177 protein-coding genes, 1 pseudogene and 2 riboswitches (1 of these 180 only partly in view) are annotated in these 230,686 nt (G+C 45.4%); of the genes and pseudogenes, 124 read left to right on the forward strand and 54 right to left on the reverse strand.

Annotation, left to right across the window (positions count from 1 at the left end; translation table 11 throughout):
- Window positions 1–19 precede the first annotated feature (19 nt).
- Window positions 20–1,228 carry a FecR domain-containing protein gene (locus UNH61_RS04460; protein ID WP_326990917.1) on the reverse strand — a complete coding sequence of 403 codons (1,209 nt, stop codon included), beginning with the start codon at window positions 1,226–1,228 and terminating at the stop codon, window positions 20–22.
- Between the two features lie 54 nt (window positions 1,229–1,282).
- Window positions 1,283–1,882: an RNA polymerase sigma-70 factor gene (locus UNH61_RS04465; protein WP_326990918.1), complete on the reverse strand. Its 600-nt coding sequence runs from the start codon at window positions 1,880–1,882 to the stop codon at window positions 1,283–1,285.
- A 148-nt stretch (window positions 1,883–2,030) separates the two neighbouring features.
- Window positions 2,031–2,233, forward strand: a riboswitch (cobalamin riboswitch).
- 193 nt (window positions 2,234–2,426) lie between these two features.
- Between UNH61_RS04465 and metE the strand changes: the two genes are divergently transcribed.
- Complete coding sequence (gene metE, locus UNH61_RS04470; RefSeq protein WP_326990920.1) at window positions 2,427–4,712, forward strand: 5-methyltetrahydropteroyltriglutamate--homocysteine S-methyltransferase; 2,286 nt, start codon at window positions 2,427–2,429, stop codon at window positions 4,710–4,712.
- A gap of 83 nt (window positions 4,713–4,795) precedes the next feature.
- Here metE and UNH61_RS04475 read toward each other — a convergent pair whose 3' ends face one another.
- The 6 genes from UNH61_RS04475 to UNH61_RS04500 form a co-directional block, all read right to left on the reverse strand.
- On the reverse strand, window positions 4,796–5,956 hold the full coding sequence (locus UNH61_RS04475; RefSeq protein ID WP_326990921.1) for a PKD domain-containing protein: 1,161 nt from the start codon (window positions 5,954–5,956) through the stop codon (window positions 4,796–4,798).
- 41 nt (window positions 5,957–5,997) lie between these two features.
- A complete protein-coding gene (locus UNH61_RS04480; RefSeq protein WP_326990922.1) occupies window positions 5,998–7,125 on the reverse strand; it encodes a DUF5074 domain-containing protein in 1,128 nt (375 codons plus the stop codon).
- A 9-nt stretch (window positions 7,126–7,134) separates the two neighbouring features.
- Window positions 7,135–9,183: a TonB-dependent receptor gene (locus UNH61_RS04485; RefSeq protein ID WP_326990923.1), complete on the reverse strand. Its 2,049-nt coding sequence runs from the start codon at window positions 9,181–9,183 to the stop codon at window positions 7,135–7,137.
- A gap of 119 nt (window positions 9,184–9,302) precedes the next feature.
- Window positions 9,303–9,508: riboswitch (cobalamin riboswitch) on the reverse strand.
- A 96-nt stretch (window positions 9,509–9,604) separates the two neighbouring features.
- Window positions 9,605–10,072 (reverse strand): nuclear transport factor 2 family protein, encoded by a 468-nt coding sequence (locus UNH61_RS04490; RefSeq protein ID WP_326990924.1) that lies wholly within the window; start codon window positions 10,070–10,072, stop codon window positions 9,605–9,607.
- A gap of 141 nt (window positions 10,073–10,213) precedes the next feature.
- A complete protein-coding gene (locus tag UNH61_RS04495) occupies window positions 10,214–10,576 on the reverse strand; it encodes a hypothetical protein (RefSeq protein ID WP_326990925.1) in 363 nt (120 codons plus the stop codon).
- A gap of 144 nt (window positions 10,577–10,720) precedes the next feature.
- Window positions 10,721–11,305, reverse strand: a complete 585-nt coding sequence (locus UNH61_RS04500) for a TetR/AcrR family transcriptional regulator (RefSeq protein WP_326990926.1) — start codon at window positions 11,303–11,305, stop codon at window positions 10,721–10,723.
- A gap of 145 nt (window positions 11,306–11,450) precedes the next feature.
- Here UNH61_RS04500 and UNH61_RS04505 point away from each other — a divergent pair, with 145 nt between their 5' ends.
- The gene (locus UNH61_RS04505; protein ID WP_326990927.1) at window positions 11,451–11,831 is read left to right on the forward strand and encodes a DUF1801 domain-containing protein; all 381 of its coding nucleotides are present in this window, start codon (window positions 11,451–11,453) and stop codon (window positions 11,829–11,831) included.
- A 5-nt stretch (window positions 11,832–11,836) separates the two neighbouring features.
- Window positions 11,837–12,310, forward strand: a complete 474-nt coding sequence (locus UNH61_RS04510; RefSeq protein WP_326990928.1) for a nuclear transport factor 2 family protein — start codon at window positions 11,837–11,839, stop codon at window positions 12,308–12,310.
- A 70-nt stretch (window positions 12,311–12,380) separates the two neighbouring features.
- Here UNH61_RS04510 and UNH61_RS04515 read toward each other — a convergent pair whose 3' ends face one another.
- Entirely contained in the window at window positions 12,381–12,842 is a 462-nt protein-coding gene (locus UNH61_RS04515; RefSeq protein WP_326990929.1) for a hypothetical protein, read from the reverse strand.
- A 108-nt stretch (window positions 12,843–12,950) separates the two neighbouring features.
- On the opposite strand from UNH61_RS04515, the gene UNH61_RS04520 reads away from it, so the two are divergent.
- Both UNH61_RS04520 and UNH61_RS04525 read left to right on the forward strand, forming a co-directional pair.
- Window positions 12,951–13,121 carry a helix-turn-helix domain-containing protein gene (locus UNH61_RS04520; RefSeq protein WP_326990930.1) on the forward strand — a complete coding sequence of 57 codons (171 nt, stop codon included), beginning with the start codon at window positions 12,951–12,953 and terminating at the stop codon, window positions 13,119–13,121.
- Window positions 13,122–13,135: 14 nt separating this feature from the next.
- Entirely contained in the window at window positions 13,136–13,948 is an 813-nt protein-coding gene (locus tag UNH61_RS04525; RefSeq protein WP_326990931.1) for an aminotransferase class IV, read from the forward strand.
- Here the strand turns inward: UNH61_RS04525 and UNH61_RS04530 are convergent.
- The 4 genes from UNH61_RS04530 to UNH61_RS04545 all read right to left on the reverse strand — a co-directional run bounded on the left by UNH61_RS04530 (window position 13,945) and on the right by UNH61_RS04545 (window position 17,250).
- A complete protein-coding gene (locus UNH61_RS04530) occupies window positions 13,945–15,111 on the reverse strand; it encodes a DJ-1/PfpI family protein (protein ID WP_326990932.1) in 1,167 nt (388 codons plus the stop codon). The two genes, UNH61_RS04525 and UNH61_RS04530, sit on opposite strands and share 4 nt — an antisense overlap.
- A complete protein-coding gene (locus UNH61_RS04535; protein ID WP_326990933.1) occupies window positions 15,101–16,030 on the reverse strand; it encodes a DJ-1/PfpI family protein in 930 nt (309 codons plus the stop codon). The genes UNH61_RS04530 and UNH61_RS04535 overlap by 11 nt, the downstream gene beginning before the upstream one ends.
- Before the next feature lie 107 nt (window positions 16,031–16,137).
- Window positions 16,138–16,311 carry a hypothetical protein gene (locus UNH61_RS04540; protein WP_339071612.1) on the reverse strand — a complete coding sequence of 58 codons (174 nt, stop codon included), beginning with the start codon at window positions 16,309–16,311 and terminating at the stop codon, window positions 16,138–16,140.
- A gap of 69 nt (window positions 16,312–16,380) precedes the next feature.
- Window positions 16,381–17,250 (reverse strand): AraC family transcriptional regulator, encoded by an 870-nt coding sequence (locus tag UNH61_RS04545; RefSeq protein ID WP_326990934.1) that lies wholly within the window; start codon window positions 17,248–17,250, stop codon window positions 16,381–16,383.
- 135 nt (window positions 17,251–17,385) lie between these two features.
- Here UNH61_RS04545 and UNH61_RS04550 point away from each other — a divergent pair, with 135 nt between their 5' ends.
- The 7 genes and pseudogenes from UNH61_RS04550 to UNH61_RS04580 all read left to right on the forward strand — a co-directional run.
- Window positions 17,386–18,201, forward strand: a complete 816-nt coding sequence (locus tag UNH61_RS04550) for a phytanoyl-CoA dioxygenase family protein (protein WP_326990935.1) — start codon at window positions 17,386–17,388, stop codon at window positions 18,199–18,201.
- Complete coding sequence (locus UNH61_RS04555) at window positions 18,201–19,031, forward strand: sugar phosphate isomerase/epimerase (protein ID WP_326990936.1); 831 nt, start codon at window positions 18,201–18,203, stop codon at window positions 19,029–19,031. Before UNH61_RS04550 ends, UNH61_RS04555 begins: the two co-directional genes overlap by 1 nt.
- Window positions 19,032–19,040: 9 nt before the next feature.
- Window positions 19,041–21,527: a hypothetical protein gene (locus UNH61_RS04560; RefSeq protein WP_326990937.1), complete on the forward strand. Its 2,487-nt coding sequence runs from the start codon at window positions 19,041–19,043 to the stop codon at window positions 21,525–21,527.
- A 16-nt stretch (window positions 21,528–21,543) separates the two neighbouring features.
- Window positions 21,544–23,826 carry an alpha-L-rhamnosidase C-terminal domain-containing protein gene (locus UNH61_RS04565; RefSeq protein WP_326990938.1) on the forward strand — a complete coding sequence of 761 codons (2,283 nt, stop codon included), beginning with the start codon at window positions 21,544–21,546 and terminating at the stop codon, window positions 23,824–23,826.
- A 54-nt stretch (window positions 23,827–23,880) separates the two neighbouring features.
- Window positions 23,881–26,955, forward strand: coding sequence for a TonB-dependent receptor (locus tag UNH61_RS04570; RefSeq protein ID WP_326990939.1), 3,075 nt, complete (start codon window positions 23,881–23,883; stop codon window positions 26,953–26,955).
- A 26-nt stretch (window positions 26,956–26,981) separates the two neighbouring features.
- Window positions 26,982–28,526 carry a RagB/SusD family nutrient uptake outer membrane protein gene (locus UNH61_RS04575; RefSeq protein WP_326990940.1) on the forward strand — a complete coding sequence of 515 codons (1,545 nt, stop codon included), beginning with the start codon at window positions 26,982–26,984 and terminating at the stop codon, window positions 28,524–28,526.
- Window positions 28,527–28,777: 251 nt separating this feature from the next.
- Window positions 28,778–28,978, forward strand: a pseudogene (locus UNH61_RS04580) (hypothetical protein); the annotation flags it as partial.
- Window positions 28,979–29,063: 85 nt separating this feature from the next.
- Here the strand turns inward: UNH61_RS04580 and UNH61_RS04585 are convergent.
- Complete coding sequence (locus UNH61_RS04585) at window positions 29,064–30,479, reverse strand: ATP-binding protein (RefSeq protein WP_326990941.1); 1,416 nt, start codon at window positions 30,477–30,479, stop codon at window positions 29,064–29,066.
- 240 nt (window positions 30,480–30,719) lie between these two features.
- Here UNH61_RS04585 and UNH61_RS04590 point away from each other — a divergent pair, with 240 nt between their 5' ends.
- Entirely contained in the window at window positions 30,720–31,211 is a 492-nt protein-coding gene (locus tag UNH61_RS04590) for a DinB family protein (protein WP_326990943.1), read from the forward strand.
- A gap of 113 nt (window positions 31,212–31,324) precedes the next feature.
- Here UNH61_RS04590 and UNH61_RS04595 read toward each other — a convergent pair whose 3' ends face one another.
- From UNH61_RS04595 to UNH61_RS04605, 3 genes are all read right to left on the reverse strand, one after another.
- A complete protein-coding gene (locus tag UNH61_RS04595; protein WP_326990944.1) occupies window positions 31,325–32,458 on the reverse strand; it encodes a medium chain dehydrogenase/reductase family protein in 1,134 nt (377 codons plus the stop codon).
- A gap of 215 nt (window positions 32,459–32,673) precedes the next feature.
- A complete protein-coding gene (locus UNH61_RS04600; RefSeq protein ID WP_326990945.1) occupies window positions 32,674–34,296 on the reverse strand; it encodes a RagB/SusD family nutrient uptake outer membrane protein in 1,623 nt (540 codons plus the stop codon).
- A 16-nt stretch (window positions 34,297–34,312) separates the two neighbouring features.
- Window positions 34,313–37,288 (reverse strand): TonB-dependent receptor, encoded by a 2,976-nt coding sequence (locus UNH61_RS04605; protein ID WP_326990946.1) that lies wholly within the window; start codon window positions 37,286–37,288, stop codon window positions 34,313–34,315.
- Window positions 37,289–37,944: 656 nt separating this feature from the next.
- Between UNH61_RS04605 and UNH61_RS04610 the strand changes: the two genes are divergently transcribed.
- A complete protein-coding gene (locus UNH61_RS04610) occupies window positions 37,945–38,163 on the forward strand; it encodes a hypothetical protein (protein ID WP_326990947.1) in 219 nt (72 codons plus the stop codon).
- Entirely contained in the window at window positions 38,147–38,854 is a 708-nt protein-coding gene (locus tag UNH61_RS04615; RefSeq protein ID WP_326990948.1) for an MgtC/SapB family protein, read from the forward strand. Before UNH61_RS04610 ends, UNH61_RS04615 begins: the two co-directional genes overlap by 17 nt.
- A gap of 108 nt (window positions 38,855–38,962) precedes the next feature.
- Here UNH61_RS04615 and UNH61_RS04620 read toward each other — a convergent pair whose 3' ends face one another.
- The 3 genes from UNH61_RS04620 to UNH61_RS04630 all read right to left on the reverse strand — a co-directional run bounded on the left by UNH61_RS04620 (window position 38,963) and on the right by UNH61_RS04630 (window position 43,130).
- Window positions 38,963–40,174, reverse strand: coding sequence for an MFS transporter (locus UNH61_RS04620; RefSeq protein WP_326990949.1), 1,212 nt, complete (start codon window positions 40,172–40,174; stop codon window positions 38,963–38,965).
- A gap of 116 nt (window positions 40,175–40,290) precedes the next feature.
- Complete coding sequence (locus UNH61_RS04625; protein WP_326990950.1) at window positions 40,291–41,253, reverse strand: helix-turn-helix transcriptional regulator; 963 nt, start codon at window positions 41,251–41,253, stop codon at window positions 40,291–40,293.
- Window positions 41,254–41,261: 8 nt separating this feature from the next.
- The gene (locus UNH61_RS04630) at window positions 41,262–43,130 is read right to left on the reverse strand and encodes a tetratricopeptide repeat protein (RefSeq protein WP_326990951.1); all 1,869 of its coding nucleotides are present in this window, start codon (window positions 43,128–43,130) and stop codon (window positions 41,262–41,264) included.
- A gap of 149 nt (window positions 43,131–43,279) precedes the next feature.
- Between UNH61_RS04630 and UNH61_RS04635 the strand changes: the two genes are divergently transcribed.
- Window positions 43,280–43,825: a hypothetical protein gene (locus UNH61_RS04635; RefSeq protein ID WP_326990952.1), complete on the forward strand. Its 546-nt coding sequence runs from the start codon at window positions 43,280–43,282 to the stop codon at window positions 43,823–43,825.
- A gap of 98 nt (window positions 43,826–43,923) precedes the next feature.
- Here the strand turns inward: UNH61_RS04635 and UNH61_RS04640 are convergent, their stop codons facing one another.
- Entirely contained in the window at window positions 43,924–44,436 is a 513-nt protein-coding gene (locus tag UNH61_RS04640) for a hypothetical protein (protein WP_326990953.1), read from the reverse strand.
- Between the two features lie 124 nt (window positions 44,437–44,560).
- Here UNH61_RS04640 and UNH61_RS04645 point away from each other — a divergent pair, with 124 nt between their 5' ends.
- The 20 genes from UNH61_RS04645 (at window position 44,561) to UNH61_RS04740 (ending at window position 75,908) form a co-directional block, all read left to right on the forward strand.
- Window positions 44,561–45,046, forward strand: a complete 486-nt coding sequence (locus UNH61_RS04645; RefSeq protein ID WP_326990954.1) for a YdcF family protein — start codon at window positions 44,561–44,563, stop codon at window positions 45,044–45,046.
- A gap of 139 nt (window positions 45,047–45,185) precedes the next feature.
- Window positions 45,186–45,734 carry an RNA polymerase sigma-70 factor gene (locus tag UNH61_RS04650; RefSeq protein ID WP_326990955.1) on the forward strand — a complete coding sequence of 183 codons (549 nt, stop codon included), beginning with the start codon at window positions 45,186–45,188 and terminating at the stop codon, window positions 45,732–45,734.
- Between the two features lie 52 nt (window positions 45,735–45,786).
- Window positions 45,787–46,917: a FecR domain-containing protein gene (locus UNH61_RS04655; RefSeq protein WP_326990956.1), complete on the forward strand. Its 1,131-nt coding sequence runs from the start codon at window positions 45,787–45,789 to the stop codon at window positions 46,915–46,917.
- A gap of 118 nt (window positions 46,918–47,035) precedes the next feature.
- Window positions 47,036–50,644, forward strand: coding sequence for a SusC/RagA family TonB-linked outer membrane protein (locus tag UNH61_RS04660; protein WP_326990957.1), 3,609 nt, complete (start codon window positions 47,036–47,038; stop codon window positions 50,642–50,644).
- Window positions 50,645–50,667: 23 nt separating this feature from the next.
- Window positions 50,668–52,167 carry a RagB/SusD family nutrient uptake outer membrane protein gene (locus UNH61_RS04665; protein ID WP_326990958.1) on the forward strand — a complete coding sequence of 500 codons (1,500 nt, stop codon included), beginning with the start codon at window positions 50,668–50,670 and terminating at the stop codon, window positions 52,165–52,167.
- Window positions 52,168–52,203: 36 nt separating this feature from the next.
- The gene (locus tag UNH61_RS04670; RefSeq protein WP_326990959.1) at window positions 52,204–53,070 is read left to right on the forward strand and encodes a hypothetical protein; all 867 of its coding nucleotides are present in this window, start codon (window positions 52,204–52,206) and stop codon (window positions 53,068–53,070) included.
- Window positions 53,071–53,088: 18 nt separating this feature from the next.
- The gene (locus UNH61_RS04675; protein WP_326990960.1) at window positions 53,089–55,023 is read left to right on the forward strand and encodes a M1 family aminopeptidase; all 1,935 of its coding nucleotides are present in this window, start codon (window positions 53,089–53,091) and stop codon (window positions 55,021–55,023) included.
- A 193-nt stretch (window positions 55,024–55,216) separates the two neighbouring features.
- Window positions 55,217–57,337, forward strand: a complete 2,121-nt coding sequence (locus UNH61_RS04680) for a carboxy terminal-processing peptidase (protein ID WP_326990961.1) — start codon at window positions 55,217–55,219, stop codon at window positions 57,335–57,337.
- Window positions 57,338–57,399: 62 nt separating this feature from the next.
- Window positions 57,400–58,569, forward strand: coding sequence for a TlpA disulfide reductase family protein (locus tag UNH61_RS04685; protein WP_326990962.1), 1,170 nt, complete (start codon window positions 57,400–57,402; stop codon window positions 58,567–58,569).
- 77 nt (window positions 58,570–58,646) lie between these two features.
- The gene (locus tag UNH61_RS04690) at window positions 58,647–59,633 is read left to right on the forward strand and encodes a TlpA disulfide reductase family protein (RefSeq protein ID WP_326990963.1); all 987 of its coding nucleotides are present in this window, start codon (window positions 58,647–58,649) and stop codon (window positions 59,631–59,633) included.
- Window positions 59,634–59,741: 108 nt separating this feature from the next.
- Window positions 59,742–60,668, forward strand: a complete 927-nt coding sequence (locus tag UNH61_RS04695; RefSeq protein ID WP_326990964.1) for an ABC transporter ATP-binding protein — start codon at window positions 59,742–59,744, stop codon at window positions 60,666–60,668.
- Window positions 60,669–60,677: 9 nt separating this feature from the next.
- A complete protein-coding gene (locus UNH61_RS04700; RefSeq protein WP_326990965.1) occupies window positions 60,678–63,011 on the forward strand; it encodes a Gldg family protein in 2,334 nt (777 codons plus the stop codon).
- A gap of 11 nt (window positions 63,012–63,022) precedes the next feature.
- Window positions 63,023–64,369 carry a DNA mismatch repair protein gene (locus UNH61_RS04705; RefSeq protein WP_326990966.1) on the forward strand — a complete coding sequence of 449 codons (1,347 nt, stop codon included), beginning with the start codon at window positions 63,023–63,025 and terminating at the stop codon, window positions 64,367–64,369.
- On the forward strand, window positions 64,359–65,675 hold the full coding sequence (locus UNH61_RS04710) for a DNA mismatch repair protein (RefSeq protein WP_326990967.1): 1,317 nt from the start codon (window positions 64,359–64,361) through the stop codon (window positions 65,673–65,675). Before UNH61_RS04705 ends, UNH61_RS04710 begins: the two co-directional genes overlap by 11 nt.
- Before the next feature lie 170 nt (window positions 65,676–65,845).
- The gene (locus UNH61_RS04715) at window positions 65,846–66,409 is read left to right on the forward strand and encodes a sigma-70 family RNA polymerase sigma factor (RefSeq protein WP_326990968.1); all 564 of its coding nucleotides are present in this window, start codon (window positions 65,846–65,848) and stop codon (window positions 66,407–66,409) included.
- Between the two features lie 80 nt (window positions 66,410–66,489).
- A complete protein-coding gene (locus UNH61_RS04720; RefSeq protein WP_326990969.1) occupies window positions 66,490–67,668 on the forward strand; it encodes a FecR domain-containing protein in 1,179 nt (392 codons plus the stop codon).
- A 131-nt stretch (window positions 67,669–67,799) separates the two neighbouring features.
- On the forward strand, window positions 67,800–71,186 hold the full coding sequence (locus UNH61_RS04725; protein ID WP_326990970.1) for a TonB-dependent receptor: 3,387 nt from the start codon (window positions 67,800–67,802) through the stop codon (window positions 71,184–71,186).
- A 12-nt stretch (window positions 71,187–71,198) separates the two neighbouring features.
- Window positions 71,199–72,671, forward strand: a complete 1,473-nt coding sequence (locus UNH61_RS04730) for a RagB/SusD family nutrient uptake outer membrane protein (RefSeq protein ID WP_326990971.1) — start codon at window positions 71,199–71,201, stop codon at window positions 72,669–72,671.
- A 29-nt stretch (window positions 72,672–72,700) separates the two neighbouring features.
- Complete coding sequence (locus UNH61_RS04735) at window positions 72,701–75,337, forward strand: right-handed parallel beta-helix repeat-containing protein (protein WP_326990972.1); 2,637 nt, start codon at window positions 72,701–72,703, stop codon at window positions 75,335–75,337.
- 34 nt (window positions 75,338–75,371) lie between these two features.
- Entirely contained in the window at window positions 75,372–75,908 is a 537-nt protein-coding gene (locus tag UNH61_RS04740) for a hypothetical protein (protein ID WP_326990973.1), read from the forward strand.
- 163 nt (window positions 75,909–76,071) lie between these two features.
- Here the strand turns inward: UNH61_RS04740 and UNH61_RS04745 are convergent, their stop codons facing one another.
- Window positions 76,072–76,284: a hypothetical protein gene (locus tag UNH61_RS04745; protein WP_326990974.1), complete on the reverse strand. Its 213-nt coding sequence runs from the start codon at window positions 76,282–76,284 to the stop codon at window positions 76,072–76,074.
- Between the two features lie 170 nt (window positions 76,285–76,454).
- On the reverse strand, window positions 76,455–79,322 hold the full coding sequence (locus UNH61_RS04750; protein WP_326990975.1) for a triple tyrosine motif-containing protein: 2,868 nt from the start codon (window positions 79,320–79,322) through the stop codon (window positions 76,455–76,457).
- A 184-nt stretch (window positions 79,323–79,506) separates the two neighbouring features.
- Between UNH61_RS04750 and UNH61_RS04755 the strand changes: the two genes are divergently transcribed.
- The 10 genes from UNH61_RS04755 to UNH61_RS04800 all read left to right on the forward strand — a co-directional run bounded on the left by UNH61_RS04755 (window position 79,507) and on the right by UNH61_RS04800 (window position 94,184).
- Complete coding sequence (locus UNH61_RS04755) at window positions 79,507–82,590, forward strand: TonB-dependent receptor (protein ID WP_326990976.1); 3,084 nt, start codon at window positions 79,507–79,509, stop codon at window positions 82,588–82,590.
- A gap of 56 nt (window positions 82,591–82,646) precedes the next feature.
- Window positions 82,647–84,182 (forward strand): RagB/SusD family nutrient uptake outer membrane protein, encoded by a 1,536-nt coding sequence (locus tag UNH61_RS04760; protein WP_326990977.1) that lies wholly within the window; start codon window positions 82,647–82,649, stop codon window positions 84,180–84,182.
- A 40-nt stretch (window positions 84,183–84,222) separates the two neighbouring features.
- Entirely contained in the window at window positions 84,223–85,044 is an 822-nt protein-coding gene (locus UNH61_RS04765; RefSeq protein ID WP_326990979.1) for a glycoside hydrolase family 16 protein, read from the forward strand.
- 26 nt (window positions 85,045–85,070) lie between these two features.
- Entirely contained in the window at window positions 85,071–87,293 is a 2,223-nt protein-coding gene (gene bglX / locus UNH61_RS04770) for a beta-glucosidase BglX (RefSeq protein ID WP_326990980.1), read from the forward strand.
- Between the two features lie 15 nt (window positions 87,294–87,308).
- The gene (locus tag UNH61_RS04775) at window positions 87,309–88,409 is read left to right on the forward strand and encodes a Gfo/Idh/MocA family oxidoreductase (protein WP_326990981.1); all 1,101 of its coding nucleotides are present in this window, start codon (window positions 87,309–87,311) and stop codon (window positions 88,407–88,409) included.
- A gap of 4 nt (window positions 88,410–88,413) precedes the next feature.
- Window positions 88,414–89,178, forward strand: a complete 765-nt coding sequence (locus tag UNH61_RS04780; RefSeq protein ID WP_326990982.1) for a glucosamine-6-phosphate deaminase — start codon at window positions 88,414–88,416, stop codon at window positions 89,176–89,178.
- Complete coding sequence (locus tag UNH61_RS04785; RefSeq protein ID WP_326990983.1) at window positions 89,150–90,013, forward strand: ROK family protein; 864 nt, start codon at window positions 89,150–89,152, stop codon at window positions 90,011–90,013. The genes UNH61_RS04780 and UNH61_RS04785 overlap by 29 nt, the downstream gene beginning before the upstream one ends.
- 30 nt (window positions 90,014–90,043) lie before the next feature.
- Window positions 90,044–91,744: a GMC family oxidoreductase gene (locus UNH61_RS04790; RefSeq protein ID WP_326990984.1), complete on the forward strand. Its 1,701-nt coding sequence runs from the start codon at window positions 90,044–90,046 to the stop codon at window positions 91,742–91,744.
- Entirely contained in the window at window positions 91,745–92,290 is a 546-nt protein-coding gene (locus UNH61_RS04795) for a gluconate 2-dehydrogenase subunit 3 family protein (RefSeq protein WP_326990985.1), read from the forward strand.
- Between the two features lie 91 nt (window positions 92,291–92,381).
- The gene (locus tag UNH61_RS04800; protein WP_326990987.1) at window positions 92,382–94,184 is read left to right on the forward strand and encodes a glycoside hydrolase domain-containing protein; all 1,803 of its coding nucleotides are present in this window, start codon (window positions 92,382–92,384) and stop codon (window positions 94,182–94,184) included.
- A gap of 132 nt (window positions 94,185–94,316) precedes the next feature.
- Here the strand turns inward: UNH61_RS04800 and UNH61_RS04805 are convergent, their stop codons facing one another.
- On the reverse strand, window positions 94,317–95,651 hold the full coding sequence (locus UNH61_RS04805; protein WP_326990988.1) for an amidohydrolase: 1,335 nt from the start codon (window positions 95,649–95,651) through the stop codon (window positions 94,317–94,319).
- 194 nt (window positions 95,652–95,845) lie between these two features.
- Here UNH61_RS04805 and UNH61_RS04810 point away from each other — a divergent pair, with 194 nt between their 5' ends.
- The 3 genes from UNH61_RS04810 to UNH61_RS04820 all read left to right on the forward strand — a co-directional run bounded on the left by UNH61_RS04810 (window position 95,846) and on the right by UNH61_RS04820 (window position 98,633).
- Window positions 95,846–97,066, forward strand: coding sequence for an amidohydrolase (locus tag UNH61_RS04810; RefSeq protein WP_326990989.1), 1,221 nt, complete (start codon window positions 95,846–95,848; stop codon window positions 97,064–97,066).
- A 110-nt stretch (window positions 97,067–97,176) separates the two neighbouring features.
- Window positions 97,177–97,659 (forward strand): DUF4822 domain-containing protein, encoded by a 483-nt coding sequence (locus UNH61_RS04815; protein ID WP_326990990.1) that lies wholly within the window; start codon window positions 97,177–97,179, stop codon window positions 97,657–97,659.
- Window positions 97,660–97,775: 116 nt separating this feature from the next.
- Window positions 97,776–98,633 (forward strand): helix-turn-helix transcriptional regulator, encoded by an 858-nt coding sequence (locus UNH61_RS04820; RefSeq protein ID WP_326990991.1) that lies wholly within the window; start codon window positions 97,776–97,778, stop codon window positions 98,631–98,633.
- A gap of 136 nt (window positions 98,634–98,769) precedes the next feature.
- Here UNH61_RS04820 and UNH61_RS04825 read toward each other — a convergent pair whose 3' ends face one another.
- Both UNH61_RS04825 and UNH61_RS04830 read right to left on the reverse strand, forming a co-directional pair.
- A complete protein-coding gene (locus UNH61_RS04825; protein ID WP_326990992.1) occupies window positions 98,770–99,237 on the reverse strand; it encodes an MEKHLA domain-containing protein in 468 nt (155 codons plus the stop codon).
- Between the two features lie 8 nt (window positions 99,238–99,245).
- Entirely contained in the window at window positions 99,246–100,985 is a 1,740-nt protein-coding gene (locus tag UNH61_RS04830; RefSeq protein ID WP_326990993.1) for a thiamine pyrophosphate-dependent enzyme, read from the reverse strand.
- 407 nt (window positions 100,986–101,392) lie between these two features.
- On the opposite strand from UNH61_RS04830, the gene UNH61_RS04835 reads away from it, so the two are divergent.
- Window positions 101,393–102,340, forward strand: a complete 948-nt coding sequence (locus UNH61_RS04835; protein WP_326990994.1) for a hypothetical protein — start codon at window positions 101,393–101,395, stop codon at window positions 102,338–102,340.
- A 111-nt stretch (window positions 102,341–102,451) separates the two neighbouring features.
- On the opposite strand, the gene UNH61_RS04840 is transcribed toward UNH61_RS04835, so the two are convergent.
- Window positions 102,452–103,012, reverse strand: a complete 561-nt coding sequence (locus UNH61_RS04840; protein WP_326990995.1) for a TetR/AcrR family transcriptional regulator — start codon at window positions 103,010–103,012, stop codon at window positions 102,452–102,454.
- A 129-nt stretch (window positions 103,013–103,141) separates the two neighbouring features.
- On the opposite strand from UNH61_RS04840, the gene UNH61_RS04845 reads away from it, so the two are divergent.
- The 9 genes from UNH61_RS04845 (at window position 103,142) to UNH61_RS04885 (ending at window position 114,778) form a co-directional block, all read left to right on the forward strand.
- Window positions 103,142–103,999, forward strand: coding sequence for a sterol desaturase family protein (locus UNH61_RS04845; RefSeq protein WP_326990996.1), 858 nt, complete (start codon window positions 103,142–103,144; stop codon window positions 103,997–103,999).
- Between the two features lie 354 nt (window positions 104,000–104,353).
- Complete coding sequence (locus UNH61_RS04850) at window positions 104,354–104,950, forward strand: RNA polymerase sigma-70 factor (protein ID WP_326990997.1); 597 nt, start codon at window positions 104,354–104,356, stop codon at window positions 104,948–104,950.
- A 97-nt stretch (window positions 104,951–105,047) separates the two neighbouring features.
- Window positions 105,048–106,259: a FecR domain-containing protein gene (locus UNH61_RS04855; protein ID WP_326990998.1), complete on the forward strand. Its 1,212-nt coding sequence runs from the start codon at window positions 105,048–105,050 to the stop codon at window positions 106,257–106,259.
- A gap of 141 nt (window positions 106,260–106,400) precedes the next feature.
- Window positions 106,401–109,628, forward strand: coding sequence for a TonB-dependent receptor (locus UNH61_RS04860; RefSeq protein WP_326990999.1), 3,228 nt, complete (start codon window positions 106,401–106,403; stop codon window positions 109,626–109,628).
- A gap of 19 nt (window positions 109,629–109,647) precedes the next feature.
- Entirely contained in the window at window positions 109,648–111,189 is a 1,542-nt protein-coding gene (locus tag UNH61_RS04865; protein ID WP_326991000.1) for a RagB/SusD family nutrient uptake outer membrane protein, read from the forward strand.
- Window positions 111,190–111,802: 613 nt separating this feature from the next.
- Window positions 111,803–112,807 carry a hypothetical protein gene (locus tag UNH61_RS04870; RefSeq protein WP_326991001.1) on the forward strand — a complete coding sequence of 335 codons (1,005 nt, stop codon included), beginning with the start codon at window positions 111,803–111,805 and terminating at the stop codon, window positions 112,805–112,807.
- 42 nt (window positions 112,808–112,849) lie between these two features.
- On the forward strand, window positions 112,850–113,830 hold the full coding sequence (locus UNH61_RS04875; protein ID WP_326991002.1) for a terpene synthase family protein: 981 nt from the start codon (window positions 112,850–112,852) through the stop codon (window positions 113,828–113,830).
- Window positions 113,831–113,965: 135 nt separating this feature from the next.
- Complete coding sequence (locus tag UNH61_RS04880) at window positions 113,966–114,379, forward strand: nuclear transport factor 2 family protein (RefSeq protein WP_326991003.1); 414 nt, start codon at window positions 113,966–113,968, stop codon at window positions 114,377–114,379.
- A 135-nt stretch (window positions 114,380–114,514) separates the two neighbouring features.
- Window positions 114,515–114,778, forward strand: coding sequence for a helix-turn-helix domain-containing protein (locus UNH61_RS04885; protein WP_326996157.1), 264 nt, complete (start codon window positions 114,515–114,517; stop codon window positions 114,776–114,778).
- Between the two features lie 202 nt (window positions 114,779–114,980).
- Here UNH61_RS04885 and UNH61_RS04890 read toward each other — a convergent pair whose 3' ends face one another.
- The 6 genes from UNH61_RS04890 to UNH61_RS04915 all read right to left on the reverse strand — a co-directional run bounded on the left by UNH61_RS04890 (window position 114,981) and on the right by UNH61_RS04915 (window position 134,646).
- Window positions 114,981–126,851 carry a LysM peptidoglycan-binding domain-containing protein gene (locus UNH61_RS04890; RefSeq protein ID WP_326991004.1) on the reverse strand — a complete coding sequence of 3,957 codons (11,871 nt, stop codon included), beginning with the start codon at window positions 126,849–126,851 and terminating at the stop codon, window positions 114,981–114,983.
- Window positions 126,852–126,862: 11 nt separating this feature from the next.
- Window positions 126,863–130,420: a hypothetical protein gene (locus UNH61_RS04895; protein ID WP_326991005.1), complete on the reverse strand. Its 3,558-nt coding sequence runs from the start codon at window positions 130,418–130,420 to the stop codon at window positions 126,863–126,865.
- Between the two features lie 180 nt (window positions 130,421–130,600).
- Window positions 130,601–131,302, reverse strand: a complete 702-nt coding sequence (locus UNH61_RS04900) for a hypothetical protein (protein WP_326991006.1) — start codon at window positions 131,300–131,302, stop codon at window positions 130,601–130,603.
- 38 nt (window positions 131,303–131,340) lie between these two features.
- A complete protein-coding gene (locus UNH61_RS04905) occupies window positions 131,341–132,075 on the reverse strand; it encodes a hypothetical protein (RefSeq protein WP_326991007.1) in 735 nt (244 codons plus the stop codon).
- Window positions 132,076–133,081: 1,006 nt separating this feature from the next.
- On the reverse strand, window positions 133,082–133,765 hold the full coding sequence (locus UNH61_RS04910; RefSeq protein WP_326996158.1) for a PDDEXK nuclease domain-containing protein: 684 nt from the start codon (window positions 133,763–133,765) through the stop codon (window positions 133,082–133,084).
- Window positions 133,729–134,646, reverse strand: a complete 918-nt coding sequence (locus UNH61_RS04915) for a PDDEXK nuclease domain-containing protein (RefSeq protein WP_326991008.1) — start codon at window positions 134,644–134,646, stop codon at window positions 133,729–133,731. Before UNH61_RS04915 ends, UNH61_RS04910 begins: the two co-directional genes overlap by 37 nt.
- 550 nt (window positions 134,647–135,196) lie before the next feature.
- Here UNH61_RS04915 and UNH61_RS04920 point away from each other — a divergent pair.
- Both UNH61_RS04920 and UNH61_RS04925 read left to right on the forward strand, forming a co-directional pair.
- A complete protein-coding gene (locus UNH61_RS04920) occupies window positions 135,197–135,520 on the forward strand; it encodes an ImmA/IrrE family metallo-endopeptidase (RefSeq protein ID WP_326996159.1) in 324 nt (107 codons plus the stop codon).
- Between the two features lie 9 nt (window positions 135,521–135,529).
- Window positions 135,530–135,772 carry a hypothetical protein gene (locus tag UNH61_RS04925; protein WP_326991009.1) on the forward strand — a complete coding sequence of 81 codons (243 nt, stop codon included), beginning with the start codon at window positions 135,530–135,532 and terminating at the stop codon, window positions 135,770–135,772.
- 68 nt (window positions 135,773–135,840) lie between these two features.
- Here the strand turns inward: UNH61_RS04925 and UNH61_RS04930 are convergent, their stop codons facing one another.
- From UNH61_RS04930 to UNH61_RS04960, 7 genes are all read right to left on the reverse strand, one after another.
- Window positions 135,841–137,832, reverse strand: a complete 1,992-nt coding sequence (locus UNH61_RS04930; protein WP_326991010.1) for a beta-galactosidase — start codon at window positions 137,830–137,832, stop codon at window positions 135,841–135,843.
- A gap of 10 nt (window positions 137,833–137,842) precedes the next feature.
- Window positions 137,843–139,210, reverse strand: a complete 1,368-nt coding sequence (locus tag UNH61_RS04935; RefSeq protein WP_326991011.1) for a Gfo/Idh/MocA family oxidoreductase — start codon at window positions 139,208–139,210, stop codon at window positions 137,843–137,845.
- Window positions 139,211–139,238: 28 nt separating this feature from the next.
- Window positions 139,239–141,677, reverse strand: a complete 2,439-nt coding sequence (locus tag UNH61_RS04940; protein ID WP_326991012.1) for an FG-GAP-like repeat-containing protein — start codon at window positions 141,675–141,677, stop codon at window positions 139,239–139,241.
- An 18-nt stretch (window positions 141,678–141,695) separates the two neighbouring features.
- Entirely contained in the window at window positions 141,696–143,402 is a 1,707-nt protein-coding gene (locus tag UNH61_RS04945; RefSeq protein WP_326991013.1) for a RagB/SusD family nutrient uptake outer membrane protein, read from the reverse strand.
- A 15-nt stretch (window positions 143,403–143,417) separates the two neighbouring features.
- Window positions 143,418–146,909, reverse strand: coding sequence for a TonB-dependent receptor (locus tag UNH61_RS04950; RefSeq protein WP_326991014.1), 3,492 nt, complete (start codon window positions 146,907–146,909; stop codon window positions 143,418–143,420).
- Between the two features lie 38 nt (window positions 146,910–146,947).
- Window positions 146,948–147,958, reverse strand: coding sequence for a FecR family protein (locus UNH61_RS04955; protein WP_326991015.1), 1,011 nt, complete (start codon window positions 147,956–147,958; stop codon window positions 146,948–146,950).
- A gap of 122 nt (window positions 147,959–148,080) precedes the next feature.
- Window positions 148,081–148,683 carry a sigma-70 family RNA polymerase sigma factor gene (locus tag UNH61_RS04960; protein ID WP_326991016.1) on the reverse strand — a complete coding sequence of 201 codons (603 nt, stop codon included), beginning with the start codon at window positions 148,681–148,683 and terminating at the stop codon, window positions 148,081–148,083.
- A gap of 291 nt (window positions 148,684–148,974) precedes the next feature.
- On the opposite strand from UNH61_RS04960, the gene UNH61_RS04965 reads away from it, so the two are divergent.
- Genes UNH61_RS04965 through UNH61_RS04975 form a run of 3 tightly spaced genes read left to right on the forward strand, consistent with a single transcriptional unit; the run spans window position 148,975 to window position 150,193 of the window.
- Window positions 148,975–149,331: a hypothetical protein gene (locus tag UNH61_RS04965; RefSeq protein ID WP_326991017.1), complete on the forward strand. Its 357-nt coding sequence runs from the start codon at window positions 148,975–148,977 to the stop codon at window positions 149,329–149,331.
- On the forward strand, window positions 149,324–149,836 hold the full coding sequence (locus tag UNH61_RS04970) for a hypothetical protein (RefSeq protein ID WP_326991018.1): 513 nt from the start codon (window positions 149,324–149,326) through the stop codon (window positions 149,834–149,836). The genes UNH61_RS04965 and UNH61_RS04970 overlap by 8 nt, the downstream gene beginning before the upstream one ends.
- Before the next feature lie 36 nt (window positions 149,837–149,872).
- Entirely contained in the window at window positions 149,873–150,193 is a 321-nt protein-coding gene (locus tag UNH61_RS04975) for a hypothetical protein (RefSeq protein ID WP_326991019.1), read from the forward strand.
- Window positions 150,194–150,563: 370 nt separating this feature from the next.
- Here UNH61_RS04975 and UNH61_RS04980 read toward each other — a convergent pair whose 3' ends face one another.
- Window positions 150,564–151,109 carry a site-specific integrase gene (locus UNH61_RS04980; protein WP_326991020.1) on the reverse strand — a complete coding sequence of 182 codons (546 nt, stop codon included), beginning with the start codon at window positions 151,107–151,109 and terminating at the stop codon, window positions 150,564–150,566.
- Between the two features lie 102 nt (window positions 151,110–151,211).
- Window positions 151,212–151,667 carry a phage integrase SAM-like domain-containing protein gene (locus UNH61_RS04985; RefSeq protein ID WP_326991021.1) on the reverse strand — a complete coding sequence of 152 codons (456 nt, stop codon included), beginning with the start codon at window positions 151,665–151,667 and terminating at the stop codon, window positions 151,212–151,214.
- Between the two features lie 1,127 nt (window positions 151,668–152,794).
- Here UNH61_RS04985 and UNH61_RS04990 point away from each other — a divergent pair.
- From UNH61_RS04990 to UNH61_RS05190, 41 genes are all read left to right on the forward strand, one after another.
- Window positions 152,795–153,328: a DUF3347 domain-containing protein gene (locus UNH61_RS04990; RefSeq protein ID WP_326991023.1), complete on the forward strand. Its 534-nt coding sequence runs from the start codon at window positions 152,795–152,797 to the stop codon at window positions 153,326–153,328.
- 29 nt (window positions 153,329–153,357) lie between these two features.
- The gene (locus UNH61_RS04995; protein ID WP_326991024.1) at window positions 153,358–153,954 is read left to right on the forward strand and encodes a DUF3347 domain-containing protein; all 597 of its coding nucleotides are present in this window, start codon (window positions 153,358–153,360) and stop codon (window positions 153,952–153,954) included.
- Between the two features lie 9 nt (window positions 153,955–153,963).
- Window positions 153,964–154,428 carry a heme-binding domain-containing protein gene (locus UNH61_RS05000; RefSeq protein ID WP_326991025.1) on the forward strand — a complete coding sequence of 155 codons (465 nt, stop codon included), beginning with the start codon at window positions 153,964–153,966 and terminating at the stop codon, window positions 154,426–154,428.
- 94 nt (window positions 154,429–154,522) lie between these two features.
- Window positions 154,523–157,099, forward strand: a complete 2,577-nt coding sequence (locus UNH61_RS05005; RefSeq protein ID WP_326991026.1) for a multicopper oxidase domain-containing protein — start codon at window positions 154,523–154,525, stop codon at window positions 157,097–157,099.
- Window positions 157,100–157,367: 268 nt separating this feature from the next.
- Window positions 157,368–158,219, forward strand: coding sequence for a hypothetical protein (locus tag UNH61_RS05010; RefSeq protein ID WP_326991027.1), 852 nt, complete (start codon window positions 157,368–157,370; stop codon window positions 158,217–158,219).
- A 177-nt stretch (window positions 158,220–158,396) separates the two neighbouring features.
- Window positions 158,397–158,960, forward strand: coding sequence for an AraC family transcriptional regulator (locus UNH61_RS05015; RefSeq protein WP_326991028.1), 564 nt, complete (start codon window positions 158,397–158,399; stop codon window positions 158,958–158,960).
- Between the two features lie 90 nt (window positions 158,961–159,050).
- Entirely contained in the window at window positions 159,051–159,638 is a 588-nt protein-coding gene (locus UNH61_RS05020) for an AraC family transcriptional regulator (RefSeq protein WP_326991029.1), read from the forward strand.
- A 78-nt stretch (window positions 159,639–159,716) separates the two neighbouring features.
- On the forward strand, window positions 159,717–161,987 hold the full coding sequence (locus tag UNH61_RS05025; RefSeq protein ID WP_326991030.1) for a heavy metal translocating P-type ATPase: 2,271 nt from the start codon (window positions 159,717–159,719) through the stop codon (window positions 161,985–161,987).
- A gap of 29 nt (window positions 161,988–162,016) precedes the next feature.
- Window positions 162,017–163,066, forward strand: coding sequence for an iron-sulfur cluster-binding domain-containing protein (locus UNH61_RS05030; protein WP_326991031.1), 1,050 nt, complete (start codon window positions 162,017–162,019; stop codon window positions 163,064–163,066).
- Between the two features lie 107 nt (window positions 163,067–163,173).
- Window positions 163,174–163,386, forward strand: coding sequence for a heavy-metal-associated domain-containing protein (locus tag UNH61_RS05035; protein WP_326991032.1), 213 nt, complete (start codon window positions 163,174–163,176; stop codon window positions 163,384–163,386).
- Between the two features lie 138 nt (window positions 163,387–163,524).
- Window positions 163,525–164,088, forward strand: coding sequence for an AraC family transcriptional regulator (locus UNH61_RS05040; RefSeq protein WP_326991033.1), 564 nt, complete (start codon window positions 163,525–163,527; stop codon window positions 164,086–164,088).
- A gap of 136 nt (window positions 164,089–164,224) precedes the next feature.
- Complete coding sequence (locus UNH61_RS05045; protein WP_326991034.1) at window positions 164,225–164,605, forward strand: hypothetical protein; 381 nt, start codon at window positions 164,225–164,227, stop codon at window positions 164,603–164,605.
- A gap of 158 nt (window positions 164,606–164,763) precedes the next feature.
- The gene (locus UNH61_RS05050; protein WP_326991035.1) at window positions 164,764–169,101 is read left to right on the forward strand and encodes a CusA/CzcA family heavy metal efflux RND transporter; all 4,338 of its coding nucleotides are present in this window, start codon (window positions 164,764–164,766) and stop codon (window positions 169,099–169,101) included.
- Window positions 169,102–169,114: 13 nt separating this feature from the next.
- Window positions 169,115–170,245, forward strand: coding sequence for an efflux RND transporter periplasmic adaptor subunit (locus UNH61_RS05055; RefSeq protein ID WP_326991036.1), 1,131 nt, complete (start codon window positions 169,115–169,117; stop codon window positions 170,243–170,245).
- A gap of 540 nt (window positions 170,246–170,785) precedes the next feature.
- Entirely contained in the window at window positions 170,786–171,847 is a 1,062-nt protein-coding gene (locus tag UNH61_RS05060) for an efflux RND transporter periplasmic adaptor subunit (protein WP_326991038.1), read from the forward strand.
- Window positions 171,848–171,868: 21 nt separating this feature from the next.
- Complete coding sequence (locus UNH61_RS05065; protein ID WP_326991039.1) at window positions 171,869–174,970, forward strand: efflux RND transporter permease subunit; 3,102 nt, start codon at window positions 171,869–171,871, stop codon at window positions 174,968–174,970.
- A 27-nt stretch (window positions 174,971–174,997) separates the two neighbouring features.
- The gene (locus tag UNH61_RS05070) at window positions 174,998–176,335 is read left to right on the forward strand and encodes a TolC family protein (protein WP_326991040.1); all 1,338 of its coding nucleotides are present in this window, start codon (window positions 174,998–175,000) and stop codon (window positions 176,333–176,335) included.
- A 26-nt stretch (window positions 176,336–176,361) separates the two neighbouring features.
- A complete protein-coding gene (locus UNH61_RS05075; protein WP_326991041.1) occupies window positions 176,362–177,792 on the forward strand; it encodes an MFS transporter in 1,431 nt (476 codons plus the stop codon).
- Window positions 177,793–178,724: 932 nt separating this feature from the next.
- Window positions 178,725–179,339, forward strand: a complete 615-nt coding sequence (locus UNH61_RS05080) for a DUF305 domain-containing protein (protein ID WP_326991042.1) — start codon at window positions 178,725–178,727, stop codon at window positions 179,337–179,339.
- A gap of 16 nt (window positions 179,340–179,355) precedes the next feature.
- Window positions 179,356–180,756 (forward strand): hypothetical protein, encoded by a 1,401-nt coding sequence (locus UNH61_RS05085; RefSeq protein ID WP_326991043.1) that lies wholly within the window; start codon window positions 179,356–179,358, stop codon window positions 180,754–180,756.
- 7 nt (window positions 180,757–180,763) lie between these two features.
- Window positions 180,764–181,255, forward strand: coding sequence for a DUF305 domain-containing protein (locus tag UNH61_RS05090; protein ID WP_326991044.1), 492 nt, complete (start codon window positions 180,764–180,766; stop codon window positions 181,253–181,255).
- 40 nt (window positions 181,256–181,295) lie between these two features.
- Window positions 181,296–181,631 (forward strand): four-helix bundle copper-binding protein, encoded by a 336-nt coding sequence (locus tag UNH61_RS05095; RefSeq protein ID WP_326991045.1) that lies wholly within the window; start codon window positions 181,296–181,298, stop codon window positions 181,629–181,631.
- 140 nt (window positions 181,632–181,771) lie between these two features.
- Window positions 181,772–182,170, forward strand: coding sequence for a hypothetical protein (locus UNH61_RS05100; protein WP_326991046.1), 399 nt, complete (start codon window positions 181,772–181,774; stop codon window positions 182,168–182,170).
- A 114-nt stretch (window positions 182,171–182,284) separates the two neighbouring features.
- Window positions 182,285–183,370, forward strand: coding sequence for a hypothetical protein (locus tag UNH61_RS05105; RefSeq protein ID WP_326991047.1), 1,086 nt, complete (start codon window positions 182,285–182,287; stop codon window positions 183,368–183,370).
- Window positions 183,371–183,391: 21 nt separating this feature from the next.
- On the forward strand, window positions 183,392–183,757 hold the full coding sequence (locus UNH61_RS05110) for a heavy-metal-associated domain-containing protein (RefSeq protein ID WP_326991048.1): 366 nt from the start codon (window positions 183,392–183,394) through the stop codon (window positions 183,755–183,757).
- 74 nt (window positions 183,758–183,831) lie between these two features.
- Complete coding sequence (locus UNH61_RS05115) at window positions 183,832–185,121, forward strand: efflux RND transporter permease subunit (protein ID WP_326991049.1); 1,290 nt, start codon at window positions 183,832–183,834, stop codon at window positions 185,119–185,121.
- 2 nt (window positions 185,122–185,123) lie between these two features.
- The gene (locus UNH61_RS05120; RefSeq protein ID WP_326991050.1) at window positions 185,124–187,058 is read left to right on the forward strand and encodes an efflux RND transporter permease subunit; all 1,935 of its coding nucleotides are present in this window, start codon (window positions 185,124–185,126) and stop codon (window positions 187,056–187,058) included.
- A complete protein-coding gene (locus UNH61_RS05125; protein ID WP_326991051.1) occupies window positions 187,042–188,295 on the forward strand; it encodes a TolC family protein in 1,254 nt (417 codons plus the stop codon). Before UNH61_RS05120 ends, UNH61_RS05125 begins: the two co-directional genes overlap by 17 nt.
- Window positions 188,273–189,589: an efflux RND transporter periplasmic adaptor subunit gene (locus tag UNH61_RS05130; protein WP_326991052.1), complete on the forward strand. Its 1,317-nt coding sequence runs from the start codon at window positions 188,273–188,275 to the stop codon at window positions 189,587–189,589. Before UNH61_RS05125 ends, UNH61_RS05130 begins: the two co-directional genes overlap by 23 nt.
- 17 nt (window positions 189,590–189,606) lie before the next feature.
- On the forward strand, window positions 189,607–190,824 hold the full coding sequence (locus UNH61_RS05135; RefSeq protein ID WP_326991053.1) for an efflux RND transporter periplasmic adaptor subunit: 1,218 nt from the start codon (window positions 189,607–189,609) through the stop codon (window positions 190,822–190,824).
- A gap of 46 nt (window positions 190,825–190,870) precedes the next feature.
- Window positions 190,871–191,434: a DUF3347 domain-containing protein gene (locus UNH61_RS05140; protein WP_326991054.1), complete on the forward strand. Its 564-nt coding sequence runs from the start codon at window positions 190,871–190,873 to the stop codon at window positions 191,432–191,434.
- Between the two features lie 34 nt (window positions 191,435–191,468).
- Window positions 191,469–192,044: a DUF2911 domain-containing protein gene (locus UNH61_RS05145; RefSeq protein WP_326991055.1), complete on the forward strand. Its 576-nt coding sequence runs from the start codon at window positions 191,469–191,471 to the stop codon at window positions 192,042–192,044.
- 3 nt (window positions 192,045–192,047) lie between these two features.
- Entirely contained in the window at window positions 192,048–194,144 is a 2,097-nt protein-coding gene (locus UNH61_RS05150) for a heavy metal translocating P-type ATPase (RefSeq protein WP_326991056.1), read from the forward strand.
- Window positions 194,145–194,195: 51 nt separating this feature from the next.
- Window positions 194,196–194,831 carry a DUF3347 domain-containing protein gene (locus UNH61_RS05155; RefSeq protein ID WP_326991057.1) on the forward strand — a complete coding sequence of 212 codons (636 nt, stop codon included), beginning with the start codon at window positions 194,196–194,198 and terminating at the stop codon, window positions 194,829–194,831.
- Between the two features lie 110 nt (window positions 194,832–194,941).
- Window positions 194,942–195,415: a heme-binding domain-containing protein gene (locus tag UNH61_RS05160; RefSeq protein WP_326991058.1), complete on the forward strand. Its 474-nt coding sequence runs from the start codon at window positions 194,942–194,944 to the stop codon at window positions 195,413–195,415.
- A 13-nt stretch (window positions 195,416–195,428) separates the two neighbouring features.
- Complete coding sequence (locus tag UNH61_RS05165) at window positions 195,429–197,999, forward strand: multicopper oxidase domain-containing protein (protein ID WP_326991059.1); 2,571 nt, start codon at window positions 195,429–195,431, stop codon at window positions 197,997–197,999.
- Between the two features lie 30 nt (window positions 198,000–198,029).
- Window positions 198,030–198,815, forward strand: coding sequence for a hypothetical protein (locus UNH61_RS05170; protein WP_326991060.1), 786 nt, complete (start codon window positions 198,030–198,032; stop codon window positions 198,813–198,815).
- Between the two features lie 717 nt (window positions 198,816–199,532).
- Complete coding sequence (locus tag UNH61_RS05175; protein WP_326991061.1) at window positions 199,533–199,997, forward strand: nuclear transport factor 2 family protein; 465 nt, start codon at window positions 199,533–199,535, stop codon at window positions 199,995–199,997.
- A 116-nt stretch (window positions 199,998–200,113) separates the two neighbouring features.
- Window positions 200,114–200,503, forward strand: a complete 390-nt coding sequence (locus tag UNH61_RS05180; protein ID WP_326991062.1) for a hypothetical protein — start codon at window positions 200,114–200,116, stop codon at window positions 200,501–200,503.
- A gap of 191 nt (window positions 200,504–200,694) precedes the next feature.
- Entirely contained in the window at window positions 200,695–201,378 is a 684-nt protein-coding gene (locus tag UNH61_RS05185; RefSeq protein WP_326991063.1) for a class I SAM-dependent methyltransferase, read from the forward strand.
- Window positions 201,341–202,588 carry a type II restriction endonuclease gene (locus UNH61_RS05190; RefSeq protein ID WP_326991064.1) on the forward strand — a complete coding sequence of 416 codons (1,248 nt, stop codon included), beginning with the start codon at window positions 201,341–201,343 and terminating at the stop codon, window positions 202,586–202,588. Before UNH61_RS05185 ends, UNH61_RS05190 begins: the two co-directional genes overlap by 38 nt.
- Before the next feature lie 263 nt (window positions 202,589–202,851).
- Here the strand turns inward: UNH61_RS05190 and UNH61_RS05195 are convergent, their stop codons facing one another.
- The 3 genes from UNH61_RS05195 to UNH61_RS05205 all read right to left on the reverse strand — a co-directional run bounded on the left by UNH61_RS05195 (window position 202,852) and on the right by UNH61_RS05205 (window position 204,111).
- A complete protein-coding gene (locus tag UNH61_RS05195) occupies window positions 202,852–202,992 on the reverse strand; it encodes a hypothetical protein (RefSeq protein WP_326991065.1) in 141 nt (46 codons plus the stop codon).
- Window positions 202,993–203,375: 383 nt separating this feature from the next.
- A complete protein-coding gene (locus tag UNH61_RS05200) occupies window positions 203,376–203,891 on the reverse strand; it encodes a hypothetical protein (protein WP_326991066.1) in 516 nt (171 codons plus the stop codon).
- On the reverse strand, window positions 203,878–204,111 hold the full coding sequence (locus UNH61_RS05205) for a hypothetical protein (RefSeq protein ID WP_326991067.1): 234 nt from the start codon (window positions 204,109–204,111) through the stop codon (window positions 203,878–203,880). Before UNH61_RS05205 ends, UNH61_RS05200 begins: the two co-directional genes overlap by 14 nt.
- Before the next feature lie 313 nt (window positions 204,112–204,424).
- Here UNH61_RS05205 and UNH61_RS05210 point away from each other — a divergent pair, with 313 nt between their 5' ends.
- The 14 genes from UNH61_RS05210 (at window position 204,425) to UNH61_RS05275 (ending at window position 214,664) form a co-directional block, all read left to right on the forward strand.
- Complete coding sequence (locus UNH61_RS05210) at window positions 204,425–205,321, forward strand: phosphoadenosine phosphosulfate reductase family protein (protein ID WP_326991068.1); 897 nt, start codon at window positions 204,425–204,427, stop codon at window positions 205,319–205,321.
- A 227-nt stretch (window positions 205,322–205,548) separates the two neighbouring features.
- Window positions 205,549–206,115: a hypothetical protein gene (locus UNH61_RS05215; RefSeq protein ID WP_326991069.1), complete on the forward strand. Its 567-nt coding sequence runs from the start codon at window positions 205,549–205,551 to the stop codon at window positions 206,113–206,115.
- 76 nt (window positions 206,116–206,191) lie between these two features.
- A complete protein-coding gene (locus UNH61_RS05220; RefSeq protein ID WP_326991070.1) occupies window positions 206,192–206,782 on the forward strand; it encodes a hypothetical protein in 591 nt (196 codons plus the stop codon).
- A gap of 25 nt (window positions 206,783–206,807) precedes the next feature.
- The gene (locus tag UNH61_RS05225) at window positions 206,808–207,053 is read left to right on the forward strand and encodes a hypothetical protein (protein WP_326991071.1); all 246 of its coding nucleotides are present in this window, start codon (window positions 206,808–206,810) and stop codon (window positions 207,051–207,053) included.
- A 2-nt stretch (window positions 207,054–207,055) separates the two neighbouring features.
- Window positions 207,056–207,346 carry a hypothetical protein gene (locus UNH61_RS05230; protein ID WP_326991072.1) on the forward strand — a complete coding sequence of 97 codons (291 nt, stop codon included), beginning with the start codon at window positions 207,056–207,058 and terminating at the stop codon, window positions 207,344–207,346.
- A 6-nt stretch (window positions 207,347–207,352) separates the two neighbouring features.
- Window positions 207,353–207,796, forward strand: coding sequence for a hypothetical protein (locus UNH61_RS05235; protein WP_326991073.1), 444 nt, complete (start codon window positions 207,353–207,355; stop codon window positions 207,794–207,796).
- Window positions 207,797–207,829: 33 nt separating this feature from the next.
- Window positions 207,830–208,249, forward strand: a complete 420-nt coding sequence (locus UNH61_RS05240; RefSeq protein ID WP_326991074.1) for a hypothetical protein — start codon at window positions 207,830–207,832, stop codon at window positions 208,247–208,249.
- 203 nt (window positions 208,250–208,452) lie between these two features.
- Window positions 208,453–208,857, forward strand: coding sequence for a plasmid mobilization relaxosome protein MobC (locus UNH61_RS05245; protein ID WP_326991075.1), 405 nt, complete (start codon window positions 208,453–208,455; stop codon window positions 208,855–208,857).
- Window positions 208,842–210,350, forward strand: a complete 1,509-nt coding sequence (locus UNH61_RS05250; RefSeq protein ID WP_326991076.1) for a relaxase/mobilization nuclease domain-containing protein — start codon at window positions 208,842–208,844, stop codon at window positions 210,348–210,350. The genes UNH61_RS05245 and UNH61_RS05250 overlap by 16 nt, the downstream gene beginning before the upstream one ends.
- A gap of 26 nt (window positions 210,351–210,376) precedes the next feature.
- A complete protein-coding gene (mobC, locus tag UNH61_RS05255; protein WP_326991077.1) occupies window positions 210,377–212,365 on the forward strand; it encodes a conjugal transfer protein MobC in 1,989 nt (662 codons plus the stop codon).
- Between the two features lie 366 nt (window positions 212,366–212,731).
- A complete protein-coding gene (locus UNH61_RS05260) occupies window positions 212,732–213,190 on the forward strand; it encodes a hypothetical protein (RefSeq protein WP_326991078.1) in 459 nt (152 codons plus the stop codon).
- 87 nt (window positions 213,191–213,277) lie between these two features.
- Window positions 213,278–213,616: a hypothetical protein gene (locus tag UNH61_RS05265; RefSeq protein ID WP_326991079.1), complete on the forward strand. Its 339-nt coding sequence runs from the start codon at window positions 213,278–213,280 to the stop codon at window positions 213,614–213,616.
- A gap of 206 nt (window positions 213,617–213,822) precedes the next feature.
- Window positions 213,823–214,152, forward strand: a complete 330-nt coding sequence (locus UNH61_RS05270; RefSeq protein ID WP_326991080.1) for a hypothetical protein — start codon at window positions 213,823–213,825, stop codon at window positions 214,150–214,152.
- Between the two features lie 59 nt (window positions 214,153–214,211).
- A complete protein-coding gene (locus tag UNH61_RS05275; protein ID WP_326991081.1) occupies window positions 214,212–214,664 on the forward strand; it encodes a response regulator in 453 nt (150 codons plus the stop codon).
- On the opposite strand, the gene UNH61_RS05280 is transcribed toward UNH61_RS05275, so the two are convergent.
- From UNH61_RS05280 to UNH61_RS05290, 3 genes are all read right to left on the reverse strand, one after another.
- On the reverse strand, window positions 214,661–215,821 hold the full coding sequence (locus UNH61_RS05280) for a hypothetical protein (RefSeq protein ID WP_326991082.1): 1,161 nt from the start codon (window positions 215,819–215,821) through the stop codon (window positions 214,661–214,663). The genes UNH61_RS05275 and UNH61_RS05280 overlap by 4 nt on opposite strands.
- Before the next feature lie 155 nt (window positions 215,822–215,976).
- A complete protein-coding gene (locus tag UNH61_RS05285; protein ID WP_326991083.1) occupies window positions 215,977–216,339 on the reverse strand; it encodes a hypothetical protein in 363 nt (120 codons plus the stop codon).
- Window positions 216,340–216,462: 123 nt separating this feature from the next.
- Window positions 216,463–217,314: a hypothetical protein gene (locus UNH61_RS05290; RefSeq protein ID WP_326991084.1), complete on the reverse strand. Its 852-nt coding sequence runs from the start codon at window positions 217,312–217,314 to the stop codon at window positions 216,463–216,465.
- Between the two features lie 212 nt (window positions 217,315–217,526).
- Here UNH61_RS05290 and UNH61_RS05295 point away from each other — a divergent pair, with 212 nt between their 5' ends.
- Complete coding sequence (locus UNH61_RS05295; protein ID WP_326991085.1) at window positions 217,527–221,012, forward strand: SusC/RagA family TonB-linked outer membrane protein; 3,486 nt, start codon at window positions 217,527–217,529, stop codon at window positions 221,010–221,012.
- A 6-nt stretch (window positions 221,013–221,018) separates the two neighbouring features.
- Window positions 221,019–222,425, forward strand: a complete 1,407-nt coding sequence (locus UNH61_RS05300; protein ID WP_326991086.1) for a RagB/SusD family nutrient uptake outer membrane protein — start codon at window positions 221,019–221,021, stop codon at window positions 222,423–222,425.
- Between the two features lie 46 nt (window positions 222,426–222,471).
- On the opposite strand, the gene UNH61_RS05305 is transcribed toward UNH61_RS05300, so the two are convergent.
- The 5 genes from UNH61_RS05305 to UNH61_RS05325 form a co-directional block, all read right to left on the reverse strand.
- Window positions 222,472–222,729 (reverse strand): hypothetical protein, encoded by a 258-nt coding sequence (locus tag UNH61_RS05305; RefSeq protein WP_326991087.1) that lies wholly within the window; start codon window positions 222,727–222,729, stop codon window positions 222,472–222,474.
- A gap of 98 nt (window positions 222,730–222,827) precedes the next feature.
- A complete protein-coding gene (locus UNH61_RS05310; RefSeq protein ID WP_326991088.1) occupies window positions 222,828–223,091 on the reverse strand; it encodes a hypothetical protein in 264 nt (87 codons plus the stop codon).
- 13 nt (window positions 223,092–223,104) lie between these two features.
- Window positions 223,105–223,551, reverse strand: a complete 447-nt coding sequence (locus UNH61_RS05315) for a MauE/DoxX family redox-associated membrane protein (RefSeq protein ID WP_326991089.1) — start codon at window positions 223,549–223,551, stop codon at window positions 223,105–223,107.
- Window positions 223,552–223,684: 133 nt separating this feature from the next.
- Window positions 223,685–224,695: a helix-turn-helix transcriptional regulator gene (locus UNH61_RS05320; RefSeq protein ID WP_326991090.1), complete on the reverse strand. Its 1,011-nt coding sequence runs from the start codon at window positions 224,693–224,695 to the stop codon at window positions 223,685–223,687.
- Between the two features lie 126 nt (window positions 224,696–224,821).
- Window positions 224,822–225,067 carry a helix-turn-helix transcriptional regulator gene (locus UNH61_RS05325; RefSeq protein WP_326991091.1) on the reverse strand — a complete coding sequence of 82 codons (246 nt, stop codon included), beginning with the start codon at window positions 225,065–225,067 and terminating at the stop codon, window positions 224,822–224,824.
- Window positions 225,068–225,635: 568 nt separating this feature from the next.
- Between UNH61_RS05325 and UNH61_RS05330 the strand changes: the two genes are divergently transcribed.
- The 3 genes from UNH61_RS05330 to UNH61_RS05340 all read left to right on the forward strand — a co-directional run bounded on the left by UNH61_RS05330 (window position 225,636) and on the right by UNH61_RS05340 (window position 227,724).
- Window positions 225,636–226,178: an RNA polymerase sigma factor gene (locus UNH61_RS05330; RefSeq protein ID WP_326991092.1), complete on the forward strand. Its 543-nt coding sequence runs from the start codon at window positions 225,636–225,638 to the stop codon at window positions 226,176–226,178.
- A gap of 10 nt (window positions 226,179–226,188) precedes the next feature.
- Window positions 226,189–227,298 (forward strand): FecR domain-containing protein, encoded by a 1,110-nt coding sequence (locus tag UNH61_RS05335; RefSeq protein WP_326991093.1) that lies wholly within the window; start codon window positions 226,189–226,191, stop codon window positions 227,296–227,298.
- Window positions 227,299–227,394: 96 nt separating this feature from the next.
- A complete protein-coding gene (locus UNH61_RS05340; protein WP_326991094.1) occupies window positions 227,395–227,724 on the forward strand; it encodes a hypothetical protein in 330 nt (109 codons plus the stop codon).
- A 4-nt stretch (window positions 227,725–227,728) separates the two neighbouring features.
- Here the strand turns inward: UNH61_RS05340 and UNH61_RS05345 are convergent, their stop codons facing one another.
- A protein-coding gene (locus tag UNH61_RS05345) for an efflux RND transporter permease subunit (RefSeq protein WP_326991095.1) crosses the window boundary here: on the reverse strand, window positions 227,729–230,686 show its 3' portion. It continues 1,365 nt past the right edge of the window; 2,958 of the gene's 4,323 nt are visible here — the last part of the coding sequence; the start codon falls outside the window, past its right edge — the gene reads right to left on this strand; the stop codon is at window positions 227,729–227,731.

Below are 230,686 nucleotides of genomic sequence, written 5' to 3' on the forward strand. Positions count from 1 at the left end.
TAATACTTAATTCCCGTTTTTATTTTTCTCCCTGAACGATCAGTTTCCTGCCTTCCAGCCGGAAGGCTACGTCGTTTGCGTTCAGCATCTTTAATACATTCATCAGTGAACTGTTTCTGCTGATCATGCCAAAGAATTTTCTTGGTTTTACATGACCTTCGTACACTATATCTACATTATACCAATGGGAGAATTGCTTTAATACATTGGTTAAATCCGTATTCTCGAACTGGAAGTATCCATCTTTCCAGGCGATGATTTCCCCGGTGTTGACGCCGGTTATCTTCCGTATATTTCCGTTTATGCTTACCTGTGATTGTTCACCGGGGGCCAGTTGCAGGTTATTATTACCGCTGTTGACTTTCACCGCTCCTTCGAGAAGAGTGGTATTAATGGTGTTTTCATCGGGATAGGCGTTGATGTTGAAGCTGGTGCCCAGCACATCTACCGACATTTTATTCACATTAACGCGAAAGGGCCGGTGTGCGTCGTTCCTGATTTCGAAATAGGCTTCGCCGCTGAGATCCACTACCCGCTCATTACTGCTAAAGCTTACCGGGAACCTGATAGAGGAGGCTGCGTTCAGCCATACGCGGCTGCCATCGGCCAGCACGAGTGGAAAGGCTTCGCCCGCGGCCGTAGTGAGGGTGTTATACACCGGGCTTTGCGAATCATTGGAAGAGGCTATATATACCAGTTGCCCGTTTTTATTCACGGTGGTATTGTTACCCTGTTGTGCCAGTTGCTGCATACCCGTGCTGTCGAGCACCACTTTTTCGCCGTTGGCCAGCGTCAGTACTGCTTTGTTTTTGCCGGGTAATACATCCGTTGGGGTGGCTGTTTTGGCCGCTATTGGTTTTTGCCCTTTTGTTTGTTTTTGCCAGATGTACCATGCTGTAGGGAGAGATATACCTATCACTATTGCCGCCGCGGCCGCGTATCTGAACCGGGCTCTGTTCTGGTGCCCCGGGGGCATAAGCTTTACCGGGGTCGATTGAATGCGTTTCAGCAGTTCCTCCCTGACCCGGGCACTGTATTCGCCTGAGTCGGGGGAGCCGTCCGGTTTCACCTGGTAGAAAGCTGCCTGCATTTCGCTCAGCAGGATCCGGTTGGCGCCGTTCTGCTGCAGGTAGTCCATTAGTTCCAGTGCCTCGTCCGGACTGCATTTGCGCTGCTGCCAGCGTTGTAGCAATAGTTGATAATATTCACTGTTCTTTTCTACGGGCATATATAATACTATCCCGGGGGAAGAGAATAGGGTGGGTCGGTAAGAAAAATTTTTTTAATTTTTTTCGTAGCTTAAGATCATCGCGGAAAATAAGAGGATGGGAAACACCCCATCCGTATGCTTATACAAAAAAAACTGTATACTCCTCATCGCCAAGACCATATGCTCTTTCACAGTATTCCTGGAAATCCCCAGTTCCGTAGCCACTTCCTCATAACTTTTACTTTCCTCCCTGCACAGCCTGAAAACACGCTGGCGCTGAGGGGGAAGCTGGGCAATGGCTTCATGCAAAAGGGATTCGTATTGCTTCCAAAGCAGGCGGGTATCCGCATCTTCGGTTTGCCGGTGCAGTTCCTGCATCGTTTGCGTCCGGAGTTGCTCGTCGGCCGATATCTTCTTCAGTAATTTAAATACACGGTTACGGGTAATACGGTAAAGATAGCCGCTGAAACACAGCTCAGGATTGATCCGCTCCCTTATCTCCCAGATCTTGGTAAATACCTCCTGCAGTACATCTTCTGCAAGTTCAGGGATATTAATGAAGTGGAGAATATAAGTGTAAAGCGACGGATGATATTGGTTGTATAAAGTAATAAATGCCCCAGTATCTCCCTGCTGTAACTTCCTCAGCAAAACGACATCTTCATTGCTCACTGGATTCTCGATTTACTCACTAAAGTAAGTAATTGAGTGGAATTTTTTTCTTTTTTCCTATTGAACTATAATTGTTGTGCCTGCTTTTAAAATAAAAGATAAACGATACGGGGATTTATTATCTTCGCGGCCTGTTCTTTATGTATTACTAATCGAAGCAGATAATGGTTCCCGCCGGATGGCGGGATTAAAAGGGAACTGTGTGCAAATCACAGGCTGTCCCGCAACTGTAAGTCTGAGCAGCAAATTTGCTGCAACCAGTAAACAACAATGCCACTGTTCCTCCACGGAATGGGAAGGCGTTTACCGGTCAGGCGAGCCAGGAGACCTGCCTTTATCTTACTTTGACAATGCTTTCGTGGACTGAGGCATGTCTGGTTTCGGTAAGTGATCATCACCCGGAACAGGTGTGCCCGGTTACTACGAGGCAGCCTGTGGTATGATCGCATTTTACCTTTTCCCACCTGTTTCACATCTCCCGTAAAGTATTACTGTAGTAGATACAAGGACTTAAACAGCATGTATCACTTTTAAACACACAGTAATGATTATTCACAATCTGGGCTATCCGAGGATAGGTAGCCATCGTGAGTTGAAGAAGGCCAATGAACGCTATTGGTCCGGAAAAATTACCCTGCAGGAACTGCAGGAAACGGCAAAGCATATCCGTTTAGAAAACTGGAAACTACAGCAGGCACAGGGCATAGACCTGATCCCCTGTAACGATTTCTCCCTGTACGACCAGGTGCTTGATACAGCCCTGATGGTAGGCGCCATTCCTTCCCGTTATGAGGTGCTGAGGAATGAATCCATCAATGAAGCAGACCTTTTATTTGCGATGGCAAGAGGGTATCAGCAGAACGGGCACGATATCACCGCCATGGAAATGACTAAATGGTTCGATACGAATTATCACTATATCGTGCCGGAATTCAGCGCTGGTCAGGATTTTAGTTACTATTCCCACAAAGTAGTGGAAGAATTCCGCGAAGCCAGGGCTGCAGGTTATGCTGCCAAGCCGGTATTGCTGGGACCTGTGTCGTTCCTGTTGCTGGGTAAGGAAAAGACGGCAAACTTCAACAGGTTGTCGCTGATCGACAAGCTACTGCCAGTGTACATTCAGGTGTTGGCTGAACTTACGTCAGCAGGGGCAGACGTTATACAGCTGGATGAGCCTTGTTTGTCATTGAACCTGGACGCCGATGTACGGCATATATTCAGCCAGGTATATCAGCAGCTGCATCAACGGTTTCCGGCACGGCATATTATATTATCGTCGTACTTCGAATGCTATGGCGATAACCTGCCAACTGTGCTGAATTTGCCGGTGCAAACCCTGCACCTCGACCTGGTACGTTGTCCGTCGCAGCTCGATGATATCCTGCAAACCGGTATCGCCGCTACTAATCTCCGGTTGTCATTAGGCGTGATCGACGGCCGCAATATCTGGAAGAATAATTATGAAAAGTCGCTGCAGCTGATAGGTAAGGCTATCGCCGCGCTGGGTGAAGATCGTGTGCTGCTGGCTCCTTCCTGCTCGCTGCTGCACGTGCCCTGCGACCTTGATAACGAAACAGACATACTGCCGGAAATCCGGAACTGGATGGCATTTGCCAAACAGAAATTACAGGAGTTAGGAGAGTTACGGGAGATAGTAAAAGGCAACCAATCGCTGTTAGCTGCGAATCAGGAAGCTATCCGCCAGCGTGCGGTATCTGCCCTGATTCATCGCGACGCTGTGAAAGAAAGAGTAGCTGCCTTTACGGCCGCAGACGCCCGCCGGAAAAGCGATTTCGCTGCCCGTCAGCAAATACAGCAACGGAAGTTCGGATTACCGCTGTTTCCAACTACTACCATCGGATCTTTCCCGCAAACGGATGATATACGCCAGTTAAGAGCCCGGCTGAAAAAAGGCGAACTGACCATCGGTGAATACGAAGCTGCGATAGAAGCAGCTACCGTATCCGTGATACGCTGGCAGGAAGAAATTGGTCTGGATGTACTGGTACATGGAGAATACGAGCGCAACGACATGGTAGAATATTTCGGGGAACAGCTGGAAGGATTCCTGTTCACGCAGCATGGCTGGGTACAAAGCTACGGCAGCCGTTGTGTGAAGCCACCGGTAATATTCGGTGATGTGAGCCGTCCTGCAGATATGACGGTGCGCTGGAGCAGCTTTGCACAGGCACAAACGCAGCGTCTTATGAAAGGGATGCTTACAGGACCGGTTACCATTTTGCAATGGTCGTTTGTGAGAGACGATCAACCCCGCTCTGTTACTACCAACCAGATCGCCTGGGCTATCCGCGATGAAGTAGTGGCACTGGAAAAAGCCGGCATACGTGTTATTCAGATCGACGAGCCCGCCATCCGCGAAGGGTTACCGCTGAGAAAAGAAAACTGGACCACCTACCTGGAATGGGCAGTACAGGCCTTCCGGATCGCCGCCAGTGGTGTGAAAGACGAAACACAAATCCACACCCACATGTGCTACAGTGAGTTCAACGATATCATTGAACACATCGCTGCCATGGACGCGGACGTTATTACCATCGAAACATCCCGCTCACAAATGGAGCTGCTGAATGCTTTCTCTGCATTCAAATACCCCAACGAAATAGGACCGGGTGTATACGACATTCACTCCCCGCGGCAACCATCTGCAGAAGAAATGATACTGTTACTGAAGAAGGCAGCGGAAACAATTCCTGCGAAGAACCTTTGGGTAAACCCCGACTGTGGCCTGAAAACCCGCAAGTGGCCTGAAACAGCGGTTGCACTGAAAAACATGGTGCAGGCCGCAAAGGAGATGAGAAACAGTCTTTAGCTTTTAGTTTTTAGCCTTTAGTAAAATGCAGCGGAGATCACATTATATTGTGATCTCCGCTGCATTTTACTAAAGACTAAAAACTATTTCAGATTCAAATCCCTTACGCCTCCTACTTCGGTAGAATTCTCACCTAACCATCCGGCTTCTTTACGAATGCTGGAGTACACTTTGATGAAATCAATACCGTAAAGTTTTACCGGTTTGCCGTTTTTGTCGACTGCCCAGTCGAGTTTTATTTTGGCATTTTCATCGTCGTTGGCAACGTTATCTACATATCCCCAGGGGAAAGCCGGAGATACCCAGTACTGCATGTTTGGATCAGAGGAAGTGTTTTTGATCTGATCATCGGGCAGGCGGGTACCGGTGAAGGTAATGCTGTTGCCTTTCCACAGCGGATAATAGGATTGGTCGTGAAATACGTTTTTGGTCAGGTAGCCTGATTTGCCCTGGTTATCTTCCCAACGGATGTATTGCAGATCGCTGGACCAGGTATCGTTTGGGTCTGTTACTTTGGCTTTGTTTTCGTCCGGTTTATAATAGGTGATCTGGTAGTTTTTGATGGTTTTGGGGTTGTTGTATTCAGAGCCCGCAATTTCATACCATTCATCATCCGGCAGTCCGTTGCCGTTTACATCTGCCGATACCATGATAACGCCTGGTTCAGCATTGTTAGGAAATGCATTGCCAAGTATGAGGAGATTTTTTTTACCTGGTTTGTTGATAATGGTATGATCGAAGCCCATTACCACATAGCCGCCGAAGCCGCCAAGGGTGACAATATTTTCCTGTGCCAGTGCGGCAAGGGCATGATCTGCCATTTGTTGATCTTTATCGCCTGTTTTCCATTCCGGCAGTTTATTCACAAACTGGCCGGGAGCAGGGAAGAAGTCGAATACTTTGGTGACTGCATTTTTGTAGGCAGTAGCCGGGGCGCTTACATTTACTTTAATGCTTTTGGTGGCCACTACGCTGTTGCCATTGGTAACTGTCAGCTGAATGGAGAAGCTGCCGGTGGAATCGAAAGCATACATCAGGTTACGGGAAGTACCGATGGTATCATTTCCCCAGGTCCAGGTGTATTGCGCGTTGTCGGACGCGTTAACAGAAGGGCTTATTTTCAGCCATTTCATACGGTCTGCCGTCGCTTCGTCCGGGGTATTGATAGAAACCCTGTCTTCTTTGGAACAACTTCCTCCGATAATGGCAGTTAACATAAAAGCAAGTAAGTACCTTTTTTTCATGATTGTGTTATTGATTAATGATAGATGGAATAGTGACTGGATTAGCGCCTGAATACGATATGTCCGGGGATCTGGCCGGTGATCACCGACCATTTCTTTTTGCCGGAAGGATCAAAGCAGTAAAGCGTACCGGAAGAAACGAAGTCGCTGGCATCAGCAACGAGTATCTCCTTCGTAACAGGATTTACGGCAACGCCATATGGCATACGGATGGATTGTTCTGTACCATCGCTGATGAAATTTTTATTCAACAGTGTGTTCGTTTTTACATTGAGCATGTTATAGGTGATCGTCCATTTGTAGGTATTGTAGTTGTATTCAGATCCGTATACATAGGCTGTGTCGCCGGAGATCCAGAGGTTGCTCGCTGCAATAGGGAACTGCTGTTTCACGGCATCGGTTTGGGTGTCGATGAGGAAAAGCCTGGAAGGAATTTTCCGGTAATCGCCCCGGGAAGTGACATAGATATCGCCATATTGATCAGCCTTTAGCCGGTCGAGGTTAATGGCCACATCTATTTTCTTTATCTCTTTAAAAGTAGTCAGATCTATCACAGATACGGTACTGTCGTAATTCGGAACGCGGTAGCCGCCTGAATTAGCCACATAAAGCTTGTTGCCCACTGCGGCCATTTCTTCCGGTTGATAACCCACAATCACCTTGCGGGTGATTTGTAATGTAGCAGTATCTACTTCTGCTACGTAACCAATAGGTGCGTTGGGTGTGATCTGCACAGGGCCTGCATAAGAACTGATATAGGCTTTACCGTTAGCGAAAGTAACATAGCGGCAGTTGGGAATATTGATCTGCCCAAGACGTTTGGCAGTAGTGGCTTCCATTACTTCCACCTTATCGGAGGTGTTGATAACGGCGTACATTTTGGCGCCATATATCTGAATATCATTTCCTACATCGCCGAGCTCTTTCACCACATCGGGATTTATTTTCGTATATACGTTCTTGTTATAAAACCCGGTATGGTAATCGAAATAATCGAGGGAAGCTTTGTTGGTACCCATATTTCCTTCATTCAGCAGATAGAATCCTGCAATAGCGGAATTGGGAGTTGGCGTTGTTACAGGTGTTTCCACGGTAGGTACTACCTGATCGCCCTTGCGGCAGGCGGCCAGTGCTACTATAGCGAGTGTGCATAATGTTTTATATCTCATATGCCTGATTTATATGTTTACTGTTAGTATGAACCGGTAGTTCCTGCCAGGCATCGGGTAGCTGATCACTACTTCAAAGAACTGGTTGGCGAGGTTATTCACCTGTGCTGTCAGATGGAACCGGGTATGTTTATAACTGAATTGTCTGCCGAGGGAGATGTCGTGTGTATACCAGGGCTGCACATAGTTTGCCGGTATATTCTCCTTGCCATTGTATCTTTCTCCCGTATAAATAAAACTGTAATTGGCTTCCCACTGATGGTAATCGGCCGCCAGTATCAGGGAGCCGCTATGGCGCGGGATATACATGATCTGGTTTTTATAAAAAGGCTTATCCGGTTCTGAATAATCCTGTGCACGCTGGAAGGTATAAGTGAGCCGGGAAGTAATATGTAACGTTTCCCCAAACTGCCATACTGCTTTACCTTTTACATCGATGCCCCTGATTTTTACTTTGCCCAGGTTCATCATAGTCCATAATACCTGGTTGCTTCCGGGATTAGCGACTATTTTATCTATCACTTCGTTGTAGTAAGCATCTGTTTCGAGACCAGCTTCGGTGAGCCATTTATCTGTAAACGACCGGGTCCAGGTAAAGCCGGCGTTATATTGGGTAGCGAATTCCGGCTTCAGATAGCGGTTGCCGATTTCTGTATAATAGAGATCATTGAAGGTGGGCATCCTGAAGATCCGCTTGTAAAAGGCGCGCAGCTTAAAGGCAGGAGAAGCGGTGGGCTGCCAGGAAACAAATATGGCGGGTGTAAATTCCTGGCGATAGGGAGGAGCGCCATTCTGTTTTACCTTTTCACTTACGAAAGTACCGAGGATACTGGCTTGTGCGCTCAGCCGGCTGAAATTCACTGCCGTAGCGGCTGCCGCCAGGGTCGTATATCTTGTAGGATAAGTAAATTCTTTCAGGTCGGCATTCAGTTTATTCCACTGAAAGTCGCCGGAAAGAGCTACCGTCCACCAATTGGTGAGCGCATACTGATGCGCCATAGAGAAATATGTTTCATATTGGTAGTAGTGGTTGTCTGTATAAAAGCGGGTGGTATCCGGCGCCAGGAAGCGCGTATAGTCGTAGGCGTATTTGCCTTTCAGCATCAGGCTGTATTGTTTCGTGATATCCTTCCGGTAGGAGCCCTGTGCGAAGAAATTCCGGTCCCAGAGCCGGTCTGTATGGCCAAATTTGTTGTTGACAACGAACCCTGGTAGTCCCCGTTCTGATTGATAATAATACACCTTCGCATCCCATTCTCCTCCGTTCATTACGCCATTCAGGCCTGCTTCCAGTCGCACTGCATTGATATCGTTATTGGTACGGTAGGCACTGGTATCATATGCTACATGACGGTTAGTATCTACTTTCTGATATACGAATTTATAGCGGCCGGTGGCATGGGTCCATTCCTCGCTGAAAGTAGCGGCTACTTTATCGTTGATTTTCTGTTGCCAGAGTGCCGACGGATTGAAGAGGCCAAAGGATCCTGTTTTGATAGTTCCGCGCAGGTGGCGGGTTTCGTCGGGTGCAAACTTAGGTTTAAGCGTAGTGAGATAGATGGAACCGGCAGAGCCGAAGTCTTTGGCAGGCTGGAATATATTGCTTTTTTGTCCGTTGTATAAAGCAATTTCCTCCATGTTATCGAGTGAGAAACGGCCCAGGTCTACCTGCCCGTTTTGTGCATTTCCCAGCTGTATACCGTCGTAGAATACGCCCACCTGGTTAGTGCCCATGCTGCGTATATCCACTGTTTTCAGGCCGCCTATGCCGCCGTAGTCCTTAATCTGCGCGCCGGAGAAGAAGCGTATGGCGTCCGCTACGGAGTGGGTGCCGAGCCGGGAGATCTCAGTAGCCTGCATCTTCTGCCCGGGGCTTACCTCGCCGGTACTGCGGGGCGCTGTTACTGATACCTCGCGCAGGTTTCGGCTGCGGGTGGTATCTGCACCATTGTGCCTGTTGTTTTCCTGTGCGCTGAGCGTCAGTGGAAAACAGCAGATAACCAGTACCAGGTACAGACATAGGTCTGTTCCTGAACAGGTTCGTTCATTGAAACGCATATTGTTACCTGTTAATATTTCATCAACAGCTTTCGCAATAAGAAAAAAATATAGGAAGCAGACAATTGACAGGACTCGCCCGTTGGTTGAATTTATTCCTAAGCTTCATTCCACGAAAGCTCAAAAACGAGTACTGTGGCAGGTATTCTGACTTATCTCTGCTTCGGGCGACCTTCCCATTGAATGTTCAACAGTGGTCTTGTGTATGGCCCTGGCATTTAGCGAGACTTACAGCAGCGGGACTGTCCAGGATTTGCACCTGTGTTCCCTTTTAATCGGATTAAATCAGGGAGATTGAATCCGAACCATTGTACTTTCTTGTCTAGTCCCCCGGCTTATGCAGGCGGCGGATTTAACGGTGCAAATATAGATTAAAAAATCTATCTGCCGGATTCTTTCAAAAGGGGAGAAAATAATGGGGTTATTTCACGGCTGCTTCTTCCACGCAATTATCCTTGCGCCGGGTATCAATGATATACTGGATCTTCCATACACCCTCTATCCGCACCAGTTGAAAAGCATCCACGCCGCAATGAGAAAATGTTCCTTTGAAGTAGAGGCGGTAAGGGGCCCATACGCTGGCCAGCCGGTCGTCTACAACGATATGTGCAAATGCAATCCGTTCGTCAACTGCCTGAGACGGGAACCTGGCAACGATGTTGGCAAATTCAGCAGCGGTGGTATTATGTACGGCATCGTTGCCGGGGCGGCCTGAAATGGATTGTAACATAGCGCCCGGCGCAAAGCAGGCAGCAGCTGCAGCACTGTCGGCTTGGCGCATGGCATTAAACAGGTTGCTGACAGCGGTTTTGACAGAATCTTCTGTTGTTTGCGCTCCGGCGCGGAAGGCGGTAAAGATGAGTATCGTAAAGAAGAGGAGGCGTTGCATTTTTTTCTTACAATATACCTTTTTTACGGCCCTGGGGGTTACCGCTTGTAAAGTAATTAGTGATTCAGCATTACCAGGGCTGCTTTCTTCCTGCCGGCGAGTAACAACAGCGGCAAACTAAGCAGGAATAAAGTGGATGATTTATTCTTCCAGATTGTCCCAGCTAACTATAAAATCATTGAATGTTGTTCCAAACTCTTCTTCTTTTCCCTCCAGAACAGTGAATCCACCAGATGTAGTTAATTTAAATCCGGCCTGTTTGTCGATGATTTCGGTAGTCTCTCCATTGCGCTCAATTTCGAAGCAGGCCTGATCAAAGCTAAAATTGCCAACTATATGTTCACAGTTAACTCCAACTATATACACAACTTTTGAAACATTTTTAGCGATTAATTTTACTGCCATCCTTCCAAAAGTTGGACTAAACATAAAAATTTTTGCGTGTGCTCCTTTATAGTTCTGTAGTAATTTATTGGCTTCCAGAATATTGTCTATCATTTTCATGGTTACTGGTTTATGAATTTCCTGCCATTCCAAAAAACAATTTTACCATCACGTATAAAAGTTGTTTGCTGTAGCAAATTCTCATGCAAATTATCTGAGAGATACGCAATCTATTTGCGTTCACGAATCAACGTAAAAAATTACCTATAATTCCCTTATCATTTTTTCCACAGACTGCATGATCTGGTTACGATAATGCGCCTTACCAGTCAGTTTCGTAATCATAATACACCCTTCAATGGTGGCAATCATCGTCAGCGCAATTTGTTCCGCGTCAGCATCAGCACTGAATTCACCATCAGCAATTCCCTTCTCCACAAGATCTGTAATGGTTTTCTTCCAATGCATCAATGCATCTGCACTTTTTTGTTTCAGCAACGGATGTGTATCGTCGGCCTCCACTGCCGTATTCAGGATAGGGCAGCCACCCTGCGGAAAGGGCTGTTTCAGGAAATTATTGTAGACATGTACGTATACCATTAGCTTTTCCCGGCACGTGGTTTTGCGTTCCATTTCCTGCCGTACGATGCTGCTCACTTTCCGCAGGTTGTGATCCAGGCAGGCCAGCGCTACTTCGTCTTTATTCGCGAAGTTGCCGTATATACTGCCTTTGGTTAAACCTGTGGCGTTTGTCATATCTGTCAGCGAAGTGCCCGAATACCCTTTTTCATTGAAAACAGGAGCGGTTTTCTCCACTATAAACTGTCTCGTTTTTTCTGCCTTGTTCATATCCGCCGTTTTTCTGAAGATAAAAATATACCATTTGGTATAAAAGGTGATTGTTTTTTTCGGGAGATGGAAAGAAGCAATGTAAGCTGCTGATAATCAGTCTTCCTGAAGTGTGCGCCGGAAGAACGGGAAATGCGTACATTTGATGGAAATGACTTTTACCGCCACACAGCTGCTTGCGCAATACGACGATGCCGTCGGTACTCTGGGCATGGAATTACGCGCTTTCCTGCTCCGGCACCTCCCGGGAATCGTCGAGTTCCCCGATGCGGCCGCCCGTGTTGTCGGGTATGGCTACGGTACCGGCTATACGCAGATGATCTGCACCATTATCCCCTCTAAGAAAGGGATTAAGCTGGGTTTCTACAAAGGCCGCGAATTGCCTGACCCCGGCGGGCTGCTGAGCGGATCGGGTAAGGTGCATGCATATGCAGCCATCCGGTCCGCAGACGACCTGGCGCAACCGGCGCTGCTGCAATTGCTGGAGGAAGCCGTGAAGGCGTATAAGCAACGAACAAAAAAGTGATCGCTATGATGAAAATAGCTTTATCAGCATTGCTATGCTGCCAGTTTTTTTTCGGAACAGCCGTGTTGGCTCAGACAGCTGCCGACAGAGCGTCGCTCAACAAGGCAACTGCTGCCATACGCGATGCTTTTGCCCGTGGCGATGTGGCGGCCATAACTGCCCTGCATCACCCGGATGTAGTCAAGTATTTCGGCGGAAAGAACGTCGTAAACGGACGGACAGAACTGACCAAAGGATTGCGGCAGATGTTTGCCAATGCTACCATGGAATTCATCGGGAATGAAGTGGAAAGTTCTGTTATCACCGGAACAACAGCCATTGAAACTTCCATTTTTGAAATTAAGGTAACACCTAAATCCGGGGGCGCTCCTACTATCTCCCGGGGACGCTCGATGGTGGTATACGTCAAAGATGAAAGCAGCCCCACAGGCTGGCTTTCGCTTCGGGAAATGGCCCAGGAAGCGCCCCCGAAAGAATAGATCAGCTGAACTTAGATCTTACGGGCAGGCTTGCAATCGGGTAGCCAATCGCGTTTATCTGAATAACAGATCAGTTGAATTTAAATACCGCCAGTATAAGCACGGTCAGTAATATCGCCAGCTGAAGAACATTCAGCCACGTCACCCTGGTTTTGAGTACACCAAGTTTTTCCACATCTGCCTGTGGTGATATTACCAGCGGAACAGCCCTGCCCATTATCCGTCTACCTATAAATCCATTAATTATCAATAGCACCATCAGCAACATTTTGATCCTGAACCAGGTTTGTTCCGCAAATGTACCATGGTTAATCCTGAGCAGCAACATGCCCGATGGTATCAACAACAACATGCCCACCCCCATGATGATAGGAAATGCAGCGCCTCCCTCCAGCATGGCGGCGGCTTTCATTTTGTCGATAGCAGCGGTTTTCCAGAATTGCCTGCTGGTAAAAACGATGGCTATAATGGTGCCGGCGAGCATGGAGAATCCCAGCAGGTGTGCAAACAGGCTTAACAAATAAGTGTTCATATGTGTTGTTTTTTATAGCATAAATTTCTTCCAAACCGGTGTTAACCCGGTTATACAATCAGGAATCAGATTTATACTAAAAGGAGTTAGATTTGTAAAAAAGGCAATATGGGTTTTCAATTAGAGAAGCGTTTCGAACTGGCGAGAACATACCTGCTCGACCGGGAGAAGACGATAAGCGAGATAGCATATATGCTCGGTTATTCTTCCATACAACATTTCAGCAAAGCATTCAGGAAAAAGTATGGAGTAGCGCCGGGAAAATTACGCAAGGCATAAGTAATTGAAAGGATATGGCACCTATCACCCCTTATCAGCAGGAATTGAACGGACAGCCAATACAGCTGACCGACCTGTCCATTACTGCAGCATTGAATTCAGGACATTTCACCGCTATGCAGTGCAGGAATGGGAAAATAAAAGGCAAACGGCTGCACCTGCGGCGTTTGTCGTCCTCATCTATGTTACTTTTTGGCTGTAGTGTCGACGATGATACGATTCTTGGGTATATCCGCCACATGATATTCCCGGGCGAATCCTGCAGCCTCAGGGTGCATGTCTTTTCTACCGCCGCCTACCCCGGCAGTATAAGGCCCGCGGATCTGCAGGTATTGGTTATCAAAACCAAACCGGCCGAACTACAGGCCCCGCCGGTATCGGCCGGCACTGCTGTGTTTGAACGCTTTTTACCACAGGTAAAACACGCCGGTATTGCCACTGGTTTGATGTATTACAAACGCCGGATCCAGCAGGCCGGATTCGATGATGTGTTGTATACAACAGCTTCCGGTGAAGTGTCTGAGGGCTCTATCTGGAATATCGGTTTCTTCGATGGGTATTCTTTCGTTTTCCCCGCAGCCCCGGCGTTGAATGGAATTATGTTGCAGCTGATCACCGGTGGTCTGGAACGCCTCGATGTGCCGTTCCAGGTAAAACCCATCCATAAATCGGCCCTGCACCAGTACAAGTTTGCTTTCCTGATGAACTCCATAGCTACTGCCCACCCTATTTGCCGTATTGATGATTTTTATTTTGAGACAGATAACGACGCATTGGCGTTGTTAAAAAAAGCCTATGCCCAGTGGCCCTGGGAAGAAGCAGGCTAATTATAATCCAATAAAAGCCTTACGACAGCGGTGTATTTTTTACCGTATTGTTCATGGATCCGGTGAAGACATTGATCTATGATATATTGTTCTCCCGGCTGCGGATAGGAAACTATTTCCGCATCGCCGGCATAACCCTTCATATCAGCAGGCCGCAGTACATGCAGTTCATTGAGGTGAGCTTGATGCAGGCTGGCCGTAGGCAGCAGCACAAGACCATAGCCGGTGGTAATACTGTTGCCGGTTAATACAAAACTTTCGATGGACCGGGGGAAAGTCCTATTATAGGTATCGAGTACTGCTGCCAGCTCCAGCTCATTGGCGCCGTTTTGCAGTAATACGCCTATATGTTTGTTTTTGCTGAAAAGTACTTTTCGTCCGATAGTGAGCTTATGAGAGAAGCCCACAGGAATGCTCTGGTGGGCTGTTTGCTCCGGCGTGAAGTGAATCTTTTCCATGACCTGTGCTTTGGTGGCTGATCCGAATAATGCACTGATTACAGCAAGACTTCCATCCGTGGCATTGGAAACGCCGGCAGTACTGAAGAGATTACCGCTGTGGGTGATGCGCGTGTTGTTCACCCATAAAGGCTTGCTGTATTGCTGCCGGATGGCTTTATAGTCCGATGCGTGGGTGGTAAGTGGCTTTCCATCGTAGATGCCGGTGGCAGCGGCTGTGAGCGCGCCATCGCAAACAGACAATACCACGGTTGAATCGGTATAATGTTGTTGTATCCAGTGGATAATGACAGGACTTTGGTGCCGGGCATCCATGGCAGAAAGATTGGGGATCACCACCACATCGGCCCGGATGCCGGAGGAGTCGAATTCCGCGAACGAGAAATGGGGAAGCAGGAAGCAGCCTTTTCTCATGATCACCGGTTGCTTTTTTTCTGCTACTACGTATACATTGGCTTTCCCGGTGGCATGAAAGAGATAATAAGGCGCCATCAGATCGAATATTTCGGTGCCTTCGTTATCTGCCACCAATACTACTGTTTTTTTCGCCGGATCAAACCCGGGTCGTGGGTAGCTGAAGTGATGGGCGCCCTCGTAAGGTTTCCAATGCATAAATTCACGAATAGGGGCGCAGGCTTCAAATAGCCACACCACCAGCAGACCGGTAACCGCCAGTGTGCCGTAGATCAATTTTCTATTTTTCACTTTCTCTGGATTGTTTGAGTATTCGCTGTAGCTGGCGGGCCGATTTAAAGCCGCATTCGGCCGCGATGTAGCTAACGGTGTAATCCGGGTTATACCGGAGCGTGCGCGCTTTTTCCAGCCGGAGCTGCGTCAGGTAACCGACGATGGTGATGCCGGTAGCTTCTTTGAATATCCGGGTCAGGTTCCGTGGGCTTACATTAATCAGGCCGGCCAGCATCTCCACGGACAAGTCGTGGTGCAGGTGGGCGATCATATAATCCTGCACCTCGTGGATTTTCGGATGGATATGATTCCGGTAGTTGAGGTATACACTTTGTTGGTTGTGCCTCGAGCTTCTGCGATGATACACCACCAGGCCCCGTGCAACCTCGTAGGCAAACAACGGTCCCTGCAGTTCTTCCAATATAGCCAGGGCCATATCTATCCCTGCGCTGATACCGGCGCTGGTGTAGATGTTCCCGCTTTTTACGAATAAGACATCGGTCAGTACGCGGGCAGCAGGGAACATGGTTTGCAACAGGCCGGTGCTCCGCCAGTGTGTGGTGCACTCTCGGTTATCCAGCAGCCCGGCGCTGCCGAGGATGAATGCCGCATTACAAACCGAGCAGATATTTACCTGTTGCGCCGCACAATGCTGCAGCCAATGAAAAAAAGGTGTCTCTATATCATGGCGTCTTTTCAGGCCTTCAAAATAGAAGCCCGGAATGAACAGGAAATCCCCTGCCCGGAGCCGGGCATCCCGGTACATGGCCAGCTTGCCAAAAGGTAGCCCAGCTGCGCTGACAGCCGCTGGTTCCACCGTGTAGAAATCCAGCTGTATCTCTAGTCCCTGCAGGCGTGCTTCTGTGAAAACCTGTGCAGGTCCGGCCAGGTCCAGCAGCTCTACGAGTGGTGGTATGATAAATGCAATCTTTTTCATCTTCCATACAAAAGTAAGCAGTGAAGAAATATCCGTAAAGGACATTTATGCGTCATAAATGGCCATAGGATCCGGACCACAGCATATTTAATATAGAGATAAAAAGATCAGCTGTTGACGAAAGCAGGGTGGTGTGGTTTGAGCTGAAGCAAAATCATTATTCCCGCATTATCCATGGCGCCAATCCCAATACAAGCGATAAAAGAAGGACCGGCTACACCATGCGGTATTTCAATACAGACCTTGTTATGAACCGGCAGCACCCGGATAATGTAAATCATAAAATATATCATTGCAGGGGAGAGAACACGGGTAATAATCCGCTGATATTCTTATAAGGATAAGTCCAGCTACTTTGCCCGGAACGCTTTTGGCGATACCCCGAATTTTTTCTTGAATAATCTGGAGAAATAATAAGGCGATTCAAAGCCGGTATGATAGCCGATCTCTTTGATGCTCAGGGTAGTGTTTTTCAGTAGCTCCTCCGCTTTATCAAGCCGCAGGCCAAGGTGGTATTGATTGGGCGATTGCCCGGTATGCCGTTTAAAGGCTTTCCTGAACTTGGAATAACTGATGGGAAACTGCCCGGCCAGTTCTTCAATATTGACGCTGTTGTTAAGTTGGTGCTGCAAGAGGAAGATTGCCTGGGACACCCATACTGATTCGGGATCATTCTCGGTTTTTTCCGTGAGCTGGGTCCTGTTCAGCACACCCAGTATCATCATGGTGATCCCGGCAATGAGCTGCGGATACCCGATCTGCGCCTGGGACACTGTACCTAACAGTTGTGTGAACGCTGCAAGCAGCTCTTTGTTCAGACCGGTATTGATGAATGGTTTTTTTGGGTTAAAGAATTTATTCATCACCTGCTGGGGATAGCTCCCGTCAAACCCAACCCAGTACTCTTCCCAGCCAACAAGCAGGTTTGGCCTGTAACGATGCCACACCCCCGGGAACAGGATGAAACAGGAACCAGCTTTGACCTCCTGCGCGGATGTTTCCGCCGATTCAACTACACCACTGCCGCTGGTGATAAATACAATATAGTAACCGTCCAGGATACGTCCCTTGTTCCATGAGAAACCATGATCTGTAGGATGTTGCCGGGTGTCCGGGTAGCGTGCGTTCTTACTTGTTTTGCAATAACCTACCGTGGTGACGTAAAACCCCCAATTACGTTCAAGCTCACTAATGTGCAGGTATTTATGGTAGTTTTCCATGACGTGTTGCACCAATTGGTTGGGCCAAACCTATTGAAAAATGCCAGAAAGTGCAAGAACTGCTTTGCTTTAGTCATTTTTTTTCGCGCATTGAGCGCCTAGATTTGTAGGAGTATTCACCAATCAGGACCTATTATGAACACCACGTTAAGTAGCGGGCAAACCAGATTTTACCAGGAGAACGGTTATGTTGTCATTGACAATTTTTTGAATGCTGAAGAACTTGAGCAATGGCGGCAGGCTGTTACCCAGGCCGTCAAGGAAAGGAATGGACTGAAGATGCCGGGAAAGGATATTCATATAGGCGAAGATGACGGCATCAATGAGGACGCAGCCTATTTCAACAATGTTTTTGACCAGCTGCTGAACCTTTGGCAAACGAGCGGAGAGGTGAGAAAATTAATGCTGGACGAGCGCATCGGTAAGATGGCGGCGGAACTGGCCGGGGTTGACGGCATCCGTATCTGGCATGACCAGGCCCTGATCAAGCGGCCATGGGCAAACCCCACCTCATGGCACCTGGATACCCCCTTCTGGTCTTTTTCTGACCGCCGGGCGCTATCCATTTGGGTGGCCCTGGATGACGCCACGCTGGAAAACGGCTGCCTGTTTTTCATTCCGGGATCGCATAAGAAAACAACCTTTGAGAACGCCGGCATCGGGAAAAATATGGGAGGCATTTTTGAAGTTTACCCGGAATTTAAACAGGCCCCATCACATGCAGCCCCGATGAAAGCCGGCAGTTGCTCATTCCATAATGGGCTGACCATCCACGGCGCGCATGCCAACATGACCCCAGGCTTCCGGCGCGCCATGACCTGCGCCTACATGCCTGACGGCAACACCTATAACGGAATACCCAACATCCTGCCGGATGAATATGTGAGCACATTGAAAGTAGGCGACCTTTTGAATAATGACAAACAAACACCACTCATTTATAAGTCGTGATGCAAATTGACTTTTACTGTCCCCGCTGGGGATCTGAAGAGATCAGCTGGCCAGATTTCACCCGGCAGGTAAAACGCGATGGATTTGCCGGGGTAGAAGTATTTCCCCTGGGCGACAGGCACAGGAATCGGGACATGGTCCGGGCGTTGGAGGATACAGGATTGTCTTATGTCCTACAGCATGCGGAATTGCAGGAAGGAAAGAGCTTTGACCGCTATATTGACGCATTGGAACGTAATCTTTATGAGCTGCTGGAGTACCAGGCGGGCGAGGTAAAACCGCAGTTCATTGTTTCCCAGACCGGGCGTGAATATTACAGCCCGGCGCAAATGGAAGCCTGCTTTGCGTTATGCGACCGGATTGCCCGGGAATCGTCCCTGCGGATCATCCATGAAACCCACCGGAACAAATGGTCGTTTGCCGCACATATTGTAAAGGATTATCTCATGGCTTTCCCGTCTTTGGAGCTGGCGTTGGATCTGTCGCACTGGGTATGCGTATCCGAAAGTTACCTGGAAGACCAGGAGGAAGCCGTAAACCTGGCCATTCAACACAGCAGGCATCTGCATGCCCGCGTTGGTTTCCCGGAAGGCCCGCAGGTAAGCGATCCGCGTGCGCCGGAAAATGCGGAAGCCCTCCGGCATCATCTTGCATGGTGGGACAGCTGGATAGCCCATATGAAACAAACAGGCAACCAGCGGGCCACCATCACCCCCGAGTTTGGACCATACCCGTATATGGCCTGTTTTCCGTTTACAACGCGTCCTGTTTCAAATCAATACGAGATCAATTGCTGGATGAAGCAGCTGCTTGCGGCAAGATATGCTTAACAATCAAATATGAGATCAATACCTGTTATACTGGTCCTGGCGCTATTGCCCATCTTGTCTCTCGGGAAAAACGGTTCTCGCAGGGTAACTGGTCAGATTGTGCATGACCGGGTGGATAAAAAGATTACAATAGCTACGGCAACGGGAAAGCTTGGGTTGGTGATTGATTATTCCCGGGGTTGCAGGATCACTGCATTGAATGTAAATGGTAAGAATACCGTTGAAATATCCGGCATTTTCACGGCCATACAGACCGCTGCCGAAACCTTTGATTCCCGCGGGGAAATGAAGGACCTAAAAGTAATGCGCCAGGGCAACCGGCTTGTGTTATCAGGCATAAGTTATGGCGATGTCACCGAGTCCTGGCAGTTCAGCGCGGAGAATGATAAGATCCGCTGGACCATCAGCAGGACCTATGGCCGTGACCTGGCCTTGGAGGACATGGCGATGCCATTGTGGAATTTCACCAGTGATTCTACATGGGAAGGCGGAATACTGGACAATGGTGGGATGGTTTGGTGTAAATACTTCAGGCCCTATGATACCTATGGGGTCCATACCGGCGGGGTAACGTTCTGGAACAGGGGTAGCGGCGATGGACTGAGGATATCTGCGGAAGCGGATTGCAGCCGGCCCCTTGCTGCAAAATACTCACGGAATGAAGACGGCGAGTTCACCTGCGCACATCTGGTCACAGATACGGAATTGGGACAGCGGTACGGGCTTAGCCGCTTTGTTGCCGGGAAGCATGATGTGTTTGCGCCATTCTGGGTCAGAAGGGAAACCCTGAAGGTCAGTTATACGCTGGAATACATTGATTATTTTAAAGAATATGACCGGGGAACGCTGCAGGGCATTGATGCGGCGGCTGTCCGCGAATTACTGAATACAACGGGCCGGTACGGGGTGGTGGATAACCGTATTGTTGGCGGCAATGGCTGGCTCACCAACTGGAAGTGCCTGCACGAGCCTTTCTTTGCGCAGATAGGGCTGGCATTGAATGACGGGCACTATACAAAAAGTCTGTCCGCAACGCTTGACCAGGAGCGGGATCTCGCTATGCGCGAAGATGGCCGCGTGTTGTCGCGCTGGCATAATGTGCCTGGTGATGAAATACCCGGCACTTACAACAAAACCACCGGGTATTATGAAGCTATGTGGGGATATACCATCGATTCCCAAACCGGTTATGTGATCAATACGGCTGAACAGTTCCAGCAAACCGGAGACATTGCCTGGCTGCGCTCGCATAAGCGATCCTGTGAAAAGGCGCTGGACTGGTTGATCAGGCGGGATTCAAACGGGAATGGGATTTTCGAGATGATGAACAATTATACTTCGGAGCAGAAGGCCAGCGATTGGATAGATATTGTATGGGCGAGTTTCGAGAATGCTTTTGTAAATGCCCAGCTGTATGAAGCGCTTAACCTGTGGAGCGATTGCGGCAGGGTGCTGGGAGATACTGTGAAAGCGACCTATTATTCGGAGGTGGCGCGCCGCTTGAAAACGGCTTTCAACAGGAACGTTGAAGACGGTGGTTTTTGGTCGCCCGAAAAAAAGCAATATGTATACTGGCGGGATCGTGACGGCGCTGTTCACGGAGATAACCTGGTGACGCCGGTGAATTTCGCCGCTATTGCTTTTGGGATATGTGACGATAGTGAACGCATTGCCATTATCCTTAACAACATCGAACAGCGCACCGCAGCTGAAGGCCTTTTCCACTGGCCGCTTTGTTTCGATTCCTTTAGGAAGGAAGAAGTAGATGCCGGTAACTGGCCCTTTCCAAAGTACGAGAATGGCGATATATTTCCCACCTGGGGTTACCTGGGCATACGGTCATATGTGAAATACGACAAAGATCTTGCATTGAAGTATATCAGGAACATCCTTGCACAGTACCGTAAAGACGGGCTGTCGTCCCAGCGCTACAGCCGCGCAGACCAGTCAGGGCAGGGCTCTGACGTCCTGGCGGGTATCAGCACCACTGTTACGGCGCTTTACAGCGATGTGTACGGCATTCGGCCAAAATGGAACCGAATGGGGCTGGAGCCGAATATGGTCCCGGCATTGAACGGTACCCGGTTCTGGTATACGCTCCGGGATACGGTCTATGAAATTACGTTGCATGTTGGTGACTACCGGATGAAGACAACCCGGTTTTCCGTAAAGAGCAGCGAAGCTTTCGGTGTTGGGAGATCCGGCAATGACCTGGTCTTTTTCCCTGGAAATAAGGAGCACTGCAGGTTAGTAGTGCTTGCCGGCCGTAATGATTTCACCCGGCTTGAAGTAGATCGCTGGGAGGCCAATGCTTGCCGATGGACGGTAGAAAGCGGCAATAATCACCGGTTCCGCATTTACGGGTTGAGGCCGGGCGCAAAATATCAATTGGCTGTAAACGGGCAGCGGCGGGAACTGCAGACGGCAACAGATGGGATGCTGATCATAAACACGGGCGTTTCCGGCCCGGCAACATTTGTATTGAGCCTGATATAGTCTAAGTCATTAAGCAATGAGATATTTATTGAGATCATTTCCATTCCTGGCTGTATTGCTGATCAGTTTTTCAGGATTTGCGCAGACTGCAGGCTGGCAGGCAGCATGGATAGGATTGCCCCATGTAGCAAGCGATACTAACCTATGGACTGCTTTCCGCAAAGAATGCTTCATTGAAAAAGTCCCTGAAACCGTGCCTGCCAAAATAGCCACGGATTCAAAATACTGGCTTTGGATAAATGGGAAGCTGGTGGTATTTGAAGGCCAGTTGAAAAGAGGGCCCAACCCACAGGACACTTATTATGACCAGGTTGATCTGGCGCCCTACCTGCATAAAGGAAAGAATACCATTGCCGTATTAACCTGGTATTGGGGACGGGATGGCTTCTGCCACAAAAGCAGCGGTAAAGCAGCGCTTTTATTCGAAGCAATGGCAGGCAGGGAAACAATCATATCGGACACCAGCTGGAGGGCAATAAGGCATGCCGCCTTTGGCAATACGGCGCCGCCGCTTCCCAATTACCGTTTACCGGAATTCAATATTCATTTTGACGCCAGGAAAGACATGCCGGACTGGCAACAGAGGGATTTTTCAGACCGTTCCTGGCCGCATGTTGTTTCATACGGGAAGCCGCCTGTTGCCCCATGGCATCACTTGCAGAAAAGGCCTGTCCCGCTGTGGAAAGATGCAGGCCTGGCAGGATATGATAACCGCACTGATATCCCAAAGCAAAGCAAGGGCGGGATCATTATTGCCAGATTGCCCCGGAACATCACCATTACGCCATACCTGAAAATAGAGGCGCCGGCCGGTCTGAAAATAGATATCCGGACTGATAACTATAAAGGTGGGAGCGAGTATAATGTGCGAACCGAGTATATCACTAAAGAAGGGGTACAGGAGTTCGAGACCTTCGGCTATATGAACGGGCATGAAGTGCATTATACCATTCCGGAAGGAGTGAAGATCCTTGATCTGAAATACCGGGAAACCCGTTATAAAACTGAAAGAACAGGCGTTTTCATAGCAGATGACCTCTTTTACAATAAGCTTTGGGAGAAGTCATATTATACGCTTAATGTCAATCTGAGGGATGCTATACAGGACCCGGACCGTGAGCGTGCGCAGTGGTGGGGCGATGCGGTGATCCTGATGGGAGAGATACTGTATGCCTGTGACAGGAATGGGGAGCTGGCCATCCAGAAGGCCATCCGCAACCTGGTAGATTGGCAAAAGCCGGATAGCGTATTGTATTCGCCTGTTCCTGCGGGCAACTGGGACAGGGAGTTGCCCGCCCAGATGCTGGCCGCCACCGGCAGGTATGGTTTCTGGAATTATTATCGCTATACAGGGGATACCGCGATGATCCATTATGTATATCCCACTGTCAGAAAATATTTACAGCTATGGAATTTCGATAAGAACGGGTTGCTTATCCATCGCCCGGGCGGATGGGATTGGATGGATTGGGGCGATAATATAGACACGGCGCTGACAGAGAACGCATGGTATTACATGGCCCTTGACGCTGCCGTGCAAATGGCCGGGCTTACGGGGCATCACTCGGATATAAGCGGGTATCAGGCCTCAATGAGGTCGATTAAGGAGAATTTCAACCGCTTGTTCTGGAGTGGGACAGCATATAGAAGCCCAACATATAAGGGTTTGACGGACGACCGCGGAAATGCATTGGCCGTAGTGGCCGGCATAGCGGACAGCAGTAAATATGACGCAATAAGGGCGGTATTGAAAAGCGAATACCATGCAAGCCCTTACATGGAGAAGTACATCCTGGAATCGTTCTTCATTATGGGAGATGCAGCGGGCGGATTAGCGCGGATGAAGAAGCGCTATGCCAATATGGTTCAGAGCCCGCTCACCACGCTTTGGGAAGGGTGGGGCATTGGCGCGGATGGGTATGGCGGAGGATCTTACAACCACGGGTGGTCCGGCGGCCCATTGACATTGCTCAGCCAGTATGTTGCCGGGATTGCGCCGGATAAGCCGGCCTATGAGACGTTCCGCATTCTGCCCCGGCCGGGCGTTTTGAAAAAGATACACTGCGTTGCGCCTACGGTAAAAGGCAATATTATCATGGACCTGAAGTGTGAAGAAAATAAGCTTTATCTGTCAGTGTCCGTTCCTGCTCATACGGCGGGTTGTGTAGGCGTGCCTAAGATAGGGCCTAATTTGTCGAAGATAAAGGTGAATAATAAACTAACAGCTGCATCAAGGGAAGATGCCGGTTACTTCTATTTTGATGTCAAACCGGGGGAATGGTCATTTGTACTGTTTTAATGAGCCATCAAATATAAAATCAATCTCAACGCGTAAACCAAAAAATTTCTAGTTATGAAAATGAACTGCTACAAAAAGTGGCTTTGCGGTACGCTGTTGCCACTATTTATGCTGTTGAACATCCTGCCCGCGCGTTCGCAGGCGCCGGTGACGGGGACGGTCACCGATTCTGCAACAGCTGCGCCAATCGTCAATGCATCGGTTGGCATCAGGGGAACATCGGTGGGCACACATACTGATGAACAGGGCAGGTTCACCATCCGGGCATCAACAGGCGATGTGCTGGTATTTCGTTATATGGGGTACATAGAGAGAGCGGTAAAGGTGGACGGCAGCCCTTTGCAAATTGCATTGTCGCCAAAATCGGAATTGCTGAACGAGGTGGTTGTGGTCAGCTACGGCAAACAGAAGAAACGGGAGCTCACAGGCGCTGTGGGCCAGGTAGACGCATTGAAGCTGCAGGATATGCCGGTAGCCAATATCGGTCAGAAACTGCAGGGCAAGCTGGCCGGCGTGCAGATCAGCCACAATTCAGGCACTCCGGGATCAGAGATGTCATTCCGCATCCGTGGCGCTGCTTCCATTGGCGCCGGCAACAACCCGCTGATTGTGATTGATGGGTTTCCTTCTGTGAGCGGGCTCCAGGTCCTGAGCCCCGATGAGATTGAAACCATTACGGTCCTGAAGGATGCGTCATCGGCGGCCCTCTATGGATCGCGGGCTGCAAACGGAGTTATCCTGGTTACGACCAAACAGGCCAAAGCCGGGCAGCAAAGCCTGGAGCTCTCCGTCAATATGGGCATACAGCGGGTGCCCCAACGGGGAAGGCCCGACCTGATGAATGCGGAGGAATTCGCGCAGTTCAAAAAAGAATACTACGAAGACGCCGCAAAGTATGAAGGCTATACAGGAGGAGTGCCTGAGGCATATGCTGATCCCGGCCGGTATGCCGGCAATTATGGTACCGACTGGTTTGATGTATTGCTCCGTGAGGCGCTGAACCAGAATTACAACATCTCCTACAGTTCCGGAACAGATAAGCTGAAGTCAGTTTTCAACCTTAACTTTAACAAGCAGGAAGGCGTTATACTCAATACTTCCGATCAACGGATCACAGCACGTACGAATAATGTATACACCGTATCGGACAGGCTGACCCTGGGCCTTAATCTAGAGTTTTCCAACGGAAGCAACAACAGTGTGTCTGGACTGGACAATGGTCGCAATATCATCCAGCTTGCCTACCTGATGGATCCCTCACTGAACTACAAAAACCCGGATGGGTCCTATCCGATATCCTTTTCACAGCCGGGGATGTTTCCCCAGCCCAATTGGTACCTGGTAGTAACCCAACGTACACTGAAGGCAAAAGCCAACCGGTTCCTGGCAAACGGATATGCCGAGTTTAAGATCTTAGAAGGACTGAAGGTCAAGACCAGCATCAATGTCAATACTGATAACACCACTACGCGGGCCTTCAATCCCTCAACATCGCAGGGTGGGCTGGGAAGCGCCCCGCCACAACTGGCTACCGGCTCATATAACACCAGTAGCTTTTTGACATGGCTGAGCGAAAACACGGTCACCTATGAGAAAACTATCAGGAATAACCATCACTTCGATCTGCTTGGCGGTTATACAGTTCAAAAGTTCACCAGTGAAAACAGCAACATCGATGGCCGGCAGTTTGCGGATGACGCCATTCCCTGGATAAGCGCGGCGATCACCCGTATTGGCAATGTGGGCGCAACGGAATGGTCATTGCTTTCCTACCTGGGCCGGCTCAATTACAATTATAAAGGCAAATACCTGGCTTCATTTGCTTTCCGCAGTGACGGCTCTTCCAAATTCGGTCAGAATACCCGCTTCGGCAATTTCCCTTCCGTTTCAGTTGGCTGGGTGGCGTCTGAAGAACCATTCATGCATGCCATCAGGAGCATTGCCTTCCTGAAGCTGCGGGCAAACTATGGAAAGTTGGGGAACAACAACATTGGCGACTATACTTACCTGTCTGCGGTAAGCAGCAATGACTATGCTTTTAACGGCCAGGTAACCCCGGGGAAATCGCTGAACGGTATCGGCAACAACTACCTCACATGGGAAACCACTGAAGGGTATGACCTGGGGTTGGACCTGGAACTATTCAAAAGCCGCTTGTCCTTCACCTATGATTACTACCGGAAAAAAACGGACGGTCTGCTATATGGGATCGATATCCCGATACAATCAGGTTTTTCGAGTATCACATCCAATGTGGGACGCTTCGATTTCTGGGGACATGAATTCACGGTTTCCTCCCAGAACCTGGTGGGCAGATTTAAATGGAGCACTGACCTCAATATTTCATTTGATCGCAACCTGGTCAGAAAGCTCGGTACAAATGACGCCCCCATAGGAGGGTATGGTGAATATTGGGATGATAACCGCACCGCCGTTGGTCATCCTATCGGTCTGTTCTATGGGTACATCAATACCGGGGTGTATATGACCCAGGAGGAATTTGAATCCCAGCCGCATGGAGCCACTTCCATGGTTGGCACAGCCAGGTTTAAGGATGTGAGCGGGCCGGATGGCGTTCCCGATGGCAAGATCGATAGTTACGACCGGACATTCATCGGAAATCCCAATCCAAAATTCGTGTACGGTATCACCAATACATTCGCCTATAATAAATTCGATCTGAGCATTGTCTTAGCAGGTACTGTAGGTAATGATATTGCAGACGATGCTTTCCAGTCGACCGAAAACCTCGACGGTGTTTTCAACGTCCGGAAAGGCGTAGCGCGCCGTTGGCGTTCGCCGGAAAATCCGGGCGACGGGATCTATCCGCGTACCAGGAGCGGCACCACCGAAAGCTTCCGGAATTTTACAAGCAGGCAGGTATTCGACGGGTCATACATAGCCGCCAAGAACATCACGTTAGGCTATACGTTGCGGCCGCGGGGCACCCGTTATTTCAAGAGCCTGCGGGCCTATATCAGCGCCCAGAACGCATTCATTCTCACCAATTACCCTGGGCTCAATCCCGAAGCGGGGTTCAGCGGATTGAACGGCCTGAATCAGGGCCGCGATTTCACCGGCTACCCGGTGCCCCGTATATTTTCCTTTGGTATCCATGCAGGTTTTTAACCGGTAACTATTTAAACGTGAAAAAGATGAAAAGAAAAATAAACTTATTCGTTTTGACGGTGGTGTTATCCGCCTGCAGCAACGATTTCCTGAACCTGGTTCCTCCTACTTCACTGAGCTCCGCTTCGTTCTACAAAAATTTCCAGCAGTTTGACCAGGCGGTTGTTGCCGCTTACACCAACCTCCGGGGGATTGCATTCATGGGCATTTATATGGACGAGATGAGATCGGACAACACATTTTATACCCGGTATTCGGCTGATAGGGGTACTTCCACCAGCGCAGAGGCTATTGCTGAGTTCAGGGACAATAGCACATCCAGCCAGGAGCCCAACTCACCCGGCAATCGCTATGGCAATGCGTACCAGGGCATTTCCAAGGTCAACACGATATTGACCCAGCTGAAAAGCTCATCACTCTCTGCCGAAGAAAAAGATAAGATAGGTGGCGAAGCCTTATTCCTGCGGGCTTTCTACTATTATGACCTTGTACAGCATTATGGCGGAGTACCGCTGCAGCTTGCGGAAATCAAGAGCACCGGAGAGGCGTTCCTCCCCAAATCGACAGTCGATGATGTTTATGGCCAGATCATCACTGACCTCACTGCTGCCATCCCGTTGCTGCCAACGGCTGCCAGCTTTCCCCAATCGGGCAGGGCTACAAAAGGCGCGGCAAAGATGTTGCTTGCTTATGCGTATATGTCCAAGCCAGCCAAAGAATATGAAAAAGCCATATCGGAGCTGCAGAATATCACAGCAATGAACTATGCGCTGCTGGGTAATTATGCTGATGTTTTTGATCCCGGCAACAAGAACAACCGGGAGTCTATATTTGAAATACAGTACAAGCAGGGAAATGAAGGCCAGCAGAGTGATTTTATCTGGCGCTTCATCCCGAAAGCAACCAACCCTGGTTTCATCCTTGGCGTGAACGGCACCAATGCCCGTGGCGGATTGGCCAGCGGCGGGTGGAATGTGCCCACGCAGGAAATGGTGGACTCCTATGAAAATGGTGATCTGAGGCTACCTGCTTCAATTGCCGTAGCCGAAGGAACTATTGACAATGAAGTGATGACTGTTACCGCGGTTAAAAGCCCTGTGGGCTACCAGCCTGCGGCCGGTGCAGGCTACTACTACTTTATCAGGAAATACCTGCACCCGCCTTACCAGGTGGAATTTAACACCAATGACAACTGGCCGGTGTTCCGTTATGCCGGGGCGCTGCTTTTGCTGGCCGAAGGCCTGGTTGCCCAGGGCAAGCATTCCGAAGCTTTGCCGTATATCAACCAGGTGCGGAGACGGGCTGGGTTGCCTGAGCTCAGCACCGTTACGGCGCTGAATGTTGCGAATGAGATGCGGCATGAGCTGGCATTCGAGAATCACCGCTGGACGGACTTGGTGCGGAATGGTTTAGCCATTGATGTCATCAAGGCGAAGGGCCAGCGGCTGAAAGCCCTGTATGGATGGCTGTTACCGATCGCTTTCGCCATCAATGAGGACCGGCTTGTTTATGCAATTCCTTTCCGGGAGATTCAGATCAATAGTAACCTGGTGCAGAATAAGGGATATTGAGGTTGGAATAAAAGAAGGGTGCGTTGAACCGGTAGGAAATGGGGAACAGTTCCGACAGGTCATGGGCAATTAAAATGCAGTCAGAGTTTGGGTTTTTACAGACGTTCAAAAACAAGAAGAGGGTGTCTCAAAAGAAAGAGGCACCCTTTTTTCATTTTTCAGTTTTAAGATGGTGTTTATTCATAATGGTGGTGGATAAATAAAGTAGCTGCTAGCCAGATCATTAAGGTTATAGCTGTTGTTATATATGTATGGCAGGAGGTAAAACCTTATCGGTGGTATTTAAGAGCAACCATCAACACCAGGGGATATTGTTACCACCAGATCTAAATGAATTAATAGAGGCAGGCCATCCAGTACGAACGGTTAGCGAAGTATTGGACAAGGTTGATATAAGTGGACTGCAGCAACAGTATAAACCTGGTGGGACCAGTAGTTATCATCCCCGGATGCCACCTTTATGCGGATGAAGGAGGATCATATGAAGAATGGGCAATTGAAACCGGCCTACAATAGTATTGATTTATCTTCTTATTATCAATCGAACAAAACATCCATCTTCAAACTATTTTGCACAAGCGAATTCGAGTAATTATTCTTATTCAATTCAAAAGTTGTTATCATAGTTAAAAAAATGGCTTTACGTGTTTTTGTTTCCTGTCTAAAAATACCCACCTTATTTCTCAGTTCTTCGGCATATTTTTTATCGATTGTGAAATTATTGATAGAGAATTTCATTTCGCAAATATTGATTACCTGATCACGCCTGTCAATTACCAGATCAATTTGGGCACCTGCAGTACTTATCCAGGATGACGTTGTTGTTTGCACGCCGCTGATACCCAGCGCTTTTTTAATTTCCCCTATATGAGTAAGGCATACCTGTTCAAAAGCGTAGCTACTCCACGCACGTTGTTCCGGGCTATCCAATCCATTAATCCAGGCATTTTCATCCAATATGCCAGCCTTTCTTATAAACTTTAAATAGAACAATGAATAAAAATCAGTTAGCTGATAAAGACTATTCCTCTCCTTTTTTCCGTATGAGATATATTTGCGGATAAAACCACTTTCTTCCAACTCCTTTAAAATCCTGGTAACACTCCCACCGGTGGCAAGTTTTGCGCCCTTGATTAGTTCTCCGCGCGTTAGCCCCTTCGCTTTTTTACTCAATGCTTCTATTACCGCAATATGCTTGTCTGCATTGTCAAATAGTGATTGGTACAGGTTATCAAATTCCGAGCGAAGTATTCCGTCCTTCTCAAAACATAATCTATTAATGTTTTGGGCAGCACTTTGCCTTACATCTATCTGCTCCAGATAAAAGGGAATTCCCCCCATAACCATGTATAATTGTATAATCTGATACCTGTCAAATATTGCCTTTTTATATTTTAGGAAGTACTCACATTCTTTCAATGTAAAAGGTTCTAATCTAATCCGGTGGGTCACGCGGTTATGCAAACCGCCTTTGTTGTTAATAAGTTTGTTGATCATCCATCCTGCCGCTGATCCGCAAGCAATCAACACTACATCATTTCTCATACTTGCCCAGGAATTCCAGAAATGTTCCAGTGCAGGGACAAAATCAGATTGTGCTGTATCAAGCCAGGGAAGCTCATCCAGGAAAATTATTTTCTTTTTCCGCTTACTTGATTCCAGTAAAACAGAGAGCTGTTGAAATGCGGTAAACCAATCAGCGGCAGGTTTTTTCCCATAGGCAGAAGGGTCGTATTTCGTCAATGCAGCATGAAAGTTAGATAGTTGCTGCGATAGGTTGACATTGGACATACCTGTCAAATAAAAATCAAATTTATTATCGAAGGCCTGCCTGATTAAAAAAGTTTTCCCAACTCTTCTTCTTCCGTACACAGCAACAAAAGTAGAAGATTTTTTATCTCTTAATTGGTTAAGCAAATCAAGTTCTTTTTTACGGCCAATGAGTTTGTCCATATTTCTCAATTTGGCCATAAAGGTATAAATTTAATAAGTTATGGCCAAATTGATCAGATTTATGTGAATTAGATTTAATATTATATCTGTTCCGTCTATTATCCTCTCTATTCAGACAATAACAAAACTACCGGGTCCAAAAATATTTTTCCAGGCTACTGACATAGGGTTGTCACATCCCGGTTTTTACTTTGTATCATCAAACAACACAAAGCAAGAACCTACTAAAAACACACTATTATGACACATGTTGAAATGCTCCTGAAAGAATTAGAAAAAGAAGCTGTTACTACCCGTAAAATGCTGGAACGCGTTCCTGTTGAACAATTCGGCTGGAAACCCCATCCTAAAAGCGGCACCCTGATCTGGCTGGCACGCCACGTGGCGGAGCTCCCGGGCTGGGTAGATATGGCACTTACCACCAGTGAACTGGATTTTGCTCAGAACCCTTACACTCAACCTGAAATCAACAGCACCGAAGAACTGCTTCAATATTTCAACCAATCGCTCGAGGCCGGCCGTGAACAACTGAAAAAGGCCAGCGATGCTCAACTCGAAGAGCTCTGGACCCTCCGCAGCGGCGATCAGGTACACAACATCTCCACCAAGCATGAAGTGATCCGGATGTCGTACTGCCAGACTGTTCACCACCGGGCTCAACTGGGTGTTTATCTGCGCCTGCTCGATGTACCGATTCCCGGAAGTTACGGTCCGAGCGCGGATGAACATTAAGAATGAATGAAGAATATGGAATGAAGAATTAAGAATGAAGAGCGAAGATCTTAGCGGGTAACAATAATATAGAGCATTACCCGCTAAGATCTTCGCTCTTCATTCTTAATTCTTCATTCCATATTCTTCATTCCCTCGTAGAGGTATACCGTTTTCCCTACCCGTGTCCTGTCGTTAAAGCTTCGTTCAATAAATGCTTTGAAATCATCGCCGGTATATATACTATCCGCTGCCAGCGATAGTTTGCCGTTGCAATAGTCATCTACCGCATTACGGAGATCTGCGCTGTTGCCCAGGCAGTTACCGATAATGCTGATATTGTTGGCAATAGCACTGAGTATTACGGGAAAAATTTTTCCTTCCTGTGCATGAAAGGCTTGCAGCATCAGATTGTGCTGCCGCTGAAACCCGCAGGTAACATATCTCCCGTTCATTTTTATATGTGAGATAAGAGGGGAAAGATAAATATCGGTGTAGGGATCTATCACCACATCAAACCCGCCAATGGCCGCTGAGAGCTGCTGAAATGCAGATCCGGCATCGAGCGGTGCATGCAATAGTTTCGTGAAACGGTAACGCTCAAATGGCGAAGCCGGACGTGGAGACGCTGATAACAGGTAAATATTGGCTCCACTATGTTGCAGTGCCGCCAGCGCAAAGATGGAAGTACTGGAAGAGGCAGCTGTGATCAATACATTTTCCCCTGGCCTGATGCCTGCTTTCCTGACCATAGCATAAGCCGTTTGCGCGCCAATGGTAAAGCCGGCGGCGATTTCATCCGGCATAGCATCCGGTATTTTCAATAACTGTCTTTCATGGAATATTTCGAAACGGTCCGATGCATAATCTGATGGCACGCCACCTCTTATTTCCCTGTACTCTGCAGGAAAGGTACCGTCCGGAATTACCCGGTCGCCCGGCTTCAGCGTAGTCACCGATTTTCCGGTTGACACTACCTCAGCAACAAATTCGGAGCCGATGGGAGAGTAGTAAAGAATGCCCTGTTCAGCACTTTCTTCACATAAACTATTTATGCGTAATAATATCGACTGATCACGGAAATTCAGCGAAAAGCCTGTCTTCCTCACCAACACTGCATATTCGTTATCAGCGTGCGAGGCCAGATCCTTGCGATCCGCTTCCATCAAGGTGAAGGTAAGCTCCTTCCCGAATAACATGACTGCCTCATATTGCAGCTCAGGCGCCGCGTCCCTCAGGCTGCTATGACATAAAACCAGACTTTTCATAACTGTTGCTAGCCGTTAGCTACCAGCCGCCAGCTGCTAGTTGCCATTTGTTGTTAAAGAAAATGGTTGATCCTTTCACAAAGTAAGAAACGGCTTTTAGAATTAAGAATGTGGAATAAAGAATTAAGAAACAGCGGGGAGATAGTAGCGAAGTTGATCTTCGCTACTATCTCCCCGCTGTTTCTTAATTCTTCACTCTATATTCGTAATTGCTTCTAATTGTATCCCGGATTCTGATCAAGCACCGCATCCTTATTCAGCTGTATCTCACCCAGTGGAATAGGCAGCAGCAAATTGGTTTTAGTAAGACCAGTCAACGGTTTCTGGACATCGTTGCTGTTCAGGCGTATGGCGCGGTCTACCAGGGTGCCGGTGCGCATGAGTGTCATACGGCGGTTTTCTTCACCTACCAGTTCGCGGGCTCTTTCGTCCAGAACGAAATCTATATTCATCTGTGCCGCAGTGGCATCCGGCGCCTGTGCACGTCTTCTTAAAATATTAATAGTGGCAGCGGCAGCATCCAATTTGCCCTGTTTTACCTGCGCTTCGGCAAGCAGGAGGTAGGTTTCACCCAGCCGCATGAGCATGAAGTCTTTGATCATAGCATAGCCAAAAGTATCGTTCGGATCAAAGGCGCCCCACTTGGTGGTACTGGGACAGATCTTGTAGAGGGTATCCGGACCGGTATAAGGCACCTGTTTACCGTACAACGCCGGTTTATTCGCATCATTGTAGTAATAAACGCGGCGGATATTGTAATTGGAGTTACGAATATCGCCATTGTCATACAGATGGTACAACACCCAGTTGCTAAGACGTAATCTGGCAATACCACGCCCGCCGAGGGAATCGGCGATCACCATACCGCTGACATTGTAGTAGGCTGCACCCCAAACGCGGCGCTGCTGCGGGTTATCCGTGATGCCACCTACAACCGTAGCGGGATTTTCCTGCTCCAATACCCAGATGGCTTCCGTATTGCCCTGGGATCTTCGCTCATTGCCGTATTGGAACATATCCGAATAATAATCGCCCGGCAGGCTACTCTTGATGCCGTAACGTTTCTGGATCAGGCTGAATTTACTGCTGCTGATGATGGCCTGTGCCTGTTGCTCCGCCAGCTCGGGTTTGCCGGTACGGAGATATACTTCGGCGAGGAGCTGCATAGCCATATACTTGTTAGCGCGACCGTACATCTTGCCTTTGGTATTGGATTTCACCGCTTCAATATCCGGCAGGTTACTGGCTGCAAAGGTGAGGTCGCTGATAATGGCGTTGTTCACATCATCCAGCGGCGCACGGGTGAAATCGGTTTTGGGCCCGCTGAGCGCATGAAGTATCAGTGGTACTTTTCCATACAGTGTGGCGAGTGTATTATAAGCATATGCACGAAAGAATTTAGCTTCCGCACTGATGGCGGTTTTCCCTGCAGTACTGATGGAAGTAAGCGAGGGCGATTCTACCCCGTCGATGATCGTGTTGGTAAGATTTACCAGTATGTATTGCCGGTTCCACATCCGGGCACTGGCGCCATCTGTGGAAGTAAGCGTAGCGTAATTATAGTACGGGATTTCTATTCCCTGCTGATTGGCGGTGGAATTGGCTACATCGGTACCTACCTGCCACACGCTGGGCCACCCCTGTTGGCTGGACCACGAAAAAATGGTACTCACATGGTTGTACAGTCCCACGAGAGAGGCTTCATAACCCAGCGAATCGTTGAGTGTAGCCGGTGTATAGGAGGAGTAAGGCTTCTCATTGAGGAAGCTCTTGCTGCAGGAACCTGAGAGCAATGACAAAGCGACCAAAGCACTGATGCTGCTAAATATTTTTTTCATGATGATAATTTTCAGGTTAGCGTAAAGAGATGTTGGCGCCTATAACAAATGAACGTACGGTCGGGTAGTTGTTGGTCCAGTCGCCGGAGCCCCTCGTTGAATAATTGTTCTCGGGATCCCAGCCTATCCAGTCGGTGAAGGTATACAGGTTACGTCCGCTGGCGTAAATGGTAAGGTTACCCAGGTGTAGTTTATCGAGTAATTTTTGTGAGAAGACATAGCTCAGCGTTACATCTTTAATACGGGTGAAGCTGGCGTTGGAGGGATAGCCATAACCTCTCGTATTGTTGTACGACAACGCGGGCCTGGAGTTATTGTTATTTTCCGGAGTCCAGTATCCAATCACAGCTGGTGTATTTCTTCTGCCGGTTTCGTCGCCGTAGTTCAGATCCGGGTTGTATTTGGTAATGCCCTGCACTGTCTGGATGAAAATGCTGAGATTAAAGTTTTTATAATGGAAGGTATTGGTAATACCACCGGTCCATTTGGGCGTAGTCTGACCAAGGATCTTACGGTCGTCGGCAGTGATCTTACCATCGCCGGTGAGATCTGCAAATTTCAGATCGCCGGGTTTGGCGCCGGGATCCTGTTTGCTTGCATCTTCATTAGTCTGCCATACGCCGGTCATGACATAGTCGTAGATCACACTGATGGGCGAGCCGATGAACCATCTGTTTCCGAGGTCGCTCTTTTTATCGCCGTACAGATCCACGATCTCATTTTTGTTGGTGGCGTATACCAGGGCGGTTTCCCAGAGGAAATCGCCGTTGACGAGGTTGCGGGAATTGAGGGATACTTCCAATCCTTTGTTGGCCGTTTTACCGATATTATCGAGCACACTGCCATAGCCGGTGATGATAGGCAAACTTCTGTTCAGCAATAAGCCGGAGGTATTGGTTTTATACACATCTATTGTTCCGTAGAGGCGATTTTTCAGGAAAGAAAATTCGAGGCCGATGTTAGCGCCGGTAGTTGTTTCCCATTGCAGCTGCTGGTTGCCGAGGTTACCCGGGAAAGCGCCGATGGTGCTGACGCCGTTGAACGGAGAGCGGCCGGTATTGTCGGTAGTGATGGTACCATACACGCCTACTGCTTCATTGCCCGATTTACCATAAGAGGCGCGTAGTTTCAGATTGTCTATGAAAGACAATGGCTTCATAAAGCGTTCGTTGCTGATATTCCAGCCCACGGCTGCTACCGGGAACAAGCCGTATTTGCTGGTGCTGGCGCCGAATACAGAGGAGCCGTCGCGGCGGGCGGTGAGGGTAAGCAGGTAACGGCTGTCGTACGAATAGTTGATGCGCGCCATCTGCGATACCAGTGCACGGCGGTTGGCATAGGAGCTACTCGTTTGAGTGGCGCCGGCTCCCAGGTTATGAAAGCTGAGCTCATCATTTACAAAGCCACTGGCTCCTGCCGTAGTGGATTTGAACTGGTATTCCTGGGCACTGTATAACCCGGTGAAATCGAAATGATGCTGGTGCCAGTCGCGGTTATAGGTGAGGATATTTTCCAGTGTGTAGCTGTTAGTTTCAGCATTGTACTTGCTGGCAGTACCAATCATATCATTCGCGCGGCGGCCGGTATAGTTGCCGGAGCTGGCGGGGATATAGGTGTAGCCTGCATTCAGGCGATATTTTAAACCACTGAGTATACCGGAGAATTTAATTTCTGCATAGCCGTTACCGGTGATATTAGTGTTACGGTCCATCCGGTCGGTCAGTAATCCCAGCATGGGATTGGTGTATAGCTGTTCCGGATTCATGGGATAAATAGCATAGGTGCCGTTTGTATTGTACAACTGGCCATAGGGGCTCATAGCAGTAGCAAACAAGAGGTTGGCGCGGCCACCGTCGTAGTTGTTGTTGGCAAAGAAGCTGGAAACGCCTACAGTGAGGTAATCGGTGATGTTGGCGTCGATATTGGAACGCAGGCTGACGCGTTTATACTGATATCCTTTGATGACACCTTTCTGGTTCATGTATTCCCCGGAGAGGTAGTATTTCACATCTTTAGTACCTCCTGAAATAGTCAGGTTATGATCCTGCATGATGCCGGGTTGCGTGGCAACATCCAGCCAGTTCGTTGTTTTGCCGGCGTTGTAGTTGTCGAGCTCTCCGTAGTTCGGAACAGGGCTGGTTTGTGTTTGCCCTGTTTGTTTCAGGTAATCAGCATATTTCTGCACGTATTCAGCGCCGTTGCGCGGGCGCAGGATATGCGCAATATCTTCCCGGCCGGCGTAGGCGTTGTACCTGATCACCGGTTTACCGGTGATGCCACGCTTGGTGGTAATGAGGATGACGCCGTTGGAACCGTTGGTACCGTAAATGGCCACCGCAGAAGGATCTTTCAGGATCTCAATGGAGGCGATGTCATTCGGACTGATATCATTGAGGGAACCGCCCTGTTTGCTGAAAGGTACTCCATCCACTACCACATAAGGACCAGTGGAGGCGGTGATGGAGTTCTGGCCACGGATAAGGGTAGCGGGTTGTTGCCCCGGTACGGAAGAAGTGGTAGTGATGTTCACACCTGCCACGGCGCCTTCCATGGCCTGTAATACGTTGGTCACGGGCAGTTGGGATAAACGTTGCTTAGGTACAGATACAACGGCGCCGGTAATGTCGGATCGTTTCTGGGTACCGTAGCCTACTACCACTACATCGGAGAGCTGTTTGCCATTATCGGTCAGGATAACGCTGAGTTGACTGCTGCTGCTGTTTACAGCCACTGTTTTGGACGACAGGCCTATAAACGAGATGATGAGGGAAGCGGGTTGGTGTAGTTGTATAGAGAAACTGCCGTTGGCGTCGGAAACAGTTCCCTGGGAAGCTTTGTCCACCTTGATGGTGGCCCCTGGTACAGGATTCCCCGTGTTGTCCATCACTTTCCCCCTGACGGTATAGGTGCCCTGTTGCGCCTGCAGTGAACCGGCGAGGGCGCATACCAGGAGGAGGCACGAAATCGTGATGTAAAGAATTCTCTTTTTCATAACATGTTAGTTTTAGAGTATATAGTCAGCATTCAATCCATGTAAAGGCATAAGGATCCCTGCCACGGCCGGGCCGTGGTGTAATAGCTGCCCTGTACGACAGAGCAGACGGTTGTTACCGGTACTTTGCAGCAGTATCTTCCGGGAGAAAATGGCAGCTGTTCATAACGTATTCCTCTCTATCGCTTTCCACCTCTGTTTTTTATGCAAACGTTTTATACAAACGTTTGCATACAGGGGCGTGTCAATCCCCGCCTTACCGTATATGTAAAGCGCTCAGTACTAATTGTCAATAAATAATATACTGCCTGTCTGCTGGTGAAGGCATCTGGTTGATAATGTTCTATAACGTGCTCTGATTAATTCATCTCAAGTGTTTGTTACGTAAATGTAGGAATATTTTTTAAAATTGTCAGTCTGACACTAAAAAATTTTAAACCGTGGTTAGGCAGGCTTGTCAGTGCTCTAATTTTTTTCTAATTAATTTCTGTTCCGTTTATAATCATCTTTTCAGAGGAACGTGTCTATCTTTGCAGCGCATTAAAAAAGTAATATCATGGACGGAGATCCCCTTTATTATTTCTCCTTTATTCTTTAACCGCCCGCCACTATCGTAGCTGAAGCTGTGCCGGTGAGCAGGCACAAAAAGCATGGCTATGTTCAACATCTTCAACATCAGCAGAATTGCCCGGTACAGTATTGGGAAAAACGCGTCGCGTACTAAGAAAGACGATTACCCGGTAGGTATGGATAACAAGCCAACTATTACACTGGGCCTGAAAGACAGCATATTTACTAACCCGGCCTATGGCAGCAGCAGCTATCGCAGGCTGAAAAATAAACGGAGGGACATTCATCATGCTCACGATATATGATTTCACTATCAGACTGGCCGTAGCCTTTGCGCTTGGCGCGGCTATTGGCACCGAACGTCAGTGGAGGCAACGTATGGCGGGACTGCGTACCAATATACTGGTGGCATTGGGCGCCAGCATGTTTGTGGCGCTGGGTGTGCGGATTGGTGGAGATGCAGCCGGAAGAGTTACTTCCTATGTAATCAGCGGTATTGGTTTCCTGGGTGCAGGCGTGATCATGAAAGACGGCATCAATGTGCGTGGCCTGAACACCGCCGCTACACTCTGGTGCTCTGCTGCCATCGGTGCACTGTGCGGGATGAAGCTCATCCCGGAAGCCTGTGTGGGAACAGGTTTTATCATCCTGACACATATACTCATGCGCCCGGTGGGCAATAAATTAAGCCATCTGCCGATCGATAAAAATGCAGCTATACAAATCGGCTATCTGCTTTCTATCAAATGCAAACAGGATGTAGAAAACCACCTGAGGGTGCTGCTCCTGCAGGCTACCAACAACAACGATAAATTATTGCTGCGTTCTCTCAAGAGTACAGATAACGGAGATCCCAGCGTTGCTATCATCACTGCCGAAATTCTTGCTAACAGTAATGAAGATGGTACCATGGAAAAAATTGCAGGGAGGCTTACTATTGAGCACCAGGTATCTGAAGTGAGCTGGAATAAGATCAGTAGTGAAAACGACTTGTAAATACATTTATCCCTATCCATCGCAAGGGGTGTGATGAGCCCCGTTCACAGGTTGATAAATAAGGTAATATCCCCGGTTGCAGTTACTGCAACCGGGTTTTTAATGCCGTTATCTGGTAGATCTGAAAACCATCGTTGCCATCAATGCAGCCACCAATGCCGCACTACCGAAAAGTATAAATGTATTTTCCAATCCATATGGCACCAGTAAGGAAAAAAGTAAACTTCCGAAACCATAACCTATAAACAGGAAGAAAGCGAATAGCCCTGTTGCAAGCCCTTTCCGGGACGAAAGGGTAGTAGCAATGGCAGCAAACAGGGGATGGGTCATATCAAAGCCCAGCGACAAAAGAGCCACTACTATATTAGAAGCTGCCAGAGGCAGCCGGCACCCCAGGCATATTGCTGATACGCCCCCAACAGCCAGGCCAACGGGTATTATTTTGTTTCGCCCGTATTTGTCGGCCATTCTGCCTATGAATGGCCCGAGCACGAAACCAGGTATTCCATATCCCAGTAACGATAGTCCTATACCTGTTTCACCCAGGTGATAATTCCGGAAAAGCAGGTATCCCAGCCATGTGAATACGCCCGAATGAAACATGGCGTTGATGAGTACATAGCTATACGTACCAACTGCCCGTCGCTGGCCTAATATTTCCCGGATGGCCGGCCATATTTCCCCGGAGCTGAGCGCACCTGCTGCGGGCACGCTGCTAAATGACTCGCGGTATTGCAGCAATAATACAAATATCAGTGCACCCACTGCTGCCACGGAAAAGAATAGCCAGCTCCAGCCAATCAATGGCTCCAGCAGTGCGCCGGCAAATGATCCTAATGCCGTGCCCCCGGCCATACTGCCAAAGAAAATGCCCAGCGCATGCCCGCGCTTTTCATAACTGAAGGTATCACTTATCCAGCTGATAGTGGTGGGGGCAATACCTCCGGCTCCCAATCCGGTCAACAATCTGAACAGGATCATCTGATTTACGGTGCCCGAAAACCCGGTGCAGATGGTTAGTACAATAAAGCAACCCAATGAAAACAGAATCACCGGCAAACGGCCGTAACGATCCGATAACGGCGCGTAAATCAGCGTCACGGCGCCATAGCCAAGCAGGTAGGATGGCTCGATAAAACTGGTTTGTTGTACGGTAACACCGAAGTAGGCCGACAAATGCGGTAGCAACGGCGCTACCATAAATCCCTGAAAAAAAATAAGGAAGGTGGCAAGTGAAATGATCCTCACTACCAATGTGGAGGAACGCAGATCCCCGTCCCGGTTGCCTGCGCCGGGAAAGGCCATTTGAGATAAACCCATAAGTGACAGGTAAGAATTAGTAAAGTCCGGTTTGACCGGGTATGTTGTTTTACTACCCAAAATTCCTGCGAAGCGGCGTTATTCTCTTATACTAATCAGACAGATACTTGTACTTTTTATAGATCTCTATTTCCCTGAAAGCCGGGATCGAATTTTTTTAATGCTTCATTCCGGAATACGCCGGGGGTGGCGCCTGTCATTCGTTTAAAAAAACGGGTGAAGTAGGGAACATCGTTAAACTGAAGCAGGTAGGCTATTTCCGCTACCTGCAGAGGAGTATGCATCAGGTAACTTTTGGCTTCCAGTATCAGTTTTTCATGAATAAAGGAAGAAGCCGTACGCCCGCTGTATTGCCTGACAATACTATTGAGATAGCTGGCATTCATATTCATCATCCGGGCAATGGTGCTTACCCCGGGCTTAGCTTTTGCTTTTCCGGACGATAACTGTGTGAAGTATTCATTTACCCGGCTGCGGAAGCGGTTCATGATAGTGGCATGATTCAGCTGAACCGCCGACTTCGCCGCTACTTTTCTGTAATACATCCTCCGGATACGGATCAGGTATACCCGTAACAGGTGTTGCAGTATATCAAATTTATCGGGATGATCGCTGTTCATTTCTTCCAGCATAATTTCGGCGGTATGGGTAAGTTCCGCTGCTTCTTTTTCCGTAAGACGGATAATCGTGTCTGCCTCCGCTGTAAGGAACGGAAACTCCTTTTCAAAGGAAGGGTGCAACATATCTATGCCGGCGAATGCCGGGGTAAAACAACAGAGAAATCCATGAACCAGTTCCACCCGCTGCCAGCTCTCAATTTTTCCGGGCCATGTAAAATACAGGCTGTTTTTGGAGGTTTCTATTGTCTGATCCGGGAGAAGGAAGCGGATACCGGGTGTTTTACAGAAAACCAGGCGAAAGAAATTGCCCCTGAATAAAGGCATATATAATAATTTGCCCTTCGCCTGGTCTTCTATGCGCATAATAGTAAAGAAATCATTCTGAGCAGTGCCAATACGGAAGGTATTGTAAAAATCACTGATCGTATTTAATACTGGTATATGTCGCTGTGATTTCATAGCACAACTCAAAAATCACATGTCTTGATCAACCCATTCGCCATCGTTATCTTTTTCATATCCCCATCGCTTTTAATCTCCACAAATTTCTCCAGTCGCTGCGAACGCTCTACCAGATAATCCTGGTCATAATAGTAATTGGTTACCTGCTGTACCGGCCCATTCTGCCATACGTCGGAACCGGTAAATATCCTGGCGGTTTTCCGCTGGTTGAAACTGTGAATGAGCTGAATAAAGTACCGGCCGGGCTTCAGTCCTTCGAAAATAAACCGCCCGTCGGCGCCGGTAGTAGTTTGCACCGAATACTGGTTTGCTTCCTCCGACATATACACGCCCGTATTTTTGCCTTCTTTTTTCTCTCTCAGCGAATACCAGTCTTCCAGGTAGGGCGTAACAGGGAACAGCACCACTTTTACGCCGGCGGCATTGAAAATAAGTCCGTCTTTTTTCGTACAGGCTCTTCCCGCAATGCTGGAGGTACCACGACTCAACGCCGCAGTAGCCAGTTTGGGATCGAAGGTACTTTCCGGAAAAATTTCCTGCCGTGTTTTTCCTCCCGTTGCGGTTAACTTACCGCCTAAGTCGGCATATTTTTTCCGGTCAATATTTGCCAGCTTTTTCTGCCCGGTCGACTCATAGGCATCCGCGCGGTTATAATAGGCAATCTGGTTGGAAGGATCTTTTTCAATCGCTTTTGTATAGTTGGCAATAGCTTCCGCGAAATGCTGTTTATCGTGGTGTACCACTCCGATGTTCAGATAACCATTAGACATCTCAGGATTGAATTCCACCGCCTTCTGGTAATCTGCTAATGCTATTTCAGGTTGCTTCTTTGCATTCAGATAAATGTTTCCCCGTTCGAGATAAGCATCTGCGTTCCGTGGATCCACTTCAATGGCTTTGTTATAGTCGTTGAGGGCAGGCTCGAACTGTTCCCAGCGGGTATAGATATTTCCCCGGAAAAGGTAGTAATTCGATTTTTTAGGATCCAGTTCAATGGCCTTGTTATAGTCTTTAAATGCAAGGTCGGGTTTTCCCTGAAGCAGGTATACATTACCCCGGTTGCCGTAAAGGGAGGCGTCGTTGGGCGTGAGCTCAAGTACCTTGGCATAATCGGCCAGTGCCAGATCGAACTGACCTTTTTTCTTGTACATCACGCCGCGGTCAAACCAGGCATCCACATCTTTCGGATTCAGCTGAATTACTTTGGAGAAGTCGGTGATGGCGGGGTCGTACTGTTGTAAATCATAATAGGCATTGCCCCGGAGAAAATAGGCGTAATCATAATCCGGATTTATCTGTATTGCCTTTGTATACTCGTCGATGGCCACTTTGGGCTGCTGCTTTCCTCCATAGATCATACCCCGTTTCGCATACGCCAGCGCAAACCGTGGATTCAGTTCCAGTGCCCTGGTATAATCGGCCATAGCAGCATCGCTTTTTTTCTGATAGTCGTATGCGGTGCCACGGGCGTAATACTCGAGGGCGGATTGGGGAGCACTCAGTAAGGCGATGGCTTTATCGAATGATTGGGCCGTTTGCGCATCGTTGCCCTGGTTTTTGTCGACCAACGCTTTGAAAGCATAAATCAAACCGCTATTGGGATTCAGCCGTAGGGCTTTGTCGAAATCCGGGCTGGCCTGCGCAGTTTTGGCATCGGCCAGAAGCGCTCTGCCGTGGATGGCATAGGCCATCAGGTCATTCTTATTGGCACTGATGGCAGCTGCGGAAAGGTCCCGTGCCTGCGCGAAATGACCTTCCGTTAATTGCGTCAGCGCATTTGCTGTGTTGTTGTTTTGACCAGATGCTGTGGAGATGATACCGCTGATAATGACCGATGCTATGGAAACTGATAACCGGTTAACTGCTTGTTTCATGAATTTGCTGATTAATGATATGGGTTGGGAGAAACCGGGTTATGAACAACGTTTAACAAAAAACCGGTATCCGGCACCAAAGATAGTGCACAAATGTGTATATCGGGAAGAGGTATATTTTATTTATATTTAGGCAATACGACCATATAATGACCTCAAAAAAGAAGTATACGATAGCCTGGGTACTGATAATAGCAGCCATTTGCTGGATGGGGTGTTTTAGCCATTGGACGGAGAAGGAGCGAAGGGAGTTCCGTGAAAAATGTGACGCAACGGATAGTACAGACAATATCACTTTTCAAATGGTGGGTTTCAGTTATGAAGAGATAGAGCCTTTATTGATCAGGCATCTGAGGAATGGCAGCCAGGCAGATTCCTTTTACGTACATTTTTCCCGCTACAGGTATGATTCTGTCAGAAGTACTTACAGTGAAGCTACCGACACCCGGTTTTGTGTAAACGATACTTACCAGTTTGTTGTAAAAAATGCGCCGCCATTTGTGCTCGCAGATATGAAAATGGTGATGTGGGCGCAGTATACGATGGGGGGCGAAGGTTATGGTTGTGTAATGGGAGATTATACAATCAATGGGGTGAGATATCAGGATGCGAATCCTTCGTTTATAAAACCAGGGTTCCGGTATCCCTGGGAAAAGGCCGATAGTGCTGAAGTGGGAAAGAAAAATAAGAAATAGGAATCAGTTACCTGAATGAAATAAAATATGCCGGTGTTGTTGGCAACACCGGCATTATAAATTTAACCAATCTCATCAGCGATAATTACCTCTGCAGCTTAGTCATCCTCCCCATGCTTATGACCACGGCCATATCCATGACCATTGTCGTGCCCGTTTTCTTTCCAGTGGCCTTTTCCCTGATTATCATCGTTGCCACGGTTGTATTTGCGATAGCGTTCATCGCGGCTGTCGCGGATCAGATCCTGTTTGCCGTACCAGCCTTTATACCGGCCATATTCCCTGCGGTAGTAGTCGTCTCTCAGGTAAGGTCTTGATTCGTTGATCACTACCTTATATCCGCGGTAAAGGTCGTAGTTATAGCGGGGAGGCAGTGAAGGAGCGAATATCCAACGGTCGTCGTTGTAATAGATAAACTGACGTTGCGGAACAGAATAATAAGCATCAATGTCGGGCATATAGTAGTATTCGGCGTGGTCGTACCCAACAGGGCCCCACAAAGGCTGATTGCCAATATTCACATTCACATTAAGACGAACCTGGGCAGTGGTAGCCGGAGCGTAGTATAAACCGGCAATGAACAGAATGGCCACTAAGGTGATCTTTTTCATAATAGTATGGTTTATAATGGAGGGAATGCCAAATTAATGCCAGTTCGGTTGAACCAGTCAGAAAAAGTTACGTTAAATTTCAGCGGAATGCAGAAATTTAACAGATGTTAATAAAATATCGGCCATGAAAACGCTAATCCTATTGCTGGGCGCCCCTAATGATGAGCGGGGAGGGCTGAGCCAGATTGCTGTGGAACGGGGAGAATGTGCTTATCACTTATATGCAGCCAATGATAATGTGAATATATTATGCACTGGTGGTTTCGGGGAGCATTTCAATACCACTACCCGGCCACATGCCTTTTATGCCAAAGCTGCCCTGATGAAAAAAGGGGCCAGGGAAGAGGATTTTCTGCCGTTTGTGTTGTCGGCAAATACTTATGAAGATATTGAAAAAGCCAGGCCCGTTATTGAAAAAGCGCAACCCGATCTGCTCATAATAGTTACATCGGACTTCCACATGGAAAGGGTGAGGCTATTGCAGGAACGGATCCTTAACTATCCAAATGTACTTTTTGTACCTGCGCGTTCAGGCCTGCCTGCCGGAGAGATGGAGGGGTTGGTGGCACATGAGCAACGAGCCATAGAAAGAATTAAAAATTGGGAATGAAGAAAGAAGAAATAGCGCGAAGACCTTATCGAAATATAGTAAATCGATAAGGTCTTCGCGCTATTTCTTCTTTCTTCATTCCTAATTCTTAATTTTTATCTCTATTTTGTGCCTACTAATCACAGAGGCGCAGAAGTGAATGTATCAACCAGAATCAATTGATCCGGCTTCATTTGAGGGGCTATTCCGGCTTCACTATACATTTTTGTGCGCCACTGCCTACCATATGCTGGAGGATGAGGAGGCTGCCAAAGATGTAGTGCAGGACTTTTTTCTTTATTGCTGGGATAAACGCGAGGTGATCCGGATTACGCAGAACTTCAAGGGGTATGCTATCCGGGCCGTCCGGAATGCCTGTATTAATTACCTGAAAAGATCGGGCAAAACTTCTTTCGACGAGCCTGAAGTACTGGAGAACGCCGCGAAACAACCAGTAGAAGAAGATATGGAACAGACTTCCAACAGGGATGCCGCCTTATGGGCGGCTATTGAGCGTTTACCCGCCCAACGCCGGCATATATTCCTGCTGAGTAACCGGGATGGGTTTAAATACAAGGATATAGCCGATCAGTTAAATATCTCGATAAACACTGTTAAAACACAGATCAAATTGGCTTACCAATATCTCCGAAAGGAATGCGAATGGATGATAAAACTTATCTGCATCCTGTTTTTTTTAAAAAAATAATCACCGGCCTTCACCCTTTTTTAAAACTTGATTGCCTTTAATACGGATAATTATGGACACATCAGATAAGGAAATAAACTGGGATAAGCTGCTGGCTGCATTGGATGGCACTAACAGAGAGCCGTTGAATGCAGAGGAGAAAGCCATGTTAGAGATGGCGCAGGAGGTACAGGGTAAGCTCAATGTATATGACAGATTTCCTGTGGATGAAGGCTGGCAGCGTTTCAATGATGCCCGCGAAGCCCGCAGGCCTAAGATAGTGTGGTGGCGGTCGGCCTGGAAAACAGGAGTTGCTGCAGCAGTATTGCTCGGCATCGTAGTTACTGCCGGCTTCTGGCTTCGGAAACAGTCGGCGCATCAGCCGCAGGCAGTTGCCAAAGCAGATCTGAAACCCTCTCACCAGGTACAGCTGCTATCTGCCGGGAAGGTAATTACGCTGGACAGCGTACCGCAAACCCTGCAATACAGCAACGGTGTAAAAGTACAGGCTAATGCCAACAGCGTCGTTTACCAGCAGGAAAATGAAGCAGCGTCGGTAAAAACCCTGGATACATTAGTAGTGCCCCGGGGAAATAAGATCAGGATTGCATTGGCAGACGGTACAGGGGTATGGGTGAATGCTGCAACAAAACTGATATACCCTACCATTTTCGATGGCAGCAAGCGGGAAGTATGGTTACAGGGAGAAGCTTTTTTTGAAGTGGCAGCTAATCAGCACCAGCCATTTATAGTGCATACCGCCGGGGGGATGAATGTAAAGGTGCTGGGTACAACATTTAATATAAATACCTATAACACAACGGATATTCAAACAACACTGGCATCGGGCAAGGTAAGCGTTGGAGCAACCACCAGCGATATTATATTATCTCCCGGGGAGCAGGCGATTTACAACGAACAAAATGGGGCTTTAAGAAAGCAACAGGCGGATATCGGGATCGTTACCGCCTGGAAGGATAACAATATCTATTTCGAGGAAACGCCCCTACTGGAAATTACGAATAGCCTTGGCCGTAGTTTCGACTATGATTTTAAATTCGAAGATACTTTGTTAGAAAAACTGAGCTTTACACTGATGATGCAAAAACCAGCCGATTTGCAGGGCGTACTCAACCAGATCCACCTCTCAGCAGGAAATATAACGTTCCGCGTGCAGGGCAGAACGGTGTATATAAGCCGGTAACAGGTAACAGGGACAAGAAAAATAACGTATGTAGAAATGTTGCTGCTGAAGACACTGCAGATGCTTCAGTAGCTATGTGCAGCCATATGCGCTGCTTTAACTTTAATATCAAACCAAAATGAAAAAACTGTTGGGCTTCTCTTCCACCAGGAAGATGTTGCAGGGCTTTGCCATGCGCTTATCGGGACTCTTCTTTTTATTGTTGATAGTATCTGCAGTCACCGCCCAGAACCGGGAGGTGCTGAACAAGCAGGTATCCTATCATGCAGAAAAACTGCCTTTACTGAAGGTGTTGAAAGAGATCCATGCTTTGACGGATGTTCGGTTTACGTACAATGCCGACATCGTTCGTAAACAACCGGCCGTTACTGTGAGCGTCAAAGCTGCCACACTGGGGGAACTGCTAAGACAGGTATTGGTCAATACAAACCTTGCTTTTGACGTGGATATGGGAGGAATTGTGATTTACCCGGCAAGCGGATATCCGCAAACCGATAATACCGTTGCACTACAGGTGTTCGGACAGGTAGTAGTGAATGGCAAGGCTGAGCCCCTGCAGGGAGCTACCATTCAGGTAATGAGCACTAATATTGGTACAGTTACCGCAAAAGATGGTATGTTTTCCCTGCTGGCGAAAGAGAATGATCAGCTGCGTATTTCACAGCTGGGGATGAAAACTGTAATTTATACGGTAAAGAGGCATGATGGAAATGCGATTATCATCAAAATGGATACGGTACCCCAGGCTATCCAGGAGGTAGTGGTGAACGGGTATCAGAAGATTGATGCAAAAATGGCCACTGCAGCCATTTTTAAACTCTCCGGGGAAAGAGCCATTGAACCAGGTATGGCTTCGATAGATCAGATGTTGCAGGGAAAGGTGCCCGGGCTGATGCTTATCAATACATCCGGCGGTGTGAATGCCCGGCCTACCATCCGTATGAGAGGTACCTCTACTTTTGTGGGGAACGCCAGCCCCCTGTGGGTGATCGATAATGTTGTACGCCCTGATCCCGTGGATATTTCGGCTACTCAATTAAATACTGCTATTACTGACGGACAAAACGGAAATTATTCCCTGATAGGAAGTGCGGTGAGTGGACTTAACCCCTATGATATTGAAAGCATTACTTTTCTGAAAGATGCCGCCGCCACTGCTATTTATGGGACACGGGCTGCCAACGGAGTAATCGTGGTAACTACTAAGAAAGGAAAAGCCGGTCCTATGAGACTGTCTTATAACACAGATCTTTCTTTCCAGCAACGACCATCATACAATAACCTCCATCTGATGAATTCCCTCCAAAGAGTGACGCTTTCCAGGCAACTGGTGGAAGACGGCACTATCTTCAATGGAAACTACAACGGTTTCAGGGAGAATATTTCCTATGAAGGTCTCGTACAGGCGCTGTATGCCAGAAGAATATCAGAACCGGAATTCAGAACTGCCGTGGCAAAACTGGAAACAAATAATGTGGATTGGTTCAAAGTACTGTTTAGAAATGCCTTCAGTATGACTCACTCTGTTAACATGAGTGGTGGAGCCGGAAAAACTACTTATTACGGTTCTGTTAGTTATTCTGACAACTGGGGCGCTGCACAAAAAGATGGACAAAAAAGATATACTGCCGACCTGTCGGTACACAATGAGACTACTTCGAGGTTATCGGTCGACTTCCAGTTGATGGGTAACTATTCCAAAACCATGGGTTATCATCCTTCTATTTCTCCCTTGTCATATGCCCTGAAAACTAACCGGGCAATCCCTTCAGATGCTTTCTATCCAAAATCACTTTCAAATGCCCTGGGCGGTTTGCCGATACCTCCTCCGCTGACATTCAACATGCTGAATGATATCAACCAAACGGAGAACAATGCCAGCACCCGCTCGGTCATGGCGAGTTTAATATTGAATTACAGACTCGGAAAAGGACTGGTTCTGAGAAATACTTCAAGTGCAGTAATGGATGCCGCAGATCAGATGTCTGCCGCTTATGATAAGAGTTTTTATGTTACCGGTATCAGAAATTGGAATATCGATTTTTTACCTACTGACGGACAGTTGGCATTGTCGAGATTACCTTACGGCGGTATGGCCACCCTGTCAAATATGAATTCCCTGAGTGTGGAAACCCGTACTGATATTACTTACAACAAGGATTTTTTTAAAGGAAGGGATCAGTTTATACTAACTGCCGGAAATGTGATCTCTTCCCAGCAGATAAAAGGTGTTGAATCTACTCAACCTGGTTACTTCCCTGACAGAGGCCAGCAGTTCTTTGCCAACGCAACATCGAAAAGCCTTCTCAGCAAATATCAGCTCACCGATAAAGTGAATAATGTTGTGTCGATGTATGGGAGTGCTATATATAGCATGAATAACAAATACGTACTGACTGGTACTATTCGTACTGATGGTTCAAATCGTTTCGGACAATACTCCAATGCCAAGTTCTTACCCAACTACGGCCTGTCGGGTAAATGGGTAATAGGAAATGAGCCCTGGCTTCAGAAGAGCCGTTTTGTTACAGGTCTGGACCTGAGAGCCTCTTTCGGAACCCAGGGGAACGTAGTGCAGGCGGTAGGTCCAGAGTTGATCGCCAGCTATGATCGGTCCGATCAGCCGGATCCTGTTACCGGTGTTCCGTTCCTGGGCATCAAGAGTTTACCCTATCCTGAATTAAGATGGGAAAAAACCTATCAATGGAATTTCGGAACCGACTTCGCACTGTTCGATAAAAGAGTAGAAGTGAACCTCGATTATTATCTCAAAAAGAGTGTTGACCTGCTCACCAATAAACCTATCGCTTATGAATACGGAATGGATATGATGTATGAAAATGCGGGCGTAGCCTATAATAGTGGACTGGAGCTGGTACTGAACGTAGTGGCGTTACAGCGGAAAAACACCCGTCTCTCGTTCAGGTTCATGAATTTCTGGAACAAGAACGAGGTAAGCAAAACTTACTCCAGGAACGACTATATGGCCTATCTCAATGGTACCGCGTTGATTCCCGGCCGGGCGAGAACATCCTTCTATTCATATTCCTACAAAGGCCTCAATCCGGAAAACGGGTTGCCTATGTTCAACAACGTGGATGCTAAAGTTACTACAAACGATCCCGCCAATATCCTCGTTTATTCAGGGCAGTTATACCCGAAATTGAACGGCAGCTTTTCGACAGAATTCAGCTACAAAAACTTCTCCATATCCGGTGATTTCTTCTATGCACTGGGTGGGCACAAACGTCTTAATCCTATGTTCAATATGAGTGCAAGCGGATCCGGCGTGCCTAATCCTTTCGAGAATGTAAACCGGGATCTGGCGCAACGCTGGCGTAAACCGGGAGATGAGAAAACAACGAATATCCCATCTATTCGCGACAATAACGAGGCCGACAAGATACACCTTCCTATTTCCGATATAGAAAACATGGTGTCGTTCTCGCCCGTTGTCATTCCTTATGAGGCGTATGATATGTCTAGTTTAAGGGTAGTTGATGGTAGTTTCCTCCGTTGCAAGAATGTCAGGCTGAATTATTCGGTGCCAGCTGCCTTTGTCAGCCGTGCAGGAATAAGAGGACTGAGACTGGGGTGTTTTGTAAGAAACCCGTTCACTATTGCCAGCAAAGCATTGCAGGGGCAGGATCCGGAAATAGACGGTGTTGGTACCACAGCGCTGCCGGTTACCAGGCAATATGGACTCAGTATAGGTGTAAATCTTTAAACCAATACCTTAAAAATTATTGTATGAAAAGAATTGCTATAATAACTATCTGTGTGCTGGGTTTGGTTTCATGTAAGAAATTTCTGGCAGAAAGATCGCAGTCGGATGTAATACCAAGAAGTACCAAAGATTTCGGTGAGATACTGTATTCCAACGGTTACCCTACGGTAAGCACGCTGATGCAGCCTTATATTACGCTCATGGATGACGATGTTCAGAGTTATAACGGTAACTCGCTGATAGATATACAGCCGGCTGTAACGCACAATGCCGGCGCTTATCAGTGGCAACCCGATTTTATAGATGTTTGTAAAGCTGCGGGGAGTTCTACAACCGAAAGTTTTAATTCCTGGACGGTTTATTACCAGCTGATATTGGGAACTAATGTGGCATTGCAATACCTGGACGGATCAGACGGGAGTACCGCGGAAAAGAATATGTACAAAGGAGAAGCCTATGCCTTGCGGGCATTCTATTATTTTATGCTGGTGAATTTATATGGCAAACCCTATAATGATTCCAGCACTACGCCCGATAAATCGCCGGGTGTGCCCCTGATGCTTTCCGCTAACCTGTCGGAAGCCCTGCCGGCAAGAAACTCCGTGAAAGAAGTGTACGACCGTGTGGTAAAAGACCTCGACAGCGCCATGATATTGCTGGATCAGGTAAAGATCAATCGTCCGAGTTACCGGATTTCCAATGTGGCAGCACACTTGCTGGCAAGCAGGATATACCTGCATATGGAACAATGGAATAAGGTTATTGAACATGCCGATTATGTGCTCTCCTACCATCCCCAATTGATGGATCTGAATACCTGGGGAGATCCTGATCCGGTCAACAAACGTATCATCGGCGCGGGAAACGTGGAAACCATCTGGTATTATGGTAGCAACGATGAAGGATTCACCGAGGGAATGAATACGGCCTACGACATTTCCGGAAGTCTTGCTGCCTGTTTTGATTCCACCGATGCGCGGACAAAAGTTTACTTTCAGGAAACGTTGCCTTTTCTGAAGCAATATACTCCCTGCGATTATGGCAGCCAGAAATCATGGGGCTCCAGCGGCGATGCCACGCATACGAACATGGGTTCCAGCTGGAGGAGCTCAGAGGCCTATCTGAACCGCGCGGAAGCATATATACAACTGTATAAAACCAAAGGAGATGTGAGCGCTGCAACCGAAGCGCTGAAAAGCCTTAACACGCTCCGTGCAAAACGTATCGATCCCGCCAGCTTTGCCAACTGGGGCGTACGTCCGCCGGATGAACTGCTCCAGATGTGCCGTACGGAACGCAGGCGGGAGCTCTTCCGGGAATGCACGCACCGCTGGTTTGATCTCAGAAGATATGGTATGCCATCCATCACACATATTTATGCACCTACTCCTACTACCAGGGTTATTTATAAACTTGCCGCCAGGGATCCTCAGTACGTGATTCCGATTCCGAACAAAATATTAATCAGAAATACCGCGTTGATGCAAAACCTGCAGTTAACAGGCCCACGCCAGGGACAATAGGTATTTTAAATTCTCTTATCTATTAATCCGTATTTTATGCATCATTCGCTGGTTCGCGCTATAAAAAGCAGCCTTTTGCTGCTGACACTATGGGGAGTGGTATCCTGCAGCAAAGAGAAAAAGCTCACCCCGGATACTTCGCCTGCTTTTTATTCCCTGCCACAGGGGAATCATTCCTATGATGATTCTATCGTGGCTTTCAATAAAAAATATGGCACTTACATATTATACAGGTTTTCCCGGCAGGACTTTGCCTACAACCTGACCGGCTATCTCCCGGCAGTGGCGGGGAACGGGAATGAAGCTTATGTGCAGAATACCCTGAACTTTTTCAGAACACAATGCCTGGATTTTTACCCGGAAAGCTTTTTGAAGCAGACAATGCCGTTTAAGATCATATTGGCATCTTACATCGACACTATCAAGCAGTACGCAGGGTATCCGCCAGATACATTGAGATCCATCACCGGGTTTATACCCAGTATAAATATGCTGGCCATTGGGTGGACAGACAGTACGCTGTTGAAAAAAACGCCTGAACAGCTCCGTCGTATCAAAGGATATATGCACCGTTGTTATTTTGAACAGTGTTTGCTGAGCGGTGCATTGGAAGTGCCGACGGAATTTATAAAACTGGCGCCGAAATCCTATACTTCCATTGGTGGTTATCAGCCACAGGATGGAATGATAGAGGGCTATCCTGAAAACGGCGCTAGTCTTGCATGGGACTTCCTCGGCTATATAAACGCTATTACCAGCCACACGAAGGCCGAACTGGATGCCACCATCCTGAGCCCCTCCGTGGATGTGAATGGAATAATCCAGCAGAAGTATGACGCGTTGATATTGTATTATAAAACACAGTATGGCGTTGATCTGCAGGCGATCGGTGATCATCCGTGATGAGCAGTTTTTATGGTAATGAATCTACGGAATTATATTTCAGCGAAACTATTGTTGCTCACAGGATGCATCGTTCTGCCATATATCAACAGTGATGCACAATCCGTGTATAATCCGCTGGAAGCTTTTAGCCCGGCTGAGAAACAACCGGCCACGGCTACACGAGCGGCGGATGGCCGCCCTGGATCAGGATACTGGCAGAACCGGGCCGATTATAATGTACAGGTATCATTTGATACCCTCACACGTACTATACAAGGAGCAGTAGCAATAACTTACACCAATAACAGCACACAGGCATTGACCTACATCTGGCTGGTGTCGGGGCAGAACAGGTTCAGGAAAGATTCCCGCGCGGCATTGCTGACGCCCGCAAAGGGAAACAGGTTTGGTGTACAGGAGTATACTGCCGGTTGTAAGATAGAAAGCCTGGAAGTGGGTGCTACAAAACGAACCTTGCAGCAGGCAGCTTACCAGGAAACTGATATCTACACCAAAGTGCTGTTGCCCATACCTTTACTTCCCGGCCGTAAAACATTGATCAGGCTGACTTACCATTTTCAGTTGCCTTACAATGGTTCGGATTATATGGGAATCCAACCTACACCACATGGCGCTGTTTACCAGCTGGGTTCCATGTTTCCCCGTGTTGTCGTTTACGATGATATACAGGGATGGAACGTAGCCGGCAGCGGCTATTTCGTGGAGCCAGGCTCCCTCGGCATCAGCATCACTGTGCCCGCCGGTTTGATCGTGCAGGGTACAGGAGAATTGAAGAATCCGGAAGAAGTATTGTCGCCGGCGCAACTGCAACGCTACCGCGCAGCCTGGAAAAGTGATTCCGTTATCACCATCCGATCAGCCGCCGACATAGCGTACAGTAATAAACAGTCACAAGGCGGAACCCGTACCTGGCGCTTCGCCGCCGATAATGCAGGTGATGGTATATGGGGCATATCTTCATCATTTGTTTGGGATGCAGTAAGAGCAAATCTGCCGAATGGCCGTGTCACACTGGCAATGGCGCTGTATCCACCCGAAAGCAACACCGAATGGAAACAGATCACCGGGCAGATGAAAACCATACTGGAAACCTACTCCGGTAGGTGGACGCCCTATGCTTACACCACCGCCGTGAACATCGCAGGCTCCATCACCGGCGTGGCTGCTCCGGGAGTTACAGTGATCGACTATCAGAAAAGCAGTCGCTGGAACAGGACCTGGACTAAAACCAATCACGAAATAGGTCATAGCTGGTTCAATATGATGGTACCAGCCGATAGTAAATACGGCTGGATGTGCGAAGGGCTGAATACTTTTATCAATCTTATTAACTGCGATACGCTCCGCGGCGAGCCGCCATTTACCCTGCCCGATGCAACGAGGCGCTTAGCTGTTAATGTCGGGATCCCGGCGCTCAATACGCCGGCGCCGGCTGTACGAACAGGCATCATGGCCATGGTCATGTATATCAAGCCAGCCCTGGCACTCACGCTTTTGAGGGATAAGGTGATTGGCAGAGAAAAATTTGACCCCGCATTCAGGCGCTTCATTTCCGAATGGACCTTTAAACATCCTGCTCCGGAGGATTTTTTCAGGATGATGGAGAACGAAACAGGGGAAGACCTGCAGTGGTTCTGGCGCAGTTGGTTCCTGAACGACTGGAAGCTGGATCAGGGAATAACAGATGTGGTATATGTAAATAATGATCCTGCACAAGGCGCCAATATTACTATCGTTAACCGCGGTAAAATGGTGATGCCGGTGGATGTAGCTATCCGCGAAGCTGGCGGTAAACCGGCGATAGTCCGCTTTCCTGCACAGGTATGGCAACAGGATTCCGTTCATACTTTTCATTACGCTTCCACAACGCCACTGGAAGAAGTGATACTGGATCCGGGAAATGAATTGCCTGATACCGACAGAAGTAATAATGCCTGGAAAAAGCGGTGACGTCTTCCAAAATTTTTTAAATACCATCGTAATTAGCCCCCGAAATATACCTCCTTCACAGGAGGTTTTTTTATTACTGAATATTCCAATCACGCAGCGTTATTTTTTTCTTAATTCAGTTCACCCTTTTCCCCGTATTTATTGCCTCTTATAGGTACCGCCTGATTCAATTGTTTACACTAACAACTATAACATGAAAATACGCTTGCGAAAGCAACATCTTCTTTCCTGCATGGCCTTTACACTGACAGGATTCAGTGCAATGGCACAGTCGGCTGTAACCAGCAATCAACAAGCCTACCGCAGTGGCGTTATCAATGCAACATTCAAAAAAATCAAGAAGGATCATTTTGATCCCAGGCCAATTGATGATAAATACTCGATGGCTGTCTGGGACAAGTTTATCCAGGCACTTGATGGTAATAAAAATATTTTTTTACAGGAAGATATTAAGAGGCTGTCTGCTTTTAAAAATCAGATTGATGATGAGGTGAATACAGGATCATCGGCTTTTTTTGATACCACATTTGCCATTTACAGCCAGCGGGTAAAAGAAGCAGAAGAGATGTGTATGAAGATATTGAGCGCTCCGATGGATCTGAGCAGGAAGGAGTCTGTAATGGTTGACCGGAAAAACCAGCCGGCTCCTGCTGATAAGGCCGCACGGGAAGATCTCTGGCGAAAATTACTGAAAGCATATACACTTCGCCGTTATATGGATATGGAGGCTGCTGAGCCTGTTACTGCGCACGCACGCAAAGGCGTTGATGCAAGACTGGAGCAGGCCGCCCGCGGAAAGGTAAAGAAGTGGTGCGGACAGTTTTTCCGGCAGGCGAATGCTAAAGACGCTATCAGCCAGAAGTTTGCACTGTACATGGCAGTAGCTGTAATGGAAATAGATCCGCATACTGCTTACACTGCGCCGGAAGACAGATCATTCAATGAAATGATCACTAAACGGTATTATGGTCTGGGGATTGAACTGGGAGAGAAAGATGCTGATTTCTTTGTAAAAAGACTATTACCAGGTGGCACAGCTTACAGAAGTGGAAAGATAAAGGAGAATGATAACATCCTTGCCATTGTGGATACCAAAGGTGAATTACAGGATGTGAGTGGATGGGAGCAATACCAGGTAGCTACATTGCTGAGAGGAGAAAAAGGTACATCGGTAACGTTGAAGCTTCAACAACCGGGCGCACAACCCAGAACAGAGACCATAGAAAGGGGAGAGATCATTGATTCGGAAAGCAAAATAAAAAGTGCGCTGATAGAAAAAGATGGGAAGAAATTCGGTTACATCTACCTGCCAGACTTTTATCTGGACGCCAGCGGGTTTGGACTCCAGGGAGCAGGAGCAGATATGATTAATGAAGTGGCAAAACTACAGGAGAATGAGGTAGCAGGTATTATCATCGATCTCCGGGGAAATGGTGGCGGATCGCTGGATGAAGCAGTGAAAATGGATGCTTGTTTCATGCCGGCAGGACCTGTTACCTGGCTTAGGGGAAAAGACAGTTCGCGCGTTTATAATTCCGTTACGCTCAATAACCCTTACAATGGACCATTGGTACTGATGGTAGATGAAAACAGTGCTTCCGCATCAGAGATCTTTGCAGCTTCCCTGCAGGACCGTGGCCGCGCCATGATTGTGGGCACTACTTCCACATTCGGAAAAGGAACCGCACAAATGACCTACGCATTAGGTAAAATGGGAGATGCCAGTAAAGGAATCCCGGATACGGCTTATGGCTCCATGCGACTTACACAGAATAAATTCTACCGCGTTAACGGCACTTCAACTCAATTCAAAGGAGTATTGTCCGACATCGTATTGCAAGACCGGATGTCGCTGGAGTCGATCAGGGAAAAGGATTTTTCGTCTGCGTTGCCTTACGATACACTGGCGGTACCTTCCTTCCCTAAGCTGCCTTTAACATACGATTATCAGGCAGTGGTGCAGCATGCAAAAAACCGCATTGGCAACAATGCATCATTTGTTCAGGTGGCTGCAAATATGAAAAAGATTAAATCGCTCAACGAAGAACCAACACCGTTAAATATCGATGCCTACCGCAATAAATACCGGGAAATATCGGCCTGCGAGAAAGCCGTCAGGGATGGCCGGGAGCTGAAAGGAAACCGTGTGCTGAATGCAGAACAGGCATTTTTCCTGAGCATCAGTCCCGCTTCCCAGAAGGCTGCATTTACAGATAATGAACGCCGGAAGGAATGGTTGCAGAAACTCGGAAAAGATGTTTACCTGGATGAAACTGTATCTGTATTAGAGGATATGATATCCAATGCCCGTTGACAATCATACCAATCAATGCTGAGAACTAACTGTTTAAACTATATAAAAAAACGCGTCCAACTATGATGAAAAAATCTCTTGTATTTCTTTTTTGTGCCGGCAGCTTTGTGGCATCGGCTCAGCAAAAGAAGCAGCCAGCCGCCGCGCAGGGAGCTAAAGAGGTTGTTATTACAGCCAAAATAGATCACCTGCCTAATGATAGTATTGTATGGTTGATCGAACCTTATTCGAAAGAAGTTGACTCAGCGTATGTTAAAGACCATGGTTTTGAATTAAGGCATGCTATGCCCAAAGGAGGAAGCATATATATACTGCAGGTAGGTCATGAAATAAAGGAAGATGCAGCAACGCTGATTTACCTGGAAGAAGGAAAAGTAAACATAACCGGGAAAGGAACCGGGTTTAAGAATGCTGTTTTTTCCGGCCCGTCCTGGGTGGGAGAATGGCAGGAAGCGTTTAAAATGGTATCGGATACAGCGCTTAATGCGAAACTGATGGCATTGCAAACTAAATTTACGGAAGCGAAGCAGCTGGGAGATGAGGATGCTGTGGAAAAATATACCAAGGAATTTATGACACTGCAAACCGGCCAGCTGCAACTATACAGGGATTGGATGAAGAAGAATTCGAATTCAGGTGTAACAGGATACCTGTTGACCGTATTTATCCCGGATAATGAGAAACAGGCGCTTTATGAATCGCTCGGTGAACATGCCAAAGCATCGCGGATCCTGATGCGCTGGAAATACCCGGGTAAGATCGATCCGCAGCCCAAACCTGAGTTTACCATAGCTAATACGGCCTCTAACCGTCCGAAGATCGGTGAAGATGCACCTGCTATCAGCCTGCCGGACGTGAATGGTAAAATGGTGTCTCTTGCAGATTTTAAAGGAAAATATGTACTGGTTGATTTCTGGGCAAGCTGGTGTGGCCCCTGCAAAGGCCAGGAGCCTTTCCTGAAGGCAGCTCACGAGAAATACAAAGACAAGAATTTCGTAATGCTCGGCGCTTCCCTGGATTCCAAGAAAGACGCATGGCTGAAAGCGATCGAAAAAGATGAGCTGAACTGGCTGCACGTTTCCGGATTGAAAGGCTGGGAAGATGATGCTGCAAAAGCATACAGCATTACTGCCATCCCATCGAATGTATTGATTGGCCCTGATGGGAAAATCGTAGCAATGGACCTGTATAGCGAAAACCTGGATAAGAAACTCTCCGAGGTACTAAAATAAACTCCTTCTGTCAATCTATATGGTCAACCGTGTGGTAACCCCTGGTTGCCGCACGGTTTTGTTAAATATCAACCACGATGAAAAACGTATTAAGAATAGCCATATTCCTGTTGTTGCCGGCCTGCTGCTTCGCGGATCCCGGATTTATGATCAAAGGAAAAGTAAGCGGAATCATAAGCGGTTATGTTGCCATAAAAGAGATGTATCAATCACCCGCCGGCGAACCTGCACCAGTACTTCCTCCGAAGGTGCGTATTGAGAACGGTGAATTTGTTTTTTCCGGCAAGGTAGATCATCCCGTGATGGTAACGTTGAAAGTAAGCACCAGGGAGTTTTCTATCTACCTGGAAAATACGGCCTACACTGTTTCCGGCGACCTGAATACCCTGACAGGCGCTTCTTTCCGTGGAAGTGTATTAAACGATGAATTCCAGCAGTGCCTGGAAAGCCATACTGCGGGACCAGATTATATCAAGGCACATCCCGATAGTGAAATCTCCGCCTTTCTGGCACTCTTTGAATCAGCTCACTCATATAGCAAGTCTACAGCTGCTTATGATCAACTGGGCCCAAACGCCCGGAAAACATGGCCTGGCAGGGAGCTGGCATCAGTAATTGAGGTGTTCAAAAAAAGCGCCCCAGGTACAGTTTTCCCGGATCTAAAACTTACCGGTAAGAACGGAAAACCGTTTAGCATTAAAAACATGGCAGGCAAAATTGTAGTACTTGACTTCTGGGCGAGCTGGTGTGCTCCCTGCAGGGCTTATATTCCAACATTACGTGAGCACTATGAAAAGTATAAGGGCAAAGGTGTTGAATTCATCAGCGTATCTGTAGATGAGAGCAAGGAGAAATGGCAGGATGCACTGGCTGAACTCAGGATGGAATGGACGCAAATGCTGGCAGATGGCGCTTTTGAAAATGGAAAAGGAGTAAAGGAACTACTCAGCATCAATTCCATACCACATGTTATCGTCGTGAACAAAGATGGCAAAATTGCCGCTTCGCTGGATGCCTACCAGAAAAATGAACTTGAACCTACATTGGATAAGCTGACGAAATAACGCAGCGGCTTCACCCTTTTTGCCGGCTTCTTTGCCTTTAAAAAAGTATGTCTAAATGCTGATCCCGTCGGAATTTTCCAGTACGGTCAGCCTCCTGAAAATGTATTTATGAGCAGTATATTAAAAGTAGACCGGCTTTCTCACAGATATGGCGCGTCATGGGCCATTCGCGATGTCAATATCGAAATAAACCAGTCGGGCGTTGTGGGGCTTCTCGGCTCCAACGGCGCCGGTAAATCCACTACCATGAACATCATGTGTGGCGTATTGAACCAAACGGAAGGAAATGTTTATATCGATGGCATTGATGTCAGGGAAAATCCCGAAGCAGCAAAAAGGAAGATTGGCTTCCTCCCGCAGAACCCTCCGGTGTATACCGATCTGACGGTGGATGAATATCTCACCTATACCGCGGAACTGCGGTTAATGGAAAAAGATACGATCCGGAAAGCAGTAGAAGAAGTAAAAGAACGTTGTGGCATCGCCCACTACAGCTCCCGGCTCATCAAAAATCTCTCCGGCGGTTACCGCCAGCGTGTAGGTATTGCACAGGCGATTATCCACAAACCGAAGCTGGTGGTAATGGACGAGCCTACCAACGGACTTGATCCCAACCAGATCATCGAGGTGAGAAAACTGATCCGTGAAATCGCCAAAGAACGCACGATCCTGTTATCATCACACGTGCTTTCAGAAGTACATCTGCTATGCCGGGAAGTGATCATGATAGAAGGTGGTCGGGTGATCTTCTCCGATAGTATGGATGCTTTCAATAACTACGTACAGCCGCACAGCGTACTGGTGATGATGGAGAATCCGCCACCAGTGCCGGAAATGCATCGGATCAGCGGTGTTACGCGGGTAGAGCAGCTCAGCGACCGGCAGATGCGCCTCTACTTCGAAGGCGACCAGGATATCACTGAACGCATCATCACCACCAGTGTTGAACAAGGCTGGCGCTTACGGGAAATCAGTCTCGATAAGAGCCTGCTCGACGATATATTCAAGCAACTTTCTAATCAATCGCTCCAATAATTTCTATACATGAAGATGATATGTAAAATCGCAAAAACAGAGCTCAGGAACCTGTTCTATTCACCGGTAGCCTGGTTTTTGACAGTTGCGTTCCTGATACAATGTGCCGTTTTTTATTGTGGCGTATTGGTAAGTACAGCCAGATGGATGGATGTGGCGAAAGACAATATGCCGAAATTCAGAGGTTTCGGTGTGCCATTAACAAAGGGATTATTCCTGGCAGGAGACAGCATTTTTTCCAATGCGCTGCAGAACCTGTACCTGTTTGTACCATTACTAACGATGGGACTGATCAGCCGTGAAGTGAACAATGGCACTATTAAGCTTTTATATTCTTCCCCTGTTAGAACAAGGGATATTGTGCTGGGAAAATACCTGGCTATCATGCTGTATAATGTGTTGCTGGTAGCGATCGTAAGTGTATTCGTGATAATGGGTATCATGCATATCCAGGATGCAGATTATGGCTTGTTACTATCTGGTATACTGGGCTTTTACCTGCTGGTATGCGCCTTTACGGCCATTGGGTTGTTTATGTCGAGCCTCACCAATTACCAGATCGTATCTGCCATTGCCAGCTTTATCGTCATCTGGGTATTGGTCCGCATTGGTGGATTATGGCAGAAATACGACTTCGTCAGGGATCTTACTTATTTTCTTTCCCTGAATGGCCGGACCGCCAAAATGCTGGGTGGCCTTATTACATCAAAAGATGTGATCTATTTCGTGTTGATCATCGGCATGTTTATTTCCTTTACGATCATTAAGCTGAAATCCGGCCGGGAATCGAAACAACGATTGGTAAATGCGGCAAGGTATATTTCAATAATAGTGGTGGTATTGGCCGTCGGTTACTTTACTTCAAGGCCTGCACTTACGTTGTACTGGGATACTACTGCCAACAAGGAAAATACGCTGCATCCGGATGTACAGAAAATAGTGAAAGATATGAATGCGTCGCCGCTGGAAATAACGCTTTATACTAACCTGACAGGAGGAGGAGCGCCCCATGGGTTCCCGGAAAACCGTAACGAATATTTATCGACGGTATGGGAACGTTATCTGCGTTTCAAGCCCGATATCAAATTCAATTATGTTTATTTCTACGATACCGCCGACGGAGATAGCACCCTCTATAAAACTATGCCGGGAAAGAGTTTGCCGGAGATAGCCAAACAGGTGGCTAAAGGATTTGATCAGCCGTTGGAGAGGTTCATGCCACCGGCAGAAATAAGGAAGATCATCGATCTGAAAGAAGAAGGTTATCGCGTAGTAATGGAACTGAAGTATAATGGGCATCGCACATTTTTGCGGACCTATGATGACCCGAATTTCTGGCCGGAAGATAACAACATCGCACCCGCTTTAAAAAGATTGCAGCAGGCAAAGATGCCTAAGCTGTTGTTCCTCACCGGCGACCTGGAAAGGAGTATATTCAAGAAAGGAGAAAGGGAATACCAGAGGATGGTCAGCGACAAAGGTTCCCGTGGATCGCTGGTTAACCTGGGATTTGATGCTGATACTATTTCTGCCGGTACAGAAATTCCTGCGGATATCACCACGCTGATAGTGGCAGATCCTAAAACAGAGCTGACAGCAGCTACGCAGGACCAGATTGCCGCGTACCTGAATAAAGGTGGCAATATGATGGTAATGGGAGAAATAGGGAAGCAGCAGATACTCAACCCGGTGCTCCGGCACGTAGGTGCGCAGTTTGAAGAAGGCACGCTGGTAGAGGTATCAAAACATGAGAAACCTGACATGATAAAACCCTATACTACAAAGGAAATGTTAGGGCTGGCGAATGATGGAATTTCCAAGTCGTTTGCAGAGATGCAGGCAGGTGGCGATACGTTGGAGCTGATTCCGATGTCAGGAACTGTTTCCGTGACATATGCCGACACCAGTGGATTCAAAGGCACGGTACTACTCGCTACCAGGCCGGGCCGCGACTGGCTGCGGAAAGGCGCACTGGTAACAGATTCAGCTGCCCCGGTATTCACCCCGGCGTTAGGCGACAGCAAGGTTAATTCCTACGCCACCGCCATTTCACTGGCAAGAAAAGTAGGCGTGAAAGAACAGCGTATTATCGTTAGCGGTGATGCCGATTTCTTCAGTAGCTTACGCCAGGAATTCCTTGCCGTTGTTTTCGCACAGGAAATGTTCAGCTGGCTCTGTCATGGTGAGTTCCCGGTTTATGCACCACGGTCCCAGCCTAAGGATACTATACTCAAGGTGGGTCTTACTGGCGCTAATACGGTAAAACTTGTATTTGTGTGGATATTGCCGGCGGTAATTACACTCCTCGGTACTATATTACTGATCCGTCGTAAGCGACAATAAAATCAACGCATATGATCTTGCATACAGACGAGCAAACAATTGAGGATCTCAGGATATTTGGCAAAAGGGATGTCGGAGGTATCTATGATCTTTACAATAATACGCACACCCGTGGTGGGGAAAAGATACTGGAAGGCATGTTCCGCCATCCATTGTCAGACAAGGAGGAGATTAACAGGCGAAGCAGTATCATCGCGCATTTTGCGCAACTACGTACCGCTTTCCCGTTCAACTCTTCATTGTTTGATGTGGGGGAGAAATATCTTTCTCATGGAACCGCGAATACCGGCCATCAGCCGGCAATGACGGAAAAAGAAATCGGCAACGGCGTTGCAGCAGTATTGGAACTGTTACAGCAGATCAGCCGGTTTATAAAAGGCAGCGATATCTCAGCCATTGCAGCCTATACACCGGAGCGGACGGCCATCGCAGCATTGCTGGCCGATCCTGCCCTGGAACCAGCCCTGAACGAAAAACAGATCAGTAAGTTATCGTATGGCGCCGTAACTGCCTACGACCTGCTGTTCAGAACCCGTGAACGTAATAAGATTGCACAGCTGCTGGGGCATATCTATTTCCTGGATGTATACCTTTCAGTAGCTAAAGTGGCCACAGACAAGAAATTTATATTTCCGAAAGCACTCGATAAAGGCCCCTGCCAGCTGAAACTGGAGGGGGTATATCATCCTTCCCTCAACAATCCCATTGGGAACAACGTGGCAATGAGTGGTACACGCAATGTCATTTTCCTGACCGGCGCCAATATGGCGGGGAAATCCACCTTCCTGCGCTCACTGAGTACCGCATTGTACATCGCGCACATGGGGTTCCCGGTGGCAGCGCGGGCGATGGAATTTACGGTGCTTGATGGTATCTACACAACCATTAACCTCCCTGATAACCTGGGAATCGGCGCCAGCCACTTCTATGCGGAAGTACTGCGCGTGAAAAAGGTAGCTGCAGAACTGAGTAGCGGAAAGGCGCTGCTGGTGATATTCGACGAGCTCTTTCGCGGCACGAATGTAAAAGATGCCCATGAAGCCACTGTGGCGGTTACTTCCGCATTTGCCCGGAAAAAGAACAGCATATTTGTTGTTTCTTCGCATATCGTGGAGGCCGGAGAAGATCTGCAAAAACAGCCCGGCATTGGCTTCCTGTACCTGCCCACCCGCATGAACGGGCATACACCAACATATACCTACACGCTGGAAGAAGGGATCACGGACGATCGTCATGGTATGCTGATCATCCGCAACGAAGGAATACTGGATATATTAAAGAACGGGAAGAAACCCCGTACCGGGAATGACGTGAAAAATATCATTGGTAAAAAACAATACAATAACCATGAGTTTTAGCATAGACAGGCAAACAATGGATGAGCTGAACCTGTTGGGTAAATACCGCAGCGGTTCTGTATACCACTTGTTCAATGAAGTGAAAACAAGAGGAGGGGAGCGGTTATTGGACAATATGTTCCTTCACCCGCTGGAGGACGCAGCAGCTATCAATGCACGGAGCGATGTTTTCCGCTATTTTCAGCAGCTGCAATTGAGCTTTCCTTTTGATGTGCCACAGCTGACATTGATGAGGGAATACCTGGATACCAATACCGGGAAGAATACCTTATTTATGTTGGGAGATATTTTCATGAAGAAGATCCTCTCCAGTCTGACCCATGATGAGCGCTACCGCAAGATAGTACAGGGCTTACAGGCCACCATCGTAACGCTGAAGCGGTGTTATAACGTGGTGGAAGGTATGGCAGCGGACAGAGGCCCTTTTGGCGGTCGTGTAACAGCCATGCGGCAGATATTGTCAGGCAAAGAGCTGGAACGCCTGCTGAACATGGACATCTACCAGGCGCTGCCCGTGAAAACACTGGCTTACTATGATAACCTGCTGAAAGGTAAGCTGAGCAGGGAAATGGAGGAAGTGCTGGCATTTATATACGACCTGGATGTAAATATCGCCGTGAGCAATGTAGCCCGTGCAAAAGCATTTACTTATGCACAGGCCCTGCCGGCAGAGAAGAATACTTTCAACGTAACCGGGCTTCGTCATCCCTGCATCGCAAAAGCGATTGGCAACGACATTTCCATGCAGGGGCACAGCAATGTGCTTTTCCTGACCGGCGCCAACATGGCCGGTAAATCCACGCTGATGAAAGCAGTGGGCATCGGCATGTACCTGGCGCATATGGGTTTCCCAGTTGCGGCTGATGAGATGCAGTTCTCTGTACGGGAAGGGCTATACTCTTCTATCAACGTGGCCGATAATATCCACCTGGGCTACAGCCATTTCTATGCAGAAGTAGTGCGGGTGAAACACGCCGCAGAGGCGGCAGCTACCGGTAAACGCCTGCTGCTGATGTTCGACGAGTTGTTCAAAGGAACCAACGTAAAAGATGCATACGACGGCACGCTGGCGGTAACAGCCGCCTTCGCGGAATATACCAACTGCCTGTTCATTGTTTCCACGCACATCATTGAAGTGGGTGAAGCGCTGAAGGAGAAGGAGAATATTCAGTTTGCTTTTCTGCCTACAGTCATGGAAGGATCCCGGCCGAGGTATACGTACCGGTTGCAGGAGGGGATTACGGAAGACCGTCAGGGTATGATGATTATACGTAACGAGGGGATATTGGAGCTGATCGGCTCCTGAGGTAAGGGAGATATATTACTATTAGCTACTAATTGCTGGTCACTAGCAGTTAGTAGCTTTTTTTATTACCTTAGGCCCGGGCAGAACATTTTACCACGTTAATACCGTATACCAGTAATTCAACCAATTGGCAGCTGTTGACTGAAGCAATGTCATATAATGGAAAGGGGATGCTTTTTCAGATCGCAGACGGGAATCCGGCAGCGATGAAGGCCTTTTTTGATACCTATTATCCGCGTCTTTATTATTTCGCATATAAATTATTGCAGGAAGAAACGGAGGCGCAGGACTTTGCGCAGGAAGCGCTGGTAGCGTTCTGGCAGCGACGGCAGGATTTCCGGCATGCGGAACTACGTCAGGCTGAGGCCTTTCTGTTTACGACAGTACGGAACAAATGCATTAACCTCACCCGGCATCGGAAAATGAAAACCAGCAAACATGCTGCGATATTGATTGAAACACCTGTAGCTGAGGAGACGGTAGAGGCCCGGCTCATCCAGGAAGACGTATTTAATCGCATTTATCAGGAAGTGGAGCAGCTGCCTGCTGCTCAGGCGGCCATTATTAGAATGATATTTGTAGAAGGACTTGAAACGAATGAAATTGCGGAGCGTCTGGCCACTACGCCGAACAATGTCCGTAATCAGAAAGCCCGTGCGCTGGAGAAGGTACGGACACTCATATTAAAGAAAGGGCTGTTGATCACCTGGCTTCTGGCCGTCAAAATTTTTTAATTTTTTTTGTGATGCACCGTTAGGTTCGTTTGTTCTATTATTACCGGTGCGTGAAAATGGCACAGTAACGATCATCTTTTATGAACAGTAACAGAGACTACATAGCCGGGATCCTTTATAAACAGCTGCAGGGCCAGTACCTTACAGCAGAAGAGCAGCAGGCATTGGATCAGTGGTTGGGGCTACACCCTGCCAATGAAACTGTATTTGCCGAAATGAAAGAGGATCAGATGGTGGGTGAATATCTCCGTGAGCGGATGGATGAGGGGAGCCTCGGAAAAGCCTTCGGTATTTTCCAGCAGAAAATAACCATAGCAACACCGGTACGCCATTTATCATGGCGGCGATGGGTGGCCGCAGCTGTTGTGATGGTATTGATTACCGCCGGTGCATGGCTGTTACTGCAACGTAATCAGCAAAAATCATCCAGGGTGCCGGCCCTGGCACAGGTTACCGATATACAGCCAGGCAGGCAGGGTGCAGTACTTACGCTTGCAAACGGCCGCCAGATTGTGTTAGATAGTATACATAATGGCCTGGTGGCGCAGCAGCAAACTACGGCAATTATACTGCATCAGGGAGTGTTGCAATATGAGCAGAAAGGAGATGCGGGTGGAACGGCTGTTTATAATACTATGACCACACCCAGGGGGCGCCAGTTTAGCCTGAAGCTGCCGGATGGTACCCAGGTATGGCTCAATGCCGGAAGTAGCCTTATTTATCCCGCTGCTTTCCCTGCCAATGAAAGAGTGGTAACGGTAGCAGGGGAAGCTTATTTTGAAGTGGCGCCGGATGCAGCTGCCCCCTTTCGCGTAAAGGTGCGCGGCGGAGAAGAAATAACGGTACTGGGCACCGGATTTAACGTGTATGCTTATGGCAACGAGCCGGTGATGAAAACTACACTTTTACAGGGTAGCATAAGCATAACTGCCGGCAACGGAAAAACACTACTGCGGCCCGGACAGCAGGCACTCGTAGATCAGCAGGGCGCCTTGCAGGTTCTGCAAGCCGATACAGATAAAGTGATGGCCTGGAGAAACGGGTTGTTCAATTTCCAGGAGGCTTCTCTGGAAGAAGTAATGAACCAGCTGTCGCGCTGGTACGACATCGACATAGTTTATGAAAAGGGGATTCCAAATATAATGTTCGAAGGAAAAATAAAACGTGACATAGCACTTGCCGACTTGCTCAGATTCCTCGAAGGTGCAGACGTGCACTTCAGAATGGAAGGCAACCATCGCCTGGTAGTTACGCCTTGATCTGTTACATTAACAAACACGTTTGATTCAATTTACATTTTCAGCCAGCTAAGCACACTGGACAGGAGATCCCATGCTCAGGGAAAAGAGCGTATGCAGGACCAATTTTAACAACCAAAATTCAGATGAACATGAAACTGACCTTTCTGTTTCTGGCAGTCGCGTTGCTCGGCGTCAGCATAACGGGCACGTCTCAGACCATTACCTTGAATGTACAAAAAGCGCCGGTGAGGCAGGTGTTTTCCGCCATTGAAAAACAAACCAACTTCGTGATATTTTTCAATAAAGAACACCTGGAGCATACGCAGCCCGTTACCGTAAATGTGCGTAACATGCCCGTTGCGAACTTCCTGGAGCTCGTACTAAAAAATCAGCCGATTACCTACGAGATCTCGCAAAAAAACATCCTGATCAGGCGTAAATCGCGTGCACCGGGTATTTCAGACCAAACAGGTGAAATACACATCAGCGGACAGGTACGGAATTCCGGAGGAGAACCGTTGCCGGGCGCCGGCGTCATGCTGCGCCGTACCGGGCAGGCTATCTCTACAGATTCGCTGGGCCGCTTTACGATGGAAGCAGTTACCGGTGATGTATTGTTGATAACGTTTACAAGCATGGCGCCCTTCGAAATAACAGTGGGCAGGGAAGGCAATATGCAGATTGTACTGTCGCCCACACGTATTTCGCAACTCGATTCGGTGGTGGTAATCGGCTATGGTTCGGTAAATCGTAAGAACCTTACCAGCGCTATCAGCACTATTAAAGTAGCCGATATACCAAAATCTGCCAGCACCTCTGTAGAGCAGATATTGGCTGGCCGCGCAGCGGGGCTCACTGCTGTACAGGGCTCCGGTCAACCCGGGGCAGGCGTATCCGTGCAAATCAGGGGAAATCCATCCTTCGCTTCCAGTGGTGTGCTTTACGTACTGGACGGCGTACCGGTGAATGGTGGCGCCGACGAGATTGGCAGCAATACTTTCTTCGGACAGGGCGTGGACCGCTCGCCGCTTAATTTCCTTAACCCTGCCGATATAGAGAATATTGAAGTATTGAAAGACGCAAGCGCAGCTTCTATCTATGGAGCACGCGCCGGAGCAGGAGTGGTACTGATCACGACCAAGCGGGGGAAGGTAGGCAGGCCCAGTCTTAATTACAGCTACAGCAGAGCTTTTCAGCAGCCTGCAAAGTTTTATGACGTGTATAATGAAAAGGATTTCATGACCCGCCGGAATGAAATTTTCTATGAAGAATACCTGCGTAGCAACAATCTGGCTCCTTATGGAAATAAGGATCCATCTGCAGTACAGCCCTTCAAGCCTAAATATAGCCAGGGGAAAATTGATTCTACCGGGGCGGGTGTTAATATTTTTGACATGATCCGGCAGAAAGCCTTTGTGGAACAGCACAACCTCTCTTTTAGCGGGGGGACGCAACAGACCAGGTATTACTTCTCCGGTAATTATTTAAATCAGCAGGGTATCATCAGCAAATCTTCGTTTAAACGTTATTCCGGGAGATTTAATTTCGACCAGGCCATCACCGACCGGCTCAAGGCCAGTGTGAATATCACAGGCAGTCGTTCCAACAGTCAGAATCTTTCACTGGGCAATAATTATTATCAGACAGCAGGTATCATACTGGCCTCTATCTATCGTTCACCTGTTATTCCGTTATATGATAGTGCGGGCGGGTATGCCCTCAATCCCGAGAATTCACTCATCTCCAATCCGCTGTCCTACCTGACTATTGAGGATAATACGCTGAATACACGTTTGCTTACCAGTGGTAATCTTTCGCTGCGTGTGATAGATGGATTAACTGCCAAAGCTAATTTCAGCTATGATCAATCGTATGTAAAACGTGGTCAATACTACCCTAAAACGTTCCTCTATGGAGCGCTGCATGGCGGCCAGGGAACCATCTTTGATTATTCTGCTAATATTGGCCTGATAGAATATACATTGGACTATTGGAAAGCTTTTGGTAGTCATTCCATCAGTCTGTTGGGTGGCTATTCCTACCAGGTATCTAATTCTGAAGGATTCAATGCCATGAACAGCCAGTTCTTTACAGATGCCTTTCTTTACAATAACCTGGGAGCAGGGTCCGCTTCCAACAGACCGGACGTGGATGTTGGTTCCAGTAAGAGCCAGAGTACCTGGGCTTCCTATTTTGGACGTGCCATTTATACGTATAAGGATAAGTACATCCTGAATGGAAGTATCCGGCGCGACGGTTATTCGGGGTTCACCATTAACAAAAAGTATGGCTGGTTCCCATCGGTGTCGGCTGCGTGGAAAATATCCAATGAACCGTTTATGGAAGCGCTGCCTTTTGTGTCTTTCATGAAATTGAGGGCGGGCTACGGAACTACAGGTAACAGCAATATTGGTAAGAATGCCTTTTCTTATTACAGCACTGCCGTTGACTGGGTGAACTATTCCTATGTGTTTGGCAATAGCCAGTCGACCGGTATACTGTTAGCGCAGCTGGCGAACCCTAACCTCACCTGGGAAAGTGTGGGAGAATTGAATTTTGGACTGGACCTGGGGTTGCTGAAAGACAGGATCAGTATTACAGCGGAATACTTTAATAAGAGGGTATCCAACCTATTGCAATTTCAGAACCTGTATGAATCGTCGCTGGTACCCACTATTGCTTCAAACGTAGGTGTTTCCGGCAGCAAGGGTTTTGAGCTGTCGTTGAAAACAACCAATATCGCCAACAGCAATTTCAGATGGAATACGGAAGTGAATTTCTCCCGTTACGTGGATCGCTGGGTAGAAAGAAGCCCTGAATTTCTGAAAACGAAACCGGCCTACGTGGGCGTGAAAGATCCGTTCAGGGCCATTTATGGGTATCTGACCGACGGTATCATGCAGGCCGGAGAGAAAGCGCCATCGCATACGCCTAATCTGCAGCCGGGCATGATTAAAGTAAAAGATATTAATGGCTATGATGCGCAGGGTAACCTCACCGGCAAACCGGATGGCGTATTGAACACCGCTGACCAGGTATTACTGGGCGATGCGAATCCCGGTTTTAGTTTTGGCTTCAATAACACTTTCAACTACCGCAATTTCGACCTGAGCATATTCATGTATGGCATGCTGCATGTGATCAAATACAACGAAGACAAGGCCAATGCATACGGTACGCTGTATGGTAATATGACGGTTGGCGCCAATGCGCTTGCACTCACAAAGGATGCCTGGGCATACAACAATCAACAAAGTAAAAATCCAAGCGGATTGAATAATCCATACTCACAGTATACCAGCAATTTCTTCAAAGAGCGTGGCGATTTCCTGCGATGCAGGAGCATCGCACTTGGATATAATCTGCCCTCGAAAATACTCGTGAGGCAGCATATCATCCGGAATGCCAGGGTGTATGGCGAGATCCAGAATGCCTTTGTTATCACTAAATACACAGGACTTGATCCGGAACTGACAGGCCAGCTGGTGTATCCTAATCCCAGGACTTTTACCATTGGCGCCAGTGTTAATTTCTAAATCTGATTTATTATGCATGTCTGCAAAAAAATACTTTTCATTATCGCCGGCTGTTCCATACTAACTACCTCCTGTGAGAAAAAGCTGGAGCCTAAGGCATTCTCCGACCTGGCAGACGGAACATTTTATAAAACCGCGTTAGACGGAAAAGCTGCCGTTACCGCCCTGTATGCCAACCTGATGGAGCCCACCGCCTGGAGTGGTGGCTATGGCGCCTCCATACAATCGTGGACCGTACAGAGCTCCATGACTGCAGGAGAACTGACCAGTTCCTGGGGTGATCCCAGATGGGCGCAATTGTTCATGCTGAATTTCAACGATGCTTTTACGGAGATTTCCTTTCACTACAGTGTGCTGATGCGTGCTGTTACCCGCAGTACCGATAATCTTGATAAAATAGGTAAGATCGCTATGGATGCGCAGTTACGGGATCGTTACCTGGCGGAAGTGAAAGCACTACGGGCACATTTTTCACAATTGCTTTTTAGTCTTTACGGACCTGTCTCAATAATCGTTGATCCCCGGAAGGCAGTAGATCCGCAATATGTACCCGAAGCACGGCCTACCCGCGAATGGATGACCGCACAGATTGAGAAGGATTATAAAGAAGCTGCCGCCCTGCTTCCCGCTTCTTACAGTACAGATGACTATGGACGCTTTACACGCGGAGCATGCTATATGGGATTGCTGAAATTGTATATGCAGGAAAAAAGATGGACAGACGCCGTTGCCACTGCGCGCCTGATCATAAAGATGGAAACTGAAGGTACTTATGGGTTGATGGATAACTACAAGGATATTTTCCGGGCAGAATACGAACGTAACAAAGAGATCATCTTTGCTATTCCCTGTATCAATAACAGCAATGTGAACAGTAACAGGTGGCTGGCACATGCGGCGCCATATGATTACAAAGCCCCGGATGGAGGAACACCACCGGCGCGCTGGGGTGGATACAAAATGCCGTGGAAAATGTACAACAAATTTGATCAGGCAGACAAGCGCCTGGAAATTTTGTTGGGCGCATATCCCCGTATATGGGGCGATTTTTACCGCGATCCTGTTGGCGCCATTCCGCTGAAGTATGGTAACGATCCCGCTGCTACATCAGAATCGCAGGGTGTAGATATCATTGTATGGCGTTATGCAGATGTACTGCTGCTGGCAGCAGAAGCTATCAATGAAACAGCGGGACCTAACGCAGAAGCACATATGTTACTCAATCGTGTCAGGCATCGCGCTGGCTTGGGTGATATTCAGGAAACGACAAAAGATGGTTTCAGAAACCGTCTTATGGATGAACGGCTTTTCGAGCTGTGGGAGGAAGGCTGCCGGCGCGATGACCTGATCCGCTGGGGGAAATTCCTGCAGCGTGCACAGGACGACGGATCTGCCTTTGCCAGGAAAGAATTTGCGCTGTTTCCGTTGCCCCGGAAAGCTATCACAGAAAGCAATGGAGCTATAATACAAAATCCAGGGTACTGATTTATTTTATCAACTAAATGAAAACGCTTATGCGCAGTATTTGCCTGGGATGGTTTTGCTGGTGTATGCAGATCATCCTTTCCGCCACAGCGATGGGGCAAACGAGCCTGTTTGTATCGCCTGCGGGAAACGACAGCAATCCCGGTACACAGGCACAGCCCTGGAAAACGATCCAGAAGGCAGCCAATAGTGCTCCCGCCGGCAGTACCGTTTATATCATGGGAGGAACTTATATAGAGCAGGTTGAAATCAATGTATCTGGTAACCCCGGCGCCTATACGGTTTTTAGAAATTATGATGCTAATCCGGTGGTTATTAATGGCAACGCCCAGCCGGCAGTATTGATGAGAATCAACGGGGTGAGCTATGTAGAAATAAGAGGGTTGCAGTTCCGGAACTGCCTCGGTTCTGTTTCCGCCGGAATATCAGTGCAATCCGGCGGCTGGCGTGGCCCTACCCATCATATACGCATCATCGGCAACAGTATCAAAAATCTGTATGCCAGTGCCGATACCACCACGTATCCGCCAAACGTATATGCGGGAGCTATTTCCGTAGCGGGTTATGATTCTGCGAAGGCCATTTCACAGCTGCTGATTGATAGTAACCTGATCGCCGATTGCCGCACTGGCTGGACGGAAGCAATCGGCATCACCGGCAATGTGGATACATTTACTGTTTCCAACAACGTTGTCACCAATACTGGTAATATCGGTATAGATGCTTCCGGCCATTGGGGGCAGTCGAAAAATCCGGCTACGGACTTCGCCCGGAACGGTATTATCCGCGGTAATCTCGTGTACAATTGCAGAAGCCTTGTGGAGGGGGGCGCAGGTGTTTACCTCGACGGAAGCTCCAATATGCTGGTGGAGCGCAATATTGTACACCACAATGCCTGTGGTATTACTATTGGCTGTGAACAAGCCAACAATACTGTGGGGAACAATATAGTACGGGATAATATTGCCTACGGAAACGATGGTTACGGCATAGGAGTAGCGGGATGGTCGCCACAGAACAGGATCATCCGTAATTGCAGTATCACCAATAACACCACTTACGGTAATGCGCAATTGGCTGCCAAGCGTGCTCAGGGCGAGTTGGCAATCTATAATTCCCAAAATCTGGTGGTGAAGAATAATATTTTTTACACCACCAACACCGGCGCTAATGTGATATATATAGATGATACACCTGTCAATTTGCAAATGTCATACAACGCTTACTACGCGGCATCTGCATCGACCAACTTTATTTATCAGGGTACCACTTACAACAATCTGTACGCGTACCGTTCGGGTAGTGGTATGGACAACAATTCATCTTTCACAGATCCGATGTTTGTGAATGCAGGTGCACCCGATTTTCATCTTCAGGGAGGATCCGTTTGCATTGACGCGTGTGACCCGGGATACAACCCGGCTCCCGGCGAAACAGATATGGATGGAAGTAACCGTAAGCAGGGCGTAGCAGTGGATGATGGTGTATATGAATACGCGGGCGGCCGGCCGGGTGGAGGCGGTGGAAGCGGGAATGGGCAGAACAGGTTTTTCAATACAGGAATAATGGTGAATACCGGAACCGCTATATATGCAGGCATCTCCGCTGAAACATTCACCAACAATGGCACCTACGATGCAACAACAGGGAACGATATTTTTACCGGGCCTGCGGGAATGAGCGGTGTGCAGGAAATTACCGGAAGCGCAGCGCCAGCTTTTGGACAGCTGCAGCTGAACAACGGCGCTGCTTTCAGCATCTCCAATACCAGTGGAATTGATGTGGGGCAGCAACTGACGCTGAACAACGGTATCACTACTACCGTGATGAGTCGCCATAAATACGGGGCTATCCGCCTTGGCAGCAATGCAATACTGAATGCAACACCCGGCAATAGTCTGCATGTAAACGGCTATGTCAGCAAAAAGGGCAGCAGCGCCTTTACATTTCCGCTGGGCAATGGTTCCGCGCTCCGCACTGTGCAAATCAGTGCTCCTTCTGCGGCAACTACAGAAATAGCCGTAGCCTGGCTGGAAGGTAATCCTGCCAGTACCATTGATCCGTCGGATAGTAGCACACATCCTGTACAGGGGGCGGCATTGGGCGGAAATATAGTGGCCCTGTATACAGGGGGCAGCTGGGATTGGATCAGCAACCGCGCCAACACCAATGCGCTAACAATTACCGTTTCCCTGCCCGACCTCAGCACTTTTGCAAGTGCCACCGCACTGCGGCTTGCCGGATGGAACGGAAAACAATGGATACCACTCAGCGTTACTGCTACTGCCAACGGTAATACAGCCGGAAGCACGTTGCAGGGAACTATTTCCCCCGATAGCATTTACACAGCTCTGGGTATAGCTAAAATCAATGAAGCAGCTCCTCTGGCGCAGCCAATCATGCAAATGCTGAACCATAATAAAACGCCTGACAAGGATATTGTAGTTGCTCCCAATCCTGCACAATATGAAATACAGGTAAGCGGATTAAAGAAGGGGCATGTGATCAGGCTGTTTGATCTGCAAGGCCGTTTACTGCAGTACAGAGTGGCAGGGTCCAACACGTTATTTCTGCCGCTGGAAAGCTTGTCAGGCGGGTGTTACATCGTTCGTGTGGAAGATCAGACCGGAAACGTTATCACTACAAAAAATATCATGAAACAATAAACTTTCTCCTTACGCCTATTTAAAAACAAGTAACATGAAATACATCTCTTTAATCATTATTTCCGTGTTATGCGTACAAGTGCTTGGTGCGCAAACAAAAATTGGCGCCACTGGCACACCGAATGCCACGCTGGATGTACAAAACGGAGGGGGCAGCTTCAATTTCTGGTCAAGCCTGCCCGTGGCTAAGTTTAATAAACTAAAGTTATTCATCAACACCGAATCATTCACCGATATCAGTACTACAGGTGTTAACCTGAATAATGGTAATAGCATGGGGAATGCCGGCATGATAGATTTCTTTCTGAATACACCGGCAGGAACCGGTTCCAGTACTGCATTTACCATATATACCGGTGTAGATAACGGGATCACTTACAATTGCAAAGCAGCAGGCGGAGCAGGAGTTACCATCACCCAAAGCGGTACTGCTTTCACTATTGTATTTAATAGCGGCGCCACTTACGTGCTGACGTTTGGGGTGGGAAATGGTAATGTATTGTTGAAAGCGCAGAGTGGAACGATTACAGGGAATACCATTATATCTTATTTTGTGAGAGCCATAGAATAGCTGCCAGCGGCTGGCTGCTTTACGGTAAACCATTCAGATTTACCGCAGGTACAACACCTGTAGCTGTACGCGTAAATTTTGTACTGTCGCGATAAACTGAAATAATTGCTATTTCCGATGTGGCTGCCCCGAAAGAGAAAGCTTCCTTTTGTGGCAGCCACACTTAAATACTATCAACTGAAAAATACATCGCCGTTAACAGGCCTTCAGGCAAACCCAATCTCAAAATACTTAAGAACAGCTTTATACTTATCCTATTGCCACTGATTTTTTTCTTGCTCCCTTTTTCAGGCAACAATGCATCAGCTGGAATATTCCAGGTTTTACCAGTGAGGAAGGCGCCTTTTATTTTACCAGCGGCACAATGATGGCGCACGGTTCTTTCAGGTAGCCCCTATTTCTTTGCAAATTCACTTACTGAGATGTACTTCATATATTTCGCTAAAATATGCCGTTACCGGCAATAGAGCAATGAAATTTTGAATTTATTTTTGTATTGTTGCCGATAGAACTATATGGCTAAGCGCCCTTGAAGTACACTTTTATCTAAATCTGATTCAAAAAACTACTCAACGACTGCTCCGTTTGCAGCCCAATCTTTTTCCTGATCCTGTACCGGCTTACTTCCACTCCCCGCACCGTAATATTCAGCAGCTGCGCTACCTCCTTGGTCGTTAAATTCAGCTTAATATAAGTACACATCTTTAAATCCGTTTGGGTAAGCTGCGGATATTGCTTTTTCAGCTTATTCAGAAATCCGTCGTTCAGGTCATCAAAGTGCGCTGCAAACGCATCCCAGTTAGCATTGATCTTTTCCGTATCCCTGATCAGGTCAGTAATACTTTTAATGTCATCCTCATTATTAAGGCGCGATACCTTTTCTTTTATCTTCGTTAAAGTATCAGTGTTTTCCATCAGATGCATACTGGTATTGGCCAATTCCTTTTTCTGGAGTAATACCTCTTGTTCCAGTTTTTCATTTTGAAGCTTGATGATTTCTTTTTCATTTTTCTCCAGCTCCAATTGATGGATGTACTTCAGTCTTTTTTGTTCTTCTTCAAATTTTTCCTGCTGGGTCCGCAATTGGTACTTCAGGTATCTGTGTACTAAAAATATCAACCCGGCGAAAATGGCCATATAGCCGAGCATGGCCCAGGTAGTTTTATACCAGGGGGCTTTTATGATAAAGCTGTAGGATGCAACAGCGGATTCGGTATGTCTGCTGTCACGCGCTTTTATTTTAAAGGTGTAGGTGCCATTTGACAGGTTAGTATAGTCTTTTGCCGTTTTAGCATCCCAGGGCGACCAATCACTATCATAGCCTGTGAGTTGATAACTATATTCAATACTCTTCTGAGATTCATATACCGGTGAGCTATATTCAAAATGATAGGCATTGCAGTTAGATGGTAATTGTAGTATTTCCTGGCTGTTGCGATATCCGCCAAAGATTGTGCTATCAGCTTTTCCGGTGGTGGTTACCAGGTTTATCCGAACGGTTACCGGAGGTTTTATAGATAAGTATTTTTGATAATCAAGATGTATGACCCCTCTTTCCGAACCAATAAAAGTATTCCCCGGGTTATAAGGGTAAATATTTTCAAATCCGGGTAACAGCTGACCGGCTAATTCCGGAAAGTATGTGACCGTATATTTGTTGGCGGAGTCTGTTGGTAGAAGATGCACAACGCCTGTTCCCTTTTCGTTGCAAAACCAGATATTATTTTCCGCGTCTTCCGCCAGGTATCGCACTTTCATGCCCCCAAAAACATCAGCAAGAAATTTAGAAGGAACAAACCTGTTGGTGGAAGCATTGAATTCGTAAATGCCGTGGACGGTAGCAAAGAGGATCTGATTTTTTATCTGGAAAATAAAGTTATTCAGGGTAGAAGGCAATCCGTCATTAGCTGTATAGAGATGTGAAGTGTATTTGTTCTTATCTTGTGAAAGACGAAAGCGATAAATACCGCGATACGGATGCGAAGCCCACACATCATCACTATGGTCCAATGCCATAAAACGGTATGAATCTTTGAGGCCGTCCATTTTTCCTTCATCTTTAAAACTGTTCCCTTCATACCGAAGCCGTTTAAGACCGCTATAAGTACCTACTATGATATCCTGTGCAGGATAAACAGACGACATGGGCAGGAAGTACCAGCAGCCGGCGCCTCCGGAAAGCATCCTGGCCTCGTTTCCCTGTATATCATAACTTCCTCTGTCGTTGCCCAATAACAGATGACCGTTTACTTCTTTAAGGTTCCAGGCTTCGCAATTGTCGGTGTTCTTAACCAGGGAGAAATCTTCTTTCGTTATATGGATATCATTATTATTTTCTAAAGGAGCAGCATACAATCCGTTTGAAGTAGCTACATAGAGCCTGTTATTAAAAATTCGTGTTGAATAGCCGGGCAGGTTGTTTGTTTTACCTATTTGAAGATATCTGATGGCGGAGTTGTAACTTATATAGGTGATCCCGCTGTTCAATCCTGTCCATAAGTTTTTGCTGGCATCCGGGAAAACGCTCAGGGCATTGTTGTTCTGGAGTCCCTGGGTATCGGAAAAGCTTTGCCACACATCGTTTTTTATATTAACGACCACGCAACCGCCGGAGGAAGAGGCCATGACAAATTCAGTATCGCTTATTCTGGCAGCATAATTAATGTAGAGGTTATTGGGCCAGCTATTATGTTGCTGAGTGATGGAACCATTGTGTAATATAAAAAGACCATTCGTTCTGGAGATGATGAAAATACTGTCTTTACTCATTGGAAGTATACCAGCAACGAGCACTCCCGCCAGCTTTTTACCATCGGCTACCGGCACCCACTCATTTTCATGAAGTTGTAGTAACCCCGTCACACGGTCTGAAGCATAAAGCTGATCCCCGGCCCGTGCCATGAATAACCATTGGGAATTGGATACATGAACATGAACTGCGTTGCCATTATACTCAAAAATGCGCTCTTCTGCCTGGAAGAAAACCCTGTTTCCCAGGATGGCAATATGCCATACATCTGCAAACCTTTTATGTTGTTCCGGAATTTTATCTTTTAAAGAGGTATATGCCAATATGCCATTAAGCCCGGGAGAGAAATAGCCTATTTCATCCTGACCGCCTACATATATTTTCCCATCATCACCAACTGCAAGAGACCAGATAACGGTGTTATTGGGCAGTGGATATAATTTCCAGTGACTACCATCGAAAGTTAATAAGCCTTCATTATTGGCAAAATACATCACTCCCTGCTTATCTTGTCCGATTTCCCAGGTCTGACTGCCTGCGTGGTAATCAAATTTTGAGTAGTTGACAACAGCCGGAAGCCCCGGACCATTTTGCGCATGCACAGGATTACTGCTTATCGAAAATAGCCCAATGAAAAACAGGACAATCGGTAAAATCTTGTTCATAACTCAGGTACTACCTGCTGATGTAGTAGTATTGTAGTAGTAGTTTTTGTAGTAAAAATATAGAATTCTGTAGTACGAAGTAGTATTGAAGTAGTACTTTCTGAACAATTTCTGCCCTGCCACCCTACATTTGTTTTTCTGCAATCCACTTATCGAGAAACGAGCCAAAAACTAAATTTTACGTATGAAAAAAAAGTTCTTCAGAATTTTTATCTTCTTTGTACTTACTATTATCGGCCATTTTACAACCAATGCTCAAAACAAGTTATTGAAAGGTACCGTGACAGATGACAAAAATGCACCTGTCATAGGAGCCTCAATAGGTGTAAAAGGTACGGTTATAGGTACCGCTACAAATGAAGTCGGAGCATTTACGCTCTCTGTACCCTCGGGTGCTGACTCTGTTGTTGTATCAGCAATAGGCTTTCTGAACCGGGTAGTTGCCATCACCGGTGGCACCCTGCATGTCCAACTGACGGCCTCCAGGGCCCAATTGGATGAGATAGTAGTAGTAGGGTACGGCACACAGAAAAAAGGGGATCTCACTGCCCCGATTTCAACCGTGAATACAAATGAAATGCTGAAACGCACTACCACTAATCCCATGGAAGCCCTGCAGGGTAGTGTGCCAGGCGTACAGGTAGTTACCAACGGCGCACCGGGCAGTGCTCCGAATGTTCGTATCAGGGGCGTGGGATCATTTAATAACGAAAATCCACTATATGTAGTGGATGGAATGTTCGTAAGCGATATTAGTTTCCTCAACCCTAATGACATTGCCGAGATGTCGATCCTGAAAGACGCATCCGGCGCCGCTATCTATGGGGTACGTGCCGCTAACGGCGTGGTGCTGATCACCACGAAAAAGGGGAAAACTAATATGAAGACCCGCGTCACCTATAACGGTTATGTAGGCGTCCAGAAGCCAACCAATGTGCTCAAAATGGCTAACGGGAAACAATATACTGCGTTTTCTCTCGGGCGGCAATCAGCTGCCGATACCGGTACCGTTTTATTATCTTCTCAACGGTACGGCGGCTCGGGGCTCAACCCAACCACCAGCACCGATTGGTATGATGTTATATTAAGAAAAAGTGCCATGATAACAAATCATGGAATTGACGTCCAGGGCGGAAGCGACAAGGTGAGTTACTCCATGGGCCTGAACTATACCTATCAGAATGGTATCATGAACGCCCAGAACAATTTTACAAGATACAACGGCCGCCTGCAACTGGAAGCCAGGGCATTGAGCTGGCTTAAGGTTGGGTTTTCGGCAATTTTCAATAATTCCATTACGTTCACCCCTAACAATGGCGCCTTTTTGGATGCCTATACAGCCTCGCCTTTATTCCCGGTATACGACAGTGCCAACGTGAATGCCTTCCCGGTTAAATTTACCGCGGCTTCCGTAATAGGCCGGCCGGACGATAAAAACCCGGCTGCCAGTGCCTATTATAATTATAACAGGTCTAAAGCATTCCAGATATTGCCGACTTTATATGCAGAAGCTAATTTCTGGGATAATAAACTCACTTTCAGATCCCAGCTGAGCGAGATATACGGCTCGCTACTGGGAACTCAGTACAGCCCTGCGATGAACCTGGGGCCCGGCGCCGGTTTAACGGTATCGCACCTGACTTCTATCCAGGAACGGACTACCAATTATATATTGGATAACCTGCTTACCTACCGCGACAGTAAAGGCTTGCATCACTGGAGCTTATTACTGGGACAATCGACCCGGGAAGAGCGGTGGCGTCAAACCAAGACCGGAGCGGATAATGTACCAAATGTAGAAGAATCCTGGTATGCCAGTCCGGCAATAGGAACGCTGAATGCAGCCTATTATGGGGAAGATGGTACCCGCAATGCCGGTATCTCCTATTTTACCCGTGGTACCTACGACTACGATAATAAATACCTGCTTACTGCTACCTTCCGCGCTGATGGAAGTTCGAAGTACCAGACAAAATGGGGTTATTTCCCTTCTGTAGGTCTTGGATGGGTAATCAGCCGGGAAGCCTTTATGAAGCAACAGAAAATCTTCGACTACCTGAAACTCAGGGGTAGCTGGGGGCAGCTGGGTAACGATGGTGTGAGTTCCAATGCCGGATACGCCGTCGTAAAATCCGGAAATAACAATTCTGCTGTTTTCGGTAGCACAGCCGGAGCCGTCGGGCAATATGTACCCGGTTATACCGTGAACGGATTGTTTACATCTGTTACCTGGGAAGTGGTAACCGAATGGGATGGCGGTGTTGACTTTGAAATGTTAAAAGGAAGGTTAAAAGGATCTGTCGACTATTACAACAGGCAAACAAGCAAAGCTGCGCTTAGCAGGCCTATTCCTTTTACATATGGTACTATTTATGGCAACTGGGCTGACATGCAGAACACCGGCTGGGATATTGTGCTGAACTGGAACGATAAAATAGGAAGTGTAGGATATCAGATTGGGGGTAATATATCTACTTTAAAAAATAAAGTTACCAGCCTGGGATCCCTTCCCAGTTCAACAAGCGGCTTTCCTGAGTGGACAGCGGAGTTTCCTAATCGCATAGTTGTCGGACAGCCTATCAATTATTTTTACGGATATCAGTTTACCGGCATTTATCAGACGCAAAAGGAGATAGATGACGATCCGGTTGCGCGGCACTACAATCAAACAGCCGCTAACCCTATAGTGCCTGGTTTCCCCAAGTATAAGGATCAGAATGGTGATGGCGTGCTCGATGATAAGGACCGTGTTAATATGGGAAGCTATCTGCCGAAATTTACTTACGGTTTTAATGTAGGGCTTACTTATAAAAACTTCGATTTCAGTGTGGCATTCCAGGGTGTGTCAGGAAATAAGATATTCAACCTTAACCGTGGACGGCTTTACAAAGCTTCCAGCTCCCTTAACATCGACGAGAAATTTGCCAGCAACCTCTGGACTGGCCCTGGCTCAACAAATTCATACCCCTCAGCCTATGCATTAGGATCGGGATGGTTTAAAGTAAGTAACTCATTCTTTGTAGAAAGTGGCGCTTATTTACGCGTGCAGAATATTCAACTGGGATATAATTTCAATGTAGGCAAACAGTCACCTATCGCTATGAGGGTATTTGCTACTGCAGACAGGCCATTTATTTTCACAAAGTATAATGGATTTACTCCTGAAGTGGGTACAAATACAGACCGTGGTTACGCGGTTTCAGGCTATGATGCAAATGTTTACCCGGTTTCTTCATCTTACAGCTTAGGTGTCAGAGCTACTTTTTAGGTAAAACTAAAAGGTGGTTCATCGATATCTGTTAGAGAAATTTAAAAAAGAAAAACATGAGAAGTTATATATCAATATTAATTACAGTAGTACTGTTATCTTCCGGCTGCTCCAAGTTCCTGGATCGTCCAAAGGAAAACCAGCCTCAGATAGCCACTGTCAACTATTCCGATTTGTCGCAGATGTACCAGCCGGTATCAGGCGTTTATAGAACAGCCTCCAGCGGTACTTTTGGGAAATGGATCAGTATTGCCATCCGGTCGGAGCGAAGTGATGATATAGAACCCGGGAATGATGACGCTGGCCAGGTAGGTATCCATAATTTTCAAACTGATGTAACTGTAAAAAGTTACTGGGGCATTAATGATATGTGGATCAGTATGTATGCGGTGGTGATGGGCGCTAACAACGCGCTGGTGGAATTGGAAAAATTTGGAAAAAATATTCCTGCCGGCGATGCGGCCAAAAACAAGCAGCTGGCGCAATACCAGGCGGAAGTTCGTTTCTTCAGGGCGCTTGCCCAGTTTTGGCTTTGCCGCAGTTACGGGGCCGTACCTATACTTGGTATAGAAACTACCGATCCCGCCAAACTGGGTGATGCTACAAAAAGTAGTGTGGAAGATGTAAATAAGTACATTATCTCAGAAATGGATTTCTGCATCGCGAACCTGGAAGATGCCAGGCCTAATGCAGCCGTACATATGGGAGGCGTTACCAAATACACCGCTTTAATGTTAAAGGCCAAGGCTGCTATGGACCTGGCTGGTAACAATAATGGCAGTCAATATTGGGATGTGGTATTGGATTGTACTAACCAGATTGTCAACAGCGGCCAGTTCTCTTTATTCAGCGATTATTACCAGTTGTTTAAAAGGCCTGGTAAATTATGTGATGAGGCCATTTTGGAATTGCAATATTCCGATTTCGGCAAGGCGACCGGCGACGTGGTGAATTCCGGCGGCGTAGGCGAAGAATGGGGAAATTTCTTTTTCTTCCAGGGTCCTGAAAACACCTATAGCCCGGTGATTACCGGTCCGGGTTGGATGGTGCCCACACAAAAGGCAGTCGATTTCCTGAAATCACGTAACGACAGTATCCGTTTAAAAACAGCCATTCAGTATTGCGGCATCAATGGAGATCCTTCTACTTATGCTGTTACACCCGATGGGGATACCATATCCGGCAACGCATCAAGAAAGAAATACTTTAATGGAAAGGCCTATTTCCCCCGCTCGCAAATGACGCCCGACAGGATAGATTTTTATGGATCCAATAACAATATCCGGATAATGCGTTATGCCGAAGCATTATTGATGAATGCTGAAGCAAAGATCCGCAAAGGACAAAATGGAGACGCCCAGGTAAACCTGGTAAGGAACCGGGCAAAACTGGCCTCCATCTCCAATGTTACCCTGACGCAATTACTGGACGAACGCCATGCCGAACTGATATGCGAATGGTGGGGCGAAAGATTCAATGACCTGTTGAGAACAGATCAGGCAGCCACTGTGCTGAAGGGTTTTGTAAAGGGACAAAGTGAATACATTCCTGTTCCGCAGGCGCAGGAAGACGTAAATCCGAAGCTCAAGTAATTTAACATCAAATCGTTTTTAAGCATCGCAATTATAGTAAATGAAAAAAATCAGCGTTTATACAATTTCTTTATGTTTTGTGCTTGGCTCCTTCCAATGGAGCCAGGCGCAAACGCCGTCTGCCAGGCGTCATACAAAATGGAAGCTGACCTGGAGTGATGAGTTTAACTACAAAGGACTGCCCGATAGCACCAAATGGGGCTACGAAACCGGACGTTCAGGCTGGGGAAATAATGAGCTGCAGCTATACACCGCTGCTGATACCAGCAACGCCAAAGTAGAAAATGGGTTCCTGTATATCACCGCCAGGAATACCGGTGGCGGCGATAATAAATATACATCCGCCAGAATGACCAGTAGGAACAAAGGCGATTGGAAATATGGAAAGCTGGAAGTAAGAGCCCAGCTCCCCGCCGGCAGAGGGCTTTGGCCAGCCATATGGATGATGCCAACCAGGAATTCCTATGGAGGATGGCCGGCAAGTGGCGAGATCGATGTCATGGAACATGTTGGCTACATGAAGGATAGCATCTTCGGGAGCCTGCATAGCAAAACCTATAATCATGTCATCGGCACACAAAAAACAAAAGGTGTATTCATCAAAGATCCATACAGCAAGTTTCATGTGTACGGAGTGGAATGGACACCCGATAATATCACATTCCTGTTAGATGGAAAAGTATATTACCAGGGATTCAATGAACATAAAACCTTTGCTGAATGGCCCTTTGATAAACCATTCTATTTATTGTTAAATGTAGCAGTAGGTGGTAACTGGGGCGGAAAACATGGTGTAGACGATACCGTGTTCCCTGCAGCCATGCAGGTCGACTATGTACGGATGTACAAGTGGGTGGAATAGTTATAAAAGTTTAAATATAGGGAACCATGCAATTTAGAAGAATTGCATTCATTGTTATGCCTGTTGTGCTGTGTGTAACTAACAATGCAAGCAGCCAGACTAATAACACGGATGCGCGCGTCAACGCTTTATTGGCAAAGATGACGCTGGATGAAAAGATTGGTCAGTTGAATCAATATAATGGCGATTGGGAAGCAACCGGCCCGGTTACCAAAGATGTAGGCGATAAAATAGCGGAGATCAAAGCCGGTCAGGTAGGCGCCGTGCTGAACATCATGGGTACCACACATGTGAAGGCATTCCAGGATGCAGCCATGCAATCACGGCTGAAAATTCCGCTGCTATTCGGGCAGGATGTGATACACGGCTATAGCATTACGTTTCCCGTACCGCTGGCACAGGCCGCCAGCTGGGATCCGGAGATCATCGAAAAGGCAGAGCGTATTGCTGCTACTGAATCGGCAGCGTCCGGAATTAACTGGACATTCTCTCCCATGGTAGATATATCCCGGGATCCCCGCTGGGGACGGGTCATGGAAGGTGCCGGGGAAGATCCTTTCCTGGGTGCGAAGATTGCAGTGGCGAGGGTGAAAGGATTTCAGGGGAAAGGCCTGGGTACGCCCGATGCTATCATGGCCTGCGCCAAGCATTTTGCCGCCTACGGAGCGGCCATAGGAGGCCGGGATTACAACAGCGTGGACATGAGCCTGCATTCGCTGTGGGAAACCTATCTGCCGCCTTTTCATGCTGCGCAGCAGGCCGGTGTAGCTACTTTTATGAATTCGTTCAATGATCTGAATGGAGTGCCGGCTTCTGCCAGTAGTTATCTGCAACGGGATATTCTCAAGGGCAAGTGGGATTTCAAAGGGTTTGTCGTGAGCGACTGGGGATCAATAGGTGAGATGATCAATCATGGATATGTGAAAGATAACTATGAGGCAGCAGAAGTAGCCATAAAAGCCGGAAGCGACATGGACATGGAAAGCCGCAGCTACATCAGGCATTTGAAGCAACTGGTAACAGATAAAAAGGTAGATATTGGATTAATAGACGATGCTGTGCGCAGAATACTCAAAAAGAAATTTGAATTGGGACTATTTGAAAACCCATATCGCTTTATTGATGCAGGCCGGGAACGGACCATGCTGAACAGGCCTGAGAATATGGCCATTGCAAGAGACATAGCGCGCAAAAGTATGGTGCTGTTGAAAAACGATCATCACCTTTTACCGCTTACCGGGGTGAAAAACATCGGACTGATAGGGCCGCTGGCAAAAGCGAAAAAGGAATTGAAAGGATTCTGGTCTTTGAATGTAAACCGGGATGAAGATATTCCTTCCCTGGTGGAGGGATTGCAATCACAGCTGCCGGATACAAAACTGTTGTATGCTCCAGGCTGCGGTATTGCCGACTCTTCCCGCTCAGGTTTTGATGCAGCGATGGCGGTTGCCGCTAAGTCAGATGTTGTTGTTATGGCAATGGGGGAAGCGCCGGATATGACCGGTGAAGCCAAAAGCCGCTCCAACATTCATCTTCCGGGCATACAGGAAGAACTGATAAAAGCAGTTGTTGCCACCGGAAAGCCGGTAGTACTCGTATTAATGACCGGCCGGCCGATGGTTTTCGACTGGGCAGCGGATCATGTGCCGGCTATTGTATATGCCTGGTGGCCGGGCAGCCAGGGCGGAAATGCAATGGCAGATGTACTCCTGGGCAAGTATAATCCCTCCGCAAAATTGCCCATGACATTTCCACGGTCGGAAGGACAAATTCCTATCTACTACAATCACTACAACACCGGCCGGCCTCCGGCAAGCGATACAGACAGGTTTTATAAATCGGCGTATACCGATTTGCTGAATTCTCCACGTTATGCCTTTGGATATGGATTGAGTTATACCAGTTTTGCTTACAGCGATCTGAAGTGGAAGAAAGACAATAACCGCATTATTGTTTCTTTCAATGTAAAAAATACCGGTGATAATGAAGGAACTGAAACGCCGCAGTTGTATATTCACAATATAGTATCCAGGCCGCTGCGCCCGGTGAAAGAACTGAAAGGATTTACAAAGATTTTTCTTCGGCCAGGAGAAACCAAAAGTGTAACCATTGACGTTACCAAAGAAGAACTCAGTTCTTATAATGAAAAACTGGAGAAAGTGGTGTTGCCAATATCCTGTCAGATAATGATAGGGAGTGCATCTGATGACATCCGGTTACAGACAGCAACGATTACTAACATTTTTTAATAAATCTCTTTAAACATGAGAAGGGTAAAAGTAGCCATATTAGGAGCCGGATTTATTGCCGATATTCACATGGAAAGCTATGAGCGATATGTTCCGGAAGCGGAAATAGTGGCGGTTTATACAAGAAATGCAGAGAAGGCTGCGGCCTTTGCTGCCAAACATCATATTGCTCAGCACTTTTCTTCCATAGACGATTTAATCCGGAATACCGACTTTGATGTAGTGGATATCTGTTTGCCTAATTTCCTGCACAAGGAAGCTACATTGAAAGCTGCCGCTGCCGGTAAGCACATCATTATTGAAAAACCTTTAGCTGTTACACTGGAAGAAGCCGATGAAATGATTGCAGCCTGTGAAAAAGCAGGAGTGAAACTGATGTATGCAGAAGAGCTTTGCTTTGCGCCCAAGTATGAGCGCGCCCGGAAGCTGGTGGAAGAAGGAGCAGTGGGAGATATTTACATGCTGAAGCAATCGGAAAAACACTCAGGCCCGCATTCCGACTGGTTTTACGATATTACGCAATCAGGCGGTGGCGTGCTGATGGACATGGGCTGCCATGGTATAGCCTGGTTCAGATGGATGTTGAAAAATAGTGTAGCCGTGAGCGTTACCGCATCCATGAAAACGGTATTTCATAAAGAAAGAACCCGTGGGGAAGACAATTCTATTGTCATCATTGAATTCGAAAATGGTGTAACAGGCGTAGTAGAGAACTCATGGGCAAAACATGGCGGCATGGACGATCGCAGCGAGATTCATGGCACAGGCGGCGTGGCGTATGCCGACCTGTTCACCGGAAATTCTGTACTGGCCTATAGCAAAAACGGTTACGGCTATGCCATGGAAAAAACAGATACTACCGTAGGATGGAGTTTTTGTATGTTTGAAGAAGCCTTTAACCAGGGATATCCCCAGGAACTGAAGCACTTTATCGACTGTGTGCAAAATGACCGCGAACCGCTGGTGACGGGGAAAGACGGAAGAGCTGTACTGGAAATTATTTATGCTGCCTATGCATCCGCAGGACAAGGCAAAAGGATAACACTTCCATTTGATCAAAGAGTAGAAAAACCCATTGACTTATGGTTGCAACCATCCACCACCACTAAATATTGAAATCGTGAAATTAAGGATCTGTCGAACTTATGAGGAACTTTCTGCGAAAGTTGCTGAGTATGTAATTATGCTGATGTCGGGCTATGAAAAGCCATTGCTTTGTCCGGCCTCCGGCGACACGCCCGCGGGTTTGTATAAAGTATTGGCAGAAAGATGCCAGGGGGGAAAGTGCAATATTGCCGATTGGAGCTTTGTTGGCCTGGATGAATGGGTAGGCCTCAACGGAACCGATGAGGGAAGCTGCCGGTATTCAATCGACCAAACGTTGTTTCGTCCGCTCAGCATCGCTGAAAATAACATCTGTTTTTTTGACGGCCGTTCGGAGGATTTACAAAAAGAGTGCGAGACTGCCGAGCAGTTTATCAGCGCAGGAAACGGAATGGATGTGGCAATTCTGGGTTTGGGAATGAATGGGCATATTGCCATGAATGAGCCCTTATGCACCATTGACGGCAGGGCGCAGGTAGTGGCGCTGCATGCCGTGACTAAGCAGGTGGGACAAAAGTATTTTAATCAGCCCCAGGTATTAGACAGAGGGATTACTTTAGGAATGGGCACACTCAGGGAAAGCAGGCATATTATTTTAATGGTGAGTGGTAAGCACAAAGCATCCATTGTCAGGAAGCTGTTAGAGGAACCTGTTACAAATGAGCTGCCTGCAAGCCTTTTGCTGGATCATCCGTCTGTAACAGTTTTTTTAGATGCGGATGCTGCTGTTGATTTATCAAATAAAGAGATAGATGGAGAGAACGCAGATCTTAGGCATTGATCTTGGCGGAACAAATCTCCGCGCTGGCGTAGTTAATAAAGGAGCCCTGCAGTCTGTCATCTCCCAAACCCTCTACGCGCAGGGAACAAGAGAAGAAATTCTTAACCAGGTTTTTGGTGTCATTGATAACGTCATCAATGCCGACGTAGGGGCCATTGGTATTGGGGCGCCTGGCCTTGTAGACCCGGTTAGCGGGATATTATATGATGTAGTGAACATTCCTTCCATCAATGAAACGAACCTGCGAAGTATTTTGGAGCAACGTTATAACATGCCGGTGAAAATCGAAAATGACGCCAACTGTTTTGCGCTGGGTGAATTTTATTTTGGTATCGGGAGTGCCTGTGAATCGCTGGTGGGGTTAACAATAGGAACCGGATTAGGAACAGGAATTATAGTCAATGGAAAAATACTTGCCGGGAAACACGGAGGGGCAGGGGAGTTTGGGATGATCAACTATCTCGACAAAAATATTGAGTATTATGTCAGCGGTCGTTTTTTTGAACATCACTATAAAACAACAGGAGAAGTTGTTTATATAAGCGCACTGGCAGGAGATCCGGAGGCGATAGCCATGTATGAAGCATTCGGCCGGCATTTGGGGGCAGCCATCAACGTGATCCTCTATGCGTTGGACACGGAATGTATTGTCATTGGCGGTGCTGTGAAAGCAGCTTTTTCTTTTTACGCGAAAAGCATGTGGGATACGGTTCGCAGCTTTGAATTCAAGCGTACTGTTTCAGCTTTGAAAATAGAAGCATCTGCCCTGGTGAACAGTAATATTTTAGGTGCAGCAGCTTTGCATCTTCCGGTAGTTGAAGGAAGTCAGAAATAAATTCAATCATCAACAAATAAATTTTTGCGTATGGCAGATAGTACGGATGCTACCAGGCATTATGATGCCATTGTTGTTGGCAGCGGTATCAGCGGTGGCTGGGCGGCAAAGGAACTGTGTGAAAAAGGATTGAAAACGCTGGTGCTGGAGCGGGGCAGGAATGTGGAACATATAAAAGATTATCCAACCGCCAGTACGCCGGTTTGGGAGTTCAAATACCGGGGCGCGCTTCCGAAAGCAGTGTTGGATGCAAACCCCTATATCAGCAGAGCCGCCGGCTACGATGCCACTACGGCGCATTTTTTTGTAAAGGATGCAGATCATCCTTATATCCAGGAAAAGCCTTTCGAATGGATACGTGGCTACCAGGTGGGCGGGAAGTCGCTCATATGGGGCCGTGCCTGCGCCCGTTGGAGTGAAATGGATTTCACCGCTCCGCACCGCTATGGTTATGGCATTGAATGGCCCATCGGATATAACGATATTGCCCCCTGGTATAGTCATGTTGAGAAATTCATTGGTGTTTGTGGAAATAAGGAAGGTATCGACACTATGCCGGATGGGGAATTTATGCCTGCATTTGAATTGAATTGTGTAGAACAGCATTTGAAACATGTGGTGGCAGCTAAGTTTAACCGGCACTACGTATCCGGCAGATGGGCCCAGGTAACACAGCCACAGGATATTCAGAAAGAGCAGCACCGGCAATGCCTCAGCCGGAACCTTTGCATGCGTGGCTGCCCGCTGGGAGGATACTTTAGCTCCAATGCCTCTACGCTGCCCTGGGCGGAAAAAACAGGTAATCTGACGATACGGCCTTTCTCTGTAGTACATTCCGTTATTTATGATGAGGCCTCCGGTAAGGCAACAGGAGTAAAGGTGATCGATGCCCGTACAAAAGAAGAAATCATCTTTCATGCGAAAATTATTTTCCTCAATGCTTCCGCTTTAAATACCAATCTCGTTTTGCTGAACTCAACTTCCAAACGTTTCCCGAATGGATTAGGGAACGACAACGGTTTGCTGGGTAAGTATATCTGTTTCCATAATTACAGGGCGGGGATGAGCGGAGAGTTTGATGGTTTTGAAGATAAGTATTACAAGGTGTCTAAACCTGCGGAATGCATTATCCCTAACTTCCGGAACGTGTATGAGAAAGACACGGATTTTGTAGGTGGATATGTGATCTTCAGTGCTGCCTACCGGGAAAAGCTGAACGACAAAAACATCCCGCCGGTACTGGGCACTGAATTCAAAGAAGCCATCAGCAAGCCCGGGAAATGGGGCGCCTACATGTATATGCAGGGCGAAACTATTCCCAAAGAAAGTAATCATGTGAGATTGAGTAAAGATAAAAAAGATGAATGGGGCATTCCTTTGCTGATCACGTCTGTCGATTATGATGATAACGACGATAAGATGGTCAACGATTTTATTGAACAGGGGAAAGCCATGCTAACAGCTGCCGGCGCAAAGAACATCTCCGTGAGTGAGAACCGTCAGCCACCAGGCCTGGATATACATGAAATGGGCGGAGTACGTATGGGAAAAGATCCTGCTACTTCTTTACTGAATGAATGGAATCAGTTACATCTTTGCAAAAATGTATTTGTTACTGATGGCGCCTGTATGACAAGTACCGGCAACCAGAGCCCGTCTATTCTTTATATGTCTTTAACCGCAAGAGCTGCTAACTATGCAGTAGAGCAATTAAAAAAAGGAGCGTTGTAAATGGACCGTCGGGAGTTAATAAAATCAATCGCGGTACTTACCGGTGCTGCATTTGTTGGGGGAAACCTGTTCCTTGCCGGGTGTAAGGAGCATAATGAACAGGTTTTTAGTAGCGGCGATATTGCATTCCTGGATGAGGTAGCGGAAACTATTATTCCCCGTACCAATACGCCGGGCGCAAAAGATGCTGAAGTGGGGAAATTCATCGCCGCGTATGCTTCGGATTGTTATGATACTAAGCAACAACAGGTATTGAAGCAGGGGATCACTCAGTTAAATGAGGTGTCGAAGAAAAAGTTTAATACAAAATTTGTTGAGCTCTCTGCGGAACAAAAGAAAGCGTTGCTTACAGAAATAGATGGAGAAGCGAAGCAGCAAAGCCGGCAGGAAAAGGCAACGCCACATTATTTTACGTTGATGAAGCAGTTGACTTTGTTAGGTTTCTTTACATCAAAAGCCGGTGCAACACAGGTGTTGCATTATGTTCCGGTGCCCGGTGGTTATGAGGGATGTGTTGATTATAATGGAGAAACTGCATGGGCGTGAGTTGTAGTATGTAATTTTATTTGTCGACCGGGATCATTTGAGCATTTGAATATCAATGTTGCATGCATTGACCGACGTTAAATTTTCCGCAATGAAGAAACTGATATGTATATTCAGCCTGGCTTCAATAACAGCTTTCGCACAACAAAAAGGACAAATAGCTACGGCCCGTTTACCGGTGCTGGCACCACACTATCAACAGGAATATACTTTTGATGAACCTGTGGATCCTGCCGCCTGGAATGGCCTGCGCGGCGGTTTGCATGTGGCCTTTGGCTCAACAGAGCATGCTTATTTCAGGGCAGAGGTGCCTTCTCAAAAGACCGCCACTACGTGGGAGGCTACGGGATGGAAGAATGAAAGGCTCAACGCACAGCTCCTGGTATGGTCGCCCGACAGCCTGCGCCAGGTGCGCTTTGTAGTAAGCGACCTGGTGAGTACAGATAAAAACGTGATCCGCCACCAGCAGGTGAAACTTCACCTGGTGCGCTATGTACTGTCTAACTATCCCTATGGTGCAAAGGACGCCGTATGCGACGCTACGCCGTACAAACAGGGCTTCCTGATGCCGGACAGGTTTGAAGACTTCGACCGGTTCGACCTGCCGGGCAGAACCACCAGGCCGGTATGGCTTTCCGTGGACGTCCCCGCAGATGCCGCAGCAGGACAATACACTGGTACAGTGCTGGTGCATACGGAACATTATACGGATACCCTGTATATAAAAATAAGAGTGCAGCAGCAGTTGTTGCCGCCGCCGCACAACTGGCAATACCGCCTGGATCTCTGGCAGAATCCCTGGGTGGTGGCGTGGTACAACCACCTGGAGCCCTGGTCAGCAGAACACAAGGCTTTGCTGAAAAAGCACCTGCAGTTATACGCAGACGCTGGCGGCAAATACATCACCACGTATGGGGTGCATTCTCCCTGGTCAGATAACTCCTATATGATTGAAGGGGGCATGATCACCTGGATAAAGCAAAAGAATGGCTCCTGGAAATATGATTACAGCATATTTGACGATTACGTGGAAATGGCGATGGAGTTGGGTATCGACAAAGCCATCACTATCTACACGCCAGTTCCCTGGGGTAACCGTTTCCGTTATACAGATGAAGCCACCGGCAACTATGTGTACGAGGAATGGGCGCCGGCAACAGCTGTATACCGTACACGCTGGCATGATTTCCTGACTGATCTCAAAACACATCTGGAAAAGAAAGGCTGGTTTAAAAAGACCTACCTGGGCATCAATGAAAACGAGATGGAACAAACGCTGGCAGCTATCAAAGTGATAAAGGAACATTCTCCTGAATGGCGTATCACTTATGCCGGCAACTGGCATCAGGAGCTGGATACTTTGCTGGATGATTACTGTTACCTGTATGGTAAAGAACCTTCAGAGAGCCAGCAGCAACAGCGCAGTGCCAGAGGAGCTACCACTACTTTTTACGTTTGCTGTAACCCACCGGTGCCTAACAACTTTGTATTTTCTCCCCCTGTTGAGGGACGCTGGATCAGCTGGTATTCCTTTGCACGCGGCTATGATGGCTTCCTGCGCTGGGCCTATGATGCCTGGGCGGAAGATCCTGCAAGAGATGCCCGCCACGGTTCCTGGCCGGCGGGCGATTGTTTCCTGGTATATCCCGGTGGTAACAGTTGTATCAGGTTTGAGAAGCTACGGGAAGGAATAGCGGATTATGAGAAGATCCGTATCTTAAAAGCACGGGTGGCAGCATCCGGCAATAAAACGGCGAAGCGCAGCTGGCAGGCGTTGGAGCAGCATTTGAAAATATTCACTACTGAGCATGATTTTAATGAAGAAAAGATCACGGGCGATGTAGATAAAGGAAGATCGCTGATAGCGGCTTTGAGCGATGAATTGGCGCGTTAAAAGAATATGCTGCATGAGCAGGCAACAATACCGGATACAGAAAAGGCTTGTAAGCGGAAGCTTACAAGCCTTTTCTGTATCCGGCCCCGGATTATTTTTCGGCCTTTTATACAACGCTTCAGTACAGAATATTTAGTATACGATTTGTCCTTTATTAATCAGCGATCTTACCGGTGAAATTCTTGCTACTGCCTCTGCTGAGCAGCTGGCATCTATCAACACTACGTTTGCCGCATCGCCGGCTTTGGGCCATTGCTGTACGCCTTTGTCATCAAGCGGGAGTACATTGCCGGTAGCAAGCTTCAGACTTCTCGACAGCAGGAACTCGGAAGAGTAGCCGTACAGCTGAGCCATTGTATGGGCTTTTTCCAAAACACTTCCTGATCCCAACGAGCTCCAATGGTCAATGATGCTGTCGTTTCCGGTCATCACAGTTACGTTATGCTTGTAGAGTGTAGGTATAGGCATAATAAGCCCTCCGAATGGAATCGTAGAAACAATACCGATGCCTGCAGCGCCCAATTGCTCAGCTATCTCTTCCTGTTTCACTTTATCGATCTTACCCAGTACAAAGCAGTGGCTCAGGAATGTTTTGTGCCGAAGAGCCTGATTTTCGTTTACCTTCTTAATCAGGTATTCTACTGTTTTTAATCCGGACTCTCCTAATTCATGCAGGTGTATATCGATTCCCTTTTTGTTGTCCAACGCGAGCTGTACGGTGAAATCTATTGTTTTTTCGATAGCGCCGTCAATAGTATAAGGATCAAGACCGCCGATGAAATCGATATCCATCTTTGCAGCTTCCTTGAGATACGGTACTGAATCCGTATAGAATACGCCATGCTGAGGAAACGCTACCAGTTCTGCACCAAAGGAGTGCTTTTTGTTATCCAATGCTTTGAGCAGGTTATTGAGCGATTGCAGTTTTGAAGTAGGTTCAATATTGACATGACTTCTGGCGAAGCTGCTACCTTTAGACTGCAGCAATTCCACCAGCTTTTCTGCCCGGTAAGTGGAAGTTTTCAACATTTCCGGAAGGATCTTCTGTTCCAGGGCAATCATGCCCTTAACACCGCCCGGTCCTCTTCTGGTGGCCTGCCATGGGCCGCCGTAGAAGGTCTTGTCGAGGTGGATGTGCATATCCCTGAAGGCCGGAAGCATCAGCCAGCCCTTCGCATCAATAGCATCGGTGGCATTTGGTTTATTGGCGGAAATGCTTTTGATTTTCCCGTCTTTGATTTCCACACAGTATAATTCGGTATTTGTGTGAACTACCTCTCCTTCTTCATAAACAAATCCTGTTTCAAGCCGCACGTTCTTCAGCAGGTAGCTTTTTCCGGCATTGCCTGCCGCATCACCGGCAAACGCTTCCGCGGACGCCAGTAAGCCGGTAGCAAAAGCCATCCCTGCCATTCCTAATCCAGACATTCTTATAAATTCCTTTCGGGATATTTCGGTTTTCTTCATAGTCCCCATCATTTTTCACAAAATTAATCTTCATAGTCGTTTATGCTGTGAAGGATTCATGATATGCCTTGAAAGATTTATCAATAATTCGCCGGTTATTATAAATCTTTCAAGTATCCGTATAGATAGCACAAAGTTCTGGAGATATTTACCGCTTACTTTGTTGTAATAATCCGGAATAAAAAATGGAACAAATGGATAAAATAGCAAACGACAGTCGTTATACATTCAAAAATGTACTGCTGGAAACGGGGTTTGAGTATGATGGGGAAGAAGTGGTAAAGACAAAAACCGCGCTTTTCTGTGTTGAAATAGAAGACGGTAAGATAAAGGCTATCGCACCCAACGATCCTGCTAAGGATGCCATTGATGCGAAAGGCTGGCTGATGCTTCCTGCATTTAAGGATATGCACGCCCATTTGGATAAGATGCTCTATGGTTTGCCATGGCAGGCTGTTTCGGCGAAAAGGAGAACCGTGAAGGATCAGATAGCCTATGAGCAGAAGATGATCCCTGAATGGCTGAAAACTTCCGTGGAACGGACAGAAAAACTGATTGAGTTTCTGCAATCAAACGGTACACACTATATCCGTTCTCATTTTAATATCGATCCTACCTCCGGCTTTGATTCATTAAAACACCTGGAGATAGCGCTGAAGAACAAACAGAAAACGGCAGGGGCGGAGTTGGTCGCTTTTCCCCAGCATGGGGTGTTTTACACCAACACGGCTCCTTTGTTAAAAGAAGTGGCAAAAATGGACATAGATTTCATCGGCGGAGTAGATCCATATTCCATTGATGGAAGTATAGAAAAAACTATGGACCTGATCACGCAGCTGGCTATCGATCACAACAGGGGAATTGATATTCATTTGCATGAGGCAGGTGAATCCGGTGTGAAGACGATAGAATACCTGATTAACAAGGCAAATGAAAATCCGGTGCTTCGTGGCAAAACCTTTGTGAGCCACGCTTTTGCGCTGGGTCATCTTTCAGGGGTAGAAACGGAGCGCATGGCGGCACGACTGGCTGAAGCTGGTGTAGGCATTGTTTCTTCTGTGCCTTTCGGCAATACCATTATGCCAATTCCCGTGTTAAGAAAGCATGGCGTAGAAGTACTGGTGGGTAACGATAATATCCAGGATCACTGGAGCACATTCGGACCAGGCAACATGCTCCGGAAGGCAAAGCTCATCGCTGGTCTTTATGGCTATACTTCCGAATGGGCACTTTCAAGAACGCTGGCCTTTGCTACAAGGTATGTGCTTCCATTGGATGATAAAGGCAACCAGCAATGGCCTAAAGCAGGCAACGACGCAGATCTTGTATTCCTGGAAGCATCCTGCTCTGCCGAAGTAGTGGCAAGGGTTTCACCTGTTAAATCGTTGGTGCATAAAGGAAATATTGTATTCTGATCAATGCCGGTTTATCTGCCCCGTTATAAATCTTTCAAGATTCAGGAGGAAAAACGCAAAGGTAAGTTATACGGGGCAGGTACCTTTGTTGTGCTTAAAATTTCATTTATATGAAGAATGTAAAAAAAGTAACCAGCCTTCTTTTATTGGCGGTATGTAGCATCTTTTTCTTTAGCTGCAGCAAAGATAAAGACCCTGAGCCGAAACAACTCACACCAGCTGAAACGCTTGCCAGTACTCCCTGGGAAACTACCAATGCAAAAAATAACAAAGGAGAAAACGTGGTGTTGACCGATGCAAACGTATCTAACTTTGTAGGTTTCGCTTATTTCAAGGCAGATGGTACATTCACCATGTACAACCTGGACAATTCACCGAAAATGCATGGCGACTGGACGGTTTCCGCTGATGGAAAAACCCGTACTATCGTTGCGAAGAATGATGCAGGCGCCGTGTTGTTCACCCGTGTGGTTGACATCACTGTTCTGACAAAACAGGAGTTTACCTACCGTATTTATCCTGATAGTAACGACAAAACGGTATACTTCGATATTATCCATACACCAACCACTCACGCGGAACCTAAAAAGTAGCAGGATAACCTGATTATTAAGATGGATTGGCTCTGCCTGTTTTCAGGGCCAATCCATTTTTTATTGCCATAAATTTTCATATTTTAGAAGTTGAACTTCCAACTTAATTGGTTGATATGAAGATTTACGATGATACAAGCTACATCCCTGTTTTAGGTCTCCATGAATTCAGGAAGGGCCAGCTGGCTGGCAGGGAAGAATTCCTCTTCAATGAACTGCATGGTGAACGGCATATCGAAAAGCCGCATAAGCATGATTTTTTTATCATCAATCTGTTTGAATCGGCAAAAGGGGTTCATAATATCGATTTTCACGATTATCCAATCGGAAATAAGCAAATTCATGTGCTGTTTCCCGGACAGGTACATACCTGGAGTATCAAGCCCAATACAACGGGCTACCAGCTGATGATACAGCAGCGTTTTTTCGAACGCTTCGCACCATTCTTCCGTTTTTCGTTTTCGAATTACATGAATCATCCGGTGATCCCGCTGACCAACAATAATTTCAAATTGCTGAAGTATGAATTTGATGCGATCAAGGATGAACTGAGTTCGCCTGACTCCGTACAGGAGATTATCAGCGCGCGCGCCGCCGTTATTGCCGCGATTGTAAGTAAAGAGGCAGAGAATATTTTTACTGATTTGAAAGTATTGCAATCTAATCCGAGGCTTGCACAATTCAATATGCTGATTGATAAATTTTACAAGCGGGAAAAACTGGTGGGGTTCTATGCTTCAAAGTTGCATATCTCTGCCAACTATTTGAATATTCTTTGTAAAAATCAGCTTCATGTATCGGCTACTAAATTGATACAGCAACGAGTGCTGCTGGAAGCAAAGCGGCTGTTGCAGACAACGGATCTGTCTATAAAGGAAATTGCGTTTGAGCTTGGCTTTGTGGATCATGCGTATTTTTCTAATTTTTTTAAGGCACAGGCAGGGGTTACGCCGACGCAGTTCAGGGAGGGATAGTCAGGAAAATTGCCAATGAAAAGCTGGAAGCAAAGCTGCCAGCCCTTCACTGGCTTCACCGGTAAGAATCCACCATCCACATGATCTTCTTCAAATGCCGTATAGCCACGCCCGTAGCTAGCGGGTTTCCGACTTGTTAAACATACCACGCAGGCCTTTCCGATTCATTGCACCAGAAAAGTGCTGCTTGCCCGAGTGCTGATCCATCCGGATGGACTAGCCGCCATATCACACCATCATAAATCGTGAAAGTATTCCCGTATTTATCAACACGAGGGCCGGTATAATGATAAGCAATGCCGTTGAACGTCACGTCCTGTAACAACCGCTCTCTTTGACTCCTGTCCTGTGGTGCTGCACTTAGCCGGGAGGGAAGTTGCAGGAATTCATCTATGCTGTATTTAAAACAAGACAACGCAAACTGATTGGCATAAATGAAATGAGGATCAGTACCAGTTCCATGCGCCAGGATGCTATATGGAGCTTTTTCATGCAGCCATTGTGCGCGTTCCGAAACATCCGGTGGCGCTGGAAGTGGCCTGCCATTCCTATGAAGGAAATTTTGATCAATTTGTGTGATTAAAGAAATATACGATGATGTCATGGCTGTAATTATAAATTTTTGAGACGGGGATTCTGGCCCAGCTCCTGTTGGTGATCTACCGGCACTTCTATGAGCAGGGAACGTTGTCCATACATTTCCATACGATGTAATATCTCCTCCAGATTGCACAGGTCAGGCCGTAGCCGTACAACCTCCCAGCCACAGGCGCTGGCGATCGCGCAATAATCGATGGTAGTAACACGTGCATGGTAATGTGGTACTGCGATATCGGGTAATACCTTTTCCAGTCCTTGTTCAACGATGGACAAAGATTCATTGTTCAACAGAAAAATAATGATACCCAGCTGGCTTGCTTCTCCTAAGGATCCGGAAAAGAGGCGGAAGCATCCATCACCGGTAAACAAAAAAACCGGGCGATCGGGGTCAGATAATTTCGCTCCTACAGCTGCTCCGAAAGCTCCACCCATAGCGGAACCACGATAGAGGGAGTAGAAATCGATATTGTCATTAGGTCGTTGCGTTACATATTGCCGGTCTTTATAAGCCAGGCAAACATCATCTATTCCCAGCGAATGTGCAGGCCACCATTTATTGAGACGCTGATATAGAGTAGCCATATTCACATATCCTTCCCGCGGAGTGGCAAATGGTCGGTCGTTCAAATCTGCCGGCGCTTTCACAACAGATTTGTTGGTGAAGGGATAGTGCCGGCCGGCGTATATCAGTGTATTTAACAACACATCCAGCGGGCCGCAGAAATGATCGTATCCGCCGGTGGCTACATGGCGCAGGCTGTTCTCCACTAAGCCATATGCCTGCGGAATATTCCCCAGGAAAAAGGTATGAGCAGCCTTAAAGCCACTGAAATTAATAGTGTATTCATCCGGGCAGGCGCCCAGTACAACCAGTACATCCTCCTCGCCCAACGAATTAAACAGCGACATTGCCTTATCATTTCCTCCAAAAGAAATATAGCCGTAGCCGTAGGGATTATCCTGGCTCACAGCGTTGGCGCCATTGATGCTCCAGATGGCGGCTGCCTGTAGTTGTTCGCATAATTGTGTGGTGAGCTGCCTGGCATTGGGGTAGCGCGCCATTTCTTCTCCCACCAAAACTATTACCCGCTTGTCGTCTGTTATTTCCCGGAATGCAGCCACAAAAGCTTCCGGGACATCGTCTTCTTCCGATAACTCTTCTTCAGGTAATGGCATGGTATACTCCATTACCGGGCGCCCCACGGCTTCATTATCCAATACCAATACCACCGGTTTGGAGCGATCAAGGGCGGCTTTGGCGGCGGCTAACTGAGCGGTTAACGTGAATGGATCATTCAGTACAAAAACAGTATTTCCCAGTTCCGCCCGTAATTGTGCAACGATATTACTGCCGTGTATGGAAGTATCCTGTAGTGGTGAGAAGCCTTTGGTATTACTACCGGAAACAGGCACAATAAAAACGGCAGGGATGTCGTGCAGTTTAGCGTCACTTAGGCCACAGGTGATCAGTTTAGTGGCAGCTCCGGTAGTGGCCACTGCAGCGGCTATTTTTCCACTGGCCAGGTAATAACCCAACGGAACAAAACCGGCGCTGTATTCTCCCAATGTCAGAAATGCCGGATCGTCCGAAGGCAGATCATCAAGCGGTTTGAGGTACTTTAGCAGATGAATAACACCACCGCCGGTAACGCCGGTGTATAACGTTATTCCCCAGTCAGTAAGGGTGTCGATAATGAGCTGATAATTATCAGTCACGCATGGAATGGTTCCATAGTGGTCATTGAGGGTCATAGAATAGTAATTAAAATTAATGTTGTTTATATTAATTCATGGTTTTTGTATATGATTTTTAAGGGCTTTAGAGGAAGATTATTGATATGGTTTTCAAATGGGTTTGATGGTTACTTTGCTCACATTCACTGTACCACAAGTATAATCAGTATTTTTCAGATAGAAAATTTTTCTTGCCGGTCCGTGCAGGAGAAAACATACATCTTGCTGATTGCCTGCGTTTGCGCAAATTATTATTTTTTTGTTAGCATAGCATTTTGCCTGATAAAGCTACTTTTAAGTTGCCTCTTATTTTCTAATGCCATTTTAATTCAACATACAAATAACATCAACATTAATTTGATAAATTAAACCTTTAGATTATGACACTGTCTATAATCACTATATAGCATAATCTGTAAAAGCACATGAAACTTCTATCTCTATGCATTCTGTTACTGCCGGCAATACCTATGTTCGCGCAGCAACACTATAATAGAACCACTACCGCCGCATTGCACCAACGGGATTCATTGTCAGCTACCGGTAACGAGCAAACCCAAGCGGCTGACAACGAAAGACGCAAATCGTATTTTAGTACAGGCCTGCAATACCTGAGTGACAACATATATACTGGCAGAAAAGACTCTGCCCGTATCCCTTATTTGTCCGCTACAATGGGCTATTATCATAAATCGGGGTTATATGTAGAGGGGATCGTTTCTATGCTAATGAACAATACCGCTCGTGTGGATGCGGGTATAGTTACAGCAGGTTATCTGTTTTCGCGGGGTAATTTTGATGGAGAAATCAGTGCCTCCAAATTTTTCTATAATAAATTGAGTGACAACATACGATCAGAAGTGAGTGGTGATCTGCATGCCGGTGCTGCCTATGATTTTAACGAAATTGTCGCAGCTTCTGTAGATGGCTACCTGAATTTTGGATCAAAAACCGACTATGTCGCAACGGCCGCGTTGCAGCACAGTTTCGACCTGTTTAATGATCGGCTGAACATCCTGCCTACGGTGTCAGCAAATGCCGGGACGCAACACTTCTATGATGATTATTATAACAACCGTCACCTCAATCCTGTAGTAAAAGTGAGCAGGAAAAAGAAACAACGTCAACCACCAACTGTGGTGGCAGATATGAGTGGTGCCTCCAATTTTACTATACTGGATTATGAATTAAGCTTGCCGATATCTTATACTATTCATAAGCGACTAACCTTCTCTTTTGAACCCACTTATGCTATTCCGTTACACCCTGCGGTGCTTACCTTAACGACGTTGTCTACCAAGGAGTCAACGGTGAAGGTGGAACCATTGAGCAATCAGTTCTTCTGGTCTTTTGGGGTTACATATAGGTGGTAGACGGGATGTTGATTTCGAGAAAGTTATTATATAAAAATGCTTTTTCCCGGTACTTTTAAGAGCCCTCATTTTACATGCAAGGGCACTGGAAAGATCGGGAAAACCAGCTTGTCAGGCACCTTCACCTTTAAAAGTGGCAATAACTATCTTGCTGCATCTTCCAGACATGTCTGCTATACTAAAGTACATGTCATCTTCTATCCATGATACTAAAAGACTCATTACAGCGGCTGCAGCAGCATCCGATAAATATGATAATAATAATCGCTCTGCCCTGCTCCTTCCAAAAGAAGGAGCATATTTCTTTTTTATACCAAGAGAAATATTGTTTTTGAAGAACATGATCATCACATTACCGCCTTTCTTTCCTATCATGGCCTTTGCAAGGTTCACATTCTCCGAAATATGGGAAAACATATTGCTAAAATTCAATGTTGTGTCATTCTCCACAGTGAACAATGGCACATTAAGGTTATTGTGTCCATCCATCAATAACTGCTCCTTGCTTTCATAGTGCGTATAGAAAGTCGATCGGCCCACATTGGCTTTGTCAATAATATCCCTGATGGTCACGTTCTCATAATTCTTTTCCAGAATTAGCTGAATTAACGCTTCAGTAAGACTTCTTTTTGTTTTTTGGATCCTTCTGTCTACGATACCTTCTTTTTTCATTGCTGAACTTTTTTAATCAATAGTTCAATAACAGACACTTAGCGGCTTCCCTGCCTTGTATGTCGCAAAAATACCCAATACGTTTGCAAAACAAAACAATATGTTCAATAAAATTCAAATAGTTCAGAAATGAAAAAAATAATCACCTGGTATCTTTACCCGACTTTGTTACTAATAGTGCTAACGGCTGCTTTCCTGGCAATACAGTTACATTGGAATTACAAAACAGTATATGTAGTAACCACACTGTTTTTAGTACTGACATTAGTGGTGACTGAAACGGTTTTTCCACTGAATAAGGACTGGAAAATGACAAAAAGGAGCTTTTTGAGAGATCTGAGATATATCCTTATAGATGCCCCTGTTATAGCATTGACAAAAAGTGCGTTTGGTGTAGTTGCCATCTGGTATAGTGAAAATCATAGTGGGTTTTTCACGAACGCACCGGTTGTAGTAAGTACAATTAGCTTTCTCCTTGTGTTTGAATTTTTTCAATATTGGTACCACCGGCTAAGTCATACTTCCGGGGGGAAATTTGGAAACTTTCTCTGGCGGGTACATTTAGCCCATCATTTACCTGATAAGGTATATGTAATTATGCATGCAGTTTTTAATCCGGTAAATGCTTTTATTACCGCCACCATTATTCAAATGCCTCTTATTTTGCTTGGTGTTCCTCCGGAAGCGGCACTGATTGCCACTTTGTTAATTGACCTGCAAAGCCTGGTTTCACATTTCAACGTTAATATAAGAGCAGGGTTTTTTAACTACATTTTTATTGGAACAGAAACCCATCGTTACCATCACAGTGCAAAAGTGGAGGAAGCGAAGAACTATGGCAATACGCTGGCTATCTGGGATATTGTTTTTGGAACATTTTATTACAAGCCAGGTAAGAATCCGGAAAAGCTGGGCGTTGAAAATGAGGGTGAATGGCCTAAATCTGAAAATGTGCTGGAAGTAATAACTTATCCTTTCAGGAAGTAGCACATTCTGCTTGTTGGTCAAAGGTTGCAAGTGAAAGCCTGCAGCCTTTTTTGACGACTATTCTCCGATAAAGCAAGATTATAATCATCAGTTCCTGTATTGTAGATATAGCCATTGATATGGATATATAGGTAATCGGAGGATTTAATAGCGGCAACGTTAGTTTTTCAGTACCCGATATCCCCGATAGTTACCGCCAATCAGTCTTTTGGGGTTACATATAAGTGGTAGCAATCAGCGTCCATTTACACATTATCTGCAGTTAATCACGACATTTATTACCACTAATTAATTTAAGTTATTTATATTTAGATCGATTCTAAGGGCGCTTTACCAGTAATATCACATCCACACATGCAATCCGATTATTCCACACTCACGGACGATCAGTTGCTGCAATTGCTTCGGAGCAATGATGAAGGCGCATTTACAGAAATCTTCAACCGTTATTGGGAACAAATGTCCCTGTATGTGCTTAGGGTGATCCGTTCCGAAGAGGATGCCCGGGATATCGTACAGGAGGTGCTGCTATCTATCTGGAAAAGAAGGCAGGAGCTGGAGGTCCGGGGAAGCCTGGTGGCCTACCTGTTAAAAAGCGTACGCAATCTCTCTATACGTTATATAGAACGTAATATTACCCGGCATCAATTTCTCGCCACACTTTCTGAACATTTCGGGCACCTGGAGACCCCTACTGCGGCTAGCATCGCAGAACTGAAGCAGCTGGAAGAACGGGTGGACAAAGCCATAGCAGGGCTTCCATCCAAAATGCAGCGTATTTATCTGCTGAGCCGGCACGAAAATTTGTCTTACCGGGAAATTGCGCACCAGTTGGGTATTGCGGAAACGACTGTAAAGAAGCAGGTCAGCAATGCGTTGAAGATTATCAGAACAGAAATAGGCGGATTGTCTTCCACAGCGATATTATATCTCGCTTTGCTGCTGGATTAAAAAAAAATATGCATTTCATCTACTACCAACATCCGACTTACGGAATATTACAGATAGACGGACAATAATACACTAATACGGCTCAAAATCAGATCATATGAATGAGGAGCAGGCGAGGGAATTATTGCGGCGTTACCGCATGGGTTTGTGCGATGCGGAAGAAGCAGCCATAATAGAACAATGGTACGGTGCGCTTGCTGATAGACGGGAATGGCAATGGGCACCGGAGCAAAAGCAGGCTTTTGAAGATGTGCTGCGACGCAGTCTGGCTGATGCTATGAAGGAAGATGCAATAAAGGGTTCTTCCTATCTCAGGGGAGAGAGACGGCTTTCCCGGCTACGCAGGCTTTCTGCCGCCGCCGCGGCAGTGTTATTACTTGTGGGGGGGAACCTTTATTGGAGAAACCGTTACAGTCGCACACCTGAAAAGGGGCGTCCTGTTGTGTCACGTCCATTACTGCAGGATGCCGTACCCGGTGGCAACAAGGCAGTGCTGACGCTGGCAGATGGCACGCAGGTTACGCTGGACAGTACTGCTAATGGTAATATTGCACAACAAGGTAATACAAAGATCGTTAAACTGGGATCCGGTCTGCTGGCTTATAAAAACCCGACGACCGGACATCAGGAGGGAGTTGTATATAATATGCTGTCTACACCCCGCGGCGGGGAATACCAGCTGACCCTGCCGGATGGCACACGTGTATGGCTCAACGCAGCTTCATCCCTGCGTTATCCGGCAGCATTCGCCGGTAACGAAAGGGTAGTAGAACTTAAAGGCGAGGCCTATTTTGAAGTGGCTGCCAATGCCAGCATGCCTTTTTACGTACAGATACAACAATTGCAAATACAGGTATTGGGCACACGCTTCAATGTAATGGCATATGAAGATGAAAGGTTAATTAAAACAACACTATTGCAGGGTGCCGTTCTGGTAATGAAAGGTGACGATAAAGTAGTGCTGCAACCCGGACAGGAAGCCGGAGCGGCCCGGGCAGGCGGACGTTTGCAAAAAGCGCAGGTAGATGCCACTGCAGCGGTGGCATGGAAAGAAGGGCTGTTTCATTACGATCATACTGATATGCTGACTATCATGCGACAGCTCAGCAGATGGTATGATATAGAAATACAGTACGAAGGGAACGTGAAAGACATCTATTTCTCGGGACAAATATCACGTAAGAATAATTTATCGCAGGTATTGAAAATGTTTGCGCTTACAAAGGAGGTACAATTTGAGATCACCGGGAAACGGCTGACAGTTCGCTCTATAACAGCAGATGCCAGACAACGCGATAGTACACAATAAGCAGGATCGTTCATATTAATTATTGACCAAAATAAAAACGGGCCGCCCGGTAATGCGTGCCCGGAGAAAATCCCCATTCGTTTATAAAAAGCAGTATTCTGATTATCAATCATTTAATCTATCTAATTAATCCTTTGACAGATGAGACTACACGTTATCTGCAGGGTCCTTTCCTGTAAAGGGCTATCCGTTTTTCCTACATGTCTGACCAGACGGCTGTCCGCTATTTTCCTGATCACTGCCTGTATGCAGCTGAGCGCCAAAGGAATGGCACAACAGATCTCCATTAAGCAAAAGAATGCGCCTTTGGCAAAGATCTTCAGCGAGATTACACGCCAAAGCCAGTATCTTTTTTTGTACAATGACAAACAGCTGAATCAGACAAAAAATGTCAGCATCGATGTAAAGAATGCCTCCCTGGAAGCTGTACTGGAACAGTGTTTTAAAGATCAGCCGCTGACTTACACATTTGTTGAAAAAAACATCGTGGTTACGCCCAGGGAAAAGGCACCCGTTCATACGCCGGGCAATGCGCCACCAGGCCGTGTACAGGGTACGGTAACGAACGAACGGGGAAAGCCGTTGCCTGGTGTGAGTATCAAGATAAAGGGAAGTGCCATTGGTACCATCACCGATCAGGAGGGAAAATACAGTATTCAGGTACCGGATAATGCAGTGCTGGTATTTACCTATATCAGTTTCGTTACGCAGGAAGTGCCCGTGAATGCACGCAGCGTAATAGATATACATCTGAAAGAAGACCTTAAATCATTGGGTGAGGTAGTAGTGGTAGGATATGGTACCCAGTCTAAAAAAGACATCTCTACCGCAATTGCTGTTGTATCAGAGAAAGATTTTAATAAGGGAATGGCGCGCACCGCTACGGATCTGTTACAGGGCAAAGTGGCAGGCCTGACCGTAACAACAGAAACCGGCGACGTTACTGTGGAGCAAAGTATGCGGTTGAGAGGTACCTCGTCACTGACCGGCTCCAGCTCTCCTTTTGTGGTGATTGATGGAATACCCGGTATGGACATGAACTCCGTTTCTCCGCAGGATATAGAATCTATCAGTGTCTTGAAAGACGCCTCTGCGGCCGCTATTTATGGTTCCCGTTCTGCCAGCGGAGTAATCCTCATCACTACAAAAAAAGGGAAAGCCGGGCATCCGCAGGTGCAGTATAGCGGATATGCATCGATGGACAAAATCACCAATAAACCCAAGGTATTAAACGCGACTGAATGGCGTGACTATACGAAAAAAGTGGGGATGGACATCAGCGGCCTCGATAAAGGCGCCAATACCGATTGGTTCGGGGAGATTATCCGCACCGGTGTTTCACAAAACCATAGCATTTCCGTTTCGGGTGGCGGGGAAAATAGTGATTATCGCGCTTCTTTCAGCTACCTGAACAGGCAGGGCATTTTGAAGGATAACAGGATGGGCCGTTATAACGTGCTTCTCTCCCTGCACCAGAAAGCATTGAACGACCGGCTTGATATTTCCATTACCGGCGGATCCGTGCAAAGTGACTATACGCCCGCGAATGGTGATAATCCCAGGCTTGCCTATAATATGATCCCGGTTTTTCCGGTCAAAAACCTCGATGGCAGCTGGTTTGAAACCATGGAATATAACCAGGGTAACCCCGTGCACAATATGGCAGAAAATACCGATCTGTATAAAACGGGGCTGTTCTACGGTAATCTGAAAGCAGAACTGGAACTTTTCAAAGGTTTTGCGGCAGGCGTAAACCTGTTCAAACAAAGAAAAACAGAGGATCACAGTACTTATAACTCCATCACCAGTCCGGCGGGAAGAGGTGTACATGGATACGCTTACAGAGGCAACAAAGTATGGGATAAACAATTGATGGAACTGACTGGTAAATACAAAAGACAATTTGGTAAACACCAGTTGACTGCTTTGATTGGGTACTCCTATGAAGACAACTACTACCAGTTCTCCAGTGCGCAGAACAGGGGTTTCATCACTGATATTTTCGGATATAACAATCTCAGCGCCGGTGAGAATCTCTTCCCCAATGATGTGAACTCCGACAAGAACATGAACAGGCTGATCTCCTTTTTTGGCCGGCTGAATTATAGCTTCCGGGATAAATATATTTTTACCGGCACCGTCAGGCGGGACGGCTCTTCCGTATTCGGTAAGAATAACAAATGGGGCACCTTTCCCTCTGCGTCTTTTGCATGGCGGGTTTCAGAAGAACCCTTCCTGCATAGCAACCGGATACTCAGCGATCTGAAATTACGTATAGGCTATGGCGTTGTAGGGAATCAGGATGGAATAGGGCCTTACAATTCCATCGCATTGTACGGCCGCAGCGATGAGTTCTGGGATAACGGGCAATGGCACAACTCTTACAAATATGCACAGAACGATAATCCGAATCTGAAATGGGAACAAACAGCCTCATTCAATCCCGGCATCGACTTCGGGTTCTTTAATGGACGCCTGAGCGGTACCCTTGACTATTACATCAAGAAAACCAGTAACCTGCTGTACACCTATAGCGTACCTGTTCCGCCCAACCTGTATCCGACTATACTGGCCAACGTAGGAGATATGTCCAATAAAGGTTTTGAAATGCTGATCAATGCAGATGTGATCCGGCGGCGTGATCTTCGTTGGTCCGTTTCCGTTAATTTCGCACACAACAAGAATACGGTAACACGGTTATCCAACGATGTGTACCAGGCAGCCAGCATCAAAACCGGCGGCATTAGCCTGAGAGGTTCCGGTGGTACTACCACGCATATCGTTGAAGAAGGACAGGAAGTAGGCACCTTCTTTGGCTGGAAGTGCCTGGGATTAGATAAGGATGGTAAATATATTATGGAAGACAGGAACAAGGACGGTGAGATCAATGACCTGGACCGTACTTATATTGGCCACGCTATGCCCAGACTGACCTATGGTATATCCAACACGCTCGTCTACCGTAACTTTGAGCTCAATGTCTTCATCCGTGGTGTTTACGGCAATGATGTGCTTAACAATCCCAGCCTGCAATACGGTAATATCCAGTGGCTACCCGGCTCGAATGTATTACGGGAAGCACTGACAAACGGTATCCACGATTCTCCCAAATACTCCAGCTACTACATACAGAAGGGCTCTTTTCTCCGGCTGGATAATGTGAGCCTGGGCTATAATTTCGATCTGCAGCAAAGCAGGAGCTTTAAAAAATGTAATGTATTTGTTTCTGCGCAAAATCTTTTCCTGATCACCCGGTACAAAGGGGCGGATCCGGAAGTAAACGTTGGCGGCCTGTCGCCCGGCGTTGCAGAAGATTCATTTATTCCCAGGTCGAAAACATTTACAGTTGGCCTGAATGCTAGTTTTTAACCACTGATAACTGAAAAATATGCAACCTAGTAAATACCTCCTGTTGATGATCTTACTGGCCGCGACGGCCTGTACCCGGCTGGATGAAAAACTGTACAACCAGGTACCGGTCACTGATTTCGGCAACAATGCTTCAGAAGTGAATGCCCTGGTAGGCCCGATCTATAACACACTAAAGAACTATACGCTGGATGATGGCTCGTATATGGCCATGGTGGAACTATCCAGCGATATGGCTGTGATCCCCGTACGCAAGGGCGGCGACTGGTGGGATGGCGGTGCGCATAAAGAAATGACGATGCACAAATGGACAGCCGGCAGCACTTACTACAATAATTGCTACGACAATGCTATGTCCAGTATTTCCATCTGCAACCAGATCTTTTACCAGATCAGCAACAATCCTGTAATAGCCGCCGGCGTAAAAGAAGAGATCCTGGCTGAGATCAGGTGCGTTCGCGCCTTCTGGTATTATATACTTTGCGATAATTATGGCAATGTGCCTGTTGTAACCGACTTCCTGGACAAAACGCAGCCCACTACCAAAAGCAGGAAGGAAGTATTCAATTTCATTATCAATGAACTCAATTCCATCAAGGATAAACTAAGAACCGATGTCGCTACACCTGCCAGTTATGGAAAAATGACCAGGGGGGCGGCTTACACCCTGCTGGCAAAAATGTACCTGAATGCGATGGTCTGGAATCCGGATGGAGGGCCTAAATGGGAGGAATGTAAAAACGCCTGTGATTCCGTAATGAATATGGGTTATATCATTGAGAACAACTGGAAAACCAACTTTGTACCGCAGAATGATGTGTCGCGGGAGGCTATCCTGTCCGCCACTTTCAAAGCCGGTGGCAGCGGCAGGCAGAACATGGTAGCTGCTTATACGCTGCATTACCTGGATAATATTGCCCTGGGCCTCCTCATCACGCCGGTGAACGGCATTGCCGCCATGCCGGATTACGTGCGGGCATTTGATACAACAGACCTGCGCTATCGTGGCTCCTTTCTGATGGGACCTATGAAGGATCCGAAAACAGGGAATGTGCTCATCACCGTTCACGGCCGTCCCCTTATCCACACTATTGATATTACCATGCATGAAGTGGACGCAGATGGCTGGGGCTGGGCAAACCAGGAAGAAGGCGTACGCTGCTCAAAATGGGATATTACACCCGGACTTAGCACCAGCATGGAAAATGATATGCACATCTTTCGACTGGCGGATATTTACCTGATGAAAGCCGAAGCTATTGTACGCAGCGGGGGAGATAACGCCGCCGCTACCGCACTGGTGAACAGGATCCGCGCCCGCGCTTTCACTGATCCGGATAAACTGCTGAAGTCCGTTACGCTGGACGACATCTATAAAGAACGCCGTTTTGAACTGGCCTGGGAAGGGCTGGAAAGACAGGACATGATTCGCTTTGGCAAATTTCTGGCGCCTAAGCCTGGATTCAAGCCATATACCAGCGACAAGAAATACCTGCTGTTCCCGATTCCTCAGGTGGATATTGATGCAAATAATAAACTGGTGCAGAATCCGGGGTATTAGATGTAATTAAAACCGGACTTTATTATCAGACCTGTAACCAGTGGTAATACTTTCCGCCTGATGAAAGATTATTTGAACAGCATTTATAAAGATCTTGTTTATTGCTTTTGACGCTAATGAAGATCTATGCCCCTGGGAGCAGGCCTGGGGGCATCTTTTTCAAGATAGCTGTTTGGTAATCCCGGAAAATCTACAAAATACGGGGCCATGCAATTATCTTTAATATCCGGATGATTACTGGTAATAGGAATGATAACCTGTAATAAAAATGGGGACAGGATTTAGAGTTAAGGATTTCTGCTCTTTGGATCAATGAGATAGAAAATAATTTATCCAGGTTGATTTGTTAATATTTTTTTTTAACTTTAGTATACTGGTTGAAATTGCGAAGTATTATTCCCTCAAAATTATATAGTATGAAAGTCCTATCTAACAACAACATCAGCGCTTTCGATTGGTAAAGACGCTAACATTCCATTCAAACTCCTCATATTTCAGTACTGATTTCTTTTGAAACAGCGGATTAAGCCATACCCACCCTGATCTGATGTAACGGTACTTAGTTTGAACAATTTTGTTGATAAATGTTATCCTGACACAAAATTGCAAAGCAATGAACACCCTTGAACTACTTAATAAGCGGTTTAGATATCCGTTTCCAATGTTAAAGAACCCTAATGCCGACCAGCTGCAGGAGATTACCGAAAGTCAATGGATCGATGGGGAATACTTGTGGATCTATGAACAGAATGCAGATATACGTAGAAAGTATAAGAGAACTAAAACGGCTCATATTGCTGCTCAATGGTTTCCCACTGCATCGCCGGAGCGGTTTAGGCCTATCTGCAGATTGATGCTATGGACGTTGTATAATGATGACCTTTATGAAGAAAGCTCGCCGAACAATATTGAATTCGTTCACCAACAGTCAATTGCAGTACTTCTTGGTGAAATAAACGCTGCGGAATCGAAAATACCATTGGGATCCATGCTGGCAACACTGAGAGTGGAGCTGCTACAATTTATTCCGCAGGAATCCATTAGTCGTTTTACCAAGATGATCAGCCGATATTTTGAAGGATTGAAAACGGAACTTTGGTATAAAGAAAATAAGGTATTCCCAACAATAAATGAATGTATTGTATTAAGGGAGGATTCCATCTGTTTGTATCCTTTTCTGCAACTTACCGAAATAGAAACAGGCATCACCCTTCCTCCTGAGATTCATGAGCATCCAGTTATCCGCCGTCTGCAGGCATTAGCTTGCCATCTTGTAACTTTCTTCAACGAAGTGCAGTCTGTGACAAAAGATGAAGCAACTGGAAGCATTTATTACAATATTGTAAAGGTAATTCAACACGAACGTAAAATATCCCTGGAGGAAGCTTGTTTGGAAGATCTGCGTCTTCATAATGAAGATTTAAATGAGTTTGTAAGTTTGCAGTCTTCTCTCCCCGATTTTGGCCACTGGCAGGATGCCGTTGTAAATTGGATCCATTATATGAGTATGGTACTCAGCGGTTGGAAGAATATTTCAACCAGGCTTGACCGTTATAACAGTACTGAATTTCCTGGTTCTATAGAACTAAAAGAGCAACTGAGTACAAGAGCAATTTAATATAGATTCCTGGCTAAGTATTTAATTTAAAATATTTCAATCATGAAACAAAAAGATGTTCCCATTTTACAATATCCATGGCCATATGAAATAGGCCCTTTTTCTCAATCATTTGATAAGGAAGAGAGCGACTGGATCAATACAGATTATCGGTTTATGTCTGAGGCCACCAGAACTAAGTATAAAAAGCATGGCCTTGCAGAAGCTACATCGTTTATGTTTCCTGCAGCAAGTAGTATGGAACAGATCAGACCTATTGCCAGATTCATGGTGTGGCTTACATTATATGACGATTACCACGAAGTATGCCCGGTGAATGAACTTGCAGCTATCAGAGATCATATTATGGATGTAATGCTCGGGCAGCAACCCAGGCCTGATGATATAGGGTTAATAAGACAGGTGGCGCTAAGCAGAGAAGAGTTTCTCCCTTATGCTAATGATGATTGGTTTCAGCGATGGACAAAGGATTTTTATAATTATACAACGTATGGCATTATGGAAGAAACCCCGTACAAGCTAAAGAAGGAGTTTCCTACATTAAATAATCTGTTGCTTATCCGCGAGTACTCTATCTCGATGTATCCCTATGGGGATCCTGTAGAACCTTCTATCAATTATATTGTTCCAAACCATATATCAGAACATCCCATTATCAAACGGTTGAAAACACTCATGTGCCGTATTATGGCCATCCAGAATGATTTTGCCTCAATCGAGAAAGAGTCTGTCGTTGATACAGAAGTGCTCAATATTATCCTTGTGATAAAAAATCAATATAAGGTTTCATTGGAAGAAGCATGTTCCGAAGCCATGCGTATCCACGATGATTATGTAGCGGAATATGTAGAATTACAACATAATCTTCCTGATTTCGGATCACATCAGAAGAATATCGAACGTTTTGTTCACTATATGGCTTTGATGATTTCAGGACTGGGAGCCTGGTATCATATAGGAAGATCTACGCGTTACAAAACTCCTGGTGCATTTCCGAAGCCTGAATACGGAACATCCGTTTGAAGTAGAAGCTAATTGCGGAAGTAATCCGATTTGTACCGTACTTACCGTAAAAACCACCATAGGTCTGTCTGCACCTAACGCTACCTTTGTTCCCGTAAATCAGTACAATTCTTAACCAATTAAATAATTGATCTCATGGAACAGAGACACCCGTTGCCCCCTTTCAATTTTGAAACCGCCAGACAAAAGGTCCAGATGGCAGAAGACGCTTGGAATACCCAGGATCCGGTAAGAGTATCACTGGCCTATACTATAAACAGCGAATGGCGAAACCGGTCATCTTTTGTTAATGGCCGCGAGGAGATCGTTAAGTTCTTAACTGCCAAATGGGAAAAGGAACACGCCTACAAACTTAAAAAGGAACTATGGGCATTCACCGGCAACCGTATCGCTGTTCGTTTCGAGTATGAATTTCACGACGACAAAGGGCAGTGGTTCCGGGCATATGGCAATGAAAACTGGGAGTTCGACGAAAATGGTCTTATGCAAAAGCGATATGCCAGCATTAACGACGTACCCATTCAGGAATCGGAACGCAGGATATCATAGCTAAATTACCAGTGCGACACGCACAAAATGGAAGAGAAATTGTAACGGCCAAAACTAGAACGGTATATATGATGATCGTTCGTGAAATTAATGCTCATTAAATAAGATGGATTGATTGGGCCGGAGGTATCATTAATGCGCCGGCCTAAATATTACGCTGAAATTTTATGCATCACGCCTAACTATCTCAATAGTATTTGTAAAGACCTGTTAGGCATATCTGCCGGTGACATGATAAGAAACAGAATTGTACTGGAAGCAAAGCGTATGCTGATTTACCTTGACCTGACGGTTACAGAAATTGCCTGCAATTTTAATTTTAAAGACAATTCCTATTTCTGTAAATTTTTCAAGAATCAGGCAGGCCTATCTCCTGAAGCCTTTAGGAGAAGTATTTAGCTAATCAATTTATAAATACCTTGACCAGCAATTACCCTGTATCTTTTTTTAAAAAATTGACTTATGCCGATGCTTTTTTTGCCGCAGAAGGAAATAGATTTGAATAAGAACCTGAAGCAGAACCCAAACTATTAATAGATAAGTTGATTACAAGGGGAGGTGTTTTCGTATTGCGTTATGCGAAAACACCTCCTTTGATTTTTCACAGGCTGGTAATATATTGTATGCCCAGGTTTAAAGCCCTTAGCCGTACCAGGGGCAATGGCTGTTGCGTAAGACTTGAAAAGATCGTTAGATCGAACCATAGCACAGCGTTGGTAGTATCCGGGGCCACCGTATTATACCATAGTTCAATGCTATTTGCCCAGTCGCTGATCATCTCTGCCAGTTTTTTGTTTCCGGTTACGCTGTCTGGTTTTACCTGTATACTTTGCATTGGCTGCATCATTACCGGCAGTATTACTTCTTCGATGCCACTATTGAGCTGATAATTGTACTGGCAACTCATCAGAAAACTGAGTGTATCCTGCGAATTTTCCTCTAACAGTGCATCGAACAGGTTAGTCAGCTGCGTTGTTAGTGAAGCGTAGTTGTGCTGTCCTGATGGGGCATTGATCATCGATATATCCACTGGTGTTACACAGTCTGTTGTAGGATGATATGGATTTGAAAATTCAACGGTGCCGGTTGTATAAATAAATGGTTCGCTGGATGGTTTGCCTGGTACCAGTTCCGCATTGCGTTTTATTAATGTGGTGGTGGCAGCATCCTGACGGGCCAGTATATTCATCGCCGGTATAACAACTGTTCTTTCCGGTATCGTTTGTCCTACTGAAGCAGGCAAGACTACTCCGTTCTGCGTATAAAAATAACAGAAATCCCCGATGCATCCCTGATCATATACCTGGCGTTCGTATCCTTCGATATTAACCAGGGGCTGTTCCACTCCATCAGGCGGCAGGCCATGTATGGATATGATAAGCGCCTGCACTTCATTTACAGTGGCAGATCCTTCCTGTATGTAGAAAGTGTAAGGCAATACCTGTGTGCTGACCAACCTGTTATTACGGCGTGCCATGGCCATATTATTGTCCTGTGATGCCTTCACTACATTTGATACCAGCGCTGCGTAAGAGGTAAGTGCGGTGGATACTGTATCCAATAACGGATCAGTATCTGCTGTTCCTGCCGTTACTTTTGTAAGTTGTGTTTGCAGTACTTTGTATACGGAAGGCGAAACCGTGATGAACTCTGCCAGTTCCGGGAATGCATCTTCAATACCCTTCATCAGCATAGCATGGTTGTTGTCCGATACATTGAAGTTGATAGTGAAATCCAGCTGATCCTGTGGATAATGTATCTGTAAAGAATACACGATATTATAATTCCAGTTCAGCAGCTGGTTTATATTCGATGCATTCGGTGGAACGGTGGATTCACCGGACTGGTTAACCATAGAAGGCGCTGTAGGGAAGGCACGTAATACCATTGGTACCTGTATTTTCCCAAGGTCTTCTGTCAGCGGGCTCGTATTATCGAGTGGTGTAACAAAGCTTAGCCAGGTAGATGCTTCATAGCCTTCAATATTTGGCAGCGTACTTATCTGATGTTCAATCTGGCTGCCGGCAAAACTCAGATTGAGATCTACATAAGGCAGTAGTTCATTACTGCTGCTTCTCACTATCTGCGGTGATGAAATCAGGAACGGCAGGGGCGCTACTGTATCTTTTTGCAGGCCCAGCTTGGGAGAGGTAAAAGTGATAACGTCGCTGTTGTTGCCTTCGTTCACTGCCGGGAGTGCTGTCTGCATCAGCGGGGGCATAATTATATTCCCGGTCATATCTTTAAAACCTTTATCGACAGTAATTTGTGTGCTGCCAGCTATTGCCTCTCCGTTCAGATTAAGTATCACTCTTCTGGTATCATGGGGATCAATTCCGGCATTTGTTATGAGAAGTCCACCATTAGCTGTAAAGTTGCTGATAACGGCTGCTGCCGGATCTGGTGGGTTGGTGAAGAGCAGGTATACGATCGTTTTGTCTGCTGCATACACCATCGCAGCTGTAAATTTAAAATTGCGGCTGATACTTCCGTACAAACGAGGGGCGATGCCTGCGGCAGCATCCGCACTTACTGCTGCATGATACTGTACCGCAGCCTGTGTTGTGTAGGCATTTGTAAGCTTCTCAAGCAGTTGTTGCTTAAACGCTTCTTTTACCGCAGTGGCATCTGCTGCTTGTCCGCTGAATACAGGTATCATCCATTCTTTTACAATATCTGCCAGTGATTCTTTACTGCCCAGCAGTTCCTTCAGATAGGCAGTGTTTTTCTTCTTGTCTACCAGTTGCATGGCTGCAGTAAATTCAGGTGACAGCACATTGTCTATACTATTGAAAAACTGCTGACCCCACTGATCCATATCTATACCTGTGAAATCAACATAGGCAGATGGAGTATCGAAATTTATACCGTTCTTTTCCGAATAATAATAGACTGGTACCTGCTGACGTGTTTCCAGTTTATTGGATATAGGCCGCGGTGCAAAAATGTCCGGTGTAGCTACGTCTGTGATATCGTAAGATATGGGCGTGGGCACTTTTTTATCCAGTCCTAGTCTTACAGCCCATGTTTCCTTGGAATTGCCGGCAGCTTCGCGATCATTGCCGGTGGCAATGCGCATGGCATATTTACCTGGTTGTAACAATGCCGCCTCGAAGCGCGCCGCAAATGTATTAAGGCTGTGCGTGTCTCCTCCTTCGGTTCCGGAAAGCGGGGAAACCTCAGTTATCGCCTGCAGAATGCCGCCGGTAGTTTCAAGGTCGCCGGCTGCTGCATTCCTGGTGCGTGTTATGGTAAAACTACATTCCAAACGGAATATCTGCGCCTCGTTCAGTTGTGTCTGATCTATTGTAAACGTCAACAGATGTGCTGCCGCCGGAGGTGGTACATCTGTAAGCCCTTTCGATCTGTTTTCAAGGAAAAGATAGATAGATACTATCCAGTCTGTTACCAAACCGGAAATCTGCCCGGCACTGAGTGTGTATCTGTTTTTGACAAGCGTAGTGTTCACGCTGTAGGCGATGCCATTAGGATCGGTAAGCTGGTACCACAGCTGTTGATACACCTGTAGGTCTTTCTTTGCCTGTTCGATGATCGTGGATGTTGTTTCTTCCGGCATTTCCGGACTGCTGAACTGCGCCATGCCGGTATATGTTTCTGTTTTACCTGCATTGCTGATATTGTTAATGTTCAAAGTGATCAACAGGTTTTCCGGTATCTTATCTACCTGAAGTGTGATTGTCTGCTTATCTATTGACAGTGTTATACTGTTGATATGTATACCCTGATCTATGCTGTAGTTTGCAGGATCTTTAGCAGATATCTCTTCCAGCGGTTCCGTAAACCAGGCCGTGATACTATTGGTGCCGGCAGCTTTGGCCCATAAAAGGCCCTGGTAATAGCTATCTCCGAAAGAAAGGTTCAGCTGTAATTGCGGGCTATTACCGGTACCTGTATTTACCTCCCATGACGATGCTACAGAAGGCCATTGATTTAACCCGATAATCGGATCTGTGTAACCGGTTAGCATCGGTGGCATATTCAGCTGACTGTTACCGGACGGATTGGATAAGGTAGTGATCAGCCTGTTGCCGTAAAGATCCTGCCATGCAAAATCTACCTGCAACAAACCACCAAGTCCCCTGTAAGGGCTCATCGCCTGGTCAGGCATATTGGCTTTGGTTTGTATTGTATTTTTTGCAAAGCGGCTATATGGAACAGATTGAGTGTACTTCCAGTTATCCCCTGCAGCCAGTGTTTTGGGATAGCTTACTTTATCATTGCTGCTTACATTGTCTGTTTCACCTGAAGGCGAAGCAGGAAGACCCAGATTGCTGGCTGCAAAATAGTTATTTTCAGCAACCTGGTAAGACAGCATATTGTACGTATTGAGCAGGAATATCCTGCCATAGTCGGCTGTTGAAGGATCATCAGGTATTTCCGGTGGCACGGCTCTTTCTGCTGCGATACCGGCTACTCCGGGAGGTACAGTAGAAGTTCGTATATCCGGGCCGCCCTTAATAACGAGTAGTTCCTTGTCCGCAAAGATACCGGCTACCGCCTGGTTCCTGGCAGCCAATGCTGTTAAGTCCTCACCATAATAGGCAGCCAGATCCTGCAGGGTGTTTCCACCTGCGCTGGTACCAACAGTTACTGTAATTTCAGGAAGCTTTATTGAGGTATACAGTGGTAATGGGTCAGGCCAGCTGGTTTGCAGCGGATTGGCTGCTTTTATTTTATCAGTGGTAGTTCCGAAATAAGCAGCAATGGTATCTAATTTGCCTCCCGGAGCGCTGCCTTCAGGCCTTACTTCGTATACGCCTTCACTAATCAGTAACGATATACCGGTTCTTAACAGGCGTTTAGCGTTGTCTGCAGCCACATCGGCAACATTTCCATAATAGCCGTAGGCCAATGCTGCCAGCGTTTGCGTATTATCTGCTGCCAGGGTGCGCAGGTAAGGATCGGCTTCCGCAAATAATACGGAATGTGTGGTATCGATCGCTTCACCGGTTGCCAGCACATTCATGTATGTGGTGATGTTATTGCGTATGGCATCGTCCTGTGGCGCAGTATATAATACGAGCAGCGACAATGTGGCTTCATTATTATCATTAAATATCCGGTCCGGTAATCCGCTGTTGTTACCCGAATTGAAATAATACAGGTAGTAACCACCGCCTCGTGTAATACTTGCCTGCCAGAGCAAACGGATAAATTGTGGGGCATCATTCAGTAATACCATTTCTTCCTGTACGGCATCTGTTTTAAAGAATGCCATAGCAGCAGTATCCGGGCGGGTTTCGGTGGAAAGGTTTACCTGTGCGATACCCATCGTGAGACTGTTGAGTGCATCTGTTTGTATCCCTTCTGATGTAGTACTGTTCGTATCCACACCGTAGGCAACAGTAAGGGTGGCGATCAGGGATGTGTTGTCGCCAATACCACTTACCATTTTTTCCAGTATGGCAGCGTTGTTGCCGTCGGCACCCATTATTTCGTAGGTGGTGAGTGTTGATGGGCTTTCTGTTACTACAGGCACCCTTTTAATGGTAAAGGCAACCAGCGACCCATAACCATAGCAGGTAACGGGCGTATTGATCATGGAACGGCTGGATTCATCATATCGGCCGATCTGCATTTTCATACGTGGATTTATTTTACGTGTCTGCAGATCGGGTAATTGCAACAGCGTATCTGGTAATTGCCACAAACTGAGTGCTGGTACTCCGCCTGCATTGCCGCCGTAAGGCATAGTAAAGGCAGAAGCGCTGTTCCAGCTTATTTCCGAAGTGAAAGGATACGTAGCTGCTTTCGTAATGAAGGCATCCTGCGCTCCCAGTGTTGAAAGCGCTATGTCAAGGCTGTTGTTAAGGGCAAATGTTTCCACTGCACTGATCTGCTTCGCATCATATGAGCCAGGCACCAGTGGTATCGTTAGTTTGGTTGGATCGCTGCCGGCAAAAGACAACCAGTTGATGCCGGATGATTTGGAGAATACAATATTGAAGTTGTCGTTCGCTGTCAGGGTTGGTATCGGGAACTGCTGTCCTGTTAATGCGTACAGGCCTGCATAAGGCGGAAGGGTTAGTGCACTGCCGCTACCCGTTACCCACATTCCCTTGTATGCCGGCGTGATACCGTTTGTTGGCAGGCGTAAACCAGCCATATAGTAACGGGAAGTCATACCGGATAAATGTTGAAGACCGTTTGTTGCCTGGATCTCTTTCAGCAGCTCTCCTGCCTGGAATTGCTGGAGGTTGGCAATATTAAGGTAAGCTGTCAGCAGTTTATCGAAGAGGTCTGTTACCGTACCATTTTCTGCCGGTGCCGACAGTTGTTGCTGTGTGATATTGTATTTGGATGCAATCCTGTTGAGTGTATCTCCGGTTCCTGTAGTAGTACTGAATGAAGGAATCGCAAGTGTAGCTACAGGCAATAGTAATGCTGCCAGTCCGGTAATATTTCCGTTATTGATCAGATCACTGACAGACACACCTATGGCTTGTGCCACCTGTGTCAGCGATTGCCCCGACAGTGTTTTGTAAGGATCTTTGCCGGGGTAGTTAACTGTAATACCCGGAGCTAATGTATTGGCTGTATCCTGGTTCGCTGCGGCCAGATCTTTACCGGTAAAACCGTTAAAGAATATGGCTTGCGCAGCAATGCTGTCAAAAGTATCTGATGCCTGCACAATATAGGTACTGCCTGTAATGCGCAGCTTTTTGCCGCTGCTTAATCCGGCTGAAACATTATCTGTAAATAAAGCTTCAACAGAATACAGATCCGTTCCTGCTTTTTGATTTACCCAGTTAACAATATCATTTACACGCTGGCCATCCTGCAGATAGTATTTAAAGTCTTTCAGAGATTCCCTCGCCGCCTGCAGCATTTGTTTGCACAGCAACAGGAAGTAATCGCTGAAGATAAAGCTGGCCATAGACTGGCCACCGCTATCGTCCAGGCTGAACGCTTTCAGGTTATTCTTTTGCTGTTCTACCTGTACTGCCAGTTCATTGAAGTAGGCCCTGAGGTATTCGGTATAAGCAGCAGATGTACTATTGTAATCGGCGAAGTTGTAGGAAATGCCTTTATAGTCTGTTCCGTAATCAGGCAGCGTTAGTACCATTTCCGGCGGAACCGGGAAGTAGGTGGCATTTGCTTCTCCTGATGCCGGCGCATTTACTGTCAATATAAACTGGTTAGCCAGGAATGCTGTAACATCGGCTGCAGGTATGGGTGTGGAATTAGGTGAGTGGTCCAGATAATCCAGCAGTGCCGCAATTTGAAGGTCTGTAATAATCAGTGCATCTACCTGTTCGCTGGTTACAGGGCCGGATTGGATGGAGGCTATTGCCCAGCGGAATACTTCTTTGCTGAGTATTTCAAAAGAAGTGTCTGCACCGTTGCTGTAAGCCTTTAGGGTACCATTGTTCCTGTCGTCCTGTGGTGGCGGTACAGATTCTATAAACAGCATGGCAATATAACAGGCCAGTTGCGCGGATACCTGCTGTGCATTGTCGCCGGCCATGGTGAGACCGAGTCCTGCATATGCAGTGAGAGGAACAGGGGTAGCAGCCTTTTCGAGGTTGGACCATTGCGGATTCAGAGCAGTACTTACTGCCATGAGTTCTTTTTGGTCGTAATAGAGTCTACGGCTACGTCTTTTCAGCATTGGAATGCCCGCGGCATACAATGCGGTATGATCCGTTTTCCATGGTGGTGTGCCACCAATGGCATTGATGGTAATGCTTTGCTGAATCCTTGCAGAGAAGCTGAAACTGATATGTATTTTAAACAACCCGAGGTTGATTGTAACGCGAAGGGATACACTTACAGAGGCTGTAAGAGATATTTCTATTGGTTCATATGGTGCAAAAGTAAGCTGTGCAAGCAGACGTATGTCTATATTTACTTCTGCCTTTACAATCGCAAAATCGACAGAGCCGTACAACTTGCCGATAATGCCGACGGTACCACGGAACCAGAAATAATACGAGGTTTCAAGTTGCGTGTTGTTACCACTTCCGTCGGTAATCTGGTAGGGATTCCATTTGGCGAGTATACCTTCCAGTATGGCAACTGCAGTAAGACTGAATCCTGCTTTCAGGATACCTGCATCAAAGGAATAGCCGAAGCCAAATTGCATACCGAAGCCAAATACCAGTACGGGGTTAAACGTTCCGTTAGTAGCTGCCGGTACCCTGTTGGTAGTAGCGCTGGATAAATGGCCGAAGTAAACACCTGCAGATCCCATAACGGGAATGGGTATACCTATAGGTGTCCAGATAAGTGTCTGAAAAGTAAAGGAGCGTGAAAAATCTTCTTTCCAGGGGAAGCCGATATCTACCTGGAAATTGCCATTCGTGTAAATAGCAATGCCAAATACGGGCAGCGTAATATTGAACTGTCCCATATTGATTTTACGCATTACATCCGGCAGCACAATTTCCGCCTGGTACAAGCCGATGCTGTCGCTGATCTTCTTGTACATGATCTGGAAATCCAGCCCCTTGAATATTTTGGCTGGCTCACCTTCCAGCGCTATGCGCAGGGCATACAGGTAAGGATCATTGAACACAATTTGCAGTGTAAGAAAGTATTGTGCAACATCTGCAGCAGTAACAAGTGCATTGGCCTTTTTATCATCTCCACCCAGCCTCAGTACTCCAAAGTCCATTCCGGTAAGCCAGCTGCTGTTGGCATCAAAGTGTACCGGTGGGATCTCTCCCGGCTTCGGATCAGGAAGATTAGACATACAGGCAATGGCTGCCTGTACATTATCTGCGGTTTTAAAACAATCCAGTGTTACATGCTGGCCCATTGCCAACAGTCGTAGGTCCAGGTATTTATTACCCTGTCCCGGAGGCGCCGGTGTGGTTTCCGGCTTGGCCGCGTTCCATGATGGAACATCACCCCAGGCGGATGTTACATCCAGCGTTACAATAACGCCGTTCTTTTCAGGATCAGGATCTGCTGTATTGTAGGATAGGCTGAAGCCTTTAATGGTTACGAAGCCAAGTTCTATCGGGCCTATGCCTATACTAAAGCTTACCTTTTTATCTGTAAAGTCATATATGAGGGAGAGATTATTCAGTGGAACACTATTCAGTACACTCCAGGGGGCTGCCAGTCCGAACTTTGTTCCGGTAGCCCATGATACGAATGTTTCTACAATGCTGCCGATGCTGGCCGATTCTTTAAAGGAAAGTGTAGCAATATTATGCCCCGTTTTGGGGTCCTTCACTACCTTTCCTTCCAGCAGTCCCCAACGGATACCGTATGATGCGTAATCGGGGTCGAAATCGTAGAATACGACCATATCAATGCCCAGCCAGTTGATGTTGGCCAGCAAAGAACCGTATTTTCCTACGGTTGATGTTGCTATTCTTTTACCATAACCGATCAGGGCATTACCGGAAATAGTCAGATTCAGGAAGTCAATTACCCAGGGCTCAGCAGTTTTACCTGCAAAGCTCCAGTAATTGGTATCTGTTGATACGGATACTTTCAGCCCATTAATCCCCATCACCATACCGGTGTCCCAGCCAAGATATTCCTTCAATAGGCCGGAGATTGAGAGTACACCGTCGGTTTGCTCGCCTTCAAACAGCCATGAGCTGGTGGCACTCGTATAGGAAGCCTGCAGGTGCAATGTGATATTGACATTCGGGTCATCGGGCAGCAGTATCAGATTACCATCTATTCCACCAATAAGCTGATTGCCTTGCCCACTAACGGAAACGCCTACATCTTTTATGGTAAATACAGTGGTATTCAGCATACTGATAGGCCAGTCAATATTCAACCGGCATTCCACTGTATAATTGATCTTTTGCATGGCGTAGGTAAACTGAAAATCCGTTACAACAGGTTGTGAGGGCGGATTGAACTGAACGCCAGGCAGGAATATCGAGAACAGGTCGGTGGGTTTGATCACACCCGACTGCAGCAAGCCGTTAAATACGAGGTCTGGCCCAATTACACCAAGGGCTACGATGCCGGCATCTTTTCCTTCACCAATTCTGAATGTGCCGTTTACAGACCAGGTAGTGAAGCGGTCCTGTACAGAACCTGGATTCTGCACGTTTACATTGGCAGTTATTTCTTCGAGGTATAAATTATTAAGCAGTTTATAAGTTTGATCCGTTGCAAAGGTAAACCCCACATATTCAATTACATTATTGACACTATCATATACCAGCTGCGTATTTTTCAGCCCAAATCCTGACATGGCATTGAATGGTGATGGCAGCGCCTGAGTAAGGTTTATGCCACCTGCCAGCTGGTAGAATTTGGAAATGCTGGGATAAGGGCTACCCAATTCACCGGACAGCTTCCATTTCCCGTCTTTCATCGGCAACTCAATAGCCAGTGTGATATCGGCAGAATCGATAATTCCTCCTACCGCACCGGAATTAATAGTGTCTGCATTTATAATCTCAAATTCGAAAAATGGTTTGCTAAACCGGAACCAGGGGAGTTCAGCAGGCGCCCAGCTTTCATTATACGTGAACCTTGTATTGGAAACAATGACATCCTGCGGTGCGGTAAATGAGATCTGCATTTGCGCGTTGCCCAATGCACTATTGTCGCCTGTTACGAGGATGCTGGTGAGTATACTGCTCTCGTATACAGGAGTGATAACACTGTTGGTGATAGAAAAACTGGCACCTAATAATCCTGTAAAGAAATCGAAAATAGCGCCAAGGCTGAAAACGCCGGGAATCAGGTTCAGCACTTTGCTGGCATTTGTATTTGCCGGCAGATCTGCCAGTAATTGTTCGAGTACTGTTTCGGTATCTTCTGTGGTGATACCGCCAATGTCTCCTCCGTCGTGAATGAGGTGGTGTGAACGATCTTCTTCCCTGTATTCCTCTACATCTGCCAGCACGGCTTCCAGTACTCCTTCTGTATCTTCTTCAACCATATGACGGTTAGGGAACACTCTCAATGAGGTGCTTGATTTACTGACGATATAATTCAGGAAACTTACTGAGTATCTGAATTTATCATTGTCAACATTCTGGTAAAAGTCAGCTATCTGTTTAAAATATTTATGTAGTTTGCCGTTGGCACCTTCTTCTCTGTATGCTTTAATAAAACCGCCCAGTATTTCTGCCGGGTTGTCTGCTTTTAACGCAGGCCATTCGAAGAGCGGTGCATTGATCTCGTTTGCAACAGCCTGTATATTGAGCGGGAGGGAAGGATAATAAATAGTTATCGGCGCTACATCTGCTCTTATATATTCCGAAAGCCCCAGTATAGTAGTGGGATATTGTAAACCGTCTGCAGCAAGGCCAGGCTGTATATAATATTTGCCAATATTCAATGCATCATTGGCGGTACCCTGACCTTCAAATATAAACGGCAACGCAGTGGTTTGTAACAGGTAGTTAAAAATGGGCTTGGGTACTCCACCTACCTGCACCAGCAATACACGGTCTGTTGTTGCGTTCAGCCAGGCCAGTTGTGCATTTATGTTTGCCATGGTAGCCACCCATACAAATTTGACCCGGTTAACAGCATCTATCTGCTTCAGATAATTTTTCCTGTTCTGGTAAGTGACGGCTTCATTCTCTGAGGCAAATTCCATATTGCATTTACCGCCATTCAGTAGTTCAAATACTTTGTTTGTATGATCGCTGAAATTACCCAGACTCAGTATGATGATGGATTTAGCACCCGGTGAAGGACGACTCCTGTTTTTTTGTGAGGCCAGCATGGCCACAATCACTTCAAACATCCGTTCTTCAGCAGGACTCATGAACGCGGACTTGCTGAGGTTATTGATGCCATATACCGGTATAAAATCCAATGCCGCCTGGCCCGTGATCCATCGGGCAATGGCTGCTTTTTCAGCATCAGGGGTATTTGTATAATAGTTCCAGTCCGGTACCGGTATGGGTACCGGCAGATAAAAGGCCCGTTGGGCAAAAGATTTGTAGCCTAATACTTTTTCATCTGTAAGGGTGATAAAATTTTTGTCGGAATTGAACTGGATCTGGTTGGCGCCCAAATACCACTTATAAGGCTGGAGGCGTAGGAAATACAGGGTATTGAGCCTTTTGGCAAAATTGGGGACTATCACGCGAGATGGGGAATGTTCATCATCTGCACCACCAGTGAAGCCCAGGTTTACCTCATTTCCAGGAGGATTATCGTCGGATTTAATCAGGGAAACAGTAGCATTTACCACTGTGCCTATGGGCTGCCTGTTTAGTTCCGGCAGCAGGTTGTATAACTTATCCCGGGTTGAATCTTCCCCGTAGTATACCTCTATGGTACCCTGGTATGCAAAGCCTTTACTGCTTAGCGGGTTAGCCAATTGCCGGAGTATCCCAACAGTAGAAGCCTGATGCCCACTACCGGCGGTATCACTTGCAAGCATGCGGATCACGGGATTCTTTCCCCCATTCAGATAGCCCCTGAATGCATCCAATGATTTCTTTACCTGGAAATCCCAGTTGGGATTGAAGTAAGTATATACCTTGGTGAATAATGATTCAAACATGGCTTGTTTTTTTAACGTGATGTGGATGTAGTGGTTAACTGTTGCTGTGCCTGTAATCCGCTGGCATTTTTCTTCCGGTACATAGCATACCATCCGAGCCCGCTGGCTTTACCTCCGGCATCCGGGTTACCAAACAGGTAAAATAATGTGGAACCGTTTGGTGGTATTTTCAGCAGACCGAGGAACTGCAATGCTATTTCTGTAAACATCAGCAGGAAGGAAGACTGAGAAGCACTGTAAGCTAACCTTATCTGACCTATGGATAATTTCATGATATTCTGCAGGCTGATGAGTTTCGCGCCGCCACCGGTACCGGGAAGAGAGATGCCTATGCCACCCCTGTAGGTATTGACACCTGTGCTTTGCGGAGACCATACCAATAGCAGGAAAGAGTTCAGACTTAGTTTTCCTGCCAGTTCTCCCGGTGTGCCCATGTTTAGTTTCAACTTTAATCCGTACCAGTTGTCAATGCTCATGTCGGATAATGCAACATCTGGTATAACGGGTAAATAACCTTTATCCGATAGCTGTGTACCTGCGTCTGCGGACACCAGTTCCTGCATGTCGAGTGCAAAATTCAGGAAAAGGCTATTGGTACGTGGCGTACTGTGCGCGGTATTAAAACTGATCTGTGTTACATCCATCACCATTTGTTTTTGTGAAGGAGCTGAGGCCGGGAATATCATGCTGATGCCCAGATTGTTGAAACGCAAACCCTTGTTAGGAAAGTCTTCTCCCTCATTATTACCGAAGGAAAAAATATCAAATACGGGGCAGGTAACCGGGTCACCGATCACGTAATAATCAATAAAACCGGACATACCGAACCAGGAAGAGATATCTCCGACTTTATCAGCATTCCGTGTGCTCAGCAGTACGTTTGAGATTTGTATTTTATGAATAATATTATTATCGAAATAGAAAGTATTGTCGCCCTGACTGGAAAGACTGTATAAAGTCTGATTGTCGGTGATTTGAAGACTTCCCTTCAGCATCACATTATAGTACACGTTTGACGTGTCGCCCATTATACTCACGGGCATTTTAAACAACTCAGTGATAGTAAGCTGTGCCAGGCTTTCAAAACTGCTTACAGCTGTATTCTCGAACAATACTTTCAGTGTCAGCAAACGAAAATCGTAGGTGGCGGACGATGCAGGCATTACTGATTCCTGTAACGTGTCATCAAACAACGGGTCTTCATAATAAATAAGCCCAAACATGGAACTGGGCTGATGTAGGGCTGCGTTTGCGCCATCCTTCTTCACAGGGCTGATCTCTACGGCAAAGTGATGTGCATTGAATGCGTCCGGATCAGTAACCCCTGCCATAATACCCACCAGGTTTTCAGGCAGTTTGCTGATATCCATGCGAAGGAAAAGAATGCCCGTCCAGTTTTCATCCTTTACAATCGTATTGAACTTATCAAAATATTTATTGCCGCTTTTATCCGCGGCCTGTTTAAAATAAGTTTGCAGCCATTGTGAGAGTATCACGAGCTCGTCGTTATCGGGAGGCAGCAGTTTACCATCCGGACCAATAATAGTAGGTGCTGCAAAAACATCTTTTTGTGTCCATTTAGACGGATTGGCAACAAGGCTTTTGGTGGCATCGTCCGCATCATACAGCTTCCCTTTTTTAGCCTTGATGATCATTACATTCCGGTAATCATTGTATTTATTCTGCTGGCCTACATTTGCTGTCATCTCCCAACTGCCGATACCTACTTTATTTGAGAATGCAGGCGCTCCGGGCACCGTTCCGTTCAGTGCACCGAGATGGTTGGCATTGGCAGCCACCAGCATCAGATCGCCGGTTTGCAGCGCTTCTATTAGCTGCTCATCGGGATTCATGAATTTCAGGGAATACGCAGTGCCGCTATCGGTATTCTGACCAAGTAATACTTCGTTCCATTGCATTTGTCCGCCGGATGTGGTAACTGTTACCAGCAATCCCGATGGTGTTGTTGATATTTGCGGGGCTACATTTTCTGCCAGCCGTATGTTGCCTTTTATCAGGGACCGGGAAGTAGATAATGTGCCAACATATTTTCTCCGGGCGGGACTTACAACCTGGTTTTCAAAAGCGATGATCTGTTCCTTTGAAAAAGAGTTGATACCGTCGCCCGCTGTTACCCCGTTATAGGGTACTATGGGAAAGCTGACCTTGTCGTCAGCTATAAAAGTAAAGCCAGGTATATTGTGCCCGAAAAGATCTGTGTAATGTGGTGTGATGAGGGCATCGCTGCCAAATAATGCAGCCCCTTTGGGTTGTGCGATATAACTGATCACATTGCCTTCGCCTGCAAGCAGCGTGGCCCATGCCGTACTGAAATTGTTACTGAGTAGTGGGGCGTTAGGATCTTCAGGCGGCTGCTTTACCGGAGAAGCTTCCTGAAACGGAAATTTAGAGGCAAACGCAGGTTGGCAGGATATAAAACGGATCTTATCTCCGTTTGTGGTAGCTGTTTTGGGCGTAATGCTAAAAAATTCAGTACCCTGCATTCCTCCTATCAGGTATTGCTTGCTGCCATCAATAACGGATGGCATTTGCATAGTAAAATCTCCTTCCGGCGTCAGTAAAAATCTTTGTATGGTAGACGATGTATATTCACCACCGGCAAATACCAGTCTTGCCGGTAATGTATTTGTGCCGGAAACATCCGGCAGCAGGTTGATGGCAGCACCGAATACGGTTCTGAAATAAGAGGCTAGTACCGTATTGGTCTGATCGGAATTGATTCCTGTAAAGTTAAACCAGGTACGCCTGCTGACATAACTACCACTGATGGTACAGTTACCGGTTTGGCAGGGGTCAAATGCTGTGTTAAATACATCTGTTGGATCAATACTTGCAGTGAAGCCGATAAAATCAGTAGCGCCGGGATCACCTCCTGCGAGTGGCAACCATTCAGACAAAGCATTGCGGTTGACGGTTTGTACCGGGAACAAAAACTGGAAACCCCATTGCAGTTCATTATAAAGAGAAAGTCGTTGTATAGAGAGCGAAAACTGTATGGTTCCCCGTAGCGGCCCATTGAATGGAATGGTACCAATAACGGGAGCTTTGATATTTGGTGTGGACGGACCGGAGAAAAAGATGGTGTAATTATTCTGCGATCCATCGAGCAGCAAGGTACTATCGTCTTTCCAGGACAGCGCCATACCATTGGTAATATTCAGTGAGAGGGTAGTGGTGAGGGGGGCCTGTAAACCGCTATTGACGGATGTTCCGTTGCTATCGATACCCATCACCGGTGCAGTATTCATGTTTATATTCACATTATCCTGTAACCATACAAATGCACGGCCTGCACCGGAACTGTTCAATACATTGTATATGCTGGTTACAAATTTCATCGCACTATCAATGCTGTTAATAACAGGAGGTAGTGCTGCAAATACAAAACTACCCAGGTAGGTAGTGCTGGCCAATGCTTCTTTCAATTCTATTGTATCAACACCGGGTGTAATACCTTTGGGTATTACGAATGCAATGAAGCCTTTGTCGGCAGCACTGGTTTCTGCAATATATAACTGGTCGATAAATTGTTTGTTGAAAAAAGCCATGGCAATTATATTTCACGTGATAAAAAAAGGAATGAAATACCCACCGGGCTGCAAGCCCGTAAAAAACAGATCAGTTAATGATGTATATGGTGTACCGGTCCGCTATACTTCTTTATACTTTTGCAACAACAAGGCCTTGCCCGTATTGTAAAACAATACAGGCAAGGCAGGCATTACAAATTAATTTTTAAACGTTGCAGAACATGCGAGTGCTCTTTGGGTATTGCTACCTCCGGTCTGAAGACCACTCATAAAGATAGCAACGGTGTAGGTCTGACCTCTGCCAATGCTGATATTATTGAATGCAGCGCGGCCGGATGAAAAATTAGGAGTAAGAGCGATGGAAGCCTGAGGGGGAGTACTGTAATAAGAAGGATTTTCTCCTCTCCATACGCCGGCCCATGCGCCATTGGATTGTGGCAGCACGCCATCAGGCAGGTCAAACTGGAAGGAAAAAGAAGTAGTACCCACTTTAATCTCAGAAATACCGGAAGTAAAGATGGTATTTTCGCCAGTAGATTTCTCAGGAATAGTAGCAGTGCCGCATATATTACCATACTTCTGAACACTGCCGGTAGGGTTAAGTGTTGGGCCTACGGCGTAACCAATAATATAGCTGCTGTTGTTGATATCCAGGCCGCCAAAGTTAGCGGAACCAGAAGGCGTGTTAGTGGGGATAGGAAAAGTCTTTAACGGATCTGTATTCCACGGAATAGAACCAGCGTTTTGCCAGATAGCGAGGAAGTTGCCGTAAGTGTTTGGCTGGTTTCCCGGCATAGTTGTGTAATCAACATCGATAGAATCAGCAGCCACATTCGAAACAACGAGCGTGGTAGTGTAAAGGGTGGAAGCTGTGAGCTCCACAAGTGTTTGTGTTTCCATGAATAGTGTTTTTTGAGGATTAGAAAAAAGAGGTTATACTATAAATCCGAGGCGGGTGTAGATGTATTGAAATTGAGGATAGCCGCTGCTGTAGAAAGATCCTCTCCCATAAAATATATAAGTGTGTAATTGGAGTTAATGCTTAACGGTACATTATTCATACCGATAGTGCCTTCGCTGGAATTGCTGTTCAGCATAACTTTGGAAACAAGTGGTCCAGGATTGTAAGGTGATGCATATCCTTTCCACAGGCCAATCCAGTTGTTATATTGCTGCGGCAGATAACCGGCAAGTGTTTGGTAATGTATCGCGAGTGAATTGGTACCCAGGTATTCCAGGTTGATGCTCACCTGCGTAGGTGCCAGTACCAAGCCTCCCGCAGATATTACACTGCTGCAGCAAATATTGGTAATATCCGGCCCTACCCCATAACCTACTACATAGCTGTTGTAGGTAATGGCGAGGTTATCGATCACTATTGTTCCCTGTTCTGAATTCTGTTCAATAAACATTTGTGCCAGCGGTTTTGCTGTCCAGGGGATCATAGATGCTTCCCATATGGCAACAAAGTTCCTGTAAGTGAGTGGCTGATTACCAGGCAACCCTTTATAACTGGCTGTTACGGTATCTCCATCATAAAAAGGGATGGACACCGAGCAAGTATCCAGCGTAGGTGTATTTAACTGCACCAGCAATCTTGAAGCAATAGGGACAACTTGTAGGAGACCATTTTCTACATAGTCAGATGTAGAAGATATATCGTCAGCTTTCATGGAACATGGTTTATAGAGATAGTGATACTGGCTTATTAAGCCATATGACAAGCAACCCATTACTTAGCCGATTCCTGCATTCATAACTTATTCCTTAAGTGATTATTCTGAGGTTTATCTTTTATTCTGAGGTTTATCTTTTACAACATTCTTATACAGATTTCACATCTTTATTAAGGATAGAAAAACCTGCTGGGGAATTAAAGATAACTAAATCATCCAATATTAATTAAAATCTTATGTTATTTATTTTAAAAAAGTGAAAAAAAAATTAATAGATATTTTACAACAAAATAAGATTAGATATATACGATATATGAGTTATGATTAATCTGTATAGGAACATTTTATCCAAAGAGCTAACCAACAAAACGATAAGCCGATTACCGAAATCCAGGGAGCTATTGATAAACTGAAACAAAGAATCAGCTATGCCCAAGCCCTGATACCGGATGCGGAAATTGCCCCGGCTGAATATACCGGCATTAAGAACACACTAAAGGCGGAGATTGAAGCACAGGAATCCAGGAAAATGGAACTTGTAACTGATTATGGAGAACAGCAAAGGCAGGATAATCCTTGTAAATGCGGTCTGGCACTATGAGAATGGTGATTTAGATACCAGGCAAAAGATTATTGGTTCGATGTTCCCTTCAAAACTAATTTTTGATAAAAACGATTATCGAATCATTGAACCTAACCCTATACTGGAGCTAATAGTATTGCCAGTAAAGGATTTGGAAGTATCTAAAAAAGGAAAGGTCGGAACTTCTTCCGACCTTTCCTTTTTAGTGCACCGGCGTGTATTTTTCTTGAACCGATTCCAGGTAGCCGACTTTTTTTCACTTGCACCGTCTTTTACAATCATTAGGTGAGTCTGTGTTCCTCTGCTATTGAAAAGAAAAGCAACCGGAGTTCAACAAATGCCAGCTATGTTTTGGTAAACCAAAACTACCTGACTTTCCCCATGCTTCGCATTCGGGTATAAACATTATCATTAAAGTGATCAGCCAACTATTTGCTTTAATTTCTTATTGATTTCAGCCAGAGTGAGATTTAATAATCTTGCACTAATCGCCGCTAATTCTTCTTCTGTGAAACTCTCGTGATATTGTTTGGTGAGCCAGGTTGCCGAATTATACGATAGTGTATAGGAGGATTCTTTCAATTTTATTCGTAGGACTTTTGAGATGGAAAATGCTTTTGATCCCGCATTTTTAAAAGTCTCCATTATTACATGTAACCCTATTTCCTTGTTGTAAAGCTTTAGATCCCTATACAGAATCATACCTTCTGCATTATCGCCATCAATACATCTGATTACGCCAATGTATTCAAATAGTTCTTTTTCGGGCTCGAGCACTTTTTCTAATGCAGGTTTTAATTTGTATGTAACTTCTTTCCATATCTCTTTAATAACAGGCAATGATTTCTCCTTTTTAAATATTTGAGGTGACAGTTTGGACACTAGCATTTCCAGGTGCTCTCTTTTCTTCTGATTCGATTTTGCATAAGAGACTTCTTTCTTTAGCTCTTTTTCTAAATCTTCTATTGAAGGTAACTGGCTCTGGAGGTCTTTAGGTATTAGATGGCTGAGCTGGTACTCGGCTACGCCCATTGGCTTGTTTACATCTTTCAAGGCGTATTCAACAGTTACCCGATCCTTGTTCTTGCACAGAATAAGTCCAATGGAAGAAGTATCCTGAGATGTTTATAGTTATTATCTATTGTTGAGAGGTAGAAATTCATTTTTCCCGCATATTCGGGCTTAAACTCACCAATTTTCAGTTCAATAGCAACATAGCAGTGTAGCTTTAAATGATAAAGCAATAGGTCGATGTAATAGTCTTTCTCTCCTGCATTTATCAATGTTTGTTTACCTACAAATGAGAATCCCCGGCCCATTTCGAGCATAAATTTCATAATATGATCCACTAGGGCATTTTCCAGGTCTCTTTCTCTGGCCTCATTAGTAAGATTGAAGAAATCAAATTTATAGGGATCTTTAAATAGCTCATTTGCGAGTTCGCTTTGGACCGCAGGTAATGTATCCGCAAAATTATTTTGTACTTTGTCTTGCCTGTTAAATAATCCTGACTCAATCTGATGTACCAAAATGTTTCTGCTCCAGCCATTTCCTATAGCCTGTTCGGCGTAGAAATTCCGTTCCTGCTGATTTTTCACTTTATCGAGAAGTGTACAGATATGAAACCATGGTAATTTTGCAGCAGCCTGCTGCAAAATTGAATTCATGCTCCCTTCCGGATCGTGGTTGCTCAAAATTGACAGTTCCGGCCATGCTATCGCAAAGTTTCTCATATAGCGAAGATTCCTGGGAGAAAGACCCTTAAAGTCAGGGAATGCTATGCTCAAATCCTTGGCCAACTGTTCTACCACTTTAGATCCCCATCCTTGATTCTGCTCTTGCTGCGATATAGCATTACCTATTTCCCAATAGGTTGCCAATAGTTGCACATTGGCGGTTAGAACAGCCTTCAATCTGGCTTTTTGTATGGTTTGCTTTAATGATTCAAGTGTATGAATATATGTTTTGGGAAGTTGAATTTTCATGTTGAATGAATAACATGAAAATTAGGTAAAGAAAGAATGATAAGCGTTAATTACAAGTTAATGAGGTAAGGGAATTATTCAATTGTAAAAGCAAATATGGTTCGACTTCTCCCAAAAAATTCACTTTTACTAAAGTCAAATATCGAACCGTCCGACAGCGTAAAGCCATCAAGCTAATATATACGCTGGACGCGGGTCTTCCCGAAAATAAAAATGGACAAACCAAGAGTAATCTCGATTTGTCTACTTTAGTGCCCAGAACTGGATCCTTTATGTCCTGGCTTTCAATATCTTACAAGTAAAGTGTGTCAAAAATGTGTCGTAATCTGAAAGAACTCCGTTTTTAAACGTTTATGCGCTCTTTCTCCCTGTCAGGGGTAAATTTATGAAATTTAGTTAAATTTTTGTAAGGTGGTATTGTTCAGGATATTGATGCAATTAAAGCTACCACAGATGATAGAGATTTTGTCGCATTGGAGAACGCAGTCTACGATAGTATCAAAAAAGCTAACCAGAAACAGCACTTGTTGAGCTTTTAGAGGACAAGAACATTAAAGTTGTGAAACAGGATGTAGCCGAAGGTTTCGACGGATTACAAACTTTCGTTAATGGGAGCATTCCAGTTGTTGCATACAATGTAAGGAAAGCAAGCAAGCTTGATAGAATACTATTTACTTTACTTCACGAACTTGCTCACTTATTATTAAAATTTGGAGATATAGCTGAAAGAGAAAAGGAAAACTTATGTCATCAGTTTTCAGGAGCAATGTTACTGCCTGAAGAAACTATCAAAGCAGAATTAGGGGCACATCGTAGAAAGCTTTCTACTTTAGAATTGGGTAATATCAAGAAACAATATGGTATCTCAATGTAAGCTATCGTTATGCAGGCAAAAGCTTGTGGTATTATCAATGATTATTATACCAAACAATTCTTCTTCTTTATGAAACAAATGAATTGGAGAGTTGATGAGCCCGTAGAATACCAGGGAGCAGAAGAGAGTAATCGTTTTGAACAACTTTTATTCAGAGCTTTGATTGAAGACCAGATTTCAATGTCGAAAGCAGCTTCATTATCTAATCAGTCTTTGGCTGAATTTAAAAAAGAACATCAACAGGTGTTTTAATATTAAAATCTACATGCCAAATATCGGCACGGAAGGGTATGTTGAAATACGGCCTGCTTTCTGATAACTTATTTTCCCGCGGGCATTACTCGCAAAATTGTTGTTGACGATGCAGGTAGTTCTATCCGGAGACTATCCGTGCCCGTTTCCAGTACCCGGTTTGTCAGCGGTTCAATTACTTTCGCCTTGTAAGGGAAACGGACCGTCCGGCTGCCACCCTGTATGGTATGCAGCGTAATCCATTGATGTCCCGCATAAATTACTTCATCTGTATCGAGATAAATATGCACGCCTGCCTGTTTCCAGTATTGCCGCAGCACAGCGGCATCCCAGCGCAATTTGCCTTCCAGGTATTTACGCGGTTCCTGCGGTCCGTCAACCCATGTGCCGGCGCCATCCGTCTGCAATATCAGGGCGCCGGCAGCGCGCCTTTTTTTTATGAATGCTTTTTCACGGGGCGTAAGCGCCGACGTCCCCAGTAGCCATATTACCTTATACCTGTTGCCCGGCAATTTTTCCATGTCCTCTCTCAAAAAAAGATCATAGGGCGCTCCTGTTTTTCCGAGTGGGGAAGAATTACCCAGCACCTGCGCCGCCAGCTGGCCGTTGGAAGCGTCGCGGAAACAAAACTCCCCGTCGGCAATTACGCACACCTGTGCATTCATTTCCGGGGCCGCTGCCGGCCGATATTTTTCCCATAAGGCCTGCTCCTGCTCAAATACTTCCAGCAAACGGGGATCGCTGAACCAGCCACCCCACATATCAAACCACCACCCCCCATAACTGCCTGTGAGCATGCGCCCCAGGTTCTTCTTCAGCAGCGCCACTGAGGCATCCATATCCGGCGGTCCCAGCCACACACCGCCATCATACCGCTTTCCCGGCGGGTTAACATCGGGAGCGCGGTCTTTAAGCAATGTGGTAATGGAAGTGCGGGTATCGTTCTCCGCCAGCCACAGCTTTCCATGCAGCTGTATACTTTGTACCGCAGCCATCGGCGGCCAGTCTTCACCCATTACCCGGTTGTAGGCATTGGGACTTGAAAGATAGTCCAGATCCGGGCAACGCAGCAGTTTCGCGAGCGCTCCATGCCCCTTCCTGGGATCGGTAATAAAGTAATGATATCCGTAGAAAGCGCCCGTAAGCAGGCGGCGATGGCTGGTTTCCTTAACAATCTTGCAAAAATAAGCGATATCATCCGCCAGGGTTTCCGCGTGAAAACGATAGGTGTCTACCACATCCTCTTCATCTCCCTGTTTGCGCCAGGCAGGATGGCTGTTCTTTCCACTGATGTCTGCCGGCTGCGCCGTTTGAAAAGAAACGTTTGTCTGCCCCCACGCCTTGCGCAGTGCGGCATTGCTGCCTGCATACCTGCGCTGCAGCCACCTCCGGAAGGCTTGCGTCCTGGTAGGGTTCTCATCATAGAAATACTGATGATAGTGATATACCCACTCTTCCGTACCTCCGGCCGCAACATGAATGCCTATCAACTGCGCGGCATAGCGGGAAGACAGCAGCCATTCCGTCACATCTTTCAACACGCGGCCGGTTTCCTGTTTCCACTTCTCCGATGCAAAGCATTGACGAAACGTGCTGCCATCGGGCAAGCGGCAGTCGGCATCGGGATGGGCGTTCTCCCACCACAACGGCGGATCAAGGTGCAGACGTACAATCACCTTTGCGGCAGGGTCCGCGAGCAGCAGCTTTTCAAAGTCCTCCCTGATCGCTGAAAAGTCGTATTGGTTCACACCTGTCCAGAGTGGTTTCCGGAAGGGCCCTATACCCGATTCCGTGTTAATGCCGCGATCTCCCAGGTAACAGGGAAGGCTGTACAGATGAATGCCCGTAGCAGCCGCTTCCCTGTAATACTGTTCTTCTCCCAGGTACGACATGTAAAAAAACGGCGGATATGCCTGCCCGTTAATAAAAAGAGAAGGCACGCCCTGCAATGGCCGTACGCCAGCAACGTTGTACCCGGTAGATTGCGCCACTACCGGGCATAACGGCCGGATAAGCAGCAGCAACAGCGGAATGTATCGTATAAAAAAACTATTCATCATCAATATCCCGTCAATACTCCTGGCTCAACCCGAAAAGCGGTTTCCTGAACTGCCACTGGCCGCGCGTAAAATCAGGTATGAACTGTACTGCTCCTCCTTCTGCAACAGAAGCTTCCGACAGCGGTGTAATGGCGTACCACGCAGCAAGATCATATACGTCAAGCGGGTATGGCGCACGCTGCCTGATGCAGTTGATGAATGCGTTCATGGTAAACCAGTCAATGCCTCCATGCCCTGCTCCGGCTGCATCATTCCCGTATTTTTTCCAAACGGGGTGATCGTATTTCTCCAGCCAGCTCGCGGCGTTCTCCCATGCATCGCTGGTTTTACTCTGCCCTTCAATGTATATCGCCTGCATATCATCCATCCATATTCCCTGCGTGCCCTGCACCCGGAAATTGAGTGAATAAGGGCGGGGAGAATTGGTATCGTGCGACAGCAGGATGGTTTCCCCGTTGGTCGTGCGTATCAGCGTGGTAACAATATCTCCCAGGTTGAACTTCACTTTCGCATTGGGATGACCCGGCCCGCCATTGTCTACTATATATTTATGCAGACCTCTCGACTTGGTTGCAACAGATGTCAGCGACAGCAGCCGGTTTCCGCGGTTAATGTTGATGATATTGGCAACCGGACCCAGTCCGTGGGTTGGGTACAGGTCTCCATTCCGGTGAACGGAGTGGATAGTACGCCAGCGGGCTTCGGAGATGGCGTTTTCGCCAAATTCCACACCATGCCCTTTTAAATGCTCGCCATCATTGAACTTTACCGACCGCAGATCATGCTGGTAGCCTCCCTGCAAATGTGTGATTTCTCCAAACAATCCCTGGCGCACCATATTCAACACCGCCATAATATTGCGGCTGTAACAAACATTCTCCATTGCAAATACGGGTATTCCTGTTTCTTCACTGGTATCTACCAACGCCCAGCACTCCCTGATATCCGCAGCCCCGCATACTTCCACCGCCGGCGTTTTCCCGGCCTTCATAGCCGCCACTGCCTGGGGTACATGCCATTGCCAGGGCGTTGCAATAATCACAGCATCCATATCTTCCTGCTGCAGCATACGAACATAATCATATTCTCCTGCCGTGTATTCCTTTACTTTATGGTTGCTACCATATGCATCGGCGATCATTTTACGGCTGGCGGGAATGGCCCATTTCGTATCGGGGTCGCAAACTGCCGTAATCTGCATATCGCTGCGGCGCAGGCAGAGCGCGAGATAATCCCTTCCCCGCTGTCCTACTCCAATGATTCCCACCTTTACTTTACGCTCCCTGCGCAGCGTACGCCCCAACGCTGGCGTGCCCTGTGCTGCGAGCGCGCCGGCGCCTGCAACGGCTGCATTTCGTATAAATGTCCGTCTTTCCATTTTGATATTGTTTGTTGATATAAATAGATCAATAACTGGCACGCCCATCCGGAGACGCCGCTACCAGCACTTTGTAAGTATGCCTGCGGTTCCGTTCGTACAGGCACAGATAATAGCTGCCGGGGGGCAACTGTTGCATATTCAGCTCAGTTACCTGACCGTATAGTTTTTTGCGGATGGTTGCAATACCCAGCTGGTTGTAAAGCACGGCTTCTGCGCCGGGGCGGCCGTTATACCGTATAAAAAGCTGGCCGTTCGTAACCGGGTTAGGATATATAACCGCAGTGCCGGCAACGGTTTGTTTCATAGCGCTGCTGTTAAAAAGCAGGCTCACGGTTTGCAGGCTGTCATTGATGATACTGCCAGCGAATGCGCTGCGGAAACCCGCCGGCACCAGCAATACCGGCGCCAGATGCGGCATTGCGCCCTGGTATTGAAACGTGCCCGCGGCAGTCACTTTATATACATCCGGATTGCCGTATTCCTGGATGTAACTGTTCTCAAACAGCTGCCCGTACATATACAAACGGGTGTATTGTTTTGTCATCACCCAGTAGAAATCATCCATGCGGGTACCGTAATAGTCTGTCCATGCCGATATCAGCGATGGATTGTCAATAGTGCTGTCCGGTGGTATCCAGGCAGGTTCTACTGACGTATGTTCCCAGGTTTCATTAAAGCTGTTAAGCCATACGCTCTGCGGGGTATATTGCAACACTCTCAGCCACTGGCTGCGGTACAGCTCTCCCTGCTCCCTGCCTGTACCGAAAGCCCCGTTCCAAAAGCCGGGCATCACATCCATTACTTCATTTCCTACCGGATTGCCGAATTTGTTCAGTATCGGCCAGCCGTAAGCATTCTTATACGCAGTGTCATTCTTTATCTCATTATACATCCAGCGTACAGTACACTGTCCGAAATAGGTCATTGCACCGGGATTGGCCGCGGCATAGCCCTTTATGTCATCGCTGTTTGCCGGCCACCATACAAAATGAATGAGCAGTGGTTTCCCATCCTGCTTGTAATAACAATCCTGGTAAGGAATATAAAAATTATCCCAGGCTCTTTTAGACTCCGATTCCACAACGGTGGCGGCAGCGGCGCCGGTAAGCCCTCCGCTTCCTCCCATTGCCACGCAGAAGTACATTTTATGCTGCCCAGGCTGCAGCTGGCTGTTCCATCGCACAATACGCGCTGCAAATTGCAGCGCCCTGTTATCAACCCAGGCATTGGGGCCGTTAGTGATATCGAACATGATATAGGTAAAACCGGCATCATGGATCATGCGGAGCTGAATATCATTAATGGTGCTGTCACCGGAGTCGTACGTACCAGGATGCCCCGGTACCTGCGGCTGGTAGTCGTTTCCCCAGGCATACCATGTATCTGTTTGCACGGCGTCTGCGGTTGCGCCCTTATTATTGTTATCCAGGCAAAGCCAGTTGCCAAGTGATACTGCGCAGGCAACTGTGGCAGTATCCGACATATCGCCCAGCAATGTAGCGTCGGGCGCGGGAATATTTCCCTTGGGAACAGCAGGCCTGTTACCTGCCACCCAGCGGTGATGATAAGCGCCGAAGCCGCTGCCGGAAGAATAACTGACCCACCATTCCCCGCTGTCGTAATAAACAATATCCGCCTTGCCGTCGCGGTCCACATCATACACAAAACCTTTTTCCTTGCCTGTGCCAAACCCTGTTTTCCAGGTGCTGCCGGCAGCAAAGCTGCTGCCTCCGGAAAGCGCTACCTGCCAACTGCCATCGCTCTTCTTAAAACAAACAGCATCCGCCTTGCCATCGCCATTTACATCTGCCGCCATGCATTGATCAGCAGTAGCGCCGAAACTCCCGGTCCATGATGAAAAAGAACCAAAACCGGTACCGGTTGATAGTCCTACATACCAACTGCCCGCCAGTCCGCCGGACTGGAAATAGATAATGGCATCTTCCTTCCCATCTCCGTTCACATCGGCCAGCAGCTGTCCGGCGGCACCTACCCCGTTACCGTTACTCCATAGCACCGGCGCCAGAAAACCTGTATCATTGGCCAGCGCCACATGCCAGCCGCCAAAACCGGGATCAAAATAAACCGCGTCTGTTTTTCCGTCTCCGTTCACATCTCCCATCAGCGCGTGATAGCTGCCGATAGGCGTGGCAGTGCCGGATGTGTAAACCAGGTACTTGCGCGGATTTACAAAAGCGGCGCCGTTGGAAAGCGCTCCGTACCAGTCGCCTGTAGAATAGTAGGCAAGCGCATCGTCTTTGCCATCACCGTTGATATCTTTCAGAAAAAAGCCGGCCGCCTGTTTTCCCAAACCCGATATACGGTTATAAGGTTTTGTTTTTGCAAACAATGTGGAATAGAAGATGCCTGCATTTCTTTGCGCATACAGCCCGGTACAGCATGCAAGGAGGCCTGCCACGCAAACACTGGCAAGCGTCATACTGCGTTTTATAGGAGTAGTCATGTGCATCGTGATTTAGTTTTAGTAACCGGCGTTCTGCCCGTTTGCCCAGTTATCGGCTCCGCCGTTCTGTTGCCTGATAGCGGGATTTGCATCTATCCAACCCTGGTATAACGGGAACAAGTAGTTCTTCGGAAAGAACTGCTGCGTATGTACCAGCCCCCTGGTATTATATACCCACACGCCATTCTCCTTAGTGATGTCAACTCCGTACAGGGGTTGGTTTAAAATTGTTTCGGCGGTTCTCCACCTGATCAGATCCCAGTAGCGTTTGTTTTCGAAGGCAAGCTCCACACGGCGCTCACGGCGTACAATATCACGCAGTTCCTGCTGCGCTGGTATGTGGTTATAAGTCTGCTGCAGTGTGGGTAATCCTCCCCGCACCCTTACCTTGTCAATTGCATTCACCACATCCTGGTCTATCTGACCTGCTTCTATCCGCGCTTCGGCAAAATTCAGCAGCACTTCCGCATACCTGAGAAAGTTGTAATTGGATCCCTCCAGCGCAAGGTTGCCTTTCAGCCTTTCATCAATGCCTTTCCGCCTGAAATAGCCTGTATTGTTCTCTTTGCCGAGATCTCTGCCAAATTCCTCACCTTGCTTCATGTTGAATGTCTGGCCTGCAAACACAGTCCCATCGTAGATGATCGATTGATAAAAGCGGGTCTCCCTGTTTTTATAGGGATGGGCAGGGTCGTAACCGGATGCGGGATCCGAAATAGGCCGACCGTTAGCCATCACGTAATCATCCACCAGGTTTTGCGTAGGCTGCATAGCTCCCCATCCGCCGAAGGTGCCTTTAGGCCCGAAGTAGCTGGACTGGTAAGCGTTTTTGGCGCCGGACAGGTGCTGGTAAGCGAATACCGTTTCCCTGTTATTGTTATTCTCCGCCATGAACTGGGCATTATAATCCGGAAAAAGATCGTAAGGCTTTCCATTGCCCAGTTCATCAATTAGTTGCTTGTTGGTAGCCGCCGCCGCAACATACTGATGATTGAACAGCTCTATCCATCCTTTCAGGGCCAGCGCAGCGCCTTTGGAAGCATGGCCTTCGCTGACGCTTCCCCTGGTATTGTCTGCCGGCAAATCGTTGGCGATGGCCGCTAGTTCATCCGTCATAAACTTATATGTTTCTGCAGACGTACTCCGCGGTTTGAAAATAGCGTTTCCCTGCTCCTGCCTGTTCAGCAGCTCCGTTACGAGGGGTACCCCACCGTACGCCATCCACAGGAGATGATAGTAATAGACGCGCAGAAAGCGGGCCTCGCTCAAACGCAGCTTCTTCCAGTCATCCGGGAATTTCTGCGGCGTCTCATTTATCCTCGCAATAAAAAGATTGCATTTCCTGATAAAGCTGTACATCTTATCATACATAAAGGGCATGGCAGGATAATCGTGGTTATACAGTCCCGGATTATAGTTAGCCGGGCCATAAGACCGGGCTACAGACAGCTGCCACGACATGGCCCAGTGAAAACTGCATACGCTGTTATCGCTCCAGTTTTCAAATGCGTCATAATTGCAGCAGCTTGCAGTGGTAACGGCGTCGGGCAGATTGTTATAGATATCGTTCAGGAAAATATCGCCGCCCGGAGCGTCTGCAAAAATTGATTCCGCAGACAGCTGGTCCCTTGGTGTAACCTCCAGGAAATCATGGTTACAGGCGGTCAGCAGCAACGTTAACAGCAGCAGCCTGTACCAATTACGAAAATTATTTGTGATGAACATATTCCGGTTCTTTTACTAGTTTTTGAAAACAACATTAACCCCTACTGAAAACACCTGCTGGTGTGGATAATACCAGCCCCTGGTATTTCTATCTGCCTTTCCGCTCTCACCCATTTCGGGATCGATGAAGTCTTTGATAGGACTCCAGGTAAGGAGATTCTGCCCGGCAACATAACAGCGTAGCGATTCGAACCCGCAGCGGCGGCTCACTGCCGCAGGCAGAGTATACCCTATCTCCGCCGATTTCAGGCGCAGGTAAGCGGCGCTCCAGTACCACCAGGATGAGCTTTGCTGATTATTGCTGTTGCCTCCCTGACCAAACAGCCGTGGATAACGCGCACCGGTATTTTCGGGCGTCCAGTAATCGAGCGATTTTTTTGTAGCGGAAGCGCCCACGAAAAACGGCCATACCAGCTCTTTCTGTATCTGTACATCTGTTTGCGCTGCACCCTGGAACAGCAGGTTCATATCAAATCCCCTGAATGACAGGCTGGGGCTGAAAGCATAAATAATCTGCGGCAGTACGGGGCGCCCGATATAGGTTTCATCGCTGGCGTCTATCCTGTTATCGCCATTCACATCTTCGTAGCGTATATCTCCCGGCGCTACCGCGCCAAAAGTCGGTGTTGGTATACCCGCCTTCAGCTTTCCGTCGCTACCGAAATCGCTTTCCTGGTACAGCCCCACTGCCTTCAGCCCGAACTGGGAATTCAGCGGCCGGCCGGTGCGCGAACGGTTGGGATTATTCATGGTTACGGGGTTTTCAAACGTTTGTATCAGCTTGTTTTGGGCATAGGTAAAGTTAACAGTAACGCCCGCACGCAAGCCATTGTGAAAACGATGCTCGCTGCTAAGGGAGAGGTCAATGCCATGGTTGCTCATGATGCCTGCGTTTACCTGGGCAATGCCGATGCCATATTCCGCCGGCACTACGCTGGCCGGACTTACCAGCATGTTATTTCTTTTCTCGTGGAATACGTCCGCTTCCAGTCCGAGCAATCCCTGCCAGAGCGTTAGCTCAACGCCTACATCCGCTTTCGCTGCGCGCTCCCAGGTAATGAAGGGATTGGGTTCCAGGCGTTCGCGCGCGCCCTGTAATACTTCTCCTTTAAAAACATAGGCGTTCCCGTATACGCCCATGGCGCTGGAATACTGGAACGGGCCGCCTGCCAGGTTACCGGACTGCCCCCAGGATCCTCTCAGCTTCAGGTTATCAATCCAACTGAACCGGTCTTTTATGAACGGTTCCTCCGACAGCCGCCAGCCAGCGGAAAAAGCTGGGAAAAAGCCATATTGCCGTCCGGGTGCAAAGTAGTAATGACCATCATACCTGCCGGACGCTTCCAGCATGTACTTACCCGCATAAGCGTAAGAAGCACGGTATACATAACCTACCTGCCTGGTTTCACTGGATGAGCCCCCCGTACCCCATGTCTTCTGGTCGGCGCTACCCAGGTCAATTTCGTCGATATTCAGATCGTACCTGCCCCTGGAAGCAGAGAGCCGGTCATACTTCGTTTGACGGACTTCCATTACGGCGAGGCCGCTTACTGCATGCTTGCCGAAATCATGATGATAGTTCAGGAAAGCCTGCCAGGTGTACTCCTTCCACCGCTGGTTCTGTTCCAGCAGCGAGGGTTTTCCGGCGCTGACAACCGGCGTATATGCATAAGGGTTAGTAGTGGTATTGATGTTATAGGTAGTGGGCTGCGGTTCGTTCCAATTTTTCTCAAAATAAGTGGTAGGATCATAGCTGAACACGCCTTTAATGCTGAGCCCTTCCAGGAAGGGCAGCTCTTGTTCTACCGACAGCTGGCCCATGATCCTTGTTTCGTCGCTCGACCGGGAGCCGGTAGACAGCAGGTACAGCAGCGAAGGTTTGCCATTGTTGTTGGCAAGGAGCCCGTTGGAATATTTCAAAGCATTAATCGGCCACCATGCCTGGGCACTCGCAAACACATCCAGGCCGTTGGCGCCCGGCTGATGCACCAGGTTATTGAGGCCATTGATAGATAGTGCCACCGTGGTTGTTTTTGTTGGCCGGGATTCCAGGTTGGCCACCACATTGTAGCGCTTTACATTGGTAGAAGCCCATAAACCGCGCTGGTAAAGGTATCCCAGCCCAATGTAGTAGGTGGTATTTTCAGAACCGCCCGAAAGAGAAATGTTATGGCCCGTTAAAGGGGTATTGCGGTTACGGATAGCAGCCATGGCATCCGCGTTTGGATATTTGTCGTAATCCGCTCCCGGTGCATGTTCCACAGATTTCCTGAAGCCCTCCACCTGTTCATCGGAAAAAGTGGGCGCCTGGCCGGCATTCCTGTCGGCAATATTCCGCAGGGTAACATATTCATATGCATTCACCATTTTCACGGTAGTAGTAGGATTCTGGAAACCGGCATAGCCGCTGTAAGACAACGTAGGTTTGCCTGCACGGCCCTTTTTTGTGGTAACCAGTATTACACCGTTGGCGCCGGCCATGCCGTAAGGCGCTACAGCGGCAGCATCTTTCAGTACGGTAATGGATGCGATGGTACTGGGATCCAACCGTGTAAAATCCCTCGGCACGCCGTCGACAACGATGAGCGGCGCGCTATTCCCGTTAGTGGCGATACCCCTGATATGTATCTCAGATCCGTCCTTACCGGGCTCGCCGCTATTCTGTGCGGCAATGATACCTGGCAAGCGGCCGTTGAGCGTATTGCTGATATTGGGTACGGGCAGGTCGCGGATTTTGTCTGATTTCAGCGTTGAAATAGCAGCGGTGCTGGAACTTTTCTGCTGGGTGCCATATCCTACAACAACTACCTCGTTAAGTTTTGCAAGATCTGCTTTCAGCAGCACATTTTCCCCGCCAATATCGCCAGCCTTCACCTGGTAAGGAATAAACCCGGTATAGGAAAAGCGAAGCAACGCTTCCCGTTCCGGCACCTTCAGCTCAAAGCGGCCATCCGTACCGGTTACCGTACCCCTGCTAGTACCAACAACAGCGATATTAACACCTACCAGCGGGCTCCTGTTTTCGTCAGACAGTACCCGGCCACTCACCATAATTTCCTGCTGCACAGGCCTCTGAGTCTGAGCGCCGCCGGGCACTTTATCTACCACGATGTAAGAGCTGTCAGGGAAGCGTCGTACTTCCAGCCCGTGCTGTTGCATTAGCACGTCCAGCTTTTTGTCGAATAAACTTCGCTCCGTTCTATAGCTGTGTAACAGCTGTTTCGCGTCTGCTTCATTTACCTGCATGGCCGAAAGCTTATCGGCATTGTAATTGAACTTCAGTTTAAAACGCTTTTCCAGCTCCGACAAAATCCAGGCAACGCTGACGCCTGTACGTTTCTGTTGCTCGCCGTGCAGGCGGGCGCCGGATGAAGTGTAATCCTGGGCCTGTAAACCGGATGGCCCCATGAGAAAAATTAAAAGGCATACGTGGAAGAGGGACAGACAATAGCTTCCCTTGCCTCCGCTCCTGATGAAGCGGGAGGAAAATAAACGGTTACTTACCATAACGATTAGATTAGATTAGTCTCCTGGTTGAATAAAGTTTAAAACTGCTTTCCTGCTTTTAGTATTAAGCTATCATTTTTGGTTGTTATATTCAGATCATAAATCAGTCTCAGTTTTTCTATCAGCCCGCTGATATCGCTGGTAGCCGCGTGGCCGTTGTACCGATGCTGCAGCAGTGCAGTATCCTCTACTGCTATTTTATATCCGTAATAAGTGTGCAGGATATCCATGATTTCCTTCAACGGCGTGCTATTGAATGCCCATTCCCTTTCTTTCCATTGCGTAAGGGCGTCTGCCGTCAGCGTCAGCTTTACAGGCTTTGCCCCACCAGGCGCATAAGCATATACGTCCTGCGGAAGAAGATCAATATGTCCGTTTTGCCCGTAATGGAACCTTACCCGTCCGTTCGACAACGCCACCGTTATAGTATCGCTGCGGTTGTTGATAAGGAAAGCCGTTCCCAGCACCTCTATTTTTTCCCTGCCGGCCAATACCGTGAAAGGCGTTCCGCGGTGCGAATGCTGCACCTCAAAATACACTTCTCCGTTTGACTGCAGCACCCGGTGCCGGGTGAAGTCCGAGGAGTCATACGATATAGAAGAATGGGCGGTAAGCAATGCGGTGCTGCCATCGGGCAGCAGGTGCGAAGTGATTTTTCCTGCGCCCGCCTGCACCAGCAGGTAAGTTTTTACGGGGGGCTGCCGGAACAGTCCCGATAACAGCAGCAATACCAGCAAACAGGCCGCGGCCGCGCCGACACTCCATAATTTCAGGATCTTCACTGTACGCTGACTGCGCCGGCGGCGGGCGATACTGTCCCATACACGGTTCACCTGCTCCTGTTCCGGGAAATGAGGCTGCACCTTCATGAAAAGTACCAGGTGACGGGCTTTCTCAAACGTTTCCCGTTGCCCGGGATACACGCTGCAGTAAGCATCCCAGAATTCAGCTGTGCTATCACCAGGCCTGCGCATGGAGGCGATGAAAAAATCATCCGCCAGAAAATCTGTTATCCCGAAATCCTTGTAATCCGACAATGCCCGGTTCATATTGTCTTTTAACAGCTAGACCCAATAATGGAGATAAATTATCCCTCCCTTGCCCCCGCAATGACAACATTTAGTCAACCTTCAATAAATCAGCGATTAATTAGATAAATATCAACAAACAATTATTTCCCCATTCCCTGCAACAATACCAGCAACACTGCTACCGGCAGTTTATCAAGCTTTGCCCGCAGACCGTCCATTGCCTTGTAAAACAACTTGTATACGGAGGAGGGCTCAATTTTCATAACGGCGGCTATTTCCGTATTGGACAATTCGTGAAAAAATTTCAGATAGATGATTTCCTTTTGCCTGGGAGGAAGCCCGGCAATGGCCTGGTTTACTTGGGTGAAAGCTTCCCTGTGCGATATTACCGCATCTGCGGCTTCCGTATACAGGAATGAAAGTTCGAAATGTTGTGCGTCCAGATCCTGCACCAGCATACGGCTGTTACGCCGTAGCTGCTTTAACGAGAAATTCCGGAATGCCGTCAACAGATAAGCCCTCACAGACACAGGCACCTGCAGCCGCCTGTTGCGCTGGGAAAGATGGATAAAGAAATCATGCACCGCATCTTCCACATTCAGCTGTTCCCTGAACAGTTTAACGCCATAATCATAGAGCAGGGGCATATAACGACGGTAAAGCTCTTCAAAGTGGAGATTGCTACCTTTTATAAAGTGGCGCCATACCTCAACATCATCCGCTGTTCTTAATACTGGTTCCAAAAAAGAGATTCTAATTTGTAGATAAACGAAATGTAATCAGTCCCTGGTTTGCTATACCGGCAATGGCTGTAAAATAGATAATTTAATTGCAAATTAACGGCAAAAATGCGTCCCGCAGGGAAGAAATTGCACAAACATATGTCTATGTTTCCCTGCTAATAATTTCTATTTAACCTATCATTTAAATTGGGTCAACGACAATATATTTTGATCCGGATCCTTGAACCATGCAACCCTCATTCCATACGGAGCCGGCCACACGCCTTTCTCATCCTGTCCCAATCCCGGGAAATGTTCAAACACGACACCCCTAACCCCTGTAAACCGATTGTTGTCAATGACCTTGATAATTATAGTTTCCTTAGAAGAGGTTTCAGGGACGTAGCCCCAATTTATTTACACCATGAAAATGAAAGTGCCATGAATGAAAAGGTGTATGAATATCATAAGAACGATTTAAGGAGCCGGGGTGTTGGGGATGATCTCAACGATGCCTTAAAAATAATGCTGGAAAAAGGGCAGAAACAAAGTACACTTTATCATACCAAAAAATTTGGTGAAGATTTATGTGTATCGTCTTTCCATTATAATAAGTCTAATAGGCCCGATAGTGATTGGGTATTCCTCAATCGGATTGAGCTTGGCTAAACCCAAAGTTGGTGAGATTCAAAAACAAGCATTTGAAATCGATAAAGATTCAGCCCGGTTCACTATAAAAAATCTTTACAACGCAATGCAGGGTCGTTCGTTTCTGGTCAATAAGTATACAAACGAATGGGCCTACCAGGATTTTAAGCAAATTGATAAACACGGTAATCCCCCGTTGGTTACCGTTAAAGGATACGATGTTCAAACTGTGACCGGCAGATATGACATCGACCAGCTCAAAAATCCGGAGGATGCACAGAGTCTACATGCCTCGTTGGAACGCGGGAATCGCCAGATAGTTAGTGTAAATGAAAACCGGTTTTTCATTTCGGCTCTTCCTCAGCACGATACGATGCGAGTATATAAGGAAAATCTGCAACAGACGACTGTAGAGGCGTTGAAAGAGGCTGCACAACAAAAATACAATAATGATCAGGCACCCGATCAGAGTGTAGCGAAAGACGATAAGGCGCTTAAAAATAATAGAGGACAATCTGTTCCCTGATTTTAAAAATGCTTTGTGACATTGAATCTGTGACTTATGGAAAAAGCAAGAGAAAGGCTTACCGCCGTTTTTGAAGCGGTAAAAAACGATAACCGGATAGGGTCTACTCATCTTAGTTTATACCTGGCTTTATTTCAGCTATGGAATCAAAATGATTTTGAAGATCCTATTTCCATACATCGTCCGGAAATATTGGAACTGGCTAAGATAAGCCGATCTACCTATCATCGGTGTATGCGCGATTTAAATGATCAGGGATATGTGAAATACATCGCTTCTTATCATCCGATATTAGGCAGCATTGTTTATATGGCGGATTTTGAGACTTCTCACGGACAGGGCTTCAATTATCTGTAGTATTTATGGTATTGCAAGCCTGAAAAGGAAACAGATTGGTAGGAGTACCGCTGTCAGCGATAGGGTTTGCAGATGGGGATAATTCCATGAATGATAAGGCCCGCCTAGCGGGCTTTATCTTATTAGAAAAATGTGTTGCTATGATTAAGTGTGATGAAAATGTGGTAATGCGGGCTATAGCACTTTGTTTCAAGCCGTTTCTCAAACCGGAAGAGGCGCTTATTTACTGTGACCTCGGTCGTACGCAGTTTGCCAAGAGGTGCGAGGAGTTTGGAGTTTACAAAAATGCAAGCGGCTATTTCGAGCGAGAGCAGTTGAACAAAATGATGTCAGGGGAGCTATCGCCCTATATATAGCCGCTGCTGGTGGTTTAAAGTTGAAAAAAATACGGTAGCAACTCCGGGCTGGGTAAATTTCCGATTATTGCCGACTGGTCTTTCGGACGGTGACGTTTGTAGGTTTTTTTTACCTGGTCAGTCGTTGTATGCCCCAAGAGATAGGCTACTGTAGCATCATCAACCAGTTTATCCTGAAGCAGGATGGAAAAACTTAACCTTGCACAAGACCAGGTAATATGCTTGTTAATCCCTGCTGCTTTAACCCATTGCAGGAGTATCTTATTTGCGCCATCGGCACTTGGGAGGCTAAATACCAGAGTGTTCTCATTGTGCTGTAAGCCGAGTAGCTTTTTCCTCTTTTCCAGCATTGCGCGAGCAATAGGGGGTAAGGTCAGGGTGACGGGTTGCCCAGTCTTAGCCTGGATTATTCTGGTAACCAAAGTAGCACCCCTTATCTGCTCCCAGGAAAGTGTTTTTACATCGCACCAACGAAGTCCTGTGTAACAGGAAAGTATAAACGCTTCTTGTACCTCCTGATTAAGACAAGGAGTTGCCAGAAGCTGTAAGTATTCTTCCACTTCCAGGAGTTCTTTCAGCTGAGAGCTGGGATTTGATTTTGCAGCAACGTCTTCAGATGGACTTTTAATATAGTATCCATCGTTGGTAGCTGCATCGAGTACTCATTTGAAGCGGGTATAATAGTCGCCGGGTGTCTCTCCGGTATATTTATCTAATAAGTACCGCCGAAATTCTTTGCATAAGTTCTCTCTAACCTCGATGGGAGAAATAAAATCTTTTTTCAGAAACTGCTTAAACTGTGTAAAGCTATTGGACAAATGCCTGTTCCCGTCTCGTTTGTTTCGCTCTACATAATCTTCATAATAATCCAGGAAGTTCGGTTTGAATTTATGGGGTGGGATATATGCTGATCCGATAGACTGTTGCTCAATAGTCTTTTCACTTTTCTTTACATCTATTAAGGCGCGGGCCTGTTTGTTATGGATTCTTTCCTCCCGGCTTTTAGGATGGGTATAGATATAAATTCCGGTACTGGGTCTCGGTCCTTTTTTTCGCCCGTAGTCATAGTAGAAAGTGATCTTATCGCCTTTCTTGCTCAATCTCTCCAGTATATTCATACAGCACAATTTTCACGAGTGAAACAAACAGCGATCAATCTATATGCCTTGCCAGTCATGACATGTACGGTATCTACACATGCGAGGAAAAGCGGTAAAAAACCGTTAAAAACGACACTTGACTAAATGAAAAAAGGCTTGTAAGTCAATTACTTACAAGCCTCTTGTGTGCCCAGAACTGGATTCTCAACATTCTGGTTTACAATATGTTGCAAGAAAATTGTGTCAAATTTGTGTCAAATCAAATAGTCTTTTCTTTCGGCGCTTTCTCACGATTCCATCTTCCTCCCTATCATTGTAAAAATATGAAAAGTTTCCTAACTACTAAAAATCAATTCTAAAACATTAACACTAAATTAGCTAGAGGAAAAAAGCTATTCCAGCTCGCCTTACTGTTATGGCTGCAGATGGTTTGTATAACGTGATTTGACAGCCCCTCTGTTGCCTTCCGATTACTGATTACTAAGGTCGTATAATAGAAATAGCCAGGATAGCTTATAATTATATAAATCCTTCCCAATATTATATAATCTCCTTAGATTGGAATAACCCTATCTTTGGAATTGGATAGGTATTTGTTATTAGATAGAATATCGATACTTTTGTATCAGGTTACATGAAAAGAAAAAGAACCATACAATTAAAAGCAGCTTTCTTACTGTTGGTATTTATCTTAAATACTATGGTAGGGTTTGCCTGTGCTGTGGGTACGGAATTTAATCATAATCATAATGAATCCATAAAGCACCATCATCATAATGAAGTGTCCGATAAAAAAGGAACCCATGATGATGATGACTGCTGCAATAAGAACGTGGTTAAATTTTCTCAATTAGATAAGCTCCTTATCCAGTCTGTAGAAACAGGAATTCAACTCCCCGTTACATTCGTATTCCTACATACCTTTTATTTATCTTATTCTTCTCCCTTTGCAATAGTCAACCAGCAATTTCGGGTAATTCGACACTACACTCCAAAAACTCCGGACATACGTGTGTCCATTCGGTCCTTCCAAATTTGATTTTTTGTAAATAGCAATTAAAAATTGCCTCCATTACTTATGCAATTCCTTTCAGGTATTGAAAACATAAGTTATTTCTATTTGTTTAAACACTAAATCAATTAAAATGAAAAAGCTACTTTTTTCAGCAATAATCATTGCTGGTCTTACCTTTTCTGTAGAAATGGGTTATAGCAAAGCTGTTAATAATGTAACAGTCATTGATAACACTCGTCAATCACCTTTATCACAATTGCTTAACCTGTATTATGATGTTAAAAATGCTTTGGTGAACAGCGATGCCAATACAGCAGCCGCCAAAGCGAGTGAATTTGTAAAGGCAATTAATGGCATTGATATGAAAGCCCTTTCATCAGCGGATATGAACGCTTTTATGCCTTTACAAGAAAAACTGGTCTTTGATGCAAAACATATTTCAGAAACGAAGGAAATCGACCACCAAAGAGAACATTTCAAATCACTTTCCGATAACTTCTATAAACTTGCCAAAGCTGCAAAATTATCGGACAACCCGGTTTACCAGGAATATTGCCCAATGAAGAAAGCATATTGGTTAAGTAGTGAATCTGCTATTAAAAACCCGTATTTCGGTAAACAGATGCTAAACTGTGGTAAGGTAACTGAAACTCTGAAGTATTGAATATTTCTCTTAAAAACAAATCATTTTATATGAAAAATACAACCATTGTAATAGCAATAGCTTTAGTTGCAATTTCATTTGCGGCCTGCAATAGTGGCAATAAGCCACCGAACAATAACAGTGATACAACACAAGGAACGGGTCAGGCAAATACTGCCGCAGTATCAACACCCGCCCCTGATGCAAAGGCAACTCCTTCCATAAAAGGAATTGTTGCCGGATACCTTAGTATGAAAAATGCCTTAGCTAATGATAATGGTGATGCCGCCGCAGTAGCAGGCAATTCAATGGTGGAGGCATTTCAAAAATTCAATAAATCTGCATTAACCACTGAACAAAAAAAGGCGTATGAAGATGTAGAAGATGACGCCAGGGAACATGCTGAGCATATTGGCAAAAATGCCAGTAACATTCCGCACCAACGGGAACATTTTGATATGCTAAGTAAAGATCTATATGAACTAGTTAAAACATTTGGTGCAGGACAGCCATTATACCAGGATTTTTGCCCTATGTATAACGATGGAAAGGGTGCAACATGGCTTAGTGAAACTAAGGAAATCAAGAATCCATATTTAGGAAAAAAAATGACAACGTGTGGTAGGCTAAAGGAAGAACTTAAATAAACGTCCAACATGAGCCGCATTAAAAAAGTATTGATAGGGGTACTTATTGCATTTATCGCTATTCAATTTATACAGCCTGCCCGTAACCAAAACGGGCAGGCATTACCAACAGATATTTTGAAAACTTATACGGTTCCTGATAGCGTGAGGGATATTTTGACGACCGCTTGCTATGACTGCCATAGCAATAATACCAACTATCCATGGTACGTAAACATACAACCAGTTGGATGGATGTTGGCCAGACATATAAAAAATGGCAAAGAAAATCTCAACTTCAGCGAGTTTGGTGCTTATTCTTTAAGAAGGCAGATGAGTAAGCTACGGTCAATACAGAACAGTATTAAGGACGGCATTATGCCTATATCATCTTATACTCTCATTCACAAAAATGCGCGACTAACAGACAATGATAAATCGTTAATTATAGATTGGGCAAATAAAACAAGGGACAGTCTCGCATCCAAAAATTAAAATAATATTTAATCGCATTGGCAAAGTAATAGTTCGCATTCTGAAAGCTATTTTCGTCAGGAAGAAAAAATGTTGCCAATAGAAAAATATAAAAATGAAAAACATAATAGTAACAACCTTATTGTTTTTTGCATGGTCGTTTGGCTGGGCACAACAGGACAGTAGAAAACAGGTGCAACCCACAATATATACTTGTGTTATGCACCCAGAGGTGCGAATGAACAAGCCCGGCAACTGTCCAAAATGCGGAATGAAATTGGTGAAAGAAAAATCAAAAACTATTGTAGCACCAACAATTATCGATCATAAGATGCAAATGCCCATGAAAGACACCTCTAAAAAGATGGGGCAAATGCAAATGGACGATATGGATATGCCAAAAGAAAAATCAGATCCCATAAAAACGATTGTCAACAATACACCCCCGCATACTGTTCGCTATGATTTATATATAAGAGATACCATTGTAACGTTCGGAAAAAAGGCAAAACGAGCCATTGCGGTAAATGGACAAATTCCCATGCCCACACTTACTTTTACCGAAGGAGATACAGCGGAGATTTGGGTACACAATGAATTAGACGAAGAAACTTCATTGCATTGGCATGGCCTCTTTTTGCCTAATCAATACGATGGCGTACCTAATCTTACTCAAATGCCTATAAAAGCCCATACAACCCATTTATATAAATTTCCCATTATCCAACATGGTACGCATTGGTACCATAGCCATACAGAATTGCAGGAACAAATAGGTATGTATGGTGCTTTTATAATGAATAAAAGGAAAGAATGGGACATACCTACCATTGCTGTTGTGTTAAGCGATTGGACAGATATGAAGCCCAGACAGGTTAATCGCAACCTGCATAATGCCACCGATTGGTTTGCCATTAAAAAAGGGACTACACAGAGCTATGCAGAGGCTATAAAAACAGGGCATTTCAAAACTAAGGTTACCAATGAATGGAAGCGTATGACGGCTATGGATGTAAGCGATGTGTATTATGACAAATTTTTGATAAACGGAAAAAATCAAAATGAGCAACCTCAATTTAAAGCGGGAGACAAAGTAAGGTTACGTATAGCCAATGGTGGCGCATCTTCTTATTTTTGGCTCACCTATTCAGGTGGTAAAATAACGGTAGTTGCTACCGATGGTAACGATGTAGAACCTGTAGAAGTTGACAGACTGATTATAGCCGTTTCAGAAACTTACGATGTTGTTGTAACTATTCCGGAAAATAAGAGTTATGAATTTTTGGCTACCCCTGAAGATCGTACTAAGTCAGCCTCTTTATGGTTAGGTAGCGGAGAAAAAGTGTCTGCAACCAGGTTGCCAAAGCTGAAATATTTTGCCGGCATGAAAATGATGAACGACATGATGGACATGAAGGGAAATATGATAGAAATGGAAGGTATGGAAATGCGCAATCAGACCATGGATATGAACACCGTAATGTACCCGGAAATAACAGGCCCTGAGAATCCAATAGATACTATTAAAAAGGGCAATAATCCGGAGATGAAGATGGACACCAGCAGGAAAATAGGTGACAGCAAACAAATGCAGATGAATCAAGGCAACAAGAGTATGCCAGGAATGGATATGGCTAATAATAATACAGATATTGTAACGCTTAACTATGGTATGTTGCGTTCACCTGAAAAAACAACTTTGCCAGCCGGTCCTTTAAGGGTATTAAAATTTGACCTGACTGGAAATATGAACCGCTACGTGTGGACATTGGATAATAAAACCGTTTCAGAATCTGATAAGATTCTTATCAAAAAAGGCGAAAACCTGAGAATTATTCTTTTTAATAATAGTATGATGCGGCACCCTATGCACTTGCATGGCCACGATTTCAGGGTGCTGAATGGAGAGGGTGAATATGCTCCCATGAAAAATGTAATAGACATCATGCCAATGGAGAGGGATACTATAGAATTTGCAGCCACTGAAAGCGGTGATTGGTTTTTCCATTGTCATATTTTGTATCACATGATGAGTGGCATGGGTAGGGTTTTCAGTTATGAAAATTCGCCTCCAAACCCTGAAATACCCAATCCAAAACTGGCACAACGCAAATTATTCTGGGATGACAGGATGCCACACACAATGGCACGTGTCGGCCTTGAAAGCAATGGTAGTGATGGTGAGTTAATGTTTGGCAATACCCGTTACCGGTTGCAGACAGAATGGCGTGTAGGCTTAAATATGCACCATGGATATGAAAGTGAAAGCCATTTCGGAAGATACTTCGGAAGAATGCAATGGCTGTTCCCCTACATTGGATGGGATTTTCGTAAACGAATTTTAGACAACCCCTTTGAAAAAAATATGTTTGGGCAATTACTTGGCCCCAGGAAAAACCTATTTGGTCAAACCAATACAAAAAATTTCAGGCAGGTAATCCATGCTGGGGTTGAATACACACTACCTATGTTAATAATAGCTGATGCATCTATAGACAGTGAAGGAAAATTACGTTTTCAATTGAAAAGAGAGGATATTGGCATCACTAAGCGTTTACGGTTTAATTTTATGGCTAATACTGATAAGGAATATATGTTTGGTTTCCGGTATATCGTAACTAAATACTTTAACCTTTCCACACATTTTGATAGTGACATGGGATTAGGCGCTGGTATTACTTTAAGCTATTAAACAAATGTTAAGGCAAACAAGTAATCGAAGCCACTTATAGTAAGTCGTTCCTAAGCATAGCATCTAAATATAATTCATGATTAAAGTGTACAACCGGCAAGAATATTCTTGCCGGTATTAAGTGGTAAATTCGCGCCTCCTATTTTCTAACATAGCTTTAAAATTGGGGTCGATATATTTGATATATGTACTCGTATTTAGTTCTTAGTCTTAGTTTTAAATTAGCGGCCTCATTGTAATCCGATTTTTTTACATTAAAAAAATAACAATGCAGAAAATAGCACTTATAGTAATGATGATCGCATATTCTTTGATTGCAAATAGCCAGGATAATCTAAGATCCGCATTACTAAGCATGAACAAAAACGCCGGGGTGCTCGATAAACTGATATCACAGGTAGAAAACGACTTGAAAAAAGATAAGCATAGAGATATGGGCAAACTTGCTACCGGGTTGAAAAATGAACTTGTTTCAATCAATAGAACATTGAATACAATGGCAGAACCTGAACGAGGGGCAATAGCAAGCGTTATTTCTACTTACATTAATGATGTAGATAATTTTGGAAATCTTACTAATAAAGGACGCGTATTTGATAACGACAAACAGATGGGTGCTGCGTTTAACAGCATGAAAGCAGCACACATGCAATTCCGGGAATTATTAAAGACCATTTATTCGAAATCGCTGCAAAGCGAAGAACAAAAAGCACCGGCAAAACAATCTGCGCCAGTACAGGAATCAGTAGCAAAGGAGCCTATAAACCCTTCTGCACCTTATACAGAAGTTAACGTACTAATTGCAGAAAGTAAGAAAAAAATAAGTTTATACATAGATAGTATTCACATTGCTATGAAGAAAAATGACTTTGCCCGTGTGGGTAAATTGTCAAGCTATATTTCTAATAATTGCCTTCAAATAGAAGATTTATCATTATTACTTAAAACGGATCAAAAAGGAAACATAAAAGTTTTAAGTAGGGAACTAAGAACATATGGAGATGAATTGCAACAGCTTGCAAAAAAAGGTGCAATTGCTCATCATGCCATACATGAGGTGCTAGAAAAATCGGAAATTAAATTCAAAAGCCTGTCGGTTGCCCTTAACTTTGAACAATAATAAAGCTAATATGCCGCGAGAACAAGCTATAAATAATAATCGCTTATTCATAAGATGTGAAGCCGAAATTGTTTTTAACTGGGAAGAAAATTTAGTTCTGGCTGATCCAGGCCGTTTCATTTAGGCCGTATTTTATTATTTCAAGACCACGATAATCTCTTTGTAAACGACCTTAATATGAATTTATATATAAAGAATATGGTTTGTGACCGTTGTATCCTGGTTGTACGGCAGCAACTGGATAAACTGGATCTACCTTACGTCAATATTCAACTTGGAGAAGCAGAACTTTCAGGACTACCTCCTGCCTGGAAACTAGAAGCATTGAAAGAACAGCTTAATACACTTGGCTTCGAGCTTCTTGATGATAAGAAAAGCACCATCGTAGAAAAAATCAAGAATTTAATTATCCAACTTATTCATAGTGGTGATACTATTTCACTCACACAAAAAGCATCTGTAATATTGGCAGATAAAATAAAGTTGGACTATCATTATCTTACCGGACTATTTTCTGCTGTAGAAGGCATTACAATTGAAACTTATATTATTCTTCAGCGGATAGAACGGGTAAAGGAATTGCTGAGGTATGATGAACTGAGCCTAAGCGAAATTTCCGACAAGCTGGGGTATAGCAGTGTTCAGCACCTTTCGCAGCAGTTTAAGAAAGTTACAGGGCTTACCGCATCTCAGTTTAAGCAGTTGGAAGAAAATCACCGGAAACCATTGGATAAGGTTTAGTAGCATAAAATTATATAAACATTTCCCTGAATTGTATAACGCCGTTTAAAATGTAATATCTGAACTTTGCATGAGCCCAAATTCTATATTATGCTAAGTAGCTATAAGATATTCATTAAAGGAATGGTTTGCGACAGATGTATCCTTACTGTCAGAGAAGCACTTCATGATCTGCAAATACCGGTAACCGGTATCACTCTTGGAGAGATTACCACTGTTTCTGCTTTGTCAGAACCAGACATTGAAGCCATCCGGAAAAAGCTAAGCCCACTGGGATTCACCCTATTAGAAGATAAAAAGACCAAACTGGTAAGAGATGTCAAATCGCTGGTTGATAAGGTTTATTCGGGATCATATGATTTCGGGGACGGTTTCCGGTTCTCGGACCTTGTATCAACCACCTTGAATAAAGATTATAATGATGTTAGCAGTGTCTTCTCAGAATCCGAAGGTGTTACATTAGAGAAATATATCATGGAATATCGTACCGAAAAAGTAAAGGAATTACTGGTATATACAGATGAAACCCTTTCGGATATTGCTTTTAAGCTGGGCTATAGCAGCGGCGCCCATCTTTCCCGGCAATTTAAAGACCAAACCGGTCTCAATACCTCCCATTTTAAAGAAATCAGAAAGTCGAAGGAAGCTCTGTCGCATAAAGCAGAGCGCCTGCCTTAAAATTATATACAATTTAGGGTGAATAGTGTAACGCCTGTGCCCCGACGACGGAGTAGCTTTGCATAAAATGAGTATTTTATGTCATCAGCTATATTACATCAGGAAACGCCAGCCATCAGTAAACACAAAAGCAACTCAACAAAAGATACCTTTCCTGTATTGGAAATGACTTGCGCAGCCTGCGCCGTTAGCGTTGAATCCATGTTAAAATCGGTTCCCGGCGTAGAAGATGCCGGGGTTAATTTTGCCAATCAAACCGCCTGGGTACAATACAATCATGCTACGGTAACCCCTGAAATGCTCCAGAGCAGCGTCCGTTCTGTTGGTTACGACCTGGTGATCGATAAAGAAAATCAGGATGAAGTAAAGGAAGAAGCCCAGCAACGGCACTACCGGGAAGTGAAACAACGTACCATTTGGGCATCTGTATTATCGTTGCCTATTGTTATTATTGGTATGTTTTTCATGAATATGCCTTACGGTAATTGGATTATGATGGTGCTGGCCACTCCTGTAGTATTTTTCTTGGGCCGGAATTTCTTCATCAATGCCTGGAAGCAGGCAAAACACCACAAGGCCAATATGGATACCCTGGTAGCACTTAGCACGGGCATTGCCTGGCTGTTCAGTGCTTTTAATACCATCTATCCTGAATTCTGGCATCAGCGCGGATTGCATGCGCACGTTTATTTTGAGGCAGCCGCGGTAGTGATTGCATTCATCTCTTTAGGTAAACTGCTGGAAGAAAAGGCTAAATCCAATACGTCCTCCGCTATTAAGAAGCTCATCGGTCTTCAGCCGAAAACCGTGCTGCTGGTAGACGAATCTGGCAACACCCAGGAAATTCCCATCTCCCAGGTTAAAGTGCAGGACCTACTGCTGGTAAAACCGGGAGAAAAGATTCCCGTAGATGGAACTGTTGAAGACGGAACTTCTTATGTAGATGAAAGTATGATTACCGGTGAACCCGTACCTATCGCCAAAAGTAATGGGGATGCTGTTTTTGCAGGTACTATTAACCAGAAAGGCAGTTTTCGGTTCAGAGCAGAAAAAGTAGGCGCTAATACGCTCCTGGCCCAGATCATCAAAATGGTGCAGGAAGCACAAGGTAGTAAAGCACCGGTGCAAAAACTGGTAGATAAGATTGCCGGTATCTTCGTACCGGTGGTGATTGGTATCGCTATCCTCACCTTCTTTTCCTGGATGGTCTTTGGCGGTGATAATGCCTTTACGCATGCACTGCTTACTTCGGTGACCGTTTTAGTGATTGCATGCCCTTGTGCCCTGGGACTGGCAACGCCTACAGCTATCATGGTGGGCGTAGGTAAGGGTGCCGAAAATAATATCCTTATTAAAGACGCTGAAAGCCTGGAACTCGCCCATAAAGTAAATGCTATTATCCTCGATAAAACAGGCACTATCACAGAAGGTAAACCAGTGGTGACCGATATGGTATGGCATGCACAGACCGACAACCAGGCAACACTGGAATCAGTATTGTATTCCCTTGAACAGCAATCTGAACATCCCCTGGCTGAAGCGGTAGTCAATCACCTTAAAGACGGCGGCGCTGGAGCCGTAAAACTGACTGGCTTTGAGAGCCTTACTGGTCAAGGTATCCAGGGGGGCTATGAACATGAGATGTATTTGGTTGGTAACAGGAAATTAATGGATACAAACCACATCGTTATTGATCCGCAACTGGCCGCACAGGCGGAAAACTTACAGGAAGAGGCTAAGACAGTGATCTATTTTGCATCATCACGGCAGCTGCTGGCAGTCATCGCGATTGCTGATAAAATAAAACAAACCTCCAGCGAAGCCATCACTGCATTGCAGAAAGACGGCATCGAAGTATATATGCTTACAGGTGATAATGCGCATACTGCTGCCGCAGTAGCCAAAAAAGTAGGCTTAAAACAATTTAAAGCCGAAGTCCTTCCATCTCATAAAGCAGACTTTGTAAAAGAGCTACAGAAGACCGGCAAAGTGGTAGCAATGGTTGGAGATGGTATTAACGATTCCCAGGCACTGGCCCAGGCAGATGTTAGCATTGCAATGGGCAAAGGTTCTGACATTGCGATGGATGTTGCAAAAATGACTTTGATCACCTCTGATCTGAACAGTATTCCCAAAGCATTAAAACTTTCCAGGAAAACTGTCAGCACCATTAAACAGAACCTTTTCTGGGCATTTATCTACAATATCATCGGTATCCCGATTGCTGCAGGTATTTTGTTTCCCATCAACGGATTTTTGTTGGATCCAATGATCGCAGGCGCCGCTATGGCCCTCAGTTCTGTAAGCGTTGTCAGCAACAGTCTGCGTTTGAAAGCGGCGAAGTTATAACGAAACCGATTAAAAAGAAATCAATAAGTATGAACAATGTTCAGATCTGGCGAGCAGCCTGTATTATTCCGGAAACTGCATCGGCAGTAACCATTAAGTTTAATACAGACGGTCAGCCTTTTATATACAAGCCCGGACAATTTATCAATCTTACTTTAATTATCAATGACCAGGCCGTCACCAGGTCCTATTCTTTAAGTTCTGTACCGGGTATAGATCATCAGCCGGCCATCACTGTAAAAGCAGTGGCCGGCGGAATTATGAGTAATTATATCATTACGCATGCCGCAGCAATAAAAGATTGGCAGATTTCTGGCCCCTATGGCTCATTTGCTCCCACTGAAGCAACCTATTCGGCAAAACATATCGTACTGCTGGCGGGTGGAAGTGGCATTACACCATTGTATAGTATTGCAAGATCCGTGGTTGGCCATTCTCCGGAAACCAATGTTACGCTGATTTACGCGAACCGGACACAAAATGACAGCATCTTTAGAAAGGACATTGCATCCTGGCAGGAAAATTATCGCGGAAGAATTAATGTTCATTATGCGTTTTCCGCCCATGAAGGTGAGGATGCAGGAAACTTTATCAAAGGACGACTGAATAAACTGGTTACCCGCAAACTTATTAAACAAGGGATTGAAAAACCCCAAGAGGATGTTCATTATTTTATTTGCGGCCCTGCCGGATTGATGAAAATGCACCATGAGATGCTGGAAACCTGGCAGGTGCCGGCCAGCAATATCTTTATGGAATGGTTTTCTCCTGAGCCAATCAAGGAAGATGAAGTATTGCCACAGACGCCGCAGGAGGTATTACTGCATTTCTATGAACAATCCAATTTGTTAGATGTGAGTGTAGGTAAAACTATCCTGGAAGCTGCGCTGGAAGATAAAATACCGCTTCCCTATTCCTGTAAAGGCGGTACCTGCGGAATTTGTACAGCAAAACTCACAGCTGGCAAAGTAAAAATGCGTAACAACTATGCATTAAGACCGTCGGACATCGATGATGGAATGATTTTGCTATGCCAGAGTTTTCCCCTTACAGCCGACGTCACCGTGGAAATAGGATAAACCGGATAATTATATAAAACATAACAACTATAGTATAACAACGATACTAACACAACCAGTTAATTTTACATCATCAATCAGATAATTAACTTTTAAAGAAATAAATCATGGAAACAGTACAGTTCAAAACAAACATTAAATGCTCAGGTTGCATCGCCGCCGTTACTCCTGTATTAAATGAGGTAGCGGGTCAGGATAATTGGGAAGTAGATCTTCAGAGCCCGGATAAGTTATTAGTAGTTTCTACAGATAAGGCAGGAAAAGAGCAAATACAGCAGGCTATCGAAAAGGCAGGCTATAAAGCGGAAGCAATAGCATAGACAAATCAAAGGCCATACGACAAGTAAAGTCCGTATGGCCTTCTTTATTATATTTCAATAGTACGTTATTTAGGTGGTCATAAAACCAGAATCTAGTTTCTATCTATTCAATATAACCAGGCTTTTATTTTTGAAAATATGGAAATAGTTAGCGTAAAAAATATGGTCTGCCACCGTTGTATTATTATTGTTACGCAAAATGTTGAAAAACTGAATCTGGGGCTACAAAAAGTCTCTCTTGGAGAATTGATTTTTGCAACCCAAATAACAGCGGAACAAAAAAATCAGTTAAAAGAAATCCTGATATCCTTTGGCTTTGAAGTGATAGATGATGAGAAAACACGGATAGCGGAAAGGATAAAGCATATTATAATTAACCTCGTCCATTATCAGCAGGAAGAGATCAATAGTAATCTTTCAGACATCCTAAGCAACGATCTGAATTGCGTTTACAATTATCTATCCGGCCTATTTTCTGAAATAACAGGCCAAACAATCGAAAAGTACTACATCTCCCAGAAGATAGAGCGGGTCAAGGAGTTGTTGGATTATGATGAACTTACCCTAAGCGAAATTGCCAATTGTCTTAACTATTCCAGTGTGTCTTACCTGAGCAACCAATTTAAAAAGGTTGCGGGATTGCCTCCAAGCATGTATAAACAGCTTGATTGCGAAAGGCGGAAGTCGCTCGATAGAATATAACTATCGTATATTCTCATGCTTATAACATATTATCAAAATATACAATAATACTTCATTGTTAGTGATAGGGTGATGTGTCAGGACAGATTCTTTGCCCATCTTTAGGATTTCTTAAAAGAATATCTATCTTTACTCCATGAGTTCCAGGATCGGTAAAATATGGTTGATGATTGCTGTAATAGTGATTACTGCGCATAGCCTCGTTTTTCACGATCATGATCACTTCGCTAGCAATTCATTCAGTCACCACGATGAAGAAGACCATGAGAACCATAAAAAACATGGCCTCTTTGCGTTGAACCTGATTGATCACTGCTTTACCACCGATCCGGTTGGACATATCGATCCCCCTCTTACTGATCTGCATTACGTTGTAGTACCGCATCTTGTTAGCTTGCCAGATATTATCTGCTACCCGGTATTGAAATCAAGCTACCAACAGTTGCGGGAATTTCCACCACCACGACAGCAATTTTCTTTTTCTGCGCTAAGAGCACCCCCAATTTCCATTATCTGATTTCACCGGATTTCTTCTTACGGAAGGTTTAATAGGTCATCTCTACCTTCCCTCTTGTCTCTAACCGCTTCCGGTGGCGATTTTACTATCTTTTTATTGTTATGGTTTTTTTATACCTGTTACCACTGCCTGGTACAACGGTATTATAATTATTCGATATGTTGAATAAGATCATTGAATTTTCGATCCGCAATAAACTTATTGTGGGTTTACTGATATTGGGCCTTATTGGATATGGTATTTATGAGGTTACCAAATTGCCCATTGATGCTGTACCTGATATTACGGACAACCAGGTACAGATAATTACCGTAGCGCCTTCACTAGGCGCTCCTGATGTGGAACGGCTAATATCGTTCCCCATAGAACAGGCCAACAGCAATATTCCCGGCCTAAATAAGATCAGAAGTTTTTCCCGCTTTGGATTGTCTGTTGTTACAATTGTCTTTGATGATATTGTAGACGTTTACTGGGCCCGACAACAGGTGACTGAACGGCTGCAGGAAGTGCAAAGCCAGATACCAACTGGTTTTGGCATACCCAAACTGGCTCCTGTAACTACAGGGTTGGGAGAAATCTACCAGTATGTGGTGAGACCTAAGAAGGGTTATGAGGAGCGCTATTCTGCTATGGAGCTGCGTACAATACAGGACTGGATCGTACGGCGGCAGTTGCTGGGTGTAAAAGGCGTGGCGGATGTCAGCAGCTTTGGTGGATTCCTGAAACAGTATGAGATAGCTGTTGAGCCGGCCAAGCTCAAAGCCTATGGGATCACCATCAATGATGTATTCAATGCTTTACAGACCAACAACCAGAATACGGGAGGTGCTTATATTGAAAAAGGGCCTACCGTGCTTTTTATCCGCAGTGAAGGACTGGTAGGTACGGATGATGATATCCGAAAAATTGTGGTAAAAAATACGGCTAACGGAACACCCCTGTTAATCAGGGATGTTGGGCAAGTGCGGCTTGGATATGCCACCCGTTATGGAGCCATGACGTACAACGGTGAACGGGAAGTATCTGGCGCCGTGGTCATGATGCTGAAAGGTGCTAATAGTAATGAGGTGATCAAAAATATTAAGAACCGGATTGACCAGATTCAGAAAACATTGCCGGAAGGTGTGATGATTGATGCTTTTCTGGATAGGACAAAAATGGTGAACAATGCTATCGGCACCGTGGAAAGGAACCTGTTGGAAGGTGCGCTGATAGTGGTGTTTGTGCTGGTACTATTTCTTGGAAATTTCCGGGCCGGCCTTTTGGTAGCATCGGTTATTCCACTGGCCATGCTGGTAGCCGTGATCATGATGAACACTTTTGGGGTAAGTGGTAACCTGATGAGCCTTGGTGCGCTGGATTTTGGGCTGATCGTTGATGGTACGCTGATCATCGTAGAGGCCTGTATGTTCCGGTTGCATCATCATAATAAGTCTCTTATCACGCAGCGGGAAATGGACGACCTGGTATTGGAAACTTCTGGAAGAATGCGTAATGCAGCGGTGTTTGGAGAATTAATCATCCTGATCGTTTACCTGCCAATTTTTGCACTGGCCGGCGTGGAAGGGAAAATGTTCAAGCCGATGGCGCAAACGGTAGCTTTTGCGCTTTTTGGTGCATTCCTTCTTTCTTTGACCTATGTGCCAATGATGAGCGCCTTGGTGCTTAGTAAAAAGATCCCTTCCAAACCATCATGGTCCGACAGGATGATGGAAAAACTGCAACATCGTTACAGCAAGCTGCTAGACCAGGTTTTAGGCTTCCCAAAAGTATTGATCAGCACTGCGTTGGGTTTGCTGATGATAGCGCTGGTGGTACTCAGTCAGCTGGGAGGTGAATTTATTCCCCGGCTGGAAGAGGGCGACTTCGCTGTGGAAACGCGCGTACTTACCGGTAGCAATCTAAATACATCCATCACAGCAGTTTCACAGGGTGCGAAGATCCTGCTAACTAAATTCCCGGAAGTGGAAAAAGTGGTCGGCAAAACCGGTAGCAGTGAAATTCCTACTGACCCTATGCCGATTGATGCCAGTGATATGATGGTAATTCTGAAAGATAAAAAAGAATGGACTTCTGCCAAAACCTTTGATGAACTGACAGAAAAGATGTCCAAAGAACTGGAGGCAGTGCCAGGTGTGACCTTCGGGTTTCAGTATCCGGTACAGATGCGCTTCAATGAATTAATGACCGGCGCACGACAGGATGTAGTCTGCAAAATATATGGCGAAAACCTGGATAGTCTTGCTGTTTTGGCTAATCGTTTCGGTGCTGTAGTGGGTTCGGTTAAAGGCGCCACTGACCTGTATGTGGAAGCAGTAACCGGCATGCCGCAAATCGTGATTGAATACAACCGCGACGCTATTGCACAGTATGGCCTGAACATCACAGAAATTAACCGTATTGTGAATACAGCCTTCGCCGGCCAAAGCAGCGGGCTTGTTTATGAAGGAGAAAAACGTTTTGATCTGGTAGCCCGTCTGAGTGGGCAACAACGCCGGCAGCTGTCTGATGTGCAAAACCTACTGATCCCTACGCAACGTGGCGAACAGATCCCCCTGTACCTCGTAGCAAAAGTATCAATAGAAGAAGGTCCCAACCAGATACAGCGGGAAGATGCCCAGCGCCGCATTGTTGTTGGTTTTAATGTCCGTGGCCGTGATGTACAGTCGATTGTAGAAGAATTGCAGCAGAAGGTAGGGGCTAAGATCAAGCTACCGCCAGGTTACTATGTGACCTATGGTGGTGCTTTTGAAAATCTGGAGGCTGCCAAAAAGCGGTTGAGTATTGCTGTACCTGTGGCACTGTTGCTGATATTTTTTATGCTATATTTTGCTTTCAGCAGCGTGCGTCAGGGTTTACTGATCTATTCGGCCATACCATTGTCGGCCATAGGTGGGATTTTTGCGCTGGCCATCCGTGGTTTGCCCTTCAGTATCTCTGCGGGTATTGGTTTTATTGCCTTGTTTGGCGTGGCAGTACTCAACGGCATTGTATTGATCGCGGAATTCAACAGGCTGCAGAAAGAAGGGCTAAACGATGTCCGGGATATTGTGCTAAAGGGTTCCAGTGTACGCCTCCGGCCTGTGTTGATGACAGCTTCTGTGGCTTCTCTTGGCTTTCTGCCGATGGCATTGAGTACAGGAGCCGGCGCTGAAGTACAGCGGCCTCTGGCTACTGTAGTGATCGGAGGATTAGTAGTAGCTACCTTACTGACTTTGTTTGTATTACCAGCCCTATACATAATTTTCGAGAAAAGTCGCCTTTCAAAACTACCGAAGAGCGCTGTTATGCTGTTGTTGCCGGTCTTTTTACTGCTGGCTCCCAATACGCACGCCCAACAACCCATTACACTTAACGCTGCGATTGATACAGCATTAGCGAATAACCTGACCATGCGTAATCAGCAATTGAATGCGAACTATCTGGAAAAGTTAAAACAAGCAGGCTGGGACGTAAACCAGACGATGATAAGCGGGGAATACGGCAAGATCAACAGTGCTTACAATGATAACCGCTTTAGTATCTCTCAAACTATAAAATTCCCGGTTATCTATAACCGACAGAAAAGCCTCCTACAGGACGAATGGAAGGAAGGAGCGCTGAATGTGGTGCTGAAACAAACTGAATTAAAAAAACAGGTGACATTGGTGTATTACCAAATGATATACCTGCGTGGTAAAAAGGAACTGCTTCTGTATACAGATAGTATTTATGCCATGTTCCTGGACAAAGCCTCACAACGTTTTAAGCTGGGGGAAAGTAACCTGTTGGAAAAAACTACGGCGGAAACGCAACGCGGTCAGATTGCTCAGCAATTGAAGCTGCTGCAACAGGATTACAGCATTTTGCAGGCCAGGTTGAAAGTACTGCTGAATACTACCTCAGATATTGAACCAGCTAATGATCCGCTGAAAATGTTGATGCCTGCTGCTATTGATTCTACGGCGCTTTCAAAACATCCTTATGCACAGCTGTTAGCGCAGCAACAGCAAACCAGTCAGTCGAGGTATAAGCTGGAAAAATCACGTCTGCTGCCAGATCTTGTTGTTACTTACAATAATATGTCTATGCGTGGCATGGGTGCTGACGATAAAGAATATACCGGTAGTACGCGCTTTCAGGCTGCTCAGGTGGGTGTAGGTATTCCGCTTTTTTTCGGGGCACAGAAAGCGAAAATCGGTGCACAAAAGATTAATCAGGAACTGGCAGAGAACAACTATCAGTCGGGCCTTCAGCAACTCAGATTGCAATACGAGGAAGCCGTAAAACAAATCGACAAGGCGATACAGGCGGTGGATTATTATGAGCAAACAGGCTTGCCAAATGCTGAAACAATTATTACAACTGCGCAGCAGCAATTTATCGGCGGGGATATCAACTACCTCGACTGGGTAATGCTCAACAATCAGGCTTTCACCCTGAAGAATGAATACCTGGATGCTGTGAATAATCTTAACCAGGCTGTTATCGACATCAATACTTTATTAAACAGGTAAATTTTTGGGATACATGAAACAATTTGTTATTGCTATATGCGCGTTACTGGTTTCCTGCGGCAGTGGTCCAAAACAAGATGAAAAAGTTCCGTCTTCCAAAAAGGAAGGACTCGTAGAATTAACCGCGGACCAGATGAAAAATTCAGGCGTTGTTATTGCGGGTATGGAAAAACGCCGCATTGCATCGGTTATTAAGGTGAACGGTCAAATTGATGTTCCTCCGCAGAATATGGTGAGCATCAGTTTTCCATTGGGAGGCTTCCTGAAGTCCACTAATCTTTTACCCGGCATGCATGTGAATAAAGGGGCGGTGATCGGGGTTATGGAAGATCAGCAATTCATCCAGCTGCAGCAGGACTATCTGACATCATCCGCTAAATTGGATTATCTGGAAAAAGAGTATAACCGGCAACGGGAGTTGAATAAAACCAAAGCTACCAGCGATAAAATGTTTGAGCAAACGGAGGCGGAATTCAGAAGTCAGCGGATTTTGAATAAATCATTATCAGAAAAATTGCAGCTGATCGGCATCAATACTTCACATCTCAGTGAAAACAGTATTTCTAAAAGCGTGAGCATCTACTCGCCCATAAACGGTTTTGTATCGAAGGTAAATGTGAATATCGGAAAGTTCGTGAATCCTTCCGATGTGTTGTTTGAGATTGTAAATCCGGCTGATATTCATCTGGCGCTAACGGTATTTGAGAAGGATGTAAACAAGCTATCTGTTGGCCAAATAGTTACTGCTTATACCAATGCAGAGCCTGATAAGAAATATCTATGTAAAATCATTTTGATCGGTAAAGATCTTTCTCCGGAAAGAAGTGTACAGGTCCATTGTCATTTTGAACAGTATGACAAGGTGCTTATTCCAGGGACTTTTATGAATGGTGAAGTAGAAGCAGCGAACGACAGCACCTGGTCATTGCCGGAAGATGCAGTAGTACGCTATGAGAGCAAGGAATTTGTTTTCTGCAAACGAGAGCAAAACATCTTTGAAATGACGCCGGTAAAAACAGGCAATCATGAAAACGGATTTATTGAGATTGTAGTGGATGGTGCTAATAATTTACTGCAAAAACAGTTTGTCACCAAAGGAGCCTATTCCCTGTTAATGAAAGTTAAGAATACGGAAGAGGAATAATCTGATACTACAAGCAGTATTTGTTTCCCGGATGGAGTAGTTAATGTTTGGCTTTCCATCCGGGTTATCAGATTTTGATAAGGTTATACCAATATGACCATAATATTTTATCATAGTCTAATCAATAGCCAGATGCACAAAAACAAGGCTTCCACCGGGCAAAAAAGCAGTGCCAAGCCCCGTAGAAAAAAACTGTCTAACAAGGATATTTTCATGATCATCGCAACGGTGATTATGGCACTCCTGCTTGTTGCTTATGTTGTGCTTTATATGGTCCACTATTCCAGACTGATTGAACATCACCCATAGTTATGAATGGGTTTTAATAATAAACTTATTGTCATTGCAAACAGTTTTTCCCTTTTTACTGTTCAGAAATTGGCTTCTAACAGGTCATAATTTCCCTTTCCTATCGAGTGAACATCCAACCAGTATAAAATCTTACAAACCTTTGTGCTTATAGTATAATAGACGGGACTAGAGCCGCATCTACATTTGTGATCAATTAGGAACAAAAAAATTCACATTAATCACAATGTTATGTTGCGAATATCTATTTACCCGATCCTGCTACCACTGGCTGTTTCAGCAAGCCTTTTGGCTGCATGCAGCAACGGAAAATCTGCATCGAAGAAAGCAGCGGAAGCAGCGCCGTCGCCTGCACTTCCCGTTGATATTGTGCTTGCAAAGGAGGAAACCCTGAACCAGCTGGAGAGCATCACTGGCACTACTGTCTCTTTCCGGGAGGTGATGATCAGGAGTGAAGTGTCCCAACGCATCCTTCAAGTCGGCTTTCATGACGGAACCCAGGTTGCTGAAGGACAGTTATTATACAAATTAAATGATGCCGAACTGCAAGCCAGGTTGAAACAGCTTTCCGCAGAGCTGGAGCTGGCGGGCCTCAATGAACGAAGGCTGGCCGACCTACTGAAAACCGAAGCAGTGAAACAGCAGGAGTACGATGAGGTAGCTACCAAACTGAATATGCTGCAGGCGCAAAAGGAACTGCTTCAAGCCGAACTTGCTAAAACTGCTATCCACGCACCGTTTGCAGGCAGGATCGGGATATCTCAACTGGTTGCGGGCGCCTATGTTACTCCAAATGCGGAATTGGTAAGCCTACAGGATCTGGGACAGATCAAGATCAATTTCGCCGTACCGGAGAAGTACCTGCCGTTGATCGGAACAGGCAACCAGGTAGCATTCACTACAGGGCTTTCACAGGAAAAACATTCTGCCACCATCAAGGCAACAGAGCCCGGCGTTAATGCGGACAACAGGAGTATCCTGGTGCAGGCGGTGGCCGCCAATCCCGGTGGCAAGCTCAAAGCAGGATTGTCTGCAAGGATTTTCTTTTCAACAGCAGATCCTGACGCTAAAGGTATTACTGTACCAACTGAAGCGCTGATACCCGGCGGTCAAGGATATGCCGTTTTTGTGCTGAAAGGCGGAATAGCAAAGATGTCACCGGTGGCTATCGGAAGCAGGACTGAATCGCATGCCGTCATTACCTCCGGCTTACAGGATGGCGATAGCATTATCGTCTCTAATATTCTCAGGCTTGGAGACGGTGCGCCGGTACAAGCGGTTGCATCAAAATAAGACTTCAAATTATTTACGATTATGAATTTACCCACACTAAGCATAAAAAAGCCGGTACTAGGAGGCGTATTCTCTGTCCTGATCATCATCATGGGACTGGTAGGATGGAAAAACCTCGGCATCCGGGAATTTCCGCTTACGGAGGCACCGGTCATCTCCGTCGTTACCTTCTACCCCGGGGCCAGCCCCGATGTGATTGCATCGAAGATCACGAAACCTATAGAAGAATCGCTGGCTGAAGCGGGTGGCGTACGAACTATATCTTCCGAATCCAGGGAGCAGGCCAGTGTTATTTCCGTGGAATTTAACAGAGATGTGGACCTGGAGGATGCGCTCAATGATGTGCGCGACAAAGTGGCAAAGTCGCGTAATCAGTTGCCTGCGGACGTTGATCCGCCTATAGTGGAGAAGGCCAGTTCCGCCGATAACCTGGTCGCTTTCCTGGAAGTGGAGAGCGATACAAAAGATATCAAGGAGGTCAGCCACCTGGCGGCTACCGTTATCAAAGATCGTATGCAGTCCATACCTGGCATCAACCGTGTTGCCGTTGTCGGCGAACATAAATATGCCATGCGCCTGCGCTTCGATCCCGTGAAGCTGGCCGCATACCGCCTTACTCCGGAAGATATCCGCCAGGCGCTCCTCCGGGAAAACATGGACCTGCCTTCGGGCAAGATTGAAGGCAACAATACGGAACTGACCGTGCGTACTATGGGACGGCTTACAACGGCTGAAGACTTCAACGAGATGATCATCAAACAATCCGGGGCTTCGGTGATCCGATTGAAAGATATCGGGTTTGCGGAACTGGGTGAGCATAACGAGCGTACGGCGATCATCAACGAAACGGGTAATGCAAACCGTGTGGGCATAGGTATTGCCATCCAGATCCAACGCGGTGCCAACGCCATCGAGGTGGTGGATGAGTTTTACCGGCGCCTGGATCAGCTCCGCAGTGAAATACCGAAAGATTACCGGCTGATCGTCGGTTTTGATTTTACAAAGCCGGTGAGGGAATCCATCAAAGAGGTAGAAGAAACGCTTTTCATCGCCTTTGGGCTTGTTGTTCTGATTATTTTTCTGTTTTTAAGAGATTGGCGATCCACCATCATCCCGGTATTAGCGATCCCTGTTTCGATTCTCTCTGCATTCTTTATCATGTATATTGCCGGTTTCTCTATTAATGTACTCACCCTGTTGGGCTTGGTGCTGGCCATCGGGTTGGTAGTGGATGATGCCATTGTGGTGCTGGAAAACATTTATAAAAAGGTAGAGGAAGGCATGACGCCCGTTCAGGCAGCCTTTAAAGGGTCGAAAGAGATTTATTTCGCTGTTATATCTACTACCATTACGCTGGCAGCCGTGTTCCTGCCCATCGTGTTCATGGGTGGAATCAGTGGACAGCTATTCAAGGAATTTGCCATCGTTGTATCTGGTTCCGTGCTGGTATCAGCTTTTGTTGCCCTCACGCTGTCGCCAATGCTAAGTGCCTACCTGTTAAAAAAACAAGAAAAGCCCAACTGGTTACAACGTAAAACAGAGCCATTCTTTATCCAACTCAACAATGCCTACGCTCAGCTACTGAAGCGCTTCATGAAAGCCCGCTGGCTGGCATGGGTATTCTTGTTGGGCGGCGGCGTACTTATCTATTTCGTTGGGCAGAAGTTGCCTTCTGAGTTGGCGCCCATCGAAGACCGCTCCAACATGAACCTGATAGCAATAGCGCCGGAAGGAGTATCCTTCGACTACATGAAAAAGCAGATGACAGCAGTCGGTAAGTACGTCAATGATTCCACTGATGGCCTTTACCAAACTTATAGTATGGTGGCAGTTTCTTTCATCCCGGCGCCGGCGCCTACAAGTTTTGCCGTACAGAGTATTTATCTGAAAGAACCGAAGGAACGTAAAGCATCCGTACAGGACCTATATAATAAATATGCGGCTGCATCCGGCAACTTCAGGGGGCTACTGCTATTCCCTTACCTCCCGCCTACTATTGGAACACGTTATGGCGGTGGCATGCCGTTGCAATTTGTATTGCAAGGGCCAACGCTGGACACGGTTTCAGCAACATTGAACAAATTCCTGCAGGCCGCGCGGCAGAGCAGTAAACTGATGTTCGTGGATGCAGACTTGAAAATCAATAAACCGGAATTGCAAATCAGTATCGACCGCCAGAAAGCGGCCCTCATGGGTGTATCTATTCAGGAAGTTGCCCGGGCACTTCAGCTTTCGCTTTCTGGCCAGCGTTATGGCTACTTTTTGCGTAATGACCGCCAGTATGAGGTCATAGGCCAGCTGGAGCGCGAAAACAGAAGCAAGATCAGTGACCTCAAATCAATTTATGTAAGGTCCGTTGGTGGAGAAATGATTTCGCTGGATAACCTGGTAACCATCAAAGAAAGCATTAGCCCCGCAGCTATCTACCGTTATGACCAATACACTTCCGCCACGGTTTCGGCTGGATTGGCGCCAGGAGTAAGCCTTGCAGAAGGGATTGAAGAGATGAAGCGCATCCAGCAACAAACACTCGGTGTTAATTTCAAGACGTCCCTTGCAGGGCAGTCGAGAGACTACGAGGAAAGCCAGGGCAATATTGCCTTTACGCTGTTATTGGCATTGCTGCTCATCTATATGATTCTTGCCGCCCAGTTTGAAAGCCTCCGCGATCCGCTGATCATTATGCTCACAGTCCCTATGGCAGTGACAGGGGCGCTACTTAGCCTCAGTTGGTTCGGTCAAAGCCTGAATGTATTCAGCCAGATCGGTATCATCACATTGGTAGGACTTATCACCAAAAATGGGATACTTATAGTGGAATTTGCTAACCATCTGAAAGATACGGGGCTTTCCAAATTTGAAGCTGCCATTCAGGCGGCAGAACAACGTTTCCGTCCAATCCTGATGACTTCATTGGCCATGATATTTGGTGCATTGCCAATTGCGATGACGCACAACAGCCGCCAGTCGCTGGGTATTGTCATAGCGGGTGGGCTCATCTTTGCCGGCATCCTGACACTGTTCATTATCCCCGCGGTGTATTCCTATCTCTCCAGTAGCAGGCGCCGTAAAGTGGCCGAAGAAGAGCCAGATCCGGTATTGGATACAGCAGAAACAGAATAGGCAGGCTGACAACTAAAAACAAAAACAATGAAACGAAGCAAATTCATTATACCACTGCTGCTTGTTGCCCTTCATGGCAGTGCGCAGACAGTAAAAAGGATAAGCCTTTCCGAGGCGCTATCGATGGCTGCCAAAGGCAACCGGCAGTTGCAGATCCAGGTGTTGGAGGAAGTGTATCAAAAAGACGTTACTAAAGAATCAAGGAGCAAACTCTTGCCTAACGTGGCAGCGGGCGGCAGCTATCTTCGTTATTTCGACCGGCAGATTATCTTTCTTCCCGGCTCCTTTGCTGGCACGGTAAAGCCCGTTCAGGACGTAGCCGTGGGTGGAAAGAACGCCTTCAATGGGGTGGTTTCCGCCAGTCAGCCATTGCTTAATGAGAGTGCGCGTAGGCAAACAAAGGCAGCGGTTTATGGCGAAAAAATCCAGCGGGAAAAGACTGCCGACCTGGAAGGTAGCCTCGGTATGGAAATATCCCTTGCCTATTTTGATATGCTTTTCATGCAATCCCAGATCGCCCTTCAGCAACAAAGCCTGGTGCGCAATGAAAAAGCGTTGAAAGACACACGTTCCTTATTCGCACAAGGACGCAGCATGAAACAGGATACGCTCAGGGCCTTTATTGCTGTGGAAAACCTTCGATCATCGATCTCTTACCTGCGCAATAATCTTGAAGTAGCAGGCATTCACCTGAATAGGCTGATGGGGGTCGACAACACAACACTGGTAGAACTATCTGATACCCTTATCCCTGAAATGCCTACAGAAAGCACTTCCGGGCTGGAGAACGTTATGACCGCTGCTAAGCAGCGGCGCAATGATATGGCTATGCAGAAACTGGAAACCGAAAAGAGTGGGTTGGAACTGGCCGTGGCAAAAGCAGAACGGCTGCCGCAAATAGCTGCCATTGGGCAATATCAGTTGCAGGCCCAGGCAGATAATTTCAGACTTGGGGGGTATGTTTGGCCTCCCACCTCTTTCGTCGGAATACAGATTTCCATGCCCATCTTTGCCGGCAACCGGGTAAAAGCGAAAGTTAGCCAGGCAGCGGTCCGGATCAAACAGGAAGTCATCGCACAGGAAGACCTTGAACAGTCGGTCAGGTCAGAACTGGCATCCCTGCTTTCGCAATGGAAGGAAGCAAATGAGCAACTGGGTATCCAGCAAAAGACCGTTGAGCTTGCAGAACTCAGCTACACCATGATGGACGACCGTTACAGAAATGGCCTCAGCACCAGGTTGGAATTAACAGATGCTGAACTGGCGTTCACCCAGGCAAAGCTCAATCACCTGCAAGCCATCTATCACCATAAGGTAATACAGGTCAGGCTCCAACGGGCACAGGGCCTGCTACAACTTCAATAAATGTATTCACACAAATTATCGAAAATATGATTTCAGAAACAATAATCGTTCCCATACAGGCAACGCCTTATCCAAAACGATGGGCGGCCCTCATCTTGCTTTGCACAGCAGAATTTATTGTGATTATGGACACCTCGATTATTGGGGTGGCGCTACCGGCCATTAAAAATGACCTGGGCTATACCCAGTCCGGCCTACAATGGATTTTCAACGCATATGTTATCTTCTTTGGCGGCTTCCTACTATTGGGTGGTAGACTGTCCGACCTATTTGGCGCCCGCAAAATATTTATGTGGGGTTTTGCCATTCTTTCAGCAGCTTCGCTGCTGGCTGGCACTGCCTGGTCCGAGGCATCATTGAATGTTGGCAGGGCATCGCAGGGATTAGGGTCAGCCCTGATAGCCCCGTCTGCACTTACCTTACTATTGGCTAAGTTTACAGACCCGAAAGAATTGAATAAAGCTCTTGGTTTTTGGGGCGCCTCTGCCGCAGCCGGCGGGTCTGCCGGCGTGTTTCTCGGTGGCGCGATTACTCAATGGCTTTCCTGGCATTGGGTATTCCTGATTAACATTCCCATCGGGCTTGTCGTACTTTTCCTCAGCCCTTCTCTTTTATTTAAAGGTAAATGCCGTAAAGGAAGTATTGATCTTGGGGGCGCTATCCTGGCCACCGCGGCATTCGTGCTAATGGTATATGCCATCGTAGCTGCGGAAAGTGTGGGCTGGCAATCACTTCAGACCTGCGGATTACTGCTTTTATCAGTAGTACTATTGATCGCTTTTGTATCTATGCAGAAAGGCAGAAAAGAACCTTTAATGCCTCTATCGATTTTTAAGGCGTTCAATCTTTCGGCAGGTAACATCGTGATGGCCCTGATGGCGGCAGCCTGGATACCATTATGGTTTTTCTTGAACCTGTATCTGCAACAAATCCTTCATTTCCCGGCATTCAACAGTGGGCTGGCTTTATTGCCAATGACCATTACTATCATGCTGTTTATGGTCATCATTACCGTGAAGCTAATGGCGGGGTTTGGCATCAAGCGTAATCTTGTTGCCGGAATGTTGGCGCTGACCGTTTCCCTGCTGCTTTTCAGCATGGCACCTGTTGATGGCAGTTTTGTAGCACATGTATTGCCTGCGTCATTACTTGGTGCTGTCGGTATGTCGCTGGCATATATTCCGGGGACAGTTGCATCGATTTCAGGTGCAAAACCAGAAGAATCCGGATTGGCTTCAGGTCTGGTCAATACCAGCTACCAGATTGGTTCCGCATTAGGTCTTGCCGTTATTGTAGCGATATCATCGGCGAAAACAAACATCCTGAAAATTGGCGGGCAAACAGATACGGAAGCCCTGAACGGAGGCTTTCAAACGGCATTTCTTGCTGCTGCAGCAGTTAGCCTGATAGGTACTATCGTGGCGGCAATCGCCATTAAAAAAGCGCCACAGCCATGAAAAAGAAGAAGAACCGTGGCGCAGGCATCGTTACGTTCATAGATTAAAAATAGTTCGGTAGTCGATTAGATGAGACAGTTGAAGTGGATAGAATATTTTTATTCACCATTGCGTGACTACCGAACTATTGATACTACGTTATGTATCGTTATGGTACTATTTTAAGAAGTAAAGTTGTTCCTACCAACCTCAGCTTTCATGTAACCCCACTTCGTAGATGGCATTCCCCTCTTTGACATCCTCCCCGGTAATATAACAACCACTTAATCATTTTTTACGGATCGAACAGATTAATTAAACCTTTGACAATTAAACTATTATAGTCAATTTAAAGGTACTGTTGTTGGCATATTGTGTAAATATCCCTTGCTGGTATGGTATTTATGATCAGTTAACTATGCAACTGTCATCATGAGAAGCATTAATTCCATCATACTGGCCTTATTCTACCTCTGTTTTACCAATGGGGTCACTGTTTACCAGCATTATTGTATGGGAGAGCTTGAAAACGTCAGTCTTTTTCACGGCCGGGAGAGCTCTTGTAGTAAATGCGGAATGAAAAAACATACTGCAACAAACAATGGATGTTGTAAAGATGTTGCGTTAATCAGCGAAAAATCGGGTGACTTTCATACCTATTCATTGGTTTCAACAGGGTTTAATGTTCCTGTATTGCTTATATCTTTGCAGTCTTATGTGAATGAATCTGTATTGTATCTACAGGACTCAGTAAAGGGCATATATATTCCACATGGCCCACCCCTGATAAAGAATCAACCGCTATTCCTTATCTATGACAATTTCCGTATTTGATTTCCACGGACAATAAGGTACGCCAGCCTGTGCTGGTAAATATTACCGTTTGTTATTGGGAGCCTGCCTGCCCAGATTTCTGATCACTATTTTGATTCTTTACCCGTAAAATTCATGTTATGAAACCCGTTGTACAATTTGCTATAGGAGCAATCCTGGTGTCTTCAATTATCGCCTGTTCAAAGGATGATAAAACCCAGATCAGGCACGATGAAGATAAAATGATGATGATCATGCATGAAATGGATAAAAAAATGGATACTATGAAAATGACAATGGATATAGACCATGATTTTTCCATGATGATGATCCTGCACCATCAAACGGCCATTGATATGGCAAAAGAGCTGCTTAATAGTGGCAAAGACTCAACCCTAAAACGTATTGCTCAGAAAATAATAGAAATGCAGTCTCTGGAAACCAGCCAGTTTCAAGTATTTCTTGCCGGTCATATGAAGGTGCCACATAATATTAATGGAGAGCAGCATATGCAGCTGATGATGTCTATGGAAAAAATGGCACGACAGGCAGACCTGGAACTTTTCACAGGAGGCGTTGATAACGACTTTGCCACATTGATGATTCCGCATCATCAAAGCGCAATGGACATGGCTGAAATAGAGGCTCATGCGGGTCATGATACTGCACCAATGAACCTGGCTGCTAAAATTAAGGTAGATCAGCAAATGGAAATTAAGGAGTTGCAGGAATGGTTACTTAACCACAGAAAATGAGTAAATACCAGAGAATATGAAGACACTAATATTATCTGTAAGCATGTTGTTGTTATCTGTTTTTGTTGTGCATGCACAGCATGAGCATCATATGAAAAAAAAGGATACAAGCAACCCCCCGAAACCAATACAGGACAGCGCAATGGGAAAAATGCAGCACATGCAGGGGAAGGAAAGCATGGATATGTCAATGGATATTCCAATGAGCCATGCTTTTTCGCTTAATCTTCCGATGAACAGAAATGGCTCCGGCACTGGATGGTTGCCGGACGCATCTCCAATGTACGGTTACATGATGCATTCCAAAAAATGGATGTATATGATCCACGGTAACTTATTTCTGCGATATACTAATCAGGATATAGGAAATAAAGGCTCCAGGGGTAACGATAAATTTGACGCTCCCAACTGGTTTATGCTGATGGCGCAGCGCAAAGTCGGAGCCAAAGGACTGTTTCATTATAACGTCATGGTATCGCTCGACAGGCTCACTGAAGGAGGTGCGGGATATCCCTTACTATTTCAGTCTGGTGAAAGCTGGAAAGGAAAGCCTTTAGTGGACCGGCAGCATCCGCATGATCTGTTTTCTGAATTATCAGTCAGCTATTCATACGCCTTTTCAAAAAATATAGATGCTTTCGCTTACTTCGGATATCCAGGAGAACCGGCATTGGGCTCCGTTGCATTTATGCACCGTCCATCCGCATTGGCTAATCCAGATGCCCCAATAAGTCATCATTGGAATGATGGAACCCATATCACCTTCGGAGTAGCAACGCTGGGTGTGCGCTTGGATAAATTTAAACTCGAAAGCTCACTTTTTACTGGTAGAGAACCGGATGAAAACAGGTACAATTTCGATAAGATGAGGTTCGATTCATGGAGTGGCAGGCTTTCCTTTAATCCTTCCCGGAACTGGGCATTCCAGGTATCACACGGATACATTAAAAGCCCGGAAGAACTTCATCCTGATGAAGACGTTAACCGCACCACTGCTTCTGCTATTTTCAGCCTGCCATTGAAAAATGATAGCTGGATCAATGTAACAACACTATGGGGGCTGAATAAAACAGCCAGCCACGATGGAGAGAACGCGGCGCTGCTGGAAGGTGCTTTACGTTTGAAAAGAGCTGAGGTATACACCCGGTATGAATGGGTGCAGAAATCGGTGGAAGAATTGGACCTTGATCCGGTAAAATATGGAGAAGTAACACTTTTCCCGGTGAATGCACTCACTGCCGGCATCAGCTATGATCTGCTGAATATTTCAAAAACACGGCTTGCTTTGGGTGGACAATTCAGTGTGTTCTTTAATGAGAGGTCCCTGCACGACCTGTACGGCAAGAACCCTATGGCACTGGAAGTTTTTCTAAGGCTCTATCCTGGATTGATGAAAATGAGTATGAACCATAAATAGTATTTATATGAAAACAACAGAAGCAATGTCAACGCAACATTCCGTAAGTCATGGGAAAAGCTACAGGAAACTGTTACTAATGGCTATTCTTTCTTTTATTTCTATGTACATTCTGATGTATTCGATGGTTGATAAACTGTCTAATGTAATTCCTAACGTAAATCAGTTTTATATGGCTGGCCTGATGAGTAGTCCTATGATAATAATTGAAGTGATCTTAATGCGCACAATGTACATGAACAGGAAACTAAACACGCTGATCATTTCTATCAGTGGTATTGCACTAGTCCTATTCTTTGTACTCATCCGGCAGCAAGCTGCTGTTGCTGATAAGCAATTTCTAAAGTCAATGATTCCACATCATGCCGCCGCAATTTTAATGGCAAAGCAGGCTTCCATAACTGACCCGGAGATCAAAGAGTTATGCAGGACTATTATTTCAAGCCAGCAGGCCGAAATTGATCAGATGAAAGCGAAATTGAAAGAATTGAACAAATAGAATAGATCAAATATATTTCTTAACATTAAAATCTCTTATTATGCCTCACCAACATTATCAGGAATGTATAGACGCATGTAATGAATGCGCTACCGTATGCAATCATTGTGCTGTTTCCTGTCTGCATGAACAGGACGTACAGAAAATGACCAGGTGTATTCAACTGGACCTTGAGTGTGCTGCTATTTGCAATGCGTCTGTTCAGGTAATGAGCCTTGATGGAGAGATTTCGGAACAATTATGCCAGCTATGCGCAGATATCTGCAATCGTTGCGCAGAGGAATGTGAAAAACACGCAGACATGGAGCATTGTCGTGAATGTGCCGAAACCTGCCGGAAATGTGCTGAAGTATGTTCGCAGATGGCTCATGCTTAGGCGGCAAGGGATAAGAATGTGATTCTTTCTTATCCCTTGTTAATCAGCATACAACAAATTCGATTTTCCCATTAAAATATAAAACAAACACAAAATTATATAACAATTAATTCGGGAATAACCTCTATTTTTGCTTCGAAATGAAAAAGGCCCTTGCTCTCATATTAGCTTTTCTTTATGTAGGCTCCTCTACCGGCGCCACATTCCACATGCATTACTGCATGGGAAAGCTGGTGGAAGTGGAGTTATGGCATGCGGAAGTTAAGAAATGCAGCAAGTGCGGTGCGAAGCCCAGCCAGGCATGTGCAAAAAAATGCTGTAAGGACGAGCATAAAACAGTGAAGCTGGAAAAAGACCAGAAAGCCGCTGAGTATGCCTTCCACTTTATTCAGATGGCTACATTAGCAACTCCTGTTTCCTTTTTTGAACTTCCGCAGGTTTATTCTACTGCCTTAGTGGTGGAATACCCAACCAGTAATGCGCCTCCGCGAAGTAGCAAAGTGCCGCCCCATATCCTGAATTGTTCCTTCCTTATCTGATTCCACGATACCCCTGGCGTCCATAACCGCTATATATCTTCATAGTATTTATACGCCCTCCCGTTATTACACAATAATTATCTGATTTTTTTTGGAAAATAAACTTATCAGTTTATGAAATTAAGCCAACGCTATGCGATTGTAATGGCTTCTTCTGTACTGCTTCTTGCAGTAACGGCTACCTCATGCAGAAAACATAAGATGGATGATATGGGAATGTCTGAAAAAAACATCGATTATCCGGCTGCTTACATTGTAAATGGAGAGAGCAGTACAGTTTCTGTTATAAATCTAACTACTAATACAGTAACTGAAACCATAGAGTTAATGTCTTCAGGAGGTAGTATGGCCATGTGGCCGCACCACGCCTCGCTTTTCAACATCTTCAATGTCAGCCGCATTTCCATTGGTGTTCCAGGCGTAGATCTGAGCGCGGGCCACTCAGGTAACATGGGTGATATGAAAGGGAAAGTGATAGTGCTGGATGCTCAGAAGGGTACCATTGTCAAGGACATGGAGGTGCCGGCCATGAATCATAATGCCGCCTTTTCACCCAATGGTAAGGAGATATGGACCTCCCAGATGGAAATGAATGGCAAAGTGCTCGTCTACGATGCCCAAACGTACACTTTAAAAAACACTGTTAATGTTGGCATGGAGCCGGCGGAAGTTACTTTTTCCGCTGATGGCACCAGGGCATATGTAGCCAACGGTGGAGACAATACCCTGTCAGTAATCGATCCGGCAACTAAAGCTGTCATAAAAACTATTCCTGTAGGAGTTAATCCTGTTGGGGCATGGGTGGGATATGACGGGAAAATGTACCTGGATAATGAGGATGGTAAAAGTATCAGTGTTATAGACGTTGCTTCCAATACAGTAGTACAGACTATCCCGCTTGGCTTTATGCCCGGCAGTGCCGCTCACAACCCTTCACGTAAAGAACTATGGGTTACAGATCCTGAAAATGGTAAAGTTCATTACTGGACCTGGGATGCAAGTGCTAGTCAGTGGGTACATGGAGGTGTTTTCAATACTGGAGCGGGCGCTCACGCAGTGGCATTCACCACTGATGGTAACATAGCCTATGTTACCAATCAGCTGGCTGCGAGCGTGTCTGTTATTAATATTGCTGACCACACTAAAATTAAAGACGTGGCGGTGGGTAAAAAGCCCAATGGAATTGTAATAAAACAATAAATCAATTTAAAAATTCTAAAAATGAAAAAGATATTATCTCTTTTAATAGTAATGATCACTGTTTTCGGTGTCTCCAAAATATTTGCGCAATCAGCCAAAACTGAAACTTTCAAAGTATACGGTAATTGCAATATGTGTAAAAAGAGAATTGAAAAAGCTGTAGCTGTGGATGGTATTACAAAGGCTGACTGGAATGTAAATTCAAAAGTGATGACGGTTTCCTATGATCCTGCAAAGATCAGCAATGATGCTATCCAGCAGAAAATAGCTGCGGCTGGACATGATACTGAAAAATCAAAAGCGGCTGATAGTACTTACGCCAAACTCCCCGGCTGTTGCCAGTATGATCGTAAGGGCGGCGCAGCGGCTCCGGCTCATCATAACTAAACGTCAGGCAATTAAAATATCACACAGCAGATGTAGCAGGTACCTGCTGCATCTGTTTACAGAAAAGAACAGATATGGTACATCGCATAATAGAATGGTCATTGCGCAACCGGTTTATTGTACTGGTAATGGCGGCAGCTATGTTTGCCTGGGGCGTTTTTGCAGTAAAGAAAAACCCCATTGATGCCATCCCGGATTTGTCCGAAAACCAGGTAATTGTATTTACAGAATGGATGGGCCGCGGACCGCAACTGATCGAAGACCAGATCACCTACCCGTTGGTGACTAACCTCCAGGGATTACCCAAGATTAAGTATGTACGCGGTACTTCCATGTTCGGCATGAGTTTTATCTACATCATTTTTAATGATAACGTAGATATTTACTGGGCCAGGGAAAGAGTACTGGAAAGACTAAGCACCATTTCCAGGACATTGCCAACTGGGGTGACGCCTCAGCTGGGACCTGATGGTACCGGTGTGGGGCATATTCTCTGGTATACATTAGATGCTCCTGGGATGGACCTGGGCGAACAGCGTGCCTTGCAGGATTGGTATGTGAAATTTGCCCTGCAAAATGTAGAAGGCGTGAGCGAAATTGCCTCCTTCGGTGGTTTTCAGAAACAATACCAGATTACCGTAGATCCTAACAAACTGCTTTATTATAAACTTTCCGTTGCGGAGGTAATCAATGCCATCCGTGCCAATAACAATGAATCCGGCGGGCGAAAATTTGAATTAAGTGACATTGGCTATATTATTAAAACATCCGGTTATCTGAAGTCTGTTGCTGAAATAGAAAACATCCCCGTTAAAACACAGAACAGTATTCCTATCAGGGTATCAGACGTGGCGGCGGTGCAGATGACGGGAGAAACCAGGTTAGGCATTTTCGACCAGGATGGGCAGGGCGAGCGTGTAGGTGGCATTGTAGTGATGCGCTATGGTGAAAATGCCGCAGCCGTGATAGATAAGGTGAAAGCAAAGATGCAGGAAGTAGCCAAAGGCTTTCCACAGGGAGTAAAATTTGATATTGTTTACGACCGGGGGGCTCTTATTAAGGAATCAGTAGACTCCATCAAACACACGCTCATAGAGGAAATGATCGTGGTGTCTATTGTAGTGATAATCTTCCTGTTCCACTGGCGAAGTGCGCTCAGTATCATTATCCAGATACCTATCACTTTGGCCGCCAGCTTTATCCTGTTGAACGCATTTGGAATTTCTTCCAACATCATGTCGTTAACCGGTATTGCACTGGCTATCGGGGTTATTGTAGACAACGGCATCATCATGAGCGAAAATGCCTATAAACACCTGGCGGAGCGGTATGCGCAGTGGCAGGATGAACAAAAAACTAAGTAACTATGAACTGGCTGAAGAATATATTTAAAAAAACGCCGCAATGGATATCTGAAGAAGAGCGGTTACAGATAATTGAGAAGTCCAGCAAACAGGTATCCCGTGGGGTATTTTTTGCGACCATCATTATCATCACCTCATTCCTACCGGTATTTATGCTTACAGGTCAGGAAGGTAAGTTATTTCATCCGCTGGCCTATACAAAGACCTTTATCATGATCGTGGATGCATTCCTGGTGATAACACTTGCACCTGTACTCATATCTTTCTTTATGAAAGGTAAGTTTAGGCCGGACCATGATAACCCGGTGAACAGGATCCTGGAAAAAATTTATGAGCCCATCATTAAAGGTGTATTGAAATGGCGCAAAACAACCATTGCCATTAATGTGATCGCACTGGTTATCACCATTCCTTTGCTGAAAAGCCTGGGTAGTGAATTTATGCCGCCGCTGGATGAACAAAGCATATTATTTATGCCGGTAACATTACCGGATATTTCAAATGGAGAGGCCAAACGTATTTTACAGGTGCAGGACAAGATCATCAAATCTGTTCCGGAAGTGGATAAAGTACTCGGTAAAGCCGGACGTGCCAGCACTGCTACTGACAACTCCCCCATCAGTATGATTGAAACCATTATCATGCTGAAACCTAAATCACAATGGCGGGAAGGCAAAACCAAGAAAGATATTATCAATGAACTGGACAGCAAGTTACAAATACCTGGTGTCGTAAACGGCTGGACCCAACCCATCATCAACCGTATCAATATGCTGGCTACCGGTATACGTACCGATGTTGGTGTAAAGGTATATGGACAGAACCTGGATACCATTGCCTCTGTATCAGAGCGGGTGAAAAAGGCACTGGAAGGCACTCCTGGTATCATGGACCTGTATGTGGAACCGGTTACTGGCGGCAAGTATCTTAATGTTGATGTTCGCCGGCAGGACCTGGCTCGCTATGGCCTGAATGTAGATGATGTAAACCAAACCGTAGAATCTGCATTGGGAGGTGCTCCTATTGGTAATACAGTGGAAGGCCGGCAGCGTTTTTCTATCAGTGTGCGGTTAGCTCAGGACTATCGGAATAGTGTTGAACGTATTAAACGTATACCAATCATGTCCGCTTCTTTTGGTGAAGTTCCTTTGTCCTCGGTAGCAGATGTGAAGTTTGTGGATGGTCCGCCTATGATCTCCTCTGAAAATGCAATGTTGCGCGGGGCTGTTTTATTCAATGTGCGTGGACGTGATTTGGGCGGTACCGTGAGCGAAGCCATAGAAAAGATGAGCAAGGCCAAAGGTATCCTGCCACAGGGGTATTACCTGGAGTGGAGCGGGCAATATGAAAACCTGATCCGCGGCCAGCAAACGTTGATGTGGATTGCACCAATCGTATTTGTGATCATTTTCTTTTCCCTGTATTTTGCCTTTAACTCTATCCGCGAAGCCTTCCTGAGCCTGATCACCGTTCCTTTTGCCCTTATTGGCGGGGCTTATATGATCTACTTCTGGGGAGTAAACTTGTCTGTTGCGGTGGCGGTGGGCTTTATCGCTTTGTTTGGTATTGCAGTGGAAACGGGGATCGTGATGGTCATTTATCTCAACGATGCTATGCAGCAGCTGATAAAGGAGAAGGGGAATTCTTCTGAAACAATTACCAAAGAGGATCTGAGGTTGGCCGTTATCTACGGGGCAGCGAAGCGCTTGCGACCTAAACTCATGACAGTATGTGTTTCCCTGTTTGGATTAGTGCCTGTCCTTTGGGCTACCGGCGTAGGAACAGATGTGATGAAACCAATTGTACTACCTATGATTGGCGGTGTACTTACATCTTCCACACATATTTTGCTGGTGACGCCGCTGATTTTTTTACTGTCGAAAGAATATGAATTACGCAAGTACGGAAAAATAGAGATTCATGAAGTACATCACTAAATATATACTGATAATAACGCTTTGGGCGCCATTGAAACTGGTTGCTCAACATGCGCCGGTATTACGATTGGATACCATTCTGCAAAGAGTGGATAAAAACAATATACTATTACAATCATACGGACTGAAAGCAGAAGGTTATAAATACAGCGCGGATGCGGCCACGGCCTGGATGGCGCCAATGGTTGGTGTAGGTACGTTTATGACACCCTACCCCGGTCAGATGATCATGGACAACAGGGATAAAGGTAGCCTGATGCTTCAGCTGGAACAGGACATACCAAATCCTGCCAAACTGAATGCAAAGAAAAAATACATTGCTTCCCAGGGAAACATTGAACTAGCCACCAGGGATATAACGCTGAATGACCTGAAAGCCCAGGCTAAACGCCTGTATTTTAACTGGATCGTTGCTAAACAGCGTATTGCAGTATTGCAGGAGAATGAGAAGATCATGATAACCATGAAAAAGATCGAAGAAGTGCGCTATCCATACAATCAATCACAGCTCAGCGGCGTATTTAAAGCCAATGCAAAGATTGAGGATAACCATAACATGATCCGTATGCAGGAAGGTACCATCGCAAAGGCCAGGTCATGGCTCAATAGCCTGATGAATGCCCCCGGTAACCAGGTGTTTGATATAGACACTACTTACCAGCCGGTATTTGAAATGGCTTCCACTTACGACACTGCTTCTCTTGCTACTGCGAGAAAAGACGTTGTAAAGATGGATGAAAGCATCCGCTCCATGCAGTTGAACATTGAAAGCATGAAGCGGGAAAAGAAGCCGGATTTTAAAGTAAAGTTTGATCATATGTATCCTCTGGATGCGATGATGCCCAATGCTTTCAGTGCTATGGGTATGATCAGCATTCCAATAGCGCCATGGTCATCCAAAATGTATAAATCAGGTGTCAAAGCGATGCAGTACAATGTGCAGGCTATGGAAAAGGAAAGAGCCGCTATGTTGCAGGAAACGCAGGGAATGCTGTATGGTATGCAGTATGAGATACAATCCATGCAGAAACGCGTTGAAGCAATGGAGGATAAGATCATTCCAGCTTTGCGGCAAACTCTGGATGCCAACTTTCTGAATTATCAGGAAAACAAATTGGCTTTGTCCAATGTGATCGACTCCTGGGAAGCACTCACCATGATGCAGTCTAATGTACTGGATGAGAAATTAAAACTCTATGAAATGATAGTGGATTATGAGAAACAGTTATATCGTTAAAATATTGTTCGGTGCGTCCCTGGCTTTATTCGGACTGGTTGCCTGCAAAAATAAAGCAGACAAGGGGGCTCATGCTGAACACAAAGCCGGACAGCTTTTCACCTGCCCTATGCATCCGCAGGTGATCCAGGATAAGCCGGGAAAGTGCCCCATCTGCGGTATGGACCTGGTACTGAAGGATGCCAATAATGAGCTGGTAATGGACAGCAGTATTGCCAGGCTCACCAAACCGGTGAATGCACAGGTCATTGCCACTATTCCGGCTATCAGCCCGGAAACTGGTACCCGCATCTATGCTTCCGAGGTAAATGGTGTTATTACTTATGATACACGCAATCAGACCAGTATTTCCAGCAGAGTTGGCGGACGGGTAGAACGATTGACAATAAAGTATAATTATCAACCCGTAAGGAAGGGTCAGCTGATCATGGAAGTATATTCTCCGGATCTGGCAGCGGCTCAACGGGAGCTACTTTTTGTAGCACATAGCAGTCCGGATATGTTATCCGGCGCCAGGCAACGGCTACAGCTACTGGGTATGCAGCCGGCACAAATAGACCAGGTGCTGAGAACCGGTAATATCCTGTACCGTATACCTGTTTATAGCAACAGTGATGGTTATATACTGGAAAAATCGGCGGCTAATGCAGCTGCCGCATCCGGGGCAATGGCACCGGCAGCGGCATCAGCAGCGGGTGGTGATGCTATGGGGAGCATGGGAGCTGGCGCCTCAACCGCTGCGGCTACACCTGCGCCCGCAGCACCGGCAGCCTCCCCTGTCCTTTTACGTGAAGGTCAGTATGTAAGCGCCGGGCAGTCGCTTTTTACCATTTACCAGGCAAAAGCCCTGGTGGCTGAATTTGCCTTCCCGTCCCAGCTGGCGGCGAGAATAAAACTTGGGCAGCAATTATTGTTTTTTCCGACAAGCGATGACAACGCCATGCAATCAGGTGCCATCGGTCTGATTGAGCCGGTTTTTCGGGAGGGAGTAAACTTCACACTGGCAAGGGTATACCTGAAAGATGATCACTTCCAGGTAGGACAACTGCTGTATGCGAATGTTCCTATTGTTTATACTGATGGCTGGTGGCTACCTAAAAAGGCAATATGGAGGCTGGGTAATAAATCTGTTATTTTCAGAAAAGAAAAGGATGTATACGTTCCTGTCGTAGTAGAAACGGGCGTAGTGGCTAAAGATATGATACAGGTAAACACAAACATCGGCGACTGGAAGGTAGCTTCCAACGCTTCTTACCTGGTGGATAGTGAGAGCTTCATTAAAACCAATAATTAAAATGCAACAATAGCAATATGGAAAGGAAAAGTTTTTTAAAAGCAGTTGCGTTTGTTTCGCTGGCGCCGGTTGTATTACTGGCAGCCTGTAAGGATGCGGGTAAAAAACAAGTTGCGGATGAAAAGAAGCAGACTTATACCTGCCCGATGCACCCGCAAATAGTGCAGGATAAACCAGGTACCTGCCCCATATGCGGTATGGATCTGGTGCCATTTGATAAAAATAATAAAGAAACTTCTCTCACCCTGGGAGAAAGCCAGATGGCATTGGCCAACATTACCACTATGGTAGTGGGTACCGGTGCCTTATCCAACTTCAAACAGCTAAACGGCAGACTGGTAACAGATCCTGAAAGGTCTGCAGTTATTTCCAGCAGGGTACCGGGACGGATAGAGGTGCTATATGTAAAGGAAACCGGTGTGAAGGTGAATAAAGGGCAGCCGCTATATAAAATATATTCTGAACAATTGGCTTCCCTTCAACAGGAATACCTGCTGGCGGTGGCACAGGTAAAACAGTTTCCGGATGATGCCCGTTTCGGGCAGATCGAAAAAGCTGCACGTCAAAAGCTGAAGTTATATGATCAGTCAGATGGGGAGATCAATCAGTTAGTGCAATCTCAAAAGGTGAATCCTTATGTCACCTATCCGGCTACTGTCAGTGGGGTGGTTTCAGAACTTACAGCGACTGAAGGACAATATGTATCAGAAGGAGGAGCCGTGATGCGTCTGGAAGGATATAACCAGCTCTGGGTGGAAGCGGATCTGTATCCGGCGGAAGCATCTGCCATCCGTGTTGGACAATCGGTAAAGGTGGTTGTTTCAGGATGGGAAAATGAGCCACAGACCATGACGGTACAATTTATTAATCCTGCTTTGCAAAGCGGCAGCCAGTTGATGCAGGTACGCGGAAGTATTCCTAATCCGGATAACCGTTGGCAGCCGGGTTTGCAGGCAAATATATTATTACCCGTCAAAAGCAAAGGAGATGTATTGAGTTTGCCGGTGGATGCGGTTATCAGGGATGGAAAAGGCTCCCATGTATGGATTGAAAAAGCCCGTGGAAAATTTGAACCTCGCATGGTAAAAACAGGCATGGAGAATTTTGACGTAGTCGAAATAACAGATGGATTGCAGGCTGGCGATACGGTAGTAGTAACCGGGGCTTATCTGTTGTATTCAGAATATATCCTTAAAAAAGGAGCTGATCCAATGGCTGGTATGCCGGGAATGTAATATCATAAACATTAGAGCAAAATCATTTCATAAAAATCAAAAACCAATGAAACAATTCATGAAAGTAGCCGTAGCCCCGGTATTGGCGTTGATCTTCCTCGCAGCATGTGGCAATGGCAAGGTAAACAAAGAAAGTAATGCTGCCGATTCTATCAGTCAAAGCCAGCCAGCAACAACGGAGCAAAGTACAGTCGCTGCGCCGGGTATCCAACTGAAAGATGATAAGCTGAACGCAGTATATGGGCACTATGCGCTCCTGACAGCGGCACTGGTAAAAGGAGATGCAAAAGAAGCCCGCCTTGCGGGCAATGCAATTGCAACAGGCGCCAAAGAAATATCAGGTGGCGAATCTATCGGTTTAAACGCATCAAAGATTACAGCTACAGCAGATCTGGAAGCGCAACGGGTAGCCTATGCTGCATTAAGCAACGACTTCATCTCCCTGGCAAAAAAATCCGGCGTCAACAATGGCCGGCTTTATGTTGATTTCTGCCCTATGGCAATGAATGATAAAGGAGCTTATTGGATCAATGGGGATAAATCCATACGGAATCCTTATTTCGGCGAAAAGATGATGACCTGCGGCGAAGTAAAAGAAACTATTCAATAACAAGGAAGTACAATCTGTAAATTAAAATCATTGCATGTCTACTTTGAAAAATATCTTGAGCATTTTCTTCCTGTCACTACTGCTTTTAGGAAGTTTTCATGTGAAAGCACAAACGGGTGAAATATGCTACAATCCTAATTTGGTAAAGGATACGAGCAAGCGTAGTATTAAATCTGTTGCAGCCAGTATAATAGGAAATGACTCTGTAAAGATCAACTACCATTCTCCCGGTGTCAGAGGGCGAATCGTATGGGGCGGTCTGGTGCCCTACGATGAAGTGTGGGTAACCGGCGCTCATGATGCCACTACCCTTGAAATAGCTAAATCCTTTACTGTGGCTGGGAAAGTCATACCAGCAGGTAAATATGCCCTATTTACCATTCCCGGTAAAAAGGAATGGACAATTATCATCAACTCGAAATGGCAGCAGCATCTGGCTACTGAGTATGATCAGAAAGATGATGTGATAAGATTAAAGGTGAAGCCTCAGCAGCACGCTGCTACAGAAAGATTACAATATTTTATTGAATCCGGCAAAGGCGGTTCCGGCAAAATCGCTATGGCATGGGAAAAGATACGCATTGAATTTCCTGTCACCCTAAAAAACTAACATATGGAAAACCAGCACAGCCATCATGAACATCACGAACACCAGCATAAGCCACCTGGTGCCAATGAAATGCCAGCAGGGCATAATCATGATCATGCAGCAATGAGTATGGGCGGACCCACCCATCACAAAGAACATGATAGTACCGGTGGCCATGATGAACATGCCGGCCATCATACAGAAGGTTTTTTGAAACGCTTCTGGATATGCCTGGTGGTCACGGTTCCTGTATTATTGCTTTCTCATATGATACAGCAATGGCTGGGGATTGAGTTCACTTTCCCCGGCGATAAATATGTACTGCTCCTGCTGAGCAGTTTTATTTTTTTCTATGGAGGCTGGCCTTTTCTCGTTGGACTGGTGCGGGAACTGAAGGGGAAAAATCCCGGTATGATGACGCTGGTAGCCGTAGCCATTACTACCGCCTACATCTATAGTGTGGCAGTAGTTTTTGGATTGAAGGGAATGGATTTTTTCTGGGAACTGGCTACTTTAATTGATATTATGTTACTGGGGCATTGGCTGGAAATGAAATCTCAGATGGCCGCTTCCCGTGCATTGGAATCGCTGGTTGCCTTAATGCCGTCTGTTGTACATGTAGAGCGCAATGGGCAGGTATCAGATATTCCTTTGCAGGAATTACAGAATAATGATGTGGTCCTTGTCAAACCTGGTGAAAAGATCCCTGCCGATGGTATTATATTAGATGGTAGCTCCGACATTAACGAAAGTATGCTCACTGGTGAAAGCGTCCCGGTTAAGAAGGGGAAAGATGCAAAGGTAATCGGTGGCGCCGTAAATGGCGATGGCGCATTGAAAGTACAGGTGACCGGCGCAGGTAATGATAGTTACCTGAACAAAGTAATTACTATGGTGCAATCCGCACAGGGAGCCAAATCGAACACACAGAACCTTGCCAATAAGGTGGCTAAATGGCTCACCATTGTTTCGATCAGTGTGGGGGTGATTACGTTCATTATATGGCTGTCGGCCGGTAAGGAGTTGTCGTTTGCCCTGGAAAGGATGGTAACGGTGATGGTTACTTCATGCCCTCATGCGCTGGGTGTAGCCATTCCGTTGGTAGTAGCCATATCCACTACGCTGTCTGCTGTTCATGGTCTGTTGATCCGCAACCGCACAGCGTTTGAAAATGCGCGTAAACTAACTACGATCATATTTGATAAGACAGGTACTCTTACAAAAGGTTCCCACGAAGTACAGCAGGTAATTCCATTGACGGAGCAGTACAAAGCGGATGAAATACTACAGTATGCCGCTGCTATTCAACAAAACTCCGAACACCATATCGCGCACGGAGTAATGAGAAAGCTGAAAGAAAAGGGCCTACCCCTGTGGTCTTCTTCTGATTTCAGCTACATGCAGGGCATCGGTGTTACCGGTGTTGTGAATGGTAAGCAGGTCGTAGCTGCCGGTCCCAACTACTTCAAACAGGAAAATAAGCCGGCACCTGCTATTCCTGATGAGGTAGACCAGTCTACTGATACGGTGAATTTTGTGCTGATAGACAATACTCCAGTTGGCATCATCACCTTAGCGGATAGTATCCGTGAAACAGCCGCAGAGGCTATAGCTGAGCTGAGGGCTATGGGTATAAAATCATTTCTTCTTACAGGAGACAATGAAAAGGTAGCTGCCGCAGTAGCTAAGAAACTTAATATGGATGGTTATTTAGCGAATGTGCTGCCACATGAAAAACAAAACAAGGTAAAAGAATTTCAGGATAAAGGGGAAGTAGTAGCTATGACTGGCGATGGCGTAAATGATGCGCCGGCCCTCGCTATGGCAGATGTAGGCATTGCCGTTGGTTCCGGTACCGATGTAGCTGCCGAAACAGCGGATATCATTCTGGTGAACAGCGATCCAAAAGATGTTGTACAGATGATTTCTTTTGGGAAAGCCACTTATCGGAAAATGATCCAGAACCTGGCATGGGCGGTTGGTTATAACGTGATCGCTATCCCACTTGCAGCCGGCGTACTGTATCCCGGCTTTATGTTAAGCCCGGCAATGGGTGCAGTATTAATGAGCCTTAGTACTATCATTGTAGCCATCAACGCTAAGTTATTGAGAGTAAAATAAACCTTAAAACAATCTGATACCAATTTCTTTAAACATCAAAAAAACAGAAAAATGAAAAAGATTATCATCGGCGCTTTAATTATTTCCACCATTACCTTTGCTGCTTGCAATAATAGCAGTAATCAATCTCATGAAGGCCATAACCACGATTCTACTGCTATGGCCGGCGAAGCCATGAAACAGGAAGCAGCACCAACCGATAATTCAGTAGCAGCAGTGAAACCTCAGTTTACAAATGTAGATCCGAAAGCAGCAGCATCTTTGAAACTGGTAGTGGATCACTATCTGCATATCAAAAATGCTTTGGCGGGAGATAACTCCAGCGAAGCCGCAAATGGTGGCAAAGCAATGGCAGAAGCAATGGGAAAAGTAGACAAAGCTGCCCTGACCCCAGAACAACAGAAGCTATATACAGAAAATGAAGACGATCTGAAAGAACATGCAGAGCACATTGGAAAAAACGAAGGTAATATTGAGCACCAGCGTGAACATTTTGCGCAGATGAGCGAGGATGTATATGCCCTTGTAAAGGCTTTCGGTGGCGGACAGGCACTTTATCATGATCACTGCCCGATGTATGACAATAATAAAGGCGCATTGTGGCTGAGTGAAACAAAAGAAGTAAAGAATCCTTATTTCGGTAGCAAAATGGCAACCTGTGGATCTGTTAAAGAGGTAATCAATTAATGTGATTAAGCTCGGCTTTCTGCAAACAGGCTGGATATACCACGTATCTTCTGCCTGTTTGCAGAAAGTTGATAAAGAAACCGCTACCAGGTGATCAATAAAATTATGCTATGCGAAAAGTCAAAATCGTTTTACTTATCCTGCTGGTTGTTTTTGTTCTGATACAATTTATCCGTCCAGCTAAGAATCAAAGTACCAACCAGGAATTGACAGCCGATATTACCGGAATATATACTATCCCAAACGATGTGCAAACCATATTGAAAAATGCTTGTTATGATTGTCATAGCAATAACACGCAATATCCCTGGTATGTCAATATCCAGCCCATAGGCTGGTTTATGGCAGGTCATATCAAAAATGGTAAGAAGGAGTTGAATTTTAATGAATACGGCACCTATTCTTCAAAGCGGCAGCACAATAAGCTGAAGCGCATGAAAGAACAGATAGAAGAAAACAAAATGCCTCTTTCTTCATATACATTGATACATCGGGAGGCCAAGCTGACTGCCAATCAAAAGGAACAGGTAACTAAGTGGATAGATAGCACTTTGAATGCAGCTGAAACCGGATCAACAAATTAAAACCTACAGTTATATGAAACACCTCTTATTACTGGCAATGATTATTTTCCCATTTACAGTATTTGCTCAACATGGCAATACTATGCACACTATGCATAGTATGCCTTCTAACCCACGCAAGGGAGTGATTGAGTATGACTTGTATGTAAACGATACTATTGTAAATTTCTCCGGTAATAAGAGCAGGCATGCAATGGCGATCAACGGCCGGATACCTGCGCCTACCTTATATTTTACGGAAGGTGATACCGCCATAATCCGCGTGCATAACCTCATGCACCATGAAACCTCCATTCACTGGCATGGATTACTACTACCTAACAAAGAAGACGGTGTTCCTTATTTGACCACCGCGCCTGTCCTGCCTGGCACTACCTATACGTTTACTTTTCCCTTAAAACAGAGCGGTACCTTCTGGTATCATTCGCATACCATGCTACAGGAGCAAATTGGCATTTATGGCCCGATTGTAATACAACCCCGTAAAAAGATTTTCCCGGTTGACAAAGATGTGGTTTTGCTTTTCTCCGATTGGACAAACGAAAAGCCTGGTGAAGTATTGAAAACATTAAGGAGAAACGACCCTGCCAGCGAATGGTATGCCATAAAGAAAGGTTACCCGCAAAGCCTTGACAAGCTGTTGCAACACCACTCCTGGGCTGAACGGGTAAAATGGGGATGGAAGCGGATGCCACCTATGGATATGTCAGACGTTTATTATGATAAATTTCTGCTCGCAGGCAGTTCACGCCTGGATCTCTCCCAATACAAACCGGGGGAGAAGCTACGCGTGAGGATCATTAATGGATCTGCAGCATCTTACTTTTATCTACAGTATGCCGGTGGAAAAATGGAGCTAATCGCTGCTGATGGCATCGATGTTCAGCCAGTTAAGATTGACAGGATCCTGATTGGTATTGCAGAAACCTATGATTTTTTAATAACGGTTCCGGCATCCGGTACTTATGAACTGCGTGCCACCTCCCAGGATGTAGCAGGTTATGCCGCGGCGTTTATCGGAAAAGGTGATACCACGTATGCTCCAAATGTTCCCCGTCCCAATGTATGGAAAATGGATGCCATGATGATGGATATGTCCGTGAACTTTCCCGGCAAGATGAGCCACAACATGAAGGGAATGAAGATGGATAATACAGATCATGGGGATATGAAAATGGACAAGGATTCCGGTGAAATGAAAATGGATGATATGCCCGGAATGGATATGGATAAAATGAAGAAAGATACTTCCATGCATATGAACATGTCGACGGATACAATGTCCAATATGAAGGAAATGGACCATGCCGGTATGGATACGGAAAAGGATATGAAAGAGAAAGGCATGAAGAAAAAGCAGCCGGTAAAAGGGATGGATCATATGTATGTGCAACATCAGGAGAAAAAACAGGATGTAAAAAGCAAACATGGTGAAATGAAGATGGATGATAGGCCTGGAATGAATATGGACCACAATAAAGCAGATAATTCTATGCATATGCCGGCTGATACAGTTCCCCGAAAGGATGTGAAGCAGGATACCAGTCATAACATGGAGAATATGGATCATAGCGGGCATACCATGCCCGAAGCTGACAAAAGTGGTTTTGTAATGTTTAACTATGATATGTTGAAAGCAAGGAACAGTACTGTATTTGATAAAAGCCGGCCTGCAAGGAAGGTGGACCTGCAACTTACCGGTAATATGTATCGTTATGTGTGGTCTATTAACAAAAAAATGCTTTCAGAGGCAGACAAAATATTAATCAAAAGAGGTGAGGTAGTGCAGTTTGTTATTGAAAATACAACCATGATGAACCACCCTATGCATTTGCACGGACACTATTTCCGGGTACTGAACAAAAACGGCGACTATTCTCCGCTGAAACATACACTAGATATATCTCCAATGGCAACTGTAACTATCGAGTTTGCGGCTGATGAAGACAAGGACTGGTTTTTCCACTGCCATATTCTTTACCACATGATGAGTGGTATGTCCAGAGTTGTTCACTACGACGGAAGTGTGCGGGATACTGCTTTGGCACCATTTCCCCTGAAAAAATTACTCAAAGAGGAAAAAATGTGGTTTTTATACGGAAGCATTGCTGCCAAGAGCCATATGAGTGAGCTCCAGGCCAACTATATCAATGCCCGCAATGCCTTCCGGGCAGAGGTGAATGCCAACTATAACGGCCAATATGAGGCGAATGTAAGTTACGAACGCTACATAGGTGACTGGTTCCGGCCATATATTGGTTTCAGCACACTCCGGCAGAAATACTACAACGTATTTACCAACAAGCAAACCTTCGAGCAGGATTTTGATCTGCCGGTACTGGGGGTACGTTATACACTACCGTTCTTCATAGATGCTGACCTCCGCGTTAATGCCAAAGGCCGGGTAAGGCTTGAACTGGATGGTGAACAGTGGCTACTGCCCAGGATGTTCTTTAACTGGCGTGTAAATACGGATCAGGAATACCATCTTGACCTGGAATACCTGCTTGCTAAGAAGATATCACTGTCCGGTGGCTATGATTCCAGGTATAAGTGGGGCGGCGGTTTACTGGTTCGTTTTTAATCATTTCAATTTTTATATTTTCAGATTTTCATGGCAAAAAGTAAGCATTATTACATTCGTAAATCACATCGTTATCTGGGTCTTATCCTGGGTATTCAGTTTTTACTCTGGACTATCGGCGGGCTGTACTTCAGTTGGAGCAATATGGACGAAGTGCATGGCGATTTCCAGAAGAAACCGGAACCTCTGTTATCAGCTAGTCTTTCTCTTGTATCCCCTACAGCAGCACTGAATACAATCCGGAAGGCTGCTGGCATAGATTCTGTGTCTTCTCTTCAGTTAATACAAATCCTGGGAAAGCCATATTATCAGATCAGGAGCATGGAGGATGTAAGCAAAGGCCCATCACATGAGCACTCTGGCCACCATCGGATATTTCTTATTGATGCCACCACTGGCCTGGTTCGGCCTGCCCTTTCTCAGCAGGAAGCTGTAGATGTAGCCAAAATACGCTTTAATGGCAATCCAAAGGTAGCATCGGTAGAATATTTAACTGCAACCGATGGACACCATGAATACAGGGAAAGTGCTTTACCGGCATATGCGGTTACGTTTGATCACCCATCTGCCACTACTGTCTATGTATCTGCTGAGCTTGGAACTGTACAGAAATTCCGTAATAACAAGTGGCGGATTTTTGATTTTCTATGGATGTTACATACGATGGACTATCAATCCAGGGATAATATTGGTAACATTTTGTTACGTGCTTTTTCGATATTTGGCCTGGTAACCGTAATGTCAGGTTTTATGCTTTATGCTGTAAGTGCCCGCTGGCTAAAACGTGGTAAAAAACGGGTTGTTGTAAGAAGTTGACAACTGAATATTATTATCAAATGAAAATATCCAGATCCATACAAATTAAAGTATTTTTACTTCTATTCGTATTCTCTATGAATACGTTGGTAGGATTTGCGTGTACGATGGAAGCAGGGATTGTTGGAACCGACCATCATGAGAATGGAGACAGTCATTCTCATGATGCGGGTCACCTTCATGGTAATAAAACGGATCATCAACATTTCTCATTAACACCATCTGCTAATAACAATGATAAAGACAAATGCTGTAATGACAATGTGTTAAAGTTTGAACGAATTGACAAGACGGTTCACTATCCAATAAATACAAGCCTTGAAAGCCCTGCATCAATTTTATATTTGCGCTTATATCGCCTTCTTTTAATTATTTCTACATTCTCTCCTTCAACCAGACTATATCCCCTTTCAAAATGGGCGCCTCCGCCAAATCAGGACATACGTGTGTCTATCCGGTCCTTTCAGATTTGATTTCTGTAACAAGTTACGCAACAGTTTATATATTGAATATTGGCTGCGTAAAACGCAGCCAATATTCCCGTATTTGTTGCTTTAAATATTAATGCTACCAGGCCGAATGTTTTTTGGCAGCGGTAAAATCTGCCATAAACATTCTCAACCCAATAACCCGTTGGTAATTTCCAAAAGTAAGTATCTATTGTAGCCAACAGTATTGGTAGATGTATGGAAACAATTATCCATTAAAAGGAAAAAAATGAAGATCAAACTTGTATTATCTGCCTTCCCTTTTCTGATATTCTTGCTTATGCATAGTTCTGCAATAGCACAATCGCATGAGAAAATGGCTATTCAAAACATATTAAACAGGTATAGATTAGCAATCGAAAAAATAGACACTGCCGATGCTATACTTCTGTTTCAAAAGGATGCAAAAATTTATGAACAAGGGAGTGACGAGGGGCATATCGGGCATTATCTCACTAATCACCTGATTCCAGAATTGAAAATGTTTAAATCCATCAGGTTTACGGACGTGGCGCAAGACGTTTTGGTAAATGGTGGTTATGCCTTTGTTACCGAAATCTATACTTATGCAATTGAGCTAAAGGACGCTAAAACAGTAAAAAACAGAGGCGTTAATACAGTCATGTTGCGGCATACCGTGACGGGTTGGAAAATTATTAACATGCACACTTCTTTTCGTAAAATCAGTTCGTAACCAACAATAGAAAGTAGTATTCAAAAAATATCTATTCAACTAAAAAACAAAATGAAATGGAAACTTTAATTAAAATCTCAATTGCTTTATTTCTTACGGCGTCTTTATTCCTTGGGATGTCTCAAGCACACGCTCAGCAAAAGCATAGCGCCTCCAATCATAGCAATCCCAAAGGCCCACATGGTGGCAAAGTAGAAGAAGCCGGATCATTTCATGCAGAAGTACTAATAAAAGAAGGTAAGGCAATATTCTACCTGCTTGACGACAAAGCCAGGGCTTTGCCGAATTCCGGGGTTACCGGTTCTGTAATGTTGATGTTCTCGGACGGCTCAATGAAAACGATTACACTAACATCGGAGGGCAGTGAGGGGTTTGTTGCCAATGAATCGAAAGCGGTGACCTATACCCAGGCGATTGTAACATTTAAAACGAAAGGGCAAACAGCTACCGCCAAATTTAATGCGGCATCCAGTTCCGCAGACGAGCATTCCGGTCATCGCCATTAGTTAAAATCCTGGGTCATGGTAAATTTTGGTTATGATCGGATGATATCTGGTTACAGATATAACAGTATCATGGCCCAGGTCTATTGTTGATATGTATGATCTATTTGAACTACTTGGACTACATCTTGATTGGTACATTTTAATAGTCTGTTTTCTTCTGTAAAAATTCATCATTTACTAAAGATCAACTAATGAAAAAAGAATATATTCCAGCTCTCCGCTTTAGCTGGCTTACTCAGTTCTATGATTTTATCCTGCAGGTTACTTTCCCTGAGAAAAGAATAAAAAAAGCGTTAATTACGCAATGCGCATTTAGAGAGAATGAGCATGTATTGGATTTTGGAACTGGCACTGCCACCCTTCCTTTGATGATTAAGCAGCGCTACCCGTTAATAACAATCATTGGTATTGATGTTGATAAAAACATTCTTGAAATTGCGGAACGAAAGATCCGGATTGAAAGAGAGTTGCATATTGAACTAATAAATTACAATGGCTTCAAAATTCCGGTTCCTGATAATTTTGTAGATAAGGTGGTTTCCTCACTGGTATTTCATCACCTATCTACCCAACATAAGCGGCTAGCGCTTAAAGAAATTCATCGGATATTGAAACCTGGTGGGGAATTGCATATAGCAGATTTTGGTAAACCGGATAACTTTTTCACCTCAGTGGCTTTTGGCATTTTCAGAAGATTTGATGGGGAGCAAAATACCAGGATAAATGTATTTGGATTATTGCCATATATGATTGATGCAGCGGGTTTTACAAATGTGGAGGAAAATGAGTATTTTAACACTCTTTTTGGTACAGTAAGATTAATTAGAGCTGTTAAAAATGAGCAATTCCCTTACCCTGATTATTCAGCAGTATAAGACAGATACAGAATCTGTTTATAATACATGGTTTATAAATAATGAGGAACGCCTAAAAGCCTTCCGCTCTATACGAAGAGGTGTGAGGCAGGTGGTGGACGATATAAAGAACAGGCAATTCCCGAACGACTTTAAAGGGTCATCGTTGGAATTTGTTTTATCCTGTATTACAGAGCAGAAACAGGTATTTGAAGGCGCCTCCCATCCTTTTTACTGGAAACCCAAGTTGCGTATCCCCGATATTTATGAGAACGAATCCAATAAACAGTCATTCGGGCAGTTTTTGGAAAACTGCCTGAATGCCAAAACTGAGGACCAACTTATTAAAGAGATCATTAAACTGGATGGACTGAAGATTAAAGGTCTTGGCCCCGCTGTAGCAAGTATTTTGTATTTTCTACATCCTACGATTATCCCTCCTTTCAACACCGCCATCATTAATGGATTTAATTCCCTGTTCAAGGATAAAAAGAAACTCGGCAGCTGGAGCGAATATCTGAAGCTCAGGGAGGTGCTGATAGATGCGAACAACCAACATCGTTCACTTTTGTCGTCTGATCTTGGCGCCATCGCCGGCCTTTTGTTTGAGGTCGGCGCCCAGAAACTGGTATTGGGTGGTGATCAGTACCTGTCTGAGGAGGAGCGTAAGAAACTTGAAAAGATGATAGAGAAAAGACGGGAGGAGGTAGAGAAGGAAAAATACGAAGAAGATCTTCACACTGAAATGCAGTATCATTTGTTGAAAATAGGCAAAACGCTGGGGTATGATGTAATTGCTGCTTCCAATGACCGATCCAGATCACATTGCGGAAATAACTTTTCTTTCCTGAGTATTTCTCAGTTTCCTGATATAAACCTGGATAAAGAAACCTTGAATACCGTAAAATTGATAGACGTCCTTTGGTTCAAAAAGGGAACCAACAATGTTATTGCTGCCTTTGAGGTAGAAAAAAGCACCAGTATTTATTCAGGTATATTACGTTTAACAGACCTAAGTTATACCATCGCAGATGGTGATGAGGTTTTTTACCTGATTGTACCGGATAAACGAGAAAAGGATGTTGTGCTTCAGTTATCCCGGCCCGCCATCAAGCAAAATAACGTGGTGATAAAATACATCATGTTCTCTGATCTCCGGCAACATTGTGATGCGCTTTGTAAGTTTGGAGACAGCCACCATATTATGGAGAAAATAGCGAAGGCTGTTTAATGGGTTAAAATTTATTATGTACCGCCGATCATGATAAATTTACATCTATCATTATCCTTCGGCACATATGAACGTTCTTCCTCTGGTTTTTCTTTGTTGTTCTTTTCCACTGTAAATTTTACTACGAATTTAAAGAATTCAGGGATGAATTACAGGGATGGGCCTCCCACTTTTCTTTTCCGTACAGCCCTACGAAGGGCCCTAACTTCTCCATTCATTTTGTAAATTCTTATAAGCCGGCCGAGCCTTGCAAACTTATGTGTTTACTTCCACCAGGCGTCCGACATGCCGAACTCACTACGAGCCTGCGCAATTTGTATATGCCCTTCTTTATTATCATAAATGGGCAATAACGGCTCATTTTCCAGGACAATAGATCGTTTGGAAACAATGGGTGTTTTCATGTTGTACATCCGCGTGCAAATGTGTGTTCTTGTTAGTAAAAGGTTTTGCCTATATACGAATCATTAAAAAATTCGGTTTTGCACGGCTTATAATTTTGCCTATCGCAGTTGTATTGTCAATATTTTACTTGATAGTCGTAAATAACGCCAAAAGGCAACAGCCGGAATTGATCCGGCCGTCCTTTTTTCTCCAATTTCTACTCATCAAGAGTGAGAAAGTTTATATGATGAAATAATGTTATTAAAATTAAACCAGTCCAAGAGGAATTAAGAACTGGTTTTTCATCCATTGTTTGTTAACCCGGTTGTAATATAATAAAGTGCCAAATCAGAAGAAGTTAAAGCAATGTTAATGACCTTATCATGTCATATTATATTTCCAACTATATTTTCACCTGAATTTTTGCGGGTTCACTTGCAACACCTGTGAATTTAGCAATAGCAGTAATCTGAGCTAGTAAATCCGTGTAAATGTCGATTATTAAAACCCTGAATTCTTTTAGCTCTAATGAACTCAATTTTGTAAACCCTTTCCTTTCCATCCTAAAATATGAATGTAGTGGATACTCTAACCGTTTACTGAATTCAGTCTGCATAGTTTTAGAGAGGTCAGCCAGTAATGAATAAATATATTCAATCGGTCGTCTACGGGAAAGACGTGGAACGGAAATAATTGGTATCCCCACAAAGTAGTCCTGATAGGGTTTTATCACTTCTAAAACTAAGGTAGTAGAAAGCCATATCGAGTATTTATAGAATAGTGGGCTATTGTCATCCGGTTTTATTATTCGGTAAAATGTTGGTTCGGATATACCAGTTTCACTAAGGATTTTTTTCTTAAAACGTTGAGGTAGTTCAATAGTGGCCCTGGTTAATTCCCAAATTTCATAACAGGTCATATTCAATTGTTTTTACTTCATTAACAGATTTTTGATCGTCGCGGGTTATTCCAGCCATATAAAAAATAATTTTGATTTTATTTCTTCTTTCCGCCCACCATGTATCACAAAATTTTAAACCTGTATCCTCTGGTGTAAGAAATCGCATAGTTGTTACACCATCTTTGGTACCAATAAAATCAATGGTGTATGTCAAAGCAAAACCGGCAACAATCTCCACCTGATCTTACTGCGGTCACCGTGTACTTCGTAATAATGGGGCTTGCTCCCCTACATGCGGAGTGTTTCTTTCTGTAATATCAGAAAAGGAACTGGATGCTGCGCGGGCGGGAACCTGTACGTAACTGGAAAGTGCTGGCCTTCAACTGGGTAAAATCTTTTGAGAAAGCCCGGCCGCTCCTAAAAAAATCCATCCGCTGTTATCGATGAGATCCCCCCAAGCCAATGTCAGGAAGATCTTATTCCTGTGGAAATGGCTAAGAAAACTCCATTGGCGGTAGCCAATGATAGTGCAGAACGTAAACAATGTGTGTATGAAAAAGAAGATGCTGATTAGTTTTTCTGGTGGCCGGACGAGTGCTTTTATGACGCGATGGTTACTTACCAACAAACAAGATGAATATGATATGATAGTGGTTTTTGCCAACACTGGTAAGGAGCGCGAAGAAACACTTTCTTTTATACAGGAATGTGACAGCCGTTTCCAATTTCATCTAGTTTGGATAGAGAGCCAACCAATATATGAGCGGGGTAAAGGGGTGTCAGCGCGTATAGTTGATTTTGCGACGGCCTCCAGGAATGGGGAACCCTTCGAGGCATTCATAAAAAAGCATGGTATCCCGAATATGGGAGCACCTAAATGTTCCCGCGAGCTGAAAGCATATGCTATCCGTGCGTATGCGCGGTCGATTGGCTGGAAAAAATATACGACCGCCATCGGCATTCGTACCGACGAACGCAGACGTATCAACTGGAAGGAAGCAGAGCGCCAGCGAATAGTTTATCCATTGGTAAACATGATTCCGACCACGAGCCAGGATATTAATATTTTCTGGTCTAAGCAAGAATTTGATCTTCGGCTTTCCAGCTACGAAGGTAATTGTGATTTATGCTGGAAGAAAAGCAAACGGAAGCTACTCACCATCTTACAAGAAAACCCGCAACTAGCGTCGTGGTGGGTAGATATGGAGAAAAAGTATGAAAATTTTGTACCACAAGGTAGCCGGTGTAATCTCCGTATCAAACCACCGCTGCGCTTTTACCGTGACCACCTCTCCATCCACCAATTAATTGAACAATCACAACAGCCCTTCCGGCGTGCCGCCGATGAAAGCCGGGAAGGAATTTCCTGCTCGCAGATGCAGCTATTTCAAAACGAACTTGATAAAGAAGATGCTGGCTGTGCCAACTCCTGCGAAGGTTGGTCGTGACAGCGATAATATAAATAAGTACGCATTGGTGAAATGAAAAGTGAAGTTGTTTATGCGACATGGAAGTTTATTCAGCGGCATCGGTGGCTTTGATCTTGCCGCCAGATGGGTAGGTTGGGAAAATATTTTTCAGGTTGAAATTGATCCTTTTTGCCAGCAGGTACTTGCTGTTCAGTTTCCTGAAACCAATCGATTTAAAGACGTTACACAGTTTAATACAACACAGTATGACGGAACAATTGATGTTATTTCCGCCGGCTTTCCCTGTCAGCCTTTCAGCCTTGCCGGAAAAAGACAGGGCAGTTCAGATGACCGTTACCTCTGGCCTCATATGCTCCGAATTATTAACCAGATCCGACCCACTTGGGTTGTTGGTGAAAATGTTGCTGGTATCACCAGCCTGGTACACGCAGAAAACCCTACTGGAATGGCGCACCAAAGAGCTCTTTGGGTGGAAGATCAAATCCACTACAGCAGACAACGATATATTATCGATACCATCTGCCAGGATTTTGAACACGTGGGATATTCCGTCATCCCGATTATCATTCCAGCTTGCGCCGTGGGTGCCTGGCACCGACGAGATCGTGTTTGGTTTTTGGCCTACACCAATGGCGGGCGACGTTCGGGGAACCAGCACCGATTGGGCCATGAAGAAACGGACCTATTTGCGCAACTACATCCATGGTTCCCGTTTGGCCATATATCCGAAGTCGAGGGATTACTCTTATCCCAACCCGGATTTATACGGCTATTTGATGGGGTACCCCTCCCGCTGGTTAGAAAACAAATAAAAGCATTTGGCAATGCCATTGTTCCACAGGTAGCATACCAAATTTTCAAGTGTATCCAACAAATAAATCTTGAATTATGAAAGTCGAGCTTAAAAATATTAAGATGCGTGTGCCTCAATATGAGGACAGTATTCAGTTTCATGCAGACCTATTTATTAATGGAAAGCATGCCGGGGAGGCAAGCAATGATGGTAATGGTGGCTCCTGTTCCTATGAAGGATATACCCCCGAAGGCAAAAAGTTAATTCACGATGCCGAAGCATACTTTAAAAGCCTCCCACCAATAAATATTGCCGATCAGGGGGAAAATTTACTATTGATCGAACAAAGCCTGGAATATCGTATTTCCGAACTATCCTATGAATATTACAACAACAGGGAGCGGAATCGTATGATGTTAAAGGGGTTCGTGTTTGGTCAAAATGGTGTCATACAATGGCTGGAATTTAAGAAGCCGATTTCCCACTTCCTAAAAACTCAAAACGGTGAAGACTTCCTCAAGCGAACCCTCGAAACAGAAGTTGTTCCGCTTATGAAGGAAGGAGATGTGTTATTCAATACCAATCTCCCAGCGTCTGTTACTGAAAAACTTTCACATAAACAGCTTACCATGAAGGCTCCTCGCGTAATTAAACCTGATAAACCCGGACGTAAAAACCGACTTTAACTTTCATCACCATAAATTAATCAGTATGTACTTACGCTATCAATTAGAATCAAAAAAATTTAGTGAACCATTCACTATTGACTACCCGGTTGCTGATGCGCAGCAATCAAAAGATTATATGAAAATGCTGTTAAGTAAGCAGGGAGAAGGTAAACGGTACAGCCATTTTGCTTTGCTCGACATGGCAAAAAATGTAATCGAGCGTTACCCATTAATTCGCAAAAAAATTCAACAGCAAAAACCTATCATTTCCATACGCAAAAAATTATAGCTATGGCAATCGTAAAAAAAGACACCATCGTTTTTTCCAACGGCAGGGAAATTACAGCACCTGGCGGTATTATTTCAATTACCAGGACACTTGAACTTTCAGACTATTATTCCAGAAATGTTTTCTTTTTAGATTCTTCCGGAAAGGTTATTAATATCTATCAACTTACAAAAGATGAACTGATAGAAATAGCTGATTTGATGATTCAGCTCTGGATGGAATTAAAAGACAATGTTCGCCAGGCCGATATTACCAGCCCGACAATTTTCAAAACAAAGGGTGCAAGAAAATGATGAACTATGAGCGAATACTATCACATTCTGGACATCCACTTGAATTTGCTGCGGGATAAAGGATACCGGGAGCAGGATTTATGTAGTCCCAATGTTGAAGGTCTACTTTTCCGAGAATTTCAAGCTAAATTATCAACTGCTGTCAACGAAGCGTTGCGTTTTGGTGAGCCTACCGATTTTACTGTTGATGCGATAGGATGGTTTAAAAGTAAACTTGAAAATCCGGTTAACATTAAATTATCCTATCGCTTTGATCCTGAAAATGGGGACTTGTCTATAGATCAGCTTTCGCTCGAATACAATGGAATGGTAACGGCAAGACGCATTGCGTCCAATAAAGAACTACCACATTCCGGGCAAATCCCGTTAATGGTGAAGCGTGAAATTTCGCAGAAAACGAGAATAGTCCGATCGCCCCCAACAACGGATTCCACCCGGAGAAAGTTGTGAAAAAATCATGTGTAACATTCAAACTATGCGGTTATGTTTGATAGCAGTTTATATGTAACAGACCTTAATGGATTAAAACGGTTGGCCGAAGTTATTTCCAATATTTCACACACCAACTTATTTCCGGTAGTGTTATCGGATGATAACTATAAGCGCATCAGCGATTCTACTTTTCAAAAGGGAACGGAACTTATTGAGATCGCAAATACAAAAGGCGAATGGCGTTACCGCAATAAAAACTGTGATTGGGATACCGGAAATATTGTTCAATTCATTGCCAACAGATACCAGGAAGGGCTACGAAAATGCGACGACCTTTCTGTACTTCATGTATCCGCTTTCATTGCCAAACAGTATTACGAAGACCTGAAAAAGACTTACCGAAAAGAGCATAAGAAAAATGATAAGATGCGTGTAAAACCAACAGAAAAGCAACCCGGAAATAAATTGTAAGCTAATTTTTCCTGAAAAATAAAAGTAATAACAGCTTTCGCAATTCCCTGTTATTTCCAATTCCGGCTGCCTTTATTCGCATCCAGCAAGTTGTATCGTTGTTACACAACGAACTTGTTGGCGCCTCCGAAGTCGGCTGCCAATAAAGTAGATAACGCTCGGAACTCGCGTTATCAATTCACCAATAAAACGGTTATGTGTGTATGGAAAAGAGTGTTGAAGTTAAACCGAACCAGCGTAAGTTTTGGTGTAATATCCGGCTTACAGAACAGGAATTTGAATTGTTACACAGCAAACTCGAAACAACGACCTGCCGCAAGATCAGCGAGTATGTGCGTAACGTTTTATTCGATAGACCAGTTACTATCAGGCAAAGGAATCAATCTTTGGATGACTTAATGACTGCGCTCATTCTTTACCGAAATGATCTGAATGCACTGGGAAATAATTTTAACCAGGTGGTAAAAAGGATTAATAGTATTCCACCCGGACCGGAATTTTTTGCCTGGTTACCTGTTGCAGAAAACCTGCAAAAAGAGTTGTTAGAAAAAATTGGCAGCTTCCAGAAACAGATCGATCAACTCGGTGAAAAATGGTTGGGAAAATAGAGAGTGGCCCAAATATACGTGGTGCGCTGAACTACAATGAAAATAAAGTCAAGGCGGGAAAAGCTACTCTTATCGGCGCCGGTTTATACCATAAAGACGCCGATAAGTTGTCGTTCAATGAAAAAATATCCCGGCTGCAACACCGTGCAGATTTGCACGGTACCGCGAAGCATAAGTGCATACACATTTCTATTAACCTTGATCCCTCGGAGAATATTCCCAATGAAATGTTTCTAAAGCTGGCGGCAGAATACATGGAATTGATCGGGCTGGAACAGCAGCCTTATCTGGTTTACCGTCATTCAGATGTTGCGCATCCGCATATTCACATTGTTACCACCTCGATATTACCCACTGGCAAGCAAAAAAACTTGCATAACCTGGGCCGCAAAGAATCGTTTGCTGCCTGCCGGGAAATTGAGCGTCGGCATAACCTGATTGCCGCAGACAAGGTGCAGCCCAAAATGTTACACACCATTAAACCGGTTGACATTACTAAGGTTGAATATGGCCTCAAAGAAACGAAAGCGGCTATCGGGCGCATACTGTATTCAGTTCTTGCGAACTATGATTTTGGCTCGTTTGCTGAGCTGAACGCCATATTAAAACAATACAATATCGTTGCAGATCCCGGAGCACCTGGTACCAGAATGGAGAAGCATAAAGGCCTCGTTTATTCTATGCTGGATGAAAAAGGCAAGAAAATCGGGGTTCCCATTAAGGCAAGCAAATATTATTTCAAGGCCAAACTTTCCCACATCGAAACCCTTGCTGAAAAAGGCGAACAGGGCAAGAAACGACACAGGCAGGACCTGAAAATGGACATTGAAGAGGCACTAAGAAAGTCAGCAAGTCGCGCAGATTTTATACAAGTGTTATCGCAGAAGCATATCAATGCGGTATTTCGGAGCAATGCCGATGGCAGGTTCTATGGCCTTACTTTTATTGATAACAAGCGCGGATGTGTATTCAACGGCAGTGACATTGACCGGGAATTTTCCTGCAAGAAAATACTGGACCGCCTTGACCGGCCTTATTTACATCAAGCAAAAGAACAACATTTTAATAAGCAGTTTAGTGAAGCCGTAATCGCCGAAACTGATTTCAGCAACGGCTATAAGAATGTTCTTGCCGAATGGTCAGCGAAGGGTTTGTTAATCCAATCCGCAGATGGTAAAGCAGGTTTTCAATCGGGCCATTTTCAATTACCCAACAGCGCATACAATCCTGTTCCCGCGAAAATCGCACATTATCTTCGGGCGAATGCTTACTCCGCAAGACATGCAGTTGCTATAGAAAAGTTCCTTCGCAGTAATGCCGATAAATTCGCGCTTGATATTTCCATGTCTCCGGTAACACCTGTACCGACGGTTTTCATCGCGGCAATTTCCCAATTCTTTACCAACCTGTTCCAACCGGTCGAGCAAGACCCAGTGGACGTTCAGTGGCTTCGAGAAAGTAAGAAAAAGAGGAAGCGGCGCCGCCCTTCCTAAAAATAGCACCCTTAAAAATGTGAGTTATGAGTAGTGGAGAAAATGAACAAGGGCTTAGAGCCATCACCGATTTTATGCGCAAAGGGAGTATCATCCTGCTGATACTTCACTTTTATGTTTTTTGTTACGCAGCTTTTGAATTATGGGGATTGACGGCAACACCTGTAAAAAATGTCCTATTGAATCTAGGAAAGACCGGCATTTTTTCCGACCTCCATATTACCAAAGGTTTTTCTTTGTTACTGCTCCTGCTTTCTGTTTTTGGCAGTAAAGGCAAGAAAGATGAAACAATCCATCCTGGTGAAGTGGTTACCTATATTCTTTTAGGTATCTCCATTTTTTTTGGAAGTTATTTTTTTCTTGCCATCGGGTTAGCTGTAGATATTACAGCTATCGCATACATTTCTGTAACAACGATTGGGTTTGTTTTGTTCCTCACCGGTGCGGCGCGGCTTTCCCGGTTGATTAAAGTAAAACTTGGCGGCGACATTTTCAACGAAGAAAACGAAACCTTCCCGCAGGAAGAAAGATTGCTGGAAAACCCATTCAGCGTAAATCTTCCTGGTAAATATCAATACAAAGGCCAGGTCCGTAAGATGTGGCTCAATATCATTAATGGGGCAAGGATGGTGCTCATTATCGGCGGTCCAGGAGCAGGTAAGACTTACTTTCTTATCCGTAATGTCATCAAGCAAAAAATCGAACGGAAGAATTTTCCCGGCATGTTGTTATATGATTTCAAGTATGATGATCTTGCCGTTATTGCATACAACTCCTGGTTAAAAGCGGGACATCTGTATAAAAAAAAGCCCCGTTTCCTCATAATCAATTTCGATAATCCTATTGATAGGTGTAATCCACTAGAACCCTCCACCATGCGAGATATTACGGATGCCAGTGAAAGCGCCCGTACCATCCTGCTCGGTCTTAACATGCAGTGGATTCAGAAAACCGGGGATTTCTTCGTGGAGAGTCCAATTAATTTCTTGACTGCTATTATCTGGTTTTTAAAAAAGTTTAAAGGTGGTAAGTTCTGCACTCTTCCGCATGCTATAGAATTGATGCAAGCTGATTACGATGATCTTTTTCCAATTCTCTCTACCGAACCAGAAATTGAAGTGCTTATCAATCCCTTCATTTCCGCGTACATGAACCGGGCAATGGAGCAACTCGAAGGACAGATTGCATCTGCAAAAATCGCACTTGCACGTCTGGCTTCTCCATTATTATACTACGTTCTTGGCGCCAGTGATTTCACGCTTGATATAAATAATCCTGATGATCCTAAAATTGTAGTGCTGGCAAACAATCCTGAAAAAACGCAGATTTATGGAGCTGTAATATCTCTTTATCTCAATCGTGTTTTCCGCATCCTACCCAAAAAAGGGATGGAAAAGTGCTGCATTATTGCTGATGAATTTTCCAGCCTGTATGCCAACGGTATCGAAAATTTCCTGGCAATTTCCAGGGGGTATAAAATTTTTTGTTACCTGGCAATTCAGAATATTGCGCAGCTTCGCAAAAGTTATGGTCGTGAACAAGCCGATGTTATCTTCAATCTGGCCGGTAATATAATTTGCGGCCAGGCCATCGGTGATACCGCCAAATCTGTAAGTGAAGCTATTGGAAAGATCGTCCAAAAACGGGAAAGTATTTCCATCAACCGTCAGGATACCAGCATAAGCCGTAATACACAACTGGATTTTGCTGTTCCGGCTTCCAAAATATCTACGCTCTCTGCAGGTGAGTTTGTCGGAATTTTAGCCGATAACCCCGACCAGGTAATCAAGTATAAAGCCTTTCATACGGCTATACAAAATGACCATGAAGCAATCAGGGCCGAAGAATCAAAGTACAAATCGCTGCCAACAGGCAACGTGACGGACCTCGATGTGCAGAATAATTACATTCAGATAAAAAATGATATAATTGATTTGATAGAAACAGAAATCGAGCGGATCAAAAACGATCCCGATCTTGCGCACCTCATTTTTGTGAAACAAGAGGGCAAGTGAATGTTACCATTACACGGTTTTGGGGTATAGTTCATTGGGTTCAACTTCCAATGCCCACATGATTTTTATTAGGGTGGTGGTAGCCGGGTCTTTTAGTCCTCGTTCAATAAGGGATATTTGCGCCTCGGTGGTTTCCGAAAGGTCGGCCAGGTGCGCCTGGCTCCACCTCCGTTTTTTACGGAGTTTCCTTAAATTACTTCCTAGCTCTAAGAGTACTATGCTGTCGCTGTTGCCTGCCATCTGTGAAAAGTGGCATCAAAATCTGGCACCAACCTTATACGCTCGTATAATTCTAAAAAAATTCCTAAATTACTGCTTGTTTTTACTCCGGTTACAGCAATTCGACCCTTCAAAAAACCTGAAACTATGATTTTTAGCTTTTTATTATTTAAAAAGAAGAATTTCTTCCTCAAAAAGAGGAACTTTCCCGGTAAATCCCTTATTGTTATCGACAGGGATAAGGCAGCCCTCGATAAGATCACGGCGGTATGCAAAGAACACAAAATCGATTGTTTCACAGCCCATGATCCTAAAAGGGGTCTTGAACTGGTGACGGCGCATAAACCATATGCGGCTGTATTGAGTGCTGATTTCGCTCCCGACCTGCCGCGCCTTCGCAGTTCGCACGAGGAATACAAAAATCTACTGGTGATTATTCTAGCGGAGGAAAAATGGGCCGGTAGCAGGGCCGCGCTCGTCGATTCACTTATTAAAACCGGCGCCCAGGAATTTGTTTCTAAACCGATCAATCCAAACAAACTTATTGGTGTAATTGAACGGCTATTCACAGGCAAACCCATAACATCAAAAAGCACAGCCCAATAATTGCTTAACTCCTTATATTAGCTTAACGATAGATCCTGTAGCCGCCAGCAGGTTATTTACCCCTGTCCCCCTAAACAAATAACCGTAATGAATAAATTTTCATGTAATTGGCAATCATTCGGTGTAGAAAGCAGCTTGGAACTATTTAAAGATTTGGAAAATACATCATTTGGTATGGCGATCACAAACATACCGAAAGAACAACGAGGCCCACTTCTGGAAAAATTGGTAGATGAATTAGAACAATTGATAAAAACTACTACCGACCTTCAAAAGTCAAATGGCAACCGCGACGAGATAAAAGAAACGTTGAACATATTAATCGAAAAGTATCATTATTACAACTTCGCATACTTCACGTTTTTCAAAAAATTTAGAGAAGAAAAAAACAAGACAGAAAATTCAATGCAGCATGAAGAAAATTAGAAAGATATCACACTTAATAGTGGTTTTTTGCCTGGTATCGTTGATGTGTTCCGTCAGTCAAAGCTCTACCAAGCCCGGCCTTCCGACATTGCCACCGATTAAATTTTCTTAGAAGATTTTTAAGTGTCAGGCGGAATTGTAGTAAAAAACTGTTATTGCTGGTGTAGTATCTCGAAAAGTTTACTCATAGATAAACACAACTACAGATGGAAATGGATCTCGAACACATTAGACAGTTGTATTTGCAACAGCTATGTGCTACGCTTTCTTCCGATGAAGAAATTGCACTTGCGGAAGCTATCCGGCTTCCGCATATCCGCAGAATGTGTGATGAACTTAGCGAGCTTTATCACAGCCCTGAAATGATGAAGTTGTTGCGTGAACGACCGACTGAAAAGCGATGGAAAGAGCTGAAAGAACTTGCACAACTTTCACTGGAAACTAACGAAGAAATAGTTCTGCCAGGTTGGAAAGACGTTTTTGTTCTTTCGCTGCTCATGATTGCAGCAGCGTATATCTTTTGGAAAGTTTTATAGTTGATAAAAAATGGTGTTAACTGTATCGTGTATCCTCGAATTACCTTAATTTTTTTTCAATGTCAGAAAATCCGATAACCCCCGGAAATAATATATTTCCAGATAATCAACATAAGGTAAAACTATTGATTGCAGAAGATGACCATATCGCACAAATGATCGTCAACAAGCAACTAGAACCATATCCGTTTTATGAAATTACCTTTTGCGATGATGGCGACGAGTTTATGGTTATGCTGGAAAGTATTGAGCCGGACCTAATCTTAATGGATATTCGCCTGCCGAACATTTCGGGAATTGAACTTATACGTCAAATACGGGTACATGAAAAATTTAAAGATCTTCCTATCCTGGTATTAAGCGCATCCGCATTTAAGGAAGATATTGACGCAGGTATAAAAGCAGGAGCTACTGAATATATCACGAAACCCTACAATCTTGAAAAATTTATCGACAGGTTATTATATTACACGATGAAGGTTGCCGAACCAGGTCAAAATCCAGCCCATTAATTTTGATGCAGTTCAGATTGTAAAGCCAAATTTTCGCTGGTATCTTCATTCGTATTATCACTAACACACACCAGTTTGTAAAAAGCATTTTTCCCTTTCTTATGATAAGTTAGCTTCATGGTTTTACCTTGTGTAGTCGTGATAGTGTTACCATCATTAATGATGGTTTGTAATTTTCTGCCGATTGTTTCCATTCTGATTTTCAACTTTGATCCTAGCGCGTTACAAAGGTCAGCTCGCGAAATTTCCATATCTGGCACCGCTATTTCAAGAATAGACGAAAGTATTGTTTCATACTGGCTGAATTCAGTTTCCCCATCAGGCTTTTCGCATCTAATCAACGTCTGCACTTTTTCATCAAATGTAACATAGATACTAGGTGGCTTTTTGCGATTCCTCGTCTTCTTAAACCGAACCTCAAAAATATCTTCATCGTCATCTGATTTCACATTCCGAATAGCTATAGCAGTTGTTGCTTTATTCTCCAATTCCGTACCTACGTGTCCTCTTGCTTTATCGCTACCGGGGTTTTCGTGAATAACTGCCAGGAAAGTACAGTTCTGTTTATCACACATGGCATTGATCCAGTCTATCAGCTCAAATGCTGATGAAGCAGAATTTATTTCGGCAATGCAGTCCGTTATAACATCGAGCGCGATAAACAAGTGTCCTTTGATGCCATTTCGACGCTTTTCAACGTATTTTTTCAGCACCTCCATCCTATAGGGCCGTGGGATATTGATTAATGAAACAGGGATAAAATTATCTGAAATTTCCAGTTTATTATATCCAGCTACTTTATGCACTTCTTGCACTGCAAATGGGAATTGATCCCGGATATTTCGCTCCGTATCTACGTATAAGACGGTAGTTGGTATCTGTTCATTGGTTGTAAATCCTAATTTATCAAAATCCGCCGCACTCTTTTTGGGTGGCGGCATTATTGCAGAACAGATAATTTGGGACAACCTACTTTTGTGTATGCCTGTTTGTCCTTGCACTACAACAATAGTGTTCCGATGAATAAGATCGCTCTGATCGAGTTTAATTATCGCCGGTGCAGGCGTTACGTTTTGCTGAGAGTTTTTCTTAACACGTTCAGCGTCTTTTTCAAGTTGTTCCAGGTATTTGGCTACCTGTGATTTCGTTTCATTCATACGGATTAAGAAATTGGGATTTAAATTTATAACTTCTTAAAAGGAAAGAATGCTAATTAACCGTTAATGAAAACAACTTTTAATAATTTAGTTATAAAAGCATGTATGTATGTGACGTGCGTATAGCATATATGCGTGCATACATTCATTATGGTTTAACAGACATCATTCTCTTGAATCATACTGATAGCATTCAATAAATTTGAAGCTGTGAAAGGTTTATATATTACGTTGAAAGGGTTATTAAGGGTTGGAAAGTTGATACCCATCTCAACAAATCCGAGAAGTAAAAGTATCGGAATTTTAGATGTTGTATTAAGTGATGAAATGGCGATCAATATTTCACAAGCTCGTTTGTCAAACGTATTAAATCCTAAAACAATCAGGTTTGTTTTTGCATTTATATTCTTAAAATCTTCCTTATCAATGATTATTTCCAGATCAAATTTATTCTTCAATATAATAGAGTATATTTTCCTATTCTCTTCATTTGCCTCAAATAATTTAACTGATTTCATGGTCATTAGTTTGAGTTGAATAATAGCGATTTGCTTGTTCAAATTAAATGGACAAAATATCTCCTATTGAACATTCAAAATAATTCTCAAAATCACTTTCAAAGAATGCCCGATTTCTATACCCTAAGTTACGGGCAATCTCGTCAAGTTTTTTGTAGGACCCGGCCAACCACCGAAGGCCGTCATTAACTTTTCCTGGTGAATGTAGTCATGAAGAGCGATATTAAAATAACTCTCAAAACCATCGCGCAATGTTTGAACCGATATACTGTAATCTTTTGCGACCCACTCATAAGAAGTAAACAATAATGGCTGTATTTGCGCTCGCTCCCGTATTAGTTGAAGAATCGATTTTGTTGTTTTTATAAGTTGATATTTGCGGTCTTTATTTCCATTCTGGTACCAGTAGCAATCGAGCAGATTTTTAAAATTCCTTTCTTGGTAAAATTCAGCGCACCTACCGACAAATTTACACGATAAAACCCTCTTAATTATTCTGAAAGATACGGGGCTTATCGGATAGGGCAATTCATTGATAATTTTAGATAGGTGTGATCCGTCAGGGTTAGTAGAAGAGGCGTTAGTATTATCTATAAAGTTAATATGAAAGCTGATAGCATTTCCTGGCAACGGCCATGCTGTATATTCTGCTGCTGGCAGGTAGAATAGGGTACAATCATCCAGGATAATAGTTTGGCCTTGCTCCAGCCTTGCTGGAATTCTTCGCGCCAACCAAAAATGAAGTGCCCAGGTATCTTTTATTGCAAAAGGATATAAAAGTGTGAGGTCCGACAACCATATTCTATGAACCCATCCGGTAAATTTCCTGCCGGGTATTTTCTGATCCAGTATTATACCATCATCGCCATGTGTAAACCTTGCAAGGGCGCCGGGTATCAAGTAGTATCTGTAACCATCAGGAACTATTAACGGTGGCTCGAAAAAATCGTCCGAGGCTTCAATGGGAAGGATCATTTGGGATAAGGTTTGGGTGTTTAGGGTTTATCCGGGTCTGCCACATATTTCTACATCCCTGTAACTTAACAATTTTTGAATGTACGAAAATTTACGTATATTTTCTTCCACTTTTTCCCAAAAAAGTTCCCCAACCGTGTACCAATATTTTTGTGTTTCGATCACTATAAGGATGTGCGCGCCGAAATCTTTTATCAATCAAACTAACTTCAATGAGGAAAATAATGCTCTTATTCGGGGTATTCTGTATTGCGCTACATGCTTATTCATCTGATGCAGGTAGGGAACCGGAGCCCAAAATTACTATAAGTGGAACATACACATTAAAAGCTGTATTCGACATTATACGTTCACAAACCGGAAAGCAAGTTGCTTATGCTTCCGACTTACTCAACGATAAAAAGAAGGTCCAGGTAAACTTTTCTGCTACTCCGTTGCAGGAAGTGTTGACCACACTTTTAAAAGACCACAAGCTCTCCTGGAAACAATCCGATGAATATATTACTTTGTACCGTACCAATGAAAAACCACCCACTTCCGAAATACCTATTGGTAAAGATACCGTTCCGCGTTTTTCAGTAAGCGGAAAGGTCACTGATTCGGTCGGCTCCCCCCTTGCGGGAGCCTCCGTTCAGGTGCAAGGCAGCACTATCGGTACTGCTACAGATGCCAGCGGAAATTTTACGCTGGATGGGCTGAAACCAAACACTATACTTCTTATTGGTTATACTGGTTATTTGCCTGCACATCTTTCTGTATCTGGCAGTAAAAGTATTCAAGTCGCATTACAGCAAACGGTTACCGAGCTGGAAGGCGTTTCAGTTTATTCCACCGGTTATCAAACGGTACCTAAAGAAAGAGCCACTGGATCATTCGTACAGGTAAGTAACCAATTATATAATCGAAGCGTTGGGCCAAATGTATTAAACCGATTAGAGGGTATTACTAGTAGTGTGTCTTTTAATAAAAATGGAAATCTTCAGCAAGGTCAATCCTCAATATCTATCAGGGGTAGGAGTACTATTTTGGGAAATGCCGAGCCTCTTATTGTACTAGACAATTTTCCATTTTCAGGGGACATAAATTCATTAAATCCTAATGACATCGAATCAGTGACGATACTCCGCGATGCCGCTTCCGCTTCAATTTGGGGTACCAGGGCTGCAAATGGAGTAATTGTAATTACAACCAAAAAAGGTGTGTCAAATTCTCGACCAACAATTAGCCTTAATGCCAATGCCACGGTATCTCAAAAGCCGAATCTATTCTACACACCCCAAATGAGTAGCTCAGAGTACGTAGATGCAGAAAAATTCCTTTTTTCAAAAGGCGCATACGATATTTATTTAGGGTTGATCCCCTATTTATATAGTTCAGATGTAGTCAATTTTTTATGGTTAGAAAAGAACGGAATAATTTCAAATATTGAATCAGTGACGAGGATTAAAGAGATTTCAAACACTGATATTAGAAATGATGTGAGTAAGTATATCTATAAACCACTAATACAACAACAATATTCCATTGGTATTTCCGGTGGCAATAATTGGAACAAATACTACTACTCTTTGGGATATGACGGCGATAATGGGCAGATCGTAAAGAATAACTCCAAAAGATTTACTGTTAATGGAAGAAATTCGTTTGTACTTGTAAAAAATAAACTTGAACTATCATCAGGTTTAATATACTCAAAAACACAAAATCATAGCACAGCAATCCCAAGTAGTTATAAGACACCCTATGGTAAACTAAAAAATTCCGATGGAAGGAACGATATAATATCAGGGAATTTTCGACGCGCATATACTGATACAGCAGGATCGGGACTGCTCATGAACTGGGACTATAGACCACTAGATGATATTAACGAAGTTGATTTAAATAGTAACATCAACGAGTTTATAGGCAATGTAGATTTGAAATATTCGCTTTGTAAAACTTTAAATTTGCATTTGCTTTATCAATATTCAAAAGGTGAAAATGAAAACAGCAATTACTTTAGTGAAAATTCGTATTTAGCGCGAAATATAATTAACAGTTTTTCCCAAGTCAATAATCGAGAGGTAATATATCAGATCCCTAAAGGAGCAATTCTCGATTTTGCACAAACCACACATGAATCAAATGATTTTAGAGTTAATCTAACTTATTCTAAGAATATTCTGAAACATTCAATTAATGCAATTGCTGGTGCAGAAAAAAGATCAAATAAAATTCTTCTCGCTCCGAATCAAAGGATGTATGGATATGATAAACAAAATGAATCTTATGTACAAATGGATTATACCAAATCCTATCTGCAAGTGACCGGCAATACAGCAGCGATCCCCAATAATTCATTCGGTATTCTTCGGCAGCAACAAGTTGATAATAACATTTCGTACTTTTTTAACGGTAGTTATAACTATAATAACCGTTACACAGCTTCTATTAGTGTCAGAAAAGATGAATCAAATATTTTCGGTGTCAACACAAATCAGAAAGGTGTGCCTCTTTATTCAGCAGGATTTGCGTGGTCAATAAGTAAAGAGGAATTTTATCATTTTAAAGAACTTCCAAGTTTAAAGATACGACTTACCTATGGCTATAACGGAAATCTTGATAAGCGTACAACAGCATACCTAACCGCTACCTCTTATATAAATCTATTTAATAACCCTAGTGTTTTTATTTCAAGTGCGCCAAACCCTAATCTTACTTGGGAAAAAATATCAATGGCAAATGTCGCTATTGATTTTGCATCGACTAACAGTGTAGTTTCAGGATCGATTGAGTATTTCAAGAAACATGGAGTAAATATGATAGGGATTAGTCCCCTAGCACCGTCAGATGGAATTTCTCAATACCGTGGTAATAACGCAAATATGAAAGGAAGTGGAATTGATCTTTCTCTAACAACTATTAACCTGGATGCATCAATAAAATGGGTGACCAATTTGCTTATAAGTTATGCTACCGATGAAGTTACGAAATTTAAAACGAAGCCTGGATCGGTAAGCAGCTATATGTTATATGGAATTAACCCGATCGAAGGGAATCCAGTTTATTCAATTTATAGCTATAAGTGGGGCGGACTTGATCCGCTAAACGGTGATCCTATTGGAATTGTTGATGGAAAGCCTAGTAAAGACTATTCCGCTATTACGGGCACGAATGACAATGCTACTCTTCGGTTTCATGGTTCAGCGGTACCGACAACAAATATGAGCATACGAAATACGTTTACTTATAAGCAGATTGATCTTTCTTTTAATGTAACAGGTAAATTCGGGTATTATTTTAGAAGAAATTCTTTGGACTATGGAAGTATCCTAAATCCAGCCGTACCTTTAAATTTCTACAATCCTGATTATGGAAAACGTTGGAAAGCACCTGGAGATGAATTGAGAACAAACGTTCCATCAATTGTATATCCTGATAATCCCTCTCGAAGTAACCTTTACTCATTGTCCGAAATAAACGTTGAAAAAGGAGATCACGTAAGGCTGCAAGATATTCAATTATCCTATTTACTTCCTACAGAAAGAATAATGCGTTTTGTAAATGAACTGCGTTTATACGCCTATATTAATAATGTTGGTCTATTATGGCGCTCCAATAAGTTTAGTATTGATCCAGATTTTATACCAGGAAACTTTATAAGCTATCCAACCCCGAGATCGTATTCATTAGGTATAAGTGTAAAATTTAAATGAATCACTATGTTGAAATTTTCAATACATATAATTGCAATAATGGCACTTTCCGCAATGATTTCCTGTAGTAAGGATTTCCTTAATGAAAAGCCTAGCACTGATTTGGTTATCCCAAATAGTTTGTCTGATTTAGATTTGATGTTGGAAGATATAAATACCACCTTCTCTTTCAGTCCAGAAATCGGAGAATTTTCAGCAGACGATTACTATTTGCCGAGTTTGGCAAGTTGGCAAGCATTCGGTGATACAAAAATTAGGAATTGTTATGTCTGGAATGCTGATATTTATGAAGGGCTTACTGATATTGACGACTGGAATGTGCCTTATAAGCAGATTTTTAGTTGTAACAATATTTTTAAAGTACTTTCAAATATTAATATAACTGATGAAAATAGGAATCAGTGGAAGGGAATAAAGGGTAGTGCTCATTTCTTACGGGCCTATGCGTATTTTAACCTAACTCAAATTTTTTGTCTTGCTTACGATTCCACTACAGCAAAAGAAAATCTAGGACTTCCAATTAAAACTGATCCTGATATAAACAAGAAGGTAAAAAGATCAAATTTATTTCAAACATATAATCAAATAATTTCGGATCTACAAGAAGCGGAATTAAATATCTTTCGCGATTTTAATGATAAGAAACCATATAGACCAACACTTCTTACCGTATATTCCTTGTTTGCAAGAGTGTATTTGGTAATGGGAAATCATGAAAAGGCTGGTCTGTATGCTAACAAAGTTATTTCATTGAAAAATACTTTGATTAAATTTTCAACACTTAGTAAAACAGCCAGAAATCCTTGGCCCGTTTTGCCACAAAATATAAATCCAGAAATGATTTTTTATGACAGATTTGTTAGAAATTTCTATTTATCCTCTTCAAATTCTGCTTTAATTGTCGATAGCAATTTAATCAAGCTGTATGAACCTAATGACCTTAGAAAAACTATTTATTTTCGTTCAATTGGAAATAACTCGCTTTCTTTGAAAGCCAGTTATATTAACACTTCTTATTGTTTTACTGGGTTAGCTCTCGATGAAATGTATTTAATAAGTGCTGAATCATCTGCAAGGGCAGGTGATTTTCATAGTGCAATGAAAACATTAAATATACTATTGAAATCAAGGTGGGACGTTGATGCAAATGGGCAATCAATGTATGTGGATAAAAATGCCTCAGATAGCAAAGAGGCATTGTCTATTATTATCTCTGAAAGGAGGAAAGAACTTGCATTTCGAGGAATAAGGTGGACAGACATTAAAAGATTAAATATAGAAGGATACCAAATTACTATAAAGAGAATTTTAGACAATAAAGAATATTCATTACAACCAAATGATAAAAAGTATGCTTTGCCTATTCCAAAAAATGAAATTGATCTAGGAGGTATTGAACAGAATGAACGGTGATAGTATAAAAGAAATACCCGAAAGCATTTGCTTCCGGGTATTTTTTTTACAATTGAACGCGGTTTCCACTGCATTGAACAAAAGTACCGTCAGCCTTTTTTACATAGCGGCACGTTGCCTGAGCATTAGGATTGCACCCGTAGTCGTCCAGATAGGTTCCGGGAATCTGAAAACTAGGGTTGTCTATTGGTTGAGTATAACCAATGGGAGCGGTTGCACAAAGTGGGTCATCTGCAAATGCAAATGCTGATAAGGTACCCAACACTAAGGCTGCGGATGCCATTAAAACTTTAATTTTTTTCATAACACTAAAATTTACATGGTGATTAAATAGAAATTACAAGTAAGCCTGAAAGGTAGACCACACCTGTTATTTGCGCGCAATAACTATTTTGAAAGGCATTATTTATATAGAATAATTAAATTTCCTGAACATGCAACGAAATATCCATCCGTTTTTTTGACATACCTGCATATTTCCGTTGTGCTTGGAATGCACAAGTATGTGATGCCATAAGTTCCGGGAATAATATATGTAGGATTGTCGATAGGTTGAATATATCCCACCGGCGAAATTGCGCATACAGGATCATCCGCAAAAGCAAATGCTGGAATGATGCCAGACGCCATAGCAAAAATGACAACCAATGTTCTTACTTTTTTCATCCTTACCTTATTATTACGTAGCTAGCTGCTTTTGCTTCGGTAGCGTAGGATTTTTTTGTAAAAAAATGCCAATGATTCCAAGAGCGACATATCCCAGGTTGAACCAAAAATGTTCCGGCCAGTCCATTGCCGCCATAAACCCGCCGCAACTACACGGCACCTTGAAATTCTCACGACCAAACCAAATTATGCCGACATACACCGTGAATACAGCCATCAGCGCTGTAGCACCGTAAAGACCCCATTTTCTGGTGCGCCCTACCGCCATCAGTATGCACAGTACTATTTCAAGTGAAGGAATGAACCAGGTTAAAAAGGGAGCAAACATCGTATCAAACGGCTGATTCCACATTTGCTGATACGTTTTATCGTAGTGGATCAACTTTGTAACTCCGGCATACATAAGCATAGCAATGTAGAGGAATACAATCACCTCCAGGGCAATGTCGCGTCTTTTCATGGTCAACGTAAATAAAGGTTTGCAACAATGGGCTTACGATTAGCTGGCAACATAACGTGGTCGTAAATCCAACTCAAAATTCTTTAATTTCTGCTGCGCCTGGTTGTCATTTCTTGATTGCTGTATTCATGCGCTACATATTTCGCCGCATACCCGATAGACCTTTATCTTTTCGTACCTGGCTAGGCGTTGCCTGGTAATAACGGTCAAACGCACGGGTGAAATTCGATTTTGAATTGTACCCCAGTTCATCCGCTATTTCCGCGATGGGCTTCTCACTATCCACGATAAGCAGCAAAGCCTTTTCCATCACCCGTAGCCGTAGGTAATCGACAAAGTGTATTTTAAATAGAAAATGGAACTGCCTGGAAATGGTAGAAGGTTCGATGTGATATTTCTTTGCCAAGTTATCAAGCGAGTATAGCTTGATGTTTGGCTCGTTGCTGATGGCCTGTTTTATTTCCAGTAATGTTTCCTTGTAGATAGAATAGGGCAGATCCTCCGTACTCCGGTCCTCCAGGATAGACGAATTTGCCTGCACCAGCAATTGCAGGAGCTGCGTCTTTAACTGTAATGCAACGCTGGTAGATCCATCGGATGCGACCAGGTGCTCTATCAACTGGCGAATCTCGTAGGTAAGAGGAAAGGTTACCAGCGGGATGCCTGCCTGCGGGCTTTCCCGGATATACTCCAATGCTTCGCTGAAATCTTTCAGGTCCTTTGAGAGTTCTTCCAGCAGGTGGCTGGTGAACTCCACATGAAAACTGATGAAAGGGACAGCACCTATCGTTGCCAGATTTGCCCCCGGCACCAGATAGAAAATTCCTGCCATGCCCTCTTTAAGAATGTGTATATGGTTACCACCCGCCAGTTCCCCCATAGCGTTGCCACGCAAAGTAAACTGCAACGCAATCGTCGGTTTGCTGGCGACAATATGTACCTGTTGAGAACTTGTAAAATGGAGATAGTAATAATGAAGCGTAAAGTCGCGGTGAAATAGCTTCGCTTTGGCGGCCCATCCGCCAGGATATTCCCGGTAGTCTTTGGTTAACCAGCAAGGAAGCAATTTTTTCAAGACAGCAGGCAATGGCCGGGGCTTTCCATTGTCAATGCCACCGGCAAAGGGTTGAACAATGAGCTCCATACGGAATAAGGTTTTGTTTTTCGTTTAAGCACGGGTTCAAACGCTTTACAATTTACAAAATTTAAAAGCGCAAACACCAGCCCGAAAAACTTTATGGTGGCTGCAATCCCGGTGCAGGGGAAATTGTTATGCCTGCTCTTCAAACCAATGGTCAGGCATGAAATACTTCGGGGAACATTCCAATGCCCTGGCTAATTCATTAATCATCCGCACGCTGAAAGCCTTCCCGCGTTTGTGGCTTTCAAACTGGCTGATATAGCCTTCTGATTTGTTTAATCGGAATGATAAATCTTCCTGGCTTAACTTCAATTCTTCTCTGCGTTTCTTTACTTGTCCTGTTACATACGAATCTATCGCTGAAATCTTCGGCATATTTCTTTTTGCCGCAATCAAATCCGGTATTTCTGCACAAATACATAACTATAGTATGTATTTATCTGGAAATTTCTTAAATTACTGCTGGTAAAGGGTAAAGAAACAAAAAAAAGTTTCTCTGTCCCATTTTAGTATATAATAAAATAGTGTTATGAAATCAGGTTAAAAAAATATTACTTTGCGATCTTAAAATATTTCGCATTGTCATCCTCTTATAACCTGTGTAGCTTGGCGGCACCAGGGAGTAAGTAGCGATGCCTGCGTACCATCATATGGGCGCAGGCTCGCTTGTATGCTGTATCCGGTGCCGCCAAGCTACACGGGTCGCTGCAAGATTGAGCCCTGCGCCCTCCCTATGTCGTGGATGGCCCTAGCTCCACTTAACTTTAGTTACAAGGGTTCTGGTTAGCATTTATTGAACCATTTCGGAGAAATTGACGTATATTATATGTATTCTTCCGGGCATCCCCATGCTCTTTTGAATACAATTCTCCAATTAGATATAAGTGGTTAGAAATCATCCCCGTTACGCTAGAGTTTGCAGTTAATTTCATAATTTTGTAATATGAACACCGATCCACTCCTGCAACAATTGAAGGAAGGAGATCCTGGGGCTTTGAAGAATCTCTATACCACCTATTTCAACATGCTTTATGCAAAGGCATTCAGTATTGTAGGTGATGAGTTTATCGCAAAAGACCTGGTTCAAAACTGCTTCCTGGAAGTGTATGAGAAAAAAACATACCTGCAGGTTCATACCTCTCTGCAGGCGTATCTAATGGTTAGCATTCGTCGTCAGTGTTTTCTGTTCATCAAAGAGCAACGGCGCAAAAAAGCCCAAATGAGCCGCTACATGCTAACCCTCGAACAACCTACCGACTTTATTTCCGAGAAGATTACCCAGGAAGACCGTGCCTGCAAGGGCAAGGAATTAAATAAAGCATTGGGTAAGTTATCACCGCAGGAAATGAAAGTCTTGGAAACTGTAGTGTTCCAGGGGAAAACGCATAAGGAGGCAGCGGCCATCAATGGCATGAATGCCGGCACTTTGCATACTTACATCTATCGTGCTTTTGGAAAGTTGAAAAAATATGTTTCAGCCTCATAACACTATCTCGATGAATAACGAACAACGGGCATATTACGAAGGACTAATACTGCGCAATTACTATAACGAACTTTCAGCGACGGAGCAACTAGAACTGCACGGCGCATTGCAGAATTACCCGCAGGTACGGGCAATCAATCAGAACCTTACGCATTTCCTGCAAACCAATCGGCTGCCGGAAAAACTGGAACAACAGGCTATCCTGGCCGAATTTGGAAAATTTGAAAGTCAGGTCCATGTACAAAAAACGGATCGACGCCTTTGGTTGGTAGCGGCCAGCATTATCGTGTTAGTAGGCGCTTCGCTGTTATTCTTTTTAATCCGGCACCTTCCCGGCGTAAGGAAAGATAACCTCACCCCGCTTGCCGGGGTACAGCTAAAACTAGCCAATGGCTCTACACACGTAATGAACGTTGATTTCACGATAGCAAATAACGGCTTTATGCAGGGAACGAAGGATTCCCTAACCATCATAGATCCGTCCACTGAACCGGGAATGAACGAACTTATAGTGCCTGCAACCTATGAATATAAACTTATTCTGGCCGATGGTTCTACGGTGCATATGAACGCTGATTCAAAGCTGCGCTTCTCTAATGATTTCAAAAATATTCCCGAAGTATATCTGGAAGGTGAAGCCTATTTTGAAGTAACTCCTGATGCTAAAAGGGTCTTTCTTGTTCATTATCCCGGCGGTACGGTGCGGGTATTGGGAACCAGCTTTAATATTAATACGTATCTGCCGCAGCGTCCAGTCACCGTTTTAATCTCCGGCAAAGTAGACCTTGTTGCAAAAGATTCCGTCCACGCATTGCTTTCTCCTGGGCAGGCGGGAACTTATACGGCTGGCAAATGGCAAATCCAATCAGTTGATACAGCAGAAGCGTTGGCCTGGCGCCAGGGCGTGCAATATTTTAACGACATACCCCTGGAAGAAATCGTCCCTGTTATGGAGCGTTGGTATAACGTAAAAGTAGTATTGGATGGGGATGCAGCCAACGTGAAACTGAACACCCGCTTGAACAAACACAGGCCACTCAAGGAATTTTTAGAAATGATGGCAACGACTTCCGGGCTGAAATACCAAGAGCAGGAAAACACCATCCGCATTTACCGTTGATCCACATGTATGTTTGTGACTTCCATTTACAGCGCCTTTATCAAAGGAAAAAATAAAATATTTCGGTATCTTAACCTGGCTAAAAGTTTACCTCAAATGCCCAACCTTACCATAGAGGACCTTTCAAAAGAGGCGATCTTTATTAAAAAAATAACAACAGGTGACGCTCTAAGCTGGGAAATGTTTTATGTCAGCAATCGGGATGTGTACATGCGCTGCGTTTTATGGATGGGCCATTCCTCCGCGACCAGCTATTGCATTGTACAGCGTTTCTTTGTTCATCTGCTAAGTTCAGGAATGTACAAAGCATTCACCAGTACAACCTACCAGGAATTGAAAAAAGAAGTATTTCTGGAATTGAAAAAGTACATGCGGCAGCCTGTTCCGCCAAGAAAAAAACAACTATCGACACTGATCGGTAAATAACTTTTTATTCAGGGAGTTCCTGCCGGTAAAACTGCCTTGCCTTTTCGATACGAAGGGCGCAACCCGCCTTTAAAATTTCCAAACAATACTGCTGGTTATCGGTTTCTGCTTCCAGTAACATTTTTCGGCTCACCCTGCCGGCACGAAATTGCGCCTGCCGCAAACGTAATAGTGCTTCCATAGCCTTTCCTTTCTCTACCGCTATTTGAAGTGTTTCCTCAGCTATTTGAATTTTTGCAGAAACCTCCTGCCGGGAAAGATCCAGCGCCGCCTTTGTCAACTGCTCCTGGTAGCGGGTGGCAGATAGCTGATAGTTCAAAGCTGTTACCTGCGCACGGCGTGAACCACCGTCAAAAATAGGGATCGAGAGCCCAACAGCTCCGTACCCACTAACAAAGGATGATTTGGGCAACATTCCACCACTACCCGCCGGTCCAAGCCAGTAATAAGGGCCACCGGTAAGTGCCACCTTTGGCCGCCCGGCAGCTTTCAAAAGGTCTATTTCTACTTGCAGTTCTTGCGAGCGCAAACCGGCCTGGCGAACGAGTGGATGCAGTGAAGTAGTATCCTCCTGCTTTGAAAACAATTCATTGCTCATAACCGGTTTTTCATTCCTACTGATAACGACGGTGGCGGTATCAGTACCTATCAAAAGGCATATCCTGGCTTTCAATAATCGTAGTTGTGTGGCAATTTGTTTTTGATGTACTGCATTTTCCATAAATGCAACAGCGAGTAATAAAGAATCTTCACGCTCCTGGCTACCGGCCCGGATAGCTTCTTTTGTTTCAAACAGACTTCTTTCTATTGCTCTTGCATGTTGGGAAACCACGGCCTCAGAAGCAGACGCAGTTTGATATTCCCAATACAGCTTTTCTGTGGCGAATAATACCTTATTAATTTTTGCCTCTAAATCTACCTCTGCTATCTCTTTACCCAATACCGCACCGCGTCGTTTGATATGCGTATAACCGCCACCATAAATGAGTTGTTCCACGCCAATCGAGGCAACACCGCCGTAAGGGGCGAGTAGATCTTTTAACGGCGCGCCGGTGGCGAAACCGTAAACATTACCGGATATTTTGGGAGCGGCTGAAAGCCGGGAAACTGTTACCGCTTCCGTCTTGTATTTCATCTGCTCCCTGGTTGCTTTAATACCTATATTGTTTTGCAGAGCCTTTTCCTTGCATCCCTCCAGGTTCAGCTCTTGTGCTTTGGATGGAACCACAGCCAACAGGATGAACAAGGCGGTGGCAACAGCAGGATACCAGCGGGGGCGACTAAAGCGGATGGAAGGCAATTTCACCCACATAGCAAATAACACCGGAATGACCAGTAAAGTCTGAAAAACAGAAAACAGTACGCCAAACGCGATAACAGTAGCCAATGGCCCCCACATGGATGATCCACCCGCGATCATTGTTATCAATCCCATAGACGCCACCACAGAGGTAAGCACTACAGGACGCATCCGGCGTTTGGCTGCCTCTTTTGCCGATTCCTCGACGCTATGGCCTTCTGCCATATAAAGTATCGCATATTCCAGTTTGGTAATGGCATTTCGCTGCACTACAGCAGTCAGCGCCAGTAAACCAACTGCTGCTGTAAAACCCAACGGGTACCCCGTAACATATAGTCCCAGGGCCGCACCGGGAACACTCAATACAAATGTCAATATCACCAGTGCAGCCATTGAAAAGTTTTTATACACCAGTAGCGACAACAGGTAAATAATGAACAGGCCAGCCAATATAGCCGTAACCAGTCCCGGTAGATTTTCAAGTACAGTGGCAATTTCCCCGCCGTATTGCAAAGAGTAGCCCGCCGGTAATGCCATATCTCTTATTCTTTTGTCTACTTCCTTAAACACCTTGCTGGCAGGTACTCCTTTTTGAGCTTCTGCAAGAACGGTGAGCACTCTTTCACCGTTACGGTGAGTAATGGCCGCCGTATGATTTTTCAATTGGCAGTCCACGACTTCGCTTAGGGTTGTCATACCTCCATTGATTGAACGTACGGGAACCATGCCTATTCCATCCAGAAAGCCGCCTGCTTTTTCCAGATGTACAACCAGATTGATCTTTTCGTCATTTTCATAAAATGTTCCTACGTTAATCCCATCACCCGCAGCCTGAACAATACGCCCAATGGCAGCTTTGGGCGCCTGGTAATCGCTGGTAACCGAATTTTTCGCCACTACGTCAAGGCCGGTATAATCGCGACCAAAAGAAGTGCGCACGTAATTAATTCCGTTGATATTTTTGATTCGATCACAAATTTCTGCACCGATGTGTTTGAGTTCTTGCAGGTTACTTCCTGCAATATGAATTTCAATAGGGGCTTCGGTTTGGTTGAAATTGAGTGTTCGTACCTGAATATCTACGCCGGGAATGCTTCCTTCCAGGCTATCTACATACAAGCGGGCCAGGCGCCGGGTACTCGCAACATCATCGGTGGTAATGAAAAGCTGTGCGAAATTTTCACTCGCATAATGTGGTGCATAGGTAACATGGAACCGGAATGCGGAAACGCCTAAGAATGCTGTAACATCCCGCACGCCTTCGTCCTGCCTTATTCTATCTTCCAATTGCTGCGCCACTGCGCGGGTTTGCGCCAGGCTTGCATTTACCGGTAGATTAACCAGGACATTGAATTTATTTATATCTGCATTGGGAAAGAAAACCTGCGGGGCTATTGCCAGCAGTACAATTCCTACTAGCGTAATTCCAAAAGAGGTGAACACCACTTTTTTCTTGTTGGCAAAAGACCAGTCGATCAACTTATCATATCGCTGTTGAAGGTACACACTCCACCTGTTCTTCTTTTTTTCAGGGGCCAGCGGTTTTCGCCGGTACAGCTCCCATTTACCCATATACCAGCAAAGTATGGGCGTAATGAAAACGGCTACAAAGAAAGAAGCGCCCACCGCAATTGCCACCGTAATAGGTAAAGTAACCATGAA

Origin of the sequence: Chitinophaga sp. 180180018-3 (assembly GCF_037893185.1) — a bacterium.
Taxonomy (GTDB): Bacteria; Bacteroidota; Bacteroidia; order Chitinophagales; family Chitinophagaceae; genus Chitinophaga.

Coding starts and splice junctions, on each gene's coding strand:
- UNH61_RS04460 (WP_326990917.1), bottom strand. CDS start 1,228: ATGCCCGTAGAAAAGAACAGTGAATATTATCAACTATTGCTACAACGC.
- metE (WP_326990920.1), top strand. CDS start 2,427: ATGATTATTCACAATCTGGGCTATCCGAGGATAGGTAGCCATCGTGAG.
- UNH61_RS04475 (WP_326990921.1), bottom strand. CDS start 5,956: ATGAAAAAAAGGTACTTACTTGCTTTTATGTTAACTGCCATTATCGGA.
- UNH61_RS04480 (WP_326990922.1), bottom strand. CDS start 7,125: ATGAGATATAAAACATTATGCACACTCGCTATAGTAGCACTGGCCGCC.
- UNH61_RS04485 (WP_326990923.1), bottom strand. CDS start 9,183: ATGCGTTTCAATGAACGAACCTGTTCAGGAACAGACCTATGTCTGTAC.
- UNH61_RS04490 (WP_326990924.1), bottom strand. CDS start 10,072: ATGCAACGCCTCCTCTTCTTTACGATACTCATCTTTACCGCCTTCCGC.
- UNH61_RS04495 (WP_326990925.1), bottom strand. CDS start 10,576: ATGAAAATGATAGACAATATTCTGGAAGCCAATAAATTACTACAGAAC.
- UNH61_RS04500 (WP_326990926.1), bottom strand. CDS start 11,305: ATGAACAAGGCAGAAAAAACGAGACAGTTTATAGTGGAGAAAACCGCT.
- UNH61_RS04505 (WP_326990927.1), top strand. CDS start 11,451: ATGGAAATGACTTTTACCGCCACACAGCTGCTTGCGCAATACGACGAT.
- UNH61_RS04510 (WP_326990928.1), top strand. CDS start 11,837: ATGATGAAAATAGCTTTATCAGCATTGCTATGCTGCCAGTTTTTTTTC.
- UNH61_RS04515 (WP_326990929.1), bottom strand. CDS start 12,842: ATGAACACTTATTTGTTAAGCCTGTTTGCACACCTGCTGGGATTCTCC.
- UNH61_RS04520 (WP_326990930.1), top strand. CDS start 12,951: ATGGGTTTTCAATTAGAGAAGCGTTTCGAACTGGCGAGAACATACCTG.
- UNH61_RS04525 (WP_326990931.1), top strand. CDS start 13,136: ATGGCACCTATCACCCCTTATCAGCAGGAATTGAACGGACAGCCAATA.
- UNH61_RS04535 (WP_326990933.1), bottom strand. CDS start 16,030: ATGAAAAAGATTGCATTTATCATACCACCACTCGTAGAGCTGCTGGAC.
- UNH61_RS04540 (WP_339071612.1), bottom strand. CDS start 16,311: ATGATTTACATTATCCGGGTGCTGCCGGTTCATAACAAGGTCTGTATT.
- UNH61_RS04545 (WP_326990934.1), bottom strand. CDS start 17,250: ATGGAAAACTACCATAAATACCTGCACATTAGTGAGCTTGAACGTAAT.
- UNH61_RS04550 (WP_326990935.1), top strand. CDS start 17,386: ATGAACACCACGTTAAGTAGCGGGCAAACCAGATTTTACCAGGAGAAC.
- UNH61_RS04555 (WP_326990936.1), top strand. CDS start 18,201: ATGCAAATTGACTTTTACTGTCCCCGCTGGGGATCTGAAGAGATCAGC.
- UNH61_RS04560 (WP_326990937.1), top strand. CDS start 19,041: ATGAGATCAATACCTGTTATACTGGTCCTGGCGCTATTGCCCATCTTG.
- UNH61_RS04565 (WP_326990938.1), top strand. CDS start 21,544: ATGAGATATTTATTGAGATCATTTCCATTCCTGGCTGTATTGCTGATC.
- UNH61_RS04570 (WP_326990939.1), top strand. CDS start 23,881: ATGAAAATGAACTGCTACAAAAAGTGGCTTTGCGGTACGCTGTTGCCA.
- UNH61_RS04575 (WP_326990940.1), top strand. CDS start 26,982: ATGAAAAGAAAAATAAACTTATTCGTTTTGACGGTGGTGTTATCCGCC.
- UNH61_RS04585 (WP_326990941.1), bottom strand. CDS start 30,479: ATGGACAAACTCATTGGCCGTAAAAAAGAACTTGATTTGCTTAACCAA.
- UNH61_RS04590 (WP_326990943.1), top strand. CDS start 30,720: ATGACACATGTTGAAATGCTCCTGAAAGAATTAGAAAAAGAAGCTGTT.
- UNH61_RS04595 (WP_326990944.1), bottom strand. CDS start 32,458: ATGAAAAGTCTGGTTTTATGTCATAGCAGCCTGAGGGACGCGGCGCCT.
- UNH61_RS04600 (WP_326990945.1), bottom strand. CDS start 34,296: ATGAAAAAAATATTTAGCAGCATCAGTGCTTTGGTCGCTTTGTCATTG.
- UNH61_RS04605 (WP_326990946.1), bottom strand. CDS start 37,288: ATGAAAAAGAGAATTCTTTACATCACGATTTCGTGCCTCCTCCTGGTA.
- UNH61_RS04610 (WP_326990947.1), top strand. CDS start 37,945: ATGTTCAACATCTTCAACATCAGCAGAATTGCCCGGTACAGTATTGGG.
- UNH61_RS04615 (WP_326990948.1), top strand. CDS start 38,147: ATGCTCACGATATATGATTTCACTATCAGACTGGCCGTAGCCTTTGCG.
- UNH61_RS04620 (WP_326990949.1), bottom strand. CDS start 40,174: ATGGGTTTATCTCAAATGGCCTTTCCCGGCGCAGGCAACCGGGACGGG.
- UNH61_RS04625 (WP_326990950.1), bottom strand. CDS start 41,253: ATGAAATCACAGCGACATATACCAGTATTAAATACGATCAGTGATTTT.
- UNH61_RS04630 (WP_326990951.1), bottom strand. CDS start 43,130: ATGAAACAAGCAGTTAACCGGTTATCAGTTTCCATAGCATCGGTCATT.
- UNH61_RS04635 (WP_326990952.1), top strand. CDS start 43,280: ATGACCTCAAAAAAGAAGTATACGATAGCCTGGGTACTGATAATAGCA.
- UNH61_RS04640 (WP_326990953.1), bottom strand. CDS start 44,436: ATGAAAAAGATCACCTTAGTGGCCATTCTGTTCATTGCCGGTTTATAC.
- UNH61_RS04645 (WP_326990954.1), top strand. CDS start 44,561: ATGAAAACGCTAATCCTATTGCTGGGCGCCCCTAATGATGAGCGGGGA.
- UNH61_RS04650 (WP_326990955.1), top strand. CDS start 45,186: ATGTATCAACCAGAATCAATTGATCCGGCTTCATTTGAGGGGCTATTC.
- UNH61_RS04655 (WP_326990956.1), top strand. CDS start 45,787: ATGGACACATCAGATAAGGAAATAAACTGGGATAAGCTGCTGGCTGCA.
- UNH61_RS04660 (WP_326990957.1), top strand. CDS start 47,036: ATGAAAAAACTGTTGGGCTTCTCTTCCACCAGGAAGATGTTGCAGGGC.
- UNH61_RS04665 (WP_326990958.1), top strand. CDS start 50,668: ATGAAAAGAATTGCTATAATAACTATCTGTGTGCTGGGTTTGGTTTCA.
- UNH61_RS04670 (WP_326990959.1), top strand. CDS start 52,204: ATGCATCATTCGCTGGTTCGCGCTATAAAAAGCAGCCTTTTGCTGCTG.
- UNH61_RS04675 (WP_326990960.1), top strand. CDS start 53,089: ATGAATCTACGGAATTATATTTCAGCGAAACTATTGTTGCTCACAGGA.
- UNH61_RS04680 (WP_326990961.1), top strand. CDS start 55,217: ATGAAAATACGCTTGCGAAAGCAACATCTTCTTTCCTGCATGGCCTTT.
- UNH61_RS04685 (WP_326990962.1), top strand. CDS start 57,400: ATGATGAAAAAATCTCTTGTATTTCTTTTTTGTGCCGGCAGCTTTGTG.
- UNH61_RS04690 (WP_326990963.1), top strand. CDS start 58,647: ATGAAAAACGTATTAAGAATAGCCATATTCCTGTTGTTGCCGGCCTGC.
- UNH61_RS04695 (WP_326990964.1), top strand. CDS start 59,742: ATGAGCAGTATATTAAAAGTAGACCGGCTTTCTCACAGATATGGCGCG.
- UNH61_RS04700 (WP_326990965.1), top strand. CDS start 60,678: ATGAAGATGATATGTAAAATCGCAAAAACAGAGCTCAGGAACCTGTTC.
- UNH61_RS04705 (WP_326990966.1), top strand. CDS start 63,023: ATGATCTTGCATACAGACGAGCAAACAATTGAGGATCTCAGGATATTT.
- UNH61_RS04710 (WP_326990967.1), top strand. CDS start 64,359: ATGAGTTTTAGCATAGACAGGCAAACAATGGATGAGCTGAACCTGTTG.
- UNH61_RS04715 (WP_326990968.1), top strand. CDS start 65,846: ATGCTTTTTCAGATCGCAGACGGGAATCCGGCAGCGATGAAGGCCTTT.
- UNH61_RS04720 (WP_326990969.1), top strand. CDS start 66,490: ATGAACAGTAACAGAGACTACATAGCCGGGATCCTTTATAAACAGCTG.
- UNH61_RS04725 (WP_326990970.1), top strand. CDS start 67,800: ATGAAACTGACCTTTCTGTTTCTGGCAGTCGCGTTGCTCGGCGTCAGC.
- UNH61_RS04730 (WP_326990971.1), top strand. CDS start 71,199: ATGCATGTCTGCAAAAAAATACTTTTCATTATCGCCGGCTGTTCCATA.
- UNH61_RS04735 (WP_326990972.1), top strand. CDS start 72,701: ATGCGCAGTATTTGCCTGGGATGGTTTTGCTGGTGTATGCAGATCATC.
- UNH61_RS04740 (WP_326990973.1), top strand. CDS start 75,372: ATGAAATACATCTCTTTAATCATTATTTCCGTGTTATGCGTACAAGTG.
- UNH61_RS04750 (WP_326990975.1), bottom strand. CDS start 79,322: ATGAACAAGATTTTACCGATTGTCCTGTTTTTCATTGGGCTATTTTCG.
- UNH61_RS04755 (WP_326990976.1), top strand. CDS start 79,507: ATGAAAAAAAAGTTCTTCAGAATTTTTATCTTCTTTGTACTTACTATT.
- UNH61_RS04760 (WP_326990977.1), top strand. CDS start 82,647: ATGAGAAGTTATATATCAATATTAATTACAGTAGTACTGTTATCTTCC.
- UNH61_RS04765 (WP_326990979.1), top strand. CDS start 84,223: ATGAAAAAAATCAGCGTTTATACAATTTCTTTATGTTTTGTGCTTGGC.
- bglX (WP_326990980.1), top strand. CDS start 85,071: ATGCAATTTAGAAGAATTGCATTCATTGTTATGCCTGTTGTGCTGTGT.
- UNH61_RS04775 (WP_326990981.1), top strand. CDS start 87,309: ATGAGAAGGGTAAAAGTAGCCATATTAGGAGCCGGATTTATTGCCGAT.
- UNH61_RS04785 (WP_326990983.1), top strand. CDS start 89,150: ATGGAGAGAACGCAGATCTTAGGCATTGATCTTGGCGGAACAAATCTC.
- UNH61_RS04790 (WP_326990984.1), top strand. CDS start 90,044: ATGGCAGATAGTACGGATGCTACCAGGCATTATGATGCCATTGTTGTT.
- UNH61_RS04795 (WP_326990985.1), top strand. CDS start 91,745: ATGGACCGTCGGGAGTTAATAAAATCAATCGCGGTACTTACCGGTGCT.
- UNH61_RS04800 (WP_326990987.1), top strand. CDS start 92,382: ATGAAGAAACTGATATGTATATTCAGCCTGGCTTCAATAACAGCTTTC.
- UNH61_RS04805 (WP_326990988.1), bottom strand. CDS start 95,651: ATGAAGAAAACCGAAATATCCCGAAAGGAATTTATAAGAATGTCTGGA.
- UNH61_RS04810 (WP_326990989.1), top strand. CDS start 95,846: ATGGATAAAATAGCAAACGACAGTCGTTATACATTCAAAAATGTACTG.
- UNH61_RS04815 (WP_326990990.1), top strand. CDS start 97,177: ATGAAGAATGTAAAAAAAGTAACCAGCCTTCTTTTATTGGCGGTATGT.
- UNH61_RS04820 (WP_326990991.1), top strand. CDS start 97,776: ATGAAGATTTACGATGATACAAGCTACATCCCTGTTTTAGGTCTCCAT.
- UNH61_RS04825 (WP_326990992.1), bottom strand. CDS start 99,237: ATGACATCATCGTATATTTCTTTAATCACACAAATTGATCAAAATTTC.
- UNH61_RS04830 (WP_326990993.1), bottom strand. CDS start 100,985: ATGACCCTCAATGACCACTATGGAACCATTCCATGCGTGACTGATAAT.
- UNH61_RS04835 (WP_326990994.1), top strand. CDS start 101,393: ATGAAACTTCTATCTCTATGCATTCTGTTACTGCCGGCAATACCTATG.
- UNH61_RS04840 (WP_326990995.1), bottom strand. CDS start 103,012: ATGAAAAAAGAAGGTATCGTAGACAGAAGGATCCAAAAAACAAAAAGA.
- UNH61_RS04845 (WP_326990996.1), top strand. CDS start 103,142: ATGAAAAAAATAATCACCTGGTATCTTTACCCGACTTTGTTACTAATA.
- UNH61_RS04850 (WP_326990997.1), top strand. CDS start 104,354: ATGCAATCCGATTATTCCACACTCACGGACGATCAGTTGCTGCAATTG.
- UNH61_RS04855 (WP_326990998.1), top strand. CDS start 105,048: ATGAATGAGGAGCAGGCGAGGGAATTATTGCGGCGTTACCGCATGGGT.
- UNH61_RS04860 (WP_326990999.1), top strand. CDS start 106,401: ATGAGACTACACGTTATCTGCAGGGTCCTTTCCTGTAAAGGGCTATCC.
- UNH61_RS04865 (WP_326991000.1), top strand. CDS start 109,648: ATGCAACCTAGTAAATACCTCCTGTTGATGATCTTACTGGCCGCGACG.
- UNH61_RS04870 (WP_326991001.1), top strand. CDS start 111,803: ATGAACACCCTTGAACTACTTAATAAGCGGTTTAGATATCCGTTTCCA.
- UNH61_RS04875 (WP_326991002.1), top strand. CDS start 112,850: ATGAAACAAAAAGATGTTCCCATTTTACAATATCCATGGCCATATGAA.
- UNH61_RS04880 (WP_326991003.1), top strand. CDS start 113,966: ATGGAACAGAGACACCCGTTGCCCCCTTTCAATTTTGAAACCGCCAGA.
- UNH61_RS04885 (WP_326996157.1), top strand. CDS start 114,515: ATGCGCCGGCCTAAATATTACGCTGAAATTTTATGCATCACGCCTAAC.
- UNH61_RS04890 (WP_326991004.1), bottom strand. CDS start 126,851: ATGTTTGAATCATTATTCACCAAGGTATATACTTACTTCAATCCCAAC.
- UNH61_RS04895 (WP_326991005.1), bottom strand. CDS start 130,420: ATGGCTTTTTTCAACAAACAATTTATCGACCAGTTATATATTGCAGAA.
- UNH61_RS04900 (WP_326991006.1), bottom strand. CDS start 131,302: ATGGAAACACAAACACTTGTGGAGCTCACAGCTTCCACCCTTTACACT.
- UNH61_RS04905 (WP_326991007.1), bottom strand. CDS start 132,075: ATGAAAGCTGACGATATATCTTCTACATCTGACTATGTAGAAAATGGT.
- UNH61_RS04915 (WP_326991008.1), bottom strand. CDS start 134,646: ATGAAAATTCAACTTCCCAAAACATATATTCATACACTTGAATCATTA.
- UNH61_RS04925 (WP_326991009.1), top strand. CDS start 135,530: ATGCAGGCAAAAGCTTGTGGTATTATCAATGATTATTATACCAAACAA.
- UNH61_RS04930 (WP_326991010.1), bottom strand. CDS start 137,832: ATGATGAATAGTTTTTTTATACGATACATTCCGCTGTTGCTGCTGCTT.
- UNH61_RS04935 (WP_326991011.1), bottom strand. CDS start 139,210: ATGGAAAGACGGACATTTATACGAAATGCAGCCGTTGCAGGCGCCGGC.
- UNH61_RS04940 (WP_326991012.1), bottom strand. CDS start 141,677: ATGACTACTCCTATAAAACGCAGTATGACGCTTGCCAGTGTTTGCGTG.
- UNH61_RS04945 (WP_326991013.1), bottom strand. CDS start 143,402: ATGTTCATCACAAATAATTTTCGTAATTGGTACAGGCTGCTGCTGTTA.
- UNH61_RS04950 (WP_326991014.1), bottom strand. CDS start 146,909: ATGGTAAGTAACCGTTTATTTTCCTCCCGCTTCATCAGGAGCGGAGGC.
- UNH61_RS04955 (WP_326991015.1), bottom strand. CDS start 147,958: ATGAACCGGGCATTGTCGGATTACAAGGATTTCGGGATAACAGATTTT.
- UNH61_RS04965 (WP_326991017.1), top strand. CDS start 148,975: ATGTTCAAACACGACACCCCTAACCCCTGTAAACCGATTGTTGTCAAT.
- UNH61_RS04975 (WP_326991019.1), top strand. CDS start 149,873: ATGGAAAAAGCAAGAGAAAGGCTTACCGCCGTTTTTGAAGCGGTAAAA.
- UNH61_RS04985 (WP_326991021.1), bottom strand. CDS start 151,667: ATGAATATACTGGAGAGATTGAGCAAGAAAGGCGATAAGATCACTTTC.
- UNH61_RS04990 (WP_326991023.1), top strand. CDS start 152,795: ATGAAAAAGCTACTTTTTTCAGCAATAATCATTGCTGGTCTTACCTTT.
- UNH61_RS04995 (WP_326991024.1), top strand. CDS start 153,358: ATGAAAAATACAACCATTGTAATAGCAATAGCTTTAGTTGCAATTTCA.
- UNH61_RS05000 (WP_326991025.1), top strand. CDS start 153,964: ATGAGCCGCATTAAAAAAGTATTGATAGGGGTACTTATTGCATTTATC.
- UNH61_RS05005 (WP_326991026.1), top strand. CDS start 154,523: ATGAAAAACATAATAGTAACAACCTTATTGTTTTTTGCATGGTCGTTT.
- UNH61_RS05010 (WP_326991027.1), top strand. CDS start 157,368: ATGCAGAAAATAGCACTTATAGTAATGATGATCGCATATTCTTTGATT.
- UNH61_RS05015 (WP_326991028.1), top strand. CDS start 158,397: ATGAATTTATATATAAAGAATATGGTTTGTGACCGTTGTATCCTGGTT.
- UNH61_RS05020 (WP_326991029.1), top strand. CDS start 159,051: ATGCTAAGTAGCTATAAGATATTCATTAAAGGAATGGTTTGCGACAGA.
- UNH61_RS05025 (WP_326991030.1), top strand. CDS start 159,717: ATGTCATCAGCTATATTACATCAGGAAACGCCAGCCATCAGTAAACAC.
- UNH61_RS05030 (WP_326991031.1), top strand. CDS start 162,017: ATGAACAATGTTCAGATCTGGCGAGCAGCCTGTATTATTCCGGAAACT.
- UNH61_RS05035 (WP_326991032.1), top strand. CDS start 163,174: ATGGAAACAGTACAGTTCAAAACAAACATTAAATGCTCAGGTTGCATC.
- UNH61_RS05040 (WP_326991033.1), top strand. CDS start 163,525: ATGGAAATAGTTAGCGTAAAAAATATGGTCTGCCACCGTTGTATTATT.
- UNH61_RS05045 (WP_326991034.1), top strand. CDS start 164,225: ATGAGTTCCAGGATCGGTAAAATATGGTTGATGATTGCTGTAATAGTG.
- UNH61_RS05050 (WP_326991035.1), top strand. CDS start 164,764: ATGTTGAATAAGATCATTGAATTTTCGATCCGCAATAAACTTATTGTG.
- UNH61_RS05055 (WP_326991036.1), top strand. CDS start 169,115: ATGAAACAATTTGTTATTGCTATATGCGCGTTACTGGTTTCCTGCGGC.
- UNH61_RS05060 (WP_326991038.1), top strand. CDS start 170,786: ATGTTGCGAATATCTATTTACCCGATCCTGCTACCACTGGCTGTTTCA.
- UNH61_RS05065 (WP_326991039.1), top strand. CDS start 171,869: ATGAATTTACCCACACTAAGCATAAAAAAGCCGGTACTAGGAGGCGTA.
- UNH61_RS05070 (WP_326991040.1), top strand. CDS start 174,998: ATGAAACGAAGCAAATTCATTATACCACTGCTGCTTGTTGCCCTTCAT.
- UNH61_RS05075 (WP_326991041.1), top strand. CDS start 176,362: ATGATTTCAGAAACAATAATCGTTCCCATACAGGCAACGCCTTATCCA.
- UNH61_RS05080 (WP_326991042.1), top strand. CDS start 178,725: ATGAAACCCGTTGTACAATTTGCTATAGGAGCAATCCTGGTGTCTTCA.
- UNH61_RS05085 (WP_326991043.1), top strand. CDS start 179,356: ATGAAGACACTAATATTATCTGTAAGCATGTTGTTGTTATCTGTTTTT.
- UNH61_RS05090 (WP_326991044.1), top strand. CDS start 180,764: ATGAAAACAACAGAAGCAATGTCAACGCAACATTCCGTAAGTCATGGG.
- UNH61_RS05095 (WP_326991045.1), top strand. CDS start 181,296: ATGCCTCACCAACATTATCAGGAATGTATAGACGCATGTAATGAATGC.
- UNH61_RS05100 (WP_326991046.1), top strand. CDS start 181,772: ATGAAAAAGGCCCTTGCTCTCATATTAGCTTTTCTTTATGTAGGCTCC.
- UNH61_RS05105 (WP_326991047.1), top strand. CDS start 182,285: ATGAAATTAAGCCAACGCTATGCGATTGTAATGGCTTCTTCTGTACTG.
- UNH61_RS05110 (WP_326991048.1), top strand. CDS start 183,392: ATGAAAAAGATATTATCTCTTTTAATAGTAATGATCACTGTTTTCGGT.
- UNH61_RS05115 (WP_326991049.1), top strand. CDS start 183,832: ATGGTACATCGCATAATAGAATGGTCATTGCGCAACCGGTTTATTGTA.
- UNH61_RS05120 (WP_326991050.1), top strand. CDS start 185,124: ATGAACTGGCTGAAGAATATATTTAAAAAAACGCCGCAATGGATATCT.
- UNH61_RS05125 (WP_326991051.1), top strand. CDS start 187,042: ATGAAGTACATCACTAAATATATACTGATAATAACGCTTTGGGCGCCA.
- UNH61_RS05130 (WP_326991052.1), top strand. CDS start 188,273: ATGAGAAACAGTTATATCGTTAAAATATTGTTCGGTGCGTCCCTGGCT.
- UNH61_RS05135 (WP_326991053.1), top strand. CDS start 189,607: ATGGAAAGGAAAAGTTTTTTAAAAGCAGTTGCGTTTGTTTCGCTGGCG.
- UNH61_RS05140 (WP_326991054.1), top strand. CDS start 190,871: ATGAAACAATTCATGAAAGTAGCCGTAGCCCCGGTATTGGCGTTGATC.
- UNH61_RS05145 (WP_326991055.1), top strand. CDS start 191,469: ATGTCTACTTTGAAAAATATCTTGAGCATTTTCTTCCTGTCACTACTG.
- UNH61_RS05150 (WP_326991056.1), top strand. CDS start 192,048: ATGGAAAACCAGCACAGCCATCATGAACATCACGAACACCAGCATAAG.
- UNH61_RS05155 (WP_326991057.1), top strand. CDS start 194,196: ATGAAAAAGATTATCATCGGCGCTTTAATTATTTCCACCATTACCTTT.
- UNH61_RS05160 (WP_326991058.1), top strand. CDS start 194,942: ATGCGAAAAGTCAAAATCGTTTTACTTATCCTGCTGGTTGTTTTTGTT.
- UNH61_RS05165 (WP_326991059.1), top strand. CDS start 195,429: ATGAAACACCTCTTATTACTGGCAATGATTATTTTCCCATTTACAGTA.
- UNH61_RS05170 (WP_326991060.1), top strand. CDS start 198,030: ATGGCAAAAAGTAAGCATTATTACATTCGTAAATCACATCGTTATCTG.
- UNH61_RS05175 (WP_326991061.1), top strand. CDS start 199,533: ATGAAGATCAAACTTGTATTATCTGCCTTCCCTTTTCTGATATTCTTG.
- UNH61_RS05180 (WP_326991062.1), top strand. CDS start 200,114: ATGTCTCAAGCACACGCTCAGCAAAAGCATAGCGCCTCCAATCATAGC.
- UNH61_RS05185 (WP_326991063.1), top strand. CDS start 200,695: ATGAAAAAAGAATATATTCCAGCTCTCCGCTTTAGCTGGCTTACTCAG.
- UNH61_RS05190 (WP_326991064.1), top strand. CDS start 201,341: ATGAGCAATTCCCTTACCCTGATTATTCAGCAGTATAAGACAGATACA.
- UNH61_RS05195 (WP_326991065.1), bottom strand. CDS start 202,992: ATGAAAACACCCATTGTTTCCAAACGATCTATTGTCCTGGAAAATGAG.
- UNH61_RS05200 (WP_326991066.1), bottom strand. CDS start 203,891: ATGACCTGTTATGAAATTTGGGAATTAACCAGGGCCACTATTGAACTA.
- UNH61_RS05210 (WP_326991068.1), top strand. CDS start 204,425: ATGAAAAAGAAGATGCTGATTAGTTTTTCTGGTGGCCGGACGAGTGCT.
- UNH61_RS05215 (WP_326991069.1), top strand. CDS start 205,549: ATGACGGAACAATTGATGTTATTTCCGCCGGCTTTCCCTGTCAGCCTT.
- UNH61_RS05220 (WP_326991070.1), top strand. CDS start 206,192: ATGAAAGTCGAGCTTAAAAATATTAAGATGCGTGTGCCTCAATATGAG.
- UNH61_RS05225 (WP_326991071.1), top strand. CDS start 206,808: ATGTACTTACGCTATCAATTAGAATCAAAAAAATTTAGTGAACCATTC.
- UNH61_RS05230 (WP_326991072.1), top strand. CDS start 207,056: ATGGCAATCGTAAAAAAAGACACCATCGTTTTTTCCAACGGCAGGGAA.
- UNH61_RS05235 (WP_326991073.1), top strand. CDS start 207,353: ATGAGCGAATACTATCACATTCTGGACATCCACTTGAATTTGCTGCGG.
- UNH61_RS05240 (WP_326991074.1), top strand. CDS start 207,830: ATGTTTGATAGCAGTTTATATGTAACAGACCTTAATGGATTAAAACGG.
- UNH61_RS05245 (WP_326991075.1), top strand. CDS start 208,453: ATGGAAAAGAGTGTTGAAGTTAAACCGAACCAGCGTAAGTTTTGGTGT.
- UNH61_RS05250 (WP_326991076.1), top strand. CDS start 208,842: ATGGTTGGGAAAATAGAGAGTGGCCCAAATATACGTGGTGCGCTGAAC.
- mobC (WP_326991077.1), top strand. CDS start 210,377: ATGAGTAGTGGAGAAAATGAACAAGGGCTTAGAGCCATCACCGATTTT.
- UNH61_RS05260 (WP_326991078.1), top strand. CDS start 212,732: ATGATTTTTAGCTTTTTATTATTTAAAAAGAAGAATTTCTTCCTCAAA.
- UNH61_RS05265 (WP_326991079.1), top strand. CDS start 213,278: ATGAATAAATTTTCATGTAATTGGCAATCATTCGGTGTAGAAAGCAGC.
- UNH61_RS05270 (WP_326991080.1), top strand. CDS start 213,823: ATGGAAATGGATCTCGAACACATTAGACAGTTGTATTTGCAACAGCTA.
- UNH61_RS05275 (WP_326991081.1), top strand. CDS start 214,212: ATGTCAGAAAATCCGATAACCCCCGGAAATAATATATTTCCAGATAAT.
- UNH61_RS05280 (WP_326991082.1), bottom strand. CDS start 215,821: ATGAATGAAACGAAATCACAGGTAGCCAAATACCTGGAACAACTTGAA.
- UNH61_RS05285 (WP_326991083.1), bottom strand. CDS start 216,339: ATGAAATCAGTTAAATTATTTGAGGCAAATGAAGAGAATAGGAAAATA.
- UNH61_RS05290 (WP_326991084.1), bottom strand. CDS start 217,314: ATGATCCTTCCCATTGAAGCCTCGGACGATTTTTTCGAGCCACCGTTA.
- UNH61_RS05295 (WP_326991085.1), top strand. CDS start 217,527: ATGAGGAAAATAATGCTCTTATTCGGGGTATTCTGTATTGCGCTACAT.
- UNH61_RS05300 (WP_326991086.1), top strand. CDS start 221,019: ATGTTGAAATTTTCAATACATATAATTGCAATAATGGCACTTTCCGCA.
- UNH61_RS05305 (WP_326991087.1), bottom strand. CDS start 222,729: ATGAAAAAAATTAAAGTTTTAATGGCATCCGCAGCCTTAGTGTTGGGT.
- UNH61_RS05310 (WP_326991088.1), bottom strand. CDS start 223,091: ATGAAAAAAGTAAGAACATTGGTTGTCATTTTTGCTATGGCGTCTGGC.
- UNH61_RS05315 (WP_326991089.1), bottom strand. CDS start 223,551: ATGAAAAGACGCGACATTGCCCTGGAGGTGATTGTATTCCTCTACATT.
- UNH61_RS05320 (WP_326991090.1), bottom strand. CDS start 224,695: ATGGAGCTCATTGTTCAACCCTTTGCCGGTGGCATTGACAATGGAAAG.
- UNH61_RS05325 (WP_326991091.1), bottom strand. CDS start 225,067: ATGCCGAAGATTTCAGCGATAGATTCGTATGTAACAGGACAAGTAAAG.
- UNH61_RS05330 (WP_326991092.1), top strand. CDS start 225,636: ATGAACACCGATCCACTCCTGCAACAATTGAAGGAAGGAGATCCTGGG.
- UNH61_RS05335 (WP_326991093.1), top strand. CDS start 226,189: ATGAATAACGAACAACGGGCATATTACGAAGGACTAATACTGCGCAAT.
- UNH61_RS05340 (WP_326991094.1), top strand. CDS start 227,395: ATGCCCAACCTTACCATAGAGGACCTTTCAAAAGAGGCGATCTTTATT.